Origin of the sequence: Micromonospora sp. C31 (assembly GCF_018070575.1) — a bacterium.
GTDB lineage: Bacteria > Actinomycetota > Actinomycetes > Mycobacteriales > Micromonosporaceae > Micromonospora.
In genome coordinates this window covers 1-192,745 of the sequence record NZ_JAGPXN010000014.1, presented here as the reverse complement: position 1 = coordinate 192,745, position 192,745 = coordinate 1, and the positions used below count along the sequence as shown (strand labels likewise).

The following is a 192,745-nucleotide window of genomic DNA, read 5'->3' as shown; positions in this document are numbered from 1 at the left end:
CAGGGGTGGGGAGGGGGTCGGGGCGGGGATAGGGTCGGTGGGGTGAAGGGAGTGAGCCGGTGAGGGTGTTGGCGGCGATGTCGGGCGGGGTCGACTCGGCGGTCGCGGCGGCGCGAGCCGTCGAGGCGGGGCACGACGTGACCGGCGTGCACCTGGCGCTGGCCCGCAATCCCCAGACCTACCGCACCGGCGCGCGCGGCTGCTGCACCCTGGAGGACTCCCGGGACGCCCGGCGGGCCGCCGACGTCATCGGCATCCCCTTCTACGTCTGGGACATGGCCGACCGCTTCCACGCCGACGTGGTGGACGACTTCGTCGCGGAGTACGCGGCCGGCCGTACGCCCAATCCCTGCCTGCGCTGCAACGAGAAGATCAAGTTCGCCGCGGTGCTGGACCGGGCCGTGGCCCTGGGCTTCGACGCCGTGGTCACCGGCCACCACGCCCGGCTCGGCGCGGACGGCCTGCTGCGCCGCAGCGTCGACCTGCCCAAGGACCAGTCGTACGTGCTGGCGGTGCTCACCCGCGAGCAGCTGGACCGGTCGATCTTCCCGCTCGGGGACTCGACGAAGGCGCAGGTGCGCGAGGAGGCCGCCCGGCGCGGGCTGGCGGTGGCCGACAAGCCGGACTCGCACGACATCTGCTTCATCGCCGACGGCGACACCCGCGGCTTCCTCGCCGCGCGGCTCGGCGAGGCGCCCGGCGAGGTGGTGGACGCCGCCACCGGCGCGGTGGTGGGCAGCCACAGCGGCGCGTACGCGTACACGGTCGGGCAGCGGCGCGGGCTGCACCTGGACCGCCCGGCCCCGGACGGCCGGCCACGCTACGTGCTGTCCATCACGCCGAAGACGAACACCGTGACGGTGGGTCCGGCCGAGGCGCTGGAGGTCTCCCGGGTGCGTGCCGAGCGTCCCGTCTGGACGGGCGGCCCGCGTCCCGACGCGCCGCTGGAGTGCGAGGTGCAGTTGCGGGCGCACGGGGACGTGGTGCCGGCGACGGTCGAGTTGACCGCCGACGCGCTGCGCGCCGAGCTGCGCCGCCCCGTCCGTGGGGTCGCCGCCGGCCAGGCGATCGTGGCCTACCGGCCGGACCCGGCCGGTGACGTCGTGCTCGGTTCCGCCACCATCGCGGGCTGACGGCTCGTCCACCGCGATCGCGGGCGTCGGGGGGTGGCTGTCCGCGTACCGGATAGTCTTCGGCCGTGACAGATCAGGTGTGGCCCTGGCCGGCCGGCGCGGCGACCGGCATCGGTTCGCTGCCCGGCACCGACATCGCCGAGGCGCAGCGGATCGTCCTCGGTGAGCTTCCCGCGCTGCCCCACCTGCCGGAGCTGCCGGGCCGGGGCCCCGGCGCCGACCTGATCGGCCGGACCGCCGGCCTCCTGGTCGAGCTGCCGGTGGAGCTGTACGCCGGCCGGTGGCGGATCGCGCCGCGCCCGGGGCGGGACGTGCGCCGCGCCCGCGACCTGATGGAACGCGACCTCGACCAGCTCGCCGAGCAGGCGGAGGAGTACGTGGGGCCGGTCAAGGTGCAGGTCGGCGGCCCGCTGACCCTGGCCGCGTCCCTGGAGCTGCCGATCGGCGGCCGGATGCTGCGCGACCCCGGCGCGGTCCGGGATCTCACGAACTCGCTCGCCGAGGGGCTGCGGGGACACGTCGCGGCGGTCGCCCGCCGGCTGCCGCGCGCCAGCGTGCTGCTCCAGCTCGACGAACCGTCGCTGCCGACGGTGCTCGCCGGGCGGGTGCCCACCGAGAGCGGGCTCGGCGCGTACCGGGCCGTGGATCCGAGCGTCGCCGCGTCCCTGCTGCGCACGGTCGTCGAGGCGGCCGGGGTGCCGACCCTGGTGCACTGCTGCGCGCCCGACGTGCCGCTGGAGCTGATCCGCTCGACCGGCGCCGCCGGCGTGGCCCTCGACCTCGACCTGGTCACCGAGCTGGATCCGCTGGGCGAGGCGATCGACGCGGGGCTCGGGCTGCTGGCCGGGGCCGCGTCCGGCACGGCGTCGCCCGCGGGTCGCGCGCCGACCTCGGCACAGGTCGCCGACCGGGTACGCCAGCTCTGGGACCGCCTCGGTTTCCCCCGCCGGCAGCTCGCCGAGCAGGTCGTGGTGACCCCCGCCTGCGGCCTCGCCCACGCTTCCGGGCAGTACGCGCGCGCGGTGCTCGCCGCCTGCCGGGACGCGGGGCGGCGGCTCGCCGAGGACTGAGCTTCCCGTCGTACGGGCGGGGCGGGATGCCGGCGGATCAGGGGTTGCGTGCGGAGGGCATGATCGCGGGCATGATCGACATCTCGCTCGGGCGGGCCGCCGGCTCCCTCTTCGGCCTCGCCTACGGTGACGCGCTGGGCAAGCCGACCGAGTTCCTGACCGTCGCCGAGATCGTTCGCCGCCACGGGCCGGCGGGTCCGCGCGAGCTCGTCGGCGACCCGGCGTTGGTGACCGACGACACGCAGATGGCGTTGGCGGTCGGCTGGGCACTGCACGACGCGCCGGCGCTGACCCCGGAGGCGGTCGAGCCGCTGCTGCGGGAGCGCTTCCTCGACTGGGCGGACAGCCCCGAGAACAACCGGGCACCGGGCATGACCTGCCTGCGCGCCTGCGCGGAACTCGGGCGCGGGGTGCGCTGGCAGGAGGCGACGGTGACCGGCTCGAAGGGCTGCGGGGCCAACATGCGGGTGACCCCGGTCGGCCTGGTCGACGTCGACCTCGACACCCTCGCCGGGCTGGCCCAGCTCCAGGCGGGGCTGACCCACGGCCACCCGACCGGCCTCGCCGCCAGCGAGCTGACCGCGTACGCGGTGCGGCTGCTGCGCGACGGGGCGGCGCTGGCGGAGCTGCCCAGGCTGCTCGCCGACCGGGCCCGCGCCCAGCGGCGGGTCTACCGCGCCGACTGGCTCGGCGACCTCTGGCAGCGCCCCGGGGTGGACGCGCCGGAGGACTTCATCGCCCGGGGCTGGGACGAGTGCCTCGCCGTCCTCGGCCGCCTCGACGCCGCGCTCGCCGCCCCGGACGACGGCGGCGACCCGTGCCGGCACACCGGCGAGGGATGGATCGCCGAGGAGGCGCTGGCCACAGCCCTGTTCTGCGCGATCCGGCACGCCGACGACCCGGTGGCCGCGCTGGCCCGGGGCGCCACCACCGCCGGCGACTCCGACTCGATCGCCGCGCTGGCCGGCGCCTTCGTCGGCGCCGCGCGGGGCATGGCGGCCTGGCCCGCGCAGTGGGCCGCCCGCATCGAGTACGCCGACCAGCTCGCCGCCCTCGCCCGGGCCTGGGACTGAGTCCACGCCGTCGCCGCTGAGGTGCCCGCCAGGCGGATCGTCAGCCACCCGGCGGGCCGGGTTGGGGCCCGGGTACCGGGCGGGCCGGGCTCAGACCCAGGCAGCGGGCGGGCGGGTCGGGCATCTCGGCAGGCCGGGTTGCGGGTCAGGCGCCGGGCAGGTGGGGGAGGCGGCGGATGCGACGCCACAGGGCGGGATCGCAGTCACCGGCGCGGCGGGAGAACCCGGCCAGCGCGACGTGCGCCGGTTCGGCCAGGTCGACGAAGCTGTCGTGGTCGGCGTCGGGGTCCCACCGGCGGGTGGGGATGGGCACGTGGTCGTCCCGGGAGCTCTTGTCCTGACTGGTGATCTTCAGGACGTCGGCGCCCCGGCCGTCGGCGCGCAGCACCAGGCAGGGCCGCACCTTCGAGCCGGTGCCGTCGGCGTACGGAACGTCGGCCCACCAGATCTCGCCCGGGCGCGGCGCCCCGGCGGGGGGCCGCTCGGCGGTGCGCGGTCGGGGCGGCGCGCTCGACCGGCCGGGACCGCCCGGCGGCTTCCTACGGCCGGGCCGGGCACCCGGTCGTCGGGGCGGACGCGGGTCGCCGTCCCGGTCGCCCCGCCGACGGTCGTTCCACGCCCAGCCGGCGGCCACGGCCAGCACGGTCGCCGCCGCCCAGAGCAGCCATTCCGGCATCCGTACCCCCGCCTGTCCAGTGGGTGCGGCGCGCAGGCCGCGGCTTCGACGGCGCCGCGGGTCTGCCCGCGCGGCCCCGCCGTCCGGCGATCCTCGCACGGAAGGGGTGCCGACGCCGTGCGGGCGCGACGGGTGGCCGGCGGATTGTCCCACCGGCCCGATAGGTTGCCGAGGTAGCGGAATCACGGGAGGTCGCACGGTGTCCGAGGAAGCCATTGCCCAGCAGGTCACTCCGGCACAGGAGGCGGCCGCCGGCGCGGAGCCGACCCCCGACGCCCGGGAACGGCACGCCACGCTCAGCCAGGAGCTGACCGACCACCAGTACCGCTACTACGTGCTGGACGCGCCGACCATCCCCGACGCCGAGTTCGACCGGCTGCTGCGGGAGCTGGAGGCGCTGGAGGAGCAGTATCCGGCGCTGCGCACCCCCGAGTCGCCGACCCAGCGGGTCGGTGGCACCTTCTCCACCGACTTCACCCCCGTCGACCACGCCGAGCGGATGCTGTCCCTCGACAACGCCTTCGCCGACGAGGAGTTGGCGGCCTGGGCCGACCGGGTCGAGCGCGACGCGGGCGGGCCGGTGCCCTACCTCTGCGAGCTGAAGGTCGACGGGCTCGCCATCAACCTCACCTACGAGCGCGGGCGGCTGGTCCGGGCGGCGACCCGGGGCGACGGACGCACCGGCGAGGACGTCACCGCCAACGTGCGCAGCATCCGCGACGTGCCGGGCCAGCTCGCCACGTCGGCCGAGTTCGGCGACGTGCCGGAGTTCGTCGAGGTCCGGGGCGAGATCTACTTCCCGGTGGCCGCCTTCGCCGACCTCAACGCCGGGCTGGTCGAGCAGGGCAAGCCGCCGTTCGCCAACCCGCGCAACGCCGCGGCCGGCAGCCTGCGCCAGAAGGACCCCCGGGTCACCGCGTCCCGGCCGTTGCGGCTGGTGGTGCACGGCATCGGCGCCCGCCGCGGCTTCCAGCCGGTGACGCAGTCCGAGTCCTACGCGGCCCTGAGGGCGTGGGGGCTGCCGACCAGCGACCGCTGGCGGGTGGTGCCCGACCTGGCCGGTGTGGCCGAATACATCGCCCACTACGCCGAGCACCGGCACGACGTCGAGCACGAGATCGACGGCGTGGTGGTCAAGGTCGACCCGGTCCCCATCCAGGGGCGGCTCGGCTCGACCAGCCGGGCGCCACGCTGGGCCATCGCCTTCAAATACCCGCCGGAGGAGGTGAACACGAAGCTGCTCGACATCGACGTCGAGGTCGGCCGCACCGGTCGGGTCACGCCCCGGGCCGTCCTCCAGCCGGTCAAGGTGGCCGGCTCCACCGTCGCGTACGCGACCCTGCACAACGCCCGGGAGGTCGAACGCAAGGGCGTGCTGATCGGCGACACCGTGGTGCTGCGCAAGGCCGGCGACGTGATCCCCGAGGTGCTCGGCCCGGTGGTCGACCTGCGGCCCGCCCACGCCCGGCCGTTCGTCATGCCGACCACCTGCCCGGCCTGCGGCACCCCGCTCGCGCCGGCGAAGGAGGGCGACGTCGACATCCGCTGTCCCAACTCCCGCACCTGCCCCGGCCAGCTGCGGGAGCGGGTCTTCCACCTGGCCGGCCGCAAGGTGTTCGACATCGAGGCGCTCGGTTACAAGGGCGCGGCGGCGCTGCTCGACGCCCAGGTCATCACCGACGAGGGCGACCTGTTCTCGTTGGACGAGAAGCAGCTGGCGCGGTCGCCCTTCTTCGTCAACAAGGACGGCACGCTCGGCAGCAACGCCGTCAAGCTGCTCGACAACCTGGCCGTGGCCCGCGAACGCGACCTGTGGCGGGTGCTGGTGGGCCTGTCCATCCGGCATGTGGGTCCCACCGCCGCGCAGGCGCTCGCCCGGCACTTCCGCTCCATCGAGGCGATCGACGGGGCGAGCGAGGAGGAGCTCTCCTCGGTCGACGGCGTGGGGCCGACGATCGCGGCGAGCATCCGGGAGTGGTTCGCCGTCGACTGGCACCGCGAGCTGGTCCGCAAGTGGCGCGAGGCGGGCGTACGGATGGCCGTGGAGGCGGTCGACGAGGGGCCGCGTCCCCTGGAGGGGCTCACCCTCGTGGTGACCGGCACGCTGCCCGGGTTCAGCCGCGACCAGGCATCCGAGGCGATCCAGAGCCGGGGCGGCAAGGTCAGCGGGTCGGTCTCCAGGAAGACGTCCTTCGTCGTGGTGGGCGAGAACCCCGGTTCGAAGGCCGACAAGGCGGCCAGCCTCAAGGTGCCGGTCCTGGACGAGGAGGGCTTCCGGGTGCTGCTCGAAGCGGGCCCGGAGGCCGCCCGGGAGGTCGCCCGCGTCGAGGAGTGACCCCTCCGGTCGGCGACCCGGCGGGGCAGGTCGAGATACCAACTTAATTACGACTAGGACCGATTCGCGACTGTCGTGCCGGGCATAGCGACACGGAGGGCGTTTCATTGGTGGCACGGCGTGCCACCGGGGCACGCCCCGTGGACCGAGCCCTCGGGAGGTGTGATGGAGACTGCGGACTCGCGAAACTCCGTCCCGCCTGGCCGGGCACGCCCGTTCTTCGCCTTCGTCTGGTCGGTGGTCGTGCTGGCCGCCGTGCTCTGCGTACGCCCGCTGCTCGACCTGCCGGCCGAGCTGCCCCGGCTGCCGGTGGCGTTCTGGGTGATGGCGGCCCTGGCCGTGGGCTGCGACGCGCGCCCCTTCGTCCCGCCCGGGCGCCGGCAGACCTCCGCGGTCTTCCCGTCCACCTGCTTCACCTTCGCCATCCTGCTCGGCTGGGGGTTCGGCCCGGCGCTCCTGGTGCAGGCGGTGGCCGTCGTCGTCTCCGGCTGGCGGATGGGGCACGCCCCCTGGCGGACGGCGTTCAACGCCGCCCAGTACGCGGCAGCGCTGGGCGCCGCGTACGCGGTCACCGCGCTGGGGCCCGGGAGCATCTTCGACGGCGGCCGGCTGAACGGGACGGACGTGCTGGCGGTGGGCGGGGCCACGGTGGCCTGGTTCGCCGTCAACTACGCGCTGGTCAGCGCGGCCGTCCGGTTGCGTTTCGGCGACCGCTGGTGGCCCGGCCTGCGGCAGGGGCTGGGCTTCGAGCTGCTCTCCACGGGCTCGTTGCTGCTGCTCGCCCCGGTGCTGGTCGCGGCGGCGCGGGCCAGCGCCGCGCTCATCCCGCTGGTGCTGGTGCCGCTGTTCGCCGTCTACCGGATGGCCCGGCTCAGCGTCGAGCAGCAGCAGCTCGCCTCCCTGGACCCGCTCACCGGCCTGCCCAACCGCAAGGCGCTGCTGGCCGAGGTCGGCGAGCAGGTGCACGTGCACGCCGAACGCGCGGCCCGGGGCGAGCCCGGCGCCCGGCTGGCGCTGCTCCTGATCGACCTCGACCGGTTCAAGAACGTCAACGACGCGCTCGGGCACGCCGTGGGGGACCGGCTGCTGGTCGAGGTGAGCGCCCGGCTGACCGGGGTGGTCGGCGACGGCATGGTCGCCCGGCTGGGCGGGGACGAGTTCGCCATCGTGACGACCGGCCTGACCGACGTCGACGAGGCCCGTGAACTCGCCGGCCGGGTGGTCCGGGCGCTGGCCGAACCGGTGTCGCTGGACGGCCTGCCGCTCGACGTGGGCGGCTCGATCGGCATCGCGATCTTCCCCGAGCACGGCGAGGACTTCGCGACCCTGATGCGCCACGCCGACGTGGCCATGTACGACGCCAAGCACCGCAACGACACCGTGGCGGTCTACGCGGCCGAGTCCGACCACAACTCCGCCGAGCGGCTCGGCCTGCTGGCGGACCTGCGCCGGGTGCTGGAGGCGGGCCGTCGGGCGACCGCCCCGCCCGCCGGGGAGGTCGCGGCCGGTCTGCCGGGGGTCGGTCTGTCCGGGGTCGGCGTGGACGGTGCGACGGGCGACGGGGCGGTGACCGTTCCGGCGGGGCCGACGCCGGGTGGCCGCCTGCCGGGTGACGGGCGGGCCGGCGCCGCACGGGGCGGCGACGGGGCCGAACTCCCGGCCGACGTCGCGGACCTCGCCCCCGCAGCCGGCCGCTGGCGGTTGCGCCGCCGCCGGCAACGACCCGGTCCGCCGCCCACCGACGAGCTGATCAACCGGATCGTCACGGCCGCCGACCCGATCCGCCGCCGGGCGGAGACCGGCCCCGACCGGGGCGACGGTCCCGGCCGCCGCAACGGCGCCGGGCGCCCCGGCGGGCAGGGCGCCGCGGTCGTACGCCGGCAGGGCCCGATCGTGGACGACGGCCTCGGCGATCCCGGCGGCGGCCGCGCCCCGACGGGCCGGCAGGGTCCCCGACACGACGCGGCCGGCCGGCGGGAACCCGACACCGCCGCTGCCGTCGACGCGGGCGAGATCACCATGTACTACCAGCCGCAGGTCGCCATCGCGACCGGCGAGGTGGTCGGCGTGGAGGCGCTGCTGCGCTGGCGGCATCCCCGCCGGGGAATGGTGGACCCGGAGGAACTGATCCGGGTCGCCGAGCAGAGCGCGGTGATGCGGCTGCTGACCCGCCGGGTGGTGGACGACGTGGTGGAACAGCTCGCCAGGTGGTCGGCGGCCGGGATGAACCTGCCGGCGGCGCTCAACGTCAGCGTGCGGGACCTGCACACCGGCGAGATCGCCGACCAGATCGCCGACCGGCTCGCCCGCTGCGGGGTGCCGCCGCAACGGCTGCAACTGGAGATCACCGAGGGCGCCCTGATGGCCGACCCGCGTCGCGTGCTGGCCACCATCACCCGGCTGCACCGGATCGGCGTGGGCATCGCCCTGGACGACTTCGGCACCGGCTACTCCTCTCTCCAGCACCTGCGGCGGCTACCGCTGTCCGAGGTGAAGGTGGACCGCTCCTTCGTGCTGGGGATGGCGGAGGACGCCGACGACGCGGCGATCGTCAGGTCGACCATCGAGCTGGCGAAGGCGCTGGGGCTGCGGGTGGTCGCCGAGGGCGTGGAGGACGAGCGCACCTGGCGCATGCTGCACGCGGCGGGCTGCGACGCGGCGCAGGGCTGGTTCTACGCCCGGCCGATGCCGGCCGAGGAACTGGTCGGCTGGCTGGCCCGCTACCGGCCGGTCCGCCCGACGCCCAGCCCCGACGCGGAGATCCCTCGCCGGCACGCCCGCTGAGCCCTCCGCCCGGCACGCCCGCTGAGCCGCCCGCCCGGCTTGCCCGGGACGGTGCCCGCCCGGCCTGCCCGGGACGGCGGCGGCGCGGACGCGTCGGGGGACGACGCCCCCGCCCGCCGCGCCGGAGGGGGAGTCGGGGACACGCCGCCGGGGCGGAACAATAGACTCGCTCCGGTCACCGCGCGTCACGCACCTCGGCCGCGCGGCCGACACCCGGTCAGACCCGCAGCACCGTCACGAAGGGGGCACCGATGGCCGCCATCTCCCGCGAGGAGGTCGCGCACCTGGCGCGACTGTCGCGGCTCGCCGTAACGGAGGAGGAACTGGACACCTTCGCCGGCCAGCTCGACGTGATCCTCCAGGCGGTCGCGCAGGTCGGCGAGGTCGCCGCGGCGGACATCCCGCCGACGTCGCACTCGGTGCCGCTGACCAACGTCCTGCGCGAGGACGTCGTGGTGCCCGGGCTTACCCCGCAGGAGGCGCTGTCGGGCGCGCCCGACGCCGAGGAGCAGCGGTTCCGCGTACCGCGGATCCTGGACGAGGATGTGGCGTCATGACCCAGACCGACCTGACCAGACTGACCGCGACGCAGATCGCGGGGCTCGTGGCCTCCGGTGCGGCCTCCGCCGTCGAGGTCACCCGGGCGCACCTGGACCGGATCGCCGCCGTCGACGACCGGGTGAACGCGTTCCTGCACGTCGACACCGAGGGCGCGCTCGCCGCCGCCGCCGCCGTCGACGCCCGCCGCGCCGCCGGCGAGGAGTTGGGCCCGCTGGCCGGCGTGCCGGTCGCCGTGAAGGACGTGCTGACCACCAAGGGCGTGCCGACCACCGTCGGGTCGAGGATCCTCGAGGGCTGGCGTCCGCCGTACGACTCGACGATCGTGCAGCGGCTGCGCGCCGCCGGCACGGTGATGCTCGGCAAGACCAACATGGACGAGTTCGCCATGGGCTCCTCCACGGAGTACTCGGCGTACGGGCCGACGCACAACCCGTGGGACCTCAGCCGCATCCCGGGCGGCTCGGGCGGCGGCAGCTCCGCGGCGCTGGCCGCGTACGAGGCGCCGCTGGCGATCGGCTCCGACACCGGCGGGTCGATCCGCCAGCCCGGCGCGGTCACCGGCACCGTCGGCGCGAAGCCCACCTACGGCGGCACCTCCCGCTACGGCCTGGTGGCGTTCTCGTCCTCCCTGGACACCCCCGGCCCCTGCGCCCGTAACGTGCTGGACGCGGCACTGCTGCACGAGGTGATCGGCGGGCACGACCCACGCGACTCCACCTCGATCCCGCAGCCCGTGCCGGACGTGGTGGCCGCCGCCAGGCTCGGCGCGACCGGCGACCTGACCGGCGTGAAGCTCGGCATCGTCACGGAGTTCGTCGGCGAGGGCGCCGAGCCGGGCGTGATGGCGGCGTTCCGCGAGTCGGTCGACGCGCTGGCCAAGCTGGGCGCCGAGATCGTCGAGGTGTCCTGCCCCCACTTCCGGTACGCGCTGCCGGCGTACTACCTGATCGCCCCCAGCGAGGCATCCTCCAACCTGGCCCGGTTCGACGGCGTCCGGTTCGGCCTGCGGGTCGGCGACGACGGCAACCGGTCGCTGGAGGAGGTCATGTCGCTGACCCGGGAGGCCGGCTTCGGCCCCGAGGTCAAGCGCCGGATCATGATCGGCACGTACGCGCTCTCGTCGGGCTACTACGACGCCTACTACGGGCAGGCGCAGAAGGTCCGGACGCTGATCACCCGGGACTTCACCGCCGCGTTCGAGCGGGTCGACGCGCTGATCTCGCCGACCACCCCGTTCGTGGCGTTCCCGATCGGCGCGCGTACCGCCGACCCGTACCAGATGTACCTGGCCGACCTGTTCACCATCCCGACGAACCTGTACGGCGGGCCGGGCATCTCGGTGCCGTGCGGGCTCTCCGACGGGCTGCCGGTCGGCTTCCAGATCATGGCCCCGACGATGGCCGACGACCGGATGTACCGGGTCGCCGCCGCGCTGGAGAGCGTCGTCGGCACGTTCACCCCACCGGCACTGTGAGGCAGGAGCTCAGATGACGACGACACTGCCCGCGTACGACGAGGTCGTCGCGCGCTACGAACCGGTGATCGGCCTGGAGACCCACGTCGAGCTGGGCACGAACACCAAGATGTTCTGCGGCTGCCCGACGGACTTCGGCGGCGAGCCGAACACCCGGGTCTGCCCGGTCTGCCTGGGCCTGCCCGGCTCGCTGCCGGTCGCCAACAAGGCCGCCATCGAGGCGACGATCCGGATCGGCCTGGCGCTCAACTGCTCGATCGCCGAGTGGTGCCGGTTCGCGCGGAAGAACTACTTCTACCCGGACATGCCGAAGGACTTCCAGATCAGCCAGTACGACGAGCCGCTGTGCTTCGAGGGCTACCTGGACGTCGAGGTCGATGGCGAGCTGGTGCGGATCGGCATCGAGCGGGTGCACCTGGAGGAGGACACCGGCAAGACGCTGCACGTCGGCGGCGCCACCGGGCGCATCCACGGCGCCACCGAGTCGCTGGTCGACTACAACCGGGCCGGCATCCCGCTGGTGGAGATCGTCACCAAGCCGGTCCCCGGCACCGGCGCGCTGGCCCCCGAGGTGGCCCGCGCGTACGTCACCGAGCTGCGCGACGTGATCCGTTCGCTGGGCGTCTCCGACGTACGGATGGAGGAGGGCTCGCTGCGCTGCGACGTGAACACCTCCCTCAACCTGCCGGGTGCCCAGTGGGGCACCCGGACGGAGACCAAGAACGTCAACTCGCTGCGTTCGGTCGAGCGGGCGGTCCGGTCGGAGATCATCCGGCAGGCGTCCGTACTCGACGCGGGCGGCCGGATCACCCAGGAGACCCGGCACTTCCACGAGGACACCGGTGACACCACGCCGGGCCGGTCCAAGGAGACCGCGACCGACTACCGGTACTTCCCGGAGCCCGACCTGGTGCCGCTGGCGCCGGACACCGCCTGGGTCGCCGAGCTCAAGGCCGCCCTGCCCGAGCTGCCCCGGCTGCACCGGCGCCGGCTGCAGGAGCAGTGGGGCCTGTCCGACGCGGACATGCAGTCGGTGCTCAACGCCGGCGCGGTCGAGCTGATCGAGCAGACCGTGGCCGCCGGCGCCTCCCCGGCCGCCGCCCGCAAGTGGTGGCTGGGCGAACTGTCCCGGCGGGCCAACGAGACCGGCGTGGAGCTGGCCGACATCGGGGCCACCCCGGCGCAGGTCGCCGAGCTCCAGGGCCTGGTCGACGCCGGCAAGCTCAACGACAAGCTGGCCCGCGCCGTCCTGGAGGGCGTCGTGACCGGCGAGGGATCGCCGACGCAGATCATGACCGACCGGGGCCTGGAGGTCGTCTCCGACACGGGTGCGCTCACCGCCGCCGTCGACGAGGCGATCGCCGCCAACCCCGACATCGCCGACAAGATCCGCAGCGGCAAGGTCGCCGCGGCCGGTGCCCTGGTCGGGGCGGTCATGAAGACCACCCGTGGCCAGGCCGACGCCAAGACGGTCCGTGAGCTGATCCTGGAGCGCCTCGGCGCCTGACGTGTAAGGAAGGGCCCCTTCCTAACGTTTCCTGTATAGGAAGGGGCCCTTCCTTACACCCGAGCCGCCGCGTGCGCCCGTCGCACGCGGCGGCTGCGCACCCGCCCGGTGCACCCCTCGCGCCCCGCCCGCCCCCGACCGGCCGTCAACGGTGACGTGCCGGACCCCTGGAGTCGACCGTGAACCGTACCGACCTCGACGTCCTCGAAGAGATCCAGCAGCGGGTGCTCTGGCTCGCGACCCGGATCGTGGACGCGGCCAACCACGACCGGGACACCGGCGACGGGGTGAAGGTGGGCGGGCACCAGGCGTCCAGCGCCTCACTGGTCACCGCCATGACGGCACTGTGGTTCGCGCACCTGGACGCCGAGGACCGGGTGGCGGTCAAGCCGCACGCCTCGCCGGTCTTCCACGCCATCCAGTACCTGCTGGGCAACCTCGACCGCTCCTACCTGACGAAGCTGCGCGCCCGGGGCGGGCTCCAGTCGTACCCGTCGCGGACGAAGGACCCCGACGAGGTCGACTTCTCCACCGGCTCCGTCGGGCTCGGCGCGGCGGCGCCGCTGTTCGCGGCGGCGACCCGCCGCTACGTCGACGCGCATTTCGGCGCCCGCCCGCACTCCCGGTTCGTCGCGCTGATCGGCGACGCCGAGCTGGACGAGGGGAACATCTGGGAGGCCGTGGCCGACCCGGCCACCACCGGGCTGGGCAACGTGACCTGGCTGGTCGACTTCAACCGGCAGTCGCTGGACCGGGTGGTGCCCGGGGTGCGGATCAACCAGTGGCGGGGCCAGTTCGAGGCCGCCGGGTGGCACGTGGTCGAGGTCAAGTACGGCCGCCGACTCGCCGACGCGTACGCCCGGCCGGGTGGCGAGGCGCTGCGCGACTGGATCGACGCGATGCCCAACGAGCAGTACCAGTCGTTGTTCGGGCTCACCGGCGCGGCGCTGCGTAGGCAGTTCCTCGACGGCGCGCCCGACGGGATCGGGGCGTTGATCGCCGACGTCGGCGACGACGAGTTGGGGCCGCTCGTGACCGACCTGGGCGGGCACGACATGGCGGCGATGCTCGACGCGTACGCCCAGTGCGACGCGGTCACCGACCGGCCCAGCGTCATCTTCGCGTACACGGTGAAGGGGTGGGGGCTGCCGATCGCCGGCAATCCGCGCAACCACTCGGCGCTGCTCAGCACGGAGCAGGTCGACGCGTTGCGCACCGCGCTGGGGCTGACGCGCGAGACCGAGTGGGACCGGCTGGACCCTGCGTCGCCGGCCGGCATCCGGGCCAACGAGCGTCGGGAGGCGCTGTCCCGCGCGCCCCGCGAGCGGGCGCTGGGCGTCACGGTCCCCGACACGACGCGGGTACGCGCGAACAAGCCGATCTCGACGCAGGAGGTCTTCGGGCGGGTGCTGGTCGAGCTGGCCCGCAACCCGGAGGTGGGCCGCTACCTGGTGACCACCGCGCCGGACGTGGCGACCTCCACCAACCTGGCCGGGTTCATCAACAAGACCGGCGTCTTCGCCCCGACGGAGCAGCGCTCCTGGACCGAGGACCGGATGCTGCGCTGGACGGAGAGCCCCGCCGGGCAGCACATCGAGCTGGGCATTTCGGAGATGAACCTGTTCCTGCTGCTGGGGCAGCTCGGCCTGTCGTGGGACCTGTCGGCGCAGCCGCTGCTGCCGGTCGGCACGGTCTACGACCCGTTCGTGCTGCGCGGCCTGGACGCGTTCCTCTACGGCACGTACTCCGGCTCCCGGTTCGTGGTCGCCGGCACCCCGTCGGGCATCACGCTCGCCCCGGAGGGCGGCGCCCACCAGTCGACCATCACCGCCTCGGTGGGTCTGGAACTGCCCGGGGTGACGTTCCTCGAACCCGCGTATGCGGCCACCCTGGACTGGCTGCTCTGCGACGCGCTGGGTCAGATCGCCGGTGGGTCGGCCCCGTCGGCGACGGCTGCTCCCGCCGAGGACGGGGCGTACTACTTCCGGCTCAGCACCCGCCCGATCGACCAGGCACCCTTCGAGGCGGCGCGGGCCCGGCTCGGCGACGCGGTGCTGCGCCGGCAGGCGGTCGCCGGGGCGTACCGCCTGGTCGACGCCCACGAGGCGTACCCGCACCTGGCCGACGCCCCGGTGGTGCAGATCGCGGCCTCCGGCGCGGTGCTGCCCGAGGTGCTCGCGGCGGCGGCGGAACTCGCGGAGGAGGGCATCGCGGCGCACGTCGTCGACGTCACCTCGCTGGACCGGCTCTACCGGGCCTGGCAGCGCACCCTGCGCCAGGGCGTACGCACGGCCACCGTGCCGAGTGTGCCGGGCGCGCTGCGTTCGGCGTTCGCCGACCGGGTGCCCGTGGTGACGGTGCACGACGCCGCCTCGCACGCGATGGCGTGGCTCGGCTCGGCGCTCGCCGCCCCGGCGGTGCCGCTGGGCGTGGACGAGTTCGGCCAGTCCGGCAGCGTCCACGACCTGTACGACCTGCACGACCTGCTCCCGGGCAGCATCGTCAACGCCGCCCTGGCGGCCCTGTCCCTGCGCTGACCCGCAGGACCTCCAGTCGAGGAACTTCCGGGGCTTCTGCGGCGCAAAGCCAGCCGCCGATCCATGCCTTGATAACTGAGGGTAGCGACTGCGTCCTGTGACGGAGCGTGGCGGTCGGTGCGGAGTGCGCCGGTACCCGCTCGCGCCCTTTGCTCTGCATCCATGGACGCACCAGGCCTCTGAACAGGCGCTATGCGAATTCCGTCCATCGGCGACTGACCGCAGATCACTACCTGGCGTTACTGGTGCCTGGGTGGCTGCAGAGCAAAGCGTCTGAGAGGAGGGGATGGTCATGGGCGTGGCTGCCTACTCAACGTAATGACTGTGAGTGGAGGTGCGGCGCGGCAGTCGGTCAGGACAACCGCTCGGTGGTCGGCGAGAGCGGCGAGGCCCAGAGCAGCACAGCCAGAGCAGAGCGGCCTAGAACAGCACTGCCAGAGCAGCACGGCCTGGGGCGGCATGGACCGGGCAGCGCGGCCGGGGGCGGCATGGACAGAGCGGCAGGGCCTGGGCGGGTAGGGAAGGAGCCGTCAAGAACCAGGTGGCCAGGGGCCGAGCGATCATGAACAGGGCGGCCAGGCAGGGCGGCCAGGGGCAGGGCGGCCGGGCAGGGCGGCCAGGGGCAGGGCGGTGGGTCAGCGGGTCGGGGTGGGGGTGACCGGGGCGGGCACGCCGGCCTGCGGGTCCTCCACGACGTGCCGCTCCAGGTTCACCTGCGCCTGCCCCGTGCCGCCGACGGTGATGTCGTCGTACGCCTGGAGCAGCTTGTCCTTGTCGAAGTAGAGCACCGTCATCGACAGCGGAGTGGGCTTCTCGCCCTCCAGACCGCGCAGGCCGGCGCCGCCCGTGGACCCCTGCACCATCAGCTGGGTGGGCCCCTTCCCGCCGGGCACCTCGGGCAGCTTCGAGACCTGCCGGTCGTGGGTGTGCCCGGCGAGCACCAGCGGGCACGTGCCCGACAGCGGGCCGGCGGAGGCCGGGTCGTGCACCAGCGCGATGTCGACCGGGCGCGGCGAGCTGCGTACCGTGGCCGCCAACTGGTCGCCGACGCCGATGAGCTGGTCCGCGGTCTGCCGGGTGAGCCCGCTGCCCGCCGGGGAGGTGTTCTTGTCGGGGGTGAAGCGCGGGTCACCGATGCCGGCGATGGTCAGCCCCGCCACCGTGGTGGTCGTGTTGCTCAGCACGATCGCGTTCGGCTGGCGGGCCACGGCCGCCGCGGTCCGCCCCGAGTCGTGGTTGCCCCGGATGTAGACGTACGGCTTCTTCAGCAGGCCGATCGAGCCGACGTAGGAGGCCTCCGGCTCCGAGCCCCAGTCGGTGATGTCCCCGGTGTCGATCACCACGTCGATGCCGAACTGCTCGACGACGGTGCGGATGAGCTGCCAACCGGTCGGGTTGAGGTGCATGTCCGAGACGTGCAGTACGCGCGTCGTGCCCGGAGCGGGCTCGTAGACCGGCAGCGACGACACCGTGGTGTAGAGCTGGCTGACGTTGCCGACGATGCGCCGGAGCTGCTCGGCGTAGCGGCTGTAGTCGTTGGCGATCCGGCGGGCGTCACCGACGATCGCGGGGGCGTTGACCAGCAGCCCCTCGTAACGCGGCTCCTCGATGGCCTCCGGCCGGATGGTGGCCACGGCGGTGCCCAGGCTGCCGGCGGTGACCACCAGCGCCAGCCCGCCCGCCCAGGCCGCCCGGCGGGTGTCGCGGAAGACCAGCAGGGCCAGCAGCAGGGTGACCAGCACCGCCGAGGCGAGCGTCCGCAGGCCGAGCCGCAGTACGCCGTCGCGGACGTCCTCGACGGCCGACTGGCTCGCCCGGTTGATGCTCGCCGGATCGTCGAGGAGTGCCTCGGTGCGGCTCTGGTCCAGCGCGCCCAGCTCCACGGTCAGGTGGGTCGGCCCGTCGTGGCTGTCGAGCAGCAGCGCGCCCAGCGGCGGGATGTCGACGGTGGTGCCGCCGCCCACCGCCGGCGCGACCGAGAGGTCGGCCTGGAACGGGCCGATGTCGGTGCTCACCCGGCCGCCGGCGAGCACGCCGATCACCACGCCGGCCAGGGCGACGACGAGGACCGCCAGGGTCACCCCCGTCGCGCGGAGGGCTCGTCGGCCGGTCCGGTCGGCGCCGTCGCGCCGGGGTCCCGGGCGCGGGGCGCCACCGGTCGCCGGGGCGTCCCCGTCCCGGTCCGCGTGCTCTTCGTTCTCCTGGCCGTCCATGGTGAGATTCTGACCTGCCCACTGAAGGATCTTGGGAAACCCGGACGAGTCGGTGCGTCAGCTCCGCCCGGCCCCGCCGCCCGCGAAGACCAGCCGCAGCAGCCGGTCGTCCTCGGGTGCGGGCTGGCCCCGCCCGTCGTGGTTGGAGGTGCTCACCCAGATCGAGCCGTCGGGCGCGGCGGCCACGGCCCGCAGCCGCCCGAACCGGTCGGTCAGCAGCTCGCGCGGCTGACCGAGCACGGTGCCGGTGTCGGTCAGCTCGACCAGCCAGAGGCGCTTGCCGCGCAGGCACGCGGTGACGAGCAGCCGGTCCGTGGCGGTCAGGCCGGAGCAGGACGCGTCCGACGTCGGCCACTGGGCGATCGGGTTGACGAACCGCTTGTCGTCGTCGCGTCCCTCGACCGTCGGCCACCCGTAGTTGCGCCCCTTGGTGATCTGGTTGATCTCGTCCCAGGTGTTCTGGCCGAACTCCACGGCGTACATCCGCTTGCCGGCGTCCCAGGCGATGCCCTGGACGTTGCGGTGGCCCAGGGACCACACGGGGGAGTTCGGGAACGGATTGCCGGGCGCCGGCTTGCCGTCCCTGGTGATCCGCAGGATCTTGCCGCCGAGGCGCTTGACGTCCTGTGCCTGCGGCCGGTCGCCGGCGTCGCCGGTGCTCGCGTAGAGCAGGCCGTCCGGGCCGAAGGCCAGACCGCCGCCGTTGTGGATGCCGGCCTTGGGGATGCCGGTGAGGATCGGGGTGGGCGTGCCGCCCAGCTCCAGGCGGACGATCCGGTTGTCCCGTTCCGTCGTGTAGTAGACGAAGACCGTCTTGTCCCGCCGGTAGTCGGGCGAGACGGCGATGCCCAGCAGCCCGCCCTCGCCGGAGGCCGCCACGTCTCCGATGGTCTGCACCGGGGTGACCTTCAGCCCGTCGGGCCCCGACTCGGGGCCGACCCGCAGGATCCGCCCGCTGTCCCGCTCGGTGACCAGCGCCGCCCCGTCGGGCAGGAACGCGATCGCCCACGGCACCCGCAGACCCTTGGCCAGCACGGTGGTGACGACCTCCTGGCCGGCGCCGCCGGGACTCGCCGTCGCCGACGGCGTCGGGAAGGTGGGTGGCTCCCCGGCCGGGTCGGGCTCCGGCTCGCCGAAGCTGCAACCGGCGGTCGCCAGCAGCAGCGCCGCGCACGAGGCCGCCAGGGCCGTCCGGAGACGGCGGGTGCGGGAGTACGGAGGACGGGCGCTCACCCGGCCCAGGGTAGCCCGCCGTGGCACCGGACCGGCATGGACGGACCGGACCGACCCCGTGGCGCGGTCAGATCGCCCGTACGGCGAGCAGCGCGACGTCGTCCTCCCGGCGGGGGGCGGTGGTCAGCAGCAGGTCGCAGAGCTCACCCAGCGGCAGCCGGTCCGTGCCGCCCAGCCGGGCGATCAGCTCCGTCATCCCCTCGTCGATGGACCGGTCCCGCCGTTCGACGAGGCCGTCGGTGTAGAGCAGCAGGGTGTCGCCGGTGGCCAGGTGGGCGTGCCGGCTGGTCCGCCGCACCGGCCGGTTGAGCCCGAGCAGCGGCTCCGGCGCTCCGGCGAGCACCTCCACCGCGCCCCCGGCCCGGACGACGAGCGGCGCGGGATGGCCCGCGTTGCACCAGGTGACCCGCTGACCGCCGGCGTCGTCGGCGTGCAGCCGTACCAGGGTCGCGGTGGCCGCGGCCCGGATGTGCAGCCCGCGGATGGTCTCGTCGAGGCGGCTCATCAGCTCGCCGACCGCGTCCGGCCGGCCGTACGCGTTGCCCCGGACGAGGTTGCGCAGCTGCCCCATGGTCGCGGCGGCCTCGATGTCGTGCCCGGCCACGTCGCCGATCGCCGCGATCAGCTCCCCGCCGGGCTGGCGGAAGGCGTCGTACCAGTCGCCGCCGACCTCGACCCGGTCCGCCGCCGGCTGGTAGCGGGCGGCCAACTCGAGGTCCCGGGTGACCGGCAGCTCCGGCAGCATGCTGTGTTGCAGCACGTGCGCGACGTGCCGCTGTTCGCCGTACATCCGGCTGTTGCCGATCGCCTGCCCGGCCCGGCGACCGATGTCCTCGGCGATGAGCAGGTCGCTGTCGTCGAAGTTGCCGCGCTGCGGGCCGTTGATCAGGGTGATGCAGCCGAGCACCCGCCCGGCGTCGATGATCGGCACGCTGAGGTGCGAGGAGAAGCCGAGGCGGGCCGCGATCTCCGGCATCTCCGGCCCGATCGTGCCCCGCCGCACGTCGGCGAGGGTGCCGGCGCCGCCCAGCACGGGCCGCCCGGTGCGCAGGACCGCCCGGGTGATCGAGTCGGGGCTCAGCCCCGTACGCATCAGTTCGGCGAAACGGGCGACGTCCGGGGCCCGGGCCGGGTCGCGATGTGCGGCGGTCACGTCGCGCGGCGTCCCGTCGGGCCCGACCAGGGTCACCAGGGACCAGTCGGCCAGCAGCGGCACCATCGTGTCGCGCAGGTGGCGCAGTGCGGTGGCCACGTCGAGCGTCCCGGCCAGGGTCCCGGCCAGCCCGGCCAGCAGCTCCAGCCGGCCGTTGGCCTCCTCGGCGCGTCGCCGCGCCTGCTCGGCGCCCTCCAGGGCGATCCGCAGCCGCAGCTCCGAGGAGCAGGCGGCGGCCAGGTCGGCGAGCGTCCGCAACTGCTCGGCGGTCCAGTCGCGCGGCTTGTCGTCGATCGCGCAGAGCGACCCGAGGACGCGGCCCTCCAGGTCCGTCAGGGGCATCCCGGCGTACGCGACCACGCCCAGCTCGGGCACGGCGAGGTTGTCCCGCAGGGCGGCGTGCAGCCGGGCGTCGGGCAGCACCATCGGGGTGCCGAGGTCGACGACGTGCTGGCAGAACGAGTGGCTCAGCGGGGTCTGCCGCCGGGCGGCCCACGGCCGGGCCAGGCCCACCTCGCCGGGGAAGAACTGGCGCTCGGCGTCGACCAGGGAGACCAGGGCGACCGGTACGTCGAGCAGGTCCCCGACCAGCCGGGCGAACCGGTCGAAGGCCTCGTCGGGGGCGGCCGTCAGCCGGGTCTCGGCGAGGGACCGCAGGCGACCGGGGTCGCGGAGCGCCGAGATCGAACCGGCCCGCTCGGGGGCGTCGTCGCGGGAGCCGTCGGTCATTGACCACCTGTCCGTGCCGGATGGAGGCCGACCGGCACTCCGGTCCTCCCTTATACCTCCTCCGGACCCGAATCGCCTCGGTCGCCGGGGCGTCACCCTGATCACCTCGTCGGCGTCGGTGGCGTCCCCGTCCGGGTGCCGGCGCCACCCCTGCCCGGCGGGCAGGCCCGTCGGGGGCCTATCGTCGGCGGGCGTGAAGGTATGGATCCCGCACCAGGACGGTCCGGCGCTCCTCGGCGAGCTGCCGCCGGAGGTCACGGTCGAGGTGGTCGAGGACGTCTCCCGGCTCCCCTCGGCGGTGGCCGGTGTCCGGTTCTGGGTGCCGCCCTTCCTGGCGGCCGGGGACACCACCGCGCTGGCCCGCGAGCTGCCCGACCTGGCGGTGGTGCAGCTCCTCTCCGCCGGGGCGGACGCGTGGGCCGGCCGGGTCCCGCCCGGAGTGACGCTCTGCGACGCCAGGGGGGTGCACGACCCGTCCACCGCCGAGTGGGTGGTCGCGGCGATCCTGTCCCAGCTGCGCGCCTTCCCCGCCCTGGCCCGCGCGCAGGCCCGGCGCGACTGGGCGTACGACGAGGTGGCCCCCACCGACGAGCTGGCCGGCAAGCGGGTGCTGATCGTCGGGGCCGGCTCCATCGGCACGGCGGTACGCGACCGGCTCGCGCCGTTCGAGGTGAGCTTCACGCTGGTGGCCCGGACCGCCCGCCCGGAGCAGGGCGTGCACGGCGTGCGGGAGCTGCCGGGGCTGCTTCCCGAGGCCGACGTGGTGGTGTTGTTGGTGCCGCTGACCGAGCAGACCCGGGGGCTGGTCGACGGGAGGTTCCTCGCCGCGATGCGCGACGGCGCGTTGCTGGTCAACGCCGCCCGTGGGCCGGTGGCCCGGACCGAGGCGCTGACCGCCGAGCTGCGTACCGGCCGGATCTCGGCGGCGCTGGACGTCACCGATCCGGAGCCGTTGCCCGCCGACCACGAGCTGTGGACGCTGCCGAACGTGCTGCTCACCCCGCATGTCGCCGGCTCGGTACGCGGCCTGCTGCCGCGCGCGTACCGGCTGGTCGCCGGGCAGGTCCGCCGGTTCGCGGCCGGCGAGCCGCTGATCAACACGGTGGTGGACGGCTACTGAGCCGTCGACGCGGTGCTCAGCCGGCCGCGTCGGGCAGGGGCTGACCGGTGGCGGAGACGAGCCGGGGCAGGTCGGTGCCGCGTACCGCCGGCAGCGTGACCTGCCGACCGTCGTCGAGCCGGGCGACCGCCCGCCCGCGCGGGTCGGCCGCCAGCTCGACGACCCGCTCCCAGCTGATCCGGCGCTGCCCGACCAGCGCCCGCAGGCGCAGCTCGTGGGCGTCCGCGTCGGTGCCGGCCCGCCACGCCCAGAGTGCGACGGCGAGCGGGACGAGCAGCACCGGCAGCAGGTACCACCGGGCGCCGGCCACCGGCAGGGCACCGAAGAAGGCGATGATCGCGGCGGCCAGGATCGCCTGGTTGTGCCGGAAGTGGACGGTGTTCGGGCTGGTCACCATCCGATGATCCCACTTCCGCCGGCCCCGGTACCCGGCGGGCCGAGCCGCGTGCGCCCGCGGAATCGGTGACGGAGATCACTGCCGGTTGGGCGTCACCGCCTCCGCGGCCGGTCGTTGCCGACTGATGAGCGGCGGACTCACCTCGGGTCCGGCGCCCTGCACCGTCGCACCGCCCGTGCCCCCTCACGAAGGCGACCGCCGTGCCCCTCGCGTACCCGCAACACGCGTCCATCCCTCGCACCGCCGTGCCGGACGTCCTCGTCCTCGCCGCCGTCAGCCTGCTCCTGCTCGCCGGCGCGGCCGGTCGGGTGCCCGCCCTCGCCGTGGTGGCGCTGTCCGCCGCCGCCAGCTGTGCGCTGGCGGGCACCCGGCTCTCCCGCCTCGCCGCCCCGCCGTCGACGCCCGCCCCCGCGCAGGTCCCGACCCGGTCCCGCGCCGCCCGCCGGCGCGCGGCCCCGCCCCGTCGCGTCGCCGTGCTGCTCGACGCCGCGGTGGTGACGGCGGGGCTCACCGCCGCCGTGCTTCCGCTCGCCGATCCGGGCCACCGGTCCGCCGTCGCCGTGTCGGGGCTGGCCACCGCCGCGGCGCTGTTCGTCGCGGGTCTGCCTCCGCCGCCGCGGGAGGTCCGCCCGTCCGCCCGGGCCCGCCTGCGCGGGGCTGTCGATGCGACCGCCGCCGCCCTGGGGCTGGTCCTCGCCGGCTGGCTGCTGCTGCCCCGCGACCGCCTCGACCCGCCGGTCCGGCTCGCCGTGGCCATGGCCCTGGGCGGGCTCGCGCTCGCCGTGCTCGTCGTGCTGACCGGGCCGCACCGGCACACCGGCGCGGCCCGCTGCCGGGCCGGGGCGGCGCTCACCCTGTCCGGGCTGGTGCTGCTGGCCGCGCTTCCGACGGGCGCGGCACCGCAACGGGCGGCGCTGCTGTCCGTACCCCCGCTGGTCGGCGGGGTGCTGCTGACGGCGGCGGGGGCGCGGCGGGCGACCCGCCCGGAGCTGGACCCACCCGCGTTGCCGACCAGGGTGTGGCCCCGGGCGGTGCTGCCGGCCGTCGCGGCCGTGGCGGCCACCGGCTGGCAGTTGCGCGACGGCGGGCCGCCGGACCTCACCGCGATTCTGCTCGTCCTCGCGCTCGCCCCGCCGTTGGTGCTGCGGGACCTGCTGCGGGCGGACGAGCCGGCGCGACCGGCCCGCGCCGACGGCCACCCGGACCGGTCCGGGGCGGCCGGCCGGAGCCGGTCCGGCGTGCCCCTGGACCGCCCGGCGCTGCTGCGGGCCCTCGCCACGCTCCGGGACGCGCCGGCCCCCGCCGGCGCGCTGCTCGTCGTCGACCTGCACGGCCCCGGACCCGCCTCCGACGGGTGCCAGGTCCGCGAGGACGTGCTGGCCGAGGCGGTCCGCCGGGCCAGAGCCGTGGTCGGCCCCCGGGACCTGCTCGCGGACGTCACCGCCACCGGCTTCACCGTGGTCACCGAGGCCGGCCCGGTGCTGGCGTACGCGCTGGGCACCCGGCTGCTCGGCGCGCTCACCCGGCCTTACGACGTGGCCGGTGCGGCGTTGCGGCTGCGGGCCGGTGTCGGGCTGGCCGAGATCGGCAACGGCAGTCCGGAGGACGTGCTGCGCCAGGCGGACCTGGCCCGGCGCCGGGCCGTGCAGCTCGGCCGGGACCGGGTCGAGTGGTACGACGCCTACCTGGAGGAGCAGCTCGTCCGCCGGCTCGACCTGGAGCGGGAGCTGCCCGGGGCGGTGGCCCGGGGCGAGCTGGACCTCGTCTACCAGCCGGTGCTCGACCTGGCCGACGGGCAGCCGGTCGGCGCGGAGGCGCTGCTGCGCTGGCGCAGCCCGGTCCTCGGTACGGTGCTGCCCGCCGAGTTGCTACCCGTGGCCGAGGACCTCGACATCGTGGGCGAGCTGGGCTGCTGGGTGCTGGACCGAGCCTGCCGGCAGCTCGCCGCCTGGTCGGCGGGCAGCCGGCAGCTCTGGATGGCGGTCAACGTGACGGTCCGGGAGCTGGCGGTCCCCGACTTCGTGCCGCGGACCGCGGCCGTGCTGGACGCGTACGGCATCGCGCCGGAGCGGCTGGTGGTGGAGGTGGCGGAGCCCCGGGTGGGCGCCGAGCTGCCGACGGTGGTGGCCCGGCTGGCCGGGCTGCGTTCGCTGGGCGTGCGTACCGCGCTGGACGACTTCCGGGCCGAGCACGCCTCGCTGGCGCAGCTCCGCCGGTTGCCGATCGACCTGCTCAAGGTCGGCCCGCAGCTGGTGGACCCGGCGGACCCGCAGCGCCCGCTGATGGACGTGGTGGTGAGCGTGGGCGACCGGCTGGGGCTGGACATCGTGGCCGAGGAGTTGGAGTCGGCCAGCCTGGTCGACGGCGCGCGGCGGGCCGGCTGCCGGTACGGGCAGGGCTTCGCGTTGGCCCGCCCGGCGACCGCCGAGCGGGTCGAGGCGTACTTCGAGGAGTTCCCCACGGCCTCGCGCTGACGGTGGGCCCCCGTTCGGGCCCGCCCGCCTGGTCGACTCTGACACGGGTCAGGGCCGAACGGGTGAGGGGCCACGTTCTCCATCGGAGACTTCGCCAGGCTGGGCCGGGCGTCGGTCCGGATGCTGGCCTCACCACGACGGCGTCGGGCTGCTCCGCCCGGTTCAGCCGACGCGCGGCGGGGCCGTGCTGCCCCGGGGGGTCAGGTGGGCCGTCTCGTCCTGGACCCGACCGGCCGGTGAGCCGCCGATCACCGCGAGCAGCTGCCGGGCGGCGTGCGCGCCGTATGCCGGGATGTCCCGGCCGAGCGCGGTCAGCGGCGGGTGCACCAGCTGGCAGAGCGGCGAATCGTCCCAGGCGACGATGGACAGGTCGCCCGGCACGGCGAGGCCCATCTCCTGGGCTACCGACAGCCCCGCTATCGCCATCACGTCGTTGTCGTAGAGCACGGCGGTGGGGCGGCCGGCCGAGCTGAGCAGCCGGCGGGTCGCCCGCGCCCCCTCCTCGCCCGTGTAGTCGCAGGGCACGGTGACCGCGTCGGCCAGGCCGAGCCGCCGGCACACCCGGGTGAACGCCTCGGTGCGGATCTCGGTGTGCAGCAGGGCGGGGAGGCCGCCGACGCGGGCGATCCGGCGATGCCCGAGGGCGGCCAGGTACTCCACGGTCTCGACCAGCGCCGCCGCGTCGTCGGACCAGACGCTGGCCAGCCCGCCGGTGCCGCCCGGGCCGCCGATCACCACCGCGGGCAGGCCCAGCTCCGCCAGGACCGGCACCCGGCGGTCGTCGGTGCGCAGGTCGCAGACGAGGACGCCGTCGACCCGGCGTTCGCCCCACCACCGGCGGTAGACCGCGACCTCCGCCTCCTGGTCGGCCACCACCTGGAGGGTGAGCGCGTACGACCGGGCGGAGAGTTCGGCCTCGACGCCGCTGATCAGCTCCATGAAGAACGGCTCGATGCCGAGCGTGCGGGCCGGGCGGCAGAGGGCGAGGCCGACCGCGTCGGCGGTGGCGCCGGAGAGGGACCGGGCGGCGCGGTTGGGGTTGAAGCCGATCTCGGTGGCGATGGCGAGGATCCGTTCCCGGGTGGCCTGCGAGACCCCGGGCTGGCCGTTCAGCGCGTAGGACACCGCTCCCTTGGACACCCCGGCGCGTCGGGCGACGTCGGCGATCGTGGGCCGCTTCACCGGCGTGCTCCTCCGCTCTCCCGCCCGGGCGGGTCTCACCACGAGGCCGGGGGTGACCGGCGATCCACGCTACTGCACCGGCCGTCGGTGGGCCGGTGCGACCGGCTGACGGCACCGGTCGAGTCAGCTACTTTCCCGGTTAAGTGCGCGCGTGGCGACGTGTCGTCGCCTCGCGCCGCAGCTCGTCTACACTGCCGGAACCGGCCCGTGCCGTGGCGTCACTTATCCGGTTAAGTCCATGACTTCCGATGTCGACAGCGTTCCATCCGGCCCGGAGGGATGACCGAATCATGGAAGGTGCGGTGAGGTCGTGACCTGGCAAGCGTTGCACGAGGGTTGGATCCTGCGGGCCGTACCGGGGCCGCAGGTGCCGGCCGCGATCGCCGGGCGCGCGGTGCCGGCCACCGTGCCCGGCTGCGTGCACACCGACCTGCTCGCCGCCGGCCTGATTCCCGACCCGTACCTGGACGACAACGAGAAGGGGCTGGCCTGGATCGGCCGGACCGACTGGGTCTACGAGACCACCTTCACCCTCGAGCCCGGGGAGGACGAGCGGGTCGACCTGGTGTGCGCCGGCCTCGACACCGTCGCCACCCTCACCCTGAACGGCGCCGAGGTCGGCCGCGCCGAGAACATGCACCGCGGTCACCGCTTCGACGTCCGGTCGCTGCTGGTCGCCGGGTCCAACACCCTGGCCGTACGCCTCGACTCCGCCTACCGCTACGCCGAGGCGCACCGGGACCGGCTCGGGGACCGGCCGAACGCCTACCCGGAGCCGTTCCCGTACATCCGCAAGATGGCCTGCAACTTCGGCTGGGACTGGGGCCCGACGCTGGTCACCGCCGGCATCTGGCAGGAGATCGGGCTGCACGCCTGGTCGACGGCGCGGCTGGCCGTCGTGCGCCCCCTGGTGACCGTCGAGGCCGGCGACGGCCGGGTGGAGCTGCACGTCGAGGTCGAGCGGGCCGGGGACGTGCCGCTCACCGTACGGGCCACCGTCGCCGGCGCGACGGCCGCCGCGACCGTACCGGCCGGGGAGCGTACGGCCGTGCTGGCCCTCACCGTCCGCGACCCGGCGCTGTGGTGGCCCCGGGGGTACGGTGAGCAGCCCCTGCATCCGCTGGCGGTGACGCTGCACGACGCCGACGCCCGCCCGCTCGACACGTGGTCGCGGCGGATCGGGTTCCGCTCCGTACGTCTCGACACCACTCCCGACGCGCACGGCACCCCGTTCGCCCTGCACGTCAACGACACCCCGGTCTTCGTCCGGGGGGTCAACTGGATCCCCGACGACGTGTTCCCCACCCGGATCACCCGGCACCGGCTGGCGCACCGGTTCCGGCAGGCCACCGGGGCGAACGTCAACCTGCTGCGCGTCTGGGGCGGCGGCCGGTACGAGTCGGACGACTTCTACGATCTCGCCGACGAGCTGGGCCTGCTGGTGCAGCAGGACTTCCTCTTCGCCTGCGCCGCCTACCCGGAGGAGGAGCCGTTCGGCGCCGAGGTGGCCGCCGAGGCCGCCGAGCAGGTGGTCCGGCTGGCGCCGCACCCGTCGCTGGTGCTGTGGACCGGCAACAACGAGAACATCTGGGGCTGGCACGACTGGGACTGGCAGGGACCCCTCGCGGGGCGCACCTGGGGGCGCGGCTACTACCTGGAGCTGCTGCCCCGGATCGTGGCCGAGCTGGATCCGACGCGGCCGTACTGGCCGGGCAGCCCGTGGTCGGGCAGCGAGGGGATCCACCCCAACGACCCGGCGCACGGCACCACGCACATCTGGGACGTGTGGAACACCGACGACTACCCGAAGTACCGCGCGTACGTGCCGCGCTTCGTCGCCGAGTTCGGCTGGCAGGCGCCCCCGGCGTACGCGACGCTGCGCCGGGCACTGTCCGACGAGCCGCTCGCGCCCGACTCGCCCGGCATGGCGCACCACCAGAAGGCCGCCGACGGCGACCTGAAGCTCCAGCGGGGCATCGACGCGCACCTGCCCCCGCCGGCCGACTTCGACGACTGGCACTACCTCACCCAACTCACCCAGGCACGGGCGATGCAGGTCGGCATCGAGCACTTCCGGTCCCACCGTGACACCTGCGCGGGCACCATCTTCTGGCAACTCAACGACTGCTGGCCGGTGACCTCCTGGTCGGCCGTGGACGGCGACGGCCGCCGCAAGCCACTGTGGTACGCGGTGCGTCGTGCCTACGCCGACCGGCTGCTCACCCTCCAACCGCGCCCCGACGGGCTGGCCGTGGTCGCGGTCAACGAGAGCGGGGCGTCATGGCGGGCCCCGGTGACGGTCACCCGGTCCACGCTGGACGGGGAATGCCGGGTGCAGAGCACGCTGGAGATCGACGTGCCCGCGTACGCGTCGGTCACGCTGGCGCTGCCCGCGGACCTGGCGGAGCCGGGCGAGGCCCGGCATGAGCTGCTGGTCGCCGAGGCGGGCGACGACGCCGGACGGGCGCTGTGGTTCTTCGCGGAGGACCGGGACGTGCGATGGCCGGCGGCGGCGTTCGACGCGACGGTCGAATCGTTCGACGGCGGCCGGCGGGTCCGCGTGACCGCCGCGACCGTGCTGCGCGACCTGACGCTGTTCCCGGACCGCCTCGATCCCGCCGCAGAGGTCGACGAGGCCCTGGTGACGCTGCTCCCGGGGGAGTCGGTCACGTTCACCGTGCGGTCCGCGGCGCCGCTCGACCCGGCCGCGCTGGCCAGCCGCCCGGTGCTGCGCTGCGTGAACGACATCGAGGCGGCGGGGGCGGCCTGACGACGCGCGCGGTGCCGGGCCCTGCCGACCTGGGCGTCCGGCCGGTCGTCGGCCGCGATCATCGATGATATGGGCATCGATACCGGTTGGTATTACCCAGGGTGGGGCTGCCGCTGATCAAATGTCCTCCATGGAGCTGTCCTTTCGGAGGGTTGACGTAGGCCGCGTCGGCCGGTCGCCCCGCGGGAGAGCCGCCTGTGTTCCGGGTCGTACCCGGGACAGGGCGGCCGTTCGGATCGTCCGCTCTCCGCGTTCGGCATCCATGACCCTCGTCGTCCAGGCCCCGGGGCCTGCCGGCGGGGATCCGATCAACGGTGACATCGCCCGGAATGAAGGAGGACACGTGCAGACCCGACAGCACCCCCGTAGATTTCTGAAAGCCCTGCGCCGAGCCCTGCTGGCACTGGCCACCACCGTCGCCGCCCTCGGCTTCTCCCTCGGGGTCTCCAGTCCCGCACAGGCCGCCAGCTTCAGCATGTGCTCCGCCACCCCGGTCCCGGCCGGCTACGTGGTCACCCAGGCGCGGGTCGACCCGCTGACCTGCGGCCCTCACCTGCACTACTGGATCACCAACGACATGTACGACGGCATGCACATCTGCTCCGCCACGCGAGTGCCCGAAGGCTGGCTGGTGACGCAGGCGCAGGTGAACTCGGGCAACTGCGGCCCGCACATCAGCTACTGGATCAGGAGAATGGTCTGACACCTCGTTCCGAGGACCGGCAGGCGAGGATCCGAATCGGCGTTCCAGCGGCGGATCCTGCCCCGGTAAGGACCAGTTCCCGTCGGACGTGCGGCAAGACCGCTCGGAACGAAGGAGTTTCTGTGCAAGCAAACCAGAATCGCGGCAGGTTCCTGAAAGTCACCCATCGAGTTCTGCTGGCACTGGCGTTCGTCGTCGCCAGCCTCGGCATCTCGGTGGCGATGCCCGCCCCTGCCGCGCAGGCTGCCACCACCACGATGTGTTCGTCCAGCCCGGTGCCTGCCGGCTGGGTGGTCACCAGCGCGAAGAGGGACTCGGCCAACTGCGGCACCGGTCTCCTCTACTGGATCACCAATGATCTCCGCAATGGGATGCTCATCTGCTCCGCCACCCATGTGCCCGCGGGCTGGGTCGTCACCAGGTCCCAGACGGTTCCCGCGGACTGCGGTCCCCACCTGAACTACTGGATCACCAGCGCCATGTACAACGGCATGCTCATCTGCTCGGCCACCCGGGTGCCGGCGGGCTGGCTGGTCACCAGGTCCCAGACGGTTCCCGCGGACTGTGGTGCCCATCTGAACTACTGGATCACCAACCAGCTGACCAACGGTATGCACATCTGCTCGGCGACCCCCGTGCCGGCGGGCTGGGTGGTCACCAGGTCACAGACCGATCCGCTCAACTGTGGTGCCCACCTGAGCTACTGGATCACCAACCAGCTGACCAACGGTATGCACATCTGCTCGGCGACCCCCGTGCCGGCGGGCTGGGTGGTCACCAGGTCACAGACCGATCCGCTCAACTGCGGCCCTCACCTGAGCTACTGGATCACCAGGTTGGCCTGACCCCCCACCTTCGGGCAGCGGCTGAGACCGTCGGGGCCGTCTCGTGAAATGCCCACGAGGCGGCCCCGGCATCGTCCACCGGCCACCGTCGGCGGGCAGTGACGATCGACGACTCGGCCCGACGGTGGAACGTCCGGAGGGAAGCTCCGACGAGGCTCGGCGGGCGGCCTACTCGGGCACCCGGCGGTAGGCGCCGTCGCTGGCCGAGGTCGCCATCGAGGCGTACGCGCGCAGCGCCGCGGACACCGGCCGCTGCCGGTCGACCGGGGTGTACGGCCGGTCACGCTTCTCCTGCGCGATCCGGCGGGCCTGGAGCACGTCGGGGGCCACGTCCAGCTCGACCGAGCGGGCCGGGATGTCGATGACGATCTCGTCGCCGGTCTCGACGAGGGCGATCAGGCCGCCGGAGGCCGCCTCCGGTGAGACGTGCCCGATGGACAGCCCCGAGGTGCCGCCGGAGAAGCGCCCGTCGGTGAGCAGCGCGCAGGAACGGCCCAGCCCCCGGCCCTTGAGGAACGAGGTGGGGTAGAGCATCTCCTGCATGCCGGGGCCGCCCTTCGGCCCCTCGTAGCGGATCACCACCACGTCGCCGGCGACGATGCGCTTGTTGAGGATCGCCTCGACGGCGTCGTCCTGCGACTCGTAGACCTTGGCCGGGCCCCGGAAGGTCAGGCACTCCTCGGGCACCCCGGCGGTCTTCACCACGCAGCCCTCCGGGGCCAGGTTGCCGTGCAGGATGGCCAGCCCGCCGTCGGCGCTGTAGGCGTGGGCGAGGTCCCGTACGCAGCCGGTGGCCGCGTCGGTGTCCAGCGAGGACCAGCGGTTGGTGGTGGAGAACGGCTCGGTGGTGCGCACCCCGCCCGGGGCGGCGTGGAACAGCTCGACCGCCTCCGCCGTCGCCGAACCGCCCCGGACGTCCCAGTCGGCGAGCCAGCGCTGAAGGCTGGGGGAGTGCACCGCGTGCACGTCGCGGTGCAGCAGGCCGGCCCGGTCCAGTTCGCCGAGGATGGCCGGGATTCCGCCGGCCCGGTGCACGTCCTCCATGTGGTACTGCGGGGAGTTCGGGGCGACCTTGGCCAGACAGGGCACCCGGCGGGAGACGGCGTCGATGTCCGCGACGCCGAAGTCCAGCTCGGCCTCGCGGGCGGCGGCGAGCAGGTGCAGGATCGTGTTGGTCGAGCCGCCCATCGCCACGTCCAGGGCGACCGCGTTCTCGAACGCGGCGCGGCTGGCGATCGCGCGGGGCAGCACGGCGGCGTCGTCGCCGTCGTACCACCGCTTGGCGATCTCCACGGCGGTGCGGCCGGCCTCGACGAACAGCGACCGGCGTGCGGCGTGGGTCGCCAGCGTCGAGCCGTTGCCCGGCAGCGCCAGGCCGATCGCCTCGGTGAGGCAGTTCATCGAGTTGGCGGTGAACATGCCGGAGCAGGAGCCGCAGGTGGGGCAGGCCGACCGCTCGATCTCGCCGAGCTGGTCGTCGGTGACCGCCTCGTTGGAGGAGGCGATCATGGCGTCGATCAGGTCGATCTTGGAGTGCACGACGCCCTCGATCGCGACGGTCTTGCCGGCCTCCATCGGCCCGCCGGAGACGAAGACGGTGGGGATGTTCAGCCGCAGGGCGGCCAGCAGCATGCCCGGAGTGATCTTGTCGCAGTTGGAGATGCAGACCAGGGCGTCGGCGCAGTGGGCGTTGACCATGTACTCCACCGCGTCGGCGATCAGCTCGCGGCTGGGCAGGGAGTAGAGCATGCCGCCGTGGCCCATGGCGATGCCGTCGTCCACGGCGATGGTGTTGAACTCGCGGCCCACCCCGCCCGCCTCGGCCACCGCCTCGGCGACCAGGCCGCCCATGTCCTTGAGATGCACGTGACCGGGGACGAACTGGGTGAAGCTGTTGGCGACGGCGACGATCGGCTTGCCGAAGTCGTCGTCGGTCATCCCGGTGGCCCGCCACAGGGCCCGGGCGCCGGCCATCGTCCGACCGTGCGTGGAGGTCTTCGACCGCAGCTCAGGCATGCCCACCAGTGTGACACCGTCGCTGCGGCGGCCGGCCGCCGTACGCGCCGTGTCCCAAAGGATGCACACCCGGGCTCCCGCAGGGGGCGCGCATCCGGCACAGTTGGCACGTGCAGTTCCCCCCGGGCATGGTCGCGGTCGCGGTGCTGTGCGGGCTGGTCGCCGCGGTGGCCGCCACGCTGTCGGCCGCCGACGCCCGGCGTCGCCCGGGGCCGCACCGGCAGGCGTACGCCCTGCTCGCCGCCGCGTCGGGGGTGGCGCTGGTGACCCTGCTGCTCGGGGTGGCCGTGGCGCTCTCCACCGCCGGGCACACGGGGCACGCCGTGCAGCGGAGTACCGGCTGGGCCGGCGTCGTGTCGATCGGCACGGCGGCGACGGGGCTGCTCTTCTCCACCGGGCTGCTCCGGCTGCCCGGCGTGGCCGCCACGGCGGCGGCCACCGCCCGGCTGGCGCTCGACGGCCTGGTGATGGCGGCGGCGTTCTGGTTCGTGGGCTGGGTGCTCTTCTCCGAGCCCACCCGACTGCTCGGCGACGCCACCCCGGCGGCCTGCGCGCCGATCCTGCTCGCCACGGTCAGCGCGGCCCTGACCGCCGGGATCGCCCTGATCGTGGCCTTCCGTGCCCCGCCGCCGCGCGGTCCCGCCGCCTGGCTCGGCACCGGGGCAACCGCCGTGACTTGCGGCGGGCTGGGCATCGCCACCGGCCTCTGCCAGGCCGGGCCGGGCGTCGCGCTGGTCGGGGCGGGGGTGCTCGCCGCCGGCCTGGTCGCCGCCGCGTGGGCCGCCCGGGGGCTGGACGCGGCGGCCCGGCCGGCGGCCGACCTGATCCGCCGCGACGGCGCGTACGCGTTCGTGCCGATGTTCGCGATGGCCGCCTCGGCGATGTACCACCTGCTCCAGGACGGGCGGTTCGACGCGCTCGGCATCGTCGCCGGCAGCATGGAGGGCTTCGCCCTGGTGACCCGGCAGTACCTGACGCTGCACGACGTGCGCGGCTACGCGCGGCGGCTGGCCGAGCGCGAGGCGCACTTCCGCGAGCTGGCGCACACCGACCAGCTGACCGGGCTGGCGAACCGGCGGGGGCTGTTGCAGGCGCTGCACCGCTGCGCCGGGGTTGGCGCCCCCTGCGTGCTGCTCGGGCTCGACCTCGACGGCTTCAAGCACGTCAACGACATGCGGGGCCACGACGTGGGCGACGCGGTGCTGGCCGAGGTGGGCGGGCGGCTGCGCGCCAACCTGCGCCCCGGTGACGTGGCGGCCCGCCTCGGCGGTGACGAGTTCGCGGTGCTGATGCACGGCCACCCCGCCGACGCGGACCGGGTCGCCGAGCGCCTGCTCGGGGTGCTCGGGCACGCCTACGACCAGCCGGAGGGGCCGGTCTTCCTGTCGGTGAGCATCGGGGTGGCCGGCTGGGCCGGGGAGCCCGACGTGGAGCTGCTGCTGCGCCACGCCGACCTGGCGCTGCGCTACGCCAAGCAGCGCGGCAAGAACCGCATCGAACGCTACGACGCCGCGTACGACGAGCTGCTGCGCCGACGCACGACGCTGGAGCACGAGCTGCGCGGCGCGATCGAGCGCGACGAGCTGCGTCTGGTGTTCCAGCCGGTGGCCTCGCTGCCCTCGGTGCGCCCGGTCGGCGCGGAGGCGCTGCTGCGCTGGCGTCATCCGGTGCTGGGCAACGTCGGCCCGGACGAGTTCATCCCGCTGGCCGAGGAGTGCGGGATGATCGCCAAGCTGGGCGCCTGGGTGCTGCACCAGGCCTGCCACCAGCTCTCCCGCTGGCTGGCCGACGGCCACGACGTCTGGGTCTCGGTCAACGTGTCCCCCCGCGAGCTGCACGCCCCGGCGTACGTGGTCCAGGTCGCCGAGGCGCTGCGCGCCCACCACGTGCCGCCGCAGCGGCTGGTGCTGGAGGTCACCGAGCACGCCGTCGCGACGGACCTGGACGAGCTGATCCGGCGGTTGACGGCGCTGCGGGCAACCGGTGTCCGGATCGCGCTGGACGACTTCGGCGCCGGCTACTCCTCGCTGGGGCAGCTACGCCGCCTGCCGATCGACATCCTCAAGATCGATCACGGGCTGGTCGCGGAGCACGAGCCGGTGCGGCCGGTGGACAGGGACGGCCCGGCGTTCGCGCCGATGGTCGACATCGTCATGCGCCTCGGCCACCAGCTCGGCCTGGAGGTCGTCGCCGAGGGGGTGACCACGCCGACGGAGCTGGCCGCCGTGGTGGCCGCCGGCTGCCGGTTCGGCCAGGGGGCGCTCTTCGGCTGGGGCGTTCCCGCCGAGCACCTGGAGGCGATGCTGGACGCGGCCACGTCGCCGGGGGCCCGACCCGCCCCGGCCGCCGCCCCGGCCGGCCCGCCCGCTTCGCCGCCGCCCCGGCGGCTGCCGAGGCTGCCCGCCCCGCGCCCCTTCGAGCAGGGGTCCGCGCAGGTGGAGCGGGGTTCCTAGGCACCCCGGACGGGTGAGATCCGCTGGCCCGTCAACCAGCATGTGGGATCAGTTGACTCATCGCGTGAGATGCGTCAGGCTTGACCGCATGTCGTCGTACCGGTCGCTGCGAGTACTTACCTGAGCGCACTCTCCCGCCGAGAGTGCGCTGGCCCCGTGCATCCTGCACGAGGGCTTTTTTGTTGCCGTCGGACCCATCGACGCCGGGCAGCGCCCGCGTCACCCGCTCGAACCGCCGCACCCACTCCAGCCGAAGGCCTGAACCGCCATGACGAGACCCACGCCAGAGACCCTCGCCCACTCCGCCCGCCGGGCCCGCACGGTCGCCGAGCCCGCGAGCGACGCCGAGTCCGCCGGCGCCGTCCGCGCCGCCGCCTCCCCGGCCGTTCCGGGGGTACGCACGCCCGCCCCGGCCGAGGTCAGCGGCGCCGGTTCCCTCGTGCGGTCGCTTGAGGCGCTCGGCGTCGACGTCGTCTTCGGCATCCCGGGTGGCGCCATCCTGCCGGCGTACGACCCGCTCTACGACTCCACCGTCCGGCACATCCTGGTCCGCCACGAGCAGGGCGCCGGGCACGCGGCGACGGGCTACGCCCAGGCGACCGGCCGGGTGGGGGTCTGCATGGCCACCTCCGGTCCCGGCGCGACGAACCTGGTCACCCCGATCGCCGACGCGTACATGGACTCGGTGCCGATCGTGGCCATCACCGGTCAGGTCGCGCGCCCCTCGATCGGTACGGACGCCTTCCAGGAGGCCGACATCCAGGGCATCACCCTGCCGATCACCAAGCACAACTTCCTGGTGCAGGAGCCCGAGGAGATTCCCCGGGTGCTGGCCGAGGCGTTCCACCTGGCCGCCACCGGCCGCCCCGGCCCGGTCCTGGTCGACATCCCCAAGGACGTCCTCCAGGCGCACACCACGTTCACCTGGCCGCCGACGCTGGACCTGCCCGGCTACCGGCCGACCCTGCACCCGCACGGCAAGCAGATCCGCGAGGCGGCCCGGTTGATGGCCACCGCCCGGCGCCCGGTGCTCTACGTCGGCGGCGGCGTGCTCAAGGCCGGCGCCACGGAGGGGCTGCGCCGGCTGGCCGAGCTGACCGGGATCCCGGTCGTCACCACGCTGATGGCGCTCGGCGCGTTCCCCGACTCGCACCCGCAGCACCTGGGCATGCCGGGCATGCACGGCACGGTCGCCGCGGTCTACGGCCTGCAGAAGGCCGACCTGATCGTGGCCCTGGGCGCCCGCTTCGACGACCGGGTCACCGGCAAGCTGGACTCGTTCGCCCCGGACGCGGCGGTGGTGCACGCCGACATCGACCCGGCCGAGATCGGCAAGAACCGGCACGCGGACGTGCCGATCGTCGGTGACGCCCGGCACGTCGTCGACGAGCTGATCGCGGCGGTGGGCACCGAGCAGGCGGCCGGCCGGCGGGCCGACCTCGCCGACTGGTGGACCCAGCTCGACGACCTGCGCAAGCGGTACCCGCTGGGCTACGAGGACCCGGCCGACGGAACCCTCTCCCCGCAGCACGTGATCAAGCGGCTCGGCGAGCTGGTCGGGCCGGACGCGATCTACGTGGCGGGGGTGGGCCAGCACCAGATGTGGGCCTCGCAGTTCATCTCCTACGAGAAGCCGTACACCTGGCTGAACTCCGGCGGCCTCGGCACGATGGGCTACGCGGTGCCGGCGGCGATGGGCGCCAAGGTCGGCAAGCCCGACACGGTGGTGTGGGCGGTCGACGGCGACGGGTGCTTCCAGATGACCAACCAGGAGCTGGCCACCTGCGCGCTGGAGGGCATCCCGGTCAAGATCGCCGTGATCAACAACGGCAACCTCGGCATGGTGCGGCAGTGGCAGACCCTGTTCTACGGGGAGCGCTACTCGAACACCGACCTCGGCACCCACAAGCACCGCATCCCCGACTTCGTGAAGCTGGCCGAGGCGCTCGGCTGCGTGGGGCTGCGCTGCGAGAACGCCGAGGACGTCGACCGGACCATCGCCGCCGCGATGGCCATCGACGACGCCCCGGTGGTCATCGACTTCGTCGTCGGCAAGGACGCCATGGTGTGGCCGATGGTCGCCGCCGGCACCAGCAACGACGAGATCATGTTCGCCCGGGGCGTCCGCCCGGCCTTCGACGAGGATGACATCTAGCCATGGGTGAACGCACCGAGCGCGGCGAGGGCCACGAGGACATGACGGAGGAGACGCAGTGACCATGCACACCCTGAGCGTCCTGGTGGAGAACAAGCCGGGCGTCCTGGCCCGGGTCTCCGGCCTGTTCTCCCGGCGCGGCTTCAACATCGACAGCCTCGCCGTCGGCGAGACCGAGAACCCGGACGTCTCGCGGATCACCATCGTGGTCAACGCCGAGTCGTCCCCGCTGGAGCAGGTCACCAAGCAGCTCAACAAGCTGGTCAACGTGCTCAAGATCGTCGAGCTGGACCCGCAGGTCTCGGTCGCCCGCGAACTGCTCCTGGTCAAGGTGCGCGCCGACCGCGCGGCCCGCGCCCAGGTGCTGGAGACGGTCGGCCTGTTCCGGGCCCGGGTGGTCGACGTGGCCCCGGACACGCTGACGGTCGAGGCGACCGGCACCCCGGACAAGCTCGACGCGCTGCTGCGCGACCTCGAACCCTTCGGGATCAAGGAGATGGTCCAGTCCGGGCTGGTGGCGATCGGGCGCGGCTCGCGTTCCATCACCGCCGGGCCCTCGCTCCGGGCCGCCTGACCCCGACCCGGCCGGCGCCCCGCGCGCCGGCCGGCACCGCCCGACCAGGCCGGCGCCGCGCGCCGCCTGGGACCGACACCGCACAGATCCACGACGGGCCGCCCGGGCCGCCGTACGAAAGGGAGACCATGAGCGTTGAGGTGTACTACGACGACGATGCCGACCTGGGCCTGATCCAGGGCCGCAGGGTCGCGGTGATCGGGTACGGCAGCCAGGGCCACGCCCACGCCCTGTCGCTGCGCGACTCCGGCGTCGACGTGGTGGTCGGCCTGCCGGAGGGCTCCAAGAGCCGGGCCAAGGCCGAGGAGCAGGGCCTGCGGGTGGCCACGCCGGCCGAGGCGGCGGCCGAGGCCGACGTCATCATGATCCTCGCGCCGGACACCGCCCAGCGCAGCATCTACGCCGAGTCGATCGCGCCGAACCTGGCCCCCGGCAAGGCGCTCTTCTTCGGCCACGGCTTCAACATCCGCTACGGCCTGATCAAGCCGCCGGCGGACGTCGACGTCGCGATGGTCGCGCCGAAGGGCCCGGGTCACCTGGTCCGCCGCCAGTACGCCGACGGCAAGGGCGTGCCCTGCCTGGTCGCCGTCGAGCAGGACGCCAGCGGCAGCGCCCTCGCGCTGGCCCTGTCGTACGCCAAGGGCATCGGCGGCACCCGGGCCGGCGTCATCCGGACCACCTTCACCGAGGAGACCGAGACCGACCTCTTCGGCGAGCAGGCGGTGCTCTGCGGCGGCGCGGCGGCGCTCGTGCAGACCGGCTTCGAGGTGCTCACCGAGGCGGGCTACGCCCCCGAGGTGGCCTACTTCGAGTGCCTGCACGAGCTCAAGCTGATCGTCGACCTGATGTACGAGGGCGGCATCGCGAAGATGCGCTACAGCATTTCCGACACGGCCGAGTACGGTGACCTCTCCCGTGGCCCGCGCGTCATCGACGCCCGGGTCAAGGAGGAGATGCGCAAGATCCTCAGCGAGGTCCAGTCCGGCGAGTTCGCCCGGGAGTGGGTGGCCGAGGACGAGGCCGGCCGGCCCAACTTCAGCAAGTGGCAGGCCGAGGGTGCGGCGCACCCGATCGAGGAGACCGGCCGCAAGCTGCGCGGCATGATGAGCTGGGTCGACCGCCCGATCACCGAGACCGCCTGACGCGACACCCCCGCGGCCCCACCCATGCCACCCGCCGGGCCGGCGCGGCCCACCCAAGCCCATGCGCCGGGCCGGCGCGGCCCCGGCCGCCCCGAGCCGTCAGCCGCCGCGCCGGCCCTCCCGGGTCCGGAGCCGGCCGCGCCCGCCGCCGCGAGCCGGAACGTCCCGGGACGCCCCGCCGGCGCGGGCGTCCCGTCGTGCGCCGTTCACCGGTGCGTCGTCACGCGTTGTGAGGGCACTCACCCCGCGGTCCGCGACCCGCCGGCCGGCCGGCCCCCTACGATCGCGGGTAGGTGCGTAGCCGGCACCTGACGGCCATGGCCCGGATCAGCGCAGGGCGCAGCGCGGCGTCCCGCAGCCCGGCCCACCGCTTTCGACGACAACCCGAGGACCAATGACTCCTGTCGTACTGATCGCCGAAGAACTCGCCCCCGCCGCCATCGAGGTGCTCGCCCACGACTTCGACGTCCGCCACGTCGACGGCACCGACCGTCCGGCCCTGCTCTCGGCGCTCTCCGAGGCCGACGCCGTCATCGTGCGCAGCGCCACCCAGATCGACGCCGAGGCGATCGCCGCCGCGCCCCGGCTGAAGGTCGTCGCCCGGGCGGGCGTGGGTCTGGACAACGTCGAGGTGCCGGCCGCCACCGCGCGGGGCGTCATGGTCGTCAACGCCCCCACCTCGAACATCGTCTCCGCCGCCGAGCAGGCCCTCGCGCTGCTGCTCGCCGTGGCCCGCAACACCGCCAGCGCCAGCGCCGCGCTGAAGGCGGGGGAGTGGAAGCGGTCGAAGTACACCGGCGTCGAGATCCAGGGCAAGACCGTCGGCGTCGTCGGCCTCGGGCGCATCGGCGTGCTCTTCGCCCAGCGCATCGCCGCCTTCGGCACCCGGCTGATCGCGTACGACCCCTACATCCAGCCGGCCCGCGCGGCCCAGCTCGGCGTCCGCCTGGTGGGCCTGGAGGAGCTGCTGCGGGAGAGCGACTTCATCTCGATCCACCTGCCGAAGACCCCGGAGACCGTCGGCCTGATCGGTGAGAAGGAGCTGGCCGTCGTCAAGCCGGGCGTCCGGATCGTCAACGCCGCCCGGGGCGGGCTGGTCGACGAGCAGGCGCTGGCCGACGCGATCGCCGAGGGCCGGGTCGCCGGCGCGGGCGTGGACGTCTACGCCAAGGAGCCCTGCACCTCCTCGCCGCTGTTCGCCTTCGACAACGTGGTCGCCACCCCGCACCTGGGCGCCTCCACCGGCGAGGCGCAGGACAAGGCCGGCCTGGCCGTGGCCAAGAGCGTGAAGCTGGCGTTGCAGGGCGAGTTCGTGCCGGACGCCGTGAACGTGCAGGCCGGCGGTGTCGTCGCCGAGGACGTGCGCCCGCTGCTGCCGCTGGCCGAGAAGCTCGGCCGCGCGTTCACCGCCGTCGCGGGCGGGGTCGCCGCCAGCGTGACCGTCGAGGTGCGCGGCGAGATCGCCAACCACGACGTGTCGGTGCTGAAGCTCGCCGCCACCAAGGGGCTGTTCAGCTCGGTGGTCGAGGAGCAGGTCACCTACGTCAACGCCCCGCACCTGGCCGCCGAGCGCGGTGTCGAGGTCACCCTGGTCGCCCAGACCGACACGGTCGAGCACCCCAACCTGGTCACCGTCCGCGGCGCGCTGCCCGACGGCCGTACGGTCAGCGTCTCCGGCACGGTGGCCACCGCCGGCGCCCGTGACGTGCTCAAGCTCACCGAGGTCGACGGCTTCGACGTGGAGATCGGCGCGGAGGGGATCCTGGTCTTCCTGCGCTACGCCGACCGCCCCGGCGTGGTCGGCACGGTCGGGACGCTGCTCGGCGAGGCCGGCGTCAACATCGCGGCGATGCAGGTGGCCCGCCGCGAGGCCGGCGGCGAGACCCTGATGACCCTCACCGTCGACCAGGCGCTCGGCGCGGACCTGCTCACCTCTGCTGCCGACTCGATCGGCGCGGTCGCGGCCAGCGCGGCCGACCTGCGCGACGAGTGACCTGAGCAGGCGACAGCGGGGCCCGGCGGATCCGCCGGGCCCCTTGCCGTACTCCGGGAGTGGTCAGCCGGGCAGCCGGGCCGGCGGCGGGTAGACCGAGCCGTCCTGCGCGTCGAAGAGCATCAGGTCGTACGCGCCGGCCAGCCGTTCGATGTCGAGCAGCACCTGGTCCTCGCAGGTGGGGTGCAGGTTCAGCTCGACGTGGTCGTTGGCCGCGTGCAGTGGCGTCACCGCCCACGGGGTGCCGGGACCGGCCGGCCGGTCCGGGTAGCTGCCGGTGATGGCCCGGTAGAACGCGACCACCCTCGGGTCCGGGTGCCGGTCGACGTGCTGCCCCTGCCGGCACCGCAGCACGGCCGCCCGTACGTCCTCGGGTGTCGCCCCGTCCGCCAGGGCCCACACGCTCAGATCGAAACTCACGGCGGACAGCGTGCCATCCGCCGTTCGGCGCGTCGAAATCGCCCCGCCGTCCGTTCGGAACGCTCCCCGTCGCCCGTCCGGCACGCTCCCGTCGCGACGGTCCGCAGTGGAGACCCTTGCGTTGAGTTGCGTCGATTCGCTAGCGTACCGGTGCGGTCACTGGCCGAGCTCGCGGCGTGGGCCCGTCTTCGGGTGGCGAGGTCGACGTCCGGCCGTCCGGCCCGCACCCCTCGATTGCGCGAGCCACGCGCACTCGTCGCTGACCGGCCCTCATGGTCGTTGCCGAGACCGTGGGGGCCGATCGCGCGTCCGGCCCGGCTTGCCGAGGTGACGCGTGGCCGGGCGGTGGCCGGCCCGAGAAGTGATCGTCCTCCATCGTGGCCCGGCCCCGGGCGGCCCCGGCCCCGAAGCGGCGCGGTGGGCTCAGCGGCGGTGGGCGAAGAGCGCGCGGTAGTCCGACCCGTTGCGAAACCAGGCCAGCCCGGCCGGCCCGGCGGCGTAGAGCGCGGTGGCGTAGGCGTCGGCGACGGCGAGGTCCGGCCCGACGACCGTCGCGGCGACCAGTTGGCCGGCGGGCTCCCCGGTGTGCGGGTCGACCACGTGCCCCTGCCGGCCGCTCACCCCCGAGGTGCCGACCGCGCCCGCCGTCATCTCCAGCACGAGCGGTGCCCGGTGCCGGTCCGTCGGGTGGTGCACCGCCACCCGCCACGGGCCGCCGTGCGCCGCGTGCCCGCGGACGACCAGGTCGGCGCCGGTGAGCACGGCGTAGTCGTGGACCCCGGCGGCGCGCAGCCGGGCGGCGGCCCGCTCCACCGCCCATCCGCCGAGCAGGCCGCCGGGGTCGAAGCCGCCGGGGACCGCCCAGGCGTCGAACCAGCCGTCGGTGGCCGCCCGCATCGCCGCGCAGCGGTCCACCAGGTCGGCCAGCGGTGCGTACGAGTCGGGGCTGATCTCCTCCCGGCGCAGCCGGGAGACCAGGCTCTCCGGCCGGGTCGGGCCGTAGGTGAGGTCGACGGCGCGCAGCTCCGCGACCGCGTCCCGCAACGCCTCCCCGATGCCGCGACGGCCCAGCCACTCGGGGGCGTTGAGCAGCAGCGAGAATTCGGCCGTCGAGGTGCGCACGGTGTGCTGGACGGCGATCCGGTCCTCGCCGAGGGTGCCGGACCGGTCGACGCGGTGGCTGCGGGCGCCGAGTCGCAGATCGGGCCGGCGCGGCTGGAAGGCGGACTGGTCCACCCAGCGGGTCCGTGGCTGCTGGTCGATCCGCATGACGCTGCTCCCTCGCTGACGCCGGCCGCGTCCTTGCGACCTCCGTCACGGGCCCCCGTTGACCCGCTTTCCTCCACGCTAGGCAGCGGAGATGACCTCGTCATGAATGCCACCTGGGAGGATCCTGTGCATCTTCCCTTCCCGCATCATGGAAGGTCTGTACCGGGGGGCGGGACAGCGGCGTACGGTCGACGAAACGGCGAGGCGAGGGAGCACAGGGACGTGGCACGGATCGCGGTGGTGGCCGGGGACGGGATCGGACCCGAGGTGGTCGCGCAGGCCCGCAAGGTCGTCGACGCCGTGCTGCCGGGGGTGGACGCCACCGAGTACGACCTGGGCGCCGCCCGCTGGCACCGCACCGGCGAGGTGCTGCCCGACTCGGTGCTGACCGAACTGGCCGGGCACGACGCGATCCTGCTCGGCGCCGTCGGCGACCCGACCGTCCCGCCGGGAGTGCTGGAGCGGGGGCTGCTGCTCAAGCTGCGCTTCGCCTTCGACCAGTACGTCAACCTGCGTCCGTCGCGGCTCTGGCCCGGCGTGGCCGGGCCGCTGGCCAGCGTCAAGCCCGGCGAGGTCGACCTGGTGGTGGTCCGGGAGGGCACCGAGGGCCTCTACGCCGGCGCCGGCGGCGCGCTGCACCGGGGCACCCCGGCGGAGGTCGCCACCGAGGAGAGCCTGAACACGCGGCACGGGGTGGAGCGGGTGATCCGCGACGCATTCGCCCGCGCCACGCGCCGCGAACGGCGCAAGGTCACGCTCGTGCACAAGACCAACGTGCTGACCCACGCCGGTTCGCTGTGGGCGCGGGCGTTCGAGGCCGTGGCCGCCGAGCACCCCGACGTGGCCACGGAGTACCAGCACGTGGATGCCGCCGCGATGTTCCTGGTCACCCAGCCCCAGCGCTACGACGTGGTGGTCACCGACAACCTGTTCGGCGACATCCTGACCGACATCGCCGCCGCCGTCACCGGCGGGATCGGGCTGGCCGCCAGCGGCAGCATCAACCCCGAGGGGGCGTACCCCTCGATGTTCGAGCCGGTACACGGCTCGGCGCCGGACATCGCCGGGCGTGGCGTGGCCGACCCGGTGGCGGCCGTACTCTCGGCGGCCCTGCTGCTCGACCAGCTCGGGCACGCCGACGCCGCCGCCCGGGTCACCGCCGCGGTGGGCGTGGAACTGGCCGGGCGAACCCCGGGCGCGGCACTGCGCACCGAGGAGGTCGGCGACCGGCTGGCCGGGTACGCCACCGCCTGAGGCCGCCGGTCACCCACCCCGACCACGCCGCCCGGCCGCACGTGGCCCGGCGGCGTCCGACCGTCCGGCGCTGCCGGTACGCCTGGGCGGCGCTACCCGCTGAACGACCGTTCGGGGTAAGTTTCTCGCACAAGTTTCTCGGCATGCGGACCCGTGTGCCGTATTCCCGCAGGGAGGTCAGCGCGATGAGCGGTGGTGACAAGCTCGACTTCGAGATCCGTCCGAATCCCGCGCCGGTATCCGTCGCCGACCGGGCCGCCCTGCTGGCCAACCCGGGCTTCGGCCGGGTCTTCACCGACCACATGGTCACCATCCGTTACGCCGACGGCAAGGGCTGGTACGACGCCCGGGTCGAGCCGCGGGCGCCGATCCCGATGGACCCGGCCGCCGCGGTGCTGCACTACGCGCAGGAGATCTTCGAAGGGCTGAAGGCCTACCGGACGGCCGACGGCGGGGTCACCATGTTCCGCCCGGAGGCCAACGCCGCCCGGTTCGCCACCTCCGCCCGGCGCATGGCGATGCCGCCGCTGCCCGAGGACGCGTTCGTCGAATCGCTGCGCCGGCTCGTGGAGACCGACCGGGACTGGATCCCCGAGGGCGAGGACGGCAGCCTCTACCTGCGGCCGTTCATGTTCGCCAGCGAGGTGTTCCTCGGCGTCCGGCCGGCCAACGAATACCTCTACGTGGTGATCGCCTCGCCGGTCGGCGCTTACTTCTCCGGCGGGGTGAAGCCCGTGACGGTCTGGGTCTCCCCGGACTACACCCGGGCCGCCCCGGGCGGCACCGGCGCGGCGAAGTGCGGCGGGAACTACGCCGCCTCGCTGGTGGCGCAGGCCGAGGCGATCGAGCACGGCTGCGACCAGGTGGTCTTCCTGGACGCGGTGGAACGCCGCTTCGTCGACGAACTGGGCGGCATGAACGTGTTCTTCGTCTACGACGACGGCACCGTGGTCACCCCGCCGCTGACGGGCGCGATCCTGCCCGGCATCACCCGGGAGTCGGTGCTCGCCCTGGCCGCCGGCGCCGGGCACCGGATCGAGGAGCGGCCGGTGAGCTTCGCCGACTGGCAGGCCGACGCCGCGAGCGGGCGGCTCCGCGAGGTGTTCGCCTGCGGCACCGCCGCGGTCGTCACCCCGATCGGGCAGGTGCGCTTCCCCGACGGCGAGTTCCTGGTCGGCGGTGGTGAGCCGGGCCGGGTCACGATGGCCCTGCGGCAGCAGCTCGTCGACCTCCAGCGCGGCAAGGCGGACGACCCGCACGGCTGGGTCCGTCGCATCCTCTGACCCGCCCCGGCGGTCCGTCCTCGCCGCCGGGGTCGCCGGCACGCCACCGCCGGGGCGGGCTCAGCTGAGCAGGTGCTCGCGGAGCGCGGCGAGCTGGGCGTCGGTCACCCCGGCGTGGCGCAGGTAGCCCTCGACCGAGCCGTGCGCCTGGCGCAGTTCGGCGAGGAAGAGCGTCATGGCCTCGGCGGGGCAGGTCAGCACCGGCAGGGTGTGCCCGCTCTCTCGCCCGGTGGACTCGAACCAGGCGCGGTAGCGCTCGCCGGCCTCGGTGCTCAGGGCGTAGTCGGCGGCGATCTCGTCGTCGCCGACACCGAGCACCGCGAGGGTGAGGCCACAGACGATGCCCGTGCGGTCCTTGCCGGCGACGCAGTGCACGACCACGGGGGCGTTGGCGGAGTCGGCGATCAGCCCGATCGCCTCGGCGAGCCCGGCGGTGCCGGTCCCGGCCAGGTCGGCGTACCGGTCGGCCAGGTAGCGGGCCAGGTCGGTGCCCTGACGGTAGGGCCGCTCGCCCCACTCCGCGTGCTCCGGATGGATGTTGCGCCAGGTCAGGCCGTCGAAGTGGGGGATGCGGCCGTCGCGCTCCACCTCGTACGGGCGGCGCAGGTCGATGACCGTGCGGACGCCGAGGGCGGCGAACGCCTCTCGGTCGGTGTCGTCGATGCGGTGCGGCGAGTCGGTGCGGTAGAGCCGCCCGTGGCGCACCCGGCGACCGGCGTGGCCGGCATGGCCGCCCACGTCGCGGAAGTTGAACATCGTGGCGAAGGGAATCCGGCGACCGACCTCGACAGCGTCCACGCCGACACGGTAACGGCCTCCCGCGATCCACGGGAGGCCGTCGCGCCGGTGCTGCCGGTCAGCGGGCGGTGCCGGGCGGGATGGCCGAGTACGTCTCGCCGTAGTAGCCGCCGAGCCGGTCCCGGTAGGTCGGGTCGGTGTCGGCGGTCTCGTCGTACTCCGGGGCGGCCTTGATCTGGTCCTTGCTCCGGTCGACGTGCACCTTGCGTTCGTCGTGGTCGACGTGGTTGACGGTGCCGGCCGGGACCATGACCTTGCGGCCGAAGATCCACGGGCCGGTGTCCACCACCAGGTAGCTGTCGTTGACCTCGTGGCTGGCGCTGTCGATCTTCCCGATGCCGCCGTCGGTGGCCTCCACCTTGTAGCCGACCAGGTCGGCGTCGGCCACCCTCGCGGTGTCCCGGTAGCGCCACGGGTCGAACGTGCCGGCCGGGGCGCCACCAGCGAACTCGCCCTGGCCGCCGCCGCGCAGCGGGTCCGGGCTGCCGTGGGTGCTGTGGGGGTCGAGCCTGTCCATCTGACAACTCCTGCCCCGACTGTCGCCAGTCGTCTCGCCGGTCCGGGTGTCTCCCGCCTCTGTCAGACCAGCTACCCGGGGGGTCGGCACCGGAAACGGCGGGCCGGTGCCGGAGACGACGGTGGGCCGGCGCCGCAACCGCGGCACCGGCCCACCGGGGCGTACGCGTCAGGCGAGCGCGGCCTGGGCGTCCAGGGTGACCGCGGCGGCGTGCACGACGGCGGCGATGCGCAGCCCCTCGTGTACCTGCTCGCGGCTGAAGCCCGCGCCCCGCAGGGTCTTCTCGTGCGACTCCAGGCACACCCCGCAGCCGGTGATGGCCGAGACCGCCAGGCACCAGAGCTCGAAGTCGGCCTTGTCCACGCCCGGCCTGGCGATGATCTGCATCCGCAGCCGCGCCGGGATCGACTGGTACTGCTCGTCGCCGATCAGGTGCTTGGCCCGGTAGTAGACGTTGTTCATCGCCATGATCGCGGCGGCGCCCTTGGCCGCCTCGACCGCCTCCGGCTTCAGGTGGGTGGCCGCCTCGGCGGCGATCTCCCGCAGCACCACGGGGTTGCGCGCCGCGACGGCGCAGGCCAGGGCGGTGCCCCACGCCTGCTCCGGCTTCAGCGTGCTGGTGGCGATGGTGGAGCCGAGGTTGAGCTTGATGTCCTTGGCGTACTCCGGCAGAGCCGCCTTGACGGCGTCCAGACCCATGGTCAGGCCCCGGCGCCGGCGAGGAGCTTGGTGGCGTCCAGGGTCTCGCCGCCCTTGTTCCAGTTGCACGGGCAGAGCTCGTCGGTCTGGAGGGCGTCGAGCACCCGCAGCACCTCGGAGACGTTGCGGCCGACGGAACCGGCGGTCACCATGACGAACTGGATCTCGTTGTCCGGGTCGACGATGAAGGTGGCCCGCTGGGCCACGCCGTCCTCGCCGAGCACGCCGCAGGCGGCGGTCAGCTCGCGCTTGACGTCGCTGAGCATCGGGAACGGCAGCTCGCGCAGGTCGGGGTGGTCCTTGCGCCACGCGTAGTGGACGAACTCGTTGTCGACCGACACGCCGAGGACCTGGGCGTCCCGGTCGGCGAACTCCTCGTTCAGCCGGCCGAACTCCGCGATCTCGGTCGGGCAGACGAAGGTGAAGTCCTTCGGCCAGAAGAAGACGACGCGCCACTTCCCCTGGTGGGACTTGTGGTCGATCGACTCGAACGCCTTGTCGGCGTCCAGCGACACGCAGGCGGTGAGTTCGTACTCGGGGAAGCGGTCACCGACAGTGAGCACAGGTCCTCCTTGACAGCGGCACGAAGGCCGGTAACTGGATCAATTCCAGATACTGCCGTAGTCCGGTTTCGGCCGGGTGGCGGCCAGGTGACTTGTGAAGTCGATCACCGGCGGCGGGTTGTGCCGGCGGGGCTGCCGGCGATGCGGTATCGCGACCCTCCGCCATCGTCCCGCCATGTGGATTGCGCCTCCCAGAACCAGGGGTCGGATGGCAGAGTGGCGACCGTGACCAGCACCCACCCGATCATTCGCACCTAGCGCGCCGGCCTCCCCCTCCGCCGAGCGCGCAGACCTCCCGCATCCGCGGGGGGTCTTTTTGTTGCTCTGAGAAAGGACTCCCTGATGACGTTCCAGGTCTACGACACCACGCTGCGCGACGGCGCCCAGCGTGAAGGGCTGAGCTACTCGGTGGTCGACAAGCTCGCGGTGGCCCGGCTGCTCGACGAGTTCGGGGTCGGCTTCATCGAGGGGGGCTGGCCCGGCGCGGTGCCGAAGGACACGGAGTTCTTCCGGCGGGCGCGCACCGAACTCGACCTGAAGCACGCGCTGCTGGTCGCGTTCGGGGCCACCCGGCGGGCCGGGGTGCCGGTCGCCGACGACCCGCAGGTCCGCGGGCTGCTCGACGCGCAGACGCCGGCGGTCGCCCTGGTCGCCAAGGCGGACCTGCGGCACGTCGAGCGGGCGTTGCGCACCACCGCGGCGGAGAACCTGGCGATGATCCGCGACACGGTGACACACCTGGTCGCCGAGGGGCGGCGGGTCTTCGTCGACGGGGAGCACTTCTTCGACGGCTACCGGTCCGACCCGGCCTACACCGCCGCCGTGGTGGAGACCGCCCTCGCCGCCGGCGCCGAGCGGGTGGTGCTCTGCGACACCAACGGCGGCATGCTGCCCTCCCAGGTGACCGCCGCCATCGCCGAGCTGACCGCGCGGCTGGGCGTCGGCCCGGAACTGCTCGGCATCCACTGCCAGAACGACACCGCCTGCGCGGTCGCCAACACCGTCGCCGCCGTGGAGGCGGGCGTACGCCACTTCCAGGGCACCGCCAACGGCTACGGCGAGCGCCCCGGCAACGCCGACATCTTCGCCGTGGTCGCCAACCTCCAGCTCAAGCTCGGACTGCCCGTCCTACCGGACGGCTGCCTGGGGCAGATGGTGCGGGTCTCCCACGCCATCGCCGAGATCGCCAACATCGCCCCCGACACCCACCAGGCGTACGTCGGGGCCGCGGCCTTCGCCCACAAGGCGGGGCTGCACGCGAGCGCGATCAAGGTGGATCCGCTGCTCTACAACCACGTGGACCCACAGGTGGTGGGCAACGACATGCGGATCCTCGTCACCGAGATGGCCGGCCGGGCCAGCGTCGAGCTCAAGAGCCGCGAGCTCGGCCTGGACCTGGCCGGCCATCCGGAGGCGCTCTCGCGGGTCACCGGGCGGGTCAAGGAACTGGAGGCCGGCGGCTGGTCGTTCGAGGCCGCCGACGCGTCGTTCGAGCTGCTGGTCCGCTCGGAACTGGACACCGCTCCCGCCAGGCCGTTCGCGCTCGAGTCGTACCGGGTGCTGGTCGAGCACCGGGAGGACGGGTCGGTGGTCTCCGAGGCGACCGTCAAGATCCGCGTACGCGGGGAGCGGGTCATCGCCACCGCCGAGGGCAACGGTCCGGTCAACGCCCTGGACGAGGCGCTGCGGGCGGGGCTGGCGCGGCACTACCCGGAGCTGCGCGACTTCGTGCTGGCCGACTACAAGGTGCGGATCCTGGAGGGCACCCACGGCACCGGCGCGGTGACCCGCGTGCTGCTGGAGACGGTCGACGGCGCCGGCCGCGACTGGACCACCGTCGGCGTGCACCCCAACGTCGTCGAGGCGTCCTGGCACGCCCTCGTCGACGCGCTCACCTACGGCCTCGACCGCGCCCGGGTCTGAAGCCGTCCCGGCCACCCGTGCCGCCAGGTCGGCCCGCCAGTGGCCGGCCTGGTCCAGCGCGTACGGGGCCGACGGGTGCGCAGCCCGCCCAGTCGTACCGCGGCCCAGGCGGCCCCCGGTGCCACGCCGGCCCGGCAGAGCGCGGTGCGCAGTCGCGCCGCCCGGTGGCCCGTCCCCCGCTTCGGGGCCTCGACGAGCACCGCTGGAGGGTGGCGCCTCCGTACCCTAGCGGCGGGCCCCGAACGGGTGCCACGCGGTGACGCGAACGGCCCGCCCCGCGCATTCGTGAATGACTGAGCGCTCGCTTCTCACAATTTTCGAGCATCGGCCGCAGCTATTAACAAAACGTGATCAACTATTGACGCCCTGCTTTTTCCGGTGCTACCTTCCAGTGGGTTGAGACGTCGAAACTCTGAGTAGTAATCCCAGCTCAGAGCTGGTGGAAATCGTTGAGACGACAACATCCAGGGTGCGGCCTGAGATGCGGGATCCAGGCGGTTGTCGCTCATTTTCCCCCGACCCACGAAATGGAAATCAGCCGTCCCTCGATCGGTGGGACAGGCCGAATCCGCTCGGTCAACAAAAGGGAGACCCTGTCATGACCACACTCTTCCGACGCAAGGCGGTGGCGGTGGCGTTCGCCGCGCTGGCGCTCACCCTGGCCGGGGGCGGGATCGCCGTCGCCCAGCCGGCGGCCCAGGCGCCCGCCGAGGTCGCCCAGTCGGCCGTCCGTCAGCCCGGCACCGGTGGCCAGCCGACCGTGACCCCCGCCGAGGCCCGCAAGGCCAAGGCCGCGCTGGCGCAGGGCCCGTCCGCGCTGGCGACCGCCCCGGGCACCGTCGCCTCCGCCGTCGTCTCCAGCGGCGGCGCCCTGCTCCGCGGCTCGCCCGAGGCGGTCTCCGCCACCCGGTACGGCCCGGGTCAGTACCAGGTGCTGTTCAACTACAACGTCTCGCTGAAGACGTTCGTCGCGACGATCGGCACCACCGACCCGTACAACGTGCCCCCGGGAGGCGAGATCTCCGTCGCGCCTCGGCTCCAGACGCCGAACGCGGTCTTCATCCAGACCCGCAACTCGGCGGGAACCGCCGCCGACCGGCCGTTCCACCTGGTCGTCGCCAACTGAACACCCGCTGACGACGCCGGCCCCCACCACGTGCGGGGGCCGGCGCCGCGCCGTCCCTGCCAGGCCGGGAAGCTCGTCCCGGTTCGGGTCCCCGAGGGCCGCCCCGGCGCCGATAATCCGACGTTTGTCCGACCGCCGGCCCGGGAAGCAAGCACCGTGACGGACATCTCGGACACCCTGGCCAGCCTGCCCAGCCCGGCCGATCCCGATGCGACCACGGTCGACCTGGAACAGACGCTCTTCGAGGTCAAACGCGTGATCGTCGGGCAGGATCGGCTCGTCGAGCGCCTGCTGACCGCCCTCGTCGCGGACGGGCACTGCCTACTGGAGGGCGTGCCCGGGGTGGCCAAGACGCTCGCCGCGCAGACCCTGGCCACCGTGGTGGGCGGCAGCTTCTCCCGGATCCAGTTCACCCCGGACCTGGTCCCCTCCGACATCGTCGGCACCAGGATCTACCGGGCGTCGCGCGAGGACTTCGACATCGAGCTGGGCCCGGTCATGGCGAACCTGGTGCTCGCCGACGAGATCAACCGGGCCCCGGCCAAGGTGCAGTCCGCCCTGCTGGAGGCGATGGCCGAGCGTCAGGTCTCGATCGGCGGGCACAGCTACCCCGTACCGGATCCGTTCCTGGTGCTGGCCACCCAGAACCCGATCGAGTCGGAGGGGGTCTACCAGCTGCCGGAGGCGCAGCGCGACCGGTTCCTGATGAAGGTCGTCGTCGACTACCCGAGCGACGCCGACGAACTCGCCATCCTCTACCGGATGAGCGCCGACCGGCCCGTCGCCCGGCGGGTGCTCGACCCGCAGCGACTGCGCGACCTCCAGGCCCGGGCCGCCCACGTCTTCGTGCACCACGCGATCGCCGAGTACGTCGTCCGGCTGATCTTCGCCACCCGTGACCCCGGCCGGTTCGGCCTGCCCGAGATCGCCCCGCTGCTCGCGTACGGGGCCAGCCCCCGGGCCACCCTCGGCCTGGTCCGCGCCGCGCGGGCCCAGGCGCTGCTGCGCGGGCGCGAGTACGTGCTCCCCGAGGACGTCCGCGAGCTGGCCGTCGACGTGCTCGCCCACCGGCTGGTGCTCTCCTTCGACGCGGTCGCCGACGGGGTGGCCGCCGAGGCGGTGGTCCGGCGGCTGGTGGAGGCCGTACCGCCGCCCCGCGTCGCCACCGGCCACCCGGAACACGCGGCAGACCTGGCGGCGGCATGAGGCGGCGCGGGGCTCCCGCACCGGCCCCCGAGCCGACCGCGCCGGGACTGGCCGACCTCACCGGCGACCGGCGCCTGCGCCGGCTGGAGCTGACCGTCACCCGCCGGCTCGACGGGCTGCTGCACGGCCGGTACCGCGGCCTGCTGCCCGGGCCGGGCAGCGAGACCGCCGGCAGCCGGGAGTACCGCCCCGGTGAGGACGAGGTACGGCGGATGGACTGGGCGGTGACCGCCCGCACCACGGTCCCGCACGTGCGCGAGGTCGACGCCGACCGGGAGCTGACCACCTGGCTGCTGGTCGACGCGAGCCCCAGCATGGAGTACGGCACCGCCGAGCTGGACAAACGGGAGCTGGCCGTGGCGGCCGTGGCGGCGGTCGGCTTCCTCACCGGCGGCATGGGCAACCGCCTCGGCGTGCAGGTGCTCGGCCCGGCCGGGCTGCGCCGGTATCCGCCCCGCAGCGGGCGTACCCACCTGCTCGGGCTGCTCCGGGCCCTGCTGACCGCCCCGCGCGTCGGCGGCCACGACGGGGACGACCCGGCGCCGGCGGGCCCCGGCCTGGCCGACGGGCTCGCCGCCGTGCACCGGGTGGCGCTGCGCCGCGGCCTCGTCGTGGTGGTCTCGGACTTCCTCGACGGGCTGCCCGACGACCCTCGGCAGGCACCGTCCTGGGAGGCGTCCCTGCGCCGCCTCGCCGTGCGGCACCAGGTGCTCGCCGTGGAGGTCACCGACCCCCGGGAGCTGGAGCTGCCCGACGTCGGCCTGGTCACGCTGGTCGACCCGGAGACCGGGCGGCGGCGCGAGGTCTGGACCGGCGACCGCGCGCTGCGCGAGCGCTACGCCGCCGCCGCGACCGCCCAGCGTGAGCAGGTACGCCAGGCGCTGCGCCGCAGCGGGACCACGCACCTGCCGCTGCGCACCGACCGGGACTGGGCCGCCGACATCGTGCGGCACGTGCACACCCAGCGGCGGCTCGCGGCGGCCCCGGCCCGGGCGGCCCGGGGAGGTGCGGCGTGATCTGGCAGTCGCCCGTCCGGCTCTGGCTGCTGCTCGGGGTGCTCGCCCTGGCCGCGGGCTACCTGCTGATGCAGCGCAGACGCAGCCGGTACGCCGTACGCTTCACCAACCTGCGGCTGCTCGACCGGGTCGCGCCGCACCGCCCCGCCTGGCGGCGGCACGTGCCGGCCGGGCTCTTCCTGGCCATGCTGGCGCTGCTGGTGGTGGGCTTCGCCCGGCCCACGGCGGAGGTGCGGGTGCCCCGCGAACGGGCCACGGTGATGGTCGCCGTCGACGTCTCCACCTCGATGCTCGCCGGCGACGTGGAACCGGACCGGCTCAGCGCCGCCAAGGAGTCCGCCCGGCGCTTCGTCGACGGCCTGCCGGACGAGTTCAACGTCGGGCTGGTCGCGTTCGCCGGCAGCGCGGCGGTGCTGGTGCCGCCGAGCACCGACCGGGAGGCGCTGCACGAGGGCATCGAGCGGCTGGTCGAGGGGGCCACCGGGGTGCAGGGCACCGCCATCGGGGAGGCCATCAGCACCTCGCTCGGGGCGGTGAAGGGCTTCGACAACCAGGCGGCGAAGGACCCGCCGCCGGCCCGGATCGTCCTGCTCTCCGACGGGGCGAACACCTCCGGCATGGACCCGATGGAGGCGGCTTTCGAGGCGGTCGACATGAAGGTGCCGGTGCACGCCATCTCGTTCGGCACCCCGAGCGGCACCGTGGACCGGGGCGGGCGACCGATCCAGGTGCCCGTCGACGGGCAGACCCTGCGTGCGGTCGCCGAGGAGACCGGGGGCGGGTTCCACGAGGCCAGCAGCAGCGACGAGCTGCGCGCCGTCTACGACGACATCGGCACCTCCGTCGGCTACCGCACCGAACGGCAGGACGTCTCGGCCCGGTTCATCGGCCTCGGGCTGGTGTTCGCCATGGGCGCCGCGGCCGGCTCGATGCGCTGGTTCGCCCGGCTGCCCTGAACCCGTACGGCCACCGTCGAGAAGGACACGTGAGGAGCGTACGCATGGCAGTGCAGACCGGGCTGGGCGAACCGCGCGGCCCCTGGTTCATCTCGCCGGGGCTGGATCCCGACGGACGGCCCCGGTCAGACGGGACCGGACCGGACGGTCCTGGGGCCCGACGGCGCCCGTACGGACGGTTGCTGACGGCGCTGGCGGTGGTGGCCCTGTCGACCGCCTCCGGCGCGGTGGCCGGCGGCGTCGTGGCCGGCCGCGACGAGGCTCCGGGCCCGGCGGCGGCCTCGGCGGCCCCGGTCCCGGCGGAGCTGGTGACCGCGGCCGGGAAGACCGTGCCGGGGGTGGTGTCGGTGCTCGTGGGCGGGGCCCGCGGCGCCTCGGCCACCGGCTCCGGCTTCGCCGTCGACGACCAGCAGCACATCATCACGAACGACCACATCCTGGCCAGGGGGCGCGGCGGCGCGGTGACGGTGGAACTGCCCGACGGGCGGCGCTTCGCCGCCGAGGTGGTCGGGCGGGAGGCGCGCAGCGACCTCGCCGTGCTGCGGGTGCCGCCGTCGGCCGGCCTGGCGGCGCTGCCGTTGGCGAAGCCGGGCTCCACCCGGGTCGGGGAGCCGGTGCTGGCGGTCGGTTCGCCGCTGGGGCTGCCCGGCACCGTCACCGCCGGCATCGTCAGCGCCCTGGACCGGCAGGTGCGCCTCGGCGACAACCGGCACACCGCCGTGCAGACCGACGCCTCGATCAACCCGGGCAACTCGGGCGGCCCGCTGGTCAACGCCCGCGGCGAGGTGGTCGGGGTGAACACGGCCATCGCCACGATCGACGGCAACGGCTCGATCGGCATCGGCTTCGCCATCCCCATCGAACAGGTGCAGCAGACCGCCGACACGATCATCGGAAAGGGCGGCTGAGCTGCGCGTACACCCGCTCGGGCGGCCCGGAATGTGAAAACCCGCGACCCCGGACGGGCGGCAGGGGCGTTAGCCTCGGGGAGTGGACGACGGACTGCGGGTGAACGACCGATGGACCGTGCCCGCCGCCGAGCTGCGGGAACGCTTCTCCCGCTCGTCCGGGCCCGGTGGTCAGGGCGTCAACACCACCGACTCGCGGGTGGAGCTGAGCTTCGACCTGGCCGCCTCGCCCGGCGTGCCCGGGCCGCTGCGGGAGCGGGCGCTGGAGCGGCTCGCCAACCGGCTGGTCGACGGTGTGCTCACCGTCACCGCCAGCGAGCACCGGGCGCAGCTGGCCAACCGCGAGGCCGCCCGGGAACGGCTGGCCGCGCTGCTGCGCGAGGCCGCCGCCCCGCCACCCCCGCCCCGCCGGCCCACCCGCCCCTCGCGGGGCGCGAAGGAGCGCCGGCTGGCCGAGAAGAAGCGCCGGTCACAGCGCAAGCGCGACCGCCGCGTCGACGGCGACTAGGCGTGTCTCAGAAGTGGCGGGGCGGCAGGAAGACACCGGTGTGGTACCGAGCGGGTGGACCGGGCCGCCGTCGTCGAGATCCGGCGCAGCCGGTCACGGCCCATGAAGCCGGTCACGGCCCATGAAGCAGGCGGTGGCCGGGCGGGCTGGTTCACCCGTTGGTCGTCGACAGCAGCCGGTCGCACTCGGCGACCAGTCGCGCCCGCAGCGGCGCGGCGCGATGCGCGAACTCGCGCTGCCGCGCGACGTACTCGGCCTTGCCCTCAGGAGTCTCGACGGCTACCGCCGGTTCCCCGTAGGAGGAGAAGTCGTACGGGGACGCCTGCATGTCGAGCAGCCGGATGTCCCTCGCCAACTCGAAGCAGTCGAGCGCCAGGTCCCCCGGAACCGCGGGGCCCAGCTTGGTCGCCCACTTGTGGCAGTCCATCGAGGCATGCAGGCAGCCCGGCTGGTCAAGCTCCACCTGGCTCTCCCTCGTCGGTCGGAGCCGGTTGAGGCCAACCGCGTCAGGGGTGAAGAACCGGAACGCGTCGAAGTGCGTGCAGCGGATCTGGTGGGACTCGACCACCGCGTCGGTTCCCTCCTGCCCGAGCCGCAGGGGGAGTGGATGCCGATGCTCACGCTGGCGGTACACCATCGCCCACTCGTGCAGGCCGAAGCAGCCGGTGAAGGCTGGTCGTGACGAGATGGCGGACAGCAGTCGACGGATGAAGCGCACCGACTCGGCCCGGTCGGCGAGGAACGCCGCGACGTCGAAGCTCACGATCCCGTCCGCGTCCGTGGCATACCAACGCCACTGCCGGTGTGGGGCGGAGCCGTGCGGTCCCGGTTCCAGGGAGATGCCCACGCCGGGGTGCCACCGTCGGAGCACGGAGGGCCGGGTGCCGTAGTAGTCGTACAGGAAGTCATCGATCGCGTGGCGTTCCCTCGTGGCCTTACGGGCGCGGTGGCCTGCGGTGAGGGAGTCGGCGCGCTTCTCGTGTGCTTCCAGGAGGGGGAGCCAGCTTGCGGCGGGGATGCTGGTCAACGGTCCGGACCTTCGAACCCGGCGGCGGTCACGGATCCCAGGGTACGACCGCCGCCCGGCGCCCGATCAGGGCACGTCCACCCGGACCCCGGCGGAGAACACCCCGCTGCGCAGCTCCAACTGCTGCGGCGGCGCCTGCCCGTGGACGGTGAAGACCAGGGGCAACACCGTCCGGCTGCCGGCCGCCATCGGCTGGGCGAAGACGTCGCGGCCCTCGTTGGCCGCCCGCGTGGCCTGCTCGTCGGTGCTGACGAAGTTGCCGTCGGGCAGGTACGCCCGTTGCAGCCGGCCGTGCCAGCTCTGCTGCTCGGGGGTCAGGTTGCGTACCCCGACCGTGGCCTCGCACTGCCGGGCCGCCGTGCCGGGCTCGCAGGCGACCCGGTACACGGTGAACTCGAACGCCGACTCGCGCAGCGGCTCGCCGACGGTGCCGTTGACCCCCTGGCCCAACCACGCGCCCCTGGTCGGCTGGCTGCCGGTGTCGACGGCGGCGACCTTCCGGGTGGCCGTCCAGGCGGCGGTGCCCACCGTACCGGCCAGCACCACGGCGGCCACCGGGACGATCAACCAGACGGACGGCTTGCGGCGGAGCTGTTCCGGGCGCGGTGCGGCCGGACGCGGGTAGAGCGTCCCCGGTCCCTCGCCGGTCAGGGCCGCCGCGACCGGTCGCCGGCGCCGGCGCCAGGTCCAGGCCCCGCCCACCGCGAGCACCGCCACCGTGGCGAGCCCCGCCAGCAGCACCGGCGTCCGGCGCCACGGCGGCGCCTCGGACCGCTCGGGCGCCGAGGCCGGCGCACCCGCGGCCCAGGTCGCGGTCGCGCAGTCGTACGGCCGGCTGCCGTCGCGGGTGAACGCGCAGGCCGGCGCGGTCAGCGGCCGGGCCGGGGCGGCGGTGGTGAGCGCCGTGCCCAGGGTGGTGGTGCTGCGCGCGGGCAGTTTCAGCTGCCAGGTCACCTCGGTGGCCGACTGCCCGGCGCTCCGGGTGGCCCGGCCCCCGTCGGTGATGGCGGTCGCCGAGGCCCCGGGTGGCAGCTCCTGCCGGACCATGGTGTCCACCGGCGTGCCGCCGCTGTTGCGGACCTGGATCCGGTAGCGCGGTGCCGGCGAGCGCTCCGGCACCACCGCGACCGTGACCGGCGGTTTCGCCACCGGCGGGGCGGCCCGGGCCGGGGTGGGCACCGCCGGCGGCGCCGACGGCATCGCCGGCTCCGGCGTCGGCGCGACCGCCGGCGGTGGCGGCGCGGCTGCCGCCGGCGGTGCCGCCGCGGGCAGCGTCGCCGGCACGGCGGCGAGAATGCCGAGGCAGTGTACGAACACTGCGAGGGCCCTGTGGTGTCGTGTCGATGCAGGCATACGAACGAACCTCCGGAGCCGACGCTAGGCGCGGGGCGACACCGGGCGGGTACGAAGTCGCGAACTCGGCCCGGGCGATCGGGCGGTGCCGTATGGTGCGCCGCCCGGTGTCCGGGGTGCGGCGCTGACCCCGGCCTACGAGCCTCGGCCGGGTCGCGGACCGCCGGGGCTAGATTGGCCTGGTGCGTATCGCTCGTTTTGCTCATGCCAAGGGAATGTCGTTCGGGGCCGTCGAGGGCGAGCCGGAGGCGGGCCCGCAGGGCCTGACCGTCGCCGAGATCGAGGGCCACCCGTTCGGCCAGCTCACCTTCAGCGGCGCCCGTTGGGCGCTGTCGGACGTCCGCCTGCTCTCGCCGATCCTGCCCAGCAAGGTCGTGTGCGTCGGCCGCAACTACGCCGAGCACGCCGCCGAGCACGGCAGTGAGGTGCCGAAGGAGCCGCTGCTCTTCCTCAAACCGTCCACCTCCGTGATCGGTCCCCGGGACGCCATCCGGCTGCCGATCTTCTCCAAGCAGGTCGAGCACGAGGCCGAGCTGGCCGTGGTGATCGGCGCGCCGGGCGCCCGCCGGGCCGACCGGGCCGCCGCGGAGCGCGCCATCTTCGGCTACACCTGCGCCAACGACGTCACCGCCCGGGACCTCCAGCGCTCCGACGGCCAGTGGACCCGCGCCAAGGGCTTCGACTCGTTCTGCCCGATCGGGCCGTGGATCACCACCGGGCTCGACGTCCGCGACGTCGAGATCCGCTGTGAGGTGGGTCGCAACCCCGAGGAGATGGAGGTCCGCCAGCTCGGCCGGACCCGGGACATGGTCTTCGACGTGCCGGCCCTGGTGTCGTACGTCTCGCACGTCATGACGCTGCTCCCCGGCGACGTGGTCCTCACCGGCACGCCGGCCGGGGTTAGCCCGCTCCTGGACGGGGATACGGTCACCGTGCGGATCGAGGGGATCGGGGACCTCACCAACCCGGTGGTACCCGTCGCCTGATCCGCGTCGAGGCCCTGTTTCCGCAGGCCACATGCTGTTTGGGGGGGCTCGATTTGGCCTGTCGGCGCCGGGAGGGTAAGGTTTGATCCCGGCACCGCAAGGGGCCAATGGGGTATGGGGTAATTGGCAGCCCGACTGATTCTGGTTCAGTTAGTCTAGGTTCGAGTCCTGGTACCCCAGCGCAGCCGAGGTTCGAGAGATCCTCGCGCGCTGGATCTCGTAGGAGATGGCTCCGGTTCCCGTCAGGGGATCGGGGTTCTCTCTGGTAGAGTCCAGCGGCACCGCTCCACAGAGCGGTGCCGCGAGCAGGTTCTGGCCCCGTCGTCTAGCGGCCCAGGACGCCGCCCTCTCAAGGCGGTAGCGCCGGTTCGAATCCGGTCGGGGCTACGTTTTCGAACGGCCCGTTCCACTCCGGTGGGGCGGGCCGTTTCGCGCGCCTCGTCCCGCATGCCCTCGTTCCGCATCGCCCGAGCCGCGCGCCGTGCCTGCGTCCACGCCATGCCCCGGGCCGCACGCCGTCCCTCGAGCGCGTCCGCGCTGTGCCCCGGTCCTGCGTCCGCGCCGTCGATCGGTCGCGGCTGGCCCGGTCGCAGTCGCCCGGCGCTGGTCGCCCCGATTTCCGTCTCCGGAGGGGACGCCGCTAGACTACAGCGGCACCGCCCGGAAGGGCGGTGGAAGCAGTGAGGTCTTGGCCCCGTCGTCTAGCGGCCCAGGACGCCGCCCTCTCAAGGCGGTAGCGCCGGTTCGAATCCGGTCGGGGCTACGTTTTCGAACGGCCCGTTCCACTCCGGTGGGGCGGGCCGTTCGCATTGCCACGTCCACGACCCCCACCAGGCCCGGCACCCGTCCCACCCCCCCCCGGTGAGGGGCAGTGGGGCAGGCGGGTGGGTGGGTGTGGTCAGAGGCCGGAGAGGCGTTGGCCGGCTCGGACCACGGCCATGGCGTGGCGTTCGCCGGGACGGCGGCCCAGCCGCTCGATGGGGCCGGAGATGCTGATCGCGGCGATGACCCGACCGGTGCGGTCGCGGATCGGCGCCGAGACGCTCGCCACACCCGCCTCGCGTTCGGCGACGCTCTGCGCCCAGCCGCGGCGGCGTACCTCGGCGAGGGTGCGGCCGGTGAACTTGGACCGGGGCAGCAGTGGCATCACCGCCTCGGGCGGCTCCCAGGCGAGCAGGATCTGTGCCGCGGAGCCCGCCGTCATCGGCAGCACCGAGCCCACCGGCACGGTGTCGCGCAGGCCGCTGGCCCGCTCGGCGGCGGCCACGCAGATGCGCTCGTCGGCGCGGCGCAGGTAGAGCTGGGCGCTTTCGCCCGTCGCGTCCCGCAGCGCCGCCAGCAGCGGCTCCGCCGCCGTCAGGAGCACGTCCGGCGCGGCGTTGGCGAGCTCACCCAGGCGCGGGCCGGGACGCCAGCGCCCCTGGGTGTCCCGGACCAGCATCCGGTGGATCTCCAGCGCCTGCGCCAGCCGGTGCGCGGTGGCCCGGGGCAGCTTGGTGCGTTCAACGAGTTCGGCCAGGCTGGCGCCGTCGACGCAGGCGGCCAGGATGACCACCGCCTTGTCGAGAACGCCGACACCGCTCATACTGTGTCCCACAAGCCGAAACTTACCTCCCAGAATTTAGGATGTCCAGATGGTGGGAGTCACTACTACCGAGCCGAGGACCCTGGCCGAGAAGGTCTGGGACGCGCACGTCGTACGGTCCGCCGAGGGCGAGCCCGACCTGCTCTTCATCGACCTGCACCTGCTGCACGAGGTGACGAGCCCACAGGCCTTCGACGGGCTGCGCCTCGCCGGGCGCCGGGTGCGCCGCACGGACCTCACGCTCGCCACGGAGGACCACAACACCCCGACGGGGTACGCCGACCCGTCGTTCCGGCAGCGGCGCGGCGACCTGCTCACCATCGCCGACCCCACCTCGCGTACGCAGATCGAGACGCTGCGGCGCAACTGCGCCGAGTTCGGGGTGCGGCTGCACCCGCTGGGCGACGAGAACCAGGGCATCGTGCACGTCATCGGCCCGCAGCTCGGCGTCACCCAGCCCGGCATGACCATCGTCTGCGGCGACTCGCACACGGCCACCCACGGCGCGTTCGGCGCGCTCGCGTTCGGCATCGGCACGAGTGAGGTCGAGCACGTGCTGGCGACCCAGACGCTGCCGCAGAGCCGGCCGAGGACGATGGCGGTGAACGTCACCGGGCAGCTCGCCCCCGGGGTCACCGCCAAGGACCTGGTGCTGGCGTTGATCGCCCAGGTCGGCACGGGCGGCGGCCGCGGGCACATCGTCGAGTACCGCGGCGAGGCGATCCGGTCGCTGTCCATGGAGGGGCGGATGACGATCGCCAACATGTCCATCGAGTGGGGCGCCAAGGCCGGCATGATCGCGCCGGACGAGACCACCTTCGCGTACCTGAAGGGGCGGCCGAACGCCCCGAAGGGCGCCGACTGGGACGCGGCGGTCGAGTGGTGGCGGACCCTGCCCACGGACGAGGGCGCGACCTTCGACGCCGAGGTGAGCCTGGACGCCGACGCCGTCACCCCGTTCGTCACCTGGGGCACCAACCCCGGCCAGGGCGCACCGCTGGGCGCGGTGGTGCCCACGCCGGAGGAGTTCGTCACCGAGGCCGAGCGGGCCGCCGCCCGGCGCGCGCTGGAGTACATGGACCTGCGCCCCGGCACGCCGCTGCGCGACCTCGCGGTCGACGTGGTCTTCGTCGGCTCCTGCACCAACGGTCGGCTGGAGGACCTTCGGGCCGCCGCCGACGTGCTGCGCGGCAACCGGGTCGCCGACGGGGTGCGGATGCTGGTCGTGCCCGGTTCCGCCGCCGTCCGCGAGGCGGCCGAAGCGGAGGGGCTGGACGCGGTCTTCACCGACGCCGGCGCCGAGTGGCGCTTCGCCGGCTGCTCCATGTGTCTCGGGATGAACCCGGACACGCTCTCGCCGGGCCAGCGCTCCGCCTCCACCTCCAACCGCAACTTCGAGGGCCGCCAGGGCCGGGGCGGACGCACCCACCTGGTCTCCCCGCCGGTCGCCGCCGCCACCGCCGTGGCGGGCCGGCTCGCCGCCCCCGCCGACCTGTAGAAGGGCACCCAGATGGAGAGGTTCACCACCCACACGGGCACCGCCGTGCCGCTGCGGCGGTCCAACGTGGACACCGACCAGATCATCCCAGCCGTGTACCTCAAGCGGGTGACCCGGACCGGTTTCGCGGACGGCTTGTTCAGCGCCTGGCGCGAGGATCCGGAATTCGTGCTCAACGATCACGTCCATTCCGGTGCGTCGATTCTCGTGGCGGGTCCGGAGTTCGGCACCGGCTCCTCCCGGGAGCACGCCGTCTGGGCGCTGCGCGACTGGGGCTTCCACGCCGTGATCTCACCCCGGTTCGGCGACATCTTCCGCGGCAACGCCCTCAAGGAGGGGCTGCTCCCGGTCGAGCTGGAATTGGCAGCGGTCGAGGAGATCTGGGATCGGGTGGAGGCCGACCCGACCACCCCGGTCACCGTCGACCTGACCGCCCGCGAGGTGCGTCTCGGCGAGGCCACCTGGTCGTTCCCGATGGACGACTTCAGCCGCTGGCGGCTGCTGGAGGGCTTGGACGACATTGGACTCACCCTCCGCCACGCGGCGGAGATCAGTGCCTTCGAGGCCACCCGGCCGCCGTTCCTGCCCTCGGTCGTATAGCCGCAGGCCCGATCCCACAGCGTTTTCCGCCCCCGCCGGTGTCGCCGGTGGGGGCGAATCCGTTACGACACAAGGGCTTTTTTCCACCGAATGTTTGTGTCCCGGCAGCACAGGGCATACCGTGCGCGCAGAATGGCTCGCGTCGAGTCAGTTGCACAATCGGGAGGAAACCGTGAACAAGGCCGAGCTCATCGAGGCGCTCGCCGTTCGCCTGGGGGACCGGAAGACGGCGACGGCCGCGCTCGACGCGGTCCTCGCTGAGGTCCAGGCGGCGGTCACCAAGGGCGAGAAGGTGGCGATCACCGGATTCGGAGCGTTCGAAAAGCGTGTCCGGGGCGCCCGAACAGCGCGCAACCCGCGGACCGGCGAGGCGGTGAAGGTCAAGAAGACATCCGTCCCGACCTTCCGTCCCGGCGCAGGGTTCAAGGAGATGGTGGCCAGCGGCAAGGTGCCGAAGGCCACGGCGGCGGCGAAGAAGACCACCGCGGCCGCCGCCAAGACGACGTCCGCCGCCAAGTCCACGGCGGCGGCCAAGACGACGGGGGCGAAGGCGACCGGGGCGAAGGCGACCGGGGCCAAGGCGGCGGGGGCGAAGGCGACCGGGGCCAAGACGGCGGGGGCGAAGGCCACCGTGGCCAAGGCGACCACGGCGACCACGGCGGCCAAGAAGGCTCCCGCGGCGAAGGCGGCCAAGACCAGCGCGGCGAAGAAGACCGCGACCGCCAAGGCCGCCCCGGCGAAGAAGACCACCGCGGCGACGAAGGCCACGGCGGCGAAGAAGACCGCCGCGACGGCGAGCAAGAGCACGGCGGCCAAGAAGGCGCCGGCCAAGAAGACCGCGACCAAGAAGGCCGCGACCAAGCGCTGAGTCGAGCGGTACGGCGAGGGCGTCCACCGGCCGGTGGACGCCCTCGCCGTACCAGCCCTCCGGTCGTTGACCGGGACCGTGCCCCGCCCGCAGAATCGCCGCACCCCTTCCGGTCGGCGAAAGGCAGCCCCGGTGCGCTACCGCCATGTCACCACCGTCACCCTCGCCCTCGGCGTCGTGCTCCTGGTCGACGTGCTGCGCGTCTTCCTGCCGGCGGTCATCACCATCTTCGGGCAGGCCGCGTCGACCCCCGCCGAACTGCTGGGGGCGTTCGCGGTCGGCTGGTTCCTGCTCGCCCTGGCCGCCCCCGCGCTGACCCGCCGGGTCGGCGTCCGCCCCGTCACGCTCGCCGCCGCGGTGCTGCTGGTCCTGGCACGCCTCGCCGTCAACGGCCAGCCGGGCGGGCGGCTCCAGCTCTGGCTCGCCACGGCCGGGCTGCTCGCGGGACTGGTCTGGCTCGCCGGCGCCGCCGCCGGCACCGACCGCCCCGTACCCGGGCTGGCGCTCGGGCTGGCGGTCGGCGCCCTCATGCACACGGCGCTGGACACGTACCGCTCCGCGTTCTTCGGGGACTGGCCGGCGTGGCTCGCCGCCGTCGCGGTGGCGGGCCTCTTCCTGGCGGGGCAGACGCGGCCCACACCGCCGGCCGGGGCGGGCGGCGTACGGAGCTGGCTGCTGGCCGGGCCGGCGTTGCTGCTCGCCGGCATGGTGGCGCTCTCCCCCGCGGTGGCCCGGACGGCGACGTCGTACCAGTTCGGGCTGCTGCACTCGGACCCCGGCGACGAGGTGGGGGTGGCCACGGTGCCGCTCGTCGGCGCCGCCCCGCTCGCCGTGGCCGTCGGCGGCTTCCTGCTCGCCGCGCTGGCCCCGCCCCGCCGTGGGGCCTGGCGGTGGCTCGGGCCGGTGGCCCTGGTCGGCGGGGCCGTCCTCGTCGCCCTCGAACGCGGGGAACTGCTGCTGCCGGCCGTCCTGCTCAGCGCCGTCGGCCTCGGCGCGTGCCTGGCGTCGGCCGGCGCGGCCGACGGCGGGACCCGGGGCGGCACCGGCGCCACCGGCGGCCCGGGGCCCGACGGCGGCGGGCAGGATCCGGCCCAGGACGGCGGCGGGCAGGACCCGGCCCAGGACGGCGGCGGGCAGGACCCGGCGCGGGCGGCTGCGCGGCGCGGGTACGCCGCCGTCGCCGGGATGCTGGTCTTCGCCGTCGCGACGGTGGCCTACTACGCCGCGTACGACCTCGGCCACCCCAACGCCGGGGTGCCGGTGGCGGTGGCGGCGCTGGTCGCCGCCGTCGCGCTGGCGACCCGGCCCACCCCTTCGCGCGGGGCCCTCCGACCGGCCGGGGGAGGCGGCGGATCGGGCCGTCCGGTCCCGGGCCCGCTCCCGTCGCCGCTGCCGCCGGTGTGGACGGCCGCGTCGGCCGCCGTACTGACGCTGCTGGCCGCGATCGCCAGCGACGAGCTGCTGTCCGCGACCAACCGCGACGGGCCGCCGGAGACGGTGCGGGTGGCGGCGTACAACGTGCGGATGGGGTTCGGGATCCACGGCCGCTTCGACCCCGACGCGCTGGCGCGGGCCGTTGCCGGGGCCGACGTCATGGCGCTCAGCGAGGTGGACCGGGGCTGGCTGCTCAACGGCGGGCACGACACGCTCGACCTGCTGGCGGAGCGGCTGGACATGCCGTACGTCTTCGCGCCGGCCGCCGATCCGCTCTGGGGCGACGCCGTGCTGAGCCGCTGGCCCCTGGACGCGGCGCGGACCCGGCCGCTGCCGGCGGTCGGCGCGCCCACCGGGGCGCAGGCGCTCGGGATCACGGTCGACTTCGGCGAGGACGTCCGCCTCGCGGTGGTCGCCACCCACCTGCAACCGCCGCCCGGCGGGGACCCCGTGGTCCAGGCCCGCGCGGTGGCCGACTTCGCCGTCCGGTACGCGGCCGGCCGGCCCCTGGTGGTCGCCGGCGACCTGAACACCGAGCCGGGCGACCCGGCGTTCGCCGAGTTCACCCGGGCCGGTCTGGTCGACGCGTTGGCCGTCGCCCGTCCCCTGCCGACCAGCCCGGCGGACGCCCCGCGCCAGCAGATCGACCACGTCTTCGTCACGCCCGACCTGGCGGCCGACGACGCGGCGGCCCGGCCCGGGACGGCCAGCGACCACCTGCCGGTCGCGGTGACCCTGACCCTGCCCCCGACCTGAACCGCTTGCACATCGGTCAGAGGCGGTCGAAGGCGAGCAGGTGGTCGCCGGCGAAGGCGAGCAGCCAGCCGCCGCCCTTCGCGGTGGTGAAGTCGTCCGGCCGCCCGCTGAGCCGGGCCAGGGCGCCCGGGATCACCTTGCCCTGGCTGCACGCCGCGACCGGCGCTCCGGTGGCCGCCAGCGCGGCCAGGCGGGCGGCGGCGGCCAGCGCGCACTCGTCGGGTTGCTGGCCCGGGCGCGGCTCGTCCAGGTCGCCGTCGACCTCGATCGGCAGGTCGAGCAGGGCCGCCGCCGGGTCGAGGGTCTGTACGCAGCGGCGGGCCGAGGCCGACAGCAGGCGCACCGGGCGGGCCAGCGCCACCAGCGGGGCGAGCGCGTGGGCCTGCGCCCAGCCCTGCGCGTCGAGCGGCCGGGCGGTGTCCGGGCCGGACCAGGTGGCCCGCTTGCCGGCGTGGGCGTGCCGCACCAGCGTCACCGTCCCGGTGACCGTCGGCAGGGCGCCGAAGGCGGCCAGCACCTCGGCGTCGTGCGGATAGCTGACCAGCCGGATCGCCTCGTCCACGCCGAGCCAGCGCACGTCGTCGACCTCGGTGGCCGGTTGGAAGCCGCCGGTGGCCGCCGCCCGCATCGACCAGTAGTCGACCACCTTCGGCCGGCCCTCGCTGCGGTAGCGCACGGTGGGCAGCCGCACCTGCGGCACCGCCCGGACGTCGGCCTCCTCGGCCACCTCCCGAACGGCGGCGAGCAGCGGATGCTCACCGCGCTCCAGCTTGCCCTTGGGCAGTGACCAGTCGCCGTAGCGGGGCCGGTGCACCAGACAGACCAGCATCCCGCCGCGCGGCGCTCGGGCGTCCGCGTGCCCGTCGGCCGGCCCGGGGTCGTCGGCGGGGCGCCACACGACGCCGCCCGCCGCCCGGATCGGCGGCCGCGCGTCGCCCGCACCGGTCGACCATCCCCGACCGGGGCCCGCCGCGTCCCGCTCATCCAGCATCTCGTCAGCCTATGCGGGTACGGGTCAGCCCGCCGTGCCACCGACGCGACGCAGCAGCAACTCCTGGAGGTGCACCGGCGGCTCCTCGGCGGTGCCGGTACGCCGACTCCAGGTGCCGTCCGGCGCCAGCTCGAACGCGTCCACGTCCGGGCTCATCGCGGCGGTCAGCACGTGGTCCAGCTCGGCGCGGGCGACCGGGTCGCTCACCCGCACCAGCGCCTCGACCCGGCGGTCCAGGTTGCGGTGCATCAGGTCGGCCGAGCCCATCCAGAACTCGGCGTCGCCGTCGTTGCCGAACCGGAAGATCCGGGAGTGCTCCAGGAACCGGCCCAGGATCGAGCGGACCCGGATGTTCTCCGACAGGCCGGGCACCCCCGGTCGCAGCGTGCACATGCCCCGGATCACCAGGTCGACGTGGACGCCGGCGCGGGAGGCCCGGTAGAGCGCGTCGGTGATCTCCTCGTCGACCAGCGAGTTCACCTTGATCTGCACGAGCCCGGGCATGCCCAGCCGGACGTGTGCGATCTCCCGGTCGATCCGCTCGATCAGCCCGCGGCGGATGCCCTGCGGCGCCACCAGCAGCCGCCGGTACGCGGTCTGCCGGCTGTAGCCGGTGAGCACGTTGAACAGATCGGTCAGGTCGGCCCCGATCTCCGGGTCGGCGGTGAGCATGCCGAAGTCCTCGTAGAGCCGGGCGGTCTTCGGGTGGTAGTTGCCGGTGCCGATGTGGCAGTAGCGGCGGATCTGGTTGCCCTCCTGGCGTACCACCAGGGCGGTCTTGCAGTGCGTCTTGAGCCCGACCAGGCCGTAGACGACGTGGCAGCCGGCGCGCTCCAGCGTGCGCGCCCAGCCGATGTTGGCCACCTCGTCGAAGCGCGCCTTCACCTCGACCAGCACCACCACCTGCTTGCCGGCGGCCGCCGCGTCGACGAGCGCGTCCACGATCGGGGAGTCGCCGCTGGTGCGGTAGAGGGTCTGCTTGATGGCCAGCACGTCCGGGTCCGCGGCGGCCTGCTCGACGAAGCGCTGCACGCTGGTGGCGAACGAGTGGTAAGGGTGGTGGACCAGGATGTCGCCGTCGCGCAGGGTCGCGAAGACACTGCGCGGCACCTCGCCCTCGGTGAGCCGGGGGTGGGTGGCCGGCACGAACGGCGGATCCTTCAGGTCCGGCCGGTCGGCCTCGTCGTAGAGCTGCCAGAGCGCGGAGAGGTCGAGCAGGCCGGGCACCCGCAGCACCTCCTGGTCGTGCATGTCCAGCTCGCGGACGAGCAGCTCCAGCACGTGGTCGGAGATCGAGGCGGCCACCTCCAGCCGTACGGGCGGGCCGAACCGGCGCCGGGCCAGCTCCCGTTCCAGCGCCTGGAGCAGGTCCTCGTCGCGGTCCTCGTCCACCTCCACCTCGGCGTTGCGGGTGACCCGGAACAGGTGGCACTCGACCACCCGCATGCCGGAGAAGAGCTGCCCCAGGTGCACCGAGATCAGGTCCTCCACCGGCAGCATCCGCAGGCCCGGCAGGTCGCGGTACACCCGGACGAAGCGGGGCACGTTGTTCGGCACCTTCACCCGGGCGAAGAACTCCGAGCCGCCGTCGGGGTCGCGGACCGCCACCGCGAGGTTGAGCGACCGCCCGGAGATGTACGGGAAGGGGTGCGCCGGGTCCACCGCCAGCGGGGTCAGCACCGGGAAGATCTGCTCCCGGAAGTACGTGCGCAGCCGTTCCCGCTCCGGGTCGTCCAGGTCGGCCCAGCGCAGGATCCGGATGTCCTCGGCGGCCAGCTTCGGCAGCACCTCGTCGGTCAGGCAGGCCGAGTGCCGGGCCACCAGCGTCGCGGCCTTGGCGGCGACCAGCTCCAGCTGGGTGCGCAGCGGCATCCGGTCACCGCCGCGTACCGGCAGGCCGGCCTGGAGCCGACGCTTCAGGCCGGCGACGCGCACCATGTAGAACTCGTCCAGGTTGCTGGCGAAGATGGCCAGGAACTTGGCCCGCTCCAGCAACGGCGTGCCCGGGTCCTCGGCGAGCGCCAGCACCCGGGCGTTGAAGTCGAGCCAGGAGAGCTCCCGGTTGAGGAAGCGGTCCTCCGGCAGCGGCTCGGCCACGGGCGGCTCGTCGGTGAGGTCGGGCGCCGGTGCCTCGGCGGGCGGGCCGGGCACCGGGTCCAGCACCTCTTCCAGCCCGGCGGAGGCGGCCGCCCCGCCGGTCGGGGCCGCATCGGTCGTGGCGGCAGCCTCCCCGGGGGCGGAGGCGGGCGCGTCCGCCGGGGCCGCACCGGTGTGGAAACGGCCGTCGGCGCGGCGGGACCGGGCGCCGTTACGGGGCGCGGCAGGGTCGGGGTGCGGGCGGCTGGCGGGGCGCTTGCGAGGGGTGCTCACCTGCCCATAATCACCCGGATGCGGTTAACGTAAAACGAACTTCGGGTAGCCGCTCAGGCCATCGTCGGCAATGTCACCCGGACCACTTCGCCGGTGGCGTCGGTCTCGACGCGCAGCCGCTGGCCGAGGCGGAGCAGCCGCAGGCCGGAGGCGTCGAACGCCCGGGCCGGGAAGGCCAGCTCGGTGCCGTCGTCGAGGAGCAGCGTCCCGCTGCGGGTCGCCGCGTCGTAGGTGGCCACCGTGCCCTGCATGTCCCGCACGCTACACGCCCCTCAGACCGGGCAGCTTGCGGCGGCCAGCGCGGCCGTTCGGGGCCCCAGCCCGAGCCGGGCCGCCGCGGCCAGGTCGCCGGCGGTGTCCACGTCCCGGCGCAGGCTCGGCCAGTTCCCGGTGAGGGCGAGCGCCCCGCTCGCGGCGTGCGCGGCGGCCGAGCCGACCCCGAAGCGGGGATCCAGGGGCACGCCCGGCGGCGCGGCCAGCAGCACGGTGCCCGCACCGGGGGCGTCGGCCACGTACCCGCGTACGCCCCGGGGGACGGCCTGCGCCGCCCGCAGCGCCGCCGCCAGCTCGGCCGGACGCAGCGCGGGCAGATCGGCGGTGAGCCCGGCCACCCAGCCGCCGCCCGCGGCCGACGCGCCGTGCCGGAAGGCGGCGTTCAGCCCGGCGCCGGGGGTGTCGGGCAGCGCCCGGGCGCCCGCGCGCCGGGCGGTCTCGCCCACCCGGGCGTCGTCGGTGACGACCAGCACCCCGGCCACCGCCGGGCAGGCCAGCACCGCGGCGACCGTGTCGGCGGCCAGTGCCAGCGCCAGCTCCTCGTGCGGTACGGCCGGCAGCGCCCCCCGCAGCCGGCTCTTCGCGGCGGCGAGGCGCTTCACCGGGACCACCACGGTCCACCTCGGCTGACTCACACCGCCATCCTGCCAGCCGTACGGCGGTACCCTCTCTGGCCGGACCTGGGTCGAGCAGGCATGATTTCCGCTGCGGGCGTCACCGGGTGCGGATCCGGTGCGGGTCGGGGCGGGACGAGGAGGCGCAGGTGGCACGGCGGAGGCTGGGGTTCTGGCAATGGTTCGCCGTGGTGCTGGTCAAGCCGGTGATGACCGTCTGGACCCGGCGCACCTGGCGCGGCCTGGAACACCTGCGCCGCGACGGCGGGGTGATCATCGTGCCGAACCACATCTCGCACGCCGACCCGCTCGTCGCGGCCCACTTCGTCTACGAGGCCGGCCGTTGGCCGCAGTTCCTCGGCAAGGCCAGCGTGTTCCGGGTCCCGGTGATCGGCTGGATCCTGCACCGGTGCCGGCAGATCCCGGTCGAGCGCAACACCGTGGAGGCGGTGCGGTCGCTGGACCAGCTCGTCGCCGCGCTCGACCGGGGCGGCGCGGTGGTGATCTACCCGGAGGGCACCATCACCCGCGAACCGGAGCTGTGGCCGATGAAGGGCAAGACCGGTGCCGCCCGGCTCGCGCTCGCCACCGGGGCACCGGTGGTCCCGCTCGTCATGTGGGGCCCGGAGCGGATGTTCGACCCGCGCCGGTCCCGGTTGGACCCACGCCCCCGGATCCCGGTGACCGTGGTCGCCGGGCCCCCCGTCGACCTGGGCCGGTGGGCCGGGTCGACCCCGACGAAGGCCGTCCTCGAGGAGATGACCGACACCATCATGCTGCGCCTTCGTGACATGCTCACCGAGATCCGGGGCGGCACCCCGCCCCCACTGTGGGAACGCCCGGCCCGTCCCGCCGGCGAGCGGCGGCCGGAGGCGGCGGCGTGAGCGGGCACGTCGCGGTCCTCGGGGCCGGCTCCTGGGGCACCGCGTTCGCCAAGATCCTGGCCGACGCCGGCCGGGACGTCACCGTCTGGGCCCGCCGCCAGGCGGTCGCCGACACGATCCGCGCCGAGCGGCGCAACCCGGAGTACCTGCCGGACGTGCTGCTGCCGTCGCGGGTCACGGCGACGGGCGACGCCGCCGAGGCGATCACCGGGGCCGAGCAGGTGGTGCTGGCGGTGCCGTCGCAGACGCTGCGCGGCAACCTGGCCGAGTGGACCGCGCACCTGCGTCCGGACGCCACCCTGGTGTCGCTGATGAAGGGCATCGAGCTCGGCACCACCAAACGGATGAGCGAGGTGATCGTGGAGACCGCCGGGGTGGCGGCGGACCGGGTGGTGGTGGTCTCCGGCCCCAACCTGGCCCCGGAGATCGCCGCCGAGCAGCCGGCCGCCACCGTGGTCGCCTGCACCGACGCCGACCGGGCCACGCTGGTGCAGCGCTCGATCACCACGCCCTACTTCCGCCCGTACACCAACGACGACGTCATCGGCTGCGAGCTGGGTGGCGCGGTGAAGAACGTGATCGCCCTGGCGTACGGCATCGCCGTGGCGATGGGCTTCGGCGACAACACCCGGGCCATGCTCGTCACCCGGGGGTTGGCCGAGACGGCCCGGCTCGGGGTGGCCCTGGGCGCCGACCCGCTCACCTTCGCCGGCCTGGCCGGGATGGGTGACCTCGTCGCCTCCTGCTCGTCGCCGCTGGCCCGCAACCGCACCTTCGGCGAGCACCTGGGCCGGGGCGCGACCCTGGAGGAGGCCCGCGTCGCCACCCGGCAGACCGCCGAGGGCGTCAAGAGCGCGCTGGCCCTGCGGGACCTGGCCCGGGCGCACGCGGTGGAGATGCCGATCACCGAGCAGGTCGAGCTGGTCTGTCACGAGGGCATGGACCCGCGGCTCGCCGTCGAGGCACTGATGAGTCGCACCACCAAACCGGAGTGAGGGACATGACCGGACACCACGACGGCACCCGCTGCGTACGCGCCGGCCTTCCGGAGCCGGCTGCCGGCCAGCCGTTCCTGCCCGGGCCGGTGTTCGCCGCGCCGTACCACCTGGACCCGTGGGCGGGGCCGGCGGCGGCACCCGACGGCTACGGCCGGTCGGACAACCCCACCCGGCGGCTGCTGGAGGCGGCGGTCGGGGAGCTGGAGGGCGGCGACTGCCGGGTCTTCGCCAGCGGGCAGGCCGCGATCACCGGGTTGCTGCTGACGGTGCTCAGGCCGGGGGACACCGTGGTGCTCCCGTCGGACGGCTACTTCACCGTCCGGGCCTTCGCCGCCGACACGCTGGAGGGCATCGGCGTACGGGTGGTCCTCGCCCCGACCGCCGGCCCGCACCCGGCCTTCGACGGCGTACGCCTGGTGCTGCTGGAGACCCCGGCCAACCCCGGCCTGGACGTCGCCGACGTGGCGGCGCTGGCCGCCCGGGCACGCGCCGCCGGTGCCCTGGTCGCGGTCGACAACACCACGGCCACGCCGCTCGGGCAGCGTCCGCTGGACCTGGGCGCCGACGTCGTGGTGGCCTCCGGGACCAAGGCCCTGACCGGGCACTCCGACCTGCTGATCGGTTACGTCGCGACCCGCTCGGTCGAGCTGGCCGACGCGGTCACCGCCTGGCGGGACGCCACCGGGGCGGTGCCCGGCGCGTTCGACGCCTGGCTCGCGCACCGGTCGCTGGCGACCCTGGACCTGCGGCTGGCCCGGCAGACCGCGAACGCGCGGGCCCTCGCCGAACTGCTCGCGGGGCGCGACGACGTGACCGGGCTGCGCTGGCCGGGGCTGCCCGACGACCCGGCCCACCCGGTGGCGTCGGTCCAGATGCGACGCATCCCCGGGGTGCTCTGCTTCGACCTCGGCGACGCCGGCCGGGTGGCGCGGTTCCTGGACGCGGCCCGGCTGGTGGCGGCGGCCACCTCCTTCGGTGGTCTGCACACCACCGCGGACCGGCGGGCCCAGTGGGGCGACGACACCCCGCCCGGCTTCGTCCGGCTCTCCTGCGGGGTGGAGGACTCCGTCGACCTGGTCGCCGACGTGACCGCCGCGCTGGACGCCAGCCGCTGAGCGCTCCCGGAGGTTCCCCGTGACCGTCTCCTCATCCCGCCCCGACCGGGCCGCCCTCGTGCACCGGCTGCGCGCCGCCGGCTGCGTCTACGCCGAGGACGAGGCGGAACTGCTGATCGCCGCCGCCGACTCGGTCGAGGCGCTGGCCGGCCTGGTCGACCGCCGGGTCGCCGGGCTGCCGCTGGAGCACCTGCTCGGCTGGGCCGAGTTCTGCGGCGAACGGATCGCCGTCGACCCCGGCGTGTTCGTGCCGCGCGCGCGTACCGCCCTGTTGGTCGACGCCGCCGTCGCGGTGACCGGGCCGGCGGCGGCCGTGGTGGACCTGTGCTGCGGGTCCGGCGCCACCACGGTGGCGCTGGCCCGCCGGCTCGCGCCGCGCTGGCTGGCCGCCGCCGACCTCGACCCCGCCGCCGTGGCCTGCGCCCGGCGTAACCTCGCCCCGCTGGCCGTTCCGGTCTTCCAGGGCGACCTGTACGACCCGCTGCCGGTGCGCTGGCGGGGCCGGCTGGACCTGGTGCTGGCCAACGCCCCGTACGTGCCGACGGCGGCGGTGGCGCTGATGCCGCCGGAGGCTCGGCTGCACGAGGCGCCGGTGGCTCTCGACGGCGGGCCGGACGGGCTGGCGGTGCTGCGCCGCGTCGCCGAGGGCGCGGCGCGTTGGCTGGCCCCGGGCGGGCACCTGGTGGTGGAGGCGGGGGAGACGCAGGTGGACGCGCTCCACGTGGCGCTGACCGCCGTGGGCCTGCATCCCACGGTGATCCGTGACGACGAGCGGGACGCCACCGCCGTCACCGCCCGCCGCCCGGGCTGACCTGCGGCCCGTCGCGGGCGCCCGACCGGCCGGCGTGCCCGCGTCGTGGCGCTGTCGAGCTGCCCCGTCGGTGGGACCGCTGGCGGGCGCTGCCTGGCGGGGCCGGGGGCGGGGCACTAGCCTCAGGTCAGGGGTGGCGGCGGGAGGCGGTTTGTCGTGGGCGGTGCGGACGTGCCGGTGGTCGTCGGGCTGGACAACGGAGGCACCAGCAACAACGCCACGGTGCTCACCCTGGACGGTCGCTTCCTGGTGGACGGCCTGGTGGAGAACCCGAGCGAGGTACGCGCCGGCCCGGCGGCGGCGATCGAGGCGCTGGCCCGCGCGTTCGACGGGGTGCTGGCGCTGACCGGGGTGCCCCGCGCAGCGGTGCGCGCGGTCGGGCTGGACACGCCGGGGCCGGCGAGCGCCACCGGGGTGATCTCGTCCCGTGGGTCGACCAACTTCTCCCAGCCCGCCTGGCGCGGCTACGACGTGCGGACCGCGCTGGAGCGGCGGCTCGGGCTGCCGGTGCTCTACCACAACGACGGCAACGCCGCCGCGCTCTACGCCCACCACGCGTACTTCGGCGCCGAGGCGATGCGCCGCTCGTCGGTGTCGGCCATCGTCGGCACGGGGCTGGGCGGCGGTGTGGTCGAGGCGGGCCGGGTGGTCGCCGGCGCGGCGGGCATGGCCGGCGAACTGGGGCACGTGCACATCCCGCTGACCGGGCTGCTGGCGCCGGAGCAGCCGGTGCCCACGTGCGCCTGCGGCTTCGCGGGGGACGCCGAGAGCGTGGCGTCGCTGACCGCCATCGGGCGGAACCTGTTGCCGTACTGGCTGGGTCGGTTTCCCGACCATCCGCTGGCCGCCGAGCCGCCGGAGCGGGCCGCCAAGCTGGTCCGCGGCTACGGGGAGCGCGGCGACGCGCTGGCCCGCGAGGTGTTCACCCAGCAGGCGATGGCGCTGGGTCGGCTCTTCACCGTCGCGGCCAACTTCACCGATCCGCACGCGTACTTCGTCGGGGGCGGGGTGGTGGAGGCGGCACCGGAGTTCCGCGACTGGTTCCTCGCCACCGTACGCGAGCACACGGTGCTGCGGGAGGAGCAGGCCGCGTCGGCGATCTTCGCCCTGGTGCCCGAGCGGGACATGGCCGGCGCCCGGGGGGTGGCCATCGCGGCGCTCGAGGCGCTGCGTGCGGGCCCCGCGCCCCGCCCGGTCGTCGCGGGCTGACCCGCCTGCTCCCCGCTTTCCCCTGCCGGCCGCTGAGCACCTCGTCGAGCCCGGCGGGCTGACCCGCCTGCTTCCCGCTTTCCCCCTTGGGCTGATCCGCCTGCTTCCCCGCCCTGCCCTCCGGTGGGCTGATCCGCCCACTTCCGCCGGGCGACGGCCCCACCGGCTCCCATCGGTGGGACCGTCGCCGGCGGGGCACCGGCGCGACGTGGTCAGCGGGCGCGCCGGCGCCTCCGGAGGGGGGGTCAGTGTCCGGGCGGCGCCCCGACGAAGGCGGCCCAGGCGGCCGGCGGGAAGAGCAGGGCGGGGCCGGCCGGGTCCTTGGAGTCGCGGACGGCGACCGTCGCCGGGAGCACCGCCATCTCCACGCACGCTCCCTCGTCGCCGCTGCGGCTGCTCTTGCGCCACCGCGCCGCGGCGAGCGCCGCGCTGATCGTCGGTGTCATGGTCCTACCGTCCCTTCAGGAGTTGGAGGAGCTGGTCGCGGCTGTCCGCCGGGCTGAGCGCGACGGTCCGCAGGTGCTCCATGATCTTGGTGCAGGTGCGCAGGTCGCCCGGCCGGTCGAGGACCATCTGCCCGGCCACCGTCTCCACCGAGGCGATGATCGGGTCCTCCGGATCTGCGAACTCCAGGATGTGCAGCGAGCCCCGGGTGCCCCGGTGGTAGCCGGCGGCCAGCGGGATCACCTGGACGGTGATGTTGGGCAGCTCGCCCATCTTGACCAGGTGGTGCAGCTGCGCCTCCATCACCGACCGGTCGCCGACGGGCCGCAGCAGCGCGCCCTCGTCGATGATCGCGTCCAGGATCGGTGGCTGGTCGCTGATCAGCCGCTGCTGCCGGTCCAGCCGGAACTGGACCCGCTGCTCCACCTCGTCGTCGCCGAGGGTGTGCGGGCCGCCCCGCATCACGCCCCGGATGTAGTCGGCGGTCTGCAACAGCCCCGGCACCACCGACGGCTCGAAGTTGGCGATCCCGGTCGCCTCGGCCTCCAGCGCGATGAAGTCGATGGTGCGCCGGTCGAGCAGGTACGAGTACGACACCCACCAGCCGGGTTTGCGGGCGTCCTTGGCGAGCTGCACGGCGGCGGCGACCTCGTCCGCGCCGACGCCGTAGAGGGTGAGCAGGGCGCGCACGGTGGCGGGGCTGACCAGCGTCTGCGCGTTCTCGTAGCGCGACAGGGTGCTGCGGGTGCTGCTGATCTCGTCCGCCGCCGCCTCCAGCGTGAGGCCGGCGGCTTCCCGGTGGGTACGCAGCGCGATGCCCAGTCGCCGGGCACGGGCGGTCTTGGGAGCCATGCATCGATCGTCGCACATCTTCACGGGAAGGTGTAGATGAGAGGACGCCGATGAGAGTTGCATTCATGCCTGTGGACATGTCAGTCTGTCATCGCGTCCTCACCGCCGGTTGTCGTGGCGACGGTGGTGGTGAGTGACCGGAGGGGATGGGGCGCGCGGCGATCGGGTTTCTCCCCCGTACCCGATCGCCGCGTGCCACGCCCCGTTGGCCCGCCCGCCCGCCGGAAGGGATTCGACGTGCGTACTGCTCGACAGGCCCGCGCCGACCGCGCCGGCGGGCACCGATGACGCGGTTCCTGGTGGTGCTCACCGACGTACGGCCGGCCGAGGGCGCCGGCCGCGACGAACGCAACTGCCCCGAGCGGCGCCGTCAGGTGGTCGGGGCGAGCAGCCGGGAGGCGGCCGACCGGATCGCGGGCGCGTTCATGGCGCTGGGCATGGTGCGGGCCGGCCGGCAGCGGGTCAAGGTGATCGCCATCGGCCGGCGGCACGCGCGCGGCTGACGCCGCCGGGCGCGGTGCGGTCGCCGGAGGCGGCCCCGCCGGGTGGGAGGGCCGCCCGGCAGGTGGCCCGGCCCGGCGGGAGGCGCGGCCCGGCGCCCCGCCGGGCCGTCCGGCGTCACAGCATCCGGCGCTGCTTCAGGTAGGCCACCAGATCGTCGTAGACGCCGCCCTCGTTGGCGAACATCGCCACGTTGCGGGCGGTGGCCATCCACGGCTTCGTCGACGGCCGCACCTCCCTGACCGCCCGCTCCAGGTCCCGGTGCTCGATCATCCGCACCTCGCCGGTGCGTACCGAGTCGGCCATCGCGAACTCGGCGGCCGTCTCGCAGAGGTGGGCCAGGTCCGCGCCCGAGTAGTCCTCGGTGGCCGCGACGATCTTCCGCAGGTCGATCCCCGCGATCGGCCGCTCCCGCAGGTGGTACTCCAGGATGGACCGGCGTGCCTCGGCGTCGGGCGGCAGCACCAGCACCACCCGGTCGAGCCGCCCGGGTCGGCGCAGCGCCGGGTCGACGTCCCACGGGGTGTTGGTGGCGGCCAGCACGAAGACGCCCTCGTTGCTGCCCTCCATCCCGTCCAGCTCCGCCAGCAGTTGGTTGCCCAGTGTCCGCATGGAGCTGGACCCGACCTGCGAGCGCTTGTGCCCCAGCGCGTCGACCTCGTCGAGGAATAGCACGCACGGCGCGTTGCGGCGGGCCGCCTGGAACAGCTCGTGCAGGTTGCGCTCCGAGTTGCCCATCCACATGTCCAGCACGTCCACGATGGACAGTGAGATGAACTTCGCGCCCATCTCCCCGGCGACCGCCCGGGCCAGGAACGTCTTGCCGCAGCCGGGCGGACCGTAGAGCATCAGGCCGCCACGCAGGCTCTTGCCGTACATCCTGCGCAGCTCCGGATTGCGCAGCGGGCCGAGGAACGCCAGCTCCAACCGTTCCTTGACCGCCGACATGCCGCCCACGTCGGCCAGCCGGATGCCGGAGGCCTCCACGTCGTACACCCGGTCGGCGTCGCCGGTGACCGGCTCCGGCTCGTCGCCGGCGCGGGCGAAGCGCGGCGGCACGACGTCGGCCAGCTCCCGCTCGTAGGCCGCCAGGGGATCGTGGTCGGCGGTCGCGGCGGCGTCGCCGGGACCGGCCGGCGCCGGGCGCTGCGCCGGCGGTCGTGGGCCTGCCGGGGGTGGCGGCGGTACGGAGCCGCCCAGCGCCCGCTGCATCAACGCCTGCGCCTGGGCGCTGCCCGGCTCCCGGGCGAGGGCCTGCCCGACCTGCGCGATCGCCTCCCCGGCCCGGCCGGCGTCCAGCAGCAGCGCGGCGAGGTGCAGCCGCAGCGGCAGGTCGTCGGGGCGCGCGTCCAGGGCCGCCGACAGGGACTCGATCAGGGGATCAGCGCTCATAGGACGTGCAGCGTAGTGGGCACTTGGCGCCGTCATCGCCCCGGATTCCGGTTCGGGCCGGCCGGGCCACGACGGCCGGTGCAGTCGTACGGGTGATTACGCAACGTATATCCTTTGTTGACCGATTGCCGCCAGCCTCCGGTCGTCGCCGGGTATGGGCATCCGGCCCCCACCACGCACAGTAAGGTCAACCGGGTGAGCGCCACGACCGGAGCAGTCGCGTACGAAGAGGTGAGGCAGTGAGCACCCCAGGCAGGACCCGCGTGGCGATCGTGTTCGGCGGACGCAGCCCGGAGCACGGCATCTCCTGCGTCAGCGCCGGCAGCGTCCTCGGCGCCCTCGACCCGGACGAGTTCGAGGTGGTGCCGGTGGGCATCACCCGGGCCGGCCAATGGGTGCTGACCAGCGGCGACCCCGGCCAGTTGGCGATCGACGCGCGCCGGCTGCCGGAGATCACCGCCGCGTCCGGCACCGACATCGTGATGCGGGCTGACCCGACCGGCAACGGGCTCATGGTGCTCGACCCCGCCGAGGGACCCCGGGCGCTCGCCGACGTCCACGTGGTCTTCCCGGTGCTGCACGGCGCCTACGGCGAGGACGGCACCATCCAGGGCATGCTGGAGATGGCCGGCATCCCGTACGTCGGGGCGAACGTCTTCGCCTCCGCCGCCGCCATGGACAAGGAGTTCACCAAGAAGCTCTGCGCCGCCGAGGGCATCCCGGTGGGCCCGTACGCGGTGCTGCGCAACGGGATGACGCTCAGCGAGGCGGACAAGGAACGGCTCGGCCTGCCGGTCTTCGTGAAGCCGTCCCGGGCCGGTTCGTCGTTCGGCATCAGCAAGGTCGACGACTGGGCGGACCTGGACGCGGCGGTCGCCACCGCCCGCCAGATCGACCCGAAGGTGCTGATCGAGGGCGCGGTCGTCGGTCGGGAGATCGAGTGCGGCGTGCTGGAGGGCGAGGCCGGCGGCGCGCCGGAGGCGTCCGTGCTCGCCGAGGTCCGGGTGGTCGGGGACTACGACTTCTACGACTTCGAGGCGAAGTACATCGACTCCGAGTCCGCCTGCGAGTACGACATCCCCGCCGGCCTGCCGGAGCGGGTGACCCGCCAGGTCCAGGAGTACGCCGTCCGCGCCTTCACCGCGCTCGACTGCGCCGGGCTGGCCCGGGTCGACTTCTTCGTCACCCCGGAGCTGGACGTCTACCTCAACGAGATCAACACGATGCCGGGCTTCACCCCGACGTCGATGTTCCCCCGGATGTGGGCGGCGTCCGGGCTGGAGTACCCGAAGCTGGTCAACCGCCTCATCCGCACCGCGATGCACCGCGGCGTGGGCCTGCACTGACGGGGCCAGTGTGTAAGGAAGGGGCCCTTCCTAACGCCTGGTGTATAGGAAGGGCCCCTTCCTTACACACCTGCCTGCCCGTGCGGCAGGTTGGGCGGGGGCGGGCGGGAGGGTTCGGTCAGTTCCGGCAGCCGCTCGGGGAGTCGCCGCCGGAGGGCACCGAGGCCACGATGGTGTCCGAGACGGGAGCGACCCACTGCAACGCCTGCCCGTAGGAACGTGGCACGCGGACCGTCACGGGGGTCTCCCGGTCGAGCGTGGTGAGCACGGTGGCGTCGGCCTGCTCGGTGGCGTACCAGCAGACCCGGTTGACCGTCCAGACGTCGTCCGTCTCGCCGACGGCCGGCTCCGCGCCGCCGCAGGCGACGGTGAGCGCCGGGTCGCCGTACGCGGCGTTCTGCTCGGGGCCGGCGGTGACGGGGCGCTGCGGAAGGTCGTTGACCGTGGACGGCAACTGGGAGAGCAGGGCCCGGCAGACCGTGGCGGGCCGCTCGGCCAGCGCCGGCGCGGCCATCTCGACCGGGGCGGTGGAGCGCGGGCCGGCGGTGGTGGCGCTGGGCGTGGCGGCCGGCTCGGCCCGCTCGTCGGGGGAGAGTTGGCTGAACGCGAGCGCACCCACCAGCACGGTGACCGGCAGCGCGATCAGTGTGGCGACCAGCGCGGCGCCACGGGTCGTCCGGTCGCGGGCCGGCCGCTCGGGGCTCGTCTCGGCCGGTTCGGCCACCTCGTCCGGCTGGGCGGAATCGGTCATGGGGGAGTCAGCGATCTTGTCCACTTACAGGCGCACCACCGAACACGTGAGGGTGCGGGTGATGCCGGGCACCATCTGCACCTTGCTGACGATGAGTTTGCCGAGCTCGTCGACGGTGTTCGCCTCGGTGAGCACGACCACGTCGTACGGCCCGGTGACGGCGTCGACGCGGACCACGCCGGCAAGGTCCGAGATGAGACCGGCCACGTCACGCGCCCGGCCGACCTCGGTCTGGATGAGGATGTACGCCTGTACCACGACTCGACCTCCGTCCGTCGCCGCCTGCGGAGCGGCTCGAAGGGAGAAAGTACCTTACGGACCAGGTCTGATCCCTATCGGTGGTCAAGGAGAAGCGGTGAGCGAGCGCGGCGGAGGGCCGGCATGAGTGTCGCGGGAGTCGGCGAGTTCGGCCTGATCGACCGGGTGACCGCCCGGTTGTCGTACGGATCGACCGTGCTGCTCGGTCCCGGGGACGACGCGGCGGTGGTGGCCGCCCCGGACGCCCGGGTCGTGGCCTCGACCGACGTGCTGGTGGAGGGGCGGCACTTCCGGCGGGACTGGTCCGGCGCGCGTGACGTCGGCCACCGGGCGGCGGCGGCCAACCTGGCCGACATCGCCGCGATGGGGGCGCAGCCGACCGCGTTACTGGTCGCCCTCTGCATGCCGCCGGAGCTGGAGACCGGTTGGGCCGAGGAGCTCGCCGACGGGCTGGCCGCCGAGGCGGCGAAGGTCGGGGCGAGCGTGGTGGGCGGGGACATGTCGGCCAGCCCGACGTTGACCGTCGCGGTCACCGCCCTCGGCGACCTGGGCGGCCGGCCGCCGGTGACGCGCTCCGGCGCGCGGCCCGGGGACGTGCTGGCCCTGGCGGGCCGCACCGGCCACGCGGCGGCCGGGCTGACCGTGCTCTCCCGGGGCTTCCGCACGCCCCGGCTGCTGGTGGCGGCGTACCGGCGGCCCGAGGTGCCCTACCCGGCGGGACCGCACGCCGCCCGGCTCGGCGCCACCGCCATGATCGACGTGTCGGACGGGCTGCTCGCCGACCTCGGGCACGTGGCGAAGGCCAGCGGGGTCGCCGTGGACGTACGCCGGGACGCCTTCGAGGTGCCCGGGCAGATGCGCGACACCGCCCAGGCGCTCGGCGTCGATCCGTACTCCTGGCTCCTGACCGGGGGCGACGACCACGCGCTGGCCGCGACCTTCCCGTCGGCGGTGGCGCTGCCGCCCGACTGGCGGCCGATCGGGCGGGTCGCGGCGGGCTCGGGTGTCACGGTCGACGGGCGGCCGTACGACGGACCCGCAGGCTGGGACCACTTTCGGTAAGGGCCGATCATCGTCGTACCCTTTACCCGTGAGTGAGATCGAGATTCGGGCCGAGCGCTTCGACTCGCCGGTGGCGCAGCGGCTGATCCGGGCCGCCCTGGCCGACCTCGGCGCCCGGTACGGCGGCAGCGGCGACGAGACCCCGGTCGACCCGGGCGAGTTCGAGCCGCCCTCCGGGGCCTTTCTCGTCGCCCACCTCGGTGGCGAGCCGGTCGGCTGTGGCGGTTGGCGCAGCCACGGTGACGAGGGTGACACCGCCGAGCTGAAGCGGATGTACACCGTGCCGGCGGCCCGGGGCCGGGGCGTGGCCCGGGCGGTGCTGGCGGCGGTGGAGCGCTCGGCGCGCGAGCACGGGCGCAAGCGGATCGTCCTGGAGTGCGGCGACAAGCAGCCCGAGGCCGTCGCCATGTACACGGCGGCCGGCTACGAGCGGATCCCGAACTTCGGCTACTACCGGGACGCCCCGGGCTGCATCTCCTTCGCCCGCACGCTCTGAGGCGTCCCCTGCCGGTGGCCCGTCGCCGGCTCCCGGCTCCGGGGGCCCGGACGCGCCGCGCGGGCGCCGGGCACCCGTCGCCGGGCGGCGAAGAACCACGGGAACGGGCCGGCGGACCACGGGAACGGGCCGGCGGGCACGACAAAGCCGGCGGACCGTGACGGCCCGCCGGCGATGGCGAGTGCGGAGGGTGGGGCCTACCGCGTCAGGCGCGGGTGACCTTGCCAGCCTTGATGCAGGAGGTGCAGACCTTCAACTTCTTGGTGTTGCCGCCACCGGCCGGGGTACGCACCGACTGGATGTTCGGGTTCCAGCGGCGGTTGGTCCGCCGGTGCGAGTGGGACACGTTGTGGCCGAAGCCCGGTCCCTTGCCACAGACGTCGCACACGCTAGCCACGGGATACTCCTGGGATTGATACGTTCATGAGGTCGCCGCCAGGCGCAGCCCGGGCAACCTGGCCAGGTTACCCGATGCACCGGGGCCCGACCAACCGGCCCCGGCCGCCGGCCAGGGACGGCCCTCGGGCGCGAGGCGGTCCGACCGTACCGTCCCTCCCGTCGTGCGCCGCGCGCGGGCGGACCGGCGGCCTGTCCCCGGCGTCGCCGCGCGCGGTGGGTGGACGGCCGGACACGCCGCGGGAGTCCCGTCGACCCCGGCGCGTGTCGGTGCGCGCCAGTAGGCTTCTGGCCGTGCTGGACACCCTCGACGCCGCCGCGGTCCGCCGTTGGTGCGCAGGCGGGCTGGTCGCGCTCAGGCGCCACCAGGGCGAGATCGACGACCTCAACGTCTACCCGGTGCCCGACGGCGACACCGGCACCAACATGGTGCTCACCCTCACCTCCGCCCAGCAGGCGCTCGCGATGGACCTCGGCACCCTCCCGGAGGACGGGCCGACCGCGCACGGGCACGCGTTGCGCCTGATGGCCCGGGGCGCGCTGCTGGGCGCGCGGGGCAACTCGGGGGTGATCCTGTCGCAGATCCTGCGTGGCTTCGCCGACGCCGTGGCCGCCGTGCCCGCCGTGCGGGGGCGCGAGCTGGCCGCCGCCCTGCGCGACGGCACCGCCGCCGCCTACGCCGCCGTCGCCCGCCCGGTCGAGGGCACGCTGCTCAGCGTCGTCGCCGCGGCGGCGCACGCCGCCGAGCGGGCCGACAGCGCCGACCTGTGCGCGGTCGCCCGGGCGGCGGCGGGCGGGGCGGCGCACGCGTTGGCGCGCACCCCCGAGCAGCTCCCCGCGCTGGCCCGGGCGGGCGTCGTGGACGCCGGCGGCCGGGGCCTGTGCCTGCTGCTCGACGCCCTGGTCGAGGTCGTGACCGGCGAGCGCCCCGAGCGGCCCGCGCCCGCGCCGCGCCCGGTCCGTGCGCCGGCCGCCGCCGTCCGCGAGACCGGTTCCGAGGAGTACGCGTACGAGGTGCAGTACCTGCTCGACGCCGGGCCGGAGGAGGTGGCCCGGCTGCGCGCCGAGCTGGCCGCCCTGGGCGACTCGCTGGTGGTCGTCGGCGACGGGAACGCCGGTACGGGCACCTGGAACGTGCACGTGCACGTCAACGACGTGGGCGCGGCGATCGAGGCGGGCGTGGTGGCGGGCCGGCCGCACCGGATCTCGGTGACCCGCTTCGCCGACCAGGCCGCACCGGTGTCGCCCCCCGTCGCCGCGGACGGGCGGGCCGCCGTGGTGGTGGCCGCGGGCGCGGGCATCGCCGGGCTGTTCGCCGGCGAGGGCGCGGCGGTGGTGCCCGGCAACCCGTCGATCGGCGAACTGGTGGAGGCGATCCGCGCCACGGGGGCGGCCCGCGTGGTGGTGCTGCCCAACGATCCCGACACGCAGGCGGTGGCGAGCGCCGCCGCCCGGGAGGCGCACACGCTCGGCATCAAGGTCAGCGTGGTGCCGACCCGGTCGCCGGTGCAGGCACTGGCCGCCCTGGCGGTACGCGACCCGGGGCGGCGCTTCTCCGACGACGTGATCGCGATGGCCGAGGCGGCCGGGGCCTGCCGCTACGCCGAGGTCTGCTACGCCCGCCGCGAGGCGCTGACCGTCGCCGGCCCGTGCCGCCCCGGCGACGTGCTGGCGCTGGTCGAGGGGGAGGTGCACCTGATCGGGTCCGATCTGACCGACACCTGCGCCGCCGTGGTCGACCGGATGCTCGGCGGCGGCGGCGAGCTGGTGACGCTGCTCGCCGGGGCGGACGCCCCCGCCGGGCTGGCCGACGCCGTCCGCGAGCACGTCGGGCGGCGCTGGCCGTTCGTCGAGGTGCAGGCGTACCCGGGCGGGCAGCCGCACTATCCGCTCCTGGTGGGGGTCGAATGACGTCCGAGCAGTCCACGATGGACACGCCGCTGAGGAAGCTGGTCGGGGAGAAGACCGCGAAGGCCCTCGCCGGGCACCTCGACCTGCACACCGCCGGCGACCTGATCTACCACTTCCCGCGCCGCTACGACGAGCGCGGCGAGCACACCGACATCCGTACGCTCGACGTCGGTGAGCAGGTCACCGTGCTGGCCCAGGTGCAGCGCACCGCCGTACGCCCGATGCGCCAGCGCCGGGGCAACCTGCTGGAGGTGACGGTCGGCGACGGCACCGGCGGCACCCTCACCCTGACCTTCTTCGGCAACCAGGCCTGGCGCGAGCGCGAGCTGCGTCCCGGCCGGTGGGGGCTCTTCGCCGGCAAGGTCACCGAGTTCCGCGGCAGGCGGCAGCTCAACGGCCCGGAGTACGTCCTGCTCGGCGAGGGCGGCGACGGCGAGGCGGCGGCCAACGAGGAGATCGAGGAGTTCGCGGGCGCGCTGATCCCGGTCTACCCGGCCGCCGCGGCGGTGCCCACCTGGGTGATCGCCCGCTGCGTCCGGGTGGTGCTGGACACCTTCACCCCGCCGGAGGATCCGCTGCCCGTGACCCTGCGGGCCACCCGCAACCTGGGTGGCATCGGCACGGCGCTGCGCGAGATCCACCGGCCGTCCAGCAAGGAGGCGCTCTACCGGGCCCGGCACCGGCTCAAGTGGGACGAGGCGTTCGCCGTGCAGCTCACCCTGGTGCAGCGCAAGCACCGGGCCGCCGCGTGGCCGGCCCGGCCGCGTCCGGCGAGGCCCGGCGGCCTGCTCGACGCCTTCGACGCCCGGCTGCCCTACGAGCTGACGCCCGGGCAGCGCGACGTGGGGGTGGAGATCGCGGCGGACCTGGCCACGGCCCACCCGATGCACCGGCTGCTCCAGGGCGAGGTCGGCTCCGGCAAGACGGTCGTCGCGCTGCGCGCGATGCTCCAGGTGGTCGACGCGGGCGGGCAGGCCGCGCTGCTGGCCCCGACCGAGGTGCTCGCCGCGCAGCACCACCGGGGCATCCTCGACCTGCTGGGGCCGCTCGGGCGGGCCGGGGAGCTGGGTGCGGCCGACGACGCCACCAGGGTCGAGCTGGTCACCGGCTCGTTGGGCGCGGCGGCCCGCCGGCGTGCGCTGGCGGAGGTCGCCAGCGGCGCCGCCGGCATCGTGCTCGGCACCCACGCCCTGCTCTACGAGGGCGTCGACTTCGCCGACCTGGGCCTGGTGGTGGTCGACGAGCAGCACCGGTTCGGCGTCGAGCAGCGCGACGCGCTGCGCGCCAAGGCCGAGCAGCCGCCGCACGTGCTGGTGATGACGGCCACCCCGATCCCGCGCACGGTGGCGATGACCGTCTACGGCGACCTGGAGACCTCCACCCTGTCCCAACTGCCGCAGGGCCGATCGCCGATCGCCTCGCACGTGGTCCCGGCCGCCGAGAAACCGGCCTTCCTGGACCGGGCCTGGCGCCGGGTGCGCGAGGAGGTGGCCGCCGGCCACCAGGCGTACGTCGTCTGCCCCCGCATCGGCGACGGCCCGGCGAGCGAGGAGGAGCCGCCCCCGGAGGACGACAACGGGCGTCGGCCGCCGATGGCGGTCGCCGAGGTGGCGCCGCTGCTCGCCGAGGGGCCGCTGCACGGCCTGCGTATCGGCGTGCTGCACGGCCGGCTGCCGACCGACGAGAAGGACGCGGTGATGCGCTCCTTCGCCGCCGGCGACCTCGACGTGCTGGTCGCCACGACCGTGGTCGAGGTCGGCGTCAACGTGCCGAACGCGACCGTGATGATCGTGCTCGACGCCGACCGGTTCGGCGTCTCCCAGCTGCACCAGCTGCGCGGCCGGGTCGGTCGGGGTTCCGCCCCGGGGCTCTGCCTGCTGGTCAGCGAGGCGCTGGAGGGCACGCCCGCGCGGGAGCGGCTCGACGCGGTGGCCTCCACCACCGACGGGTTCAAGCTCGCCGAGCTGGATCTGGAGCAGCGCCGGGAGGGCGACGTGCTGGGCGCGACCCAGTCGGGGCGCCGTTCGCACCTGCGGTTGCTCTCGTTGCTGCGTGACGCCGACCTGATCCGCGACGCCCGGGCCGAGGCGATGGCCCTGGTCGAGGAGGACCCGGAGCTGGCCCGCCATCCGGCGCTGGCCGCCTCGGTGGCCGCCCTGGTCGACGAGGAACGCGCCGAATACCTGGAGAAGGGCTGACCCGGGCCGCCCCCGCCACCCCGGAAACGGGGTGAGGGCGCGCCGACCGTACGGTCGACGCGCCCTCGAAGGGTCAGCCCGGTTCGGCTCAGGCGGTGAAGCGCACCCGACGCCGGCGGGCGACGACGAACAGCACCGCGCCCACGGCGAGCAGGGCCGCCGCGCCGGCGGCGATGCCGCCGGCCGCCGCGCCGGTGACCGGGAGGCCGCCGCCCTGGCCGCCGTCGTCGCAGCCGCCTTCGGGGGCGGTCCACGCGATCGGCTTCTCCGACTCGAGGTCACCGGTGACGACCACGCTGAGGCCCTCGGCGGCGGGGAACGTCACGGTCTTCGTGCTGCCCGGCGCGAAGGTCACGGTCTTCGGCTCCCCGGTGCTGGGAGTGAAGGTCGAGGTGAGGCTGATGCCGTCCTTCGGGTTGGCCACCGTGAGGCTCAGCTCGTCACAGGTGGCGTCGTAGGAGGTCTCCGGCTCGCCGACCTCCGGCTGCTGGCAGTCCTCGGGCTGCTTCCAGCCGCCCTTCCAGGCGTCCATGCCGTCGGCGGCCACGGCGATCTCCTTGGCCTGCGCGGCGGTCAGCTCGACGGTCTCGAACTTGCCGGCCGCCACGGTCACCTTCTCGGCGAACTCGCCGCTGCCGGTGACGGCGAAGACCGCCGCCACGTTGCCCCGGTTGACCAGGGTGAGCCGCGCGGTGCCGGCGCAGTCGTAGGTGACCTCGACGGCGGGCTCGGCCACGCAGGTGCCCTTGCCGCCGTTGTACCAGGCGGCCGGGCCCTCGGAGCGGGCGCCGATGCCGGACGGGCTGCCGACCTTGCGGTTGTCGTAGCGCTTGCCGCCCTCGACCAGCGGGTCGATGACCTCGCTGCCGAAGACGAAGTCGACCTGCGTGAAGCAGGTCGGCACGGCGACCTTGAACTCCAGCTTGGCGACGGTGCCGATCCCGCCGTCCGGCACCGGGGCGAACGCCTTGACCGACTTGTCGAACAGGTACTGCGGCACGGCGAACTTCGCCGACGGCGCCACGTAGGACACCAGGGCGAAGTCCTGCTTCTCGCCCTCGCAGAGCGGGCCGTTGGTCAGCGTGATCGACGCCTCGCCCTTCGGCCCGTCGAACGTGTGCGTGTAGCGCGCGTCGGCCGCGCTGACGCAGGTCGGCTCCTGGGGGGTGGACGACCGGGTCGGCTGGGGGGTGGGGGCGGAGGTGGTCGCGCTCGCCGAGGCCGAGGGCGACGGGTTGGTGGCGATCGCCGGCGACGAGACCGCGAACGCCGTGACGAGACCGGCCAGGGCGGCGGCTGCCACGGTGAGCGGTCGCCGCGGCGACAGCGGGGGACGGATCACGCGTACTCCCGGGTGTGAAGAAGCGTCGGAGGAGCGGCGCGGGAGACGCGATCGGGCGGCTCCACCGAGCGCGCGCGGCGATGCGGGCGTCCCCTCGTGCCGTCGGACCGGCGGGTCGCCCGCCGGCACCGGCAGACCCTAGCGAGACGACCGCGCGCGGCACAGCGCACAGCGCAGACCGTGAAAGTTGTTATGAATTTGAGATCATCGATATACGCAGGGTGGTCGTCCGGGTCGGTCGGAGGCACGTACCGTGTCGGCGCCGGCCGCCCGCGCGTCGCGTAGCGTCGTGCCCATGAGCAGGAGGAGACGGTGACCCGGATCGTGGCCGGCGCTCTCGGCGGGCGCCGGATCGCCGCGCCGCCCGGCGCGGGCACCCGGCCCACCTCGGACCGGGTCCGCGAGGCGCTGTTCAGCGCAGTGCAGGCCGAGGTCGACCTGGCCGGCGCCCGCTTCGCCGACCTCTACGCCGGCTCCGGCGCGGTCGGTCTGGAGGCCCTCTCCCGGGGGGCCGCGCACGTGCTGCTGGTGGAGTCCGACCCCCGGGCCGCCCGGGTGATCCGCGAGAACGTGGCGGCGCTGCGCGCCGGCCCGGCCGCCCGGCTGGTCACCGGCAGGGTCGCCACGGTGCTGGCGGCCGGCCCGGGCGGCGACCCGTACGACGTGGTCTTCGCCGATCCGCCCTACGCGGTGCCGGACGCGGAGATCACCGCGATGCTCGCCGCGCTGGCCGACGGTGGCTGGCTGGCCCCGGACGCCCTGGTGGTGGTGGAGCGGTCCAGCCGCACCGGCCCGGTCGGGTGGGTGGAGGGCGTCACCGGCGAGCGCAGCCGACGCTACGGCGAGACGACCCTTTGGTACGGTCGCCGATCATGAGACGTGCGGTGTGTCCCGGCTCGTTCGATCCGGTCACCAACGGGCACCTCGACATCGTCGGCCGGGCGAGCCGGCTGTTCGACGAGGTGATCGTGGGCGTGCTGGTCAACCAGTCGAAGAGCGGCCTGTTCACCGTCGAGGAGCGGATCGACATGCTCCGCGAGGTGACCGCCTCCTACGACAACGTCCGGGTCGAGTCGTTCCGCGGCCTGCTGGTCGACTTCTGCCGGGCGCAGCAGGCGAGCGTGCTGATCAAGGGCCTGCGGGCGGTCAGCGACTTCGACTACGAGTTGCAGATGGCGCAGATGAACATCGGCCTGGCCGGCGTCGAGACCCTGTTCATGCCGACCAACCCGCTCTACTCGTTCCTTTCCTCGAGCCTCATCAAGGACGTGGCGAAGTGGGGCGGCGACATCTCCGCCCACGTGCCCGACCGGGTCCGCGAGGAACTGAGCGCCCGCCTCGTCCCGCCGCCGGGCGACTGACCGCCGGCGTCACCACACCCCGCCGGACCCGTGCCGGCGGGGATCGCGCCGTGGCGTACCGCGACGCGCCGGGCCGGGGGGAGCGGCGCGGTGTGGTCGGGGCGCGACATGATGTGTGGAGCGGGAAACCGGCCGTAGCCCGCATCATGTAGGTCGGCCCGACGAACGACAGGAGTGAGGTACCGGTGGACCCGCTCGATCGCATCGACGAACTGATCGCCATGGTGGAGCAGGCCCGCTCCGTCCCGATGTCGCGCAACAACTGCATGGTCGACCGGGGCGAGTTCATCGCGGTCCTCGACGATCTGCGCGCCGAACTCCCCGCCGACCTGCGCCGGGCCGCCGCGCTGCTGGAGGAGCGGGACAAGATCATGGAGGCCGGCAAGCGCGAGGCCGACCGGATCATCAGCGAGGGTGAGGCGGAACACGCCCGGCTGGTCTCGGTGAACGAGATCACGGTCTCCGCCGAGCACGAGGGCGCGCGGATCATCGCGGAGGCCCGCGCCGAGGCGCAGCGCCTGCGCGAGGAGGTCGACGACTACGTCGACACCGCGCTGGCCAACTTCGAGCAGTTCCTCACCCGGGCGCTGGCCTCGATAGAGCGCGGCCGGGACAAGATGCACGCGCTGCGCGAGATCGGCACCTTCGGTGGGGAGGAGGCGGAACGCCCGCTACCCTTCTGAGCGGCACCTCACCAGCCGACAGACGGGGCGGGCGTCGCCCCCGGTTCGACGGTCCGGCGGTCGTCCAGGTAACCTCCTTTGTCGGCCTCTCACCGGCCGGAGTCTGACTATGCCCAAACACACGCCTTCGACACTCAACCCCAGGTCGCCGCTGGTCCTCGACACGAGGGAGCTGCCGCGCCGGCCTGGTGTGTTGCGTACGGTCAAGCGGGTGGTGCCGGCACCGGCGGACCTCGGCGGCGAGATGATCGCCGTGCCGGAGGGCGCGGACCTCGACCTCGACCTGAGGTTGGAGTCGGTGTCCGAGGGCGTGCTCGTCTCGGGGACCGTCAGCGGTCCCGTCCGGGGCGAGTGCGGTCGCTGCCTACGCGAGATCGACGACTCGCTGGCCGTGCGGATCCAGGAGCTGTACGCGTACGAGAACAGCACCACGGACACCACGACCGACGAGGACGAGGTGGGCCGGATGCAGGGCGATCTGATCGACCTGGAGCCGGTGCTGCGGGACGCGGTGGTACTCACACTGCCGACCAACCCGCTCTGCCGGGAGGACTGCCCAGGCCTGTGCCCCGACTGCGGGGTGCACTGGGACGATCTGCCGGCCGACCACAGTCACGAGCAGATCGACCCGCGTTGGGCGGGCCTGTCGCAACTGAACCGTAAAGAGGAGTAGGAACCGTGGCCGTCCCCAAGCGCAAGATGTCGCGCAGCAACACCCGCGCCCGCCGGGCGAACTGGAAGGCGACCGTGGTCGCGACCGTGGCCTGCCCCCAGTGCAAGTCGGCGAAGCTGCCGCACGCCGCCTGCTCCGTCTGCGGCACCTACAACGGCCGCCAGGTTCTCGAGGTCTGACCTGGACGCCGAGTGATGCCCCCGACCCCTGGTCGGGCGGCACGCGCACCCTGGCACTCGCCCGGTGTCCCGGCTCCCTCCGACGCCGGCCGGCCCGTTCCGGCCGGCGTTCCGACGGAGCCGGGCACCGTGCGGATCGCCGTTGACCTCCTCGGCGGGGACGACGCTCCCGCCGTCGTGGTTGACGGCGCTCTGCGGGCCGTGCGCGCCGACCCGGACCTGCACCTGCTGCTCGTCGGCCCGGCCGAGGCCGCCGGCGAGGTGATCCGTGCCCTCGACCCGGCGCAGCGCGCCCGGGTGACGGTACGGCCGGTCCGCATCGCCGTCGGCATGGCCGAGCATCCCGTGGCCGCCCGTGGCGACAGCACGGTCCGCGCCGCCGTGCACGCCGTCCGCGACGGCGTCGCCGACGCGCTTGTCTCCGCCGGGTCGACCGGCGCCACCGTCACCGCCGTCGCGCTCGGCCTCGGCCGCTGGCCGGACGTGCGCCGTCCGGCGCTGATCGCCACCCTGCCGGCCGTCGCCGGTCCGGTCGTCCTGCTGGACGTGGGCGGTTCGCTGGAGCCACGCCCGGCCACCCTGGCCCGCCACGCCGTACTCGGCACCGCCTATGCCGCCGTGGCGCACGCCGTCGCCGAGCCCCGGGTGGGGCTGCTGTCGGTGGGCACCGAGGCGGGCAAGGGCGACCGCGCCCGCCGGCTCGCCGATCCCGTCCTCGCCGCCACGTCGCTGCCCTGCGACGGCCGCTACGTCGGCCTCGTCGAGGGGTACGACGTCTCCCTCGGCGCGCGCGCCGATGTGGTGGTCACCGACGGGTTCACCGGTAACGTGCTGCTCAAGGCGATCGAGGGCGCGTACGCGATGGCCGGCGGGCCCCCGTCCGGCGGCGGCGCCCCGCGCGCGGCGGCCCTGCTCGGGGTCGCCGGGACGGTCGTCGTCTGCCACGGCGCGGCCCGGGCCGAGGACGTCGCCGCCGGCATCGGGCTGGCCGCCCATCTATGGCGACGGCGCGCCACCGACCAGGTCCGCGCGCTGCTCGACGGCGCCGAGGCGGGCGACCGCGAGCAACGCACCGACCGCTCCACCGACACCGAGGTACCCACATCATGAGCAACGACAAGCGGCGGCGGGCGTCCGTCGGTCACCTGGAAGCCGCGTTCGGCGTCAGCCTGGATCCGGAGCTGCTCCAGCGCGCCCTGACCCACCGCTCGTACGCGTACGAGAACGGCGGCCTGCCCACCAACGAGCGGTTGGAGTTCCTGGGCGACTCGGTGCTCGGCGTGGTGATCACCACCGCGCTGTTCCACAACCACCCCGACCTGCCCGAGGGGCAGCTGGCCAAGCTGCGGGCCAGCGTGGTCAACATGCGTGCCCTCGCCGACGTGGCCCGGGGCCTCGGCCCGGACGGGCTCGGCGCCTACCTGCTGCTCGGCAAGGGCGAGGAGACCACCGGCGGCCGGGACAAGGCGAGCATCCTCGCCGACACCCTGGAGGCGCTGCTCGGCGCGATCTACCTCCAGTACGGGCTGGACACCGCCGCCATCGTCATCCACCGGCTGTTCGATCCGCTGATGGCCGAGTCGGCCGGCCGGGGTGCGGCCCTGGACTGGAAGACCAGCCTCCAGGAGTTGACGGCGGCGCTCGGGCTCGGCGTCCCCGAGTACCGCATCGAGGGCACCGGACCGGACCACCTCAAGACGTTCACCGCCTGGGTGGTGGTCGCCGGCAACCGCTACGGCGGGGCCGACGGGCGCAGCAAGAAGGAGGCCGAGCAGCGGGCCGCCGAGGCGGCCTGGCGGACGCTGACCGAGCAGGCGGAGCGGGAGCCGGCCGGGGCGGTGGCCGACGACGAGCCGGTGCAGGCCGCCGAGGCGGGCCTGGGCCGTGCCTGAGCTGCCGGAGGTCGAGACGGTCCGGCAGGGGCTGGCCCGCTGGGTCACCGGCCGGCGGCTCTCCTCCGTCGAGGTACGTCACCCCCGCGCGGTACGCCGGCACACGCCCGGCGGCGGGCACTTCGCCGACGTGCTGGCCGGCCGGACGGTGCTGGACGTGTGCCGGCGCGGCAAGTACCTGTGGCTGCCCCTGGACAGCGGCGACGCCGTCATCGGGCACCTGGGCATGTCGGGCCAGCTGCTGGTGCAACCGGCCGACGCCCCCGACGAGACGCACCTGCGGGTCCGGTTCCGGTTCTCCGACGACGGTCCCGAGCTGCGTTTCGTCGACCAGCGCACGTTCGGCGGCCTGTCGGTCTCCGCCGGGGGCGCCGAGCTGCCGGCGGAGATCGCGCACATCGCCCGCGACCCGATGGACCCGCAGTTCTCCGACGCGGCGTTCGCCGCCGCGCTGCGCCGACGGCGCACCGAGGTCAAGCGGGCGCTGCTGGACCAGACGCTGATCTCCGGCGTCGGCAACATCTACGCCGACGAGGCGCTGTGGCGGGCGAGACTGCACGGCGCCCGCGCCACCGACGCGCTGACCGGCCCGGCCGCCCTGCGGCTGCTGGGCCACGTCCGGGACGTCCTCGCCGAGGCGATCAGGTCCGGCGGCACCAGCTTCGACGCCCTCTACGTCAACGTCAACGGGGAGAGCGGCTACTTCGACCGGGCGCTGAACGTCTACGGGCGAGAGGGGCTGCCGTGCCCCCGCTGCGGCGCGCCCGTCCGCCGCGAGGCGTTCATGAACCGCTCGTCGTACAGCTGCCCGCGCTGTCAGCCCCGCCCCCGGGCGGCGGTTCGGGGCTGACCCCGCCGCCGGTCAGCGCGCCGGGCAGGGGATCCGCCACGCGTCGAGGTCGCGTTCCTTGCGGATCGAGGAGAGACCGTAGCCGACCGTGGTGACGCAGAAGTCCGTGGTCGAGCCGGCGTACTCCACGTGGAACACCGGTTTGCCCGCCTCCACGAACGGCAGCAGCCGGGCGCACTGGTCGAGCCGCGCACACTCCTCGTTGACGGCGAAGTCGAAGTCCGGGGCCAGGGCCGCCACCTGCCCCAGGTCGTTGATCAGGCCGGGGGAGAGACTCAGCGACCGGGCCAGCTCGGCCAGCCGGCGGTTGAACCGCAGCTGGTCGTCGAAGCCGAGCGGGAAGCCGGACCGGTACGCGTACCCGTCGGCGTCGGCCAGCGCGACCGCCCCGAAGCCCTTGCCCCGGCAGAGCCGGAACCGGTCGGCCAGCACCGGGCGCAGCGCATCCCACTGCCGCACGTCGAGCCAGCGGCTCTGGGGTCGGCGGGACGCGGCACCCCGTAGGACGGTCGGGAAGCGGTCCGCGTCCGGGTCGCCCGGCACGACCGAGCCGACGTGCACCTGGCAGACCAGTCGGCGGTCCCGGGAGCGCAGCTCGGCGGTCTGCGCGGCGGTGGTGTCGACCGGGTCGAGCAGGAAGACGTCGGCGTCGACGGTCGGGTCCAGCACGCCGCTGAGCTGCCACTGCCACTGCCACCGGCCCGCCGACTCCGCCGGCCAGGTGGTCGGGGCGCCCGGCGGGGTGAAGTCCCCCCGGCAGGCGGCGACCACGCCCAGCAGCGCCAACGCGACGCAGGCCGGCAGGGCCCCGCGCAGGCCCCGCCCGACGGCGCGCGTACGCGGCCGGATCCGCATCGGCAGCTCCGCAAGGTCGCGGGCGGCCGCACACCGCCCGGAGCGGATACGCCGGGTCGGCGTACCTCATCCGGTCAAACGAGCGCGGACCCGGCGACGACTCGCGTTCAGCGCGGCGCGGCGAAGACCTGCGTCCAGTACGGCCCGTTGCTGCTGGCGACGCCGACGCCGATCTCGGTGAAGGCGCAGTTCAGGATGTTGGCCCGGTGGCCGGGGCTGTTCATCCAGGCCTGCATGACGGCGGCCGGCGTCTTCTGGTTCCAGGCGACGTTCTCGCCGTAGGTGCGCCAGGAGTAGCCGACCCGGTCCAGCCGGGTCCCGACGTTGCTGCCGTCGCTGCCGGTGTGCGACATGTTCCGGTGGTCGGCCTGGTCCTGGCTGTGCCGCTGGGCCGCGGTCGTCAGCTTGTCGTCGACGCCCAACGCGCCGCAGCCGGCCTTGGCGCGCTCGGCGTTGACCAGGTCGACCACCTGGCTGGCCTGGCTGCCGGTGCCGCTGCTGCCGACCGGCGCCCTCGTGCCCCCGCCGGGCGGCGCCGGGCTCCGCTCGGCGGTGCGCCGCGAGGGCGCGGTGGTACGCGACGGTGCCGGCGTCGGCTTGGTCGTCCTCGTGGCCGACGGGGTCGGCTTGACGGTGGTCGGCGCGGTGCTCGGCGTGGGCGGGGCCGGCGTCACGCCGGGGGTCGACTCCGTGTCGGGCAGCACCGGGGCGGCGGCGATCGGGGCGTCGGCGGCGGCCGGATCGCTCGCCGGGCCGTCACCGGTCAGCGCGACCGCGCCCACGCCGAGGCTCACCACCAGCGTGGCGGCCGCGGCGGCGCCGCCGATCAGCAGCGGGCGGGGGAACCGGCGGCGCTGGCGGTGGCGGCCCTCGGTGGTGGCCGGGGTGGCCCGGAGCGCGGCGACGTCGACGGGAGCGGTGCGGGCGTCCATCGGCTCGCGCTGCCAGCGGGTGGGCGCGGCGTCGACCGGCCCGGGGTAGCGGTGCGTGGGCGCCGCGTCCATCGGCTCGGCCTGCCAGCGCGCGGTCGGCTGGTCGCGGTGCCACTCGTCGGCGGGCTGCTGCGGGTCGTCGCCGAACAGGTAGGCCGACCTCGGCTCCGGACGGTCGGTGAGCCAGGCCGGCGGCTCCTCGCCCAGCGGCTCCTCGCGGCGCCGTGGGGCGCCGTCCGGGTCGTTCGGATCGGTCCAGCCGTACACGCCGGTGCCTCCAAGGGGTCGCTTGCGAGCCGGGGTGACGCTACGTGGCGGGCGCGAACAGCGGCAATCGGGCTAAGGAAGAGTTAAGGGGAAGCCGGGCGTCACGGTGGGGACTTCGCGGGATCCGGGGCGTAGAGTCAGGGTGTCCGGACAGAGTGTGTCCGCGCCTTGTGGCAGCCCCCCGGCAAGTGGTCAGGTCGACGTGTAAATGATCTACGGCCTGCGAGAACTTGACGAAAGAGGGGGTGTCGGCTCAATATGTAGGTGTCGCCAGTCGCGCCCGGTCATGCCCAGAATCGTCTGGGGTGACAGCCGCGTACACATTTGGGCGCGCGTTGGCCGGCCCTTCCGGCAGCGCATATCAAGGAGTCAACATGGCTAAGGCCCTGTACGGCCACGTAGGTGCAGCGCCCGACCGGCGTCTGCTCGACGAGGTCACCCGACTGCGTACCACGGTTCGGGCGCTCGAGTTCGAGATCACGCGGCTGCGTGCCGAGAACGATCGGCTCGCGGCGGCCGCGGCCGAGGCGGACGATCTGCTCCGTCTGGCCGAGCCCGCGCTGACCTGATCTCCGGATCGCAAAACTGAATCGCACCACGCAGAAAGAGCGCGCCGACACTTCCGTGCCGGCGCGCAGCTCTGTCCGCACCCCTTTTCGGCACGGCGAATGCGTGATCTTGTGCGGCTGCGCCGAAGGATTCCGGCGCGCGCGGTCGCAACGATTCCGGTGCGGCTCCGCCCGGCCGCGAACCGGGGGAGGCGGCCAGGACGCGGGGGAGCCAGCCGCGCCGGTGGACCGGTCCGCGCCACCCGGATGAGCGCCCGGCGGTCGCCAGGCGGGTCGCGTGCCCGGCGGTTCCCGCTCCCGGGTTAGTCTGCGGGTTCACCCAGGTCCGCGCTGCCGGCGACGGTACGGCGGCCACCGGACGAGGATCGAGAAGGTGCATCTCAAGAGCCTGACGGTGAAGGGCTTCAAGTCCTTCGCCTCCGCGACGACGCTGAAGCTGGAGCCGGGGATCACCTGCGTGGTCGGCCCCAACGGCTCCGGCAAGTCCAACGTCGTCGACGCCATCGCCTGGGTGCTCGGCGAGCAGGGCGCCAAGGCGCTGCGCGGCGGCAAGATGGAGGACGTCATCTTCGCCGGCACCGCCGGCCGGGCCCCGCTGGGCCGGGCCGAGGTGACCCTCACGATCGACAACACCGACGGCGCGCTGCCGATCGAGTACACCGAGGTGTCGATCACCCGCCGGATGTTCCGCTCCGGTGAGAGCGAGTACGAGATCAACGGCGACACCTGCCGGCTGCTCGACATCCAGGAGCTGCTGTCGGACTCCGGCATCGGCCGGGAGATGCACATCATCGTCGGCCAGGGGCGCCTCGACGGGATGCTGCACGCCAAGCCGGAGGACCGGCGCTCGTTCATCGAGGAGGCGGCCGGCGTCCTCAAGCACCGCAAGCGCAAGGAGAAGGCGCTGCGGAAGCTCGACGCGATGCAGACGAACCTCAACCGGCTCACCGACCTCACCGCCGAGCTGCGCCGTCAGCTCAAGCCGCTGGGCCGGCAGGCGGAGGTGGCCCGCCGTGCCGCCGCCATCCAGGCGAACCTGCGCGACGCGAGGTTGCGGCTGCTCGCCGACGACCTGGCCACCCTGCGCGCCACCCTGAACCGGGAGATCGCCGACGAGACCGCGGTGCGCGAGCGCCGCGAGCAGGTCGAGGCCGAGCACACCGAGGTGCAGGCCCGCCTCGCCGAGCTGGAGGCGGCCCTCGCCGAGGACGCGCCGCTGCTGGCCGCCGCCCAGGACACCTGGTACAAGCTCTCCGCCCTCGCCGAGCGGTTCCGCTCCATCGAGCAGCTCGCCCGGGAACGGCTGCGGCACCTCGGCGCCACCGGGGACGACGAGCGACCCGGCCGCGATCCCGACCAGTTGGAGGCCGAGGCCGAGCGGATCAGCGAGCAGGAGGAGGAGCTGCGCGGCGCGCTCACCGACGACCAGATCCGGCTGGCCGAGGCCGTCGAGCACCGTCAGGAGCTGGAACGGCAGCTCGCCGCCGCCGAACGCGAGCTGGTCGCCGCGGCCAAGGCGATCGCGGACCGGCGGGAGGGCCTGGCCCGGCTCACCGGCCAGGTCAACTCCGCCCGCGCCCGCACCACCAGCGCCGGCGAGGAGATCGAACGGCTCGCCACCGCGCACGGCGACGCGCTGGCCCGGGCCGAGCAGGCCCAGGCCGACCTCGACGCGGTCGCCGAGCAGTCCACCGAGGCGGACCGGGACAACGCCGACCTCGACGCCCGGCACGCCGAGGCGGTCGCCGCCCAGGATCTGGCGCAGGCCACCGTGCGGTCGCTGACCGAGGCGGAGCGGGCGGCGGAGAAGGACGCCGCCACCTGGAAGGCCCGGGAGGAGGCGCTCGCTCTCGGCCTGCGCCGCAAGGACGGCGCCGGCGCGCTGCTGGCCCGCGCCGACGAGGTCCCGGGCCTGCTGGGCAGCCTGGCCGGGCTGCTCACCGTCGCCCCCGGGCAGGAGGCCGCGCTCGCCGCCGCGCTCGGCGGCCTCGCCGACGCGGTCGCGGTCAGCGGCGTCGACGAGGCGGTCGAGGCCATGCGGCTGCTGAAGATCTCCGACGCGGGTCGTGCCGGCCTGCTGGTCGGCAGCCCCGCCGGGCCGGGCATGGACGGCTCCGCCGACGCGCTGCGGCCGAAGCTGCCCGACGGCGCCCGCTGGGCACCCGACCTGGTGGAGTGCTCCCCGCAGATCCGCCCGGCGGTGCACCGGGCGCTGCGCGACGTGGTGCTGGTCGACGACCTCGCGGCGGCGGCCGAGGTGGTCGCCGGCAACCCGGAGCTGCGCGCGGTCACGCCCGACGGGGACGTGGTGGGCGCGTACGCGGCGGCCGGCGGGTCGGCCAAGGCACCCAGCTTCATCGAGGTGCAGGCCGCCGTCGAGGAGGCCCGGTCGAACCGGCTCGCCGCCGAGCGCACCGGGGCGGAACTGCGCGAACAGCTCGTCGACGCCCGCGCCGAGGTGGCCGCCGCCAAGGAGACGGTGCAGCACGCCGCCGCCGCCAAGCGGGAGGCGGAGAGCCACCGCAACGCCGCCGCCCGCCGGCTGGCCGAGCTGGGCGCGGCGGCCCGCTCCGCGAAGGCGGAGACCGACCGGCTCGGCGAGTCCCGGGCCCGCGCGGAGGCCGCCCGGGAGCGGGACCTGCTCACCCTGGCCGAGCTGGCGGAGCGGCTGCGGCTGGCCGAGGAGACCCCCGTCGACGCGGAACCGTCGACCGAGGAACGCGACCAGCTCGCCGCGATGGTGCCGCAGGCGCGGCAGAACGAGATGGAGGTCCGGCTCGCGGTGCGTACCGCCGAGGAGCGGGTCTCCTCGATCGCCGGCCGCGCGGACTCGCTGCGCCGGCAGGCCACCGCCGAGCGGGCCGCGCGGGAACGCGCGGCGGCGCGGCGGGCGGCGCGCGCCCGGGGCGCGGGCATCGCCCGGGCCGTGGCGGGCGGGGCCCGGGAGGCACTCACCCGGCTGGTCACCTCCATCGCCGCGGCGGAGGAGCACCGCGACGCCGTGGCGCGCGAACGCGCCGCCCGCGAGGCCGAGCTCCAGGAGGTACGCGGCGCGGCCAAGCGGCTGGGCGCGGAGCTGGAGCGGCTGACCAGCCAGGTGCACCGGGACGAGGTGGCCCGCGCCGAGCAGCGGCTGCGCATCGAGCAGTTGGAGGCGAAGGCCGCCGAGGACTTCGGGCTGGACGTGGAGACCCTGGTCGCCGAGTACGGCCCGACCCAGCCCGTCCCGCCCACCCAGGCCGACGTGGCGGCGGCCGAACGCGACGGCCTGCCGGTGCCCGAGCCGATCCGCTACGAGCGGCCGGTGCAGGAGAAGCGGGCGGCCAAGGCCGAACGGGAACTGACCCTGCTCGGCAAGGTGAACCCGCTGGCCCTGGAGGAGTTCGCCGCGCTGGAGGAGCGCTACAAGTTCCTCTCCGAGCAGCTGGAGGACCTCAAGGCCACCCGCCGCGACCTGCTCACCGTCGTCAGGGACGTCGACGACCGGATCCTGGAGGTCTTCGCCAGCGCGTTCGCCGACACCGCCCGGGAGTTCCAGCAGGTCTTCACCGTGCTCTTCCCCGGTGGCGAGGGGCGGCTGGTGCTCACCGACCCCGACGACCTGCTCACCACGGGTGTCGAAGTCGAGGCCCGCCCGCCGGGCAAGAAGATCAAGCGGCTGTCGCTGCTCTCCGGCGGCGAGCGTTCGCTGACCGCGGTGGCGATGCTGGTGGCCATCTTCCGGGCCCGGCCGAGCCCGTTCTACATCATGGACGAGGTGGAGGCCGCGCTCGACGACGTCAACCTGGGCCGGCTGATCACGCTGCTGGCCCAGTTGCGGGAGAAGAGCCAGCTCATCGTCATCACGCACCAGAAGCGCACGATGGAGGTCGCCGACGCCCTGTACGGCGTGACCATGCGCAACGGGGTCACCCAGGTGATCAGCCAGCGGCTCAACCGGGCCGACGGAGACGAGCGGCGCGGCCGCGGCGAGGAGAACGAGTAGTGGGTCGGGAACGGGCGACGGCGCTCCTGGTGGACTTCGACGGCGTCCTGCGTCGGTGGGACCCGGCGGTGGCCGCCGGGGTGGAGCGGGAGTACGGCCTGTCCGAGGGCGTGCTCACCGAGATCGCCATGCAGTGGGGGCGGCTCCAGCCGGTGCTGACCGGACGGGTCAGCCACGCCGACTGGATGACCAGCGTGGCCGACGCGCTGGCCGACTCCGTGGGCGGCCCCGAGCGGGCCCGGGCCGCCGTGCAGCAGTGGCAGCGCTACCGGGGCGAGGTGGACCCGGAGGTGCTCGCCTTCGTCCGCGAGGCGCGGGCCGGCGGCATCCGGGTCGGGCTCGGCACGAACGCCACCGACCTGCTCGACGCCGACCTCGCCGCGCTCGACCTGGTGGGCGAGTTCGACGTGGTGGTCAACTCGTCCAGGATCGGTGTGAACAAGCCGGCGAAGGAGTACTTCCAGGCGGCCTGCGACGCCCTGGCCACCCCGCCCGGGCGGGTGCTCTTCGTCGACGACGAGGACTGGGCGATCCGGGGCGCCCGCGTGGCCGGCCTGTCGGCGCTGCGCTGGAGCGGGCCGGCCGACCTGCGGTACGCGCGGGCCGCCCTGGCGTACTGACCGGAGACGGTGCAGGTCTCGTCGAGCGACCGGCCGGCGGTGGCGGCGCGGGCCAGCGCGACCTCCCGGTGGAGGGTGGCGAGGTCGGCCTCGGCGGCGCTCACGACCGCCGACGGTGGCCCGCTCACCCGCCGGGGGTGAGGCGCTGGCGCATCACCTCACGCAGGTGACCGTCGCTGGTGGTGCCCTCGATGCTCACCTCGGCCGTCCGACCGGCGTGCACCAGCGTGGCGACGGCGTTGCCGAAGTACGGCCCGGCGAGCCGCTTCCAACGGAAGGGCGGACGGCGTACCCCGGCGGTACGGGCCAGCGCCCGGGTCGCCCCGGACGGCCCGGCCGACCAGCCGAGCTTCATCAGCGGGCGCATCCCGGCGGGCACCTGGTTGTGGATGGGCGAGCAGGTGAGCTGGTGCACCGGGGTGACCACGCCCCGGTCGTCGAAGCGGGCCCGCGCCACGTACGAGTGGTGCACGTCGCCGGAGAGCACACTGATCGACGCCGGTGGCGCGTACGCCGGTCCGGCCCCGACCCGCTCGCCGGGCCCGCCGGGGGTGCCGCTGCCGAGGCGGGCGAAGAGCGCGCCGAGCGCGTCGAACGAACGGCGGAACGCGGCCCAGTGCTCCAGGTCCAGCCCTCGGCGCAGGTTCTCCGCCAGCCGGGCGACCCAGCGTCGCCGCGAGTCGGCCAGCTTCTCGTTCCACGCCTCCACGTGGTGGATGCCCGGCGGCAGCAGCCAGGGCAGGGACGCGCCGACCACCAGGTGGTCGTAGACGCCGTGCGCCCGGTCGAGGAACCAGGACCACTCGCCCGGGGGCAGCATCGCCCGCTGGCCCGGCTCCAGCACCCGGCTGCACCGGTTGTCGAGCATGACCAGCCGGGTCCGGCCCAGGTCCAGCGCGTAGCTCCACTGGTACTGCACGGCGCGCCACCGCTCGGTGTCGTGCGCGAGGTCGGCCTCGGTGTCGACCCGCTGGCCGAACTCGCGCAGCACCCCCGTGGCGTCCTCCGCCGCGGCGACCTTGGCGTAGACCGGGTCGGCGGCGATCTCGTCGGGGGCGAGGTTGCCCAGGTGCTGGTAGACCCAGTAGGAGGCGAGGCCGCTGGTGATCCGTTCCGCCCACCAGGGCTGCTCGCGCATGTCGGAGCGCCAGGCGGCCGAGGTGTTCCAGTCGTCGATGATCTCGTGGTCGTCGAAGATCATGACGCTCGGCACGGTGGAGAACAGCCAGCGGATCTCCGGGTCCCGCCAGGACTCCAGGTAGAGCTTCGTGTACTCGTCGAAGCTGACCACCTGGTCGCTCGGCGCGCCCTTGGGCCGGCGGCGACGCCGCTTCAGCAGCCGCCGGACCGTGGGGGACGTCTCGTCCGCGTAGACCTGGTCGCCGAGAAGCACCAGCAGGTCGGGCAGGTCGGCCCGGCCCGGGTCGGCCATCAGCCGTCGGGCGTACGCGTCGAGGGCGTCCGGGGGCAGCCGCCGGGTGGTGGCGTGCTGGGTCGTCTCCCGACAGGAACCGAAGACCAACCGGACCGGCTGGTCGAGGTCGTCGGCCGCCCGGGTGCGGATGACGCTGGGCGGGAACTTGCTCCTCGGCACCGGCCAGGCGACCTCGTCGTCGATCAGCACCTCGTAGCTGGTGGCGCTGTCGGGGGTGAGCCCCGCCACGACGACGAGCGCGTAGTGGTGGTCGTACGCCGAGAAGGTGGGTGCGGTGCCGCCGGCGCCGTCGGCGGTGCGGACGGTGACCACGGCGGGCGCGCTGGTCTCGACCCAGATGGTGGCCCGTGTGCCGACCACTCTGCGTAGCAACGGGCCGATGAGCAGGTGTGCCGCGGGCATTGTCGACCTCCAGATGAGCGGACTTCATCTTTACTACCCGGCCGGCGGTCGCACCACTGCTGGCTGTGACCGAGCCTACCGCCGGCTTCGCGGGCGCGGCCGGGAGCGGTGGCTGGGACAGCTTCGCCGGCATCTGACAGGATTCCGGCATGACCGAATACCTCCTCATCGCGCTCGCCCTGCTCGGCGTGCTGATCCTTGGCGGCATCGGGCTGGTCGTGCCGCGGCTGCGCCGGCGGCCGGAGCCGCCGCTGCCCGAGACGGAGGTCGAGACCCGGGCCGAGGAGGATCTCGCCGGCCCGCCGGTGGAGGCCCCGGAGGCCGAACTGTCCACCGGGATCCTGGTGGAACCGCCGGTCGCCCAGGCCCCGGCCCCGGTGCTGGAGGTCCCCGAGCCGACGGCCGGGCGGCTGGTCCGGCTGCGCTCGCGGCTGTCCCGCTCGCAGAACGCTTTCGGCAAGGGGCTGCTCGGCCTGCTCAGCCGCGACCACCTCGACGAGGACGCCTGGGAGGAGATCGAGGACAGCCTGATCACCGCCGACGTCGGCATCGACGCCACCCGGGAGATCGTCGACCGGCTGCGTGAGCGCACCCGGGTCCTCGGCACCCGTTCGGCGGGCGAGCTGCGTGCCCTGCTCGCCGCCGAGCTGGTCAACGCGCTCGACCCGACCCTGGACCGGTCGCTGCGGACCGCGCCCAAGGAGGGCGTGCCGGCGGTGGTGCTGGTGGTCGGCGTCAACGGCGCGGGCAAGACCACCACCTGCGGCAAGATCGCCCGGGTGCTCGTCGCCGACGGGCGCAGCGTGCTGCTCGGTGCCGCCGACACCTTCCGGGCCGCCGCCGCGGACCAGCTGGAGACCTGGGGCGGGCGCGTCGGCGCGGAGACCGTCCGCGGGCCCGAGGCGGCCGACCCGGCCAGCGTGGCCTTCGACGCCGTCAGACGGGGCATCGACACCGGCGTCGACACCGTGCTGATCGACACCGCCGGCCGGCTCCAGAACAAGATCGGCCTGATGGACGAGCTGGGCAAGGTCAAGCGGGTGGTGGAGAAGCACGGCCCGATCGACGAGACGCTGCTGATCCTCGACGCCACCACCGGGCAGAACGGGCTGGAGCAGGCCCGGGTCTTCACCGAGGTGGTCAACGTGACCGGCGTCGTGCTCAGCAAGCTCGACGGCACCGCCAAGGGCGGCATCGTCATCGCCGTGCAGCGCAAGCTGGGCATCCCGGTCAAGCTGGTCGGGCTCGGCGAGGGCAAGGACGACCTGGCCCCGTTCGACCCCGCACAGTTCGTCGACGCGCTGCTCGGTACCGAGCCGCTCGCCCGGGACGCGTAACCTCCCAGTGACGACCGACGATCGCGCCTACGCCGGTTGGCGCGACCCCAGCCACCCGTCGCCGCGCCTCGGGAGACCGTACGTGACTTCGCAGGAGATCCCGCTGCACGGCGGGAACGTCAGCACCGTGGTCCGGGTGGGCGACACGGTCCGGCGCAACGCCGGGCCGTGGACGCCGTCCGTGCACGCCCTGCTGCGCCACCTCGAGTACGTCGGGTTCACCGGCGCTCCCCGCGCGCTGGGCATGGACGAGCGCAACCGGGAGGTCCTGTCGTACCTGGAGGGGGAGTGCGGGGAGTACCCGCTGGCCCCGCACTGGGTCACCGACGAGGCCCTGGTGACCGTCGCCACCATGCTGCGGATGTTCCACGACGCCCAGTACGGTTTCGTCCCGCCGCCCGGGGCGGTGTGGCGCTCGTTCGGCCCGCCGCCGCCGGACACGGAGGTGATCTGTCACCACGACGCCGCCCCGCACAACGTCATCTGGCGGCCGGACGGCACCCTCGGGCTGATCGACTTCGACCTCGCCTCGCCCGGCGCGCGGATCTACGACGTGGCGTACGCGGCCTGGACCTGGGTGCCGGTCTTCTCCGACCGGGATTCGATCACCCTCGGCTGGAAGCACCCCGACCGGCCGCGCCGGCTGCGGCTCTTCGCCGACGCGTACGGGCTGATCCCCCGCGACCGGCACCGGCTGATCCGCACCATCCGCAAGCGGATCGTGGACCACGTGGAGGGCATCCGCCGGATGGCCGCCGCCGGTGAGCCGGCCTTCGTCCGGATCGTGCACAAGGGGCACCTACGCCGGCCGATGCGGGATCTGCGGCTGCTCGACTACGAGCGCAACGCCCTGGAGTACGCGCTGCGCTGAGCTGAGCGGCTCGTGCCGCCGGCCGGTACGGATTGCTTCACACGTCCGAAACAACCCGTCACAGCTTGGAAATCGACGGGTGACGCTGGGGGAAACAGGGAGCGAGCAGGCTTCCGCGCATCCGGCGTACGGGCGACGCTGCCCCGGAAGCCGTGAAGGAGGACTTCACCTTTAGGAGGCCAGCGTGCCTGAGGCACCCACGATCGATTCCGGCAACACCGTCTGGTTGCTGGTGTCGACGGCGCTCGTGCTGCTCATGACGCCCGGACTGGCGCTGTTCTACGGCGGCCTGAACCGGGCCAAGGGTGTACTGAACATGATGATGATGAGTTTCTCCGCGATCGGGCTCATCTCCGTTCTGTGGTGGTTCTACGGTTTCAGCATCGCGTTCGGCAGCGATGTCAACGGGCTCTGGGGCGACCCGGGCGCCTACCTCGGCACCAGGACCTTCCTCGCCGAGACCGACCTCTGGGGCGCCACGGCCGACAACCCGAGCGGCATCGGCGTCCCGCTGTACGTGTTCATGGCCTTCCAGATGATGTTCGCCGTGATCACCGTCGCGCTGATCAGCGGCGCGGTCTCCGACCGGGCGAAGTTCGCCGGCTGGCTGCTGTTCGCGTTCGGCTGGGCGACGCTGGTCTACTTCCCGGTCGCGCACTGGGTGTGGGGCGGCGGCATCATCGGCGCCGACCTGCACGCGCTCGACTTCGCCGGCGGCACCGCCGTGCACATCAACGCCGGCGCGGCGGCCCTCGCCCTGGTGCTGGTGCTGGGCAAGCGGCTCGGTTGGCCCCGGGAGGGCATGAAGCCGCACAACATCCCGCTCGTCGCGCTCGGCGCCGGGCTGCTCTGGTTCGGCTGGTTCGGCTTCAACGCCGGTTCCGAGCTCACCGTCGACTCGGTCGCCGGCCTGGCCTTCGTCAACACGCAGCTCGCGACGGCCGCCGCGGTGCTCGGCTGGATCGCCGTCGAATGGGTCAAGGACCGGAGGCCGACCCTGGTCGGCGCCTCGTCCGGCGCCGTCGCCGGGCTGGTCGCCATCACCCCGGCCTGCGGCTTCGTCGCGCCCTGGGCGGCGGTGCTGCTCGGCCTGGTCGCCGGGGCGGTCTGCGCGCTGGCGATCAGCCTCAAGTACAAGCTCGGCTACGACGACTCGCTCGACGTGGTCGGCGTGCACTTCGTCGGCGGCTGGATCGGCTCGCTCTGGCTCGGCCTCTTCGCCACCAACTCGGTCAACGGGGCGATCACCGACGTGGTCGGCGCCTCCGACGGGCTCTTCTACGGCGGCGGGGTCACCCAGCTCGGCCGGCAGGCCCTGGCCGGCGTGATCGTCACCGCCTGGTCCTTCGCGGTGGCCTGGGTACTGGCCTTCGCGATCGAGAAGACGATCGGCTTCCGCCTGCGGGCCGAGGACGAGGTCGGCGGGATCGACATCGCCGAGCACGCCGAGAGCGGCTACGACCTGTCGCCGGCCACCGGCAGCGGCGGGGGCAGCGCGTTCGCCATGGCCGGGCTGGCCGGCGCCAAGCCGGCGCCGACCGCGTCGGCCGCCGCGCCCGCCGCGCCCGCCGCGCCGGCTGCCGAGCCGGTCGACGAGAAGGTCGCCGGTTAACGTTCCTGGGATGGAGGGGTTGGACATGAAGCTGGTGACCGCGGTCATCAAGCCGTACCAGCTGGACGCGGTGAAGGAGGCCCTGCACGCCCTCGGCGTGGCCGGCCTGACCGTCAGCGAGGTCCAGGGCTACGGACGACAGAAGGGGCACACCGAGGTCTACCGGGGTGCCGAGTACACGGTCGAGTTCCTGCCCAAGATCCGGGTGGAGGTGCTGACCGACGAGATGGACGTCGACAAGATCGTGGACGCCGTCGTCGGCGCCGCCCGGACGGGCAAGATCGGCGACGGGAAGGTCTGGGTGACCGCCGTCGAGGAGGTCGTCCGGGTCCGCACCGGCGAGCGCGGCCTCGACGCGCTCTGACCGGGCAACGACCGACATGACCTCGTCGACCAGGAAGAACGATTCGGGACACACCGGCAACGGTGCCGTCGAACTCCTGGTCGACGAGGTCGACGGCGTCGACGGCGGAGTCGGGCAGACGGCGCGGGCGGCGCGGGCCGCCGCGTACGACCGGTGGTTGCGCGGGCTGTTGCCACGGCGGCCCGGGGTGGCGCTGGTCGCTGTCGGCGGGCTGGGCCGCCGGCAGTGCGCGCCGCACGGCGACCTCGACCTCGTCCTGCTGCACGCCGGGGTGCCCGGCGTGGACGAGCTGGCCGCCGCCGTCTGGTATCCGGTGTGGGACGCCGGACTGCGGCTGGACCACTCCGTACGGACCGTCGCCGAGGCGCTCTCCGTCGCCCAGGACGACGTGAAGGTGGCCCTCGGGTTGCTCGACGCGCGGCTGGTCGCCGGGGACGCCGCGCTCGCGGACACGCTCGTCCGCACCGCCGCCGACCACTGGCGGCGCACCGCCGTACGGCAGTTGCCGGCGCTGCGCGAGATCACCACCGCCCGCTGGGCGGCCCACGGCGAGCTGGCGTTCCTGCTGGAGGGCGACCTCAAGGAGGCGGCCGGCGGGCTGCGCGACGTGGGCATCCTGCGGGCGGTCGCCGCCGCCGGGATCACCGACGCGCTGCGCCCCGCCGTCCGCGCCGCGCACCTGCGGCTGCTGGACACCCGCGACGCGCTGCACCGCCAGGCCGGCCGCCGGGTGGACCGCCTGGTCGCCCAGGAACGCGACGGCGTCGCCGCGCTGCTCGGGTTGCGGCACCTTCCCTCGGGCGCCGCCGACCCCGCGCGGCTTCCGCCCGCAGCCGCCGACCCCGCGCGGCTGCGGCAACTCCCGTCAGACGCCCCCGACGCCCCGCGGCGGGCCGGAGCCGTCGGTGACGGCGACGCGCTGCTGCGCCGGGTCGCCGGGGACGCCCGGACCGTCAGCCACGCCCTCGACGACGCCTTCCGCGCCGCCGACCGACTCCGCTCCGGCCACCGCCGGGGCACCGACGGGCGTCCGCTGCGCCGACCGGTCGCCCGGGACGTCGTCGAGCACGACGGTGAGCTGGTGCTGGCCCGCACCGCGATCGGGGCGCGGCCCGACCCGAGCCTGTCGCTGCGGGTCGCCGCCGCGGCGGCCGTCACCCGGCTGCCGATCGCCCGGGCCACCTGCGAGTGGCTGGCCGCGTACTGCCCGCCGCTGCCGGCGCCGTGGCCGGCCGAGGCACGGGCCGCGCTGATCACCCTGCTCGGCGCCGGCCCCGGCCTGGTGCCGGCCTGGGAGACCTGCGACCGGTACGGGCTGATCGAGGGTTGGCTGCCCGAGTGGACCCGGCTGCGCAGTCTCCCGCAGCACAACCCCGTGCACCGGTTCACCCTCGACCGGCACCTCGTGCAGACCGCGTACGAGGCCAGCCGGCACACCCGTGAGGTGGACCGCCCCGACCTGCTGCTGCTCGGCGGTCTCCTGCACGACGTCGGCAAGGGGCTCCCCGGCGACCACAGCGCCGTCGGGGTGCCGCTGGCCGAGGCGGTGGCCGCCCGGATCGGCCTGCCCGCGCCGGAGGTGGCGCTGATCGGCACGCTGGTCCGGCTGCACCTGCTCCTGCCCGACGTGGCCACCCGGCGGGACCTCGCCGACCCGGTCACCATCGCCGGGGTGGCCGAGCGGGTCGGCGACCCGGCCACGCTGGAGCTGCTGCACGCCCTCGTACGCGCCGACGCCGCCGCGACCGGCCCGGCCGCCTGGTCGGACTGGAAGGGCCGGTTGGTCGCCGAGTTGGTGGCCCGGGTGCGGACCGCACTCGACACCGGTGTGCTGCCCGCCCCGCCCGCCCCCGACCCGGCCCTGCTGGCGGGGCCCCTGCCGGTCGTACACCTGACGGCCGACCGGGTGGCGGTGGCCGCGGCGGACCGGCGCGGCCTGCTCGCGACGGTGGCCGGCTGCCTGGCGCTGCACCGGCTGGAGGTGCTCTCCGCCGACGCCTCCAGCGTCGACGGTCGGGCCCTGGTCGAGTGCCGGGTGCAGCCCCGGTACGGGCTCGCGCCCGACCCGATCGCCCTCGGCGCCGACCTGCGCCGCGCGGTGAACGGCGACGTCTCGGTCATCCAGCGGTTGCGCGGCCGGGCGCTGGCGGCGCGGGCCGGCGGGGCCGCGCCGCGGGTGGTCTGGCACCGGGAGGCGGCCACCGACGCGGTGCTGCTGGAGTTGCGCGCCGCCGACGCGGCCGGCCTGCTCTACCGGGTCACCTGCGCCCTCGACGAGGCGGGCGCCCAGGTGCGGGCGGCCCGCATCTCGACCCTCGGTGGCGACGTGGTCGACGCCTTCTACCTGGTCGGCGGCTGGCCGGCCGAGGCCGACCGGGCCCGGCTGGAGGCCGCGGTGCTGGCGGCGGTGTAAGGAAGGGCCCCCTGTTAACGCCTGAGGTAGAGGAAGGGACCCCTGCTAACGTCCGGGCGCCAGCTGGACCGTGGCCGCAAGCTTTGGGTGGGGCCGTGGCCGTGGCCGGCGCCGGTCGCGCCGGCTGTGCCCGGCCCGGAGCGGCGGTGCGGCCGGCCGGCTACCCTAGCGGTGGCCGGACACCTCGCCCGGTCGCCGATGTGCCCGCCGGAACACTGACAAACGGGATGTTCGCGTGTTTGACACCTTGAGTGACCGCCTGTCCGGGATCTTCACCAAGCTCCGCGGCAAGGGTCGGCTCACCGACGCCGACATCGACGCCACCGCGCGCGAGATCCGCCTCGCGCTGCTGGAGGCGGACGTGGCGCTGCCGGTGGTCAAGGGCTTCATCGCCAACGTCAAGGAGCGGGCGCGCAGCGCCGAGGTCTCCCAGGCGCTCAACCCGGCGCAGCAGATCATCAAGATCGTCAACGAGGAGCTGATCAACGTCCTCGGCGGCGAGGGGCGGCGGCTCCAGTTCGCCAAGCAGCCGCCTACGGTGATCATGCTCGCCGGCCTCCAGGGCTCCGGCAAGACCACCCTCGCCGGCAAGCTGGCCCGCTGGCTCAAGGCCCAGGGCCACCAGCCGCTGCTGGTCGCCGCCGACCTCCAGCGCCCCAACGCCGTCGGGCAGCTCCAGGTGCTCGGTGGCCGCGCCGGCGTCGAGGTGTACGCCCCCGAGCCCGGCAACGGCACCGGCGACCCGGTGCAGGTGGCCCGCGCCTCGATCGAGCACGCGAAGCGGGCCGCCCGCGACATCGTCATCGTCGACACCGCCGGCCGGCTCGGCATCGACGCCGAGATGATGCAGCAGGCCGCCGACATCCGCGACGCGGTCGACCCGGACGAGGTCATCTTCGTCATCGACGCCATGGTGGGCCAGGACGCGGTGCGCACCGCCGAGGCGTTCCGCGACGGCGTGGGCATCACCGGTGTGGTCCTCTCCAAGCTCGACGGCGACGCCCGTGGTGGCGCCGCGCTGTCGGTGCGGGAGGTCACCGGGCAGCCGATCCTCTTCGCCTCCACCGGCGAGAAGCTGGAGGACTTCGACGTCTTCCACCCCGACCGGATGGCCAGCCGGATCCTCGGCATGGGCGACGTCCTCACTCTGATCGAGCAGGCCGAGCAGGCCTTCGACACCGATCAGAAGGAGAAGATGACCGCCAAGCTGATGGGCGGCGAGCAGTTCACCCTGGAGGACTTCCTCGACCAGCTCATCGCGGTCCGGCGGATGGGCCCCATCGCCAACGTGCTGGCCATGATGCCGGGCATGGGGCAGATGAAGGACCAGCTCGCCGAGGTCGACGACAAGCACTTCGACCGGGTCACCGCGATCATCAGGTCGATGACCCCCGCCGAGCGCACCAACCCGAAGATCATCAACGGCTCCCGCCGGGCCCGCATCGCCACCGGCTCCGGCGTCACGGTGATGGACGTCAACCAGCTGCTCAACCGCTTCACCGAGGCGCAGAAGATGATGAAGCAGATGGGCGGCATGATGGGTCTGCCGGGCGGCGGCCGGCGCAAGGCGACCAAGTCGCCGAAGAACAAGCGCAAGGGCACCAAGGGCGGCAACCGGCCGCGCACCGGGGCGGGCGCCGGGATGCCGGGCGGGTTCCCGGGCGGCATGCCGCAGCTCCCGCCGGGCATGGACCCGAACGACCTGGCCGCCGGCCAGGGCCTCCCGCCGGGCTTCAAGCTGCCGAAGATCGACTTCAACAAGCTCGGCAAGGGCGGGGACGGCCGACCCCGCTGAGGCGCGGCGGTGGCGCTGGGTGACGTGATCCTTGTCCAGGGTGATGTCGGCCCGGAAGGAGGAGTCATGACCGTGGCACCCAGTCCTGCCCGAGCGTTCGGAGGGGACGGTCGACGACCTCGGTGACCTGCCGGAGACCTTCCGCACGAGTTGCTCGACGGAAGGTTGATCCTGCCGTCCCCACCGCCGTGCACCAGGAACTCTGGGTGCGACCGCTGCTCGCACTCCAGGGTCGACTGCCCCGCCGACTACCTGGTCAGCATCACGGTGCTGACCACACCGAGGACCTCTTCGTCACCGAGCGGCCGTGGCGGGTCTCCGTCGACCTGCCCGCGCTGACGACGCGACGGGCCGGGCTGCTGGCGCGCGACGAGGGTTGACCGCCGTCGGCCGGCGCGGGGCGGGAAGAAACGAGGGCTGACCGCCGCCGGCCGGCGCGGGGCGGGAAGAATGGCGGCGGACCGCCCCCCTTTCGCGCAGACGGAGGACGCATGGCCTGGCACGTACGCGGTGTTCTGCTGCCCGACGACGAGGTCCGTGACCTGTGGCTGGTCGACGACCGGGTGACCTTCACCCCGGTCCCCGGCGCGCAGACCATCGCCGACGGCGGCTTCGTGCTGCCCGGCCTGATCGACGCGCACTGCCACATCGGCATCGCCCGGGGCGGCGCCCCGATCACCTCGCTCGACCAGGCCCGCGAACTGGCTCGCACCGACCGGGACGCGGGGGTCCTCGCGATCCGCGACGCCGGGTCGCCGTACCCGTACCCCGAACTCGACGACGAGCCCGACCTGCCGCGGCTGGCCCGCGCCGGCCGGCACGTCGCGCCGCCCAAGCGCTACCTGCGCGACATCGGCGTCGAGGTCGGCGCGGCGGAGGTGGCCGCGACGGTGGCCGCGCAGGCGCGTGCCGGCAACGGCTGGGTGAAGCTGGTCGGCGACTGGATCGACCGGGGGGTCGGCGACCTGGCCCCGGCCTGGGACGCCGACACCATGACCGCCGCCGTCCGGGCCGCGCACGCCGCCGGGGTACGCGCCGCCGTGCACACCTTCTCCGAGTCGGCCGTCGAGATCATGGTGCGCGCCGGGGTGGACTCGGTGGAGCACGGCACGGGCCTGAGCCTGGACCTGATCGACGAGATGGCCCGCCGGGGCACCGCCCTCGTCCCCACGATGATCAACATTCGGACCTTCGGCGGGATCGCCGAGCAGGCGCGGGCCAAGTTCCCCGGCTACGCCGACCACATGATCGCCCTGCGCGACCGCTTCCCCGAGGTGGTCCGTGCGGCGCACGAGGCCGGGGTGCCGATCTACGTGGGCACCGACGCGGGTGGCGGCATCGACCACGGCCTCGCCGCCGAGGAGATGCTGCTGCTGCACGAGCAGGCCGGCATGTCCACCACGGACGTGCTCGCCGCCGCGTCCTGGCGGGCCCGCGAGTGGCTCGGCTTCCCCGGGCTGGTCGAGGGCGGCCTGGCGGACCTCGTCGTCTATCCCGAGGACCCGCGCGCCGACCTGCGCGCCGTGCGCAGCCCCGCCCGCATCGTGCTGCGCGGTCGCGTCGTGCGCTGACCGGGGACGCCCCGCCCGCCGGCGGTGGACCCGCCCGGCCGGCGCTGCGCACCAGGGCCGGTCCGGCCGCCCTCGGCCCCGAGGTACTGGCGCAAGCTCGTGGCGGGTCACCTCAGCCGGTCCGGCCGCCCTCGGTCACCTCAGCCGGTCGGGCCGCCCTCGGTCACCGCGTGCAGGAGCAGGTAGACCGCCAGGTCGGCGAGGGCGGCGGCCGTCTGCGCGGCGGGGGCGCCGGGCAGGACGATGTGGCTGATCACCAACCGGACGACCGAGTCCGTGGCGAAGGCGACCGCGTCCCGGTCGGCGCCCGGCAGCACGCGGTCGGCCCACTCCAGCAGCACCTCGGTCGCCTCGGCCAAGACCAGCTCCGAGCGGGTGGTGAGGTAGGGCAGCAGGTCGTCCGAGCCACCCCGGGAACTGGTCAGGACCGCCTTGATCAGCGGGTCGTTGGCAGCCTCCGTGAGGGTGTGCGAGATGGTGGCGTGCGTGGCGGCCCGTACGTCGTCGCCGTGCGCACGCAACAGGGCGCGCACCGCGCCCACGAACCGGTCGACCTCCCGGCGGGCGAGCGCCTCGGCCAGCCCCGCCTTGGTACCGAACTCGTTGTAGACCGTCTGCCGGCTGACCCCCGCCGCGCGCGCGACGGCACCCATCCGGACGCCGTCCCAGCCAGTCGCGATGGTCAACGCCCGGGCGGCCTCGACGATCGCCTCCCGCGAACGGGTGCCGTCCCTCACCTCACCCATGGTGGTCGAATCCTACGCCCGGTACACCGGCCGGCGCGGTGGACACCGGCGACGTCGCGCCCGATGACGTCGTCCCTTCGGCCGACGCATAGGATGTGCGGTCATGGCACGCGTGCTCACTCCCCGTGCGGAGGACTTTCCCCGCTGGTACCAGGACCTGATCGCCAAGGCGAAGCTGGCCGACAACGGCCCGGTCCGGGGGACCATGGTCATCCGGCCGGCCGGCTACGCCATCTGGGAGCGGATGCAGGCCGAGATGGACGCCCGGATCAAGGCGGCGGGCGCGGAGAACGCGTACTTCCCGCTCTTCATCCCCGAGAGCTACCTCAAGCGCGAGGCGGAGCACGTCGAGGGTTTCTCGCCGGAACTCGCGGTGGTCACCCACGGCGGCGGCAAGCAGCTCGCCGAGCCGGTGGTGGTGCGCCCCACCAGCGAGACCGTCATCGGCGAGTTCATGGCCAAGTGGATCGACTCCTACCGGGACCTGCCGCTGCTGCTCAACCAGTGGGCCAACGTGGTCCGCTGGGAGCTGCGCCCCCGGATCTTCCTGCGCACCAGCGAGTTCCTCTGGCAGGAGGGGCACACCGCGCACGCCACCCGCTCCGACGCCCGCGCCTACGCGCGCCGGATCCTGCACGAGGCGTACGAGGACCTGATGGTCAACGTGCTCGGCATCCCGGTGGTCGTCGGCCTGAAGACGGCCCGCGAGCGCTTCGCCGGGGCCACCGCCACCTACACCTGCGAAGGCATGATGGGTGACGGCAAGGCCCTCCAGCTCGGCACCAGCCACGAGCTGGGGCAGAACTTCGCCAAGGCCTTCGACATCAGCTACTCCTCGGCCGAGGGCGGTCGGGAGCACGCCTGGACGACCTCCTGGGGCACCTCCACCCGGATGCTCGGCGGCCTGATCATGTGCCACGGCGACGACAACGGCCTGCGCGTGCCGCCGAAACTGGCGCCCGTCCAGGCGTACGTGATGGTGGTCAAGGACGGCGAGGGCGTCGGGGAGGCGGCGGGCAAGCTGCGCGACGCGCTGCGTGACGCCGGCGTCCGGGTCGCGCTCGACGACCGCGTCGACACCCCGTTCGGCCGCCGGGCCGTCGACGCCGAGCTGCGTGGCTATCCGGTACGCGTCGAGGTCGGCCCCCGTGACCTGGCCGCCGGCAACGCGGTCGTGGTCCGGCGTACGGACGGCTCGAAGTCCCCGACGCCGGTGGCCGACGTGGTCACCGCCGTGCTGGCCGCCCTCGACGCCGATCAGCGGGCCCTGCACGACCAGGCCCTGGCCCACCGGAAGTCCCGCACCGTCGAGGTGTCCACCCTCGCCGAGGCGATCGAGGCGGCGGCCACCGGCTGGGCCATGGTGCCGTGGTCGGCGGTCGGCGTGCAGGGCGAGGCGGAGGCGAACGGCCAGGGCGTCACCGTGCGCTGCCTGCTGCGCGCCGACGGCTCGGTGCCCGACTCCGAGGACGAGCCCGACCTGGTCGCCATCCTCGCCCGCGCCTACTGAGACGTTAGGAAGGGCCCCTTCCTAACGCCTGAGGTAGAGGAAGGGGCCCTTCCTGACATCCGGAGCGCGCCGACGGCCGGCGGGTGGTGCCGGCGCCGGTAGGGTCGGGGCGTGAGATTCGAACCTGGGCGGCTGATCGTGCACCGCAACGTGCGCCGGGGCCGCATCGGCTGGGTACGCACCGCGCGCGTGGTCAGCGACGACGACCGGGGCCTGCTGCTCTGGGTGCCCCGCGACTCCCCGGTCGCGAGCGAGGTCACCGAGGCCGGGTTGGGCATGCGGGCGGTGCCGTTCAGCGAGTGGGTCTCCTCGTCGTACCGCCTGGTCACCGGCCGGTGGGACGGCCCGTCCGTGCTGAAGTTCCTGCCCACCGGGGCCGCCCACTCGGTGTGGTGGTTCCGCGACGCGCACGACCGCTTCGCCACCTGGTACGTCAACCTGGAGGAGCCCGGGGTGCGCTGGGACGACGGCACGCTCGCCGGCGTCGACATGGTGGACCAGGACCTCGACGTGGTGGTCCGCCCGGACCTCGGCTGGGAGTGGAAGGACGAGGAGGAGTTCGTCGAGCGGCTGGCCTTCCCCGACCACTACTGGGTGGCCGACCCGGACGCGGTGCGGGCCGAGGGGAAGCGGGTGATCGCGCTGGCCGAGTCGGGGGAGTTCCCGTTCGACGGCACCTGGTGCGACTTCACCCCGCCGCCGGGCTGGGGTGTCGCCGACGCGTTGCCGCCCGGCTGGGACCGCCCTCCGGTGCGCTGATCCCGCGCGCTCCGGCCGCCGCCGGGGGTCCTCCGACCGGCGCCGGCCCCTGCCCGTGGACGTGTGCTCTCGGTCACTTCTGCCGCCGCGCGGGTGACCCGGGGTGGTCCGGTGTGAGAGATCCGGGCCCGATCTGGCAGAATGGCTGGCTGGTATCCGGCGTGTGTCCGGCGCCCTCTAACCCGGGCACGTCGCCAGTCCACCGAGCAGTCTCCGGCCCAACCCCACTGTGCCGGTCGACACTCACCCGTGCACCGCCCGTACCGGGTAGGTGAGATCGCAACAGGAGCGAAACAACTGTGGCCGTAAAGATCCGGCTCCTGCGGATGGGCAAGATCCGCAACCCGCAGTACCGCATCGTCATCGCCGACTCGCGCACCAAGCGCGACGGCCGGGCGATCGAGTTCGTCGGGGTCTACCAGCCGAAGGAAGACCCTTCGGTGATCGAGGTCAAGTCGGAGCGGGTCCAGTACTGGCTGTCCGTCGGCGCCCAGCCGAGCGAGGCGGTGCAGCGGCTGCTGGAGCTGACCGGTGACTGGCAGAAGTTCAAGGGCCTGCCGGCCCCGCCGCCGCTGAAGGTCGCCCCGGAGCGGGTCGACCGCACCGCGGCGTACGAGGCCGAGGCGAAGGCCGCCGCCGGGCTGGCCGAGGCGCCGGCCAAGCCGGCCAAGAAGGCCGCCAAGGCCGAGACGCCGAAGACCGAGGCTCCGGCCGAGACGCCGAAGACCGAGGCTCCGGCCGAGGCCCCGGCTGCCGCTGCCGACGCCGGTGAGCAGGCCTGACATGCCTCTGCGTCCGGCGTTGGAGCACCTGGTCAAGGGCATCGTCGACCACCCCGATGACGTACGCGTCCGGATGGTCGACTCCCGTCGGGGCAAGCGGCTGGAAGTGCGCGTGCACCCGGAGGACCTCGGCACGGTGATCGGGCGGTCCGGCCGGACCGCCAAGGCGCTGCGCCAGGTGATCGGCTCCATCGGCGGGCGCGGTGTGCGCGTCGACATCGTCGACTCGTACTGATGCTGCTCGTCGTCGGCAGGATCGGTAAGCCGCACGGAATCCGCGGTGAGGTGACCGTGGAGGTGCGGACCGACGAGCCCGAAGCGCGGTTCGCCCCCGGCATGGTGCTGCGCACCATGCCGGGGGCGGCGCCCCGGCCCGTGCCCAGCGATCGGGTGCCGCGCACCATGCCCGGGGCGGCGCCGGCGCAGGACGCGCCCGAGCAGGGGCACGCCTTCCGGGTGCCCGCCGAACTGGTCGTGGAGTCCGCCCGGGCGCACCAGGGGCGGATACTGGTCGCGTTCGAGGGCATCGGAGACCGGGACGTCGCCGAGGCGCTGCGCGGCACGCTGGTCGCGGTCGACAGCGCCGACGTTGCCCCGCCGGAGGACCCGGAGGAGTTCCACGACCACCAGCTCGTCGGGCTGGCCGTGGTCACCCCCGACGGCGACCGGCTGGGCGAGGTGGCCCGGATCGACCACGCGCCTGCCTCCGACCTGCTGGTGCTGCGCCGCCCCGAGGGCGGCACGGCGCTCATCCCGTTCGTCAAGGCGATCGTCCCCGAGGTTGACCTCGCCGGCGGTCGCGTCGTCGTCGACCCGCCGGCCGGTCTGCTCGATCTGTAGAACCGCTGGAGCACCCCCGCATGCGCGTCGACATCGTGTCGATCTTCCCGGATTACTTCGCCCCGCTCGACCTGTCGCTGATCGGCCGGGCGCGGGCGAACGGCACGCTGCGGCTGGCCGTACACGATCTGCGGATCTGGACCCACGACGTGCACCGCACGGTCGACGACACGCCCTACGGCGGCGGGCCCGGCATGGTGATGCGGCCGGAGCCGTGGGGCGAGGCGCTCGACGACCTCGCCCCGGCGGAGACGACCCCGCCCCGGCTGGTGGTGCCGGCCCCGACCGGCGCCCCCTTCACCCAGGCGATGGCGCACGAGCTGGCCGCCGAGCCGCACCTGCTCTTCGCCTGCGGCCGGTACGAGGGCATCGACCAGCGGGTGCTCGACCATGCCGCCACCCGGATGCCGGTGACCGAGGTGTCCCTCGGCGATTACGTCCTCTTCGGCGGGGAGGTGGCCGTGCTGGTGGTCCTGGAGGCGGTCACCCGGCTGCTGCCCGGGGTGCTCGGCAACGCGGGCTCGCTGGCCGAGGAGTCGCACGCCCACGGGCTGCTGGAGGCCCCCATGTACACGAAGCCGGCGACCTGGCGCGGGCTGGACGTGCCGGAGGTGCTCCGCTCCGGCGACCACGGCAGGATCGCCCGCTGGCGGCGGGACGAGGCGCTGACCCGCACCGCGACCCGCCGCCCGGACATGCTCGCCGCGCTGGACCCGGACGGACTGGACAAGCGGGACGTCGCCGCGCTGGACCGGGCCGGGTTTCAGGTGCCGGCGGGGGATGTGGCAAAGTAGGGGGGTTGCCGCAACCGGCCGCGCCGCGGACGGCTGCGAGGATCCTCGACCGGGGTCGGGCCACCGACCGCCATCCGGGGATCAGAATCACCCACCCGCGCACCGATTGACGGTGCGCCGTGAGCCTCACGAGGACGCAGCGATGAACATCCTGGACGCCCTTGACGCCCAGTCGAAGCGCACCGACCTCCCCGACTTCCGTGCCGGTGACACCGTCAAGGTGCACGCCCGGGTCGTCGAGGGCAACCGGTCCCGTGTCCAGATCTTCCAGGGCGTCGTCATCCGTCGCCAGGGTGACGGTCTGCGCGAGACCTTCTCGGTCCGCAAGATCAGCTTCGGTGTCGGTGTCGAGCGCACCTACCCGATCAACAGCCCGGGAATCGACCGGATCGAGGTCGTGACCCGCGGTGACGTGCGGCGGGCCAAGCTCTACTACCTGCGCGAGCTGCGGGGCAAGAAGGCCAAGATCAAGGAGAAGCGCGAGAAGCAGCCCAGCTGACCTTCGCGCTCGCCACGCCGCCCGAGCTGCGCGTATGCCGTACCGACCGGACCGCACTACCCTGGTCGCTACGGGCGCAGCCGGGCGACGTCCCGCCACCACGGCGGAGCGACGGCCGCTACCGCCCGGGGAGCCCCGACAGGGCTCCCGGGCGGTAGTGTCATTTCTGCTGACCGGAGAGTGGCGTGGTGCAGACGCTTGACGAGGACGGCGCCGTCGACCCGTGGCGACGTCGGGCCCGCCGGCCCCGCCGGCAGATGCCCCTCTGGCAGGAGCTGCCGCTGCTGCTCGTCGTCGCGTTCTGCCTCGCGGTGCTGATCCGCACCTTCCTGCTCCAGGCGTTCTTCATCCCCTCCGGCTCGATGGAGGACACCCTCCTCGTCGGCGACCGGGTCCTGGTCAACAAGGTCGTCTACGACGTACGCGACCCGGTGCGGGGCGAGGTGGTCGTCTTCCGGGGCACCGAGCGCTGGGCCCCACAGGTCGACGAGGAGCCGGAGCCCGGCTTCGCGGGCAGGCTCAGCCGGACCGTCGGCGACCTGGTCGGCGTCAGCCGCCCCGGCGAGAAGGACTTCATCAAGCGGGTCATCGGCCTGCCCGGCGACCGGGTGAAGTGCTGTGACGCCGAGGGGCGCGTGCTGGTCAACGGCACCCCGCTCGACGAGTCGTCGTACGTGCTGCGGGACTCGCCGCTCGACATCCCGCCCAACGCCCGCGAGTGCCGCTCCCGGCGCTTCGAGGAGGTCGTGGTCCCGCCCGGGCAGATCTTCGTCATGGGCGACCACCGCATGGTCTCCCAGGACGCCCGCTGCCAGGGGCCGGTGCCGATCGAGAACGTGGTGGGTCGCGCGTTCACGGTGGTCTGGCCGTCGTCGCGCTGGAACGCCCTGTCGGTGCCCGCGACCTTCGACGACGTCGCCGACCCGCCGGCCGCCTCCACCGGCGCCCCGCCTCCGGTCCGCCCCACGCCGGAGGGTGGTGTGGTGCTGATCGTCCCGATCGCTGCCGCGCTCGCCGTTCTCGCGCGTTCCGGACGGTGGCGTCGCGCCGGGCAACGTAGGCTCGTGCCGTGATTGACGAGCAGACCGACAAGCCGCGCAGCTCCTTCTGGAAGGAGCTGCCCATCCTCCTGGGTGTGGCGATCCTGGTCGCGGTGCTGGTTCGCGCCTTCGTGCTGCAGACCTTCTTCATCCCCTCCCCGTCGATGGAGAACACCCTCCAGATCGACGACCGGGTGCTGGTCAACAAGCTGGTCTACGACTTCCGGTCTCCGCACCGGGGCGAGGTGATCGTCTTCAAGGCCCCCCTGGAGTGGAGCGCCAACCCCGACGGCGAGGACTTCATCAAGCGCGTCATCGGCGTGGGCGGCGACCACGTGGTCTGCTGCGACGCGCAGGACCGGCTGGTGATCAACGGCAGATCCCTGGACGAGCCCTACATCTACCCCGGTGACAAGACCGCCGAGGAGTTCGACATCACCGTCCCGAAGGGCCGGCTCTGGGTGATGGGCGACCACCGCGAGGCGTCGGGCGACTCGCTGGAGCACTGGCAGCAGTCCGGTCAGGACATCACCGTCGCCACCATCCCCGAGGGCGAGGTGGTGGGGCGGGCCTTCACCGTCTTCTGGCCCGTCGGCCGGGCCACCTGGCTGAGCGTCCCCAAGCCGTACGAGGCAATCCCCGAATCGTAGGGGCCGCCGGGCGTGGGCGTTGTCGGCGGCGTCTGGCACGCTGGTGCGGTGACCGTCTACACCCCCCGGCGCGCGGCGCGCGTCCTGCTCGTCGACGCGGCGGGTCGGGTGCTGCTCTTCTGCGGCTCCGACCCGGCCCGCCCCGAGCACGGCCGCTGGTGGTTCACCCCCGGCGGCGGCCTCGACGCGGGGGAGACCTACCCCGAGTGCGCGGCGCGGGAGTTGGCCGAGGAGACCGGGCTGCGGCTGTCGGTCCCGGCAGTCGGGGCCCCCGTGCACCGCGACGTGACCGAGTTCCCCTTCGACGGCGTGTGGTACCGGCAGGAACAGGAGTTCTTCCTGGTGCGGGTGGCGGGTCACGAGGTCGACACCGCGGGCTTCAGCGACATCGAGCGGGCCAGCGTCGCCGCGCACCGGTGGTGGCCCCCGGACGAGCTGGCCGCCAGCGGCGAGCGCTACTACCCGCCCGACCTGCCGGCGGTGCTGGCCCGGGCGCTGGCCGCCGGGCAGGGTGCGCCGTGCTGACGCCCCCGCGCACCGTGGTGCGCCGCGAGGGCGGGCTCTACGCGCTGGAGCGCGCGTTGCAGCGGCGCGGCTTCCGGCACGTCGCCGGGGCCGACGAGGCGGGTCGGGGCGCGTGTGCCGGGCCGCTGGTCGCCGCGGCGGCGATCCTGCCCGAGGGACGACGCGGCGAGATCGACGGGCTGGCCGACTCCAAGCTGCTGACCCCCGCCAGCCGGGAGCGGATCCACGACGAGGTCGTGGCCCGCGCGCTGGCGTACGCCGTGGTGGTCGTCGGGGCCGAGGAGGTCGACGAGCGGGGCCTGCACGTGTGCAACCTGGCCGCGATGCGCCGCGCGCTGGCGTCGCTGACGACCCGCCCCGACTACGTGCTGACCGACGGCTTCGGAGTGGACGGCCTCGACGTGCCGGGGCTGGCGGTGTGGAAGGGCGACCGGGTGGCCGCCTGCGTCGCGGCGGCGAGCGTACTGGCCAAGGTCACCCGGGACCGGATGATGGTCGAGTTGGACGGGGCGTTCCCGGGCTACGGGTTCGCCGAGCACAAGGGTTACATCACCGCGGAACACACCGCGGCGCTGCGGGACCGGGGGCCGTGCCGGGAGCACCGGTTCTCGTACGTCAACGTGGCGACGGTGTCCGGTCGCGACGGCGCCCCGCCCCGGGCGCGTCGGCCGGCGGACGCGAGGCGGGACGAGCCGATGGAGCGCTCCTGTCCGCCAGGGGGTACCGTCGGCGTGGCGTTGGGCGAGCAGCCTCAGCCTCCGGCGTCGGTGGGGGAAGATGTGGTCATGGAAGGCGGAGTGCGATGAGCGCGGAAGACCTCGAGAAGTACGAGACCGAGATGGAGCTCCAGCTCTACCGGGAGTACCGCGACATCGTCCGCCAGTTCTCCTACGTCGTGGAGACGGAGCGCCGGTTCTACCTGGCCAACCAGGTCGACCTGCACGTGCGCAACTCCGACGGCGAGGTCTACTTCGAGGTCGAGATGCACGACGCCTGGGTGTGGGACATGTATCGCCCCGCCCGGTTCGTGAAGAACGTCCGGGTGATGACCTTCAAGGACGTCAACGTCGAGGAGCTGGAGAAGCCCGACATCTCGCTGCCCGCCGACTCCGGTTTCGGCGGCTGATCGGCCGCCGTTTCTCCGTCCGACGGTCACACCACCGGACGTACGGCCCGTCGGCGCCCCCACCGCCGCGCGGCCGCCGTCCTCGCCTCTCCGGCGGTCGGCTTCACCCCGACAGCACCACGACCTCGACCCGCTGGACGAGGTTGTTGGCGAAGCCGCCCCGGTTCCACGGCTGCTCGACCGGCTGACTGCGGCCCGAGGCGTCGGTGGCGCGGGCCCCGAGGACGTACCGCCCGGGCTGCGCCGTCCACTCGTGCCGCCACCGGCGCCAGGCGAACTCCCCGCCGGTCTGCTCGTCCAGGATGGCCGGCTGCCAACTGGCTCCACCGTCGGTGGTCACCTCCACCGCGACGACGGGAGCGTGGCCCGACCAGGCGCGACCGTCCAGGGTGCACGGACCGGGGCGCAGCACGCGGGTGCGGGACATGAAGTCGGGGAAGCCGGGCGGTCGGACCAGCGCCCGCGGCTCGATGCGGGTCACCGGCACCCCGGGGTCGTCGGCGTCCCGGCGCAGCCGGTAGGCGACCGCGTTCTGGTAGCCGTCGAACGGTTCCGTGCGTACGTCGATCGCGCGCAGCCACTTGACGTGCGCCATGCCGTACCAGCCGGGCACGATCAGCCGCAGCGGGGCGCCGTGCTGCGGCAGCAGCGGAGCGCCGTTCATCTCGTACGCCAGCAGCACCTCCTCGCGCAGCGCGTCGGCGACCGGCAGCGCGCGCTGGTAGTCCTGCTCGACGCCGCGTTCCAGGCCGTGGTCGGCGCCCGTGAAGACCACGTCCACGGCGTCGGCGGCGATGCCCGCGTCGCGTAGCAGCGGCGCCAGCGGGGTGCCCGTCCACTCCGCGTTGCCGACGGCCTCGACCAGCCACGGTTGGCTCACCGGCCGCGGGCGCAGCAGGGCCCGCCCGTTGCCCGCGCACTCCAACGTGACCCGGTGCGTGACCCGGGGGCGCTCGTGCAGCGCGGCGAGGTCGAGCGTCAGCGGCCGGTCCACCGCGCCGGACACGCTCAGCGCGTGCGTGGCCGGGTCGAGATCCGGGATGTCGTAGTGGATGAGCAGGTAGTGCAGGCCGGCCGGGGTCACGTCGTAGCGCAGCGCCTCCAGCGGGATGCCGTGGTTGCGGGCGGCGAGCTGCAACTCCTCGGCGGTGATCCCCTCGCCGGGCTCCGCCACGCGCGCGGGCCCGCCGACGTCGTCCACAGTGGTCATCGGCGCCTCCCGGGGCCGGACGGCGGCGGCTCCGCCGTTCGCCCGTCCCAGCCTAGGGCCTCGCCGGCGTTGGTCGCGCCCACCCGCGACGCCCTCGTCACCCGGCACCGCCACCTGCCGCGCCGGCGGACAGGCCCGCCGCGCGGGCGGCGGACCAAACCGCCTCCGCGGTGCCACCGCTCGACGGGCCGGTCGCCTAGCAGATCGCCCCGCCCTGCGGGGAACCGTCCACAGGACGGCCGCCGTCCACAGTGAATGGTGTCGGGGGTGGCGGGGGAGCATGGGCGCCGAGCAGGCTGCGCCCATGCGACCCGCCGCCCCTCCCGCCGTCGTGCTCTGCGCCGCCCTGCTGTCCCTCGGGCCCGCCGTGCCCGTCGCCCGGCCGTCCGCGCCTGTCGCCGGGCCCGCCGCGCCCGTCGCCCGGCCGGTCGCCCTCGTGGCCCGGCCGGTCGCGGCGGCGCGGCGGTTCGTCGCGGATGCGTCGGCCGGGGCCGTCCCGGCCGGTGCGGTGTCGCCCGGGGTGGGGCGGTTCCGGTGGCCGCTCGACGGCGTTCCGCCCGGTGCGCCGGTTCGATCCGCCGCCACGGCCGTGGCTGCCCGGGCACCGGGGCGTCGACCTGGCCGCCGTGCCCGGCGCGACCGTCCGGGCCGCCGGTGCCGGCACGGTGCTCTTCGCCGGTCTGGTCGCCGGTCGCCCCGTCGTCACGGTCGGGCACGCCGACGGTCTGCGGACCACCCACGAGCCGGTGTCGCCGGCGGTCCGCCCCGGCGACCGACTGGCCGCCGGCGCACCGCTGGGCGCCCTCCTCGCCGGTCACCAGGGCTGCCCCGCCCCCGCCTGCCTGCACTGGGGGCTGCGGCGCGGCGCCGAATACCTCGATCCGCTGGCCCTGCTCGGCCTGGGACCCGTGCGGCTGTTGCCGCTCGACGGCGCCGACACCGCTGGGGTGGCGGGCTCCACGGCGCCGATCCGGCCCTCAGCGCTGGGCGAGCAGCGGGGGCAGCCGCACCGAGAGCCGTTCGTACTCGTCCGGGGTGTTGTAGACCTGCGCGCAGAGCCGCAGCCAGCCCCGTCCGTTCCAAGCCATGACGGCGACCTCGGTGGCGAGCCGGTCGGCGATCCGTTCCCGCAGCGCCCGCGCCGCCTCGAACGTGGTGCCGAGGCCCGCCGGGAGCGGCACGATGCGCATGGCGATCCCCGGCCCGCCGGGGTCCGGCAGGTCGGCGGGGGCCACCCCGAGCGCGTCCCCCAGCACCCGCTGGCCGTACGCAGCCAGCGCGGCGTTGTGCCCGCGTACCCGGTCCAGGCCGAGACTTCGCAGCGTGAACAGGCCCACCGGCGCGGCCAGCCAGCCGGTGTAGTCCTGTGTCGCCGCCCACTCGACCCGGCGGGGGAACCCCGACTCCTGCTCCCACGAGACGGCCAGCGGCTCGATCCGTTCCCGCCACGCCGGGGCGACCACCAGCACGGCGGTGCCGCGTGGCGCGTACGCCCACTTGTGCAGGTTGCCCACCCAGAAGTCGGCGCCGACGTCGCCCACCGGCGTCGCCAGCATGCCCGGGGCGTGGGCGGCGTCGACGAGGACCGGTATCCCGTGCTCCCGGGCCACGCCGACGATCGCGGCCACGGGAAACAGCCGGGCGGTGGCCGAGGCGAGCTGGTCCACGACGAGCAGCCGGGTCCGGCCGGGACGCAGCCCGGCGCGCACGAGCTGGACGATCTCCTCGTCCGGGGCGGCCAGCGGAACGGGCAGCACCCGGGCGAGGGCCCCCGTACGCCGGCACTGCCGGGCGATGGAGAGGCCGACGGCGCCGTAGCCGTGGCCGGTGGTGAGCACCTCGTCACCGGGGCCCAGGCCGAGGGACTGCAGCACCACCGCCACGCCGGTGGTGACGTTCGGGACCAGCGCGGTGCCGTCGGGGTCGGCGCCCAGGAAACCGGCCAGGTGCCGGCGGGCGTGGGCGATCCGGTCGACCAGGCCCCGGGTGAAGAAGCGCAGCGGGTTGGCCTCCATCTCGTCGCGCAGCCGCTGCTGGGCCCGCTGCACGACGAGCGGCACCGCGCCGAACGAACCGTGGTTCAGGTGGCTGACCGCCGGGTCGAGTGAGAAGAGCAGGCGGGCTGCCGCGATCGGCTCGGGCGGCGGCGGGAGGCTCACCCGGTGATCGTAGCGACCGGTCGATCTCCCGCCGCCGTTCCGCCGGGTGGCGGCGGGGGTTGACGGGTGCGGGCCCGCCGTTCCGCGTCGTGCGGCCCCGGCACCGCCACCCGCGACGTCCGGGTTCAGGCGCGGGGGTGGGCCTGGCGGTAGGCGGCACGGAGCCGCTCCACGGACACGTGCGTGTAGATCTGGGTGCTCGCCAGGGACGAGTGCCCCAGCAGTTCCTGCACCGCCCGCAGGTCGGCGCCGCCCTCGAGCAGGTGGGTGGCCGCAGAGTGCCGCAGCGCGTGCGGGCTGACCGGCGGCAGGCCGGCGGCCTGCGCGTACCCGCTGACGATCCGCCGTGCCGTCGTCGGGTTGAGCCGTCCGCCACGGGTGCCGAGCAGCAGCGCGTCGCGGGAGTGCGGTGCGGCCAGGGCCGGCCGGCCGTGGCCCAGCCAGGCGTCGAGCGCCCGCTGCGCCGGCACCCCGTACGGGACCGCGCGCTCCCGGCCGCCCTTGCCGAACACCCGCACGACCCGTCGCGCGTGGTCGACGTCGGCGACGTCGAGGCCGCACGCTTCGCTGATCCGCACCCCCGTGCCGTAGAGCAGCTCCAACAGCGCCCGGTCCCGCAGCAGTACCGCCTCGGCGACCCCGTCACCCTCCCGGGAAGCACCTGGCGACGCGGGCGCGGAGCCGCCCCCGGCCGGTGACGTCGGCCGGGAGCTGTTCCCGGCGGTCGGTGCCGGCTCGGAGCCGGCCTCGGCGGGTGACGACGACCGGACGAAGTGCTCGGCAGGTGCTGCCGGGTCTGAGCCGTTCCCGGCGGGCGGTGCCGGCCGCGAGTCTTCCCCGGCGGGCGGCGCCGGCGGCGGCACGGGTGGGGCGGGCCGGCCCGGCGCTTCCACCAGGGCGGCGGCCTGGTCGGCGCGCAGCACGGTCGGCAGGTCCCGGTGGGCGCGTGGGCTGGACAGGGCGCCGGCCACGTCGGCGGGGAGCAGCCCACCGCGGTGCGCCCACGCGCTGAACGTCCGCGCCGAGGCCGCCCGGCGCGCGAGCGACGTCCGGGCCGCCCCCAGCGTCCGTTGCTTCGCCAGCCAACTCCGCAGCACGGCGAGGTCCAGCTCCGGCAGTTCGGCGCAGCCCATCCGGTGGGCGTGGTCCAACAGCGACACCACGTCACCGACGTACGCCCGGACCGTGTGAGCGGACCGGTTGCGCACACCGGCGAGGTGCGCGGCGAAGTCGTCCACCACCTCTCGCATCGCCGGTGGGAGAGCCTCGTGGGTCGCCCGCGTGCCCTTCGCCTTCCGGCTCACCGCGACTCCCTGCCGGCCACCCGCCGGCCGGCCGGCGTGCCTCGCGGCGGCGTCCCCGTCCCACCCGGCCAAGCAGCGGGCGCGACGGTGCGGGTCGAGGCGGTGGCGGCGGTGGGCGGCGGATCCTCGGACGGCACGGGACCAGCCTACGGACGACCGGCGGAACCGGCGGGTCGGGATCGAGGCCGCCATGGTCGCGCGGCCGGGGTGATGGATTGCGCCGGTCGGTTCGCGCAGACTGGTCGTACCAGCGGGTGTGGGCCTGGTCGTGGTCTCCGTGCGACGGGATCAGACGCGACGAAGGGGGACCGGACATGGGGGTGGACGTCGTCCTCTACCGGGCGGTCGGTTCGGGTTCCGGCCGGCGCCGCGTCGTGCCGGCCGAGGTGCTGCCCGATCCCGACGACGTGCTGCTGGATCTCGTCCGGCGGGTCCGTGGCGCCGGGCGTACCCCGCTGCTCGACCGGGTGGATCCGGTCGGCGAGCTGGTGGTCCCCGCCGGGCAGGCGCCGCAGCTCCTCGCCGAGGTGCGGTGCCTCGCCGAGGTGGCCCGGTCGACGCCGGAGATGACGCACGTGCGGCTGTTGGGCCGGTTGGCGCGGCGGTGCCGGCAGGACCGCGCGATGGAGATCCGCTTCGAGGGTGACTGACGCCGTTCACGGTCCGTCCGGCATCTCACGGTCCGTCCGGCATCTCACGGTCCGTCCGGCGTCGCCGGCCGCCTGGCGGTCGCGCCCTTGGCCGGCGGTGCGAGGGCGTACCCGTCGTCGCGGCGGAGCACCAGGGCCAACTCCTCCAACATCGACAGCTTCCGCAGCGCGGTACGGACGGGCACCCCGGCCCGCGCGGCGAGGACGTCCACCCCCACGGCGCCCCGGCGGGGCAACGCCTCCACGACGGCCCGCGCGTCGTCGTCGAGCAGGTCGGCCGGCCGCTGCGGGCCGCGCGGTACGGGTGCCAGGTCGCCGATCCGCCCGACCTCCTCCAGCACCTGCGCGACGCCGGTCACCAGCCGGGCCTTCGGATGCTCCCGCAGCGTCTCGTGGGCGCCGACGGACATCGCCGACGTGACCGGGCCGGGCACCACCATGCTGGGCTTGCCCAGGGCGAGCGCCCGGTGGGTGGTCTGCGTGGCGCCGCTGCGGGCGGCCGCCTCCACCAGCACCGTGCCGAGGGTGCCCGCCGCGATGACCCGGTTGCGGATGAGGAACCGGGGCCGGAGCGGGTCGGCTCCCGGCATCCACTCGCTGACCAGCAGCCCGGTGTCGGCGATCCGGTCGAACAGCGCCGCGTTGCCCATCGGGTACGGGCGGTCCACGCCGCAGGCGAGCACCGCCACGGTCAGGCCACCGGCGTTGAGCGCGCCCCGGTGCGCGGCGGCGTCGATGCCGAAGGCGCCGCCGGAGACGACGGTCCAGTCCCGGTCGGCCAGCCCGTAGCCGAGTTCCGTGGCGACGTGCGTGCCGTACCCGCTGGCGGCTCGGGCCCCGACCACCGCGACGGAGCGGTCGAAGGCCTCCCCGAGCGGCCACGAGCCGCGTACCCAGAAGCAGAGCGGGGGAGCGGTCTCGACGTCCACCCGCCGGTGGGCGTCGGGGAGCCGGAGCTGGTGCAACCCGTCGACCCGGACGGGCCACTCGTCGTCGCCGGGGACGACGATCCGGGCGCCGAGCCGGTCCGTACGGGCGAGCGCCTCGGCCGCGACGGCCCTGGCGTCATCGACCGCGCAACGGGCCGCCACGGTGTTGCGCAGCGTCTCCTCCGGCGCACCCCCGTCGAGCAGCAGGTCGAGTGTCGCCACCGGGCCCAGCCGGGCGACCAGCCAGTGCACCGACCGGGTGCCGGGCTCGGTGAGCCAGGTGAGCGCCACCCGGGCCAGCGTCTCCTCGTCGGTGTTCACGTCGCCTCCCCCGTCCTCAGTTGAATGGCCTCCCGGACGTCCTCCCGGTCGGGACGGTCCCGACCGTCCAGGTCCGCGATCGTCCAGGCCAGCCGGATGATCCGGTCGAAGCCCCGGGCCGACAACGACCCGGAGTCGAGCCGGGCCCGCAGCTCGGCCGTGTCCGGCCCGGGCAACCGCCAGGGCGGGCGGCGCAGGCACGGGCCGGGTATCTCGGCGTTGACCCGCAGGCCGAGCACCGCCCAGCGCGCGGCTGCCGCCTGCCGGGCCACCGCCACCCGCTCGGCGACGGTGGCGGACGCCTCGCTGTCGACAATGGCCTCCATCAGCTCGGCCGCCCGGACGGGCGGCAGCTTGACCTGCACGTCGATCCGGTCCAGCAAGGGCCCGGACAGCCGGCTGAGGTAGCGCCGCCGCGCCTGGGGCGGGCACTCGCAGTACGCGTCACCGGCGGGCCTGGCGCACGGGCACGGGTTCGCCGCCAGCACCAGCTGAGTGCGGGCCGGATACTCGGCGCCGCCCCGGCTGCGGGCCAGCCGGACCCGGCCGTTCTCCAGCGGCTGGCGCAGCGCCTCCAGCGCGCCCCGGCTGAACTCGGGCGCCTCGTCGAGGAAGAGCACGCCCCGATGGGCGAGCGAGATCGCGCCGGGACGGGCCAACCCGGAACCGCCGCCCACCAGCGACGGCACGGTCGCAGTGTGGTGCGGCGCCTGGAACGGCGGGCGGCGCAGCAACCGGCCGCCCGGTGGCAGCAGCCCGGCGATCGAGTGCAGCGCGGTGACCTCCAGCGCGGCCTCGTCGTCCAGCTCGGGCAGGATCGACGGGAGGCGCTCGGCGAGCATGGTCTTGCCGGCTCCCGGCGGCCCGACCAGCGCCAGGTGGTGCCCGCCCGCCGCGGCGACCTCCAGCGCCCTTCGGCCCAGCCCCTGCCCGGCGACCTCGGCCAGGTCGGGGCCACCGCCGGCGGGCGGTGGGCCGTCCGACGCCGGCTCGATCAGGGGCGCGCCGTCGCGGATGAAGCTGACCAGCCGGTGCAGCGTGTCGACCGCCCGTACCCGGACCCCGGGGACGACCGCCGCCTCGGCGGCGTTGCCGGCCGGGACGATCACCTTCCCGACGCCGGCCCGGGCGGCTGCGGCAACCATCGGCAGCACACCGCGTACCGGGCGGACCGTGCCGTCGAGGCCCAGCTCGCCCAGGACCACCACGTGTTCCAGCGGCAGCAGCGGCAGCTCGCCGGAGCCGCCCAGCAGGGCCGCCGCGATCGCCAGGTCGAACGCGGAGCCGAACTTCGGCAGGTCCGCGGGGAGCAGGTTGAGGGTGATCCGCCGGTTGGGCCACCGCTGACCGGAGTTGACGACGGCCGCGCGGACCCGGTCCCGGGCCTCGTGCAGGGCGGTGTCCGGCAGCCCCGAGATCACCACCGCCGGCAGGCCGGCCGCCAGGTCGGCCTCGACCTCCACCAGGTGCCCGGTGACGCCGACCAGGCCCACGCAGAGCACCTTCGCGTAACTCACGACGCCGCCCGTAGGCGCCCGCCGCCGGCGCCCGTCCGATCGCGCCCGCCCATCAGAACGCCCCCTTGAGGTGCTCGACCCGGGCGGCGCCGGCGCCGGTGAGGCGTACCGAGACGACGTCGAAGCGCACCTCGTCGGCCGTGGTGCCGGTGTCGGCGAGCCACCGGGCGGCGAGCCCGCGCAGCCGCCGCGCCTTGGCCGGTACGACCGCCTCCGCCGGCGGACCGAACTCCTCGTTGCGGCGGGTCTTCACCTCGCAGAAGGCGAGCACCGACCCGTCCCAGGCGATGATGTCGATCTCCCCGGCGGCGCATCGCCAATTCCGGGCCACCGGGCGCAGCCCCGCCCCGATCAGGTGCCGGACGGCGCACCGCTCCCCGTACGCGCCGACCGCCTGGTTCCGCTTCGTCATGTCCGGCACGGTGCCCCCGGCGGGCGGGGCACCGCCGCCCCGCGACGCGGAAACTGTGGACGGTGGACGAACTGTGGACGACCGGACGATCATGCCCGCGTCGTGCTATGCGCTCGCGTCGGTGGACCACCACGAAGCGCGCGCCGCGCGACGAAGCCGGGGCGCTGGCCGTCGCCGTCTCCGACCCTCGCCGTCCCCGACCGTCGCCGAGCGGTGACCCGGTGCGCGGGGAATGCGGGTGCCCAGGGGGCGAATGGCGCCCGTGGAGCCGGTCGCATACGGTGCCGGACGTGGACGGACGACGGAACTTTGTCGAAGATCAGGAGTCACGCTGGTATCCGGCCGATCGCGACCGCGACCGTGACCGTGAGAGCGGCTACGGGGAGGCGGACTGGCGTGGCCCGGCCGAGCCCCGGTACCGGGACGACGACCTGAGCGCCCCCGAGCAGCGCCGGGCCGCGGAGGACACCCGCTACGGCGAAGCCAACGGGACCCGGCGCGGCGAGACAGGACGCTTCGGCTCGTCGACGGAACCCGACTCGGGGCGCTTCGGGGCCGTCGAGCCCGACTCCGGACGCTTCGCGGCCGTCGACGCCGACCGGGGCCGCTTCGGCGGGCCGGAGGATTCGGGTCGGTTCGCGGTGACGGGGCCGGAGGATTCGGGTCGGTTCGCGGTGACGGGGCCGGAGGATTCCGGTCGGTTCCCCGTCCCGGGATCGGAGTCCGGGAGGTTCGGCGACGGCGATTCGGGACGCTTCACGGCGGGGCCGCCGCTCGGGGACGGCCGGTCGGAGACCGAGGGATACCGGGCGAGCCGCTCGCGCCGGGCCGAGGCGGACCCGGACGTCTCCGGGGAACTGCCCGCCGACCGTCCGGGCCGGCGTGCCGCCCGGGAATCGAGGCAGGGCCGCGACCCGCTGTCGACGTCGGGCGTCGACGCCCTGGCCGGGGCGGGACCCGTCGAGCGGGCCGTGGACCCGACCCGCCCGGCCCCGCTGGGCGGCTATCCGATCGTCGCGCCCGGACGGGCGGCCGAGGCCGCGAACCCGGCAGAGCCGCCGGCCGACGAGCCGGCCCGCCCGGTCGAGCCCCCGAGCGCCCTGGAGATGCCGACCGGGCCGATGCCGCCGATCGCGCCCCGCGCCGACCTCGCGCCGGGAGAGTTGCCGGCGTACCCGCCGGTGGCCGCCCCGCACCCGGGAGCACCGGCGGGCGACGGGGTCTACCGCACCCGTCGGCCTGCGCTGGCCGCGCTCTTCACCCTGCTGGTCCTGGTGTTCGAGGTGCCCGCGATGCGGGTGCTGCTCAGCGGCGTGACCGGCGACCCGGTCTCGACCGCCGACGTCGTGGTGGGGATCTTCCTGGTCTGCGGCCTGCCGATCTTCGCGATCGGCCTGTACGGGCTGCGCACCGGCGGGCTGTCGCTGGCGGAGGGGAGCCGGGGCTGGCTGCGCCCGCCGACGGCGTACCTGACCGTCGGCCTGGTGCTCTTCGTCGCTGCCGCTATCGCGGTCGGCTGACCCCGACCGTCAGGGCCGCTCCACCTGACGGCGAGACCGGCCGGGCCGGCACGCCGAGTGCCGGAAATGAGCGATCCGACCCCTTCCTCGCACCCGAGACATCGGGGGCGGGGAAGGGGCGTACACTGGGCGACTGGCGACCGCCTCGCGCGGTCGACCTCGCGCGCCCTCTCCACGAGCCGTCGTGGGGCGACGGCCTCCCTGGTCCCGATCTTGGTCGGGCCCGCCATGGCCGCCGACCGGGCGCCAGGACGCCCGGCCGCCTGGCCGGGCGGAACAACCAGGGACCACGAGGAGTACCCCACCATGGCCGTCGTGACCATGCGTCAGCTGCTGGAGAGCGGTGTCCACTTCGGGCACCAGACCCGGCGCTGGAACCCGAAGATGAAGCGGTTCATCTTCACCGAGCGCAACGGTATCTACATCATCGACCTGCGCCAGACCCTCGACTACATCGAGAAGGCCTACTCGTTCGTGCGCGGGACGGTCGCCGAGGGTGGCAGCATCCTCTTCGTCGGCACCAAGAAGCAGGCCCAGGAGGCCATCGCCGAGCAGGCGACCCGGGTCGGTCAGCCCTACGTCAACCACCGCTGGCTCGGCGGCATGCTGACCAACTTCCAGACGGTCTACAAGCGGCTCCAGCGGATGAAGGAGCTGGAGGCCCTGGGTGACCTGAGCGGCACCACCGCCGGTTACACCAAGAAGGAGACCCTGCAGCTCTCCCGCGAGAAGATCAAGCTGACCCGCACGCTCGGCGGTCTGCGGGACATGCAGAAGCTCCCGGCCGCGATCTGGGTCGTCGACACCAAGAAGGAGCACATCGCCGTCGACGAGGCCCGCAAGCTGGGCATCCCGGTCATCGCGGTGCTGGACACCAACTGCGACCCGGACGAGGTCGACTTCCCGATCCCGGGCAACGACGACGCGATCCGTTCGGCCGAGCTGCTGACCAGGGTCGTGGCCGCCGCCGTCGCCGACGGCCTGATCGCCCGTTCCGGCCGTCGTCGCGGCAGCGACGAGAAGCCGGAGCCGGGCGTCGCCTCCGACGAGCCGCTGGCCGAGTGGGAGCGCGAGCTGCTCGAGGAGCCGAAGAAGGCCGACGAGCAGGCCCCGCAGGCTGAGTCGGGCCCGCAGGCTGAGTCGGCCCCGCAGGCCGAGTCGGCCCCGCAGGCCGAGTCGGCCCAGCCGGTCGAGCCGGCCCAGCCGGTCGAGCAGCCGGCGACCGCCGCCGCGGAGTGACCGCGCCGCCGCTTCCCCGCCGCCCGTTCTCCCGGGCGGCGGGGAAGCGGCAGGTACGCCGGGCACGTCGCGCCCGGATCCGGGTAACCGGCACCAGGACCAAACCACCCGCAGTCTCAACACCGAAGAGAGAGCCATGTCCAACTTCACCGCCGCGGACGTCAAGAAGCTCCGCGACCTCACCGGCGCCGGCATGATGGACTGCAAGAAGGCGCTGACCGAGGCCGAGGGCGACTTCGACAAGGCCGTCGAGATCCTGCGCGTCAAGGGCGCGAAGGACGTCGGCAAGCGGGCCGGCCGTACGGCCGCCAACGGTCTGATCGCCCACTCCGGCAAGGCGCTGCTCGAGCTCAACTGCGAGACCGACTTCGTCGCCAAGACCGACGCCTTCATCGAGCTGGCCCAGCAGTTGGTGGAGCACGGCGAGCGCAGCGGCGTCGGCACCGCCGAGGAGCTGCTGGCCACCGAGATGGACGGCAAGACCGTCGCCGACCTGGTGCAGGAGCAGTCCGCCAAGATCGGCGAGAAGCTCGTCCTCAACCGGTTCGCCAAGCTCGACGGCACCACCGCCGTCTACCTGCACCGCAAGAGCCAGGACCTGCCCCCGGCGGTCGGCGTGCTGGTGCAGTACTCCAGCACCGCCGGCGACGAGGCGTCCGACTCGGACGCCCGGGGCGTCGCGATGCAGATCGCCGCGATGCGGCCGAAGTACCTCACCCGGGACGAGGTGCCGGCCGACGTCGTCGAGTCCGAGCGGCGCATCGCCGAGCAGACCGCCCGCGAGGAGAACAAGCCCGAGGCGGCCCTGCCGAAGATCGTCGAGGGCCGGGTGAACGCCTTCTTCAAGGACTACGTCCTGCTCGAGCAGGCTTCCGTCGCCGACAACAAGAAGACGGTGAAGCAGTTGCTGGCCGACGCCGGCATCGACGTCACCCGCTTCGTGCGGTTCGAGGTCGGCCAGGCCTGAGCCGCCCCGGGCGCCTCGCGCGCCGCGGGTAGGAAACGTCGACGAGGAGGCCGCCGGTGTACGTGACAGGCACCGCGGCCTCCTCGTCACATAGGGTCGGCTACGGCAGTTTCGCGGTACGGGGCGTACGGGACGTGCGCATGGGGAAGGGCGGGGCGGATGACGCAGGTTGTGAGTGACCGGAGTCTGGCGGCGGACGATCCGACGGCACCACCTCCCGGCCGGGCCCGCCGGGTGGTGCTGAAGCTCTCCGGTGAGGTGTTCGGCGGGGGCGCGATCGGGGTGGACCCGGACGTCGTCCAGGCCATCGCCCGGCAGATCGCCACCGTGGTCCGCCGGGGCGTGCAGGTCTCGGTGGTGGTCGGCGGCGGCAACTTCTTCCGGGGCGCGGAGCTGCAGAAGCGCGGCATGGACCGGGCCCGGGCCGACTACATGGGCATGCTCGGCACCGTGATGAACTGCCTCGCGTTGCAGGACTTCCTGGAGAAGGAGGGCATCGAGACGCGCGTGCAGAGCGCGATCACGATGGCCCAGGTCGCCGAGCCGTACATCCCGCTGCGGGCCATCCGGCATCTGGAGAAGGGCCGCGTGGTGATCTTCGGCGCGGGCGCCGGCATGCCGTACTTCTCCACCGACACCGTGGCCGCCCAGCGGGCCCTGGAGATCCGCGCCGACGTGGTGCTGATGAGCAAGAACGGCGTGGACGGCGTCTACACCGCCGACCCGCGGGTCGACCCGACCGCCAGCAAGTTCGACTCGATCACCTTCTCCGAGGTGCTGCGGCGTAACCTGCGGGTGGCCGACGCCGCCGCGTTCAGCCTGTGCATGGAGAACGGCCTGCCGATGCTGGTCTTCGGCGCGCAGGGCGACGACACCATCATCCGGGCCGTGGGTGGCGACAAGATCGGCACCCTGATCACCGCCTGAGTGGTCGCGTGACCCCGACCTCAGCGGTCCCTCCGACACGACAAGCCCACGACGAGCACAGAAGGAGGCGAGGAGACCGGTGATCGACGACACCCTCCTCGAGGCCGAGGAGAAGATGGAGCGTGCCATCGAGCACGCCAAGGAGGAGTTCGGCGCGATCCGCACCGGTCGCGCCAACGCCGCCATGTTCTCCAAGATCATCATCGACTACTACGGCAGCCCGACGCCGCTGCCCCAGATGGCGTCCATCGGGGTTCCCGAGCCGCGCATGGTGATCATCAAGCCGTACGACAACTCGCAGATCAACGCCATGGAGAAGGCGATCCGCGACTCCGACCTCGGCGCCAACCCGAACAACGAGGGCAACCAGCTCCGCATCCTGCTTCCGCAGATGACCGAGGAGCGCCGCCGGGAAATGATCAAGGTCGCCCGGCACAAGGGTGAGGAGGCCAAGGTGGCCATCCGCAACATCCGCCGCAAGGGCAAGGAAGAGCTGGACCGGCTCGTCAAGGACGGCGAGGTCGGCGAGGACGACGGCCGCCGCGCCGAGAAGGAACTCGACGACCTGACCCAGCGCTTCGTCGCCGCCGTCGACGACCTGGTCAAGCACAAGGAGAACGAACTGCTCGAGGTGTGAGCCGCACGGCGGCCTCCGCCGCCGCCGACGGCATCGTGGCACCGGCGCTCCGCCGTCCGTTCCGGGCGGCAGGGCCCCGGTGCCACCGTCGTCCGAGGGCCGTCACGGGCCCGGTCCGGCGTGCGGGATCGGTGGGTGCAGTAGGCTCGGCAGGATTCCCGGCCACCCTGCGGTGAACGGTGGGGATCGGCCGGCCGTCGGGCGGGTCAACCGGACGGAACAGTCGCGCGGGTAGGGGAATGGTTGTGGTTGTGCGTCAGCTGGTGGATCTCGTACCGGTCCCGCTCGGTGCGTGATGTCCCACCTCGAGCCCCACGGCAGCGCCGAACCCCGCGGCTGGGACCGCCCCGACGCCCCCGCACCCGCCCTTCCCTGGCCGGAGCCCGAGATCGACCCGGGTCAGTGGCACCGCCCCCCCGCCGTCTTCTCCGACGCGTACGCCGAGGCGTCGGCCCGCCCCCGCCCGCAGGCCGGTGTGCCGGCGGGCGGTGACCCGGTCGCGGCGAACGGCCACCGCGACCCCGACGACTCCGAGTATCCGACCACGCGGCTCGAGCCGGTCCGGGACGTCGAGCCGGGGCCGGAGCCCGGGCCGCCGCCGGGCCGCCGCCAGCGCGGCCGGCGCCGGGCCGGCCTCGACCGGCCCCCGACCCAGCAGCCCGTCCCGAGCCGGGCCGGGCGCAACCTGCCGGCGGCCATCGCCGTCGGCCTGGGCCTCGGCGCCCTGATCGTGGTGCCGCTCTTCTTCTACCGACCCGCCTTCCTGGTGGTGGTGGCCGCGGCGGTCGGCGTCGGCATGTGGGAGATGGCGCGGGCGGTACGCCGCAGCGGCGCGCACCCGCCGCTGGTGCCGCTGATCGGCGGCGGGGTGCTCACCGTCGGGCTGGCCTGGTTCTCCGGTCCCGACGCGCTGAGCCTCGGCCTGCTGGTGACCGTGCTGGGCACCATGGTCTGGCGGCTCGGCGACGGGCCGGGCGGCTTCCAGCGGGACCTGACCGCCGCCACCCTCATCGCCGTGTACGTGCCGTTCCTCGGCGGGTTCGCCGCGCTGCTGGCGGCGGTGCCGGACGACGGGCAGTTGCGGGTGCTGGTGACGCTGGCCGCGGTGGTCCTCTCCGACACCGGTGGGTACGCGGCCGGCGTCAGCTTCGGCAAGCATCCGATGGCCCCCTCGGTGAGCCCGAAGAAGTCCTGGGAGGGCTTCGCCGGCTCGGTCACCGCGGCGGCGCTGGGCAGTGCCCTGCTGCTCTGGCTGCTGCTCGACGTCGCCCCGTGGTGGGGCGCGCTCTTCGGCCTGGCGGTCTCCGGTGCCGCCGTCCTCGGTGACCTCGCCGAATCGATGATCAAGCGGGATCTCGGGGTCAAGGACATGAGCAACCTGCTCCCGGGCCACGGCGGCCTGATGGACCGGCTGGACTCGATCCTCTTCGCGTTGCCGACCGCGTACCTGCTCCTGGCGGTCTTCGTCCCGGTGCTGGAGTGAGGCGTGAATCACCCGTCGTCAGCGGTCCCGCCCGGGCGGCGGAGGGCGATTCGCCACATCCGGACAGGTGTGTCGACAGTCCGGCGTGACAGACTGGACGGGCCATGACGAGCCTGCCCCTGATTCCCGCAGACCCCGACGCCCCCGGGCGGCGGCCCGCGATGCCTCCCCGTCACCTCGCCGATCTCGACCTCGCCGGACGCCGTGCCCTGGTCGCGGAGTTGGGGGAGCCGGCGTTCCGCGCCAAGCAGGTCTCCACCCACTACTTCGGTCGCCTGGTGCGCGATCCGGAGCAGATGACCGACCTGCCGGCCGCCACCCGCGAGAAGCTCGCCGACCGGCTGCTGCCCCGGCTGCTCACTCCGGTCCGCGAGCTGGCCTGCGACGACGGCGCGACCCGCAAGGCGCTCTGGCGGCTGCACGACGGCTCGCTGGTGGAGAGCGTGCTGATGGGCTATCCGGACCGCGTGACGGTCTGCATCTCCAGCCAGGCCGGCTGCGGCATGGCCTGCCCGTTCTGCGCCACGGGCCAGGCGGGGCTGACCCGCAACCTCTCCACCGCCGAGATCGTCGACCAGGCGGTCTACCTCGCCGGGGTGGCCGCCTCCGGGGCGGTGGCGGGTTCGCCGCCGCGCCTGTCGCACGTGGTCTTCATGGGCATGGGCGAGCCGCTGGCCAACTACTCCCGGGTGGTCGCGGCGATCCGTCGGCTGGTCGCTCCGGCACCCGAGGGGCTCGGGCTGTCCCAGCGCCACATCACGGTCTCCACGGTCGGGCTGGTCCCGGCCATCCGCCGACTGGCCAGCGAAGACCTCTCGGTGACCCTTGCGTTGTCGCTGCACGCCCCCGATGATGAGCTTCGCGACGAACTCGTGCCGGTCAACCAGCGCTGGAAGGTGTCCGAGGTGCTGGACGCGGCCTGGGACTACGCGGCCCGCACGGGACGTCGCGTGTCGATCGAGTACGCGATGATCAGAGACGTGAACGACCAGCCGTGGAGAGCCGATCTGCTCGGGCGGCTGCTGGCCGGGAAGCTGACCCACGTGAACCTCATCCCACTCAACCCGACTCCGGGCAGCCGTTGGGACGCCAGCCCGAAGCCGGTCGAGCGCGAGTTCGTCCGGCGGTTGCGGGAGGCCGGGGTGTCGACGACGGTACGGGACACCCGGGGGCGCGAGATCGACGGAGCGTGTGGACAACTCGCCGCCGCGGAGGACATCGACACCGACCGGGCCGGGGAGAAGGCGTGACCGGGCGTAGCGAACGAGACCAGGAGACATAGTGGCGAGTCAGGGTCAGCGTTTCCGGCGTAAGGCGCTTCGCCGGGGATACAAGGTCGACGAGGTCGACGCCTTCCTTGACCGGGTCGAGGCGACGCTCGACGGCCGGCCCGTGGGTGCGCCCGTCGCCTCCCAGGAGGTCCACGACGTCGTCTTCCGGGTCCGCTTCAACGGCTACGACGAGTGGCAGGTCGACCTGCACCTGGACCGGGTCGAGCGGCAGCTGGCCGAGTTGGAGGAGCGCGGTGGCGCCGGCGGACGCGGCGGCGACCCCCGGGACGACCGCATGGGGCCGCCGGATCGGATGGGTCCGCCCGACCGCATGGGTCCGCCCGACCGCATGGGGCCCCCGGATCGGATGGGGCCGCCCGACCGCATGGGGCCGCCCGACCGCATGGGGCCCCCGGACCGGATGGGTCCGCCGGTGCGCGACGACCGCGGCATGTCGCCGGTCCCGCAGCCGATGCCGCCCCGGGCGATGCCGGCGCAGGCCGGCCCGCCCGGCGACCGCTACGGCCGCTACGACGATCCCACCGGTGCCTTCGCCGGCGGTTACGACGCCCCCCGGGGCGGCTACGAGCCGCCGCGCGGCCCGGGTGGCCCCGGCCCGATGGGACCGGGCGGCCCGGTGGGCCACGGCGCTCCGCCGCGCGGCCTACCCGCCGGCCCCACCGGCTACGGCGACGGCCCGGGCGGCGGCTACGGCGACGACCCCGGCAAGTACGGCGACGCCCCGGGCGGTGGCTACGGCGACGGCCCAGGTGGCTACGGCGACCGTCCGGGCAACTTCGGCGACGCTCCGGGCGGCGGTTACGGCGACGGCCCGGGCGGTTACGGCGACCGCCCCGGCAACTACGGCGACCGCCCCGGCAACTACGGCGACGGTCCCGGTGGCTACGGCGACGAGCCGCGTTTCGACGGGTTCGAGGCCGGCCGGCGGGCGCGCGCGGACATGACCGCCGAGATCCGGATGCCGGAACGGGAACTGCGCGACATGCGGGGCCGCGGCCCGGCCGGGCCGCCCCCGCAGCCGGGCTTCGGTGGCCCGCCTGTCGGTGGCCCGCCTGTCGGTGGCCCGCCCGTCGGTGGCCCGCCGGTCGGTGGCCCGCCGGTGGGTGGCCTACCGGCGGTGGCCGGCCCGCCGATGGCCGGCCCGCCCGGCAGCGACCTCTACCGTGTCGACCAGATCCGTCGCAGCTTCCAGGCGCGCCGGTTCGGCAGCGGGTACGACCCGGACCAGGTCGACCGGTTCTTCGACACGCTGCTGGGCGGCATGCAGGGGCGCAATCCGATGCCGGTGAACCCCAAGGAGCTGGACACGTTGCGCTTCGGGCTGGTGCAGGGCGGCTACTTCGAGGCCGAGGTCGACGCCGCGCTCAAGGACGTGCAGGACATCCTGTTCGGCCGCTGATCCGCGTACGGCGAGGGCCCGCTCCCCGGGTTGGGGGCGGGCCCTCGTACGTGTGTCCTCCGGCGCGCGGACCGGTGCGACGCCGGCTGGCGCGGATGCGTCAGGACCGCAGGCCGTTGCGCCGCAGCACGGCGTCGCCGATGACGACGGCCAGCAGCAGCACGGCCAGGCCGATCAGCCAGATGTCCTCGACCCTGCCCTCGTGGTTGCCGCAGAGCATCGCCAACAGGGCCAGCGCGGAGAGCACCGCGCCGATCCGCCCGGCCTTGCGGTGCCCGGGCTTGTGCTGGTCTGGCGACGTTACCGGCTCGCTTCCTGCCACTGTCGGTCCTTCCCTCGCGATCGGATCTCCGGTTAGTCTGGCACGCCGCGCGCCGGGCCCGGCGCTGGGTCCGACCATGAGGTGGACGCACGATCCGCCCGGTCGAGACGGGTGCCGCCCCGGAGGGCGTACGGGGTCGGCAGACGGGGACGAAGGTCCCGAGTGCGCCCGGGCGCACCGGCACTACCGGCGTCGCGGGTGGGTTGCCAGACTCCCTCCGGTAGCGTTTCCGGCATACACCTTGTTTGTCGTTTCGAGGGGGAACTGCGGTGCGAGTGACCGGTACGGGACACGCCAGCATGCGGATCGACACGGCCGCGGGCAGCATCCTGTGCGACCCGTGGGTCAATCCGGCCTACTTCGCCTCGTGGTTTCCGTTTCCGGACAACTCCCTGCTCGACTGGGAGACCCTCGGCGACGTCGACTACCTCTACGTCTCCCACCTGCACCGGGACCACTTCGACGCGGCGCACCTGAAGCGCTTCGTGTCGAAGTCGGCCACCGTGCTGCTGCCCGCGTTCCCCACCTCCGAGATGGCGGACGAGCTGCGGGAGCTGGGCTTCACCAAGTTCCTGAAGGCGCCGAACGAGCAGGTCGTGGAGCTGGACGGCGGCCTGAAGATCATGATCCAGGCGCTGACCAGCCCGACCGACGGCCCGATCGGTGACTCCTCGCTCTGGGTGGAGTACGACGGCGTCCGGCTGCTCAACCAGAACGACGCCCGCCCCACCGACCTGGGCGTCTTCGCCGAGCTGGGGCACGTGCACGCGCACCTGCTCCAGTTCTCCGGCGCGATCTGGTACCCGATGGTCTACGAGCTGCCGCAGGCGGCGAAGACGGCGTTCGGCAAGCAGAAGCGGGACCGGCAGTTCGACCGCACCTGGCGCTACATCGACGACCTGAAGGCCGACCACGTCTTCCCGATCGCCGGCCCGCCCTGCTTCCTCGACGACGAGCTGTGGCAGTTCAACGACATCCACGGCGACGAGGGCAACATCTTCCCCGACCAGTCGGTCTTCCTGAGCGAGTACGCCAAGGTCGGCGGCACCAACGGCGTCGTGCTGCTCCCGGGCAGCGTCGCGGAGATCACCACCGGGAGCTGCGAGACCACCCACCCGGTGCCGGTCGAGGAGTTCTTCGCCGACAAGGTCGCCCACCTGGAGGAGATGCGCGAGCGCAAGCGGCCGGTCATCGAGGCGGAGAAGGCGTCCTGGCGCCACCCCGAGGTGGACGTGCTCAAGGAGATGCAGCGCCGGATCGAGCCGCTGCTGGACGAGTCGATCTACCTGGCCAAGGGGGTCGGCGGGCCGGTCCGCTTCGACCTGGTGGGCACCGACAGCTCGGGCGGCGAGACCGTCGAGTCGATCGTGGTGGACTTTCCCGGCAAGCAGGTCCGCCCGTACGCCGACGAGAAGGTCCGCTACCGGTTCCGCACGGAGCGTGCGCTGATCGAGCACCTGCTGCACATCGGCGAGGTGGACTGGGTCAACTCCCTCTTCCTCTCCTGCCGCTTCTCGGCGGCCCGGATCGGCCAGTACAACGAGTTCGTCTACGCTTTCTTCAAGTGTCTCTCCACGGAGCGCCTGCAGTACGCCGAGGGCTGGTACGACGAGCACGAGCGGAGCAGCGACGCCGAGGACATCACCCTCGGTGACTGGGTGGTGCAGCGGCGCTGCCCGCATCTGAAGGCCGACCTGACCCGGTTCGGCATCGTCGACGGCGACCAGCTCACCTGCCAGCTGCACGGCTGGCGGTTCGACCTGCCCAGCGGCCGCTGCCTGACCAGCGTCGGGCACAAGGTCCGCGCCCACCGCGTCGACGCCGAAACCCCCGCCCCCGCAGGGGAGGCCCTCAGCTAGACCCCGAAGCGGGTCGGCGGGAGAGGTCGGTGAGGATGCGGTGGGCGGCGTTGTGGCCGGCGGCGCCGATGACGCTGCCGGCCGGGTGGCAGCCGGCGCTGCCGGCGTAGACGCCGTCGACGCCGGTGGCGTACGGCATCCGGTCGGTGAACGAGACGGTGTTGTCGACGTGGTGGATGTGCCCGCCCGTGATGCCGAAGTGCGCCTCGATGCCGGGCGGCGGCAGCGGTACCGCGTCCGCGACGAGATCGCCGGTGCCGGGGGCGTACCGCTCGCAGATCCCGATCAGGCGCTCGACGTAGCCGGGCAGCGCCTCGTCCCAGCCGGTGCCGGCCAGCTCGTAGGGCACCGACTGCACGAAGAGCGCCGACGAGTGGTGGCCCCGGCCGTCGGACAGCGACCCGTCGACGGTGGTGTGCAGGTACCACTCGATGGTCGGCTCGTCGGGCAGCCGCCCCGCCTGCACGTCGGCCCACATGGCGCGCAGCGCCGCCATCGGCGGCTCGCCACCCCCGCCGGTCAGCGAGTCCGAGCCGGGCAGCAGGTGGATGGTCGAGCCGAACGGGCTGGTCGCGCCCTCGGGCAGGCAGGAGAAGCGGGGCAGGCCGGTCAGCGCCAGGTTGAGCTTGAGCGTGGTGCCGGGCCGGCGGACCGCCGCCATCCGCCCGGCCAGCGGTGCCGGGAGCGCGCCGTCGGGCAGCAGGTCCATCAGCCGGTACGGGTCGCACGCACCGAGCACCACCCGCGCGGCGACCTCCCGCCCGTCGGCGAGGACCACCCCGGCGGCCGCACCGGCGTCGAGGGTGATCGCGTGCACCGGCGTACCGGTGCGGATCGTCGCGCCGGCGGCCCGGGCGGCGTCGGCGAAGACCCGCGACACGGTGCCCATCCCGCCCTCGGCGATCATCCACGTGCCGTCGGAGCCGGGCAGCCGGCACATGTTGTGGACGAGGAAGTTGTGCCCGGTGCCCGGGTCGTCGGGGCCGGCGTTCAGCCCGGAGAGGCCGTCGGTGACCGCGTACATGCTGACCAGCAGCTCGGAGCGGAAGTCGAAGCGGGCGAGGTGGTCGGCGACCGAGCCGCGGACGAGGTCGACGAAGACCTGCCGCAGCGCCGGCCGGACGTGGCGCTCGGCGGTCTCCTCGACGGGCAGCGGCTCGGCCAGCCAGGCGGGGGCGAGGTCGTCGCGCAGCGCGGCCAGCTCGGCCTGGAGGGCGTCGTCCGCGGCCACGTCGGCGGGGGAGAAGAACTCCGCGAGCTGCGCCCTGGTGGCCGCCGTGTCGCTGCCGAACAGCAGGTACGGCGAGCCGGGACCGCCCGGGGTGGGCAGGAAGTAGTGCGGGTCGCGGCGCAGCACGGGGATGCGCACGTCGAGCGTGGCGAGCAGCTCCGGCGGCATCAGCCCGAGCAGGTACGACCCGGTGGAATGGCGCAGCCCCGGCACCCGGGGGAACGGGGCCTCGGTGCGGGTGGCCCCGCCGATGACCGCCGCCGCCTCCAGCACCAGCACGTCGAGCCCGGCGCGGGCGAGCAGGATCGCGGACACCAGACCGTTGTGCCCGGCGCCGACGATCACCACGTCGGCCCGGTTCGGCAGCTCGTCACCCATGCCGGGGGAGCCTACTGCCCGCGGCCGCCGCCGGTCAGCCCTTCGCACCGAGGGGGGCCTGGTTCGGCGGGTCGGCGAGCAGTTGGGCGGTGAGCATCTCCAGCTCCAGCTCGAAGAGCTCCTCGGCCTCGGTGACCGCCCAGTCGAACTGGTGGAAGACCTCCATGGCGACCAGGCCGTAGAGCCGGGTCCAGCCGGAGAGGAAGGCGTAGGCGACCTCCACCGGCAGCTCGCCGTGGCTGAGCCGCAGCGGCTCCAGCCGCCCACCCAGGCGCTGCCGGAGCAGCTCGGGCGGCGGGGTGCGGAAGGGCGACCGGCGCCAGAGGTCGAGGATCGGTTGGATGAAGACCGCGCCGAAGCGGGAGCCGGGATGGCCCGGGTCGACGCAGCCGTCGACGAGGGCGTTCCGCCCGGGGGTCGGGGCGCCGAAGATCAGCCCGAACTCGGCGGGGTGCGCCACCGACCAGGCACGGAACGCCCGGGACATGGTCAGCAGTTGGTCGACCGGTTCGGCCCCGGCGTCGTCGCGGGCCGTCTCCAGCAGCAGCCGCAGCTCGTCGTAGAGGTCGCCGGCCAGCGCCGCGACGAGGGCTTCCAGGCTGGGGAAGTAGCGGTAGATGGCCGGCGCGGTCATGCCCATGTCACGGGCGATCGCCCGCAGCGAGATCGCGTCGACCCCACCCGTCACCAACAGGCGGCGTGCCCCGTCCTTGATTTCGGCGACGGCCGCCTTGCGCAGGCGTTCCCGCCGAGTGGGTGCGGCCATCGACAATCACCTTGACCAGACAATTCACCGTTGCGATAGTTAACGGCGTTCACTGAAATTAGCGATGTTAGCAGCTAGTTGGCTGTGGAGGGAGAGGCGAATGTTCGCCTGGTGGGGACAGATGGTCGTGCGGCTGCGCTGGTCGGTGCTGGCCGCCGCCCTGGTGCTCGTCGCGGTCGGCTCCACCTGGGGCGTCGGGGTCTTCGGGCAGCTCACCGGGGGCGGCTTCGACGACCCGGCGAGCGAGTCCAGCCGGGCCGCCGAGCGGGTCACCCGCGAACTCGGGCCGCAGGGCGCCGACCTCGTCGTGCTCTGGTCCAGCGACGGACCGACCGTCGACCAGCCCGCCTTCCGTGACCCGGTCGCGGCCACCGTCGCCGGGCTGCGCCAGCGCCCGGAGATCACCAGCGTCACCACCTGGTACGAGACCCAGGCCCCAGCGCTGCTCTCCACCGACCGCCGGGCCACCTACGCGCTGGTCCAGCTCCGGGCCGCCGACAAGGACGACAAGGCCGCCGCGTACGAGGAGCTGCGGCCGGCCCTCGCGGCCCCCGGCGTACGGACCGAGGTCGGCGGCGCGACGGCGGCCCTGCAGGAGTCGAACGCGCAGACCACCGAGGACATCACCCGCGCGGAACTGCTCTCCATGCCGGTGCTCCTGGTGCTGCTCGTGCTGATCTTCGGCGGGCTGGTGGCAGCCTCCACGCCCCTGCTGATCGGCGGACTCGCCATCCTCGGCGCGTTCGTCGCCGTCCGGCTGGTCAACATGGTCACCGACGTCTCGGTCTTCGCGATCAACGTCATCACCCTGATCGGCCTGGGCATGGCGGTCGACTACGCCCTCTTCGTGGTGAGCCGCTTCCGCGAGGAGTTGGCCGCCGGCCACGACACCCCGGCCGCGATCCGGCGGACGATGGCCACGGCCGGCCGGACGGTGCTGGTCTCCGGGCTCACCATCGCGACCGCCATGGCCAGCCTGCTGATCTTCCCGCAGGCTTTCCTGCGCTCGATGGCGCTCGGCGGGATGGCCGCCGTGCTGGTCGCCATGCTTGCGGCGTTGACCGTGCTGCCGGCCCTGCTCGCGGTGCTCGGCCACCGGATCGACGCGCTGCGCGTACCGCTGCCGTGGCGGCGTCGGGCGCGCGGTGGGCGGCCGGCGGAGGGTGCGGCGGGTGGCGCCTGGGCCCGGATCGCGCACAGCGTGATGCGCCGCCCGGTGCGCTACCTGGTCGGGGTGACCGTGCTGCTCCTACTGCTGGCCACGCCGATCCTGCGGATGGAGTTCGGCGGGTTCGACGACCGGGTGCTGCCCGCGAGCGCCGAGCCGCGAGTGGTCTCCGAGCGGATCGCGGCGGAGTTCCCCGGCGGCACGATCGCACCGATCGACGTGCTGGTCTCCGGGGCGTCCCCGGAGCAGGCGCAGTCCTTCGTCGACCGGGTGGCCGCCGTGCCGGGCGTCACCGGCGTGCAGGTGGCGGCCAACCGGGGCGCGTCGACGCTGCTGACGGTGACCTACCCGGGCGAGCCGACCGGCGACCCGGCGCACGACGTGGTCCGGGCGCTGCGTGCCCTGCCCGCGCCGGACGGCGCCGAGGTGCTGGTCGGCGGCCGGCCCGGCGTCGACCTCGACCTGATCGACGGCCTCGCCGACCGGCTGCCCTGGATGGCCCTGCTGATGGCCGCCGCGATCCTGGTTCTGCTCTTCCTCGCCTTCGGCTCGGTGGTGCTGCCGGTCAAGGCGGTGCTGATGAACCTGGTGTCGATCGGCGCGTCGTTCGGCGTGGTGGTCTGGATCTTCCAGGACGGGCACTTCGCCGACCTGCTCGGCTTCACCCCGACCGGGTTCATCGAGCCGAGCAACCCGATCCTCATGCTCGCCGTGCTCTTCGGGCTGGCGACCGACTACGAGGTGTTCCTGCTCTCCCGGGTGCGAGAGGAGTGGGACCGCACCGGCGACAACACCGCGTCGGTGGCCGTCGCGCTCCAGCGCACCGGGCGGATCATCACCGCCGCCGCGCTGCTGCTGGTCATCGTGGTTGCCGGCTTCGCCACGGGCGAGATGGCGTACATCAAGCTCATCGGGATCGGCATGATCGTGGCGATCGTGGTGGACGCGACGCTGGTCCGGGCACTGCTGGTGCCGGCCACGATGCGGCTGCTCGGCCGCTGGAACTGGTGGGCCCCCGGCCCGCTCGGCCGCGTCTACCGCCGCTTCGGCCTGCACGAGTCCGAGGGCGACCCGGTGGCCCCGGAGCCCCGTCACCCGGCGTTCACCAAATAGAGGCTTCCGTCGATGCCCTGTCGGCCCTAGCGTCGACGGGGCATCGTCCCCGCACCCTCCGGGAGCCTCCGATGGACCGTCGTACCCTGCTGCGCGCCACCGTCGCCGGTGGCGCCGCCTTCGCCGGCAGCCTCTGGGCCGGCGCCGCGCTCGCCGCCCCTGCCCAGCCCGGCCCCGGCCCGTACGGTGAACTGCTCACCGCCGACGGCAACGGCCTCCAACTGCCGGCCGGCTTCACCAGCCGCGTCGTCGCCCGATCCGGGCAGCGGGTCGCCGGCACGTCGTACCGGTGGCACTGGGCGCCGGACGGCGGCGCCTGCTTCCCGGCGGGTGACGGCTGGATCTACGTTTCCAACTCCGAGGTGCCGCTGGTCGGTGGCGCCTCGGCGGTGCGCTTCCGCGCCGACGGCTCGACCGCGGCGGCGTACCGGATCCTCGGCGGCACCAACGTCAACTGCGCCGGCGGGGCGACCCCCTGGGGCACCTGGCTGTCCTGCGAGGAGGTGCCGCTGGGCCGGGTCTTCGAGACCTGGCCGGACGGCAGCCGGGCGGCCGAGGAGCGGACCCGGATGGGCCGGTTCACCCACGAGGCCGCCGCCTGCGACCCGGACCGGCGGGTGGTCTACCTGACCGAGGACGAGGACGACGGCTGCTTCTACCGTTTCGTCCCCGACACCTGGGGCGACCTGCGCACCGGGAAGGTGCAGGTGCTGTGCGCCCCGGCCGACCAGGTGACCGGGCCGGTGACCTGGCGGGACCTGCCGGACCGGGACGGCTTCCCGGTGCCGACCCGCTGGCAGGTCGGCGCGGCCCGACACTTCGACGGCGGCGAGGGGTGCTGGTACGACCGGGGCACCTGCTGGTTCACCACCAAGGGCGACAACCGGGTGTGGGCGTACGACGCGGTCAACCAACGTCTCGACCTGGCGTACGACGACTCGCTGGTGCCGGCCGGGGCGGCGCCGCTGACCGGCGTGGACAACATCACCGGCACCGCCGGCGGGGACCTCTACGTCGCCGAGGACGGTGGCAACATGGAGATCAACGTCATCACCCCGGCCGGCGCGGTCGCCCCGTTCCTGCGCATCCTCGGCCAGCCCGACTCGGAGATCACCGGCCCGGCGTTCTCCCCGGACGGGTCCCGGCTGTACTTCTCGTCCCAGCGCGGCGCCTCCGGCAGTTCCACCGGCAGCGACGGGATCACCTACGAGGTCTCCGGCCCCTTCCGGCCCTGACCCTCGGCCCGCTCTGTGGGACCGCCCCCGCCGGTGGGGGCGGCCGGTGCCTCGCCGCGGCGCTCGCGCCAGCGGGAGAGGGCGAGCGTGGCGGAGTAGCCGGCCAGCACGATCACGTGGAAGAGGTAGAGCCAGAGCAGGACCGCCACCCCCGCGCCGATCCCGTCGAACCCCCCGAACGGCACCCCCAGGTCGATCGGGAGCGAGGCGAAGAGCACGAAGCCGTGCAGGAAGCCGGAGAGGTTGGCCGCGGTGAACGACCCGACGCCCAGCGCGGAGAGCCAGTCCGGCGACGCCGGGCCGACCACCCGGAACACCCACAGCAGCACCGGGGTGAGCACCAGCCAGACCGCCAGGAACGACAGCACCACCCCCAGCACGCCGGTCCAGCCGCCCTGCCGGACCAGCCCGGTGGTGGTGGGCAGCGCGAGCAGGATCGACAGCAGCAGGGCCGGGGCCGGGGCCAGCAGGGGCAGCAGCAGCAGCCGGCCCCGCCAACCGACCAGCGACTCCTCGCTGCGCGGCACGGCGACCGAGACGAAGGCGCGGCGCAGCCCCTCGCCGTAGAGCGACGCCGGCAGCAACGACGCCAACGCCAGCAGCGGGGTCAACCCCACCCCGGCCTCGACCAGCGCCTGCACCGCGTGGGGCGCGCCGATCGCGTCCGGCAGCGTCCGCACGGCGTACGAGGTGAGCCGGCGTACCCGCTCGGCGCCCGCCAGCAGCGAGGTCAGCCAGATCGCCAGCAGGGCCACCGGCACGACGGCGATCGCCCCGTAGAAGGTGATGGCGGCGGCGTGCAGGGACAGGTCCCGTCCCCGTAGCGGGCGGAACGCCGCACTGGTGACCCGCTTCGCCCGTTGCCATCCGCCGCCCATCGCGGCTTCCTTCCCCGTACCGTCGCGCGTCACTCATTATCATCACGGGCCATGACCGTTCTCACCACCCGGCGCCTGGTCCTGCGGGAGTGGAGCGCGGACCCGGCCGACCTGGCCCGGATCTTCGACATCTACTCCCGCCCCGAGGTCACCCGGTGGCTCGGCGCGCCCGGTCTGCCGCTGACCGACCCGGCGCAGGCCGCCGACCGGCTGGCGATGTGGCGCGAGCGGCATGCGGGGCACGGCGGCCGGTACGGCACCTGGGCGATCGAGACCCGCGACACCGGCGTGGTGGTCGGCACGGTGCTGCTCAAGCCCCTGCCCGGGCGCGACGAGAGCGTGCCGACCGAGGACATCGAGGTGGGCTGGCACCTGCACCCCGACTCGTGGGGCCACGGGTACGCCACCGAGGCCGCCCGCGCTCTGGTGGCCCGGGAGCTGGCCACCGGCACCCGCGAGGTCTACGCCGTGGTGGCGCCGGGCAACGCGGCGTCGATGGCGGTGGCCCGCCGGCTCGGCATGGCCCACGTGGGCCGCCGCACCGGCTGGTACGGCGGCGAGTCCCTGGAGACCTTCGTGCTGAATGCTCCCGTGGACGGACGAATCGTGAGCTGAGCCGCCCGACGAGCCGTCCCGCCGCGGCTGTCCGTAGGGCACCTCGGCTCGGCCCCGGACGAAGTGGCGGTCGCGGTCGGACATCCGACTGGCGGCGCAGCCGACGGCGGGGAAAGGTCCGTGTCGACGCCCGTCGAACGCGGCTTCACCTGTGCGGATGTGCGTACGCGGGCTCTCGCGCGGCCGGCATTCGGGGTGGCGCGTCACCGGAGCCCCTTTTCTCCGTGTGCCAGTGTTGATGCCTGATCGACCTCAACGTCTCTCAGTCGACGAACGGCGTCGGAGGCAACGTGACGGATGACGAGAACGAATCGGACCGGGGCCCCTGGCGGCCCATTCTTCGCTGGCTCGGCGCGGCCGCGGCCATCGCGGGCATCGTCGGGATGGTGTTCCAGGTGATCGAATGGGCCGGCTCCCGCACTCCGCCGACGACGCAGGTGGGTGCCGGAGCCAGCGCCCCGGCGGAGAAGGCCAACGGTGACGAGCAGTTCGTGCAGGCCGGGCAGTGTGTGCGAAACGTCGGCGACGCGGAGAGTCCGGTGCTGAAGATCGCCTCCTGTGGTCAGGGAACCCAGCGGGTCGTGGCACGGATCGAGCAGGCGATCACCGACGAGACGCAGGCCGACGCGCTGTGCGGCGAAAAGGCGCCGGGCTACGCCGACTTCCACTACTCCAACTGGGGGAAGCGCTCCGACTTCGTCGACGTCGTGTTCTGCCTCGTCCCCGCATAGCGGGCCGGGGCGCTACGCCACCTCGACGAAGTCGAGTTCCGCCCAGCGGCTCAGGTGGGTGAACCGGAGCGTGTTGAAGCCCGCGGTCAGCGTGACGTCCACCCCCACCTGCCGCCAGACGTCCCAGCCCGTGTCGGGATAGGTGACGACCTTCGGGTTCGCGCCGTTGACCGTCAGCGTGTGCTGGGCGTCGCCGTAGCCGGCGGCGTAGGCGACGTGGGCGCGGTAGCCGCTGGCCCGGGGCGCGAAGACGGTGACCTCGACCCAGCTGTCCGCGTGGTCGATGTACGCCACCACCTGCCCCTGGGACGTGTTCGGGGCGGCGCGCACCGCACAGTTGCTGAGCGAGCCGCGCTCGGCCTCGTACCGCACGCGGCTGCCCCGCACCACGGGATTGCCGCCGGCCCAGCCCAGCGCCGCCACGTACATGCCCCGGGCGGAGTAGTTGTTGATCCAGCCGTGGAACACGATGTGGTCGCCGCCGGCCTCGCGCACCACGTCCGCGCCGCCCGGCCCGCGTACCGCCGAGTCCAGCGACGCGGTGGTCATCAGCGAGCGGTACGCCTTGGTGTACGGGCCGGTCAGTGAGGTCGACGTGGCGTAGCTGGTCTGGTAGCCGTCGCCCCCGTAGCCGCCGAGCGAGTAGAAGAGCACGTACTGCGCGCCGACCCTGGTCAGCACCGGCGCCTCGATGATGCCGCCCTCCTCGGCGCGACCGCTGCGCAGCAACTCGACCCGGGCGCCCTGGAGGGTCACCCCGTCGGCCGCGACCCGTTGCAGCCACAGGCTCGTCGGCTGGCCGATGGCGTTGCCGTCGTCCTTGTAGAGCAGGTACCGCAGGCCGGTGCCGTCGGTGAAGCTCGCCGCGTCGATGTCGCCGCCCTCGCCGGCGTTGCAGACCAGCGGCTGGGTGCCGACGGAGGTGAACGGCCCGAGCGGCGACGTGGCCAGCGCGGCCCCGAGGCACTGCCGGCCGGTGGCCCGGCTGCGGGCGGTGTAGTAGAGCAGGTAGCGCCCGTCGGCCCGCTGCGACACGTCGGGCGCCCAGGTCAGGCCCCCGTTGGCCCAGGCGCCGAGGGTCGGCATCGCGTCGGCTCGCCTGGTCCACGCTCCGGTCAGCGAGCTGGCCGTGGCGACCGGGACGTTGCCGTGGCCGTTGTTCGTCGAGTACGCGTAGTAGGTGCTGCCGAACCTGACGACGTCGGGGTCGGGAAAGTCGCTGGCGATGACGAGCGACGGTGTCGTGGTGGCAGCCTGGGCCACGCCCGGGCCGACGAGCAGTGGGGCGGCGACCAGCAGGGCCGCCAGCCAGACGAGGCCTCTTCGCATGCCGAAATTCAACCACAGTCATCTATGTGTGGACAGTTTTCTTCGTAGGGGTCGACCCTGAAGCGCGCCCAGGGAACGGCATCCCGTCCCCGGTCGCGTCCAGAGGGCCGACGGCGGCGCCGCTGAAGATCGGGTGACGTCCCGCCGGGCTCAGGGCCGCGTCCCGCCCGGGTCAGCGTCAACCGATCGTGGGATATGGGCTGGTTGGACGACGCTGCGCGACACCCGGCCGAACTCTCCACTGATCACTGACGCAATTCGCGAACGGCGCATCCGTCGTGCGAGAGCAGGCCGACGCGGAAGGCTGAGGCTCCCGGCGGGCGCCGGGTGACGCTGGGGAAGAATGGCCCGGTGACTTCGCCCCGGGAACTCGTCCTGCTCGGCTCCACCGGCTCGATCGGCACACAGGCCATCGACATCGTGCGGCGCAACCCGGACCGGTTCCGGGTGGTGGCGCTCGGCGCCGGTGGTGGCAACGTCGAGCTGCTCGCCGCCCAGGCCCTCGAACTGCGCGTCGACGCGGTCGGCGTGGCGAAGGCGTCCGCCGCGCAGGATCTCCAGCTCGCCTTCTACGCCGAGGCGAGCCGGCGCGGCTGGGCCACCGGCGACTTCAAGCTGCCCAAGATCGTGGCCGGCCCGGACGCGATGACCGAGCTGGCGCAGTGGCCCTGCGACGTGGTGCTCAACGGGGTGGTCGGTTCGCTCGGGCTCGCGCCGACGCTGGCCGCGCTGCGCGCCGGGCGTACGCTCGCGCTCGCCAACAAGGAGTCCCTCGTCGCCGGCGGCTCCCTGGTGAAGGCCGCGGTGACGCGGCCGGAGCAGATCGTCCCCGTCGACTCGGAGCACTCGGCGCTCGCCCAGTGCCTGCGCGGCGGCGCCCGGGCCGAGGTGCGGCGGCTGGTCGTCACCGCCAGCGGCGGCCCATTCCGGGGCAGGCGGCGCGATGAGTTGACGCAGGTCACGCCGGAGCAGGCGCTGGCCCACCCGACCTGGAACATGGGGCCGGTCGTCACGATCAACTCCGCCACGATGGTCAACAAGGCGCTGGAGGTGATCGAGGCGCACGAACTGTTCGACGTGCCGTACGCCGACATCGCCGTGATGGTGCACCCGCAGTCGGTGATCCACTCGATGGTCGAGTTCACCGACGGCTCCACCCTCGCCCAGGCCAGCCCGCCGGACATGCGGCTGCCGATCGCGCTCGGCCTCGGCTGGCCCGACCGGATCGCCGACGCCGCCGCCGCCGTCGACTGGACCAGGGCCCACACCTGGGAGTTCGCGCCGCTGGACGACGAGGCGTTCCCGGCGGTGGCGCTGGCCAAGGCCGCCGGCGAGGCCGGACGCTGCCGGCCGGCGATCTACAACGCGGCGAACGAGGAGTGCGTCGCCGCGTTCGTGGCCGGCCGGCTGCCCTTCCTCGGCATCGTCGACACCCTCGGGCGGGTGCTGGAGGACGCTCCCGATTTCGACGAACCAGGTACCGTCGAGGACGTGCTCGCGGCGGAGTCGTGGGCGCGCGCGCACGCGCAGGAGATCATCATCGCGGGTTCGGTGGAAGGAGCTTGATGGCAAACCTGCTCGGGGTGGTGCTCTTCGCCCTCGCGATCCTCGTCTCGGTGAGCCTGCACGAGGCGGGTCACCTGCTCACCGCCAAGGCCTTCGGGATGAAGGTCACCAAGTACTTCGTCGGATTCGGCCCGACCCTCTGGTCGTTCAAGCGGGGCGAGACGGAGTACGGCCTCAAGGGCATCCCGCTCGGCGGCTTCTGCAAGATCGTCGGGATGACCCCCCAGGACGACGACGTCGACCCGGCCGACGAGCCGCGCGCCATGTGGCGGTTCCCGGTCTGGAAGCGGACGATCGTGATGTCCGCGGGCTCGATCACCCACTTCGCCCTCGCCCTGGGTGCGATCTGGATCATGGCGGTCTCCTCGGGCCTGCCCAACCCGGATCGGCCGGTCACCGAGGCCGACGCGCGCAGTGAGCCGGCAGTCATCCGGCTCAGCCCGTGCGTGGTCCCCGAGAACACCCTGCGCGAGTGCACCCCCGCTGACGCAGCCAGCCCGGCCACTCAGGCGCAGTTGCGCGACGGCGATCGCATCACCTCGATCAACGGCACGCCGATCGGCAACTACGGCGATCTGCTCACCACGCTGCGTACCCTCAAGCCGGGCGACACGGCGCAGATCGCGTACGTCCGCGACGGCCAACCGGCCACGGCCAGCACCGTGCTGGCGCAGACCCAGCGCCCGCCGCTGGACGACCCGAAGGGGCAGGTCGGCCCGGTCGCCGCGCTCGGTGTGGGCCTCATCCCCACCACCCCCGCCCTGATCACCTACAGCCCGGTCGCCGCCTTCGGCGCGACCGCCGACTACACCGAGAACATGGCGGTCGCCACGTTCGAGGCGATGCAGCGCATCCCGCAGAAGGTGCCCGCGCTGTGGACGGCGATCACCGGCGGCGAGCGGGACATCGACACCCCGATCAGCGTGGTGGGCGCCAGCCGGCTCGGCGGCGAGGCGGTGGCGAACGACGCATGGATGGTGTTCTTCCTGCTGTTCATCTCGCTGAACTTCTTCATCGGCGTGTTCAACCTGCTGCCGCTGCTGCCGCTCGACGGCGGGCACATCGCCATCGCCTGGTTCGAGCGGGCCCGCTCCTGGCTCTACGCCCGGATCGGCCGCGCCGACCCCGGGCGCGTCGACTATCTCAAGCTCATGCCCCTCACGTACGCGGTGATCCTGGTCGGTGGCGTGTTCACGCTGCTGACCATCACCGCGGACGTCGTCAACCCGATCACGCTCTTCTCAAGGTGAGTGCCTGAAGTGACCGCTGTCAGTCTCGGTATCCCCGCCGTGCCGCCCCCGCCGCTCGCCCCGCGTCGGGTCAGCCGCCAGATCATGGTCGGGTCGGTGCCGGTCGGTGGGGGCGCGCCGGTGTCGGTGCAGTCGATGACCACCACCCTCACCTCCGACGTCAACGCGACGCTCCAGCAGATCGCCGAGCTGACCGCGTCCGGCTGCCAGATCGTCCGGGTCGCCGTGCCCAGCCAGGACGACGTCGAGGCGTTGCCGGCGATCGCGAGGAAGTCGCAGATCCCGGTGATCGCCGACATCCACTTCCAGCCGAAGTACGTCTTCGCCGCGATCGACGCCGGCTGCGCGGCGGTCCGGGTGAACCCGGGCAACATCCGCCAGTTCGACGACAAGGTCAAGGAGATCGCCAGGGCGGCCGGCGACGCGGGTGTGCCGATCCGGATCGGCGTCAACGCCGGGTCGCTGGACAAGCGGCTGCTCGCCAAGTACGGCAAGGCCACCGCCGAGGCGTTGGTCGAGTCGGCGCTGTGGGAGTGCTCGTTGTTCGAGGAGCACGGCTTCCGCGACATCAAGATCTCGGTCAAGCACAACGACCCGGTGGTGATGATCCGGGCGTACCGCCAGTTGGCCGAGAAGTGCGACTACCCGCTGCACCTGGGCGTCACCGAGGCCGGCCCCGCCTTCCAGGGCACCATCAAGTCGGCGGTCGCCTTCGGCGCGCTGCTGGCCGAGGGGATCGGCGACACGATCCGGGTCTCGCTGTCGGCGCCGCCGGTGGAGGAGATCAAGGTCGGCAACCAGATCCTGGAGTCGCTCGGGCTGCGCGAGCGGGGCCTGGAGATCGTCTCCTGCCCGTCCTGCGGGCGTGCCCAGGTCGACGTCTACAAGCTCGCCGAGGAGGTCACCGCCGGCCTGGAGGGCCTGCCGGTGCCGCTGCGGGTCGCCGTGATGGGCTGCGTCGTGAACGGTCCGGGCGAGGCCCGCGAGGCCGACCTCGGGGTGGCCTCCGGCAACGGCAAGGGCCAGATCTTCGTCAAGGGCAAGGTGGTCAAGACCGTGCCCGAGGCGCAGATCGTGGAGACGCTGATCGCCGAGGCGTTGCGCATCGCCGACGAGATGGGCGCCGAACTGCCCGACGATCTGCGCGACCTGCTCCCCGGCGCCACCGTCACCGTGCACTGACCCGTCCCACAGCCGGCCCGGCCGGTGCCGTCGTCGTGGTCCCACTCGTCACTCGGCCCGCGCGGCACCGGGCGGATCTGGCAGGCTGGTATCCGTGCTGACGGTGCCGGTACGGCAACTGGGGGAGTCGGAGCGCCGCGCGGTCGAGCGGCTGCTCGACCTCGACCCGTTCGCGGGCGCGCAGGTCGCCGAGCGGATCACCGCGCGGGGGCTGGCCTGGTGGCGCGCCGAGGGGCGGGTGCTGGGCTACGGCAGCCGCCGCAACCTGGAGTCGATCTGCTGGCTGGGTGGCAACCTCACCCCCGTGCTCGCCACCGAGCCGGCCGTCGCCGCCTACGCCGACCTGCTGGCCGGCGAGGAACGGCTATGTTCGTCGATCGTGGGCCGGGCCGACGCGGTGCTCGGCCTCTGGAGCCGGCTCTCCGCCGTCTGGGGGCCCGCCCGGGACGTACGCCCCAACCAGCCGTTGCTGGCGACCGACGCGCTGCCGGCGCTGCGGGCCGACCCGGAGGTGCGGCGGGTTCGCGCGAGCGAGATCGACCGGCTCTTCCCGGCGGCGGTGGCGATGTACACCGAGGAGGTCGGCGTGTCGCCGCTCGCCGACGACGGCGGGCGCGGCTACCGGCGGCGGGTCACCGACCTGGTCCGCACGGGTCGGGCGTACGCCCGGTTCGTCGACGGTCAGGTGGTGTTCAAGGCCGAACTGGCGGTCGTGACCCGGCGGACCGCCCAGGTGCAGGGCGTCTGGGTGGCCCCCGACTGGCGGGGCCGGGGCATCGCGTCGGCGGCGATGGCGGCGGTGGTGCGCGACGCGCTGCTGCGGGTGGCCCCGACCGTCAGCCTCTACGTCAACGACTTCAACCGGCCGGCGCGCCGGGTCTACGAACGCTGTGGTTTCCGCCCCGTCGGCACGCTCGCCACCGTGCTCTTCTGAGCCCACCGCTCGTCTGAGCCCACCGTGTCCTTCTGCGCCCACCGTGTCCTCCTGCGCCCACCGCGTCCTTCTGCGCCCCCGGGCCGGGCGACCGCCGGGGGGACGGGTGCCGGTCGGCGCGGCCCCCGCCTGCCCCGCCGCCGGTCGGCGCGGCCCGCGGCGTCGGCGTCCTGCCAGGTGAACGGCCGGTAAATGCGTTGAGCCGGCCGGCTCGACCGACCAGGCTGGATGCTCCGCCCCGGTTTGCCCGAAGGGACTCCGTCATGCGTCTGCTCCGGGACATGTGGGCCACCTCGCCCCGCCGAATGGCGATCGTGACCTGCCTGATCGTGCTCGGCGCCGGCGGCCAGGCCGCCGGCGCCGCGCTGGCCGGCCCCGTCCTGGTGCACCGCGCCGCCGGGTTCTTCGCGCTGCTAGCCGTGGCGCTGGTCGCCGCCGTCCTCACCGACCTCGCGGTGAGCCTGCTGATGGCCGGGCTGACCGCCGACTGGTCCGCCGACGTACGCCGCCGGCTGTGCCGGGTCGCGCTCGGCCAGGACCTGCCGACCCTGGAGACCACCCCGGTCGGCGAACTGCTCGACCGCATCGACGGCGACGTCTACCAGGTCGCCGCCGCGGTGCGCAACCAGGGCGTACGGATCGCGCAGGGGCTGGCCGCGGGCGTGCTGTCGACCGTCGTCGCCCTCGCGGTGTGGTGGCCGGCCGGCGTCGGGATGCTGCTGCTCACCGTGCTGCTGGCCGCCGGCCTGCGCAAGCCGACCGTGCGGATCGGCCCGGCCCGGATGGCCGAGGAGGAGGCCTGGTCCGACCTCGCCGCGGTCATGGAGGAGGCCATCCACGGCCAGGACGACGTGCGCACCAGCCTGGCCCGACCGTACGTGCTGCGCCTCTACGCCCGACGGGCCGCCGAGGTGCTCAGCCGGGGCGTGCGGGTGTGGCGGATGTCGGCCCAGGTCACCACCGTGGCGGCCGGCGCCATCCGGGCCGGGATCGCGGCCGTGGTGCTCGGCGGCGCGTGGGCGCTGGTCACCGGCCGGGTGGACGGCGCCCGGCTCACCGCGATCTGGCTGCTCGCCATCGGCTTCGGCATGACCGTCGAGCACGTCAGCCGGATGGTCCCCGAACTCCAGTACGCCCTCGGCGCGTGGGGACGCGTGCAGCTGCTGGCGAACTCCCCGCAGGAGCCCGCGGGCGGAGCCGCCCCGGCCGAGGGTGACCTGGTGGTACGGGGCCTCACCTTCCGCTACGCGGGTGCCGACGACGGGCGCGGCCCCGCGCTGCGCGACGTCGACCTCACCTTCACCCGGGGCCGCTCGTACGCCCTCGTCGGCCGGACCGGCTCCGGCAAGTCAACCCTGGCGAAGGTGCTCACCCGGGCCGTCGACGTGCCACCCGGGACGGTCTTCCTGGCCGGCGACGACGTGTGCGACCTCGACGTCGAGGCGCTGCGCCGGTGGATCGCCGTGGTGCCCCAGCGCACCGAGATCCTCGCGGGGACCCTCGCCGAGAACGTCGCGCTGTTCGATCCTGACCTGCTCGCCGCCGCCGCCCGGGCGCTGCGCGAGCTGGGGCTGGACGGCTGGATCGCCGAGCTGCCCGCCGGCCTGGACACCCGGCTGGGCGACGGCGGGCACGTGCTCTCGGCGGGCCAGGAGCAGTTGGTGGCCTTCGCCCGGATCCTGGTGCGCGACCCGCACGTGGTGATCCTCGACGAGGCCACCGCCCGCCTCGACCCGGTGACCGAGGCGCGGGTGCAGCAGGCCACCGAGCGGTTGCTGCGCGACCGGATCGGCATCGTCATCGCGCATCGTCTCTCCTCCGTGCGCCGCTGCGACGAGGTGGTGGTGATGGCCGACGGCGCGGTGGTCGAGGCCGGGCCGCTGCACTCCTCGCAACGCTTCGCCGAGCTGCTCGCCACCAGCCACGCCACCGCGTACGCCCACGCGACGCCGGGTCACGGCGGCGGGGTCGACCTGCTGACCGGCCCGTCGGAGCCGTGGCCGTCCCCCGGCCCGGACGAGGTTCTTCCGCCGGCTGCGCCCCCGGCCATGCCGCCGCTCGTCCCGCCGGTCACGCTCCCGGCCGGTGCGCCCCCGGCCGGGTCGTCCGCCGCGACCTCGACAAGGTCGTCGACCGCGCCGCCGGTCGGGTCGGCCGACGAGGGTACGGGCACGCCCGGGGAGCCGGCCCTGCGTGGGCTGCGGGAGATCCTGCGGCTGTGCGTCAACGACGCGCGCTACGGGCTGGCCTCGCTCTCGATGTTCCTGCTGCTCGTGCTCCTCGGGCTGGAGGGGCCGGTGCTGCCCTGGCTCTGGGCCGACCTGGTCGACGGCACCGGCGACCCGTGGAAGCCGGCGCTGGGGATCGTCGCCGGCCTGCTGGTGACCCTGCCGGTGCCGTACCTCACCGGTCTGCGCTTCCCGCAGTGGTGGGTCCGGCAGATGCTGCGGATCAGCCTGCGCCTGGTGCACGGCCAGACCGGGCCCCGCCGGGTCAGCGGGCACACGCCGGCCGAGGTGGTGGCCCAGGGCGGCGACACCGAGCGGGTGGTGCAGCTCGCCGACAACCTGATGGACCAGGGGATCTCGCTGCTGCTCCTGGTCGCGATGACCGCCGTCACCGGCAGCGTGGTGCCGGGGCTCTTCTTCGCGGGCACGATGCTGGTCTCCGGGCTGGCCGCGACGCTGTTCGGCCCCCACCTGGAACGTTCCGCGCGGGACACCGTCGCGGCGCGGGCCGCGTTCGCCACCGCGCTGGTCTCCTCGCTGTCGGCCGCCCGTACGGTCAAACTGGCCGGGGCCACCCGCCCGGTGCTGGCCCACCTGGCCGACCTCGACGTGGTCCGCAGCGACCGGCAACGCCGGGAGATCTCGGTGCAGGTCTGGTCCCGGTCGACCCCGTCGCTGGTCAGCGGCCTGCTGCCGATCGGCGCGTGGGCGCTCTTCCTGGCCGGGCACCTGTCGGCGGGTGCCACCCTGGTCGTGGTCGCCACCCTGGCCGCCGCCCGTTGGTTCGCCTGGACGACGGCGTCGTTGATCTCGCAGCTCCCGTCGGCGCGGGTGTGGACCCGGCGGACGGTGGCGATGACCGGTGTGGAGGCGTACTCGGCGCCGGTGCCGGAGGTGGACCTCGGCGCGGGGACCGCCCCGGCGCCCGTCGTGCCGCCCCGGCACCCGCTGCGCCGGCTGGAGCTGACCGGCTTCGGCGTCCGGCACACCGACGGGACGGTGGCCGTACGCGACGTCGACCTGACGGTGGAACGCGGGCAGTTGGTGCTGGTCGTCGGCCCGGTCGGCGCGGGCAAGTCGTCGCTGCTGCGGGCGCTGGCCGGCATCGCGCCGCACACCGGCCGGCTGACCTGGAACGGCGACTCCGTCACGGAGCCGGAGTTGTTCCTGCGCCCCCACCAGGTGGGCTACGTCGGCCAGTTGCCCCGGGTGCTCTCCGGCACGGTGGCCGACAACATCACCCTCGGCCACCAGGTGGACGCCGCGGCGGCGGTGTCGACCGCCCAGCTCGACCACGACCTGGCGGCGGCCGGTGGCGGGCTCGGGCTGCTGATCGGGCACAAGGGCACCCGGCTCTCGGGCGGGCAGTTGCAGCGCCTCGCGCTGGCCCGGGCGCTCGCCCCGCGTACCGAGCTGCTGGTGGCCGACGACGTGTCGTCGGCGCTGGACGTCACCACCGAGCTGGCGTTGTGGCAGGCGCTGCGCGAGCACGGGGTGACGGTGGTGGGTTCGACCTCGAAGCGCGCCGCCCTGGTCCGGGCCGACCACGTCGTGGTCCTCCGCTCCGGCACGGTCGCCGCCCAGGGCCCCTGGCGCGACCTGGAACCCCACTGGTCCCATCTGGCCGGCTGACCCGCCGCCCCCACCCCACCGGCGGCCCCCACCCCCGCCGCCCCGCCGGGTGGCGGGGGAGCGGGGGTGAGGGCGGGGTTCAGGCGCGGGCGTACTGGGCGGGCCAGGTGGGGGTGGCGCCGAGCTTGGCGGCGGCGCGGTGCGGCCAGTACGGGTCGCGTAGGAGTTCCCGCCCGAGCAGGACCAGGTCGGCGTCGCCGGACGCGACGATCTCCTCGGCCTGCTCCGGCTCGACGATCAGGCCGACCGCGCCGGTGGCGACCCCCGCTTCCCGGCGCACCCGGGCGGCCAGCGGCACCTGGTAGCCCGGGCCGACCGGGATGCTCGCCGTGGCCGACGCGCCGCCGGAGGAACAGTCGACCAGGTCCACTCCGGCGGCGGCCAGCTCGCCGGCGAGCACCACGCTGTCCTCGGGCGTCCAGCCCGCCGGCTCCCAGTCGGTGGCCGAGATGCGGGTGAGCACGGGCACGTCCTCGCCGACCGCCGCGCGGACCGCCCGCGCCACCTCCAGGGTCAGCCGCATCCGGCCGGGCCGGTCCCCGCCCCAGCCGTCGTCCCGGTGGTTCGTCAGCGGGGAGAGGAACTCGTGCAGCAGGTAGCCGTGTGCGGCGTGGATCTCCACGGCCGCGAAGCCGGCGTCGACCGCCCGACCGGCCGCCGCCGCGAAGGCACCGACGACGCCGGCTATGCCCGCCTCGTCGAGCGCGGTCGGCACCCGGTAGTCCGGCACGAACGGCGCGGATCCCGGACCGACCGGCGTCCAGCCGCCCTCGGCGTCGGGCACCCCGCCCCGCCGGGGCGCCCACGGCCGGTACGTCGACGCCTTGAACCCGGCGTGCGCGAGCTGCACGACCGGCACCGCGCCGTGCGCGGCGACGAACGCGGTCACCGGCCGCCAGGCGTCGACGTGCCTACCGGACCAGAGCCCGGTGTCCTGGGGGCTGATCCGCCCCTCGGGCAGCACGGCAGTGGCCTCGGTCATCACCAGGCCGGCGCCGCCGACCGCGCGGGCGCCCAGGTGCACCAGGTGCCAGTCGGTGGGCAGGCCGTCCGGGCCGGCGGTGTACTGGCACATCGGCGCCAGGGCGATCCGGTTGGGCAGGGTCACCGTGCGCAGGGTCAGCGGGGTGAACAGGACACTCATGTGGTCATCCTCTCCGGATGCGGGGAGAGCCCGGGGACAGGCCCTCTGAGACTCGTCGGGTCGTTCGGTCGCGGTGGATCCGCACGGATAAGGGGATCTTGTGCAGGGCGGAAGCCATGCGGGTGTGTCCCAGGGCCCGGAGGTCGGAACGGGCAGCGTCAGGAGAGCGGCTGCGCCGGACAGACGCCGCTGGCCTGCAGTCGGAGGTCGACGTACAGGCGCACGGTCAGGTGCCAGACGTTGGTCATCGCCGCCGAGGCTAACGCCGGCCGTCGATGCGGCGGAAGGAGCCGCCGCGGTGACGCTCCTTACAGCAGGGGTGCGGGCGGCCCCTGGGCGTCAACCTGGTGTCCTCGCCTGCCGGCCGAGCGCGACGGCGGTCGCGGTGGCCGTGCCCCAGAGGACGGCCACCAGCAGCAGCAACCGCTCCAGGACGGCGACCAGGCCGCCGCGCCCGACGACGAGCATGGCCACGGCGGTCGCGCCCGCCAGCGGCAGGGCCACCGCCAGGGCCACCGCCGCCAGCCGCCGCAACGCCGACGGCGCGGCCCGGGTGAAGGTGGTCGCCAGCATCGCGAGGACCACCGCGGCCACCGCCAGGATGCTCGCCGCGCCGTGCACCAGGTCCGCCGTGGTCGCCCGCTCGAACGGCGGCAGCGGGCAGCCGGCGCTGCACGTCACCGCCCCGGAGACCAGCGCGAACACGCTGCCGCAACCCAGCAGCACGGCCGCCGCCCGCAGCACCGGGGGCAGCGCCGCCGCGAGCAGCAGCAACCCGACCGCCAGGGCGAAGACCCCGATCCGGTACGCCGGGGCGTACGCGCTGTCGGTGACGCCCGCCTCGCTGACGTACCCCGTCAGACCCGGCCCGGGACCGGCGACCACGGCGACGGTCACCGCGACCGCGCCCCCGACGACGCAGGCGGCGGAGGCCGACGCGGCGGCGGCCCGGGGCGGGGCGGTGTCCGGGTCGGCCCGGCGCGGCTCAGCCACGTCCGTGCGGCGTGGTCCAGCCGGAGGTCGGGCCATGCCGCCAACCTATCCGCTGCGCGCGCGGATATCCTGGCTGGCGGGCGTCCCCCGCGACCCGGAGCCGCCCGCCCCCGCCCCTTTCCACCCCCGAAGGATCGCGCTGATGACCGTGGCATACCTGGTGGCCGGTGTCCGCACCCCGATCGGCCGGTACGCCGGCGCCCTCGCCGGCGTCCGCCCCGACGACCTGGCCGCGCACGTGATCCGCGAGCTGGTCGACCGGCACCCGTCGGTGGACTGGGCGCGGGTGGACGACGTGGTCCTGGGCTGCGCCAACCAGGCCGGCGAGGACAACCGCAACGTGGCCCGGATGGCGGCGCTGCTCGGCGGCCTGCCCGAGCAGGTGCCCGGCAGCACGGTCAACCGGCTCTGCGGCTCGGGCCTGGACGCCCTCGCCACCGCCGCCCGCTCGATCGTCGCCGGCGACGCGGACCTGGTGGTGGCGGGCGGGGTGGAGAGCATGAGCCGCGCCCCGTTCGTGATGCCGAAGGCGAGCACCCCGTTCTCGCGCACCGCCGAGGTCTACGACACCACCATCGGTTGGCGGCTGGTCAACCCGGCGATGAAGAAGCACTGGGGCATCGACTCCATGCCGGAGACGGCGGAGAACGTCGCGGCCGAGTACGGCGTCGGTCGCGCCGAGCAGGACGAGTTCGCGTACCGCTCGCAGCAGCGGGCCGCGAAGGCGCAGGCCGACGGCCGGTTCGCCGAGGAGATCGTGGCAGTGACCGTGCCGGTGGGGCGGCGCGAGACGAAGCTCGTCGAGGTCGACGAGCACCCCCGGGAGACCTCGCTGGAGAAGCTCGCCGCGCTGCCCACCCCGTTCCGCGCGGGCGGCACGGTGACCGCCGGCAACTCCTCGGGCGTCAACGACGGCGCCGTGGCGCTGCTGGTCGCCTCGGAGGCGGCCGTGGCCCGCTACGGTCTGACCCCGCTGGCCCGGGTCGCCGGGGCCGCCGCGGCCGGCGTACCGCCGCGCGTGATGGGCGTCGGGCCGGTGCCGGCCACCCGCAGGCTGCTCGACCGCCTCGGCCTCGGCCTCGACGCGGTCGACGTGATCGAGCTGAACGAGGCGTTCGCCGCGCAGTCCGTGGCGGTGCTGCGCGAACTGGGTCTGCCGACCGACGCCGAGCACGTCAACCCGAACGGCGGGGCGATCGCGCTCGGGCACCCGCTCGGCGCGAGCGGCGCCCGGCTGGCGCTGACGGCCGCGCTGGAGCTGCGCCGCCGGGGCGGCCGGCGGGCACTGGCCACCATGTGCGTCGGCGTCGGGCAGGGCATCTCGCTGCTGCTCGAGGCCGCCTGACCCACACCCCGGCCCCAGGCACGCGGGGAGCCGCGGTCCGCCCGCCGGACGGGCCCGTTCGCGTACGGTGTGCGGACCGTGACCGGCCCGTCGGTCTGTGCTGCCCGGACCGCGCACGGGAGCCGCAAGGGCCGACGAAGTGGGTCGCGGGACCTCCCGAAGCTGGGAGTTCGCGGCCTACAGTGGTGAGCACCACACGACCCGCGGGTCGGCCGGTGCCTCGCGTGCCCACGCACCCCGACGCCGGTTCCCTCCCGCACCGCGGCGACGACCATGAGGTGCAGCAGTGCAGATGCCGGACGGACTTCCCGCCGAGATCGACCTGTCCCGCCCGAGCGCGGCCCGGGTGTACGACTACTTCCTCGGCGGGGCGCACAACTTCGAGATCGACCGGCAGCTCGCCGAGCAGATCGCCGGCATGACCCCGAACCTGGCGGCGACCATGCGTGCCGGTCGGGAGTTCCTGCGCCGGGCCGTGCGGGCGCTGCTCGACGCCGGCATCGACCAGTTCCTCGACATCGGCTCCGGCATTCCCACCGTCGGCAACGTGCACGAGGTCGCCCAGGCGGCCGACCCGAAGGCCCGGGTGGTCTACGTCGACATCGACCCGGTCGCGGTGGCGCACAGCCGGGAGCTGCTCGCCGGCGACGAACTGACCGGGGTGATCCACGCCGACCTGCGCGAGCCGGAGCGGATCCTGGCCGGGGCCCGCGACCTCGGGCTGCTCGACTTCGACCGACCGCTGGGCATCCTGCTCGCCGGGGTGGTGCACTTCGTCGGCGACGCCGACCGCCCCGGCGACGTCCTGGCCACCCTCCGGGCCGCCGCGGCGCCGGGCAGCCACCTGGTGATCTCGCACTCCACGTTCGAGGACCAGCCGCAGGAGATGCTCGACGCGCAGCGCCTCTCCGCGCGCACCGACACCGAGATCACGTTGCGTTCCCGGGTTGAGGTGACGAGCTTCTTCGGCGACTGGACGCTCCTGGAGCCGGGCGTGGTGCACATGCCGCTGTGGCGCCCCGACTCGCCCTCCGACGTCGACGACCACCCGGAGCGGTTCGGCGCCTTCGGCGGCGTCGCCCGATACGACCAGCTGACCGCCTGATCCGATGGCCGCCGTCCCGGAGCCCGGCGGCGACGACCTCAGCCGGTCGGGCGCCCAGCGGTACGCGGCCGAGTGGGCCCGGACGGTGCGCCGGCTCGGGTTCGTGCCGTTCAGCGCGGCCGAGACCGAGCGCCTGCTGCACCTGCACACCGTCCGGCTGGCCCAGGCGCTGCTGGCCGAGCCGTTCTCGCCCCTGCCGGCCGAGGAGGTGGGGCGCGCGCTGGTCGAGGAGAACCTGACCGAGCCCCGGGTGCTCGACTGGTCGGTGCGGGCCCTCGGCGACCGGTTCGCCGCCCGGGTGCTGCCGGGCCGGGCCCACCGCGACGAGACGGCGGAACGGGTCGCGGCGTTGCAGGGCGCACTCGCCGCCGGCTTCGCCCGGGCCCTGCGCGACCGTACCTTCGCCCAGCAGGAGCGGATCGCCCGCTCGGCCTGGCAGGCCCGCGACGAGGTGGAGCAGGCCCTGCGCGACAGCGAGGCCCGGTTCCGGGCGGTCTTCGTGGGGGCGGCCACGGGGATCGGCATCGCCGGTGTCGACGGTCAGATCATCGACGTCAACCAGGCGTTCGCCGGCATGCTCGGCTACTCCATCGAGGAGCTGCGGCAGACCAACGTGGCCGCGCTTTACCATCCCGACGACGCGGCCGGGATGTGGGAGCTCTACCAGGAGTTGATCGAGGGCAAGCAGGACAGGGCCCGGATGGAGAAGCGCTACTACCGCAAGGACGGCAGCGTGGTCTGGACGGACCTCTCGGTCTCACTGATCCGCCACGACGACGGCCGCCCCCGGTTCACCGTCGCGATGATCGAGGACATCACCGAGCGCTACGAGCTCCAGCAGCGGCTGCGCTTCCAGGCGCTGCACGACCCGCTCACCGGCCTGCCCAACCGGACCCTGTTCTTCGAGACGCTGGGCCGGGTCTTCGACGTCGCCGGCGACGCCCACCGCGTCGGGGTCTGCTTCCTCGACCTGGACGGCTTCAAGGCGGTCAACGACAGCCTCGGTCACGACCTCGGCGACCGGCTGCTCGTGGTGATCGCCGGGCGGCTGGCCGACTGCGTCGCCGGCCGGGGGCATCTCGTCGCCCGGATGGGCGGGGACGAGTTCGTCATCCTGGTCGACGACGGCGCCGGGATCGACGACGTGGTGGAGGTCGCCGAGGTGGCCCTGGCCGCGGTCTCCGCGCCGGTGCGCATCGGCGAGCACCAGCTCGCGGTCTCGGCGAGCGTCGGCATCGTCGAGTGCCCGGTCGGCGGGACGAGCGCCTCGGAGCTGATGAAGGCCGCCGACACCACCCTCTACTGGGCCAAGGCGGAGGGGCGGGGCCGGTGGGCGGTCTACGACCCGGAGCGCGGGGCCCGCGACATCGCCCGGTCGGCCCTCGCCGCCGGGCTGCCGGCGGCGCTCGACCGGGGCGAGTTCGTGGTGCACTACCAGCCGATCGTGTCGCTGCTGGCGGGCTCGATGCTGGCCGTGGAGGCGTTGGTCCGGTGGCAGCACCCGGAGCTGGGGCTGATCGGGCCGGACCGGTTCATCGGGCTGGCCGAGGAGACCGGCCTGATCGTCCGGCTCGGCGAGTGGGTGCTGCGGCAGGCCTGCCGGGACGCCGAGGTGTGGCGGCGCGAGTTCCCCCGGGCCCAACTGGTGGTCAGCGTCAACCTGGCCGCCCGGCAGGCCGACGACCCGGGGATCGTCGACACCGTCGCCGATGCGCTGGCCTCCACCGGGCTGCCGGCGGACCTGCTGCAACTGGAGTTGACCGAGAGCGCGGTGATGGGCACCGCCGGGGAGCCGTTGCGGTCGCTGCACCGGCTGGCCGCCCTCGGCGTACGGATGGCGATCGACGACTTCGGCACCGGCTACTCCAATCTGGCGTACCTGCGCCGGTTGCCGATCCACTGCCTGAAGCTGGCCGGGCCGTTCGTCGAGGGCATCCGGGGCGAGGACGCCGAGGCGGTGGCCGACCACCGGGACGAGCGGATCGTGGACGCGCTGGTCCGGCTGGCGCACGCCCTGGAACTGTGGGTGACCGCCGAGGCGGTGGAGACCGGGGTGCAGGCGGAGCGGCTGCGCGCGCTGCGCTGCGACACCGGGCAGGGCCGGTTCTTCGGCCCGCCGGCACCGGCGGCAGAGATCACCGCCCGGCTGCGCGGCGAGGCGGCGGCGTGACCGGGACAGGGTCCGCCGGGAGCGCGCGACGGAGGCCGTACCCTGGCCGCGCCGCGGTCGCCCACGACGCGCGGCGGGCGGAGGTGGCCGGATGGACCTGACGGACTCGCAGGCCGTGGTGTCGGTGGTGGCGGCCCTGGCCATCCTGGCCGGGCTGGCCGGGGTGGTGCTGCCCGGGCTGCCGGCGTTGCCGCTGTGCTGGGGCGGGGTGCTGGTCTGGGCGGTCTTCGGCGACGCGGGTCCCGGCCGGTGGGCGGTCCTGGCGGCGGCGACCGTGGTGGTGGCCGGCGGCACGGTGGTCAAGTACGCCTGGCCGGGGCGGAACCTGAAACGCACCGGGGTGCCGACATCTTCGCTGCTCGCCGGCGGTCTGCTGGGGCTGGTCGGGTTCTTCGTGATCCCGGTGGTCGGCCTGGTGCTCGGCTTCGTCGGCGGGGTGTGGGGCGCCGAGCGGCTGCGGTTGGGCAGCAACCACCTCGCCTGGCCGTCGACCGTGCAGGCGCTCAAGGCGGCCGGCTTGTCCATGCTGGTCGAGTTTTCGGCGGGCGTGGTCGTCGCCGCGCTCTGGGTGGCCGGCCTGCTGTTCGCCTGAGCCGCTTCCCGCCGGTTCGTCGGCGCAGCGGTGCCCGGTGGAGCTGGCAGCGGCGAGGGACGTCCGTCGGGCACGGCGGATCGCCGTACGTGAGAGAGGGGTGGACGCCCCGCGCCGCCGCGTGGACCGGACGTTGCCGAGCGCCCGGTCTTCAGTCCCGTCGCGATCGGGCCTGGTCACAGGCTCAAGCATGCGGCCGGAGCAGGTCGGGCGGCAACGTGATTTTCCCGGGTCGGGTGCTCGATGGGCGGCGCGGGCAGCGGCGGTACGCAGCCGACCGTACGCGTCGCGCAGCTCGGCGGCGGGCTCGCCCACCTGACCGGCGGCCCCGACCGGCACGGCCCAGAGCCGGGCTCCCCGCAGGGCGGCGACGTACAGGGTGGTGGGCCCTGGTGACCAGGGCCCGCTGCCGAGCAGCACGCCCCGGACCGGGGAACGGTTGCGGGTGCCGGGCCTGGGCAGCGCACGGACCTGGTGACGTACTGCCGGGGACGGCCGGTCGATCGCGTTTGCCACGGTGTCCGCAGGGGGCATTGACGGTGATCCGGTAAGCCAGTAGACCTTGGTGATGGAGGCCCGCCGATGAGAAGAGCTCCGCTCACGTTGGAACAGCTGCGGGTCGCCGTCGCGGAGGGCGAGATCGACACCGTGGTGCTGGCCCTGGTCGACATGCAGGGCCGGTTGCAGGGCAAGCGGTTCCACGCGCCCTACTTCCTCGACGAGGTGGTCGCCCACGGCAGCGAGGGCTGCAACTACCTGCTGGCCGTCGACGTCGACATGGACACCGTCGACGGCTACGCGATGTCGAGCTGGGAACGCGGCTACGGCGACTTCGCCATGGTGCCGGATCTCGACACGCTGCGGCGGGTGCCCTGGCAGCCGGGCAGCGCGCTGCTCCTGGCCGACCTGGCGTGGCTGGACGGCTCCCCGGTGGTCGCCTCGCCTCGGCAGATCCTGCGCCGGCAGCTCGACCGGCTGGCCGCGCACGGGCTGACCGCGTACGCCGGCACCGAGCTGGAGTTCGTGCTGTTCCGCGACTCGTACGAGGAGGCGTGGCGGCGCGGTTACCGCGACCTCACGCCCGCCAACCAGTACAACGTGGACTACTCCCTGCTCGGCACCGCCCGGGTGGAGCCGCTGCTGCGCCGCATCCGGCGGGACATGGCCGGTGCGGGGCTCACCCCGGAGAGCGCGAAGGGCGAGTGCAACCTCGGCCAGCACGAGATCACCTTCCGCTACGACGAGGCGGTGGCCTGCGCCGACCACCACGTGATCTACAAGAACGGGGCGAAGGAGATCGCCGCCCAGGAGGGCATGTCGATCACCTTCATGGCCAAGCCGAACGCGCGGGAGGGCAACTCCTGCCACATCCACTTCTCGCTGCGCGACGCCGACGGCCGCTCGGCGATGCTCGGCGACGGGCCGGCGCACCTGTCGACGACCGGGCAGCGGGTGCTGGCCGGCCTGCTGGCCACCATGCGTGAGTTCAGCCTCCTGTTCGCCCCGAACATCAACTCGTACAAGCGCTACCAGCCCGGGTCGTTCGCGCCCACGGCGTTGCGCTGGGGCACGGACAACCGCACCTGCGCGCTGCGGCTGGTCGGGCACGGGCAGGGCATGCGGGTGGAGAACCGGGTGCCGGGCGCGGACGTGAACCCGTACCTGGCGATCGCGGCACTCGTCGCCGGCGCGGTGCACGGCATCGAGCGGGAGCTGGAACTGGGCGAGGAGTGCACCGGCAACGCGTACGACGACCCGGCCGCCGAGCGGGTCCCCGGCACGCTGCGTGACGCCCTGGCCCTCTGGGAGGGCTCGACGGTGGCCGCCGAGGCGTTCGGCGACGAGGTGGCGGCCCACTACGCCAACCAGGCGCGGGTGGAACTGACCGCCTACGACGCCGCCGTGACCGACTGGGAACTCCACCGTGGCTTCGAACGCCTCTGATCCCCGACCTCTCCGCCGCCTCGTCCCCGCCGCGTCGATCATCGAGCTCTGGTGGGACGGTCGGTGGCGACCAGCGGCTTTCGTGAGGCACCAGAACCGCATGATCGGCGCCGCCGAGGGAGCGCGGCCGAGGAGGGGAGGGTGGGCGCGTGAGTGAGGTGGTGGATCCGGCTACCGGGGAGGTGGTGGGATTCGTGGCTGAAACGTCGGTCGAGGAGGTCGACGCGGCGATCGCGCGGGCGGAGGCGGCCTTCCGGCGGTGGCGCGCGGTGGCGCCGGGGGAGCGGGCGCGGGTGTTGCGGCGCTTCGCGGCGGTGGTCGACGCGCACCTGGAGGAGCTGGCGCGGCTGGAGGTGCGCAACTCCGGGCACACCATCGGCAACGCGCGGTGGGAGGCGGGCAACGTCCGCGACGTCCTCGACTACTACGCGGGCGCGCCGGAGCGGCTGACCGGGCGGCAGATCCCGGTGCCGGGCGGGTTGGACGTGACGTTCCACGAGCCGCTCGGCGTGGTCGGCGTGATCGTGCCGTGGAACTTCCCGATGCCCATCGCCGCCTGGGGTTTCGCGCCGGCGCTCGCGGCCGGCAACACCGTGGTGCTCAAGCCCGCCGAGCTGACCCCGTCGACCGCGCTGCGCCTGGCCGAGCTGGCGCGCGAGGCGGGCGTGCCCGACCACGTTTTCACCGTGCTGCCGGGCGCGGGCCCGGTGGTGGGGGAGCGTTTCGTCACCCACCCCGCCGTCCGCAAGGTCTGCTTCACCGGCTCCACCGAGGTGGGCACCCGGATCATGGCCGGCTGCGCGGCGCAGGTGAAGCGGCTGACGCTGGAGCTGGGCGGCAAGAGCGCCAACCTCGTCTTCGCCGACGCCGACCTGGAGCGGGCGGCGGCCACCGCCCCGTACGCCGTCTTCGACAACGCCGGGCAGGACTGCTGCGCCCGGTCGCGGATCCTCATCCAGCGGCCGGCGTACGACCGGTTCCTGGAACTGCTCGAACCGGCGGTGCGCGCGCTGCGGGTGGAGGACCCGGCCCGGGAGACCGCCGAGATGGGCCCGCTGATCTCCGCCGCCCAGCGGGACCGGGTGGCCGGGTACGTCGACGGGGCGAACGTGGCCTTCACCGGCTCCCGCCCCGACGGCCCCGGCTTCTGGTACGCCCCGACGGTGCTGCTCGCCGACTCCACCGCGGACCGGCACTGGCGCGAGGAGATCTTCGGCCCGGTCGTCTCGGTGCTCCCGTTCGACGACGAGGCCGACGCGATCCGGCTGGCCAACGACACCGAGTACGGGCTGTCCGGCTCGGTCTGGACCCGGGACGTGGGCCGGGCGCTGCGGGTGGCGCGGGCCGTGGAGGCGGGCAACCTCAGCGTCAACTCGCACTCCTCGGTGCGGTACTGGACGCCGTTCGGTGGGATGAAGCGCTCCGGGCTGGGCCGCGAGCTGGGCCCGGACGCGCTGCACGCCTTCACCGACGTCAAGAACGTGTTCATCGCAACGGAGGAGTGACAGGGTGCGGGGTCGTCTTGAGGACCGGGTGACCGTGGTCACCGGCGCCGGCAGCGGGATCGGGCTGGCCACCGTGCGGCGCTTCGCCGCCGAGGGGGCCCGGGTGGTCTGCGTCGACGTCGACCCGGAGGCGGGTGGGCGGGCCGCCGAGGAGGTCGGCGGCGAGTTCGTCGCCACGGACGTCGCCGACGAGGCGGCGGTGCGGGACCTCTTCGACGGGGTGGCCGGGCGGCACGGGCGCATCGACGTGGCGTTCAACAACGCCGGCATCTCCCCGCCCGAGGACGACTCCATCCTGAGCACGGGCCTGGACGCCTGGGAGCGCGTGCTGCGGGTCAACACCACGAGCGTCTACCTCTGCTGCAAGTACGTCATCCCGCACATGCGCCGGCAGGGCCGGGGCTCGATCATCAACACCGCGTCGTTCGTGGCGCTGATGGGGGCGGCCACCTCGCAGATCGCGTACACGGCGAGCAAGGGCGGGGTGCTGGCGATGACCAGGGAGCTGGGCGTGCAGTTCGCCCGGGAGGGTGTACGCGTCAACGCGCTCTGCCCCGGCCCGGTCGCCACCCCGCTGCTGCTGGAGCTCTTCGCCGCCGACCCGGAGCGGGCCGCCCGCCGGCTGGTGCACGTGCCGATGGGGCGGTTCGGCCAGCCGGAGGAGATCGCCGCCGCGGTGGCGTTCCTGGCCAGCGACGACTCGTCCTTCATGACCGCCGCGCAGTTCGTCGTGGACGGCGGCATCACCGGCGCGTACGTCACCCCGCTGTGAGCCGGCCACTGATCGGGATCACCGCGTACGTCGAGCCCGTCGGCTGGGGGGTGTGGCGGGACGTGCCGGCGGTGCTGCTGCCCGAGTCGTACGTGCGGGCGGTCACCGCGGCCGGGGGCCGGGCGGTGCTGCTGCCGCCGGACGACGCCGACGCCGACGTCCTGCGGGTGCTCGACGGGCTGCTGCTGGCCGGCGGCGCGGACGTCGACCCGGCCCGGTACGGCCAGCCGCCGGCGCCCCGCACCGAGAGCCGCCCCGGGCGCGACGCGGGCGAGCTGACCCTGCTCACCGCCGCGCTCGACACCGACCTGCCGGTGCTGGGCGTCTGCCGGGGGATGCAGCTGCTCGCCGTCGCTGCCGGCGGGTCGCTGCACCAGCACCTGCCGGAGCTGGTGGGGCACGACCTGCACCGCCCCGCCCCGGGCGTCTACGGCGGGCACGGTGTGCGGTTCGCCCCGGGCAGCCTGGCCGCGACGGTGCTGGCCGGCGTGGTCCGGGTGAACTCGTACCACCACCAGGCGGTGGCGGACCCGGGCCGGCTGACGGTGACCGGCTGGTCCGACGACGGGGTGGTCGAGGCGGTCGAGGATCCGCGCCGGCCCTTCCTGCTCGGCGTGCAGTGGCATCCGGAGAACGAACCTGATCCCCGGCCGATCGCCGCTCTGGTCCGGGCGGCCCGCGAGCATCGGGCGGCCCGGGAAGGTCGGGCCGCTGCGACGCGTCGGTGACGCTGCCCCCGCGCCCTCGTGCGACCTCGGCGACGGCCCGCGAGGGCGGTGCGGCGCAGCGGGGTGTCGCAGATCACAGTCGCCGGGCGGGCGCCTCGGCTGTTCGGGATGGTCCCGTCGGCGGGACTGAAATGCCGAGCTGGTCCGGTATCCGCGCAGCGTGATCCCGGATGGCCCGAGCCGCGCGAGGCCGCCACCGGGAGCCGGCGGCCGGGCGGGGTGGACGTAACCAGCGCACGAGGGGCGGTATGCGTTACGTTGCTCGTCCGTCGGGGTACCAAGCGGGGCACGGCCGGTCGGATCACCGGGCCGAGGCGGTGACTGGCCGGAGCGGGAGGAACTATGAGCTCGGCCCAAGGGGGCGTGGACGAGGGTTGCCCGGCCGAGGCAGGGCAGGCCGCCGAGTTCCCCCCGATGCTGGCCGCTGCCCTCGCCGGCGGCGGCGAGATGGGCGAGCGGATGCGCCGCCTCGACTGGTCGGGCCACCCGCTCGGCGCTCCCGACCGCTGGCCGCCGGCGCTCTGCTCGGCGATCGGCCTGATGCTCGCCTCCAGCGCGCAGATCGTCGTGTTCTGGGGGGAGGACGAACTCGCCTTCTACAACGACGCCTACCGCCCCACCATCGGCGACAAGCACCCGGACGTCCTGGGCCGGCCGGCCCGTGAGCACTGGGCGGAGACCTGGAGCGTGCTCGGGCCGCTGCTGGAGGGCGTCCGACGCGACAGCCGGTCGTACCGCGCGCAGGACCACCCCTTCCCGCTCGCCCGCCGCGGCTTCCTGGAGGAGACGTACTTCGACGTCTCCTACGATCCGATCCTGGGCACCGACGGCACGGTCGACGGCATCTTCTGCATCGTCAACGAGACCACCGGCCGGGTGGTCGGGGAGCGCCGGCTGCGGCTGCTCGCCGAGCTGGGCACCGAGCTGACCGACGTCGACAGCAGGTCCGGGCTGGGCCGGGCGGCCACGACGGTGCTCGACCGGCACCGAGCGGACCTGCCGTTCGCGCTGGTGCACCTGCCCGACGAGGCCGGCGACATGGTGCTGGCCGGGTGCGGCGGCGTCGACCCCCGCACTGTCACCACGCCCGCGCCGGCCCGGCTCGCCGAGGTCGTCGCCGCCGGGACCGCCGCCACGGTCGCGGTGACGGACCTGCTCGCCGAGGCCCCGGCCGACGCGACCGGCGAGGCGCTGGTGCTGCCGGTCACCGCCGGGAACGAGACGGTCGGCACGCTGACGGTCGGCGTCGCGCGCCGGCAGCCGCTCACCGACGAGTACCGGGACTTCTTCGACCTGGTCGCCGCGCAGATCTCCCGGGCCGTCGGGCGGCAGCGGGCGTACGAGCAGGAACGCGCCCGCGCCGCCGAGCTGGCCGCCCTCGACCGGGCCAAGACGAACTTCTTCGCCAACGTCAGCCACGAGTTCCGCACCCCGCTGACCCTGGTGCTCGGCCCGCTGGAGGACCTGCTGGCCGACCCGGCGCTGCCCGAGGCGTACACCGACCGGCTCACCACCATGCACCGCAACGCGCTGCGGCTGCTCAAGCTGGTCAACACGGTGCTCGACTTCTCCCGGCTGGAGTCCGGGCGGCTGAGCGCCCGCTACCAGCCCACCGACCTCGCCGACTACACCGCCCGCCTGGCCAGCACGTTCCGGTCGGCGACCCAGCGGACGGGGCTGCGACTGGTCGTGGACTGCCCGCCGCTGCCGGCGCCGGTCTTCGTGGACCGGGACATGTGGGAGAAGGTCGTGCTCAACCTCGTCTCGAACGCGGTGAAGTTCACCTTCGACGGCGAGATCCGGGTGCGGATCCGCGCGGTCGACGGGGCCGCCCGGCTGGAGGTCACCGACACCGGCGTCGGCATCGTGCCGGAGGAACTGCCGCACGTCTTCGAGCGCTTCCACCGGGTGCCCGGGGTGCGTTCGCGCAGCCACGAGGGCACCGGCATCGGCCTGGCGCTGGTCCGCGAGCTGGTCGACATGCACGGCGGCGAGGTGGCCGTACGCAGTCGCGTCGACGAGGGCAGCACGTTCACGGTGACCGTTCCGTTCGGCGCCGGGCACCTGCCGGCGGAACGGGTGGTCAACGCCGACCTCGCGGCGCAGGTCGAGCTGGTGCACGCCGACCTCTACGTCGCGGAGACGGCGCTCTGGACGGGTGCCACCGGGCCCGGCGACGGCGGCGGGTCGCCCCGGGGAAGCGGCGTCGCCGGGCGGATCCTGGTCGCCGACGACAACGCCGACCTGCGCGAGCACGTCACCCGGCTGCTCTCCTCGTCCTGGGAGGTGGTCGCGGTCACCGACGGCGTGGAGGCGCTGCGGCACGCCGTCGACGGCTCGTTCGACCTGGTGCTGACCGACGTGATGATGCCCCGGCTGGACGGGTTCGGGCTGGTCGCCGCGTTGCGCGCGGATCCGCGTACCCGCCACGTGCCGATCGTGCTGCTCTCCGCCCGGGCCGGCTCCGCCGAGGAGGTCGCCGGGCTCGCGGTGGGCGCCGACGACTACCTCACCAAGCCCTTCTCCGGCCAGGAGCTGACCGCCCGGGTGCGGGCCAACGTCGAGCTGGGCCAGCTCCGTGGCCAGATCATCCGAGGGCTGCGGGCCCTGGCCGACGCGGCGGTCGCGGTGAACACCGCCCGCTCCACGGCCGACGTGCTCCAGGTCGCCGCGCGGCACGCCCTGAGTCTCGCCGAGGCCGTCCGGGTGGTGGTCTCGGCGACCGGGCTGCGCTTCGAGGCCGACGGCGGCGGGCTCGCCTCGATCGAGCCGTCCTTCGTGCTGCCGCTGACCGGCACGGCCGGCGAACAGCTCGGCGAGCTGCGGGTCTGGCGTCCGGACGGCGACGGGACCCACACCGACGAGGCCGCGCTCACCCAGCTCGCCCGGCTGGTCGGGGTGCGGCTGGAGAACGCCCAGCTCTACGAGGCCGAACACCGCATCGCCACCACGCTGCAGCACAGCCTGCTGCCCCGGTCGCTGCCGCAGCTGCCGGGCGCCCTGGTGGCCAGCCGCTACCTGCCGGGCAGCGCCGACGTGGAGGTGGGCGGGGACTGGTACGACGTCATCGCGCTCGGCGACGACGAGCTCGTGCTGGCGATCGGCGACGTGGTGGGCAAGGGCGTCCCGGCCGCCGCGGCGATGGGCCAGCTCCGCAACGGACTGCGGGCGTACGTGCTGGAGGGCTTCGGCCCCGGTGAGTCGCTGACCCGGCTCAACCGGCTCGTCGGCACGACCGAGGGTCGTTCCTTCGCGACCGTCTTCTGCCTGTGGTTCAGTCCCCGCACCGGCCGGATGCGGTACGCCAGCGCCGGTCACCCGTCCCCCCTGCTGATCCGAGGAGACGACGTGGCGTTCCTGCACGGGCGGGCGCTCGGGCCGCCGGTCGGCGCGATGCCCGACACGACCTACCGGACGGTCGAGGGGGAGTTGGCCGCCGGGAGCCGGCTGCTGCTCTACACCGACGGGCTGATCGAGGACCGGCAGGTCGGCATCGACGCCTCGCTGGACCTGCTGCGGCAGGACGCGGCCACCCCCGGCGAGCACGTGACCGACCTGATCGACGCCGTGGTGGAGCGGGTCGCCGGTCGGCCCCTTCGCGACGACGTCGCGGTGCTCGCCCTGGAGGCGGCGGAACTCAACCGGTTCGCGTTGCGGCTGCCCGCCGATCCCACCCGCCTCAGCGTGCTGCGCAAGCGGCTGGAGGACTTCCTCGCCGCGCACCGGGTCACCGAGACGGACCTGTTCGACCTCACCGTCGCCGTCTCCGAGGCGGCTGCCAACGCCATCGAGCACCCGGTCGAGCCCGCCGAGCCGACGATCGGCGTCGAAGTGACCATCTGCGACCGTACGGTGGTGGCGACGGTGCGCGACAGCGGCCGGTGGCGGGAATCGACCGGCTCCGGCTTCCGGGGGCGGGGACTGTCCCTGATCGAGGCGCTGGGAGAGCTGTCGGTGACCCGTACCGCCGAGGGGACCGCGGTGACGGTGCGCCGGCGGCTGGCGGACTGAGCGGCCGGTCGGCGGCGCCGCTGCCGGGGCGCGACGGGTCGTGTGGCGCGGGGCGGAGCAGGTGGCGCGGGACTCAGGCCGGTCGCAGCCAGGCCTGGTCGCCCAGGCCGGAGATGTCGAGCACCCGGTGGACCTGCCGCGACGGCAGCACGGTGAGCGTGCCGGGGAGGTGCTGGGCCAGCCGGACCACCGCGTGGATCGCCGCCGAGTCGAAGAAGGTGACCTCCCGCAGGTCGAGCGTCACGTGCTCGGCCGGCTCCCGCAGCGCGGTCTGGAACATGACGTCGGCGGTGGCCATGTCGACCTCGCCGGTGACCAGGACGCGAAGGTGGGCGCCGTCGACCTCCGCACTGGCGGAGAAGACGGGAGACGTGTCACCCCCTTGATCCACGGAGCCACAATGGCACAGCGGGCCAGGCACGGCAACAACCCCTGCGGGCGGGCGGTGGCGGGGGTCACCATGGCCGCGGCGATAAACTCGGGTCATGACCGTCCGTGCGCCGCTGACCCCAGGCACGCCCTCCCCGCTGCGGCCCGTGCCCGCCCACATCGTCCGCCCGGAGTACGTGGGCAAGAAGCGTCCCCGGGAATGGCGCGGCTCGCACGTGCAGACACCGGAGACGATCGAGAAGATGCGGGTCGCCGGCCGGCTCGCCGCGCAGGCCACCCGGCTCGCCGGTGAGCACTGCAAGCCCGGCGTGACCACCGACGAGATCGACCGGGTCGTGCACGAGTTCCTCTGCGACCACGGCGCCTACCCGTCGACGCTGGGCTACAAGGGCTTCCCCAAGTCCTGCTGCACCAGCCTCAACGAGGTGATCTGCCACGGCATCCCCGACTCCACCGTGCTCGTCGACGGCGACATCATCAACGTGGACGTCACCGCGTACCTCGACGGCGTGCACGGCGACACGGACGCCACCTTCTGCGTGGGCGAGGTCAGCGAGGAGGCCCGGCTGCTGGTCGAGCGGACCCACGAGGCGATGATGCGCGGCATCCGCGCGGTCGCCCCGGGCCGCCAGATCAACGTGATCGGCCGGGTCATCGAGTCGTACGCGAAGCGCTTCGGCTACGGCGTCGTGCGCGACTTCACCGGCCACGGCATCGGCGAGGCGTTCCACAGCGGGCTCTACGTGCCGCACTACGACAGCCCCCGCCCCACGGACGTCATGGAGCCGGGGATGACCTTCACCATCGAGCCGATGATCACCCTCGGCACCCACCAGTACGACATGTGGGACGACGGCTGGACCGTGGTGACGAAGGACCGCCGGTGGACGGCCCAGTTCGAGCACACGATCGTGGTGACCGAGGACGGTCACGAGATCCTCACCCTGCCGTGACGGACACTCCGGCGGCCCTGCGCGAAGCGCACCACGCGGACGTCTCGGGCGGCTGGCTGCGTCCCGCCGTCTTCGGGGCGATGGACGGGCTGGTCACCAACATCGCCCTGATCGCCGGGGTGGCGGGTGGCGGGGTGTCGCCCCGCAGCGTCGTGCTGACCGGCGTGGCCGGCCTGGTGGCCGGCGCCATCTCGATGGGGCTGGGGGAATACACCAGCGTCCGCTCCGCGAACGAGCAGGTCGCGGCCGAGGTCGCCAAGGAGCGCCGCGAGTTGGAGCGGCACCCCGAGGCCGAGGCGCGCGAGCTGGCCGCGGCGTGGGTCGCCCGGGGTCTGCCGTCCGATCTCGCCATGGAGGTCGCCCAGGCCGTCCGGCGCAACCCGGAGGAGGCGCTGCGGGTGCACGTCCGGGAGGAGCTCGGGATCGACCCGGACGAGCAGCCGAGCCCGTGGGCGGCGGCGATCTCGTCGTTCCTGTTCTTCTCGGTCGGGGCGCTGGTGCCGCTGCTGACCTACCTGTTCGGCGCGACGAGCCTGTGGCTGGCGCTCGCGGTCGGCGGGCTCGGGCTCTTCGTCGCCGGGGCGGTGGTCGCCCGGTTCACCGCCCGGCCCTGGTGGTCCGGCGGCCTGCGTCAGCTCCTGCTCGGCGCGGCCGCGGCCGGTGCCACCTATCTGATCGGCACCCTCATCGGTGTCCAGGGCGGCCTGGGCTGAGCGCGCCGCCCCGGCCGAAGCGCGGTGCCGGTCAACCGGCGAGGAGGTCGTCGACCGTGCCGTCGACGGGACGGCCCCGGGCCGCCAGCTCGCCCGCCTGGCGGGCCAGGACGGCGCCCACCTCGGTCATGTCCGCGCCCGCCAGGCCGGTACGACGCACGGCGTCGCCCGGGTCACGGAAGTAGGTGCGGTTGAGCAGGCCATTGACCATGGCCGCCGCCAGCCGCGCCTCGCCGAGCATCAGCAGCGCCTGGTCGGTCTCGTACCACTCGGCCAGCCGGGCGGCCCGGGCGTGCGCCGCGCTGCCCCGGTACCAGGCCCGGCGGGCCGCCGTGCTGAACTCGCCCGGCCGGGCCCGGGCCAGCCGGCCCAGGTGCTCGTCGCGCAGCGTGCGCAGCCAGCCGGTCGGGTCGTGCAGCGCCCGGGTGCTGACGTACCGGTCGGCGGTCAACGGCCAGAGCGGGGAGATCACCCGGGCCTGGCACAGGTAGTCGTCGGCCCCCGCCACGGTCAGGTCGACCAGCACGCCGTCGACCCGCCGGGTCGCCGGGGAGGGGCCCCCGCCGGGCCGGTACGTCACCACCAGCAGCCCGACCTCGCCGTTCCCGCCGCCGTCGTCGTCGCCGTGGGCCAGCGGGCCGTGCACCGCGACCGCCAGCACGTCGGCCGGGAACCGCCGGCGCACGGCGTCGGCGACCCGCCCGGCCACCGCCCACCGTGGATCGTCGGGGTGGGGCTCGCCGTCCGGGCCGGTCACCGCACCAGCCTATGCGCGGCCGGTCGGCCCGCCGGGCACGCCGCGCCCGGTGGGCACCAGCCGGAAGACGAGGATCTCCCGACCACCGGCCCGCTGCGCGTACGCCCGGTAGGCGGGCCACTCGGTGACCAGCAGCGTCCAGAGGCGGTCGCGTTCGGCGCCGGTGGCGACCTGCGCGCGCACCGGGACGCGGCGGCCCCTGACGGCCACCTCGGCGGCGGGATCGGCGCGCAGGTTCATCGCCCAGCCGGGCTGGTGGGCCTGGCCGAAGTTGGAGCCGACCACCACGTACGCGCCGCCGTCGGGCACGTAGAGCAGCGGGTTGCTGCGCGGCTTGCCGGAGCGGCGGCCGGTGGTCGTGATGACCAGCGACGGGATGAGCCCGAGCGCGACCACCCGGCCCCGGGTGAGTCGCCCGACCATCCGGTCGGCGGGGACGAGCAGGCGGACGGCGGCTCCGAACCAGCGGTGGTGGCCGACCCGGCGGGTGAGGGCTCCCAGTACGGGCACGGCAACCAGTGTGCCCGCTGTCGGCCCGTCAGTCGAGGCGTCGCTCGACCGGCAGCCGGGACCGGGTGAAGAGCCCCGCGCCGAGCATGGCGACCAGCGGCACCACCACCAGGATGCCGAGCGTGGTCCACGGGACCACCACCGGGTACGGCTCCGGGACGGGCCACAGGCCGGCGTACCGGCGGTTGAGGGCGGTCAGGATGATCGACGCGGAGCCGAGGCCGGCGACGATGCCGAGCGCGGAGCCCAGCACGGCGATCACCCCGGACCGGCAGAGCGAGAGCAGCCGGCGCAGCCCCGGGCCGGCGCCGACCGCCGCGAGGGTGGACAGGTCCGCCCGTCCCTCGGCCGCGGCCAGGCCGGTGGCCATGCCGGCGGCGCCCACGGTGACGACCCCGGCCGCGGCGGCCAGCAGGAGCAGCAGCGGCGGGCCCGCGTCGCCCTGGTCACCCCGCTCGATCTCCACCTGCGCGCCCAGCGGCCGGACGGCGGCGACGAACCGGTCCTGCCGGTCCTCGTCGGGTACGCCGTCGGCGGTGATCGCCCAGCCGAGCGGGTGGACGGCCAGCCCGAGCCGCTCGGCGGCGGTCCGGGAGAGCAGCAGCCGGTCGGTGCCCAGCGTGGTGGGCAGCGGGTAGCCGGCGACGACGGTGCCGGCCGGGGTGTCGGGCCGGGTCTGCCCGGGGCGGGTCACCCGGACGTCGACCCGCCCGTCCCGCACGTAGCGCGGGTCGGTCACGACCGCGCCGCCGGCCCGCAGCACGGCGGTGGCGGCGGCGACGTCGGCGGGGGCGGCGTCGGTGAGCACCGGCAGGGCCGTGCCGTCGTCCACGACCACGTGGAAGTACCCGCCGGACGGGTCCTCCGGTCCCGCGCAGCGGGCATCCGCGCGGGCCTGTCGCTGCTGCGCCGGGCTCAGCCGGTCGCCCGGCGCCCACGGGCAGGCGCGCTCGGCCGGCAGCACCGGGGAGACCACGCACAGTTCGGTCGCCGGGCCGCAACGGGGCTCCGCGAGCGGCGCCACCGCCCGGATCCCCAGGTGGGCGCGGGCCGCCTCGGCGACCCGGGACAGGGCGGGTGGACCGTCCGGGCCCGGGCTGGTCACCAGCACGGTGCCGGCCGGCAGGGCGGGCCGGTAGATCGTGGCCGACCGGGCGTCGTCGCTGGCCAGGTAGACGCCGACGGCGACGCTGCCGGCGACCGCCGCCATCACGGCGGAGATCGCCGGTGCGGTCGACGACCGGTTGCGGCTGGCGTCGCGCAGCGCGATCCGGGGCGCCAGCGGCAGGGAGCGCCCGAGGCGGGCGAGCAGGCCGACCAGCGTCGGGGTGGCGAAGACCAGGCCCAGTTCGCCGAGGACGAGGCCGGCGAGGATCACCGCCGGCGCCGTCCGGGCCGCCCCGAGCGCGGCCACCGCGGCGCCGCCGACGGTCAGGGCCACCCCGGCGGTCAGCCAGCGCCGCCGGTGCGCCGGCGGGGTACGCCGGCCGGCCAGCCCCGCCACCACGTCCTGCCGGGCGGCCGTCCAGGCCGGGGCGAGCGCGGCCAGCACCCCGGCCAGCACCGCGACGGCCGCGATCACCGCGAGCGCCTCCGGCCAGCAGCGGTACGCGCCGAAGCGCGCCCCGAAGAGGTGCTGCTCCACCAGCGGGCGACCGGCGAACGCGGTGGCGACGCCCAGCGTGACCCCGACGGCGGCGCCGACGGCACCCAGCAGCACGCCGTCGGCCAGCACGATCCGGCGCAGATGGGTGTCGTCCCCGCCGGCGACGGCGACCAGCGCGAGTTCCCGGCGTCGTCGCCGTACGCCGACCGCGAAGGCCGGCCCGACGAGCAGCACCACCTCCAGCAGCCCCAGCCCGCCGACGAGCACCGAGACGCTCATCCCCTCCGCGTCCATCCTGGAGCGACCGTCCGGTGGGAACGTGACGGTCTCCGACGCCGGGGCGGGGGTACGGGCGTGGACCCGGACGCCGTGCGCGTTGAGCCGGCGGAAGAGTCCCTCGTCGACGGTCCCGGGCAGGTCGACCAGCCAGCTCGTGTCCGGCTCGGTCTCCGTCCGCACCGCGCTCGGGTGCAGCGTCACGATCGCGCCCAGGTCGTCGGGGTACTCGGCGACCCCGACCACCCGCCAGGAGCGGGCGCCGTCGCCGGAGGTGACGGTGCCGCCGGGGCGGACGTCGAGGCGGCGCAGCGCCGCCGGGCTGACCGCGATCTCGTCCGGCGCGGCCGGCGCCCGCCCCGAGTGGAACCGGACCAGTCCCCGGCCGAGCGGGTCGGTGAGGTCCACGGCCCGTCCCGCGAGGGTGTCGTCGATCCGCTCGCCGAGGCGGACGTCGAACGACACCCAGCGGCGCAGCGGGACCACCCGGCTCCCGGCCGGCAGCAGGGCGGCGACCTGCTCGGCGGTGACTGCCCCGGCCGGGGGCGGGTCCTCCCGGCCGACCTGCCAGGCGTCGCCCCACGCGCTCTGCGCGATCGGGTGCCGCACCATCCAGTGCAGCTCCGCGTCGGCCGCGCCGAGCTGGCGTCCGGCGCGCTCGGCCGGCGTCAGCTCGGACATCCGCCAGCTCACCGCGATGAAGGTCAGCACCAGCACCGGAAGCGTGATCATCGCCAGCACCAGCGCCGTACGCCTCCGGGCCCGTCGGGCCTCCCGCCGGGCGATCCGCAGCGCGGCCCACCAGGAGCCGGCCGCCCCGGCGAGTCGGCCGCCCCGGCCCGTGCTCACCGACCGCTGCCGCTCAACAGCTGCTCGACGCTGCCCAGCGGGGCCGTCGTGTCGACCAGCACCCCGTCGCGGAGGAAGACCACCCGGTCGGCCCAGGCGGCGTGCCGCGCCTCGTGGGTGACCAGCACGGCGGCGGCCCCGGCGTCGACCCGCCGGCGCAGCAGGTGCAGCACCGCCTCGCCGGTCTGCGAGTCCAGCGCGCCGGTCGGTTCGTCGGCGAGCACCAGCCGCCGCTCGCCGACGAGTGCGCGGGCGATCGCCACCCGCTGCTGCTGCCCGCCGGAGAGCTGGTCGGGGAACCGGTCGCCCAGCTCGGGCAGGCCCACCTCGGCCAGCGCGTCCAGCGCCAGGCGGCGGGCCCGCCGCACGCCCGTGCCGTCGAGTTCGAGGGGGAGGGCGACGTTCTCCACGGCGCTGAGGCTGCCGAGCAGGTTGAGGTCCTGGAACACGTAGCCGATCCGGCGGCGCCGCACCTGGGCCAGCCGCCGCCGGTCCAGGGCGCCGAGCGGCTCGCCCTCGACGTACACCTCGCCCGCGGTCGGGCCGTCCAGCCCGCCGGCCAGGGCGAGCAGGGTCGACTTCCCCGAGCCGGACGGGCCCATCACGGCGACGAGTTCCCCGGCGCGCACGGCGAGGCTCACCCCGCGCAGCGCGTGCACGGCCGCCGCGCCGGTGCCGTGGGTGCGGTGCACGTCACGCACGTCGAGCACGGGCGTGGTCGGGCTTGCGCCCGTCGCCCCGTCCCCCGTGGTCACCGTCGCGCCTCCTCGTCGGTCCGGTCCACCGCCTCGGCAGGCGTCGTCGGAACGCGGCCGGGTCGTGCCGGGCGGAAGCGCACGAGGCTGGCCTCGCAGTGGTCCAGCCAGCGCACCTCGGCCTCGGCCTGGAACACCATGGCGTCCAGCACGAGCCGCCACGGCAGGTCCTCGGGGCGGTCGCTGGCGTACTTCAACCGGGTCAACTCCTGCAACGCGCGCATGGTCGCGCTGCGCTGGGTCTGCACCACCGTCCGGACGTCGACGCCGGGGGTGGTCAGCGCGAGGGCCAGCTTGATCGCCAGCTCGTCCCGGGGGCGGTCGGTGCGGCTGATCGGGGTGGCGAACCACAGGGCCAGGTCGGCCCGCCCGGTGTCGGTGATCTCGTACGGGCGCTGCCCCGCCTCGCTCTCGGGCAGCGACCGGACCAGCCCGTCGCGCTCCAGGCGGGACAGGGTGGTGTAGACCTGCCCGATGTTCAACGGCCAGGTCGAGCCGGTCGACTCCTCGAACGCGGCGCGCAGCTGGTAGCCGTACATCTGGCCGCGTTCGAGCAGGGCGAGCAGCCCGTGACGGATGGACATGGCAACGGAGTATGCATACCTGGTATGCGACCCGCAACCGGAGCGGGTGCCGACGGGGCCCGGCCGGTCAGGCGGGCCGGCCCGGGAACGGCACCGTCAGCGGGGTGATGCCGGCCGTCCGCCGCCAGCGGGTGGCCCGCAGGGCGTACTCGACCAGGACGGCCAGCGCCCGGTCCCGGTCGGCGCCGGTGGTGGCGGGCACCGCCGCCCGCCAGAACGCGGCCGTGCGCTCCTCCACCTCGACGGCCAGCCGCAGGGCGCTCGCCCGGTCGGTGACGGGGAACGGCAGCGTGTAGCCGGCCCGGTCCGGCGGGACGCTTCCGCCGCCGGCACTCAACCGCACGACCAGGTCGTCGCGGCGGCGCCGGTGGGCGGCCTCCGCCTCCCTCGCCGCGGTCCGGGCGGCGCCGGTGAGGCGTACCCCGATGGGCCCGTACGCCCAGATCGCGGCGTACTCGGCGGTGAGCGCCGCGGCGAGTGCCCCGGCGGGACCGGACGGTGTCGGTGTGCTCACTTCAACGCCTCCACGTGCGTGGCCCGGGCGGCGACGATCGAGGCGAGCAGCGCGGCCCGCTCCGCCGGCGCCGCCGCGCAGGCCCTGGTCGCGGCCTCCCGGCCGGCGCGTTCGCCCGCGCGCAGGGCGGCCCGCGCCGCCGCCGGGTCGCCCGGTGCGGCGGGCGTGGCGGGGGCGGATCCCGAGGGCAGCGGTACGCCGACGAGCCGGGCCAGTTCGGCCGCGTGCGCGTGGTGCGCCTCGGCGATCGGGGTGAGCAGGCCGGCGAGCGCGGGGTGCGCGACGGCGGCGTCCCGGTGCCCGGCGGCGAGCCGGAGCGCCTCGTCGAGCAGCGGCGTGAGCGGGTCGGGCCCGGGGTTGGGGTCGTCGTCGCGGTCGAGCAGACCGCAGCCGGTCAGCGGCGCCGCCGCCCCGCCGAGCGCCAGGAGCGCCCCGGCGCGCAGCACCTTCCGCCGGGAATGCCCGGTTGTTTCGCCACGTCGTGTCGTTCCGCCCGTCACCACCGGACAAGTCAACACCATCACCGGCCGTACGTGGGCCACCGGCGTCGGTGCGCCGCCCGGCCCGTCGGGCGGTGGGCGCGTTACGCTCTGCGCAGCCGCCGGCGCGTCAGCTCCGGTGGCGTGCCGGCATGGCGGCCGACCGGGTGCCGTCGATCAGCAGGAGGGTGCGGAGATGACGCAGCGTGGCCGTGCCACGAGGCCGACGGGTCCGGCGGGCAGGCCCCGACGCGCCGACGCCCCACGGGGCGGGGAGCGTGCCGGCGGCCCGCGCGGCGACCTCGCCGCCCGGCGGGCCCGGCTGCGTGAGGTGATCGAGCCGGTGGTGACCGGCGCCGGTTACGACCTGGAGGAGCTCTCCGTATCCCGGGCCGGCCGGCGGCACGTGGTGCGGGTGATCGTGGACGCCGACGGCGGCATCAGGCTGGACGCCGTCGCTGAGGTCTCCCGGGCCGTCTCCGCGGCCCTCGACGCGGCCGAGGAGGCCGGGGGCGACATCGTCGCCGGGGAGTACCAGCTGGAGGTCAGCTCCCCCGGCGTGGACCGGCCGCTCACCCTGCCCCGGCACTGGCGGCGCAACGTCGGCCGGCTGGTGAAGGTGACCGCCCGCGGTGCGGGCGCGCCGCCCGGCCGACCCGCCGGGCAGCCCACCGGCGACCGGCAGGTCACCGGCCGGGTGGTGGAGGCCGACGACGAGCGCGTCGTGCTGGAGACCGACGCCGGCCGCGCCGCCTGGACGTACGCAGAACTCGGCCCCGGCCGGGTGCAGGTCGAGTTCCACCGCCTCGACGACATCGAGGAGACGGACGGACCCGACGACATGGACGACACCGACGACTTCGACGACGAAGATGATGTGGAGGACGAGGAGAGGTGAACATCGACCTCGCGGCGCTGCGCGCACTCGAGCGCGAGCGGGAGATCCCGTTCGACACGATCCTCGCGGCGATCGAGACCGCGCTGCTGACCGCCTACCGACACACCGAGGGCGCGGAATCGCACGCCCGGGTGGAGATCGACCGCAAGTCCGGCGCGGCCCTGGTCTACGCCCGGGAGCTGGACGACGACGGCACCGTGGTGCGGGAGTGGGACGACACCCCGCACGACTTCGGCCGGATCGCGGCCATGACCGCCAAGCAGGTGATCCTCCAGCGACTGCGGGAGGCCACCGACGAGGTGCACTTCGGCGAGTACGTCGGCCGCGACGGTGACCTGGTCACCGGTGTGGTGCAGGCGCACGAGGCACGCAGCGAGAAGGGCATCGTCAGCGTCGACCTCGGCAAGCTGGAGGGCGTGCTGCCCCAGTCCGAGCAGGTGCCCGGCGAGCGCTACGCGCACGGCGAGCGGATCCGCTGCGTGGTGGTGCACGTGGCGAAGGGGATGCGCGGCCCGCAGATCACCCTCTCCCGGTCACATCCGGCGCTGGTCAAGAAGCTCTTCGCGCTCGAGGTGCCGGAGATCGCCGACGGCACGGTCGAGATCGGCGCGATCGCACGTGAGGCAGGTCACCGTACGAAGATCGCGGTTCGCTCCACCACTCAGGGCGTCAACCCCAAGGGCGCCTGCATCGGGCCGATGGGGCAGCGGGTCCGTGCGGTGATGAGCGAGCTGCACGGCGAGAAGATCGACATCATCGACTGGTCGGACGACCCGGCGACGTTCGTGGGCAACGCCCTGTCGCCGGCCAAGGCCCTGCGGGTCGAGGTGGTCGACCTGGCCAGCCGCACCGCCCGGGTGACCGTCCCGGACTTCCAGCTCTCCCTCGCCATCGGCCGGGAGGGGCAGAACGCCCGACTCGCTGCCCGGTTGACCGGTTGGCGGATCGACATCCGGTCCGACGCCGAGCAGGCTGGGGCCGCCGGCCGGGGCGGGGCTGATCACGTCCCGGAACCGGGCGGCGCGATCCCGGGCGCCTAGGGGTAGACTTTCTCCAGTGGTACGACGCGCGCTGCCGGAGCGCACCTGTGTGGGTTGCCGGCGACGTGCGCCGGCCAGCGAATTGCTGCGGATCGTCGCGGTCGGCGACGAGGCTGGTCACAGCCTTCGGCCCGATCCGGCCCGCAGGCTGCCGGGTCGGGGAGCGAACATGCACCCGGATCCGGCCTGCTTCGCGCAAGCGGTGCGGCGACGCGCCTTCGGGCGTGCGCTGCGCATCACCGGGGTCCCCGACCACGGTGAGCTCGCGGAGCACGTCGATGCGCCAACCACTACGTCCGGTCAGCCCGACCGGACGAGGGTCGCTAGCAAGGTAGGACGACCGACATGAGCACACGATGAAGTCCCTGAAATGACCAGGCTTCAAGTGCACGAGTGAGGTTGCTGCGGGTGCTGCCCGCACGACCTCGGAGTGAGGAGTGCAGTGGCAGGTAAGGCCCGCGTACACGAGCTTGCAAAAGAGCTCGGGGTCGAAAGCAAGACCGTTCTCGCCAAGCTCAAGGAGATGGGCGAGTTCGTGAAGTCCGCGTCCAGCACCGTCGAGGCGCCCGTCGCCCGACGGCTGCGCAGCGCATTCGTCGCCTCCGCCGGATCTCCGGCACCGGCCGCCCCGCCGGCGGCCGCTCCGGCGCCGACCCCGACCCCGACGCCCTCCCCGGCCCCCGGTGGGCCCCGGGTCTCGGCCAAGCCGATGCCGCCCCGGCGGCCGGCCGCGCCGACGCCCGGTCCGAAGCCCAAGGGCCCGGTGCCCGGCCCGCCGCAGCCCGCGGCCCCGGTCGCCAAGCCGGCGAGTGCCCACGACATCGAGGTGGCGGCCGCCGAGGCGCGTGCCGCCGCGCTGAAGGCCGAGCAGGAGGCGGCGGTCAAGGCCGCCCAGGCCGCTCGGCAGCAGCAGCGTGAGAACGTCCGCCGGGAGCCCCCGGCCGACGGTGGCAACCGTCCCGGTCCCCGACCGGGCCCGGGTGCCATGCCGCCCCGTCCGGGTTCCCCGGCCGCCGGTCGTCCCGGCGCGCCGACGCCGGGCCCGGGTGGCCGTCCGGGCGGGCGTCCGCCGGCGCGCGGCGCCGGTAACAACCCGTTCGGCATCCAGGGCAGCCAGCAGCAGCAGCGGCCTCCGGCCGCCGGTGCGGGTGGTCCCCGGCCCAGCCCGGCCGGCATGCCGCCGCGCCCGAGCCCGGCCTCCATGCCGCCCCGTCCGAGCCCGGCCTCCATGCCGAGCCAGCGTCCCACCACCGGTCGCCCCGGCCCCGGTGGTGCCGGTCGCGGCCCCGGTGGCGGCGCGGGTCGTCCCGGCGGCGGTGGTGGCGGTGGCTTCCGTGGCGGTCCCGGTGGTGGCGGCGGCGGTGGCGGTGGCTTCCGCGGCGGTCCCGGCGGCGGCGGTGGCGGTGGCTACCGTGGCAGCCCCGGTGGCGGCGGCGGTGCTCCGGGCGGCGGTTTCCGTCCGGGTGCTCCGGGCGGTGGCGGTGGTCGCCCCGGTGGTGGCGGTCGTGGTCGTGGCGGCGGTGCCGCGGGTGCCTTCGGGCGTCCGGGTGGCCGGCCGACGCGCGGTCGCAAGTCCAAGAAGCAGCGCAGACAGGAGTTCGACAACCTGTCGGCCCCGACCATGAGCTCGGGTGCCCCCCGGGGTCAGGGTCAGGTCGTCCGGCTCTCCCGTGGCGCCTCGCTGTCGGACTTCGCCGACAAGATCAACGCCAACCCGGGTTCGCTGGTCCAGGAGATGTTCAACCTGGGCGAGATGGTCACGGCGACCCAGTCCTGCTCCGACGAGACCCTGCTGCTGCTGGGTGAGCACCTCGGCTTCGACGTGCAGATCGTCAGCCCGGAGGACGAGGACCGCGAGCTGCTCGCGCAGTTCAACATCGACCTCGACGCCGAGATCGCGGAGGACCGCCTGGTCAGCCGTGCGCCGGTCGTGACCGTCATGGGTCACGTCGACCACGGTAAGACCAAGCTGCTCGACGCGATCCGTAAGGCGAACGTCGTGGCCGGCGAGGCGGGTGGCATCACCCAGCACATCGGTGCCTACCAGGTCCACGTGCCGCACGAGGGCGAGGACCGGGCGGTCACCTTCATCGACACCCCGGGTCACGAGGCGTTCACCGCCATGCGTGCCCGTGGCGCCCAGGTCACCGACATCGTGGTGCTGGTGGTCGCGGCCGACGACGGCGTGATGCCGCAGACGATCGAGGCGTTGAACCACGCCAAGGCGGCCGACGTGCCGATCGTGGTGGCGGTCAACAAGGTCGACAAGCCGGACGCCAACCCGGACAAGGTCCGCCAGCAGCTGACCGAGTACGGACTGGTCGCCGAGGAGTACGGCGGCGACACCATGTTCGTCAACGTGGCGGCCAAGCCGGGCATCGGCATCGACGAACTGCTCGAGGCCGTCCTGCTGACCGCCGACGCGTCGCTGGAGCTGACCGCTCCGATCGACGGGCCGGCTCAGGGTGTAGCCATCGAGGCGCACCTGGACAAGGGTCGCGGTGCGGTGGCGACGGTGCTGGTGCAGAAGGGCACCCTGCGGGCGGGCGACTCCATCGTCGCCGGTGGGGCGCACGGCCGGGTCCGGGCGATGCTCGACGAGAACGGCAACCAGGTCGCCGAGGCCGGTCCGGCGCGTCCGGTGCTGGTGCTCGGTCTGACCGCGGTGCCCGGTGCCGGCGACACGTTCCTCGCCGCGGCGGACGACCGCACGGTGCGGCAGATCGCCGAGCAGCGGCAGGCACGGCGGCGGGCGGCGTCCTTCGCCAACTCCCGCGGCCGGGCCACCCTCGAGACGCTCATGGAGCAGCTCAAGGAGGGCGAGAAGACCTCGCTCAACCTGGTGCTCAAGGGCGACGTCTCCGGTTCCGTGGAGGCCCTCGAGGACGCGCTGTTCAACCTCGACATCCCGGAGGAGGTCCAGCTCAGGATCATCCACCGGGGCGTGGGTGCGATCACCGAGAGCGACGTCATGCTCGCGAGCGCCTCGTCCGAGGCGGTCACGATCATCGGCTTCAACGTGCGGGCCGCGAACAAGGTCCGCGAGATCGCCGACCGCGAGGGTGTGGAGATCCGGTACTACACCGTGATCTACCAGGCCATCGAGGAGATCGAGGCGGCGCTCAAGGGCCTGCTCAAGCCGGAGTACGAGGAGGTCGAGCTGGGCACCGCGGAGATCCGCGACGTCTTCCGCTCGTCCAAGATCGGCAACATCTCCGGATGCATCGTCCGGTCGGGCATCATCCGGCGCAACGCCAAGGCGCGCCTGCTGCGGGACGGGTCGGTGGTGGCGGACAACCTCACCGTCAGCTCGCTCAAGCGGTTCAAGGACGACGCCACGGAGGTGCGCGAGGGCTTCGAGTGTGGTCTGACCCTGGGTGGTTACAACAACGTCCAGGTCGGCGACGTCATCGAGACCTTCGAGATGCGGGAGAAGGTTCGCGCCTGATCCGCTGAACCACTGATCGGGGGGTTTACGTCGAAGGGCGTAAACCCCTTGATCATGTGGGGGGTGGTGCGGGTATGGTCCGGGGCGATGTTCACCGGAACCGCGGTCTTCGACCTGCTGCTGCCGGGCGACTCCCGGTCGCTCAAGGCCAAGAGATCATACGTACGGCCGATCGTCGCGGCGTTGCGCCGCTTCGAGGTGTCGGCCGCCGAAGTGGGAGCGCTCGACCTGCACGGTCGGGCCGAGATAGCCGTGGCCGTGGTGGCGGCCGAGGCGTCGCACGTGCGCGAGGTGCTGGACTCCTGCGAGCGCCTGGTGGCCGGCCGGCCGGAGACCGAGCTGCTCTCGGTGCGCCGGCGGCTGTACGGCGAAGAGGACTGACCGGCGGCGCCGTCCGCCGGAAGCCGGGACGGAGCCCGGCGCCGCGCGACGCGGGTGGCCGCGCGGGTAGTGTTCGGGTTGTTGGGCCGTCGGCTCCGGGGCGCTCCGCGTCGCCGGACGGCGGCCGGGAGCGGGACGCCGTGGAGGTGGCGAGATGTCGGATCCGGCCAAGGTACGCCGGCACGCGGAGCGGGTGCGTGAACTGGTCGCGTCGGTGGTGCGCAGCCAGGTCAAGGACCCCCGGCTCGGCATGATCACGATAACCGACGCCCGGATCACCGCGGACCTGCGCGACGCCACCGTCTTCTACACGGTGCTCGGCGACGCGGCGGCCCAGGCGGGCACGGCGGCGGCGCTGGAGAGCGCCAAGGGCATGCTGCGCAGCACGGTCGGCAAGGCGCTCGGGCTGCGGCACTCGCCGACGCTGACCTTCGTCCTGGACGACGTGCAGGATCAGGTCAAGCACATCGACGACCTGCTCGTCCAGGCCCGCAGCGCCGACGCCGAGGTGCAGCGCCTCGCCGCCCGGGCCGAGTACGCGGGTGAGCCCCAGCCGTACCGGCTGGAGGAGGACGAGGACGCCGACGAGGCGCGTGACGAGGACGCCGACGAGACCCCGCCCCGGGGCGGGGAGTCGCGGTGACCGTGCCCTCCGGCGGCCCGGCCGGTGGTGCCCTCGCCGAGGCGGCGCCACCGGTCGACGCCGGCCCGACCGAGGCGGACTGGTCCGCCGCCGTCGCGGCCGTGCGGGACCTGCCGCCGGAGGGGCGGGTGCTGCTGATCTGCCACGTCAACCCGGACGGGGACGCGCTGGGCAGCATGCTCGGCTTCGGGCTCGGGCTGCGCCGGCTCGGGGTGCGGCGGTTGCAGGCGACCTTCCCCGGCCCGCCGGAGGTGCCGGAGCCGTTCCGGGGGCTGCCCGGGCTCGACCTGCTGGTGCCGGCGACCGAGGCGTACCCGGACCCGGACCTGGTCGTCTGCTTCGACGCGGCCAGCGGGTCGCGTCTCGGCGAGCTGGCCGACCGGCTGGAGACCGCCGGCGCGGCGCTGGCGCTCGACCACCACGCGTCGAACACCCGCTTCGGCCGGATCAACCTGGTGGACCCGCACGCGGCGGCCACCTCGGTGGTCGTCGAGGGGTTGCTCGCCCGGCTCGGCGTGGCACTGGACGCCGGCATCGCGGAGTGCCTCTACGTCGCCCTGAGCACCGACACGGGTTCGTTCCGGTTCGAGGCGACCACCCCGGCGGTGCACGAGCTGGCGGCCCGCCTGCTGGCCACCGGCATCCGGCCCGGCGACATCTCCCGCCGGATCTTCGACACCCGGCCGTTCGGCGCCGTCCGCCTCTTCGGCGAGGTGCTCGGCCGGGCCCGCCTGGAGCCCGCCGCGGCCGCCGGGCACGGTCTGGTGTGGACGTACGCGACCCAGGACGACCTGGCCCGGCACGACCAGCGCCCGTACGTGCTGGAGGCGCTGATCGACTCGGTCCGGTGCACCGCCGAGGCCGACGTGAGCTGCGTGGTCAAGCAGACGCCCGCCGGCGACTGGGCGGTGTCGATGCGCAGCAAGGGCGCGGTGGACGTCAGCCGGGTGGCGGTCGCGCTGGGCGGCGGCGGGCATCGCTTCGCCGCCGGCTTCACCGGTTCGGGCACCGCCGACGAGGTCGTCGACCGGATCCGCGCGGAACTCGACGGGGCACTGACCGCCGTCGCCCGGCACTGACCCGGCCGGCCGGCGAGGGAAGATCAGGGTGAGCCCGGGGAGTGTCCGTCTTCCCGGTTGCGGCGAGTACGGGGAGAATCGCGGGATGGAACAGCCCCACGACCTCACCGTCGAGGCGCCCCGCGTCTGGGACCGTCCCGCCGTCACCGTGCCGGTGCTCGTCTGCCTCTCGCTGGTCGGCGGCCGGTTCCCGTCGTTCTCCACCGAGGCCAACCTCTGGACTCTCGGCACCGGCGGGGTGCTGATCTGGCTGGGCCTGAGCAACCGGGTGCCCCGGCGGCCCGCGCCGCGCCGGTTGGGCGCCCCGGCGGCCTGGTGGGCCCTGCCGGTGGTGGTCTTCGGGGTCTTCGAGGGGGCCACGTTCGTGCTGGCGGTGGGGGACGACTTTCCCACCTTCTCGCGGCTGGCCGATCCGCTGCTGGAGGACCACCTGGTCCGCTCGGCGGTCTGGCTGGGCTGGTTGGCGGCGTTCTGGGGGCTGGTGCGGCGATGATGCGGACTTTGGCCATCGGCGGCTTCCTGGTCTCCCTGGTGCTCTTCGCCGCCGTCGAGTGGGCGGCCCGGCGGGAGGGCTCCCGCATCCCCACCCTCGGCGAGGTGTGCGCCTACGTGATGCGCTACGAGGTGGGCCCGGTGCCGGTCGGCCGGATCGGCCTGTTCGGCTTCTGGTGGTGGCTGGGCTGGCACTTCCTGGCCCGCTGAATCCCGCCCCACTTTCCCGGGAGCCGTGCCGCGCGCCGGTTCCGCGGCGCGAACATGAGTCCATATCGCGGGAACACCGGGCAGTATGTGGAACTGAACGATAGCTTGGGAACCGGCCGGCGTCGTGTGGCGTCGCTGGCCGTGGGCGGTGTCACCACACCCGGCGGCGCCTCCCTCCAGGGTCGACCGACCCGGGCTCACGCTGCCCACCAGCCGCTCCGGTTACCCCGGGCCGCTGCCGGGCGCTCAGCAGGACCGCCCGTGAGGGCTGCCGCCCGGCGGCGGCCCGCGCCCTGGAAGGGGACCACCATGCCCGGTAAGCCCAAGCCGCAGAGCACCGACGAAGCCCGCGAGCAGATGCGCCGCGCGCTGCAGACGTCCATGGACACCCGGCAGTGACCTGTGTCGCCCGGCGGTGTCGCTGCCGACGGCACCCCTCCACAGCGTCACCGCCCGCCCGGCACCTGCTG

The 192,745-nt window shown here is 74.3% G+C and carries 165 protein-coding genes, 3 tRNA genes and 3 pseudogenes; 119 read left to right on the top strand and 52 right to left on the bottom strand.

Annotated elements, in window-relative coordinates:
* Positions 1-59 precede the first annotated feature (59 nt).
* From mnmA to KBX06_RS19550, 3 genes are all read left to right on the top strand, one after another.
* Entirely contained in the window at positions 60-1,133 is a 1,074-nt protein-coding gene (mnmA, locus tag KBX06_RS19560) for a tRNA 2-thiouridine(34) synthase MnmA (protein ID WP_210837103.1), read from the top strand.
* A 65-nt stretch (positions 1,134-1,198) separates the two neighbouring features.
* Positions 1,199-2,203 carry a methionine synthase gene (locus KBX06_RS19555; protein WP_210837101.1) on the top strand — a complete coding sequence of 335 codons (1,005 nt, stop codon included), beginning with the start codon at positions 1,199-1,201 and terminating at the stop codon, positions 2,201-2,203.
* Between the two features lie 71 nt (positions 2,204-2,274).
* Positions 2,275-3,276 carry an ADP-ribosylglycohydrolase family protein gene (locus tag KBX06_RS19550; RefSeq protein WP_210837099.1) on the top strand — a complete coding sequence of 334 codons (1,002 nt, stop codon included), beginning with the start codon at positions 2,275-2,277 and terminating at the stop codon, positions 3,274-3,276.
* 145 nt (positions 3,277-3,421) lie between these two features.
* Here the strand turns inward: KBX06_RS19550 and KBX06_RS19545 are convergent, their stop codons facing one another.
* A complete protein-coding gene (locus KBX06_RS19545; RefSeq protein ID WP_210837096.1) occupies positions 3,422-3,952 on the bottom strand; it encodes a type II toxin-antitoxin system PemK/MazF family toxin in 531 nt (176 codons plus the stop codon).
* A 199-nt stretch (positions 3,953-4,151) separates the two neighbouring features.
* Here KBX06_RS19545 and ligA point away from each other — a divergent pair, with 199 nt between their 5' ends.
* The 6 genes from ligA (at position 4,152) to KBX06_RS19515 (ending at position 15,150) form a co-directional block, all read left to right on the top strand.
* Positions 4,152-6,287: an NAD-dependent DNA ligase LigA gene (gene ligA / locus KBX06_RS19540; RefSeq protein ID WP_210837088.1), complete on the top strand. Its 2,136-nt coding sequence runs from the start codon at positions 4,152-4,154 to the stop codon at positions 6,285-6,287.
* A gap of 165 nt (positions 6,288-6,452) precedes the next feature.
* The gene (locus tag KBX06_RS19535) at positions 6,453-9,071 is read left to right on the top strand and encodes a bifunctional diguanylate cyclase/phosphodiesterase (protein WP_210837085.1); all 2,619 of its coding nucleotides are present in this window, start codon (positions 6,453-6,455) and stop codon (positions 9,069-9,071) included.
* A gap of 251 nt (positions 9,072-9,322) precedes the next feature.
* Entirely contained in the window at positions 9,323-9,628 is a 306-nt protein-coding gene (gatC, locus tag KBX06_RS19530) for an Asp-tRNA(Asn)/Glu-tRNA(Gln) amidotransferase subunit GatC (protein WP_088970168.1), read from the top strand.
* The gene (gene gatA, locus KBX06_RS19525) at positions 9,625-11,106 is read left to right on the top strand and encodes an Asp-tRNA(Asn)/Glu-tRNA(Gln) amidotransferase subunit GatA (RefSeq protein WP_210837083.1); all 1,482 of its coding nucleotides are present in this window, start codon (positions 9,625-9,627) and stop codon (positions 11,104-11,106) included. The genes gatC and gatA overlap by 4 nt, the downstream gene beginning before the upstream one ends.
* A gap of 13 nt (positions 11,107-11,119) precedes the next feature.
* Entirely contained in the window at positions 11,120-12,613 is a 1,494-nt protein-coding gene (gene gatB, locus KBX06_RS19520; RefSeq protein WP_210837075.1) for an Asp-tRNA(Asn)/Glu-tRNA(Gln) amidotransferase subunit GatB, read from the top strand.
* 179 nt (positions 12,614-12,792) lie between these two features.
* Positions 12,793-15,150: a transketolase C-terminal domain-containing protein gene (locus tag KBX06_RS19515; protein ID WP_210837073.1), complete on the top strand. Its 2,358-nt coding sequence runs from the start codon at positions 12,793-12,795 to the stop codon at positions 15,148-15,150.
* A gap of 635 nt (positions 15,151-15,785) precedes the next feature.
* Here the strand turns inward: KBX06_RS19515 and KBX06_RS19510 are convergent.
* The 3 genes from KBX06_RS19510 to KBX06_RS19500 all read right to left on the bottom strand — a co-directional run bounded on the left by KBX06_RS19510 (position 15,786) and on the right by KBX06_RS19500 (position 20,478).
* On the bottom strand, positions 15,786-17,363 hold the full coding sequence (locus tag KBX06_RS19510; RefSeq protein ID WP_210837065.1) for a metallophosphoesterase: 1,578 nt from the start codon (positions 17,361-17,363) through the stop codon (positions 15,786-15,788).
* Between the two features lie 57 nt (positions 17,364-17,420).
* Entirely contained in the window at positions 17,421-18,596 is a 1,176-nt protein-coding gene (locus tag KBX06_RS19505) for a sorbosone dehydrogenase family protein (RefSeq protein WP_210837063.1), read from the bottom strand.
* Between the two features lie 67 nt (positions 18,597-18,663).
* Complete coding sequence (locus KBX06_RS19500; RefSeq protein WP_210837060.1) at positions 18,664-20,478, bottom strand: SpoIIE family protein phosphatase; 1,815 nt, start codon at positions 20,476-20,478, stop codon at positions 18,664-18,666.
* A 193-nt stretch (positions 20,479-20,671) separates the two neighbouring features.
* Here KBX06_RS19500 and KBX06_RS19495 point away from each other — a divergent pair, with 193 nt between their 5' ends.
* Complete coding sequence (locus KBX06_RS19495; protein WP_210837058.1) at positions 20,672-21,598, top strand: 2-hydroxyacid dehydrogenase; 927 nt, start codon at positions 20,672-20,674, stop codon at positions 21,596-21,598.
* A 16-nt stretch (positions 21,599-21,614) separates the two neighbouring features.
* Here the strand turns inward: KBX06_RS19495 and KBX06_RS19490 are convergent, their stop codons facing one another.
* On the bottom strand, positions 21,615-21,995 hold the full coding sequence (locus tag KBX06_RS19490; protein WP_247686218.1) for a PH domain-containing protein: 381 nt from the start codon (positions 21,993-21,995) through the stop codon (positions 21,615-21,617).
* Positions 21,996-22,195: 200 nt separating this feature from the next.
* Here KBX06_RS19490 and KBX06_RS19485 point away from each other — a divergent pair, with 200 nt between their 5' ends.
* On the top strand, positions 22,196-24,469 hold the full coding sequence (locus tag KBX06_RS19485) for a bifunctional diguanylate cyclase/phosphodiesterase (protein WP_210837056.1): 2,274 nt from the start codon (positions 22,196-22,198) through the stop codon (positions 24,467-24,469).
* A 162-nt stretch (positions 24,470-24,631) separates the two neighbouring features.
* Here the strand turns inward: KBX06_RS19485 and KBX06_RS19480 are convergent, their stop codons facing one another.
* Complete coding sequence (locus KBX06_RS19480) at positions 24,632-25,651, bottom strand: LacI family DNA-binding transcriptional regulator (protein ID WP_210837054.1); 1,020 nt, start codon at positions 25,649-25,651, stop codon at positions 24,632-24,634.
* Positions 25,652-25,961: 310 nt separating this feature from the next.
* Here KBX06_RS19480 and KBX06_RS19475 point away from each other — a divergent pair, with 310 nt between their 5' ends.
* From KBX06_RS19475 to KBX06_RS19465, 3 genes are all read left to right on the top strand, one after another.
* Entirely contained in the window at positions 25,962-28,421 is a 2,460-nt protein-coding gene (locus KBX06_RS19475) for a glycoside hydrolase family 2 protein (RefSeq protein ID WP_210837052.1), read from the top strand.
* A 343-nt stretch (positions 28,422-28,764) separates the two neighbouring features.
* The gene (locus KBX06_RS19470; protein ID WP_210837050.1) at positions 28,765-29,124 is read left to right on the top strand and encodes a hypothetical protein; all 360 of its coding nucleotides are present in this window, start codon (positions 28,765-28,767) and stop codon (positions 29,122-29,124) included.
* Positions 29,125-29,246: 122 nt separating this feature from the next.
* Positions 29,247-29,969, top strand: a complete 723-nt coding sequence (locus KBX06_RS19465) for a hypothetical protein (RefSeq protein ID WP_210837041.1) — start codon at positions 29,247-29,249, stop codon at positions 29,967-29,969.
* A gap of 168 nt (positions 29,970-30,137) precedes the next feature.
* Here KBX06_RS19465 and ilvD read toward each other — a convergent pair whose 3' ends face one another.
* Entirely contained in the window at positions 30,138-31,985 is a 1,848-nt protein-coding gene (gene ilvD, locus KBX06_RS19460; RefSeq protein WP_210837040.1) for a dihydroxy-acid dehydratase, read from the bottom strand.
* 128 nt (positions 31,986-32,113) lie between these two features.
* Between ilvD and KBX06_RS19455 the strand changes: the two genes are divergently transcribed.
* From KBX06_RS19455 to serA, 5 genes are all read left to right on the top strand, one after another.
* Positions 32,114-34,438 (top strand): bifunctional diguanylate cyclase/phosphodiesterase, encoded by a 2,325-nt coding sequence (locus tag KBX06_RS19455; protein WP_247686268.1) that lies wholly within the window; start codon positions 32,114-32,116, stop codon positions 34,436-34,438.
* Positions 34,439-34,706: 268 nt separating this feature from the next.
* Complete coding sequence (locus KBX06_RS19450; protein ID WP_210837035.1) at positions 34,707-36,593, top strand: acetolactate synthase large subunit; 1,887 nt, start codon at positions 34,707-34,709, stop codon at positions 36,591-36,593.
* A 58-nt stretch (positions 36,594-36,651) separates the two neighbouring features.
* The gene (gene ilvN / locus KBX06_RS19445) at positions 36,652-37,167 is read left to right on the top strand and encodes an acetolactate synthase small subunit (protein WP_210837033.1); all 516 of its coding nucleotides are present in this window, start codon (positions 36,652-36,654) and stop codon (positions 37,165-37,167) included.
* Positions 37,168-37,295: 128 nt separating this feature from the next.
* Positions 37,296-38,309 (top strand): ketol-acid reductoisomerase, encoded by a 1,014-nt coding sequence (gene ilvC / locus KBX06_RS19440; RefSeq protein ID WP_210837020.1) that lies wholly within the window; start codon positions 37,296-37,298, stop codon positions 38,307-38,309.
* Positions 38,310-38,703: 394 nt separating this feature from the next.
* Entirely contained in the window at positions 38,704-40,302 is a 1,599-nt protein-coding gene (gene serA, locus KBX06_RS19435) for a phosphoglycerate dehydrogenase (protein WP_101414520.1), read from the top strand.
* A 63-nt stretch (positions 40,303-40,365) separates the two neighbouring features.
* On the opposite strand, the gene KBX06_RS19430 is transcribed toward serA, so the two are convergent.
* Entirely contained in the window at positions 40,366-40,722 is a 357-nt protein-coding gene (locus KBX06_RS19430; RefSeq protein WP_210837018.1) for a hypothetical protein, read from the bottom strand.
* A 423-nt stretch (positions 40,723-41,145) separates the two neighbouring features.
* Positions 41,146-41,991 carry an FAD:protein FMN transferase gene (locus tag KBX06_RS19425; RefSeq protein WP_210837016.1) on the bottom strand — a complete coding sequence of 282 codons (846 nt, stop codon included), beginning with the start codon at positions 41,989-41,991 and terminating at the stop codon, positions 41,146-41,148.
* 222 nt (positions 41,992-42,213) lie between these two features.
* Here KBX06_RS19425 and KBX06_RS19420 point away from each other — a divergent pair, with 222 nt between their 5' ends.
* Positions 42,214-43,245, top strand: a complete 1,032-nt coding sequence (locus KBX06_RS19420; protein WP_210837014.1) for a 3-isopropylmalate dehydrogenase — start codon at positions 42,214-42,216, stop codon at positions 43,243-43,245.
* A gap of 185 nt (positions 43,246-43,430) precedes the next feature.
* Positions 43,431-44,528: a branched-chain amino acid aminotransferase gene (locus KBX06_RS19415; RefSeq protein WP_210837013.1), complete on the top strand. Its 1,098-nt coding sequence runs from the start codon at positions 43,431-43,433 to the stop codon at positions 44,526-44,528.
* Positions 44,529-44,588: 60 nt separating this feature from the next.
* On the opposite strand, the gene KBX06_RS19410 is transcribed toward KBX06_RS19415, so the two are convergent.
* The 4 genes from KBX06_RS19410 to KBX06_RS19395 all read right to left on the bottom strand — a co-directional run bounded on the left by KBX06_RS19410 (position 44,589) and on the right by KBX06_RS19395 (position 47,105).
* Complete coding sequence (locus tag KBX06_RS19410; protein ID WP_374225655.1) at positions 44,589-45,353, bottom strand: tyrosine-protein phosphatase; 765 nt, start codon at positions 45,351-45,353, stop codon at positions 44,589-44,591.
* Positions 45,354-45,384: 31 nt separating this feature from the next.
* Positions 45,385-45,843, bottom strand: a complete 459-nt coding sequence (locus tag KBX06_RS19405; protein ID WP_210837011.1) for a PRC-barrel domain containing protein — start codon at positions 45,841-45,843, stop codon at positions 45,385-45,387.
* Positions 45,844-46,011: 168 nt separating this feature from the next.
* Positions 46,012-46,542 (bottom strand): carboxymuconolactone decarboxylase family protein, encoded by a 531-nt coding sequence (locus KBX06_RS19400; protein WP_210837009.1) that lies wholly within the window; start codon positions 46,540-46,542, stop codon positions 46,012-46,014.
* Between the two features lie 2 nt (positions 46,543-46,544).
* Positions 46,545-47,105: a peroxiredoxin gene (locus KBX06_RS19395; RefSeq protein WP_089001610.1), complete on the bottom strand. Its 561-nt coding sequence runs from the start codon at positions 47,103-47,105 to the stop codon at positions 46,545-46,547.
* 342 nt (positions 47,106-47,447) lie between these two features.
* Here KBX06_RS19395 and cimA point away from each other — a divergent pair, with 342 nt between their 5' ends.
* From cimA to arfB, 7 genes are all read left to right on the top strand, one after another.
* Complete coding sequence (gene cimA / locus KBX06_RS19390) at positions 47,448-49,028, top strand: citramalate synthase (RefSeq protein WP_210837006.1); 1,581 nt, start codon at positions 47,448-47,450, stop codon at positions 49,026-49,028.
* A 598-nt stretch (positions 49,029-49,626) separates the two neighbouring features.
* Positions 49,627-50,154 (top strand): hypothetical protein, encoded by a 528-nt coding sequence (locus KBX06_RS19385; RefSeq protein ID WP_210837004.1) that lies wholly within the window; start codon positions 49,627-49,629, stop codon positions 50,152-50,154.
* Between the two features lie 156 nt (positions 50,155-50,310).
* Entirely contained in the window at positions 50,311-51,360 is a 1,050-nt protein-coding gene (locus KBX06_RS19380) for a MoxR family ATPase (protein ID WP_210837002.1), read from the top strand.
* Positions 51,357-52,376, top strand: a complete 1,020-nt coding sequence (locus tag KBX06_RS19375) for a DUF58 domain-containing protein (protein ID WP_210836999.1) — start codon at positions 51,357-51,359, stop codon at positions 52,374-52,376. Before KBX06_RS19380 ends, KBX06_RS19375 begins: the two co-directional genes overlap by 4 nt.
* Positions 52,373-53,332 (top strand): VWA domain-containing protein, encoded by a 960-nt coding sequence (locus KBX06_RS19370; protein WP_210836998.1) that lies wholly within the window; start codon positions 52,373-52,375, stop codon positions 53,330-53,332. Before KBX06_RS19375 ends, KBX06_RS19370 begins: the two co-directional genes overlap by 4 nt.
* Positions 53,333-53,376: 44 nt before the next feature.
* Positions 53,377-54,240 (top strand): S1C family serine protease, encoded by an 864-nt coding sequence (locus KBX06_RS19365; protein WP_210836996.1) that lies wholly within the window; start codon positions 53,377-53,379, stop codon positions 54,238-54,240.
* A gap of 82 nt (positions 54,241-54,322) precedes the next feature.
* The gene (gene arfB, locus KBX06_RS19360; RefSeq protein WP_210836994.1) at positions 54,323-54,748 is read left to right on the top strand and encodes an alternative ribosome rescue aminoacyl-tRNA hydrolase ArfB; all 426 of its coding nucleotides are present in this window, start codon (positions 54,323-54,325) and stop codon (positions 54,746-54,748) included.
* Between the two features lie 151 nt (positions 54,749-54,899).
* On the opposite strand, the gene KBX06_RS19355 is transcribed toward arfB, so the two are convergent.
* Together KBX06_RS19355 and KBX06_RS19350 are read right to left on the bottom strand one after the other, a co-directional pair.
* The gene (locus KBX06_RS19355; RefSeq protein WP_210836991.1) at positions 54,900-55,775 is read right to left on the bottom strand and encodes a 3-methyladenine DNA glycosylase; all 876 of its coding nucleotides are present in this window, start codon (positions 55,773-55,775) and stop codon (positions 54,900-54,902) included.
* A 66-nt stretch (positions 55,776-55,841) separates the two neighbouring features.
* On the bottom strand, positions 55,842-57,128 hold the full coding sequence (locus KBX06_RS19350) for a hypothetical protein (protein ID WP_210836989.1): 1,287 nt from the start codon (positions 57,126-57,128) through the stop codon (positions 55,842-55,844).
* A 182-nt stretch (positions 57,129-57,310) separates the two neighbouring features.
* Between KBX06_RS19350 and KBX06_RS19345 the strand changes: the two genes are divergently transcribed.
* The 4 genes from KBX06_RS19345 (at position 57,311) to KBX06_RS19330 (ending at position 58,877) form a co-directional block, all read left to right on the top strand.
* Entirely contained in the window at positions 57,311-58,114 is an 804-nt protein-coding gene (locus KBX06_RS19345; protein WP_210836987.1) for a fumarylacetoacetate hydrolase family protein, read from the top strand.
* Positions 58,115-58,222: 108 nt separating this feature from the next.
* Positions 58,223-58,294: transfer RNA gene (locus KBX06_RS19340), tRNA-Gln, on the top strand.
* Between the two features lie 134 nt (positions 58,295-58,428).
* Positions 58,429-58,501 (top strand) — tRNA-Glu (locus tag KBX06_RS19335).
* A gap of 303 nt (positions 58,502-58,804) precedes the next feature.
* Positions 58,805-58,877 (top strand) — tRNA-Glu (locus KBX06_RS19330).
* A 135-nt stretch (positions 58,878-59,012) separates the two neighbouring features.
* On the opposite strand, the gene KBX06_RS19325 is transcribed toward KBX06_RS19330, so the two are convergent.
* Positions 59,013-59,699: an IclR family transcriptional regulator gene (locus tag KBX06_RS19325; protein ID WP_013284529.1), complete on the bottom strand. Its 687-nt coding sequence runs from the start codon at positions 59,697-59,699 to the stop codon at positions 59,013-59,015.
* A gap of 49 nt (positions 59,700-59,748) precedes the next feature.
* Here KBX06_RS19325 and leuC point away from each other — a divergent pair, with 49 nt between their 5' ends.
* The 4 genes from leuC to KBX06_RS19305 all read left to right on the top strand — a co-directional run bounded on the left by leuC (position 59,749) and on the right by KBX06_RS19305 (position 64,855).
* On the top strand, positions 59,749-61,197 hold the full coding sequence (leuC, locus tag KBX06_RS19320; RefSeq protein ID WP_210836985.1) for a 3-isopropylmalate dehydratase large subunit: 1,449 nt from the start codon (positions 59,749-59,751) through the stop codon (positions 61,195-61,197).
* Between the two features lie 12 nt (positions 61,198-61,209).
* Positions 61,210-61,797: a 3-isopropylmalate dehydratase small subunit gene (gene leuD, locus KBX06_RS19315; RefSeq protein ID WP_210836983.1), complete on the top strand. Its 588-nt coding sequence runs from the start codon at positions 61,210-61,212 to the stop codon at positions 61,795-61,797.
* 172 nt (positions 61,798-61,969) lie between these two features.
* Positions 61,970-62,665, top strand: coding sequence for an HU family DNA-binding protein (locus tag KBX06_RS19310; RefSeq protein ID WP_210836981.1), 696 nt, complete (start codon positions 61,970-61,972; stop codon positions 62,663-62,665).
* A gap of 132 nt (positions 62,666-62,797) precedes the next feature.
* A complete protein-coding gene (locus KBX06_RS19305; protein WP_210836974.1) occupies positions 62,798-64,855 on the top strand; it encodes an endonuclease/exonuclease/phosphatase family protein in 2,058 nt (685 codons plus the stop codon).
* Between the two features lie 16 nt (positions 64,856-64,871).
* Here the strand turns inward: KBX06_RS19305 and KBX06_RS19300 are convergent, their stop codons facing one another.
* The 4 genes from KBX06_RS19300 to cofC are packed head-to-tail and all read right to left on the bottom strand — an operon-like array spanning position 64,872 to position 69,124.
* Positions 64,872-65,846: an NUDIX hydrolase gene (locus KBX06_RS19300; protein WP_210836973.1), complete on the bottom strand. Its 975-nt coding sequence runs from the start codon at positions 65,844-65,846 to the stop codon at positions 64,872-64,874.
* Between the two features lie 24 nt (positions 65,847-65,870).
* Complete coding sequence (locus KBX06_RS19295; RefSeq protein WP_210836972.1) at positions 65,871-68,216, bottom strand: RNA degradosome polyphosphate kinase; 2,346 nt, start codon at positions 68,214-68,216, stop codon at positions 65,871-65,873.
* A 53-nt stretch (positions 68,217-68,269) separates the two neighbouring features.
* Entirely contained in the window at positions 68,270-68,467 is a 198-nt protein-coding gene (locus KBX06_RS19290) for a cold-shock protein (protein ID WP_210836971.1), read from the bottom strand.
* A gap of 21 nt (positions 68,468-68,488) precedes the next feature.
* Positions 68,489-69,124: a 2-phospho-L-lactate guanylyltransferase gene (gene cofC / locus KBX06_RS19285; RefSeq protein WP_210836970.1), complete on the bottom strand. Its 636-nt coding sequence runs from the start codon at positions 69,122-69,124 to the stop codon at positions 68,489-68,491.
* Positions 69,125-69,252: 128 nt separating this feature from the next.
* On the opposite strand from cofC, the gene KBX06_RS19280 reads away from it, so the two are divergent.
* From KBX06_RS19280 to KBX06_RS19260, 5 genes are all read left to right on the top strand, one after another.
* Positions 69,253-69,987 carry a 1-acyl-sn-glycerol-3-phosphate acyltransferase gene (locus tag KBX06_RS19280; protein WP_210836969.1) on the top strand — a complete coding sequence of 245 codons (735 nt, stop codon included), beginning with the start codon at positions 69,253-69,255 and terminating at the stop codon, positions 69,985-69,987.
* Positions 69,984-70,982, top strand: coding sequence for an NAD(P)H-dependent glycerol-3-phosphate dehydrogenase (locus KBX06_RS19275; protein WP_210836960.1), 999 nt, complete (start codon positions 69,984-69,986; stop codon positions 70,980-70,982). The genes KBX06_RS19280 and KBX06_RS19275 overlap by 4 nt, the downstream gene beginning before the upstream one ends.
* Before the next feature lie 5 nt (positions 70,983-70,987).
* Positions 70,988-72,100 (top strand): cystathionine gamma-lyase, encoded by a 1,113-nt coding sequence (locus KBX06_RS19270; RefSeq protein ID WP_247686217.1) that lies wholly within the window; start codon positions 70,988-70,990, stop codon positions 72,098-72,100.
* 19 nt (positions 72,101-72,119) lie between these two features.
* Complete coding sequence (locus KBX06_RS19265; RefSeq protein WP_210836957.1) at positions 72,120-72,911, top strand: putative protein N(5)-glutamine methyltransferase; 792 nt, start codon at positions 72,120-72,122, stop codon at positions 72,909-72,911.
* Positions 72,912-73,067: 156 nt separating this feature from the next.
* Positions 73,068-74,120 carry an ROK family protein gene (locus KBX06_RS19260; protein ID WP_210836950.1) on the top strand — a complete coding sequence of 351 codons (1,053 nt, stop codon included), beginning with the start codon at positions 73,068-73,070 and terminating at the stop codon, positions 74,118-74,120.
* Positions 74,121-74,365: 245 nt separating this feature from the next.
* Here KBX06_RS19260 and KBX06_RS19255 read toward each other — a convergent pair whose 3' ends face one another.
* Both KBX06_RS19255 and KBX06_RS19250 read right to left on the bottom strand, forming a co-directional pair.
* Complete coding sequence (locus KBX06_RS19255) at positions 74,366-74,566, bottom strand: DUF397 domain-containing protein (protein ID WP_210836948.1); 201 nt, start codon at positions 74,564-74,566, stop codon at positions 74,366-74,368.
* Between the two features lie 4 nt (positions 74,567-74,570).
* Positions 74,571-75,416 (bottom strand): helix-turn-helix transcriptional regulator, encoded by an 846-nt coding sequence (locus KBX06_RS19250; RefSeq protein ID WP_210836941.1) that lies wholly within the window; start codon positions 75,414-75,416, stop codon positions 74,571-74,573.
* Positions 75,417-75,700: 284 nt separating this feature from the next.
* Here KBX06_RS19250 and KBX06_RS19245 point away from each other — a divergent pair, with 284 nt between their 5' ends.
* Positions 75,701-75,919 (top strand): hypothetical protein, encoded by a 219-nt coding sequence (locus tag KBX06_RS19245; protein ID WP_121396133.1) that lies wholly within the window; start codon positions 75,701-75,703, stop codon positions 75,917-75,919.
* 115 nt (positions 75,920-76,034) lie between these two features.
* Here the strand turns inward: KBX06_RS19245 and KBX06_RS19240 are convergent, their stop codons facing one another.
* On the bottom strand, positions 76,035-77,309 hold the full coding sequence (locus KBX06_RS19240; RefSeq protein WP_210836939.1) for a 26S protease regulatory subunit: 1,275 nt from the start codon (positions 77,307-77,309) through the stop codon (positions 76,035-76,037).
* A gap of 239 nt (positions 77,310-77,548) precedes the next feature.
* On the opposite strand from KBX06_RS19240, the gene KBX06_RS19235 reads away from it, so the two are divergent.
* Positions 77,549-78,655, top strand: coding sequence for a D-alanine--D-alanine ligase family protein (locus tag KBX06_RS19235; RefSeq protein WP_210836937.1), 1,107 nt, complete (start codon positions 77,549-77,551; stop codon positions 78,653-78,655).
* Between the two features lie 118 nt (positions 78,656-78,773).
* On the opposite strand, the gene KBX06_RS19230 is transcribed toward KBX06_RS19235, so the two are convergent.
* Both KBX06_RS19230 and KBX06_RS19225 read right to left on the bottom strand, forming a co-directional pair.
* Complete coding sequence (locus KBX06_RS19230; RefSeq protein ID WP_210836929.1) at positions 78,774-79,430, bottom strand: DUF3515 family protein; 657 nt, start codon at positions 79,428-79,430, stop codon at positions 78,774-78,776.
* Positions 79,431-79,664, bottom strand: coding sequence for an Lrp/AsnC ligand binding domain-containing protein (locus tag KBX06_RS19225; RefSeq protein WP_089001579.1), 234 nt, complete (start codon positions 79,662-79,664; stop codon positions 79,431-79,433).
* Between the two features lie 123 nt (positions 79,665-79,787).
* Here KBX06_RS19225 and KBX06_RS19220 point away from each other — a divergent pair, with 123 nt between their 5' ends.
* Both KBX06_RS19220 and KBX06_RS19215 read left to right on the top strand, forming a co-directional pair.
* The gene (locus KBX06_RS19220) at positions 79,788-80,726 is read left to right on the top strand and encodes a thiamine-phosphate kinase (protein ID WP_210836927.1); all 939 of its coding nucleotides are present in this window, start codon (positions 79,788-79,790) and stop codon (positions 80,724-80,726) included.
* Between the two features lie 28 nt (positions 80,727-80,754).
* The gene (locus tag KBX06_RS19215) at positions 80,755-81,222 is read left to right on the top strand and encodes a GNAT family N-acetyltransferase (RefSeq protein WP_210836925.1); all 468 of its coding nucleotides are present in this window, start codon (positions 80,755-80,757) and stop codon (positions 81,220-81,222) included.
* 205 nt (positions 81,223-81,427) lie between these two features.
* On the opposite strand, the gene rpmB is transcribed toward KBX06_RS19215, so the two are convergent.
* A complete protein-coding gene (gene rpmB / locus KBX06_RS19210; RefSeq protein WP_011905179.1) occupies positions 81,428-81,619 on the bottom strand; it encodes a 50S ribosomal protein L28 in 192 nt (63 codons plus the stop codon).
* A 293-nt stretch (positions 81,620-81,912) separates the two neighbouring features.
* Between rpmB and KBX06_RS19205 the strand changes: the two genes are divergently transcribed.
* Entirely contained in the window at positions 81,913-83,529 is a 1,617-nt protein-coding gene (locus tag KBX06_RS19205) for a DAK2 domain-containing protein (RefSeq protein ID WP_210836923.1), read from the top strand.
* On the top strand, positions 83,526-85,727 hold the full coding sequence (gene recG / locus KBX06_RS19200; protein WP_210836921.1) for an ATP-dependent DNA helicase RecG: 2,202 nt from the start codon (positions 83,526-83,528) through the stop codon (positions 85,725-85,727). Before KBX06_RS19205 ends, recG begins: the two co-directional genes overlap by 4 nt.
* A gap of 88 nt (positions 85,728-85,815) precedes the next feature.
* Here recG and KBX06_RS19195 read toward each other — a convergent pair whose 3' ends face one another.
* Positions 85,816-87,069 carry a hypothetical protein gene (locus KBX06_RS19195; RefSeq protein ID WP_210836919.1) on the bottom strand — a complete coding sequence of 418 codons (1,254 nt, stop codon included), beginning with the start codon at positions 87,067-87,069 and terminating at the stop codon, positions 85,816-85,818.
* A gap of 312 nt (positions 87,070-87,381) precedes the next feature.
* Between KBX06_RS19195 and rsmD the strand changes: the two genes are divergently transcribed.
* From rsmD to mutM, 8 genes are all read left to right on the top strand, one after another.
* Positions 87,382-87,945, top strand: a complete 564-nt coding sequence (gene rsmD / locus KBX06_RS19190) for a 16S rRNA (guanine(966)-N(2))-methyltransferase RsmD (RefSeq protein ID WP_210836917.1) — start codon at positions 87,382-87,384, stop codon at positions 87,943-87,945.
* Positions 87,942-88,430, top strand: coding sequence for a pantetheine-phosphate adenylyltransferase (gene coaD / locus KBX06_RS19185; RefSeq protein WP_210836915.1), 489 nt, complete (start codon positions 87,942-87,944; stop codon positions 88,428-88,430). Before rsmD ends, coaD begins: the two co-directional genes overlap by 4 nt.
* 185 nt (positions 88,431-88,615) lie before the next feature.
* Complete coding sequence (locus KBX06_RS19180) at positions 88,616-89,113, top strand: hypothetical protein (protein ID WP_210836913.1); 498 nt, start codon at positions 88,616-88,618, stop codon at positions 89,111-89,113.
* A 109-nt stretch (positions 89,114-89,222) separates the two neighbouring features.
* Positions 89,223-89,786, top strand: a complete 564-nt coding sequence (locus KBX06_RS19175; protein WP_210836912.1) for a DUF177 domain-containing protein — start codon at positions 89,223-89,225, stop codon at positions 89,784-89,786.
* A gap of 5 nt (positions 89,787-89,791) precedes the next feature.
* Positions 89,792-89,965, top strand: a complete 174-nt coding sequence (gene rpmF, locus KBX06_RS19170) for a 50S ribosomal protein L32 (protein WP_018786309.1) — start codon at positions 89,792-89,794, stop codon at positions 89,963-89,965.
* Between the two features lie 15 nt (positions 89,966-89,980).
* Positions 89,981-91,075 (top strand): phosphate acyltransferase PlsX, encoded by a 1,095-nt coding sequence (locus tag KBX06_RS19165; RefSeq protein ID WP_210836910.1) that lies wholly within the window; start codon positions 89,981-89,983, stop codon positions 91,073-91,075.
* Positions 91,072-91,857, top strand: a complete 786-nt coding sequence (gene rnc / locus KBX06_RS19160; RefSeq protein ID WP_210836908.1) for a ribonuclease III — start codon at positions 91,072-91,074, stop codon at positions 91,855-91,857. Before KBX06_RS19165 ends, rnc begins: the two co-directional genes overlap by 4 nt.
* Positions 91,850-92,707, top strand: coding sequence for a bifunctional DNA-formamidopyrimidine glycosylase/DNA-(apurinic or apyrimidinic site) lyase (gene mutM, locus KBX06_RS19155; protein WP_210836907.1), 858 nt, complete (start codon positions 91,850-91,852; stop codon positions 92,705-92,707). Before rnc ends, mutM begins: the two co-directional genes overlap by 8 nt.
* Before the next feature lie 12 nt (positions 92,708-92,719).
* Here mutM and KBX06_RS19150 read toward each other — a convergent pair whose 3' ends face one another.
* Entirely contained in the window at positions 92,720-93,562 is an 843-nt protein-coding gene (locus KBX06_RS19150) for an endo alpha-1,4 polygalactosaminidase (protein WP_210836904.1), read from the bottom strand.
* Positions 93,563-93,669: 107 nt separating this feature from the next.
* Positions 93,670-94,761 (bottom strand): CAP domain-containing protein, encoded by a 1,092-nt coding sequence (locus KBX06_RS19145; RefSeq protein WP_210836902.1) that lies wholly within the window; start codon positions 94,759-94,761, stop codon positions 93,670-93,672.
* 374 nt (positions 94,762-95,135) lie between these two features.
* Between KBX06_RS19145 and KBX06_RS19140 the strand changes: the two genes are divergently transcribed.
* From KBX06_RS19140 to KBX06_RS19130, 3 genes are all read left to right on the top strand, one after another.
* Positions 95,136-95,330, top strand: a complete 195-nt coding sequence (locus KBX06_RS19140; RefSeq protein WP_091621030.1) for a hypothetical protein — start codon at positions 95,136-95,138, stop codon at positions 95,328-95,330.
* Positions 95,331-95,703: 373 nt separating this feature from the next.
* Positions 95,704-99,315 carry a chromosome segregation protein SMC gene (smc, locus tag KBX06_RS19135; protein ID WP_210836900.1) on the top strand — a complete coding sequence of 1,204 codons (3,612 nt, stop codon included), beginning with the start codon at positions 95,704-95,706 and terminating at the stop codon, positions 99,313-99,315.
* Entirely contained in the window at positions 99,315-99,935 is a 621-nt protein-coding gene (locus KBX06_RS19130; protein ID WP_210836893.1) for an HAD family hydrolase, read from the top strand. Before smc ends, KBX06_RS19130 begins: the two co-directional genes overlap by 1 nt.
* A gap of 124 nt (positions 99,936-100,059) precedes the next feature.
* Here the strand turns inward: KBX06_RS19130 and KBX06_RS19125 are convergent, their stop codons facing one another.
* The gene (locus KBX06_RS19125; RefSeq protein ID WP_210836891.1) at positions 100,060-101,772 is read right to left on the bottom strand and encodes an alkaline phosphatase D family protein; all 1,713 of its coding nucleotides are present in this window, start codon (positions 101,770-101,772) and stop codon (positions 100,060-100,062) included.
* Between the two features lie 149 nt (positions 101,773-101,921).
* On the opposite strand from KBX06_RS19125, the gene ftsY reads away from it, so the two are divergent.
* The 8 genes from ftsY to KBX06_RS19085 all read left to right on the top strand — a co-directional run bounded on the left by ftsY (position 101,922) and on the right by KBX06_RS19085 (position 111,735).
* Positions 101,922-103,109 (top strand): signal recognition particle-docking protein FtsY, encoded by a 1,188-nt coding sequence (ftsY, locus tag KBX06_RS19120; protein WP_210836889.1) that lies wholly within the window; start codon positions 101,922-101,924, stop codon positions 103,107-103,109.
* 7 nt (positions 103,110-103,116) lie between these two features.
* The gene (locus tag KBX06_RS19115; protein ID WP_210836878.1) at positions 103,117-103,980 is read left to right on the top strand and encodes an aminoglycoside phosphotransferase family protein; all 864 of its coding nucleotides are present in this window, start codon (positions 103,117-103,119) and stop codon (positions 103,978-103,980) included.
* A 184-nt stretch (positions 103,981-104,164) separates the two neighbouring features.
* Positions 104,165-105,592, top strand: a complete 1,428-nt coding sequence (locus tag KBX06_RS19110; RefSeq protein ID WP_210836876.1) for an ammonium transporter — start codon at positions 104,165-104,167, stop codon at positions 105,590-105,592.
* A gap of 25 nt (positions 105,593-105,617) precedes the next feature.
* Positions 105,618-105,956 (top strand): P-II family nitrogen regulator, encoded by a 339-nt coding sequence (locus KBX06_RS19105; protein ID WP_172896701.1) that lies wholly within the window; start codon positions 105,618-105,620, stop codon positions 105,954-105,956.
* Between the two features lie 16 nt (positions 105,957-105,972).
* A complete protein-coding gene (locus KBX06_RS19100) occupies positions 105,973-108,369 on the top strand; it encodes a [protein-PII] uridylyltransferase (RefSeq protein ID WP_210836874.1) in 2,397 nt (798 codons plus the stop codon).
* Between the two features lie 235 nt (positions 108,370-108,604).
* Entirely contained in the window at positions 108,605-110,164 is a 1,560-nt protein-coding gene (ffh, locus tag KBX06_RS19095; protein WP_210836872.1) for a signal recognition particle protein, read from the top strand.
* A gap of 206 nt (positions 110,165-110,370) precedes the next feature.
* On the top strand, positions 110,371-110,544 hold the full coding sequence (locus KBX06_RS27940) for a hypothetical protein (protein ID WP_247686215.1): 174 nt from the start codon (positions 110,371-110,373) through the stop codon (positions 110,542-110,544).
* A gap of 111 nt (positions 110,545-110,655) precedes the next feature.
* A complete protein-coding gene (locus tag KBX06_RS19085; protein WP_210836870.1) occupies positions 110,656-111,735 on the top strand; it encodes an amidohydrolase family protein in 1,080 nt (359 codons plus the stop codon).
* Positions 111,736-111,875: 140 nt separating this feature from the next.
* On the opposite strand, the gene KBX06_RS19080 is transcribed toward KBX06_RS19085, so the two are convergent.
* The gene (locus tag KBX06_RS19080) at positions 111,876-112,481 is read right to left on the bottom strand and encodes a TetR family transcriptional regulator (RefSeq protein ID WP_210836857.1); all 606 of its coding nucleotides are present in this window, start codon (positions 112,479-112,481) and stop codon (positions 111,876-111,878) included.
* Positions 112,482-112,584: 103 nt separating this feature from the next.
* Here KBX06_RS19080 and proS point away from each other — a divergent pair, with 103 nt between their 5' ends.
* The 12 genes and pseudogenes from proS to KBX06_RS19020 all read left to right on the top strand — a co-directional run bounded on the left by proS (position 112,585) and on the right by KBX06_RS19020 (position 121,006).
* A complete protein-coding gene (proS, locus tag KBX06_RS19075) occupies positions 112,585-113,991 on the top strand; it encodes a proline--tRNA ligase (RefSeq protein ID WP_210836855.1) in 1,407 nt (468 codons plus the stop codon).
* A 111-nt stretch (positions 113,992-114,102) separates the two neighbouring features.
* Complete coding sequence (locus tag KBX06_RS19070; RefSeq protein WP_210836853.1) at positions 114,103-114,750, top strand: DUF402 domain-containing protein; 648 nt, start codon at positions 114,103-114,105, stop codon at positions 114,748-114,750.
* 299 nt (positions 114,751-115,049) lie between these two features.
* Positions 115,050-115,532: a 30S ribosomal protein S16 gene (gene rpsP / locus KBX06_RS19065; RefSeq protein WP_210836851.1), complete on the top strand. Its 483-nt coding sequence runs from the start codon at positions 115,050-115,052 to the stop codon at positions 115,530-115,532.
* Positions 115,507-115,767, top strand: coding sequence for an RNA-binding protein (locus KBX06_RS19060; RefSeq protein WP_172862164.1), 261 nt, complete (start codon positions 115,507-115,509; stop codon positions 115,765-115,767). The genes rpsP and KBX06_RS19060 overlap by 26 nt, the downstream gene beginning before the upstream one ends.
* 2 nt (positions 115,768-115,769) lie before the next feature.
* Positions 115,770-116,372: a ribosome maturation factor RimM gene (gene rimM, locus KBX06_RS19055; RefSeq protein WP_210837111.1), complete on the top strand. Its 603-nt coding sequence runs from the start codon at positions 115,770-115,772 to the stop codon at positions 116,370-116,372.
* 20 nt (positions 116,373-116,392) lie between these two features.
* Positions 116,393-117,166, top strand: a complete 774-nt coding sequence (trmD, locus tag KBX06_RS19050) for a tRNA (guanosine(37)-N1)-methyltransferase TrmD (RefSeq protein ID WP_210836849.1) — start codon at positions 116,393-116,395, stop codon at positions 117,164-117,166.
* A gap of 142 nt (positions 117,167-117,308) precedes the next feature.
* Positions 117,309-117,665 carry a 50S ribosomal protein L19 gene (gene rplS / locus KBX06_RS19045; protein ID WP_210836847.1) on the top strand — a complete coding sequence of 119 codons (357 nt, stop codon included), beginning with the start codon at positions 117,309-117,311 and terminating at the stop codon, positions 117,663-117,665.
* Between the two features lie 185 nt (positions 117,666-117,850).
* A pseudogene (lepB, locus tag KBX06_RS19040) lies at positions 117,851-118,725 on the top strand (signal peptidase I).
* A 9-nt stretch (positions 118,726-118,734) separates the two neighbouring features.
* Positions 118,735-119,355, top strand: coding sequence for a signal peptidase I (gene lepB / locus KBX06_RS19035; RefSeq protein ID WP_210836843.1), 621 nt, complete (start codon positions 118,735-118,737; stop codon positions 119,353-119,355).
* A 48-nt stretch (positions 119,356-119,403) separates the two neighbouring features.
* Entirely contained in the window at positions 119,404-119,880 is a 477-nt protein-coding gene (locus tag KBX06_RS19030; RefSeq protein WP_210836841.1) for an NUDIX hydrolase, read from the top strand.
* Entirely contained in the window at positions 119,874-120,686 is an 813-nt protein-coding gene (locus tag KBX06_RS19025; protein ID WP_210836832.1) for a ribonuclease HII, read from the top strand. Before KBX06_RS19030 ends, KBX06_RS19025 begins: the two co-directional genes overlap by 7 nt.
* Entirely contained in the window at positions 120,683-121,006 is a 324-nt protein-coding gene (locus KBX06_RS19020) for a DUF2469 domain-containing protein (protein ID WP_007075222.1), read from the top strand. The genes KBX06_RS19025 and KBX06_RS19020 overlap by 4 nt, the downstream gene beginning before the upstream one ends.
* 103 nt (positions 121,007-121,109) lie before the next feature.
* On the opposite strand, the gene KBX06_RS19015 is transcribed toward KBX06_RS19020, so the two are convergent.
* Positions 121,110-122,216, bottom strand: a complete 1,107-nt coding sequence (locus KBX06_RS19015) for a sulfite oxidase (protein ID WP_210836830.1) — start codon at positions 122,214-122,216, stop codon at positions 121,110-121,112.
* A gap of 304 nt (positions 122,217-122,520) precedes the next feature.
* Here KBX06_RS19015 and KBX06_RS19010 point away from each other — a divergent pair.
* Positions 122,521-123,148: pseudogene (locus KBX06_RS19010) on the top strand (murein hydrolase activator EnvC); the annotation flags it as partial.
* A 45-nt stretch (positions 123,149-123,193) separates the two neighbouring features.
* Here the strand turns inward: KBX06_RS19010 and KBX06_RS19005 are convergent.
* Together KBX06_RS19005 and KBX06_RS19000 are read right to left on the bottom strand one after the other, a co-directional pair.
* Positions 123,194-124,375: an aminotransferase class V-fold PLP-dependent enzyme gene (locus tag KBX06_RS19005; protein ID WP_210836828.1), complete on the bottom strand. Its 1,182-nt coding sequence runs from the start codon at positions 124,373-124,375 to the stop codon at positions 123,194-123,196.
* A 125-nt stretch (positions 124,376-124,500) separates the two neighbouring features.
* Entirely contained in the window at positions 124,501-125,625 is a 1,125-nt protein-coding gene (locus KBX06_RS19000; protein WP_210837109.1) for a tyrosine recombinase XerC, read from the bottom strand.
* 368 nt (positions 125,626-125,993) lie between these two features.
* Here KBX06_RS19000 and KBX06_RS18995 point away from each other — a divergent pair, with 368 nt between their 5' ends.
* A complete protein-coding gene (locus KBX06_RS18995; protein WP_210836821.1) occupies positions 125,994-126,329 on the top strand; it encodes a hypothetical protein in 336 nt (111 codons plus the stop codon).
* A 44-nt stretch (positions 126,330-126,373) separates the two neighbouring features.
* On the opposite strand, the gene KBX06_RS18990 is transcribed toward KBX06_RS18995, so the two are convergent.
* Genes KBX06_RS18990 through KBX06_RS18980 form a run of 3 tightly spaced genes read right to left on the bottom strand, consistent with a single transcriptional unit; the run spans position 126,374 to position 129,508 of the window.
* Positions 126,374-127,579 (bottom strand): DNA-processing protein DprA, encoded by a 1,206-nt coding sequence (locus KBX06_RS18990; RefSeq protein ID WP_210836819.1) that lies wholly within the window; start codon positions 127,577-127,579, stop codon positions 126,374-126,376.
* Positions 127,576-129,096 (bottom strand): YifB family Mg chelatase-like AAA ATPase, encoded by a 1,521-nt coding sequence (locus KBX06_RS18985; protein ID WP_210836817.1) that lies wholly within the window; start codon positions 129,094-129,096, stop codon positions 127,576-127,578. The genes KBX06_RS18990 and KBX06_RS18985 overlap by 4 nt, the downstream gene beginning before the upstream one ends.
* Positions 129,097-129,148: 52 nt before the next feature.
* Positions 129,149-129,508: a YraN family protein gene (locus tag KBX06_RS18980; protein ID WP_210836809.1), complete on the bottom strand. Its 360-nt coding sequence runs from the start codon at positions 129,506-129,508 to the stop codon at positions 129,149-129,151.
* A gap of 253 nt (positions 129,509-129,761) precedes the next feature.
* Between KBX06_RS18980 and KBX06_RS18975 the strand changes: the two are divergent.
* From KBX06_RS18975 to KBX06_RS18940, 8 genes and pseudogenes are all read left to right on the top strand, one after another.
* Positions 129,762-131,028: pseudogene (locus KBX06_RS18975) on the top strand (hypothetical protein).
* 306 nt (positions 131,029-131,334) lie between these two features.
* The gene (rpsB, locus tag KBX06_RS18970) at positions 131,335-132,267 is read left to right on the top strand and encodes a 30S ribosomal protein S2 (protein WP_210836799.1); all 933 of its coding nucleotides are present in this window, start codon (positions 131,335-131,337) and stop codon (positions 132,265-132,267) included.
* Positions 132,268-132,403: 136 nt separating this feature from the next.
* A complete protein-coding gene (gene tsf / locus KBX06_RS18965; RefSeq protein WP_210836797.1) occupies positions 132,404-133,234 on the top strand; it encodes a translation elongation factor Ts in 831 nt (276 codons plus the stop codon).
* A 159-nt stretch (positions 133,235-133,393) separates the two neighbouring features.
* On the top strand, positions 133,394-134,161 hold the full coding sequence (pyrH, locus tag KBX06_RS18960; protein ID WP_091096741.1) for a UMP kinase: 768 nt from the start codon (positions 133,394-133,396) through the stop codon (positions 134,159-134,161).
* Positions 134,162-134,240: 79 nt separating this feature from the next.
* Positions 134,241-134,798: a ribosome recycling factor gene (frr, locus tag KBX06_RS18955; RefSeq protein ID WP_089001534.1), complete on the top strand. Its 558-nt coding sequence runs from the start codon at positions 134,241-134,243 to the stop codon at positions 134,796-134,798.
* A gap of 295 nt (positions 134,799-135,093) precedes the next feature.
* Positions 135,094-136,281, top strand: a complete 1,188-nt coding sequence (locus KBX06_RS18950) for a phosphatidate cytidylyltransferase (RefSeq protein WP_210836794.1) — start codon at positions 135,094-135,096, stop codon at positions 136,279-136,281.
* 104 nt (positions 136,282-136,385) lie between these two features.
* Complete coding sequence (rlmN, locus tag KBX06_RS18945) at positions 136,386-137,531, top strand: 23S rRNA (adenine(2503)-C(2))-methyltransferase RlmN (protein WP_210836793.1); 1,146 nt, start codon at positions 136,386-136,388, stop codon at positions 137,529-137,531.
* A 31-nt stretch (positions 137,532-137,562) separates the two neighbouring features.
* Positions 137,563-138,972 (top strand): DivIVA domain-containing protein, encoded by a 1,410-nt coding sequence (locus tag KBX06_RS18940; RefSeq protein ID WP_210836790.1) that lies wholly within the window; start codon positions 137,563-137,565, stop codon positions 138,970-138,972.
* Positions 138,973-139,072: 100 nt separating this feature from the next.
* On the opposite strand, the gene KBX06_RS18935 is transcribed toward KBX06_RS18940, so the two are convergent.
* Positions 139,073-139,294 (bottom strand): DUF2631 domain-containing protein, encoded by a 222-nt coding sequence (locus KBX06_RS18935; protein ID WP_210836788.1) that lies wholly within the window; start codon positions 139,292-139,294, stop codon positions 139,073-139,075.
* A 269-nt stretch (positions 139,295-139,563) separates the two neighbouring features.
* On the opposite strand from KBX06_RS18935, the gene KBX06_RS18930 reads away from it, so the two are divergent.
* On the top strand, positions 139,564-141,153 hold the full coding sequence (locus tag KBX06_RS18930) for a Rieske 2Fe-2S domain-containing protein (protein WP_210836786.1): 1,590 nt from the start codon (positions 139,564-139,566) through the stop codon (positions 141,151-141,153).
* Here KBX06_RS18930 and KBX06_RS18925 read toward each other — a convergent pair.
* Both KBX06_RS18925 and KBX06_RS18920 read right to left on the bottom strand, forming a co-directional pair.
* A complete protein-coding gene (locus KBX06_RS18925) occupies positions 141,146-142,762 on the bottom strand; it encodes an NAD(P)/FAD-dependent oxidoreductase (RefSeq protein ID WP_210836784.1) in 1,617 nt (538 codons plus the stop codon). The two genes, KBX06_RS18930 and KBX06_RS18925, sit on opposite strands and share 8 nt — an antisense overlap.
* Positions 142,763-142,796: 34 nt before the next feature.
* Complete coding sequence (locus tag KBX06_RS18920) at positions 142,797-143,528, bottom strand: TetR/AcrR family transcriptional regulator (protein ID WP_210836782.1); 732 nt, start codon at positions 143,526-143,528, stop codon at positions 142,797-142,799.
* Between the two features lie 100 nt (positions 143,529-143,628).
* On the opposite strand from KBX06_RS18920, the gene KBX06_RS18915 reads away from it, so the two are divergent.
* Positions 143,629-145,809 (top strand): MMPL family transporter, encoded by a 2,181-nt coding sequence (locus KBX06_RS18915; protein ID WP_210836780.1) that lies wholly within the window; start codon positions 143,629-143,631, stop codon positions 145,807-145,809.
* A 71-nt stretch (positions 145,810-145,880) separates the two neighbouring features.
* The gene (locus KBX06_RS18910) at positions 145,881-147,044 is read left to right on the top strand and encodes an alkaline phosphatase PhoX (RefSeq protein WP_210836774.1); all 1,164 of its coding nucleotides are present in this window, start codon (positions 145,881-145,883) and stop codon (positions 147,042-147,044) included.
* Here KBX06_RS18910 and KBX06_RS18905 read toward each other — a convergent pair.
* Complete coding sequence (locus KBX06_RS18905) at positions 147,014-147,922, bottom strand: YhjD/YihY/BrkB family envelope integrity protein (RefSeq protein ID WP_210836772.1); 909 nt, start codon at positions 147,920-147,922, stop codon at positions 147,014-147,016. The two genes, KBX06_RS18910 and KBX06_RS18905, sit on opposite strands and share 31 nt — an antisense overlap.
* A 51-nt stretch (positions 147,923-147,973) precedes the next feature.
* Between KBX06_RS18905 and KBX06_RS18900 the strand changes: the two genes are divergently transcribed.
* Both KBX06_RS18900 and KBX06_RS18895 read left to right on the top strand, forming a co-directional pair.
* Positions 147,974-148,537: a GNAT family N-acetyltransferase gene (locus tag KBX06_RS18900; RefSeq protein WP_210836763.1), complete on the top strand. Its 564-nt coding sequence runs from the start codon at positions 147,974-147,976 to the stop codon at positions 148,535-148,537.
* Positions 148,538-148,827: 290 nt separating this feature from the next.
* A complete protein-coding gene (locus tag KBX06_RS18895; protein ID WP_210836761.1) occupies positions 148,828-149,268 on the top strand; it encodes a hypothetical protein in 441 nt (146 codons plus the stop codon).
* A gap of 12 nt (positions 149,269-149,280) precedes the next feature.
* On the opposite strand, the gene KBX06_RS18890 is transcribed toward KBX06_RS18895, so the two are convergent.
* Positions 149,281-150,597 carry a family 43 glycosylhydrolase gene (locus KBX06_RS18890; protein WP_210836759.1) on the bottom strand — a complete coding sequence of 439 codons (1,317 nt, stop codon included), beginning with the start codon at positions 150,595-150,597 and terminating at the stop codon, positions 149,281-149,283.
* A gap of 351 nt (positions 150,598-150,948) precedes the next feature.
* Between KBX06_RS18890 and dxr the strand changes: the two genes are divergently transcribed.
* From dxr to KBX06_RS18865, 5 genes are all read left to right on the top strand, one after another.
* Positions 150,949-152,163: a 1-deoxy-D-xylulose-5-phosphate reductoisomerase gene (dxr, locus tag KBX06_RS18885; protein ID WP_210836757.1), complete on the top strand. Its 1,215-nt coding sequence runs from the start codon at positions 150,949-150,951 to the stop codon at positions 152,161-152,163.
* Positions 152,163-153,413 carry an RIP metalloprotease gene (locus KBX06_RS18880; protein WP_210836750.1) on the top strand — a complete coding sequence of 417 codons (1,251 nt, stop codon included), beginning with the start codon at positions 152,163-152,165 and terminating at the stop codon, positions 153,411-153,413. The genes dxr and KBX06_RS18880 overlap by 1 nt, the downstream gene beginning before the upstream one ends.
* Positions 153,414-153,422: 9 nt before the next feature.
* Positions 153,423-154,595 (top strand): flavodoxin-dependent (E)-4-hydroxy-3-methylbut-2-enyl-diphosphate synthase, encoded by a 1,173-nt coding sequence (gene ispG / locus KBX06_RS18875; protein WP_210836748.1) that lies wholly within the window; start codon positions 153,423-153,425, stop codon positions 154,593-154,595.
* A gap of 94 nt (positions 154,596-154,689) precedes the next feature.
* Positions 154,690-155,529 (top strand): DUF4081 domain-containing GNAT family N-acetyltransferase, encoded by an 840-nt coding sequence (locus KBX06_RS18870; protein ID WP_210836741.1) that lies wholly within the window; start codon positions 154,690-154,692, stop codon positions 155,527-155,529.
* Positions 155,530-155,792: 263 nt separating this feature from the next.
* Positions 155,793-159,389, top strand: a complete 3,597-nt coding sequence (locus tag KBX06_RS18865; protein ID WP_210836739.1) for an ABC transporter ATP-binding protein — start codon at positions 155,793-155,795, stop codon at positions 159,387-159,389.
* A gap of 79 nt (positions 159,390-159,468) precedes the next feature.
* Here KBX06_RS18865 and KBX06_RS18860 read toward each other — a convergent pair whose 3' ends face one another.
* Entirely contained in the window at positions 159,469-160,533 is a 1,065-nt protein-coding gene (locus KBX06_RS18860; RefSeq protein ID WP_210836737.1) for an NADH:flavin oxidoreductase/NADH oxidase, read from the bottom strand.
* Between the two features lie 339 nt (positions 160,534-160,872).
* Positions 160,873-161,526 carry a DUF998 domain-containing protein gene (locus tag KBX06_RS18855; protein WP_307854680.1) on the bottom strand — a complete coding sequence of 218 codons (654 nt, stop codon included), beginning with the start codon at positions 161,524-161,526 and terminating at the stop codon, positions 160,873-160,875.
* A gap of 142 nt (positions 161,527-161,668) precedes the next feature.
* Between KBX06_RS18855 and pcaF the strand changes: the two genes are divergently transcribed.
* From pcaF to KBX06_RS18805, 10 genes are all read left to right on the top strand, one after another.
* Entirely contained in the window at positions 161,669-162,871 is a 1,203-nt protein-coding gene (gene pcaF / locus KBX06_RS18850) for a 3-oxoadipyl-CoA thiolase (protein WP_210836733.1), read from the top strand.
* Positions 162,872-163,157: 286 nt separating this feature from the next.
* Entirely contained in the window at positions 163,158-163,976 is an 819-nt protein-coding gene (locus KBX06_RS18845) for an SAM-dependent methyltransferase (RefSeq protein ID WP_210836731.1), read from the top strand.
* Between the two features lie 4 nt (positions 163,977-163,980).
* Complete coding sequence (locus KBX06_RS18840; protein ID WP_210836728.1) at positions 163,981-166,146, top strand: bifunctional diguanylate cyclase/phosphodiesterase; 2,166 nt, start codon at positions 163,981-163,983, stop codon at positions 166,144-166,146.
* Positions 166,147-166,237: 91 nt separating this feature from the next.
* Positions 166,238-166,738, top strand: a complete 501-nt coding sequence (locus KBX06_RS18835) for a DUF456 domain-containing protein (RefSeq protein ID WP_210836726.1) — start codon at positions 166,238-166,240, stop codon at positions 166,736-166,738.
* A gap of 243 nt (positions 166,739-166,981) precedes the next feature.
* Positions 166,982-167,134, top strand: a complete 153-nt coding sequence (locus KBX06_RS18830) for a hypothetical protein (protein WP_210836724.1) — start codon at positions 166,982-166,984, stop codon at positions 167,132-167,134.
* Positions 167,135-167,320: 186 nt separating this feature from the next.
* Positions 167,321-168,682: a glutamine synthetase family protein gene (locus KBX06_RS18825; protein ID WP_210836722.1), complete on the top strand. Its 1,362-nt coding sequence runs from the start codon at positions 167,321-167,323 to the stop codon at positions 168,680-168,682.
* A gap of 149 nt (positions 168,683-168,831) precedes the next feature.
* Positions 168,832-170,187 carry an aldehyde dehydrogenase gene (locus KBX06_RS18820; RefSeq protein ID WP_210836720.1) on the top strand — a complete coding sequence of 452 codons (1,356 nt, stop codon included), beginning with the start codon at positions 168,832-168,834 and terminating at the stop codon, positions 170,185-170,187.
* Positions 170,188-170,191: 4 nt separating this feature from the next.
* Positions 170,192-170,959 carry a 3-oxoacyl-ACP reductase gene (locus KBX06_RS18815; RefSeq protein WP_210836718.1) on the top strand — a complete coding sequence of 256 codons (768 nt, stop codon included), beginning with the start codon at positions 170,192-170,194 and terminating at the stop codon, positions 170,957-170,959.
* The gene (locus KBX06_RS18810; RefSeq protein WP_210836716.1) at positions 170,956-171,687 is read left to right on the top strand and encodes a gamma-glutamyl-gamma-aminobutyrate hydrolase family protein; all 732 of its coding nucleotides are present in this window, start codon (positions 170,956-170,958) and stop codon (positions 171,685-171,687) included. The genes KBX06_RS18815 and KBX06_RS18810 overlap by 4 nt, the downstream gene beginning before the upstream one ends.
* A 342-nt stretch (positions 171,688-172,029) precedes the next feature.
* Positions 172,030-175,698 carry a SpoIIE family protein phosphatase gene (locus KBX06_RS18805; protein WP_210836714.1) on the top strand — a complete coding sequence of 1,223 codons (3,669 nt, stop codon included), beginning with the start codon at positions 172,030-172,032 and terminating at the stop codon, positions 175,696-175,698.
* Between the two features lie 73 nt (positions 175,699-175,771).
* Here the strand turns inward: KBX06_RS18805 and KBX06_RS18800 are convergent, their stop codons facing one another.
* Positions 175,772-176,089: an STAS domain-containing protein gene (locus KBX06_RS18800; protein WP_307854679.1), complete on the bottom strand. Its 318-nt coding sequence runs from the start codon at positions 176,087-176,089 to the stop codon at positions 175,772-175,774.
* Positions 176,090-176,183: 94 nt separating this feature from the next.
* Here KBX06_RS18800 and map point away from each other — a divergent pair, with 94 nt between their 5' ends.
* On the top strand, positions 176,184-177,041 hold the full coding sequence (gene map, locus KBX06_RS18795) for a type I methionyl aminopeptidase (protein ID WP_210836709.1): 858 nt from the start codon (positions 176,184-176,186) through the stop codon (positions 177,039-177,041).
* Entirely contained in the window at positions 177,038-177,754 is a 717-nt protein-coding gene (locus tag KBX06_RS18790) for a VIT1/CCC1 transporter family protein (RefSeq protein ID WP_210836707.1), read from the top strand. The genes map and KBX06_RS18790 overlap by 4 nt, the downstream gene beginning before the upstream one ends.
* A 31-nt stretch (positions 177,755-177,785) precedes the next feature.
* Here the strand turns inward: KBX06_RS18790 and KBX06_RS18785 are convergent, their stop codons facing one another.
* From KBX06_RS18785 to KBX06_RS18755, 7 genes are all read right to left on the bottom strand, one after another.
* Positions 177,786-178,511: a nucleotidyltransferase domain-containing protein gene (locus tag KBX06_RS18785; RefSeq protein ID WP_210836705.1), complete on the bottom strand. Its 726-nt coding sequence runs from the start codon at positions 178,509-178,511 to the stop codon at positions 177,786-177,788.
* A 9-nt stretch (positions 178,512-178,520) separates the two neighbouring features.
* Entirely contained in the window at positions 178,521-179,021 is a 501-nt protein-coding gene (locus tag KBX06_RS18780) for a nitroreductase/quinone reductase family protein (protein ID WP_210836703.1), read from the bottom strand.
* 28 nt (positions 179,022-179,049) lie between these two features.
* On the bottom strand, positions 179,050-181,752 hold the full coding sequence (locus tag KBX06_RS18775) for an FtsX-like permease family protein (RefSeq protein ID WP_210836694.1): 2,703 nt from the start codon (positions 181,750-181,752) through the stop codon (positions 179,050-179,052).
* Positions 181,749-182,507 (bottom strand): ABC transporter ATP-binding protein, encoded by a 759-nt coding sequence (locus tag KBX06_RS18770; RefSeq protein WP_307854678.1) that lies wholly within the window; start codon positions 182,505-182,507, stop codon positions 181,749-181,751. Before KBX06_RS18770 ends, KBX06_RS18775 begins: the two co-directional genes overlap by 4 nt.
* Positions 182,504-183,091 (bottom strand): PadR family transcriptional regulator, encoded by a 588-nt coding sequence (locus KBX06_RS18765; protein WP_210836692.1) that lies wholly within the window; start codon positions 183,089-183,091, stop codon positions 182,504-182,506. Before KBX06_RS18765 ends, KBX06_RS18770 begins: the two co-directional genes overlap by 4 nt.
* A gap of 67 nt (positions 183,092-183,158) precedes the next feature.
* Entirely contained in the window at positions 183,159-183,605 is a 447-nt protein-coding gene (locus KBX06_RS18760) for a ferritin-like domain-containing protein (RefSeq protein ID WP_210836690.1), read from the bottom strand.
* A complete protein-coding gene (locus KBX06_RS18755) occupies positions 183,602-184,051 on the bottom strand; it encodes a hypothetical protein (protein WP_210836688.1) in 450 nt (149 codons plus the stop codon). Before KBX06_RS18755 ends, KBX06_RS18760 begins: the two co-directional genes overlap by 4 nt.
* Before the next feature lie 229 nt (positions 184,052-184,280).
* Here KBX06_RS18755 and rimP point away from each other — a divergent pair, with 229 nt between their 5' ends.
* The 9 genes from rimP to KBX06_RS18710 all read left to right on the top strand — a co-directional run bounded on the left by rimP (position 184,281) and on the right by KBX06_RS18710 (position 192,275).
* Positions 184,281-184,982: a ribosome maturation factor RimP gene (rimP, locus tag KBX06_RS18750; RefSeq protein WP_210836687.1), complete on the top strand. Its 702-nt coding sequence runs from the start codon at positions 184,281-184,283 to the stop codon at positions 184,980-184,982.
* On the top strand, positions 184,979-186,022 hold the full coding sequence (nusA, locus tag KBX06_RS18745; protein WP_210836684.1) for a transcription termination factor NusA: 1,044 nt from the start codon (positions 184,979-184,981) through the stop codon (positions 186,020-186,022). Before rimP ends, nusA begins: the two co-directional genes overlap by 4 nt.
* Before the next feature lie 16 nt (positions 186,023-186,038).
* Entirely contained in the window at positions 186,039-186,371 is a 333-nt protein-coding gene (locus tag KBX06_RS18740) for a YlxR family protein (protein WP_089001491.1), read from the top strand.
* Between the two features lie 93 nt (positions 186,372-186,464).
* The gene (gene infB, locus KBX06_RS18735) at positions 186,465-189,470 is read left to right on the top strand and encodes a translation initiation factor IF-2 (RefSeq protein WP_210836682.1); all 3,006 of its coding nucleotides are present in this window, start codon (positions 186,465-186,467) and stop codon (positions 189,468-189,470) included.
* 87 nt (positions 189,471-189,557) lie between these two features.
* Positions 189,558-189,851, top strand: a complete 294-nt coding sequence (locus KBX06_RS18730; protein ID WP_101414636.1) for a DUF503 domain-containing protein — start codon at positions 189,558-189,560, stop codon at positions 189,849-189,851.
* A gap of 154 nt (positions 189,852-190,005) precedes the next feature.
* Complete coding sequence (rbfA, locus tag KBX06_RS18725; protein ID WP_210836680.1) at positions 190,006-190,494, top strand: 30S ribosome-binding factor RbfA; 489 nt, start codon at positions 190,006-190,008, stop codon at positions 190,492-190,494.
* A gap of 101 nt (positions 190,495-190,595) precedes the next feature.
* Positions 190,596-191,573 (top strand): bifunctional oligoribonuclease/PAP phosphatase NrnA, encoded by a 978-nt coding sequence (locus tag KBX06_RS18720; RefSeq protein ID WP_307854683.1) that lies wholly within the window; start codon positions 190,596-190,598, stop codon positions 191,571-191,573.
* An 85-nt stretch (positions 191,574-191,658) separates the two neighbouring features.
* Positions 191,659-192,066, top strand: coding sequence for a hypothetical protein (locus tag KBX06_RS18715; RefSeq protein WP_210836678.1), 408 nt, complete (start codon positions 191,659-191,661; stop codon positions 192,064-192,066).
* Positions 192,066-192,275, top strand: coding sequence for a DUF6186 family protein (locus KBX06_RS18710; RefSeq protein WP_172896697.1), 210 nt, complete (start codon positions 192,066-192,068; stop codon positions 192,273-192,275). The genes KBX06_RS18715 and KBX06_RS18710 overlap by 1 nt, the downstream gene beginning before the upstream one ends.
* Positions 192,276-192,745: the final 470 nt, after the last annotated feature.

Bases quoted from the DNA above. Each gene is read 5' to 3' on its own strand.
- KBX06_RS19250 (WP_210836941.1), bottom strand. From the start codon at position 75,416: ATGGCTCCCAAGACCGCCCGTGCCCGGCGACTGGGCATCGCGCTGCGT.
- KBX06_RS19375 (WP_210836999.1), top strand. From the start codon at position 51,357: ATGAGGCGGCGCGGGGCTCCCGCACCGGCCCCCGAGCCGACCGCGCCG.
- KBX06_RS19000 (WP_210837109.1), bottom strand. From the start codon at position 125,625: ATGCGAGAGGTGGTGGACGACTTCGCCGCGCACCTCGCCGGTGTGCGC.
- KBX06_RS19125 (WP_210836891.1), bottom strand. From the start codon at position 101,772: ATGCCCGCGGCACACCTGCTCATCGGCCCGTTGCTACGCAGAGTGGTC.
- KBX06_RS19490 (WP_247686218.1), bottom strand. From the start codon at position 21,995: ATGGTGACCAGCCCGAACACCGTCCACTTCCGGCACAACCAGGCGATC.
- leuC (WP_210836985.1), top strand. From the start codon at position 59,749: ATGGTGGGAGTCACTACTACCGAGCCGAGGACCCTGGCCGAGAAGGTC.
- KBX06_RS18950 (WP_210836794.1), top strand. From the start codon at position 135,094: ATGTCCCACCTCGAGCCCCACGGCAGCGCCGAACCCCGCGGCTGGGAC.
- KBX06_RS18860 (WP_210836737.1), bottom strand. From the start codon at position 160,533: ATGAGTGTCCTGTTCACCCCGCTGACCCTGCGCACGGTGACCCTGCCC.
- KBX06_RS19255 (WP_210836948.1), bottom strand. From the start codon at position 74,566: ATGACACCGACGATCAGCGCGGCGCTCGCCGCGGCGCGGTGGCGCAAG.
- KBX06_RS19150 (WP_210836904.1), bottom strand. From the start codon at position 93,562: ATGCGGATCCGGCCGCGTACGCGCGCCGTCGGGCGGGGCCTGCGCGGG.
- KBX06_RS18730 (WP_101414636.1), top strand. From the start codon at position 189,558: ATGTTCACCGGAACCGCGGTCTTCGACCTGCTGCTGCCGGGCGACTCC.
- pcaF (WP_210836733.1), top strand. From the start codon at position 161,669: ATGACCGTGGCATACCTGGTGGCCGGTGTCCGCACCCCGATCGGCCGG.
- KBX06_RS19350 (WP_210836989.1), bottom strand. From the start codon at position 57,128: ATGCCTGCATCGACACGACACCACAGGGCCCTCGCAGTGTTCGTACAC.
- KBX06_RS19080 (WP_210836857.1), bottom strand. From the start codon at position 112,481: ATGGGTGAGGTGAGGGACGGCACCCGTTCGCGGGAGGCGATCGTCGAG.
- trmD (WP_210836849.1), top strand. From the start codon at position 116,393: ATGCGCGTCGACATCGTGTCGATCTTCCCGGATTACTTCGCCCCGCTC.
- rpsB (WP_210836799.1), top strand. From the start codon at position 131,335: ATGGCCGTCGTGACCATGCGTCAGCTGCTGGAGAGCGGTGTCCACTTC.
- serA (WP_101414520.1), top strand. From the start codon at position 38,704: ATGACTCCTGTCGTACTGATCGCCGAAGAACTCGCCCCCGCCGCCATC.
- KBX06_RS19245 (WP_121396133.1), top strand. From the start codon at position 75,701: ATGACGCGGTTCCTGGTGGTGCTCACCGACGTACGGCCGGCCGAGGGC.
- KBX06_RS19365 (WP_210836996.1), top strand. From the start codon at position 53,377: ATGGCAGTGCAGACCGGGCTGGGCGAACCGCGCGGCCCCTGGTTCATC.
- map (WP_210836709.1), top strand. From the start codon at position 176,184: ATGACCGTCCGTGCGCCGCTGACCCCAGGCACGCCCTCCCCGCTGCGG.
- KBX06_RS19240 (WP_210836939.1), bottom strand. From the start codon at position 77,309: ATGAGCGCTGATCCCCTGATCGAGTCCCTGTCGGCGGCCCTGGACGCG.
- KBX06_RS19500 (WP_210837060.1), bottom strand. From the start codon at position 20,478: ATGACCGACGGCTCCCGCGACGACGCCCCCGAGCGGGCCGGTTCGATC.
- KBX06_RS19385 (WP_210837004.1), top strand. From the start codon at position 49,627: ATGACCACACTCTTCCGACGCAAGGCGGTGGCGGTGGCGTTCGCCGCG.
- KBX06_RS19220 (WP_210836927.1), top strand. From the start codon at position 79,788: ATGAGTGTCGCGGGAGTCGGCGAGTTCGGCCTGATCGACCGGGTGACC.
- KBX06_RS18715 (WP_210836678.1), top strand. From the start codon at position 191,659: ATGGAACAGCCCCACGACCTCACCGTCGAGGCGCCCCGCGTCTGGGAC.
- coaD (WP_210836915.1), top strand. From the start codon at position 87,942: ATGAGACGTGCGGTGTGTCCCGGCTCGTTCGATCCGGTCACCAACGGG.
- KBX06_RS19550 (WP_210837099.1), top strand. From the start codon at position 2,275: ATGATCGACATCTCGCTCGGGCGGGCCGCCGGCTCCCTCTTCGGCCTC.
- KBX06_RS19270 (WP_247686217.1), top strand. From the start codon at position 70,988: ATGACCGGACACCACGACGGCACCCGCTGCGTACGCGCCGGCCTTCCG.
- proS (WP_210836855.1), top strand. From the start codon at position 112,585: ATGGCACGCGTGCTCACTCCCCGTGCGGAGGACTTTCCCCGCTGGTAC.
- recG (WP_210836921.1), top strand. From the start codon at position 83,526: ATGACGTCCGAGCAGTCCACGATGGACACGCCGCTGAGGAAGCTGGTC.
- ilvC (WP_210837020.1), top strand. From the start codon at position 37,296: ATGAGCGTTGAGGTGTACTACGACGACGATGCCGACCTGGGCCTGATC.
- leuD (WP_210836983.1), top strand. From the start codon at position 61,210: ATGGAGAGGTTCACCACCCACACGGGCACCGCCGTGCCGCTGCGGCGG.
- KBX06_RS19545 (WP_210837096.1), bottom strand. From the start codon at position 3,952: ATGCCGGAATGGCTGCTCTGGGCGGCGGCGACCGTGCTGGCCGTGGCC.
- KBX06_RS19175 (WP_210836912.1), top strand. From the start codon at position 89,223: ATGCCCAAACACACGCCTTCGACACTCAACCCCAGGTCGCCGCTGGTC.
- KBX06_RS19020 (WP_007075222.1), top strand. From the start codon at position 120,683: ATGAGCGCGGAAGACCTCGAGAAGTACGAGACCGAGATGGAGCTCCAG.
- ilvD (WP_210837040.1), bottom strand. From the start codon at position 31,985: ATGCCTGAGCTGCGGTCGAAGACCTCCACGCACGGTCGGACGATGGCC.
- rbfA (WP_210836680.1), top strand. From the start codon at position 190,006: ATGTCGGATCCGGCCAAGGTACGCCGGCACGCGGAGCGGGTGCGTGAA.
- tsf (WP_210836797.1), top strand. From the start codon at position 132,404: ATGTCCAACTTCACCGCCGCGGACGTCAAGAAGCTCCGCGACCTCACC.
- KBX06_RS18995 (WP_210836821.1), top strand. From the start codon at position 125,994: ATGGGGGTGGACGTCGTCCTCTACCGGGCGGTCGGTTCGGGTTCCGGC.
- KBX06_RS18865 (WP_210836739.1), top strand. From the start codon at position 155,793: ATGCGTCTGCTCCGGGACATGTGGGCCACCTCGCCCCGCCGAATGGCG.
- KBX06_RS19535 (WP_210837085.1), top strand. From the start codon at position 6,453: ATGGAGACTGCGGACTCGCGAAACTCCGTCCCGCCTGGCCGGGCACGC.
- gatC (WP_088970168.1), top strand. From the start codon at position 9,323: ATGGCCGCCATCTCCCGCGAGGAGGTCGCGCACCTGGCGCGACTGTCG.
- KBX06_RS18915 (WP_210836780.1), top strand. From the start codon at position 143,629: ATGTTCGCCTGGTGGGGACAGATGGTCGTGCGGCTGCGCTGGTCGGTG.
- KBX06_RS19105 (WP_172896701.1), top strand. From the start codon at position 105,618: ATGAAGCTGGTGACCGCGGTCATCAAGCCGTACCAGCTGGACGCGGTG.
- KBX06_RS18710 (WP_172896697.1), top strand. From the start codon at position 192,066: ATGCGGACTTTGGCCATCGGCGGCTTCCTGGTCTCCCTGGTGCTCTTC.
- KBX06_RS19325 (WP_013284529.1), bottom strand. From the start codon at position 59,699: ATGAGCGGTGTCGGCGTTCTCGACAAGGCGGTGGTCATCCTGGCCGCC.
- KBX06_RS19415 (WP_210837013.1), top strand. From the start codon at position 43,431: ATGAGCGGTGGTGACAAGCTCGACTTCGAGATCCGTCCGAATCCCGCG.
- KBX06_RS19015 (WP_210836830.1), bottom strand. From the start codon at position 122,216: ATGACCACTGTGGACGACGTCGGCGGGCCCGCGCGCGTGGCGGAGCCC.
- KBX06_RS19510 (WP_210837065.1), bottom strand. From the start codon at position 17,363: ATGGACGGCCAGGAGAACGAAGAGCACGCGGACCGGGACGGGGACGCC.
- KBX06_RS19100 (WP_210836874.1), top strand. From the start codon at position 105,973: ATGACCTCGTCGACCAGGAAGAACGATTCGGGACACACCGGCAACGGT.
- KBX06_RS18890 (WP_210836759.1), bottom strand. From the start codon at position 150,597: ATGCGAAGAGGCCTCGTCTGGCTGGCGGCCCTGCTGGTCGCCGCCCCA.
- KBX06_RS18900 (WP_210836763.1), top strand. From the start codon at position 147,974: ATGACCGTTCTCACCACCCGGCGCCTGGTCCTGCGGGAGTGGAGCGCG.
- KBX06_RS19450 (WP_210837035.1), top strand. From the start codon at position 34,707: ATGACGAGACCCACGCCAGAGACCCTCGCCCACTCCGCCCGCCGGGCC.
- rplS (WP_210836847.1), top strand. From the start codon at position 117,309: ATGAACATCCTGGACGCCCTTGACGCCCAGTCGAAGCGCACCGACCTC.
- KBX06_RS18840 (WP_210836728.1), top strand. From the start codon at position 163,981: ATGGCCGCCGTCCCGGAGCCCGGCGGCGACGACCTCAGCCGGTCGGGC.
- KBX06_RS18805 (WP_210836714.1), top strand. From the start codon at position 172,030: ATGAGCTCGGCCCAAGGGGGCGTGGACGAGGGTTGCCCGGCCGAGGCA.
- gatB (WP_210837075.1), top strand. From the start codon at position 11,120: ATGACGACGACACTGCCCGCGTACGACGAGGTCGTCGCGCGCTACGAA.
- KBX06_RS18830 (WP_210836724.1), top strand. From the start codon at position 166,982: ATGGGCGGCGCGGGCAGCGGCGGTACGCAGCCGACCGTACGCGTCGCG.
- KBX06_RS18925 (WP_210836784.1), bottom strand. From the start codon at position 142,762: ATGGGTGACGAGCTGCCGAACCGGGCCGACGTGGTGATCGTCGGCGCC.
- KBX06_RS18835 (WP_210836726.1), top strand. From the start codon at position 166,238: ATGGACCTGACGGACTCGCAGGCCGTGGTGTCGGTGGTGGCGGCCCTG.
- cimA (WP_210837006.1), top strand. From the start codon at position 47,448: ATGACGTTCCAGGTCTACGACACCACGCTGCGCGACGGCGCCCAGCGT.
- KBX06_RS18905 (WP_210836772.1), bottom strand. From the start codon at position 147,922: ATGGGCGGCGGATGGCAACGGGCGAAGCGGGTCACCAGTGCGGCGTTC.
- KBX06_RS19400 (WP_210837009.1), bottom strand. From the start codon at position 46,542: ATGGGTCTGGACGCCGTCAAGGCGGCTCTGCCGGAGTACGCCAAGGAC.
- KBX06_RS18920 (WP_210836782.1), bottom strand. From the start codon at position 143,528: ATGGCCGCACCCACTCGGCGGGAACGCCTGCGCAAGGCGGCCGTCGCC.
- rnc (WP_210836908.1), top strand. From the start codon at position 91,072: ATGAGCAACGACAAGCGGCGGCGGGCGTCCGTCGGTCACCTGGAAGCC.
- gatA (WP_210837083.1), top strand. From the start codon at position 9,625: ATGACCCAGACCGACCTGACCAGACTGACCGCGACGCAGATCGCGGGG.
- KBX06_RS18765 (WP_210836692.1), bottom strand. From the start codon at position 183,091: ATGTCCATCCGTCACGGGCTGCTCGCCCTGCTCGAACGCGGCCAGATG.
- pyrH (WP_091096741.1), top strand. From the start codon at position 133,394: ATGACGCAGGTTGTGAGTGACCGGAGTCTGGCGGCGGACGATCCGACG.
- KBX06_RS19165 (WP_210836910.1), top strand. From the start codon at position 89,981: ATGCCCCCGACCCCTGGTCGGGCGGCACGCGCACCCTGGCACTCGCCC.
- KBX06_RS18910 (WP_210836774.1), top strand. From the start codon at position 145,881: ATGGACCGTCGTACCCTGCTGCGCGCCACCGTCGCCGGTGGCGCCGCC.
- KBX06_RS19455 (WP_247686268.1), top strand. From the start codon at position 32,114: ATGGTCGCGGTCGCGGTGCTGTGCGGGCTGGTCGCCGCGGTGGCCGCC.
- KBX06_RS18825 (WP_210836722.1), top strand. From the start codon at position 167,321: ATGAGAAGAGCTCCGCTCACGTTGGAACAGCTGCGGGTCGCCGTCGCG.
- KBX06_RS19300 (WP_210836973.1), bottom strand. From the start codon at position 65,846: ATGCTGGATGAGCGGGACGCGGCGGGCCCCGGTCGGGGATGGTCGACC.
- KBX06_RS18880 (WP_210836750.1), top strand. From the start codon at position 152,163: ATGGCAAACCTGCTCGGGGTGGTGCTCTTCGCCCTCGCGATCCTCGTC.
- KBX06_RS19140 (WP_091621030.1), top strand. From the start codon at position 95,136: ATGGCTAAGGCCCTGTACGGCCACGTAGGTGCAGCGCCCGACCGGCGT.
- KBX06_RS19425 (WP_210837016.1), bottom strand. From the start codon at position 41,991: ATGCGGATCGACCAGCAGCCACGGACCCGCTGGGTGGACCAGTCCGCC.
- ftsY (WP_210836889.1), top strand. From the start codon at position 101,922: ATGACCGAATACCTCCTCATCGCGCTCGCCCTGCTCGGCGTGCTGATC.
- rimP (WP_210836687.1), top strand. From the start codon at position 184,281: ATGACGCAGCGTGGCCGTGCCACGAGGCCGACGGGTCCGGCGGGCAGG.
- rlmN (WP_210836793.1), top strand. From the start codon at position 136,386: ATGACGAGCCTGCCCCTGATTCCCGCAGACCCCGACGCCCCCGGGCGG.
- KBX06_RS19290 (WP_210836971.1), bottom strand. From the start codon at position 68,467: ATGCAGGGCACGGTGGCCACCTACGACGCGGCGACCCGCAGCGGGACG.
- KBX06_RS18980 (WP_210836809.1), bottom strand. From the start codon at position 129,508: ATGACGAAGCGGAACCAGGCGGTCGGCGCGTACGGGGAGCGGTGCGCC.
- KBX06_RS19405 (WP_210837011.1), bottom strand. From the start codon at position 45,843: ATGGACAGGCTCGACCCCCACAGCACCCACGGCAGCCCGGACCCGCTG.
- KBX06_RS19085 (WP_210836870.1), top strand. From the start codon at position 110,656: ATGGCCTGGCACGTACGCGGTGTTCTGCTGCCCGACGACGAGGTCCGT.